Source organism: Conexibacter sp. CPCC 206217, from assembly GCF_030646165.1.
Lineage (GTDB): Bacteria > Actinomycetota > Thermoleophilia > Solirubrobacterales > Solirubrobacteraceae > Conexibacter.
The window spans coordinates 56,112-282,726 of the sequence record NZ_JAUTDO010000007.1; the positions used below are offsets into that span (position 1 = coordinate 56,112).

General features: G+C 72.4%; 212 protein-coding genes and 1 pseudogene (2 of these 213 only partly in view). 164 read left to right on the top strand and 49 right to left on the bottom strand.

Going from position 1 to position 226,615, the window contains the following annotated elements:
* Positions 1-390: the final stretch of a class I adenylate-forming enzyme family protein gene (locus Q7L65_RS19385; protein ID WP_304723676.1), read on the top strand. 1,209 nt of this gene lie to the left of the window's left edge; 390 of the gene's 1,599 nt are visible here — the last part of the coding sequence; the start codon falls outside the window, past its left edge; its stop codon occupies positions 388-390.
* A 5-nt stretch (positions 391-395) separates the two neighbouring features.
* Here Q7L65_RS19385 and Q7L65_RS19390 read toward each other — a convergent pair whose 3' ends face one another.
* Positions 396-1,031, bottom strand: coding sequence for a TetR/AcrR family transcriptional regulator (locus Q7L65_RS19390; protein ID WP_304723678.1), 636 nt, complete (start codon positions 1,029-1,031; stop codon positions 396-398).
* Between the two features lie 38 nt (positions 1,032-1,069).
* Here Q7L65_RS19390 and Q7L65_RS19395 point away from each other — a divergent pair, with 38 nt between their 5' ends.
* The 3 genes from Q7L65_RS19395 to Q7L65_RS19405 are packed head-to-tail and all read left to right on the top strand — an operon-like array spanning position 1,070 to position 4,267.
* Positions 1,070-1,876: an SDR family NAD(P)-dependent oxidoreductase gene (locus tag Q7L65_RS19395; protein WP_304723681.1), complete on the top strand. Its 807-nt coding sequence runs from the start codon at positions 1,070-1,072 to the stop codon at positions 1,874-1,876.
* Between the two features lie 46 nt (positions 1,877-1,922).
* On the top strand, positions 1,923-3,170 hold the full coding sequence (locus Q7L65_RS19400; protein ID WP_304723682.1) for an acyl-CoA dehydrogenase family protein: 1,248 nt from the start codon (positions 1,923-1,925) through the stop codon (positions 3,168-3,170).
* Entirely contained in the window at positions 3,167-4,267 is a 1,101-nt protein-coding gene (locus tag Q7L65_RS19405; RefSeq protein ID WP_304723684.1) for a phosphotransferase family protein, read from the top strand. The genes Q7L65_RS19400 and Q7L65_RS19405 overlap by 4 nt, the downstream gene beginning before the upstream one ends.
* A 108-nt stretch (positions 4,268-4,375) precedes the next feature.
* On the opposite strand, the gene Q7L65_RS19410 is transcribed toward Q7L65_RS19405, so the two are convergent.
* On the bottom strand, positions 4,376-5,401 hold the full coding sequence (locus tag Q7L65_RS19410) for a GGDEF domain-containing protein (protein ID WP_304723686.1): 1,026 nt from the start codon (positions 5,399-5,401) through the stop codon (positions 4,376-4,378).
* Between the two features lie 154 nt (positions 5,402-5,555).
* Between Q7L65_RS19410 and Q7L65_RS19415 the strand changes: the two genes are divergently transcribed.
* Positions 5,556-6,716 carry an amidohydrolase family protein gene (locus Q7L65_RS19415; protein WP_304723687.1) on the top strand — a complete coding sequence of 387 codons (1,161 nt, stop codon included), beginning with the start codon at positions 5,556-5,558 and terminating at the stop codon, positions 6,714-6,716.
* Between the two features lie 92 nt (positions 6,717-6,808).
* Positions 6,809-7,207: a hypothetical protein gene (locus tag Q7L65_RS19420; protein ID WP_304723688.1), complete on the top strand. Its 399-nt coding sequence runs from the start codon at positions 6,809-6,811 to the stop codon at positions 7,205-7,207.
* Positions 7,208-7,271: 64 nt separating this feature from the next.
* Here the strand turns inward: Q7L65_RS19420 and Q7L65_RS19425 are convergent, their stop codons facing one another.
* Positions 7,272-7,763, bottom strand: coding sequence for a flavodoxin domain-containing protein (locus Q7L65_RS19425; RefSeq protein WP_304723689.1), 492 nt, complete (start codon positions 7,761-7,763; stop codon positions 7,272-7,274).
* A 397-nt stretch (positions 7,764-8,160) separates the two neighbouring features.
* Between Q7L65_RS19425 and Q7L65_RS19430 the strand changes: the two genes are divergently transcribed.
* The 4 genes from Q7L65_RS19430 (at position 8,161) to Q7L65_RS19445 (ending at position 11,540) form a co-directional block, all read left to right on the top strand.
* On the top strand, positions 8,161-8,859 hold the full coding sequence (locus tag Q7L65_RS19430; RefSeq protein WP_304723690.1) for an MgtC/SapB family protein: 699 nt from the start codon (positions 8,161-8,163) through the stop codon (positions 8,857-8,859).
* A gap of 115 nt (positions 8,860-8,974) precedes the next feature.
* A complete protein-coding gene (locus Q7L65_RS19435) occupies positions 8,975-9,754 on the top strand; it encodes a phosphodiester glycosidase family protein (protein ID WP_304723692.1) in 780 nt (259 codons plus the stop codon).
* Positions 9,755-9,806: 52 nt separating this feature from the next.
* Positions 9,807-10,907: an RNA polymerase sigma factor SigJ gene (gene sigJ / locus Q7L65_RS19440; RefSeq protein ID WP_304723694.1), complete on the top strand. Its 1,101-nt coding sequence runs from the start codon at positions 9,807-9,809 to the stop codon at positions 10,905-10,907.
* A gap of 69 nt (positions 10,908-10,976) precedes the next feature.
* The gene (locus tag Q7L65_RS19445) at positions 10,977-11,540 is read left to right on the top strand and encodes a YceI family protein (protein WP_304723697.1); all 564 of its coding nucleotides are present in this window, start codon (positions 10,977-10,979) and stop codon (positions 11,538-11,540) included.
* A 2-nt stretch (positions 11,541-11,542) separates the two neighbouring features.
* Here Q7L65_RS19445 and Q7L65_RS19450 read toward each other — a convergent pair whose 3' ends face one another.
* The gene (locus Q7L65_RS19450; RefSeq protein ID WP_304723699.1) at positions 11,543-12,628 is read right to left on the bottom strand and encodes a hypothetical protein; all 1,086 of its coding nucleotides are present in this window, start codon (positions 12,626-12,628) and stop codon (positions 11,543-11,545) included.
* A gap of 77 nt (positions 12,629-12,705) precedes the next feature.
* Between Q7L65_RS19450 and Q7L65_RS19455 the strand changes: the two genes are divergently transcribed.
* The 13 genes from Q7L65_RS19455 to msrA all read left to right on the top strand — a co-directional run bounded on the left by Q7L65_RS19455 (position 12,706) and on the right by msrA (position 26,704).
* Complete coding sequence (locus Q7L65_RS19455; RefSeq protein WP_304723701.1) at positions 12,706-13,107, top strand: DUF1801 domain-containing protein; 402 nt, start codon at positions 12,706-12,708, stop codon at positions 13,105-13,107.
* Positions 13,108-13,460: 353 nt separating this feature from the next.
* Positions 13,461-15,098 carry an ABC transporter substrate-binding protein gene (locus Q7L65_RS19460; protein ID WP_304723703.1) on the top strand — a complete coding sequence of 546 codons (1,638 nt, stop codon included), beginning with the start codon at positions 13,461-13,463 and terminating at the stop codon, positions 15,096-15,098.
* Positions 15,095-15,946, top strand: coding sequence for a hypothetical protein (locus tag Q7L65_RS19465; RefSeq protein WP_304723704.1), 852 nt, complete (start codon positions 15,095-15,097; stop codon positions 15,944-15,946). The genes Q7L65_RS19460 and Q7L65_RS19465 overlap by 4 nt, the downstream gene beginning before the upstream one ends.
* 7 nt (positions 15,947-15,953) lie before the next feature.
* The gene (locus tag Q7L65_RS19470) at positions 15,954-16,916 is read left to right on the top strand and encodes an ABC transporter permease (protein WP_370552605.1); all 963 of its coding nucleotides are present in this window, start codon (positions 15,954-15,956) and stop codon (positions 16,914-16,916) included.
* Entirely contained in the window at positions 16,913-17,836 is a 924-nt protein-coding gene (locus Q7L65_RS19475) for an ABC transporter permease (RefSeq protein WP_304723706.1), read from the top strand. Before Q7L65_RS19470 ends, Q7L65_RS19475 begins: the two co-directional genes overlap by 4 nt.
* Positions 17,837-17,851: 15 nt before the next feature.
* On the top strand, positions 17,852-19,633 hold the full coding sequence (locus Q7L65_RS19480; protein WP_304723708.1) for an ABC transporter ATP-binding protein: 1,782 nt from the start codon (positions 17,852-17,854) through the stop codon (positions 19,631-19,633).
* A gap of 85 nt (positions 19,634-19,718) precedes the next feature.
* Positions 19,719-20,357, top strand: a complete 639-nt coding sequence (locus Q7L65_RS19485; RefSeq protein ID WP_304723711.1) for a TetR/AcrR family transcriptional regulator — start codon at positions 19,719-19,721, stop codon at positions 20,355-20,357.
* Positions 20,358-20,437: 80 nt separating this feature from the next.
* On the top strand, positions 20,438-21,130 hold the full coding sequence (locus Q7L65_RS19490; RefSeq protein WP_304723714.1) for an aspartate/glutamate racemase family protein: 693 nt from the start codon (positions 20,438-20,440) through the stop codon (positions 21,128-21,130).
* Positions 21,115-22,161, top strand: a complete 1,047-nt coding sequence (locus Q7L65_RS19495; RefSeq protein ID WP_304723715.1) for an alcohol dehydrogenase catalytic domain-containing protein — start codon at positions 21,115-21,117, stop codon at positions 22,159-22,161. Before Q7L65_RS19490 ends, Q7L65_RS19495 begins: the two co-directional genes overlap by 16 nt.
* Entirely contained in the window at positions 22,158-23,420 is a 1,263-nt protein-coding gene (locus Q7L65_RS19500; RefSeq protein WP_304723716.1) for a PLP-dependent aspartate aminotransferase family protein, read from the top strand. The genes Q7L65_RS19495 and Q7L65_RS19500 overlap by 4 nt, the downstream gene beginning before the upstream one ends.
* Positions 23,417-24,832 carry an allantoinase AllB gene (gene allB / locus Q7L65_RS19505; protein ID WP_304723718.1) on the top strand — a complete coding sequence of 472 codons (1,416 nt, stop codon included), beginning with the start codon at positions 23,417-23,419 and terminating at the stop codon, positions 24,830-24,832. Before Q7L65_RS19500 ends, allB begins: the two co-directional genes overlap by 4 nt.
* Entirely contained in the window at positions 24,829-26,052 is a 1,224-nt protein-coding gene (locus tag Q7L65_RS19510) for a hydantoinase/carbamoylase family amidase (protein WP_304723720.1), read from the top strand. The genes allB and Q7L65_RS19510 overlap by 4 nt, the downstream gene beginning before the upstream one ends.
* A 130-nt stretch (positions 26,053-26,182) precedes the next feature.
* Positions 26,183-26,704, top strand: coding sequence for a peptide-methionine (S)-S-oxide reductase MsrA (gene msrA / locus Q7L65_RS19515; RefSeq protein ID WP_304723723.1), 522 nt, complete (start codon positions 26,183-26,185; stop codon positions 26,702-26,704).
* A 50-nt stretch (positions 26,705-26,754) separates the two neighbouring features.
* On the opposite strand, the gene Q7L65_RS19520 is transcribed toward msrA, so the two are convergent.
* Positions 26,755-27,489 (bottom strand): SDR family NAD(P)-dependent oxidoreductase, encoded by a 735-nt coding sequence (locus Q7L65_RS19520; RefSeq protein ID WP_304723725.1) that lies wholly within the window; start codon positions 27,487-27,489, stop codon positions 26,755-26,757.
* A 103-nt stretch (positions 27,490-27,592) separates the two neighbouring features.
* On the opposite strand from Q7L65_RS19520, the gene Q7L65_RS19525 reads away from it, so the two are divergent.
* Positions 27,593-28,225, top strand: coding sequence for a TetR/AcrR family transcriptional regulator (locus tag Q7L65_RS19525; protein WP_304723727.1), 633 nt, complete (start codon positions 27,593-27,595; stop codon positions 28,223-28,225).
* Between the two features lie 34 nt (positions 28,226-28,259).
* Here Q7L65_RS19525 and Q7L65_RS19530 read toward each other — a convergent pair whose 3' ends face one another.
* From Q7L65_RS19530 to Q7L65_RS19570, 9 genes are all read right to left on the bottom strand, one after another.
* A complete protein-coding gene (locus tag Q7L65_RS19530; protein WP_304723730.1) occupies positions 28,260-29,285 on the bottom strand; it encodes a fatty acid desaturase in 1,026 nt (341 codons plus the stop codon).
* Positions 29,286-29,429: 144 nt separating this feature from the next.
* A complete protein-coding gene (locus tag Q7L65_RS19535) occupies positions 29,430-32,834 on the bottom strand; it encodes an HtaA domain-containing protein (protein WP_304723731.1) in 3,405 nt (1,134 codons plus the stop codon).
* 147 nt (positions 32,835-32,981) lie between these two features.
* Complete coding sequence (locus tag Q7L65_RS19540) at positions 32,982-33,611, bottom strand: TetR/AcrR family transcriptional regulator (protein ID WP_304723732.1); 630 nt, start codon at positions 33,609-33,611, stop codon at positions 32,982-32,984.
* A 40-nt stretch (positions 33,612-33,651) separates the two neighbouring features.
* Positions 33,652-34,932, bottom strand: coding sequence for an LLM class flavin-dependent oxidoreductase (locus tag Q7L65_RS19545; protein ID WP_304724172.1), 1,281 nt, complete (start codon positions 34,930-34,932; stop codon positions 33,652-33,654).
* Positions 34,933-34,937: 5 nt separating this feature from the next.
* Positions 34,938-35,741 (bottom strand): SDR family NAD(P)-dependent oxidoreductase, encoded by an 804-nt coding sequence (locus tag Q7L65_RS19550; RefSeq protein WP_304723733.1) that lies wholly within the window; start codon positions 35,739-35,741, stop codon positions 34,938-34,940.
* 64 nt (positions 35,742-35,805) lie between these two features.
* Positions 35,806-36,567 (bottom strand): ABC transporter ATP-binding protein, encoded by a 762-nt coding sequence (locus Q7L65_RS19555; protein WP_304723734.1) that lies wholly within the window; start codon positions 36,565-36,567, stop codon positions 35,806-35,808.
* The gene (locus Q7L65_RS19560) at positions 36,564-37,433 is read right to left on the bottom strand and encodes an ABC transporter permease (RefSeq protein WP_304723735.1); all 870 of its coding nucleotides are present in this window, start codon (positions 37,431-37,433) and stop codon (positions 36,564-36,566) included. The genes Q7L65_RS19555 and Q7L65_RS19560 overlap by 4 nt, the downstream gene beginning before the upstream one ends.
* Before the next feature lies 1 nt (position 37,434).
* Positions 37,435-38,481 (bottom strand): ABC transporter substrate-binding protein, encoded by a 1,047-nt coding sequence (locus Q7L65_RS19565; RefSeq protein WP_304723737.1) that lies wholly within the window; start codon positions 38,479-38,481, stop codon positions 37,435-37,437.
* A gap of 282 nt (positions 38,482-38,763) precedes the next feature.
* Entirely contained in the window at positions 38,764-40,947 is a 2,184-nt protein-coding gene (locus tag Q7L65_RS19570; protein ID WP_304723739.1) for an MMPL family transporter, read from the bottom strand.
* Positions 40,948-41,121: 174 nt separating this feature from the next.
* Between Q7L65_RS19570 and Q7L65_RS19575 the strand changes: the two genes are divergently transcribed.
* A complete protein-coding gene (locus Q7L65_RS19575) occupies positions 41,122-42,303 on the top strand; it encodes a sensor histidine kinase (RefSeq protein ID WP_304723741.1) in 1,182 nt (393 codons plus the stop codon).
* Entirely contained in the window at positions 42,300-42,983 is a 684-nt protein-coding gene (locus tag Q7L65_RS19580; protein WP_304723744.1) for a response regulator transcription factor, read from the top strand. The genes Q7L65_RS19575 and Q7L65_RS19580 overlap by 4 nt, the downstream gene beginning before the upstream one ends.
* A 28-nt stretch (positions 42,984-43,011) precedes the next feature.
* On the opposite strand, the gene Q7L65_RS19585 is transcribed toward Q7L65_RS19580, so the two are convergent.
* The gene (locus Q7L65_RS19585; RefSeq protein ID WP_304723745.1) at positions 43,012-43,818 is read right to left on the bottom strand and encodes a helical backbone metal receptor; all 807 of its coding nucleotides are present in this window, start codon (positions 43,816-43,818) and stop codon (positions 43,012-43,014) included.
* Positions 43,793-47,251: a methylmalonyl-CoA mutase family protein gene (locus Q7L65_RS19590; RefSeq protein WP_304723746.1), complete on the bottom strand. Its 3,459-nt coding sequence runs from the start codon at positions 47,249-47,251 to the stop codon at positions 43,793-43,795. Before Q7L65_RS19590 ends, Q7L65_RS19585 begins: the two co-directional genes overlap by 26 nt.
* A gap of 168 nt (positions 47,252-47,419) precedes the next feature.
* On the opposite strand from Q7L65_RS19590, the gene Q7L65_RS19595 reads away from it, so the two are divergent.
* Positions 47,420-47,764 carry a putative quinol monooxygenase gene (locus tag Q7L65_RS19595; RefSeq protein WP_304723747.1) on the top strand — a complete coding sequence of 115 codons (345 nt, stop codon included), beginning with the start codon at positions 47,420-47,422 and terminating at the stop codon, positions 47,762-47,764.
* A gap of 3 nt (positions 47,765-47,767) precedes the next feature.
* On the opposite strand, the gene Q7L65_RS19600 is transcribed toward Q7L65_RS19595, so the two are convergent.
* Entirely contained in the window at positions 47,768-47,920 is a 153-nt protein-coding gene (locus tag Q7L65_RS19600; RefSeq protein ID WP_304723748.1) for a hypothetical protein, read from the bottom strand.
* A gap of 603 nt (positions 47,921-48,523) precedes the next feature.
* Between Q7L65_RS19600 and Q7L65_RS19605 the strand changes: the two genes are divergently transcribed.
* Positions 48,524-50,863: a pyruvate dehydrogenase gene (locus tag Q7L65_RS19605; protein WP_304723749.1), complete on the top strand. Its 2,340-nt coding sequence runs from the start codon at positions 48,524-48,526 to the stop codon at positions 50,861-50,863.
* Positions 50,864-50,968: 105 nt separating this feature from the next.
* On the opposite strand, the gene Q7L65_RS19610 is transcribed toward Q7L65_RS19605, so the two are convergent.
* Positions 50,969-51,376, bottom strand: a complete 408-nt coding sequence (locus Q7L65_RS19610; protein WP_304723750.1) for a VOC family protein — start codon at positions 51,374-51,376, stop codon at positions 50,969-50,971.
* Positions 51,377-51,611: 235 nt separating this feature from the next.
* On the opposite strand from Q7L65_RS19610, the gene Q7L65_RS19615 reads away from it, so the two are divergent.
* The 8 genes from Q7L65_RS19615 (at position 51,612) to Q7L65_RS19650 (ending at position 61,831) form a co-directional block, all read left to right on the top strand.
* Positions 51,612-53,108, top strand: a complete 1,497-nt coding sequence (locus tag Q7L65_RS19615; protein ID WP_304723752.1) for an FAD-binding protein — start codon at positions 51,612-51,614, stop codon at positions 53,106-53,108.
* A gap of 35 nt (positions 53,109-53,143) precedes the next feature.
* A complete protein-coding gene (locus Q7L65_RS19620; protein WP_304723753.1) occupies positions 53,144-54,307 on the top strand; it encodes an ABC transporter substrate-binding protein in 1,164 nt (387 codons plus the stop codon).
* Positions 54,308-55,996: an iron ABC transporter permease gene (locus Q7L65_RS19625; RefSeq protein ID WP_304723754.1), complete on the top strand. Its 1,689-nt coding sequence runs from the start codon at positions 54,308-54,310 to the stop codon at positions 55,994-55,996.
* 16 nt (positions 55,997-56,012) lie between these two features.
* Entirely contained in the window at positions 56,013-57,182 is a 1,170-nt protein-coding gene (locus Q7L65_RS19630; RefSeq protein ID WP_304723756.1) for an ABC transporter ATP-binding protein, read from the top strand.
* Between the two features lie 63 nt (positions 57,183-57,245).
* Positions 57,246-57,731, top strand: coding sequence for a glutathione peroxidase (locus tag Q7L65_RS19635; RefSeq protein WP_304723757.1), 486 nt, complete (start codon positions 57,246-57,248; stop codon positions 57,729-57,731).
* 55 nt (positions 57,732-57,786) lie between these two features.
* On the top strand, positions 57,787-59,259 hold the full coding sequence (locus tag Q7L65_RS19640; protein WP_304723758.1) for an MFS transporter: 1,473 nt from the start codon (positions 57,787-57,789) through the stop codon (positions 59,257-59,259).
* Between the two features lie 216 nt (positions 59,260-59,475).
* Positions 59,476-60,093 carry a hypothetical protein gene (locus Q7L65_RS19645; protein WP_304723759.1) on the top strand — a complete coding sequence of 206 codons (618 nt, stop codon included), beginning with the start codon at positions 59,476-59,478 and terminating at the stop codon, positions 60,091-60,093.
* A gap of 61 nt (positions 60,094-60,154) precedes the next feature.
* Entirely contained in the window at positions 60,155-61,831 is a 1,677-nt protein-coding gene (locus Q7L65_RS19650; protein WP_304723760.1) for a cyclic nucleotide-binding domain-containing thioredoxin-disulfide reductase, read from the top strand.
* Positions 61,832-61,892: 61 nt separating this feature from the next.
* On the opposite strand, the gene Q7L65_RS19655 is transcribed toward Q7L65_RS19650, so the two are convergent.
* Genes Q7L65_RS19655 through Q7L65_RS19670 form a run of 4 tightly spaced genes read right to left on the bottom strand, consistent with a single transcriptional unit; the run spans position 61,893 to position 66,100 of the window.
* Entirely contained in the window at positions 61,893-63,404 is a 1,512-nt protein-coding gene (locus Q7L65_RS19655; RefSeq protein WP_304723761.1) for a metallophosphoesterase family protein, read from the bottom strand.
* Positions 63,405-63,435: 31 nt separating this feature from the next.
* Positions 63,436-64,728 carry a thiolase family protein gene (locus Q7L65_RS19660; RefSeq protein ID WP_304723762.1) on the bottom strand — a complete coding sequence of 431 codons (1,293 nt, stop codon included), beginning with the start codon at positions 64,726-64,728 and terminating at the stop codon, positions 63,436-63,438.
* Positions 64,725-65,438: a 3-oxoacid CoA-transferase subunit B gene (locus Q7L65_RS19665; protein WP_304723763.1), complete on the bottom strand. Its 714-nt coding sequence runs from the start codon at positions 65,436-65,438 to the stop codon at positions 64,725-64,727. Before Q7L65_RS19665 ends, Q7L65_RS19660 begins: the two co-directional genes overlap by 4 nt.
* Complete coding sequence (locus Q7L65_RS19670; protein ID WP_304723764.1) at positions 65,435-66,100, bottom strand: CoA transferase subunit A; 666 nt, start codon at positions 66,098-66,100, stop codon at positions 65,435-65,437. The genes Q7L65_RS19665 and Q7L65_RS19670 overlap by 4 nt, the downstream gene beginning before the upstream one ends.
* A 70-nt stretch (positions 66,101-66,170) precedes the next feature.
* Between Q7L65_RS19670 and Q7L65_RS19675 the strand changes: the two genes are divergently transcribed.
* The gene (locus tag Q7L65_RS19675; protein ID WP_304723765.1) at positions 66,171-67,091 is read left to right on the top strand and encodes a LysR family transcriptional regulator; all 921 of its coding nucleotides are present in this window, start codon (positions 66,171-66,173) and stop codon (positions 67,089-67,091) included.
* 21 nt (positions 67,092-67,112) lie between these two features.
* Here the strand turns inward: Q7L65_RS19675 and Q7L65_RS19680 are convergent, their stop codons facing one another.
* Entirely contained in the window at positions 67,113-68,060 is a 948-nt protein-coding gene (locus Q7L65_RS19680) for a TIGR03619 family F420-dependent LLM class oxidoreductase (RefSeq protein WP_304723767.1), read from the bottom strand.
* A complete protein-coding gene (locus Q7L65_RS19685) occupies positions 68,057-69,427 on the bottom strand; it encodes an aspartate aminotransferase family protein (protein ID WP_304723769.1) in 1,371 nt (456 codons plus the stop codon). The genes Q7L65_RS19680 and Q7L65_RS19685 overlap by 4 nt, the downstream gene beginning before the upstream one ends.
* Before the next feature lie 135 nt (positions 69,428-69,562).
* On the opposite strand from Q7L65_RS19685, the gene Q7L65_RS19690 reads away from it, so the two are divergent.
* The 8 genes from Q7L65_RS19690 to Q7L65_RS19725 all read left to right on the top strand — a co-directional run bounded on the left by Q7L65_RS19690 (position 69,563) and on the right by Q7L65_RS19725 (position 77,748).
* Positions 69,563-70,294 carry an SDR family NAD(P)-dependent oxidoreductase gene (locus Q7L65_RS19690; RefSeq protein WP_304723770.1) on the top strand — a complete coding sequence of 244 codons (732 nt, stop codon included), beginning with the start codon at positions 69,563-69,565 and terminating at the stop codon, positions 70,292-70,294.
* Positions 70,291-71,052: an SDR family NAD(P)-dependent oxidoreductase gene (locus Q7L65_RS19695; protein ID WP_304723771.1), complete on the top strand. Its 762-nt coding sequence runs from the start codon at positions 70,291-70,293 to the stop codon at positions 71,050-71,052. The genes Q7L65_RS19690 and Q7L65_RS19695 overlap by 4 nt, the downstream gene beginning before the upstream one ends.
* Before the next feature lie 112 nt (positions 71,053-71,164).
* Positions 71,165-71,968, top strand: coding sequence for an IclR family transcriptional regulator (locus Q7L65_RS19700; RefSeq protein WP_304723772.1), 804 nt, complete (start codon positions 71,165-71,167; stop codon positions 71,966-71,968).
* A gap of 316 nt (positions 71,969-72,284) precedes the next feature.
* Complete coding sequence (locus Q7L65_RS19705) at positions 72,285-73,931, top strand: ABC transporter substrate-binding protein (protein ID WP_304723773.1); 1,647 nt, start codon at positions 72,285-72,287, stop codon at positions 73,929-73,931.
* Between the two features lie 25 nt (positions 73,932-73,956).
* Positions 73,957-74,886: an ABC transporter permease gene (locus Q7L65_RS19710; protein ID WP_304723774.1), complete on the top strand. Its 930-nt coding sequence runs from the start codon at positions 73,957-73,959 to the stop codon at positions 74,884-74,886.
* Positions 74,886-75,767: an ABC transporter permease gene (locus tag Q7L65_RS19715; RefSeq protein ID WP_304723776.1), complete on the top strand. Its 882-nt coding sequence runs from the start codon at positions 74,886-74,888 to the stop codon at positions 75,765-75,767. Before Q7L65_RS19710 ends, Q7L65_RS19715 begins: the two co-directional genes overlap by 1 nt.
* Entirely contained in the window at positions 75,767-76,729 is a 963-nt protein-coding gene (locus Q7L65_RS19720) for an ABC transporter ATP-binding protein (protein ID WP_304723777.1), read from the top strand. The genes Q7L65_RS19715 and Q7L65_RS19720 overlap by 1 nt, the downstream gene beginning before the upstream one ends.
* Positions 76,726-77,748 carry an ABC transporter ATP-binding protein gene (locus tag Q7L65_RS19725; protein WP_304723778.1) on the top strand — a complete coding sequence of 341 codons (1,023 nt, stop codon included), beginning with the start codon at positions 76,726-76,728 and terminating at the stop codon, positions 77,746-77,748. The genes Q7L65_RS19720 and Q7L65_RS19725 overlap by 4 nt, the downstream gene beginning before the upstream one ends.
* A gap of 77 nt (positions 77,749-77,825) precedes the next feature.
* On the opposite strand, the gene Q7L65_RS19730 is transcribed toward Q7L65_RS19725, so the two are convergent.
* Complete coding sequence (locus tag Q7L65_RS19730) at positions 77,826-78,641, bottom strand: SDR family NAD(P)-dependent oxidoreductase (RefSeq protein ID WP_304723779.1); 816 nt, start codon at positions 78,639-78,641, stop codon at positions 77,826-77,828.
* A gap of 60 nt (positions 78,642-78,701) precedes the next feature.
* On the opposite strand from Q7L65_RS19730, the gene Q7L65_RS19735 reads away from it, so the two are divergent.
* From Q7L65_RS19735 to Q7L65_RS19765, 7 genes are all read left to right on the top strand, one after another.
* Positions 78,702-80,807: a hydantoinase/oxoprolinase family protein gene (locus Q7L65_RS19735; RefSeq protein WP_304723780.1), complete on the top strand. Its 2,106-nt coding sequence runs from the start codon at positions 78,702-78,704 to the stop codon at positions 80,805-80,807.
* On the top strand, positions 80,807-82,561 hold the full coding sequence (locus Q7L65_RS19740; RefSeq protein WP_304723781.1) for a hydantoinase B/oxoprolinase family protein: 1,755 nt from the start codon (positions 80,807-80,809) through the stop codon (positions 82,559-82,561). Before Q7L65_RS19735 ends, Q7L65_RS19740 begins: the two co-directional genes overlap by 1 nt.
* Complete coding sequence (locus tag Q7L65_RS19745) at positions 82,558-83,529, top strand: thiamine pyrophosphate-dependent dehydrogenase E1 component subunit alpha (RefSeq protein ID WP_304723782.1); 972 nt, start codon at positions 82,558-82,560, stop codon at positions 83,527-83,529. Before Q7L65_RS19740 ends, Q7L65_RS19745 begins: the two co-directional genes overlap by 4 nt.
* Positions 83,526-84,515 (top strand): alpha-ketoacid dehydrogenase subunit beta, encoded by a 990-nt coding sequence (locus tag Q7L65_RS19750; protein ID WP_304723783.1) that lies wholly within the window; start codon positions 83,526-83,528, stop codon positions 84,513-84,515. Before Q7L65_RS19745 ends, Q7L65_RS19750 begins: the two co-directional genes overlap by 4 nt.
* On the top strand, positions 84,512-85,672 hold the full coding sequence (locus tag Q7L65_RS19755; protein WP_304723788.1) for a 2-oxo acid dehydrogenase subunit E2: 1,161 nt from the start codon (positions 84,512-84,514) through the stop codon (positions 85,670-85,672). The genes Q7L65_RS19750 and Q7L65_RS19755 overlap by 4 nt, the downstream gene beginning before the upstream one ends.
* A 32-nt stretch (positions 85,673-85,704) precedes the next feature.
* On the top strand, positions 85,705-86,979 hold the full coding sequence (locus tag Q7L65_RS19760; RefSeq protein ID WP_304723789.1) for a M24 family metallopeptidase: 1,275 nt from the start codon (positions 85,705-85,707) through the stop codon (positions 86,977-86,979).
* Positions 86,980-87,045: 66 nt separating this feature from the next.
* Positions 87,046-87,837, top strand: a complete 792-nt coding sequence (locus Q7L65_RS19765) for a dienelactone hydrolase family protein (protein ID WP_304723790.1) — start codon at positions 87,046-87,048, stop codon at positions 87,835-87,837.
* Between the two features lie 181 nt (positions 87,838-88,018).
* On the opposite strand, the gene Q7L65_RS19770 is transcribed toward Q7L65_RS19765, so the two are convergent.
* Positions 88,019-88,405 (bottom strand): FKBP-type peptidyl-prolyl cis-trans isomerase, encoded by a 387-nt coding sequence (locus Q7L65_RS19770; protein WP_304723791.1) that lies wholly within the window; start codon positions 88,403-88,405, stop codon positions 88,019-88,021.
* 374 nt (positions 88,406-88,779) lie between these two features.
* Between Q7L65_RS19770 and Q7L65_RS19775 the strand changes: the two genes are divergently transcribed.
* Positions 88,780-89,640 (top strand): phosphatase PAP2 family protein, encoded by an 861-nt coding sequence (locus Q7L65_RS19775; protein ID WP_304723792.1) that lies wholly within the window; start codon positions 88,780-88,782, stop codon positions 89,638-89,640.
* Positions 89,641-89,655: 15 nt separating this feature from the next.
* Here Q7L65_RS19775 and Q7L65_RS19780 read toward each other — a convergent pair whose 3' ends face one another.
* Positions 89,656-90,210, bottom strand: coding sequence for a cob(I)yrinic acid a,c-diamide adenosyltransferase (locus tag Q7L65_RS19780; protein ID WP_304723793.1), 555 nt, complete (start codon positions 90,208-90,210; stop codon positions 89,656-89,658).
* 149 nt (positions 90,211-90,359) lie between these two features.
* Here Q7L65_RS19780 and Q7L65_RS19785 point away from each other — a divergent pair, with 149 nt between their 5' ends.
* From Q7L65_RS19785 to Q7L65_RS19805, 5 genes are all read left to right on the top strand, one after another.
* On the top strand, positions 90,360-91,301 hold the full coding sequence (locus Q7L65_RS19785) for a DUF4430 domain-containing protein (protein WP_304723794.1): 942 nt from the start codon (positions 90,360-90,362) through the stop codon (positions 91,299-91,301).
* A gap of 347 nt (positions 91,302-91,648) precedes the next feature.
* On the top strand, positions 91,649-93,670 hold the full coding sequence (locus Q7L65_RS19790; protein WP_304723795.1) for a hypothetical protein: 2,022 nt from the start codon (positions 91,649-91,651) through the stop codon (positions 93,668-93,670).
* A complete protein-coding gene (gene folP, locus Q7L65_RS19795) occupies positions 93,667-94,581 on the top strand; it encodes a dihydropteroate synthase (RefSeq protein WP_304723796.1) in 915 nt (304 codons plus the stop codon). The genes Q7L65_RS19790 and folP overlap by 4 nt, the downstream gene beginning before the upstream one ends.
* Positions 94,578-95,186, top strand: coding sequence for a transaldolase family protein (locus Q7L65_RS19800; protein ID WP_304723797.1), 609 nt, complete (start codon positions 94,578-94,580; stop codon positions 95,184-95,186). Before folP ends, Q7L65_RS19800 begins: the two co-directional genes overlap by 4 nt.
* A 98-nt stretch (positions 95,187-95,284) precedes the next feature.
* Positions 95,285-96,685: a Rho termination factor N-terminal domain-containing protein gene (locus tag Q7L65_RS19805; RefSeq protein WP_304723798.1), complete on the top strand. Its 1,401-nt coding sequence runs from the start codon at positions 95,285-95,287 to the stop codon at positions 96,683-96,685.
* A gap of 122 nt (positions 96,686-96,807) precedes the next feature.
* Here Q7L65_RS19805 and Q7L65_RS19810 read toward each other — a convergent pair whose 3' ends face one another.
* Positions 96,808-97,272 carry a hypothetical protein gene (locus Q7L65_RS19810; protein ID WP_304723800.1) on the bottom strand — a complete coding sequence of 155 codons (465 nt, stop codon included), beginning with the start codon at positions 97,270-97,272 and terminating at the stop codon, positions 96,808-96,810.
* Between the two features lie 205 nt (positions 97,273-97,477).
* Between Q7L65_RS19810 and Q7L65_RS19815 the strand changes: the two genes are divergently transcribed.
* Positions 97,478-98,116 carry an MOSC domain-containing protein gene (locus tag Q7L65_RS19815; RefSeq protein WP_304723801.1) on the top strand — a complete coding sequence of 213 codons (639 nt, stop codon included), beginning with the start codon at positions 97,478-97,480 and terminating at the stop codon, positions 98,114-98,116.
* 58 nt (positions 98,117-98,174) lie between these two features.
* Here Q7L65_RS19815 and Q7L65_RS19820 read toward each other — a convergent pair whose 3' ends face one another.
* A complete protein-coding gene (locus Q7L65_RS19820; protein ID WP_304723803.1) occupies positions 98,175-98,609 on the bottom strand; it encodes an organic hydroperoxide resistance protein in 435 nt (144 codons plus the stop codon).
* A 130-nt stretch (positions 98,610-98,739) separates the two neighbouring features.
* Between Q7L65_RS19820 and Q7L65_RS19825 the strand changes: the two genes are divergently transcribed.
* The 4 genes from Q7L65_RS19825 (at position 98,740) to Q7L65_RS19840 (ending at position 102,647) form a co-directional block, all read left to right on the top strand.
* Entirely contained in the window at positions 98,740-99,462 is a 723-nt protein-coding gene (locus Q7L65_RS19825; protein WP_304723804.1) for a response regulator transcription factor, read from the top strand.
* Complete coding sequence (locus Q7L65_RS19830) at positions 99,459-100,214, top strand: sensor histidine kinase KdpD (RefSeq protein ID WP_304723805.1); 756 nt, start codon at positions 99,459-99,461, stop codon at positions 100,212-100,214. The genes Q7L65_RS19825 and Q7L65_RS19830 overlap by 4 nt, the downstream gene beginning before the upstream one ends.
* A gap of 7 nt (positions 100,215-100,221) precedes the next feature.
* Positions 100,222-100,965, top strand: coding sequence for an RcpC/CpaB family pilus assembly protein (locus Q7L65_RS19835; RefSeq protein WP_304723806.1), 744 nt, complete (start codon positions 100,222-100,224; stop codon positions 100,963-100,965).
* A 296-nt stretch (positions 100,966-101,261) separates the two neighbouring features.
* Positions 101,262-102,647: an HD-GYP domain-containing protein gene (locus tag Q7L65_RS19840; RefSeq protein ID WP_304723807.1), complete on the top strand. Its 1,386-nt coding sequence runs from the start codon at positions 101,262-101,264 to the stop codon at positions 102,645-102,647.
* Here the strand turns inward: Q7L65_RS19840 and Q7L65_RS19845 are convergent.
* Entirely contained in the window at positions 102,593-103,918 is a 1,326-nt protein-coding gene (locus Q7L65_RS19845; RefSeq protein WP_304723808.1) for an EAL and HDOD domain-containing protein, read from the bottom strand. The two genes, Q7L65_RS19840 and Q7L65_RS19845, sit on opposite strands and share 55 nt — an antisense overlap.
* Before the next feature lie 132 nt (positions 103,919-104,050).
* Between Q7L65_RS19845 and Q7L65_RS19850 the strand changes: the two genes are divergently transcribed.
* The 4 genes from Q7L65_RS19850 (at position 104,051) to Q7L65_RS19865 (ending at position 108,462) form a co-directional block, all read left to right on the top strand.
* Positions 104,051-105,379, top strand: a complete 1,329-nt coding sequence (locus tag Q7L65_RS19850) for a CpaF family protein (protein WP_304723810.1) — start codon at positions 104,051-104,053, stop codon at positions 105,377-105,379.
* Between the two features lie 237 nt (positions 105,380-105,616).
* Positions 105,617-106,462 (top strand): type II secretion system F family protein, encoded by an 846-nt coding sequence (locus Q7L65_RS19855; protein ID WP_304723811.1) that lies wholly within the window; start codon positions 105,617-105,619, stop codon positions 106,460-106,462.
* Between the two features lie 52 nt (positions 106,463-106,514).
* Entirely contained in the window at positions 106,515-107,339 is an 825-nt protein-coding gene (locus tag Q7L65_RS19860) for a type II secretion system F family protein (protein ID WP_304723812.1), read from the top strand.
* Positions 107,340-107,400: 61 nt separating this feature from the next.
* A complete protein-coding gene (locus Q7L65_RS19865; protein WP_304723813.1) occupies positions 107,401-108,462 on the top strand; it encodes a nitronate monooxygenase in 1,062 nt (353 codons plus the stop codon).
* 136 nt (positions 108,463-108,598) lie between these two features.
* Here the strand turns inward: Q7L65_RS19865 and Q7L65_RS19870 are convergent, their stop codons facing one another.
* On the bottom strand, positions 108,599-109,858 hold the full coding sequence (locus tag Q7L65_RS19870) for a Vps62-related protein (protein WP_304723814.1): 1,260 nt from the start codon (positions 109,856-109,858) through the stop codon (positions 108,599-108,601).
* A 433-nt stretch (positions 109,859-110,291) separates the two neighbouring features.
* On the opposite strand from Q7L65_RS19870, the gene mraZ reads away from it, so the two are divergent.
* The 9 genes from mraZ to murG all read left to right on the top strand — a co-directional run bounded on the left by mraZ (position 110,292) and on the right by murG (position 121,140).
* Complete coding sequence (gene mraZ / locus Q7L65_RS19875; protein ID WP_304723815.1) at positions 110,292-110,729, top strand: division/cell wall cluster transcriptional repressor MraZ; 438 nt, start codon at positions 110,292-110,294, stop codon at positions 110,727-110,729.
* Between the two features lie 34 nt (positions 110,730-110,763).
* Positions 110,764-111,708: a 16S rRNA (cytosine(1402)-N(4))-methyltransferase RsmH gene (gene rsmH, locus Q7L65_RS19880; RefSeq protein ID WP_304723816.1), complete on the top strand. Its 945-nt coding sequence runs from the start codon at positions 110,764-110,766 to the stop codon at positions 111,706-111,708.
* Positions 111,705-113,108, top strand: coding sequence for a hypothetical protein (locus tag Q7L65_RS19885; RefSeq protein WP_304723817.1), 1,404 nt, complete (start codon positions 111,705-111,707; stop codon positions 113,106-113,108). The genes rsmH and Q7L65_RS19885 overlap by 4 nt, the downstream gene beginning before the upstream one ends.
* Positions 113,109-113,208: 100 nt before the next feature.
* Positions 113,209-114,870, top strand: a complete 1,662-nt coding sequence (locus tag Q7L65_RS19890; RefSeq protein ID WP_304723818.1) for a penicillin-binding protein 2 — start codon at positions 113,209-113,211, stop codon at positions 114,868-114,870.
* A gap of 110 nt (positions 114,871-114,980) precedes the next feature.
* A complete protein-coding gene (locus tag Q7L65_RS19895; protein WP_304723819.1) occupies positions 114,981-116,498 on the top strand; it encodes a UDP-N-acetylmuramoyl-L-alanyl-D-glutamate--2,6-diaminopimelate ligase in 1,518 nt (505 codons plus the stop codon).
* 4 nt (positions 116,499-116,502) lie between these two features.
* Complete coding sequence (gene mraY / locus Q7L65_RS19900; protein WP_304723820.1) at positions 116,503-117,471, top strand: phospho-N-acetylmuramoyl-pentapeptide-transferase; 969 nt, start codon at positions 116,503-116,505, stop codon at positions 117,469-117,471.
* The gene (murD, locus tag Q7L65_RS19905; RefSeq protein ID WP_304723821.1) at positions 117,468-118,793 is read left to right on the top strand and encodes a UDP-N-acetylmuramoyl-L-alanine--D-glutamate ligase; all 1,326 of its coding nucleotides are present in this window, start codon (positions 117,468-117,470) and stop codon (positions 118,791-118,793) included. The genes mraY and murD overlap by 4 nt, the downstream gene beginning before the upstream one ends.
* A gap of 3 nt (positions 118,794-118,796) precedes the next feature.
* Positions 118,797-120,095 (top strand): putative lipid II flippase FtsW, encoded by a 1,299-nt coding sequence (gene ftsW / locus Q7L65_RS19910; RefSeq protein ID WP_304723822.1) that lies wholly within the window; start codon positions 118,797-118,799, stop codon positions 120,093-120,095.
* A complete protein-coding gene (gene murG / locus Q7L65_RS19915; protein WP_304723824.1) occupies positions 120,004-121,140 on the top strand; it encodes an undecaprenyldiphospho-muramoylpentapeptide beta-N-acetylglucosaminyltransferase in 1,137 nt (378 codons plus the stop codon). Before ftsW ends, murG begins: the two co-directional genes overlap by 92 nt.
* A 75-nt stretch (positions 121,141-121,215) precedes the next feature.
* Here the strand turns inward: murG and Q7L65_RS19920 are convergent, their stop codons facing one another.
* Together Q7L65_RS19920 and Q7L65_RS19925 are read right to left on the bottom strand one after the other, a co-directional pair.
* A complete protein-coding gene (locus Q7L65_RS19920; protein WP_304723826.1) occupies positions 121,216-122,442 on the bottom strand; it encodes a hypothetical protein in 1,227 nt (408 codons plus the stop codon).
* Positions 122,443-122,561: 119 nt separating this feature from the next.
* On the bottom strand, positions 122,562-123,617 hold the full coding sequence (locus Q7L65_RS19925) for a fatty acid desaturase (RefSeq protein ID WP_304723828.1): 1,056 nt from the start codon (positions 123,615-123,617) through the stop codon (positions 122,562-122,564).
* A 199-nt stretch (positions 123,618-123,816) separates the two neighbouring features.
* Between Q7L65_RS19925 and Q7L65_RS19930 the strand changes: the two genes are divergently transcribed.
* The 10 genes from Q7L65_RS19930 to Q7L65_RS19975 all read left to right on the top strand — a co-directional run bounded on the left by Q7L65_RS19930 (position 123,817) and on the right by Q7L65_RS19975 (position 134,777).
* On the top strand, positions 123,817-124,899 hold the full coding sequence (locus Q7L65_RS19930; protein ID WP_304723829.1) for a histidine kinase: 1,083 nt from the start codon (positions 123,817-123,819) through the stop codon (positions 124,897-124,899).
* Positions 124,900-124,915: 16 nt separating this feature from the next.
* Positions 124,916-125,575 (top strand): response regulator transcription factor, encoded by a 660-nt coding sequence (locus tag Q7L65_RS19935; protein WP_304723830.1) that lies wholly within the window; start codon positions 124,916-124,918, stop codon positions 125,573-125,575.
* A 103-nt stretch (positions 125,576-125,678) separates the two neighbouring features.
* Positions 125,679-127,133: a UDP-N-acetylmuramate--L-alanine ligase gene (gene murC / locus Q7L65_RS19940; protein WP_304723832.1), complete on the top strand. Its 1,455-nt coding sequence runs from the start codon at positions 125,679-125,681 to the stop codon at positions 127,131-127,133.
* Between the two features lie 104 nt (positions 127,134-127,237).
* Positions 127,238-128,191, top strand: coding sequence for a cell division protein FtsQ/DivIB (locus Q7L65_RS19945; protein ID WP_304723833.1), 954 nt, complete (start codon positions 127,238-127,240; stop codon positions 128,189-128,191).
* A 204-nt stretch (positions 128,192-128,395) separates the two neighbouring features.
* Complete coding sequence (gene ftsZ / locus Q7L65_RS19950; protein WP_304723834.1) at positions 128,396-129,490, top strand: cell division protein FtsZ; 1,095 nt, start codon at positions 128,396-128,398, stop codon at positions 129,488-129,490.
* Between the two features lie 106 nt (positions 129,491-129,596).
* Positions 129,597-130,688 (top strand): glycine cleavage system aminomethyltransferase GcvT, encoded by a 1,092-nt coding sequence (gene gcvT, locus Q7L65_RS19955; RefSeq protein WP_304723835.1) that lies wholly within the window; start codon positions 129,597-129,599, stop codon positions 130,686-130,688.
* Positions 130,688-131,074, top strand: a complete 387-nt coding sequence (gene gcvH / locus Q7L65_RS19960) for a glycine cleavage system protein GcvH (RefSeq protein ID WP_304723836.1) — start codon at positions 130,688-130,690, stop codon at positions 131,072-131,074. Before gcvT ends, gcvH begins: the two co-directional genes overlap by 1 nt.
* 22 nt (positions 131,075-131,096) lie before the next feature.
* Positions 131,097-132,524: an aminomethyl-transferring glycine dehydrogenase subunit GcvPA gene (gene gcvPA / locus Q7L65_RS19965; protein ID WP_304723837.1), complete on the top strand. Its 1,428-nt coding sequence runs from the start codon at positions 131,097-131,099 to the stop codon at positions 132,522-132,524.
* Positions 132,521-134,134 carry an aminomethyl-transferring glycine dehydrogenase subunit GcvPB gene (gene gcvPB, locus Q7L65_RS19970; RefSeq protein ID WP_304723839.1) on the top strand — a complete coding sequence of 538 codons (1,614 nt, stop codon included), beginning with the start codon at positions 132,521-132,523 and terminating at the stop codon, positions 134,132-134,134. Before gcvPA ends, gcvPB begins: the two co-directional genes overlap by 4 nt.
* Before the next feature lie 136 nt (positions 134,135-134,270).
* The gene (locus Q7L65_RS19975) at positions 134,271-134,777 is read left to right on the top strand and encodes a BON domain-containing protein (protein ID WP_304723840.1); all 507 of its coding nucleotides are present in this window, start codon (positions 134,271-134,273) and stop codon (positions 134,775-134,777) included.
* A 6-nt stretch (positions 134,778-134,783) separates the two neighbouring features.
* Here Q7L65_RS19975 and Q7L65_RS19980 read toward each other — a convergent pair whose 3' ends face one another.
* The gene (locus tag Q7L65_RS19980; protein WP_304723842.1) at positions 134,784-136,220 is read right to left on the bottom strand and encodes a cytochrome P450; all 1,437 of its coding nucleotides are present in this window, start codon (positions 136,218-136,220) and stop codon (positions 134,784-134,786) included.
* A gap of 74 nt (positions 136,221-136,294) precedes the next feature.
* On the opposite strand from Q7L65_RS19980, the gene Q7L65_RS19985 reads away from it, so the two are divergent.
* The 4 genes from Q7L65_RS19985 to Q7L65_RS20000 are packed head-to-tail and all read left to right on the top strand — an operon-like array spanning position 136,295 to position 139,612.
* Positions 136,295-137,029, top strand: a complete 735-nt coding sequence (locus Q7L65_RS19985; protein ID WP_304723843.1) for a TetR/AcrR family transcriptional regulator — start codon at positions 136,295-136,297, stop codon at positions 137,027-137,029.
* Between the two features lie 10 nt (positions 137,030-137,039).
* Positions 137,040-138,053: a tryptophan--tRNA ligase gene (trpS, locus tag Q7L65_RS19990; RefSeq protein WP_304723845.1), complete on the top strand. Its 1,014-nt coding sequence runs from the start codon at positions 137,040-137,042 to the stop codon at positions 138,051-138,053.
* Between the two features lie 30 nt (positions 138,054-138,083).
* Positions 138,084-138,650, top strand: coding sequence for an RNA polymerase sigma factor (locus Q7L65_RS19995; protein ID WP_304723849.1), 567 nt, complete (start codon positions 138,084-138,086; stop codon positions 138,648-138,650).
* Entirely contained in the window at positions 138,647-139,612 is a 966-nt protein-coding gene (locus Q7L65_RS20000) for a hypothetical protein (RefSeq protein ID WP_304723851.1), read from the top strand. Before Q7L65_RS19995 ends, Q7L65_RS20000 begins: the two co-directional genes overlap by 4 nt.
* Positions 139,613-139,625: 13 nt before the next feature.
* Here Q7L65_RS20000 and Q7L65_RS20005 read toward each other — a convergent pair whose 3' ends face one another.
* On the bottom strand, positions 139,626-140,066 hold the full coding sequence (locus tag Q7L65_RS20005; protein WP_304723852.1) for a nitroreductase/quinone reductase family protein: 441 nt from the start codon (positions 140,064-140,066) through the stop codon (positions 139,626-139,628).
* Positions 140,067-140,168: 102 nt separating this feature from the next.
* On the opposite strand from Q7L65_RS20005, the gene Q7L65_RS20010 reads away from it, so the two are divergent.
* From Q7L65_RS20010 to Q7L65_RS20020, 3 genes are read left to right on the top strand one after another with little or no spacing between them, the layout of a single operon-like run.
* Positions 140,169-140,933 (top strand): ScpA family protein, encoded by a 765-nt coding sequence (locus Q7L65_RS20010; RefSeq protein ID WP_304723854.1) that lies wholly within the window; start codon positions 140,169-140,171, stop codon positions 140,931-140,933.
* A gap of 4 nt (positions 140,934-140,937) precedes the next feature.
* Positions 140,938-141,804 carry an SMC-Scp complex subunit ScpB gene (gene scpB / locus Q7L65_RS20015; RefSeq protein ID WP_304723856.1) on the top strand — a complete coding sequence of 289 codons (867 nt, stop codon included), beginning with the start codon at positions 140,938-140,940 and terminating at the stop codon, positions 141,802-141,804.
* Between the two features lie 14 nt (positions 141,805-141,818).
* Positions 141,819-142,700 carry an SMP-30/gluconolactonase/LRE family protein gene (locus Q7L65_RS20020; RefSeq protein ID WP_304723858.1) on the top strand — a complete coding sequence of 294 codons (882 nt, stop codon included), beginning with the start codon at positions 141,819-141,821 and terminating at the stop codon, positions 142,698-142,700.
* Positions 142,701-142,756: 56 nt separating this feature from the next.
* Here Q7L65_RS20020 and rlmN read toward each other — a convergent pair whose 3' ends face one another.
* Positions 142,757-143,749, bottom strand: coding sequence for a 23S rRNA (adenine(2503)-C(2))-methyltransferase RlmN (rlmN, locus tag Q7L65_RS20025; RefSeq protein WP_304723860.1), 993 nt, complete (start codon positions 143,747-143,749; stop codon positions 142,757-142,759).
* A gap of 23 nt (positions 143,750-143,772) precedes the next feature.
* Here rlmN and Q7L65_RS20030 point away from each other — a divergent pair, with 23 nt between their 5' ends.
* Genes Q7L65_RS20030 through hisC form a run of 4 tightly spaced genes read left to right on the top strand, consistent with a single transcriptional unit; the run spans position 143,773 to position 148,251 of the window.
* Positions 143,773-144,507, top strand: coding sequence for a pseudouridine synthase (locus tag Q7L65_RS20030; protein WP_304723862.1), 735 nt, complete (start codon positions 143,773-143,775; stop codon positions 144,505-144,507).
* 15 nt (positions 144,508-144,522) lie between these two features.
* Positions 144,523-144,888: a chorismate mutase gene (gene aroH / locus Q7L65_RS20035; protein WP_304723865.1), complete on the top strand. Its 366-nt coding sequence runs from the start codon at positions 144,523-144,525 to the stop codon at positions 144,886-144,888.
* A gap of 38 nt (positions 144,889-144,926) precedes the next feature.
* The gene (locus Q7L65_RS20040) at positions 144,927-147,170 is read left to right on the top strand and encodes an ATP-dependent DNA helicase RecQ (protein ID WP_304723866.1); all 2,244 of its coding nucleotides are present in this window, start codon (positions 144,927-144,929) and stop codon (positions 147,168-147,170) included.
* A gap of 7 nt (positions 147,171-147,177) precedes the next feature.
* Positions 147,178-148,251, top strand: coding sequence for a histidinol-phosphate transaminase (gene hisC / locus Q7L65_RS20045; protein ID WP_304723867.1), 1,074 nt, complete (start codon positions 147,178-147,180; stop codon positions 148,249-148,251).
* Positions 148,252-148,353: 102 nt separating this feature from the next.
* Here hisC and Q7L65_RS20050 read toward each other — a convergent pair whose 3' ends face one another.
* Positions 148,354-149,526 (bottom strand): CapA family protein, encoded by a 1,173-nt coding sequence (locus Q7L65_RS20050; protein ID WP_304723868.1) that lies wholly within the window; start codon positions 149,524-149,526, stop codon positions 148,354-148,356.
* A 348-nt stretch (positions 149,527-149,874) separates the two neighbouring features.
* On the opposite strand from Q7L65_RS20050, the gene aroF reads away from it, so the two are divergent.
* From aroF to metK, 8 genes are all read left to right on the top strand, one after another.
* Entirely contained in the window at positions 149,875-150,927 is a 1,053-nt protein-coding gene (gene aroF, locus Q7L65_RS20055) for a 3-deoxy-7-phosphoheptulonate synthase (protein ID WP_304723869.1), read from the top strand.
* 43 nt (positions 150,928-150,970) lie between these two features.
* Positions 150,971-152,020, top strand: coding sequence for a prephenate dehydrogenase/arogenate dehydrogenase family protein (locus Q7L65_RS20060; protein WP_304723870.1), 1,050 nt, complete (start codon positions 150,971-150,973; stop codon positions 152,018-152,020).
* Positions 152,017-153,342, top strand: a complete 1,326-nt coding sequence (aroA, locus tag Q7L65_RS20065) for a 3-phosphoshikimate 1-carboxyvinyltransferase (protein WP_304723872.1) — start codon at positions 152,017-152,019, stop codon at positions 153,340-153,342. The genes Q7L65_RS20060 and aroA overlap by 4 nt, the downstream gene beginning before the upstream one ends.
* Before the next feature lie 73 nt (positions 153,343-153,415).
* A complete protein-coding gene (cmk, locus tag Q7L65_RS20070; RefSeq protein WP_304723873.1) occupies positions 153,416-154,033 on the top strand; it encodes a (d)CMP kinase in 618 nt (205 codons plus the stop codon).
* Positions 154,034-154,567: a hypothetical protein gene (locus tag Q7L65_RS20075; protein ID WP_304723875.1), complete on the top strand. Its 534-nt coding sequence runs from the start codon at positions 154,034-154,036 to the stop codon at positions 154,565-154,567.
* 69 nt (positions 154,568-154,636) lie between these two features.
* Positions 154,637-156,076 carry a ribosome biogenesis GTPase Der gene (der, locus tag Q7L65_RS20080; protein WP_304723876.1) on the top strand — a complete coding sequence of 480 codons (1,440 nt, stop codon included), beginning with the start codon at positions 154,637-154,639 and terminating at the stop codon, positions 156,074-156,076.
* A 38-nt stretch (positions 156,077-156,114) separates the two neighbouring features.
* Positions 156,115-157,824: a DUF3352 domain-containing protein gene (locus tag Q7L65_RS20085; RefSeq protein ID WP_304723878.1), complete on the top strand. Its 1,710-nt coding sequence runs from the start codon at positions 156,115-156,117 to the stop codon at positions 157,822-157,824.
* Positions 157,821-159,047, top strand: a complete 1,227-nt coding sequence (gene metK / locus Q7L65_RS20090) for a methionine adenosyltransferase (protein ID WP_304723880.1) — start codon at positions 157,821-157,823, stop codon at positions 159,045-159,047. Before Q7L65_RS20085 ends, metK begins: the two co-directional genes overlap by 4 nt.
* A 126-nt stretch (positions 159,048-159,173) precedes the next feature.
* On the opposite strand, the gene Q7L65_RS20095 is transcribed toward metK, so the two are convergent.
* Positions 159,174-159,701, bottom strand: a complete 528-nt coding sequence (locus Q7L65_RS20095) for a PH domain-containing protein (protein ID WP_304723881.1) — start codon at positions 159,699-159,701, stop codon at positions 159,174-159,176.
* Positions 159,702-159,779: 78 nt separating this feature from the next.
* Between Q7L65_RS20095 and Q7L65_RS20100 the strand changes: the two genes are divergently transcribed.
* From Q7L65_RS20100 to Q7L65_RS20115, 4 genes are read left to right on the top strand one after another with little or no spacing between them, the layout of a single operon-like run.
* A complete protein-coding gene (locus Q7L65_RS20100) occupies positions 159,780-160,334 on the top strand; it encodes a GNAT family N-acetyltransferase (protein ID WP_304723882.1) in 555 nt (184 codons plus the stop codon).
* 14 nt (positions 160,335-160,348) lie between these two features.
* Positions 160,349-162,643: a primosomal protein N' gene (priA, locus tag Q7L65_RS20105; protein WP_304723883.1), complete on the top strand. Its 2,295-nt coding sequence runs from the start codon at positions 160,349-160,351 to the stop codon at positions 162,641-162,643.
* 49 nt (positions 162,644-162,692) lie between these two features.
* Positions 162,693-163,280 carry a peptide deformylase gene (def, locus tag Q7L65_RS20110; protein WP_304723885.1) on the top strand — a complete coding sequence of 196 codons (588 nt, stop codon included), beginning with the start codon at positions 162,693-162,695 and terminating at the stop codon, positions 163,278-163,280.
* Positions 163,277-164,200, top strand: coding sequence for a methionyl-tRNA formyltransferase (locus Q7L65_RS20115; protein WP_304723887.1), 924 nt, complete (start codon positions 163,277-163,279; stop codon positions 164,198-164,200). Before def ends, Q7L65_RS20115 begins: the two co-directional genes overlap by 4 nt.
* 56 nt (positions 164,201-164,256) lie before the next feature.
* Here the strand turns inward: Q7L65_RS20115 and Q7L65_RS20120 are convergent, their stop codons facing one another.
* Together Q7L65_RS20120 and Q7L65_RS20125 are read right to left on the bottom strand one after the other, a co-directional pair.
* A complete protein-coding gene (locus Q7L65_RS20120; RefSeq protein WP_304723888.1) occupies positions 164,257-165,570 on the bottom strand; it encodes a cytochrome d ubiquinol oxidase subunit II in 1,314 nt (437 codons plus the stop codon).
* 3 nt (positions 165,571-165,573) lie between these two features.
* The gene (locus Q7L65_RS20125) at positions 165,574-167,100 is read right to left on the bottom strand and encodes a cytochrome ubiquinol oxidase subunit I (protein ID WP_304723890.1); all 1,527 of its coding nucleotides are present in this window, start codon (positions 167,098-167,100) and stop codon (positions 165,574-165,576) included.
* Between the two features lie 204 nt (positions 167,101-167,304).
* On the opposite strand from Q7L65_RS20125, the gene Q7L65_RS20130 reads away from it, so the two are divergent.
* From Q7L65_RS20130 to Q7L65_RS20180, 11 genes are all read left to right on the top strand, one after another.
* The gene (locus tag Q7L65_RS20130) at positions 167,305-168,759 is read left to right on the top strand and encodes a transcription antitermination factor NusB (RefSeq protein ID WP_304723891.1); all 1,455 of its coding nucleotides are present in this window, start codon (positions 167,305-167,307) and stop codon (positions 168,757-168,759) included.
* Positions 168,760-168,838: 79 nt separating this feature from the next.
* Positions 168,839-169,066: a zinc-ribbon domain-containing protein gene (locus Q7L65_RS20135; protein ID WP_304723893.1), complete on the top strand. Its 228-nt coding sequence runs from the start codon at positions 168,839-168,841 to the stop codon at positions 169,064-169,066.
* A gap of 101 nt (positions 169,067-169,167) precedes the next feature.
* On the top strand, positions 169,168-169,944 hold the full coding sequence (locus Q7L65_RS20140) for a hypothetical protein (protein WP_304723895.1): 777 nt from the start codon (positions 169,168-169,170) through the stop codon (positions 169,942-169,944).
* A gap of 78 nt (positions 169,945-170,022) precedes the next feature.
* Positions 170,023-170,715: a ribulose-phosphate 3-epimerase gene (gene rpe / locus Q7L65_RS20145; protein WP_304723897.1), complete on the top strand. Its 693-nt coding sequence runs from the start codon at positions 170,023-170,025 to the stop codon at positions 170,713-170,715.
* 143 nt (positions 170,716-170,858) lie between these two features.
* The gene (locus Q7L65_RS20150; RefSeq protein ID WP_304723899.1) at positions 170,859-171,212 is read left to right on the top strand and encodes a response regulator transcription factor; all 354 of its coding nucleotides are present in this window, start codon (positions 170,859-170,861) and stop codon (positions 171,210-171,212) included.
* The gene (locus Q7L65_RS20155; protein WP_304723901.1) at positions 171,209-173,035 is read left to right on the top strand and encodes a histidine kinase; all 1,827 of its coding nucleotides are present in this window, start codon (positions 171,209-171,211) and stop codon (positions 173,033-173,035) included. The genes Q7L65_RS20150 and Q7L65_RS20155 overlap by 4 nt, the downstream gene beginning before the upstream one ends.
* 36 nt (positions 173,036-173,071) lie before the next feature.
* Positions 173,072-173,725: a response regulator transcription factor gene (locus tag Q7L65_RS20160; protein WP_304723903.1), complete on the top strand. Its 654-nt coding sequence runs from the start codon at positions 173,072-173,074 to the stop codon at positions 173,723-173,725.
* A 106-nt stretch (positions 173,726-173,831) separates the two neighbouring features.
* A complete protein-coding gene (locus Q7L65_RS20165; protein WP_370552600.1) occupies positions 173,832-174,602 on the top strand; it encodes an ABC transporter ATP-binding protein in 771 nt (256 codons plus the stop codon).
* Entirely contained in the window at positions 174,602-177,151 is a 2,550-nt protein-coding gene (locus Q7L65_RS20170) for an ABC transporter permease (protein ID WP_304723906.1), read from the top strand. The genes Q7L65_RS20165 and Q7L65_RS20170 overlap by 1 nt, the downstream gene beginning before the upstream one ends.
* 73 nt (positions 177,152-177,224) lie before the next feature.
* On the top strand, positions 177,225-177,458 hold the full coding sequence (locus Q7L65_RS20175; RefSeq protein WP_304723908.1) for a hypothetical protein: 234 nt from the start codon (positions 177,225-177,227) through the stop codon (positions 177,456-177,458).
* Positions 177,459-177,462: 4 nt separating this feature from the next.
* A complete protein-coding gene (locus Q7L65_RS20180; protein ID WP_304723910.1) occupies positions 177,463-177,861 on the top strand; it encodes a type II toxin-antitoxin system VapC family toxin in 399 nt (132 codons plus the stop codon).
* A gap of 34 nt (positions 177,862-177,895) precedes the next feature.
* Here Q7L65_RS20180 and Q7L65_RS20185 read toward each other — a convergent pair whose 3' ends face one another.
* Together Q7L65_RS20185 and Q7L65_RS20190 are read right to left on the bottom strand one after the other, a co-directional pair.
* Positions 177,896-178,633, bottom strand: coding sequence for a hypothetical protein (locus Q7L65_RS20185; protein ID WP_304723912.1), 738 nt, complete (start codon positions 178,631-178,633; stop codon positions 177,896-177,898).
* Positions 178,630-179,718: a PHP domain-containing protein gene (locus tag Q7L65_RS20190; protein ID WP_304723913.1), complete on the bottom strand. Its 1,089-nt coding sequence runs from the start codon at positions 179,716-179,718 to the stop codon at positions 178,630-178,632. The genes Q7L65_RS20185 and Q7L65_RS20190 overlap by 4 nt, the downstream gene beginning before the upstream one ends.
* A 119-nt stretch (positions 179,719-179,837) precedes the next feature.
* Between Q7L65_RS20190 and Q7L65_RS20195 the strand changes: the two genes are divergently transcribed.
* Entirely contained in the window at positions 179,838-180,491 is a 654-nt protein-coding gene (locus tag Q7L65_RS20195; protein ID WP_304723915.1) for a TVP38/TMEM64 family protein, read from the top strand.
* A 12-nt stretch (positions 180,492-180,503) separates the two neighbouring features.
* On the opposite strand, the gene Q7L65_RS20200 is transcribed toward Q7L65_RS20195, so the two are convergent.
* Genes Q7L65_RS20200 through Q7L65_RS20210 form a run of 3 tightly spaced genes read right to left on the bottom strand, consistent with a single transcriptional unit; the run spans position 180,504 to position 183,529 of the window.
* The gene (locus Q7L65_RS20200; protein ID WP_304723918.1) at positions 180,504-181,841 is read right to left on the bottom strand and encodes a lipopolysaccharide biosynthesis protein; all 1,338 of its coding nucleotides are present in this window, start codon (positions 181,839-181,841) and stop codon (positions 180,504-180,506) included.
* A 9-nt stretch (positions 181,842-181,850) separates the two neighbouring features.
* A complete protein-coding gene (locus tag Q7L65_RS20205; RefSeq protein WP_304723920.1) occupies positions 181,851-182,471 on the bottom strand; it encodes a class I SAM-dependent methyltransferase in 621 nt (206 codons plus the stop codon).
* Positions 182,468-183,529 carry a glycosyltransferase family 2 protein gene (locus Q7L65_RS20210; RefSeq protein WP_304723922.1) on the bottom strand — a complete coding sequence of 354 codons (1,062 nt, stop codon included), beginning with the start codon at positions 183,527-183,529 and terminating at the stop codon, positions 182,468-182,470. Before Q7L65_RS20210 ends, Q7L65_RS20205 begins: the two co-directional genes overlap by 4 nt.
* A 138-nt stretch (positions 183,530-183,667) precedes the next feature.
* On the opposite strand from Q7L65_RS20210, the gene Q7L65_RS20215 reads away from it, so the two are divergent.
* From Q7L65_RS20215 to Q7L65_RS20320, 22 genes are all read left to right on the top strand, one after another.
* Positions 183,668-185,398 (top strand): glycosyltransferase family 39 protein, encoded by a 1,731-nt coding sequence (locus tag Q7L65_RS20215; protein WP_304723923.1) that lies wholly within the window; start codon positions 183,668-183,670, stop codon positions 185,396-185,398.
* A 52-nt stretch (positions 185,399-185,450) separates the two neighbouring features.
* Complete coding sequence (gene ribD, locus Q7L65_RS20220; RefSeq protein WP_304723924.1) at positions 185,451-186,581, top strand: bifunctional diaminohydroxyphosphoribosylaminopyrimidine deaminase/5-amino-6-(5-phosphoribosylamino)uracil reductase RibD; 1,131 nt, start codon at positions 185,451-185,453, stop codon at positions 186,579-186,581.
* The gene (locus Q7L65_RS20225; RefSeq protein WP_304723926.1) at positions 186,581-187,171 is read left to right on the top strand and encodes a riboflavin synthase; all 591 of its coding nucleotides are present in this window, start codon (positions 186,581-186,583) and stop codon (positions 187,169-187,171) included. The genes ribD and Q7L65_RS20225 overlap by 1 nt, the downstream gene beginning before the upstream one ends.
* Entirely contained in the window at positions 187,168-188,490 is a 1,323-nt protein-coding gene (locus Q7L65_RS20230; protein WP_304723928.1) for a bifunctional 3,4-dihydroxy-2-butanone-4-phosphate synthase/GTP cyclohydrolase II, read from the top strand. The genes Q7L65_RS20225 and Q7L65_RS20230 overlap by 4 nt, the downstream gene beginning before the upstream one ends.
* Positions 188,480-188,953, top strand: coding sequence for a 6,7-dimethyl-8-ribityllumazine synthase (gene ribH / locus Q7L65_RS20235; RefSeq protein ID WP_304723929.1), 474 nt, complete (start codon positions 188,480-188,482; stop codon positions 188,951-188,953). Before Q7L65_RS20230 ends, ribH begins: the two co-directional genes overlap by 11 nt.
* A gap of 46 nt (positions 188,954-188,999) precedes the next feature.
* Positions 189,000-189,188, top strand: coding sequence for a 50S ribosomal protein L28 (gene rpmB / locus Q7L65_RS20240; protein WP_304723930.1), 189 nt, complete (start codon positions 189,000-189,002; stop codon positions 189,186-189,188).
* Between the two features lie 26 nt (positions 189,189-189,214).
* On the top strand, positions 189,215-190,984 hold the full coding sequence (locus Q7L65_RS20245) for a DAK2 domain-containing protein (RefSeq protein ID WP_304723931.1): 1,770 nt from the start codon (positions 189,215-189,217) through the stop codon (positions 190,982-190,984).
* Between the two features lie 118 nt (positions 190,985-191,102).
* Positions 191,103-193,226 (top strand): ATP-dependent DNA helicase RecG, encoded by a 2,124-nt coding sequence (gene recG / locus Q7L65_RS20250; RefSeq protein WP_304723932.1) that lies wholly within the window; start codon positions 191,103-191,105, stop codon positions 193,224-193,226.
* A 76-nt stretch (positions 193,227-193,302) separates the two neighbouring features.
* Positions 193,303-193,845, top strand: a complete 543-nt coding sequence (gene rsmD, locus Q7L65_RS20255) for a 16S rRNA (guanine(966)-N(2))-methyltransferase RsmD (RefSeq protein ID WP_304723933.1) — start codon at positions 193,303-193,305, stop codon at positions 193,843-193,845.
* A complete protein-coding gene (gene coaD, locus Q7L65_RS20260) occupies positions 193,832-194,329 on the top strand; it encodes a pantetheine-phosphate adenylyltransferase (RefSeq protein WP_304723934.1) in 498 nt (165 codons plus the stop codon). The genes rsmD and coaD overlap by 14 nt, the downstream gene beginning before the upstream one ends.
* A 16-nt stretch (positions 194,330-194,345) precedes the next feature.
* On the top strand, positions 194,346-194,810 hold the full coding sequence (locus tag Q7L65_RS20265) for an ATPase (RefSeq protein WP_304723935.1): 465 nt from the start codon (positions 194,346-194,348) through the stop codon (positions 194,808-194,810).
* Between the two features lie 36 nt (positions 194,811-194,846).
* A complete protein-coding gene (locus tag Q7L65_RS20270) occupies positions 194,847-195,356 on the top strand; it encodes a macro domain-containing protein (RefSeq protein WP_304723936.1) in 510 nt (169 codons plus the stop codon).
* A gap of 93 nt (positions 195,357-195,449) precedes the next feature.
* Positions 195,450-196,562 (top strand): DNA recombination protein RmuC, encoded by a 1,113-nt coding sequence (locus Q7L65_RS20275; RefSeq protein WP_304723937.1) that lies wholly within the window; start codon positions 195,450-195,452, stop codon positions 196,560-196,562.
* Positions 196,555-197,385: a hypothetical protein gene (locus Q7L65_RS20280; protein WP_304723938.1), complete on the top strand. Its 831-nt coding sequence runs from the start codon at positions 196,555-196,557 to the stop codon at positions 197,383-197,385. The genes Q7L65_RS20275 and Q7L65_RS20280 overlap by 8 nt, the downstream gene beginning before the upstream one ends.
* 56 nt (positions 197,386-197,441) lie before the next feature.
* Positions 197,442-198,392: a hypothetical protein gene (locus tag Q7L65_RS20285; RefSeq protein ID WP_304723939.1), complete on the top strand. Its 951-nt coding sequence runs from the start codon at positions 197,442-197,444 to the stop codon at positions 198,390-198,392.
* 79 nt (positions 198,393-198,471) lie between these two features.
* A complete protein-coding gene (locus tag Q7L65_RS20290) occupies positions 198,472-200,058 on the top strand; it encodes an acyl-CoA synthetase (protein WP_304723940.1) in 1,587 nt (528 codons plus the stop codon).
* A 37-nt stretch (positions 200,059-200,095) separates the two neighbouring features.
* Positions 200,096-200,611 (top strand): DUF177 domain-containing protein, encoded by a 516-nt coding sequence (locus Q7L65_RS20295; RefSeq protein ID WP_304723942.1) that lies wholly within the window; start codon positions 200,096-200,098, stop codon positions 200,609-200,611.
* A 93-nt stretch (positions 200,612-200,704) separates the two neighbouring features.
* Positions 200,705-200,896: a 50S ribosomal protein L32 gene (rpmF, locus tag Q7L65_RS20300; protein WP_304723944.1), complete on the top strand. Its 192-nt coding sequence runs from the start codon at positions 200,705-200,707 to the stop codon at positions 200,894-200,896.
* 35 nt (positions 200,897-200,931) lie between these two features.
* A complete protein-coding gene (plsX, locus tag Q7L65_RS20305) occupies positions 200,932-201,945 on the top strand; it encodes a phosphate acyltransferase PlsX (protein ID WP_304723946.1) in 1,014 nt (337 codons plus the stop codon).
* Entirely contained in the window at positions 201,942-202,205 is a 264-nt protein-coding gene (locus tag Q7L65_RS20310) for an acyl carrier protein (RefSeq protein WP_304723948.1), read from the top strand. The genes plsX and Q7L65_RS20310 overlap by 4 nt, the downstream gene beginning before the upstream one ends.
* A gap of 21 nt (positions 202,206-202,226) precedes the next feature.
* Positions 202,227-202,880 carry a ribonuclease III family protein gene (locus Q7L65_RS20315; RefSeq protein ID WP_304724174.1) on the top strand — a complete coding sequence of 218 codons (654 nt, stop codon included), beginning with the start codon at positions 202,227-202,229 and terminating at the stop codon, positions 202,878-202,880.
* Positions 202,881-202,887: 7 nt separating this feature from the next.
* On the top strand, positions 202,888-206,241 hold the full coding sequence (locus tag Q7L65_RS20320; RefSeq protein WP_304723950.1) for a chromosome segregation SMC family protein: 3,354 nt from the start codon (positions 202,888-202,890) through the stop codon (positions 206,239-206,241).
* Positions 206,242-206,357: 116 nt separating this feature from the next.
* On the opposite strand, the gene Q7L65_RS20325 is transcribed toward Q7L65_RS20320, so the two are convergent.
* Positions 206,358-206,849 (bottom strand): GNAT family N-acetyltransferase, encoded by a 492-nt coding sequence (locus Q7L65_RS20325; RefSeq protein WP_304723951.1) that lies wholly within the window; start codon positions 206,847-206,849, stop codon positions 206,358-206,360.
* Positions 206,850-206,871: 22 nt separating this feature from the next.
* On the opposite strand from Q7L65_RS20325, the gene ftsY reads away from it, so the two are divergent.
* The 11 genes and pseudogenes from ftsY to Q7L65_RS20380 all read left to right on the top strand — a co-directional run bounded on the left by ftsY (position 206,872) and on the right by Q7L65_RS20380 (position 214,820).
* Positions 206,872-207,864 carry a signal recognition particle-docking protein FtsY gene (gene ftsY, locus Q7L65_RS20330; RefSeq protein ID WP_304723953.1) on the top strand — a complete coding sequence of 331 codons (993 nt, stop codon included), beginning with the start codon at positions 206,872-206,874 and terminating at the stop codon, positions 207,862-207,864.
* A gap of 107 nt (positions 207,865-207,971) precedes the next feature.
* Complete coding sequence (locus Q7L65_RS20335) at positions 207,972-208,403, top strand: NfeD family protein (RefSeq protein ID WP_304723954.1); 432 nt, start codon at positions 207,972-207,974, stop codon at positions 208,401-208,403.
* Positions 208,404-208,460: 57 nt separating this feature from the next.
* On the top strand, positions 208,461-209,453 hold the full coding sequence (locus Q7L65_RS20340; RefSeq protein ID WP_304723957.1) for an SPFH domain-containing protein: 993 nt from the start codon (positions 208,461-208,463) through the stop codon (positions 209,451-209,453).
* A gap of 27 nt (positions 209,454-209,480) precedes the next feature.
* Positions 209,481-210,815 carry a signal recognition particle protein gene (ffh, locus tag Q7L65_RS20345; RefSeq protein WP_304723959.1) on the top strand — a complete coding sequence of 445 codons (1,335 nt, stop codon included), beginning with the start codon at positions 209,481-209,483 and terminating at the stop codon, positions 210,813-210,815.
* Positions 210,816-210,892: 77 nt separating this feature from the next.
* Positions 210,893-211,159, top strand: coding sequence for a 30S ribosomal protein S16 (gene rpsP, locus Q7L65_RS20350; RefSeq protein ID WP_304723960.1), 267 nt, complete (start codon positions 210,893-210,895; stop codon positions 211,157-211,159).
* Positions 211,160-211,185: 26 nt separating this feature from the next.
* Positions 211,186-211,419: a KH domain-containing protein gene (locus Q7L65_RS20355; protein WP_304723962.1), complete on the top strand. Its 234-nt coding sequence runs from the start codon at positions 211,186-211,188 to the stop codon at positions 211,417-211,419.
* Positions 211,420-211,424: 5 nt separating this feature from the next.
* Positions 211,425-212,021: a ribosome maturation factor RimM gene (gene rimM, locus Q7L65_RS20360; RefSeq protein WP_304723964.1), complete on the top strand. Its 597-nt coding sequence runs from the start codon at positions 211,425-211,427 to the stop codon at positions 212,019-212,021.
* Positions 212,021-212,737, top strand: a complete 717-nt coding sequence (gene trmD, locus Q7L65_RS20365) for a tRNA (guanosine(37)-N1)-methyltransferase TrmD (RefSeq protein WP_304723966.1) — start codon at positions 212,021-212,023, stop codon at positions 212,735-212,737. The genes rimM and trmD overlap by 1 nt, the downstream gene beginning before the upstream one ends.
* An 82-nt stretch (positions 212,738-212,819) precedes the next feature.
* Positions 212,820-213,158: pseudogene (gene rplS, locus Q7L65_RS20370) on the top strand (50S ribosomal protein L19); the annotation flags it as partial.
* Positions 213,159-213,428: 270 nt separating this feature from the next.
* Positions 213,429-214,055 carry a signal peptidase I gene (lepB, locus tag Q7L65_RS20375; RefSeq protein ID WP_304723967.1) on the top strand — a complete coding sequence of 209 codons (627 nt, stop codon included), beginning with the start codon at positions 213,429-213,431 and terminating at the stop codon, positions 214,053-214,055.
* A 90-nt stretch (positions 214,056-214,145) separates the two neighbouring features.
* Complete coding sequence (locus tag Q7L65_RS20380) at positions 214,146-214,820, top strand: ribonuclease HII (RefSeq protein ID WP_304723968.1); 675 nt, start codon at positions 214,146-214,148, stop codon at positions 214,818-214,820.
* A 105-nt stretch (positions 214,821-214,925) separates the two neighbouring features.
* On the opposite strand, the gene Q7L65_RS20385 is transcribed toward Q7L65_RS20380, so the two are convergent.
* Complete coding sequence (locus tag Q7L65_RS20385) at positions 214,926-215,297, bottom strand: YraN family protein (protein ID WP_304723970.1); 372 nt, start codon at positions 215,295-215,297, stop codon at positions 214,926-214,928.
* Between the two features lie 145 nt (positions 215,298-215,442).
* Here Q7L65_RS20385 and Q7L65_RS20390 point away from each other — a divergent pair, with 145 nt between their 5' ends.
* The 6 genes from Q7L65_RS20390 (at position 215,443) to ilvD (ending at position 222,082) form a co-directional block, all read left to right on the top strand.
* Positions 215,443-216,972 (top strand): YifB family Mg chelatase-like AAA ATPase, encoded by a 1,530-nt coding sequence (locus Q7L65_RS20390; protein ID WP_304723971.1) that lies wholly within the window; start codon positions 215,443-215,445, stop codon positions 216,970-216,972.
* Positions 216,973-217,085: 113 nt separating this feature from the next.
* Positions 217,086-218,075 carry a DNA-processing protein DprA gene (gene dprA, locus Q7L65_RS20395; protein ID WP_304723972.1) on the top strand — a complete coding sequence of 330 codons (990 nt, stop codon included), beginning with the start codon at positions 217,086-217,088 and terminating at the stop codon, positions 218,073-218,075.
* A 181-nt stretch (positions 218,076-218,256) separates the two neighbouring features.
* On the top strand, positions 218,257-219,054 hold the full coding sequence (gene thiD, locus Q7L65_RS20400) for a bifunctional hydroxymethylpyrimidine kinase/phosphomethylpyrimidine kinase (protein ID WP_304724176.1): 798 nt from the start codon (positions 218,257-218,259) through the stop codon (positions 219,052-219,054).
* 205 nt (positions 219,055-219,259) lie between these two features.
* A complete protein-coding gene (locus Q7L65_RS20405; protein ID WP_304723974.1) occupies positions 219,260-219,508 on the top strand; it encodes a hypothetical protein in 249 nt (82 codons plus the stop codon).
* 13 nt (positions 219,509-219,521) lie between these two features.
* Positions 219,522-220,397 (top strand): hypothetical protein, encoded by an 876-nt coding sequence (locus Q7L65_RS20410; RefSeq protein ID WP_304723977.1) that lies wholly within the window; start codon positions 219,522-219,524, stop codon positions 220,395-220,397.
* Positions 220,394-222,082, top strand: a complete 1,689-nt coding sequence (gene ilvD, locus Q7L65_RS20415) for a dihydroxy-acid dehydratase (protein ID WP_304723978.1) — start codon at positions 220,394-220,396, stop codon at positions 222,080-222,082. The genes Q7L65_RS20410 and ilvD overlap by 4 nt, the downstream gene beginning before the upstream one ends.
* Here ilvD and Q7L65_RS20420 read toward each other — a convergent pair whose 3' ends face one another.
* A complete protein-coding gene (locus tag Q7L65_RS20420) occupies positions 222,083-222,958 on the bottom strand; it encodes an alpha/beta fold hydrolase (protein ID WP_304723979.1) in 876 nt (291 codons plus the stop codon).
* Between the two features lie 24 nt (positions 222,959-222,982).
* Between Q7L65_RS20420 and Q7L65_RS20425 the strand changes: the two genes are divergently transcribed.
* Both Q7L65_RS20425 and Q7L65_RS20430 read left to right on the top strand, forming a co-directional pair.
* On the top strand, positions 222,983-223,555 hold the full coding sequence (locus Q7L65_RS20425) for a hypothetical protein (RefSeq protein ID WP_304723980.1): 573 nt from the start codon (positions 222,983-222,985) through the stop codon (positions 223,553-223,555).
* Between the two features lie 133 nt (positions 223,556-223,688).
* Positions 223,689-224,702 (top strand): L,D-transpeptidase/peptidoglycan binding protein, encoded by a 1,014-nt coding sequence (locus Q7L65_RS20430; RefSeq protein WP_304723981.1) that lies wholly within the window; start codon positions 223,689-223,691, stop codon positions 224,700-224,702.
* Here the strand turns inward: Q7L65_RS20430 and Q7L65_RS20435 are convergent.
* Positions 224,690-224,992, bottom strand: coding sequence for a hypothetical protein (locus Q7L65_RS20435; protein WP_304723982.1), 303 nt, complete (start codon positions 224,990-224,992; stop codon positions 224,690-224,692). The genes Q7L65_RS20430 and Q7L65_RS20435 overlap by 13 nt on opposite strands.
* On the opposite strand from Q7L65_RS20435, the gene Q7L65_RS20440 reads away from it, so the two are divergent.
* Positions 224,991-225,920, top strand: a complete 930-nt coding sequence (locus Q7L65_RS20440; protein WP_304723984.1) for a tyrosine recombinase — start codon at positions 224,991-224,993, stop codon at positions 225,918-225,920. The two genes, Q7L65_RS20435 and Q7L65_RS20440, sit on opposite strands and share 2 nt — an antisense overlap.
* Positions 225,921-225,935: 15 nt before the next feature.
* Positions 225,936-226,615 carry the 5' portion of an RNA polymerase sigma factor WhiG gene (gene whiG / locus Q7L65_RS20445; protein WP_304724177.1) on the top strand. 112 nt of this gene lie beyond the right edge of the window, so the window shows 680 of its 792 coding nt (coding positions 1-680); the start codon lies at positions 225,936-225,938; its stop codon lies beyond the right edge, outside the window.

A 226,615-nucleotide genomic window follows, 5' to 3' on the forward strand; every position in this document is an offset into this window, starting at 1 on the left:
GGCGGCTGGCTGCACACCGGCGACCTCGGCCACCTCGACGGCGACGGCTACCTGTTCATCTCCGGCCGCTCGAAGGACCTGATCATCAGCGGCGGGCTGAACGTCTACCCGGTCGAGGTCGAGCAGGTGCTGGACCGCCACCCGGCGGTGATCGAGTCGGCCGTCGTCGGCGTGCCGGACCCGAGCTGGGGCGAGGTCGTGAAGGCCGTCGTCGTGCTCGACGCCGACGGCTCCACGAGCGAGCAGGAGCTGCACGACCACCTCGCGGGCCAGGTCGCCCGTTACAAGCTGCCGAAGCTGTGGGAGCTGCGCGTGCAGCCGCCGCTGCCGCGCACGGCCTCCGGCAAGCTGCAGAAGTTCAAGCTGCTCGACAGGGCGGGAGCGCGGTGAATCCTTCAGCGTCTCGGATTCGCGAGACCGTTCAACAGCAGGTCCCAGAAGACGTAGGCGACCTCGCGCGAGCGCAGCGGCCCGTCCGCTCTGTACCACTGGTAGGCCCAGTTGCAGATGCCGAACAGCGCCAGCGTCGCGAGCTTCACGTCGACCGGGCGGAAGGCGCCCTCGTCGACCCCGCGCTGGATCACGGCCGCGACGGCGCTCTCGTAGCGCTCGCGCTTGGCGGCGATCGCGGCGTGCTCGTCGGTCGGCAGCTCGCGGTGGTGCTCGAAGAAGACGCGCACATGGCCGCGGTGGGTCTCCATCAGCTCGAGGATGTCGCCCATCACCTCCAGCACGAGCTGCTCGGGGCTCATCGCGGTGCTCATCCGCCGCTCCTGGCGGGAGATCAGCAGGTCGATGAACTCTTCGTGGATCCAGTAGAGGATCTCGTCCTTGGACTGGACGTAGTGGTAGAGCGTCGGCTTGCGCACGCCGACCGCGGACGCGATGTCCTCCATCGAGGTGGAGTGGTAGCCGCGCTCGTCGAACAGCGTCGCGGACTGCCTGATGACGTCGTCACGCCGGCTCGGCGCCTCGTTCCCGTTTGCGGCGGTGACTCTGCGCGCTGCGGGTCTTCTGGTTCTTCTGGGCAACGTGCTCAGTCTATGCGGTCGGGCGGAGGTCCTGAACGATGAACAGCTCAATCGCGGGCACGGACGCCGCGCTGCTGGCGCAGCCGCCCGTCATGCGCCTGGACGGCAAGGTCGCGTGGGTGACCGGCGCCAGCCGCGGGCTGGGCCGCTCGCTCGCCTACGCGCTCGCGGGCGCCGGTGCCGAGGTGCTGTTGTCGGCCCGCTCGCAGGAGCCGCTGGAGCAGACCGCCGCGGCGATCCGCGCGCACGGCGGGGTCGCGCACGCGCTCGGCGGCTCGGTCGCCGACGCGGCCGACGTCGAGCGCGCCGCCGCGCTCGTGCGCGAGACCTGGGGCCGGCTCGACGTGCTGATCAACAACGCCGCGATCAGCCCGACGTTCAAGCGCTCCGAGGAGGTCGGCGAGCGGGAGTGGCGCGACGTGCTGGAGACGAACCTGTCGGGCGCGTTCCACTGCTGTCAGGCGGCCGCGCCGCTGATGGACGCCGCCGGCGGCGGGTCGATCGTCAACGTCTCCTCCGTCCACGGGCGCGTCGCGCACGAGCGGCTGATCGCCTACGCCGCCAGCAAGGGCGGCCTGGAGATGGTCACGCGCACGCTCGCGATCGAGTGGGCCAGACGCGGGATCCGCGTCAACTCGGTCGCGCCCGGCTACCTCGAGACGGAGATGACGGCGGCGCTGCGCAACCACGAGCGCTGGAGCGAGAAGCTGCTGGCGAGAGTCCCGCTCGGCCGCTTCGGCACGACGTCCGAGGTCGCCGCCGCGGCGCTCTTCCTCGCCTCCGAGGCCGCGAGCTACGTGACCGGCACGACCTTGTTCATAGACGGCGGCTGGACGGCGCAGTGATCGCGGCCGGCACGACCTCGTCTCCCGACCGCGACTGGACGGCGCAGTGATCGACTTCGAATTGGACCCAGAGCTGGTCGCGCTGCGCGACCGCGTGACCGCGTTCGTGCGCGACGTCGCGATTCCCGCCGAGGCGCGCGACACCGGCACCCACGGCGTCGACGACGAGCTGCGCGCCGAGCTGCAGGCGGCCGCGCGCACGGCGGGCGTGTTCGCGCCGCAGGTGCCGCGCGAGTGGGGCGGCCTCGGGCTCGACATGCGCTCCGTCGCGGTCGTCTTCGAGGCGGCCGGTTACAGCGTGCTGGGGCCGCATGCGCTCAACTGCGCGGCGCCCGACGAGGGCAACATGCACCTGCTGCACGTCGTCGCGACGGCCGAGCAGAAGGAGCGCTTCCTCGCGCCGCTGGCGGCGGGCGACGTGCGCTCGTGCTTCGCGATGACCGAGCCGGCGCCCGGCGCCGGCTCGGACCCGTCGATGCTCGCGACGACCGCGACGCGCGTCGACGGCGGCTGGCGGATCGACGGGCGCAAGTGGTTCATCACCGGGGCGGAGGACGCGGCCTTCACGATCTGCATGGCGCTCGCACCGGAGGGCGCGACGATGTTCCTGATCGACGCCGACAACCCCGGCTGGCACGTCGAGCGCGTCGTCGACTCGCTCGACCGCGGCTTCGCCGGCGGTCACGCGGAGGTCGTCTTCGACGGCTGCGTCGTCGGCGACGAGGCGGTTCTCGGCGCTGTCGGCGAGGGCTTCAGATACGCCCAGGTGCGGCTCGCGCCGGCGCGGCTGACGCACTGCATGCGCTGGCTCGGCGCGGCGCAGCGCGCGCTCGACGTCGCGCTCGACCGCGCTTCGGAGCGCGAGGCGTTCGGGTCGAAGCTGGGCGAGCTCGGGATGGTGCAGGAGCGGATCGCGGAGTCGGTGATCGACATCGAGACGAGCCGCCTGCTGATCTGGCGCTGCGCCTGGGCGCTGGATCGCGGCGAGCCGGCCCGCCACGAGTCGTCGATCGCGAAGGCGCACGTCGGCGAGGCCGTCTGGCGCGTGGTCGACCGCGCGGTGCAGATCTGCGGCGCGCTCGGCGTCTCCGGCGACGCCCCGCTCGCCGCCCTCCTGCGCGAGGTCCGCCCGTTCCGCATCTACGACGGCCCGACCGAGACCCACCGCTGGGCGATCGCGCGCCGGACGCTGCGGCAGCGGGAGCGGGCTGTGGGGGAGCAGAACGGTTCGCTCGCGGCGGCCGGCGGCAGCGGCGCGGCCGGCAGCGCCGCGGCCGGCGGGAGCGGCGCGTGAGCGCGGCCGGCACTCCCGTCGCCGGCGCCGACGTCGTCCGCACCGCTTCGGAGGCGGCGCGCGCGAGGCGGGAGCCGCTGCTCGTGTTGGAGCCGCTGGAGGCCCTGCTCGACGCGGCGTCGATCGGTGCGGGGCCGCTGGAGGCGACGCCGATCGGCGACGGGCACTCGAACGTGACCTACCTGCTGCGGCGCGGCGAGACGCGGGTCGTGCTGCGGCGCCCGCCGCGCGGTCCGCTGCCGCCGTCCGCGCACGACGTGCTGCGCGAGGCGCGGCTGCTCGCGCGGCTGCGGCCGGCGGGCGTGCGCGTGCCCGAGGTGCTGTGCACGTGCGAGGACGCCGACGTGATCGGCGCCCCGTTCTACGTGATGGCGCACATCGACGGTCACGTCCTGTCGAGCGCCGCGCCGGGCGGCGATCTGCTCACCCGCCCAGCCGACCGTGCCGCGATCGGCGCGGAGCTGGTCGACGCGCTCGCCGAGCTGCACGCGGTCGACCTGAGGGCGAGCGGACTCGACGGCTTCGGCGCCCCGAGCGGCTACCTCGAGCGTCAGCTGCGCCGCTTCGGCGGCCTGCTGGAGGCGACCGCGACGCGCCCCCTGCCGCTGCTGGAGCAGGTCGCCGCCTGGCTCGCCGACAACCGTCCAGCCTCGCCCGCCACGACGGTCGTCCACGGCGACTACCGCCTCGGCAACGCGATGTTCGCGCTGAGCGGTGTGCCGCGCCTCGCGGCGATCCTCGACTGGGAGCTGGCCGCGCTCGGCGATCCGCTCGCGGACCTCGGCTACCTGACCGCGATGTGGGCGCAGCCGGGCGACGCGCCGAACCCGATGCTCGACCTGTCGGCGCTGACGCGCGAGCCGGGCTTCCCCACGCGCGAGCAACTCGCCGCGCGCTACGCCGAACGGACCGGCCGCGACACGCGCGACCTGCGCTGGTACCAGGTGCTGGCGATCTGGAAGTCGGCGATCTTCCTCGAGGGCAGCTACCGCCGCTTCCTCGCCGGCTCGACCGACGACACGTACTTCGCGCGCCTCGGCGTCGGCGTCCCCGCGCTCGCGCAAGCGGCGTGGCAGCGTACGCGCGACGTCGGCTAGCCGGCGTCGCGCGTACGCCGCGCAGCGGCTCGCTCGGGATCCGACGCGCCGTCGGACGAGGCCACCGGCGGGCCGGCGGGCCGGCGGGCCCGGCGTCGCTGAGCGGCGCTACGACGGAACGTTCGGACCCGCGACGCGAACGGTGTCGCGGCCGGCGGCCTTGGCGCGGTACAGCGCCGCGTCGGCGGCCGCGATGAGCGCTTCCGCGCCCTGCTCGACGTCGGCCGATGCCGCGATGCCGATGCTGATCGTGAAGGGAACGTCCGCCGCCGCGGAGGTCGACGCGACCTGGCGGCGGATGGCGTCGGAGTACACGGCGGCGGCATCGGCGTCCGCGTCGGCGAGCGCGACCGCGAACTCGTCTCCGCCGAGGCGGCCGAACACGTCGCCGCGGCGTAGCCGACCGGTGACCGTCGTTGCCAGCACCTTCAGCGCCTCGTCGCCGGCGGCGTGGCCGTCGCGGTCGTTGATCGCCTTGAAGTGGTCGATGTCGATCGCGACGACCGTCGTCGACTGCTCGCGTCGCCCGATCGCGAGACCGACGTGTTCGACGAAGGCACGTCGGTTGAACGCGCCCGTGAGGGGGTCCTCGCGCGCGAGCGTCTCCAAGCGGCCGACGAGCGTGTCGACCCGTTCCTTGAGCGCGATCGCACAGAGCAGCAGGCCCGCGCCGACGATCGCGACGGTCAGCCACAGGATCGCGCGCGGCGCGTCGGTCACGACCCAGGGCAGGATCGCGCCGAAGCTGCCGATCGTCACCAGATAGGTCAGCAGCGCCTCGCGCCGGCGCAGGAACGAGCCGGCGGTCAGCAGCGGCCAGGCGTAGAACATCGGTGTGAGCGCGAGCGGCGGGTCGAGCACCGCGACGGTCGTCACGGTGAGCGCCGCGATCGGGAAGGCCGCCAGCAGCACGCGGTCGTCGACGTCGTGCCATGCCAGCATCAATGCGGCGACCGCGGCCGTGAACGCGATCGCGCCGACGGTGAAGAGCCGCTGCCGCTCCGTTCCGCCGTCGGTCAGCAGCGCCAGTGCGAGGCTCACCGCGGCCGCGCCGTAGATGCCCGCGTGCATCTGACGGATCAGCCGCCGGATCGAGCCGGACGCGAACGGACTGGTGAAGGGATAGGGGTTCACTGGCGAAAGGGAGATGACGTCGACCGGCGTGTCATCTCATGCCCTCCATCGGCAGATTCAAGCCTGTCCTGAAAACGGCCGTCGACTCGCGGTCGAGCGATCGGCTCGCTGCCGCAGCGCAGAATCCGCGCCGTCGCATATCGTGGGCGGCGTCATGGGTGTCGCGGTCGTCAACATCGGTCGTTCGCACGTGGGCGATCTGGCCGGCACGCCGCTGGCCGGCGACGCGCTCGTCTGCTCCGACGGCGCGGTCGCCTGGATCGGCGACTCGGCGCAGGTCGCGCGCGGCGAGCACGAGCGGGTGCTGGACGCCGGCGGCGCGGGCGTCGTGCCCGGCCTGATCGACTCGCACGTGCACGTCACCTTCGGCGACTACACGCCGCGGCAGCAGACGGTCGGCTATCTGGAGAGCTATCTGCACGGCGGGATGACGCGCGCGATCACGGCGAGCGAGGTGCACGTGCCGGGGCGCCCGAGCGATCCGGCCGGCGTGAAGGCGCTGGCGATCGCCGCGCAGCGCTGCTTCGCGGACCACCGGCCGGGCGGGGTGACCGTCCACGCCGGCTCGGTGATCCTGGAGCCGGGCCTGACGCGCGCGGATTTCGACGAGCTGCGCGCGCAGGGGGTGTGGCTGGCGAAAGCGGGCTTCGGCGCGTTCGACGGTCCGCTCGGCTACGTGCCGGTGGCGCAGGCTGCGCGGGCCGCCGGGTTGCTGGTGACCTGTCACACGGGCGGCGGCTCGATCCCCGGCTCGCTCGACCGGATCGACGCGAGCGCCGTGATCGCGATGGGCGCGCACGTGTCGTTCCACGTCAACGGCGGCCCGACCGCGATGAGCGCCTCCGACAACGAGAAGATCGTGGTCGAGGGCGGCGACGTCGCGTTGCAGCTCGCGATGGCGGGGAACCTCCGCTCCGCGCTCGACATCTGCCGGCTGGTGCGCGAGCACGACAGAGCCGACCGCCTGCTGATCTCGACCGACACGCCGACCGGGACCGGTGTCGTGCCGCTCGGCATGTTCCACCTGATCGCCGAGCTGGTCTCGCTCGACGGTCTCCCGGTCGAGCTGGCGATCGCGGCGGCGACCGGCAGCGTCGGCCGTGTCTACGGTCTCGACGCGGGCGTGCTGGAGGTGGGGCGGCCCGCGGATCTGCTGGTCCTCGACGCGCCGCTGGGGTCGGCCGGCGACGACTGGGCCGGCGCGCTGCAGGTCGGCGACGTGCCCGGGATCGGCGCGGCGATCACCGCCGGCGAGGTCCGCTACACCAAGAGCCGCAACACCCCGGCGCCGAAGCGGGCGGCGCGGGAGCTGTGAACCGGCTCGGTCAGCTGAGCGCTGCTCGCCGGCGACGCAGCATCGCCTGAAGCCTTAGGTGGCGTTCAGACTCGTTTGGAAGGGTCCGGCCCATGCGGTTGAAGGCGTTCTATTCCGAGCGGGTCCGGCGTGAGTCCAGCGAGCGGGATCTCGGGCTGGCCTGGCGCTCCGCGGACGGGATGTCGTATCGGGCGGCGTGGATCGAGGACACCGACGAGATCTACACGGTCGCCCACCGCACCGAGGACGGCCGTGGCGGCGAGGTCGAGCTGCTCGGCACCGTCCCCGCCGACGATCTCGCCAGCGCGCTGGACGGCTGGCAGGAGGTCTGCGGCACCGAACGCTCCTACGAGTGGCTGCTCGCGCGCGTGGGCCAGGCCGCGCAGGCGGCTCCCCAGCGCCCACCGCGCCCGCGCCGCCGCCGCGCCGCCCGCAGCGCCGTCGCGCGCATGCTGCTCGCGAACCCGCTGCGCCCACCGCTCGGCGCCTGAGCGCGGCTGAGAGCCGGGACCGGCGCCACCGGGGCGTTGAACGTGACGACGTTCGTCGCGGCGCTCAAGCCTGTGCGAGCGCGGCGCGCGCCGTGCGCGCCCATGCCTTGATCGCGGACCAGTCCCGGTTGTCGGACGGCGGCAGCTGGTTCATCGGGTGGGGCAGCCGGTGTGGGACGATCACGCCGCCGAAGATCGCGATCGCGCACGTGCGCAGTCCGGGCAGCTGGGCCAGCGAGGCGTCGAGCTGCCTGCGCGAGCGTGCCCACTCGTCCGGATCGTTCTTGATCGGCCCGAGCGCGAAGATCGCCAGCGGCACCTGTTGGAGCGTCTCGTGATGCCGTCTGAGGAACAGCATCGCCTCCTGCTGCAGCGCCGCGCGATAGATCGACCCGCCGAGCACGACGCCTTTGAAGCCGGTCAGGTCCTTCGCCTCCAGCACGGGCCGCATCGCCGCCGGCTCCCCGTCGGTGTCGAAGATCCGCTTGACGGTTTCGGCGACCTCGCGGGTCGACCCGTTTCTGCTGGCGTATGCGATGAGGATCGACGGCGGCATCCGGATGCGTCTCGATTCGTTCGGGGCGCCCGCCGAGCGACCGCCGGCGCCGGTTCTGCAGACACGATCGGACGCTTGCCCGGCATACCGTAGACGCGCCTGCTTCAACTGGCCGGTCGTTGGACGACCAGCGACCGCTCGATCGATCGCGTCCCGGCTGGTGCGACTCCATGGTCGACGACCCGACAGCGCGCACGAGCCCCGAGCGTCAGTGGTACCGGTCGGAGCCACCGGTGGATTCTCGACGTCGCCGCGCCGGCACGCCCGGCGCCGTCACCGGCTCGATGCGCTCCGACGCGCCAGTTCGCGACGCGGATCGGAACAGAGGAGCCTCGACGCCACGCGACCCCCGCGGAAACTCCCGATTCCCCTGACGCAGCGGGGGAATAGCTGGAGGATGTTCAACGAGTGGGATGCGCTGTGGCAGCTGGTGCTCGCGCTCGCGTTGTCGTCGGCGATCGGCTTCGAGCGGGAGCTGCGCCAGAAGAGCGCGGGCTTGCGCACGTACACGCTGGTCGGCGTCGGGTCGGCGCTGTTCATGTTGATCAGCAAGTACGGGTTCGCCGACGTCGTGAACGGCACGACGGTCGTGCTCGATCCCTCGCGTGTCGCGGCGCAGATCGTCTCCGGGATCGGCTTCATCGGCGCTGGGCTGATCTTCGTGCGGCGCGATGCGGTGCGCGGCTTGACGACGGCGGCCGGCATCTGGCTGACCGCCGCGGTCGGTGCCGCCGCGGCCGCCGACCTGCCGATCCTCGCGACCGCGACGACCGCCGCGTACTTCGTCGTCGCGTACGCGTATCCCTGGCTGCTGAGCCGGCTGACGTCGGGGCGCGGTCCGACGGCGGTTCGCGTCACCTACGAGGACGGCCAGGGGATCCTGCGCGAGGTGATGACCACCTGCACACGCGGCGGCTTCGCGATCGCCGACGTGGCGGTCGACCGCCCCGAGGGCGGCGCGCACGACCGCGATCTGGTGCGCGTGCTGCTGGAGTTGCGCGGCAGCAACCCGGTGACGGAGCTGGCGGCGAAGATCAGCGACGTCGTCGGCGTCCACGAGGTGCACGCGGGCGTCGCGCACGAGATGTTCGACTGACGGCGCGCTCGGAGGTCGACTGACCGCGCGGGCGGGGCGCCTTGCGGTCGCGTCGGTGCGCGAGGATGCCTCCGCACTGCGTGGCGTCCGCGCAGGCGGCGAGACTTCGCGGCCGATGTCGCTGCGCACGGATCCGACGTACGAGCTGTCCCGCGCGCGCACGCGCGACGGCGAGGAGACGACCGTCTATCTCGTGCGCCATCCGCTGCCCGCGACGCGGCTGCGTGTCGTCAGCTTCGAGCAGCCGACGCGCCTCGATCGCTGGTGCGCGGCCAGCGGCGTCGCCGAGGCGATCGTCGCCGGGTTCTTCGTCCGTGCGCCGCACCGGCCGCTCGGGGAGGTGCTCGTCGGCGGCCGACCGGTCGTATACGAGCCGATCGCAGCTCCGTGGGGCGAGCGGCGAGGATGCGTGCACGTCGGCGACGGCGCTGCGCACGGAAACGGCGTGACGCTCGCCCCGCGCGAGGAGCTGCCCGCCGAGCTGAGCGGGGACCTGGTGCAGGCCGGCCCCCTGCTCGTGCGCGACGGCGAGGTCGTGCTGCGCCCGGACGAGGATCGCGAGGGCTTCTCGGAGGGCTCGGCGCAGTTCGACTCCGACATCACCGCCGAGCGCCACCCGCGCTGCGCGCTGGGCGTCAGCGACGACGAGCTGCTCGCGGTCTGCTGCGACGGCCGGCGCTCGGGCGTCGACGCCGGGCTCGACCTGGTCGAGCTGGCCGAGCTGATGCGCTCCTTCGGCGCGCGCGACGCGATCAACCTCGACGGCGGCGGCTCCGCCACGCTCGTGCACCGCGGCCACCTCCTCAACCGCCCGTACTCCGATCGCGACCAGCCCTCGCCGGAGTCGCGCCCCGTCGTCACCGCCCTCGTCTTCGAACTGCGGTCGTCGCTCTAACCCGCGTGTCACAGCCGGTCGCCTTGCCTTGTCAAGGTGCTGAGGTGACGATGTGCATCGGAGATCGGACATGCTGATGGGCGACAGGGAGCTCGAGACGCTGCGGCGTCATGGCTTCGGCGTGGCGTACCGGATGCTGGGCAGCGTCTCGGAGGCCGAGGACGTGGCCCAGGAGACGCTCTTGCGCTTCACGCGGCAGGAGGGCGCGATCGACGAGCCGGCCGCCTGGATCACGACGGTCGCGACGCGGTTGTCGATCAACGTCCTGAGGTCGGCGCGGGCGCGTCGCGAGGCCTACGTCGGGCCGTGGCTGCCGGAGCCGCTGCTCGAGGACCCGGAGCCCGGCCCGGCCGCGCGCGCCGAGCTGGCGGACTCGCTGTCGCTGGCGCTGCTGATGCTGCTGGAGCGGCTGAACCCGGTCGAGCGCGCGGCCTACCTGCTGCGCGAGGTGTTCGGCTACGAATACGCGCAGCTCGCCGCCGTGATCGAGCGGACCGAGGCGAACGCGCGACAGCTCGTGACGCGGGCGCGCAAGCACATCGAGGCCAGCCGCCCGCGCTTCGACGCCGACGAGGCCACCCGCGACACGCTGCTGGACCGCTTCCTCGCGGCCGCCGAGGAGGGCGATCTGGCCGCGCTGGAGGAGCTGCTGGCCAAGGACGCGGTCCTGTACGCCGACAGCGGCGGCAAGGCGATGGCGCCGCCGCAGCCGCTCGTGGGCGCCGCGCTGATCGCGAGCTTCATGGCCGCGGTCGCGCAGGTGCGCCCACTGTCAGGGGAGTTCGAGACGCGGCGGGTGCGGGTCAACGGCCAGCCCGGCCGTCTGCTGCGCGGCCCGGACGAGCCGCAGCCCGGGGAGGCGGAGCGGCGCGCCGCCGCGGGGGAGATGGCGCGTGTGGCGTCCGGCGAGGTCGACCCGCAGCAGTTGGCCGCGCTCGTCAGGCGCGCCCGCGAGGCTGCCGCCGCCCGTGAGGCTGCCGCCGGCCGTCAGGCCGCCGCCGCCCGCGAGGCCGCCGCCGGCCGAGCGGCCGGGACGGTCCCCGCGCAGCAGGCTGAGAGCAGGGTCTGGAGCGTGCTCACGGTCGACGTCGTCGACGGCCGGATCCAGGCCGTGCGGATCGTGCGCAACCCGGACAAGCTCGCGCATCTCTGAGCTGTCACAGGGCGGGTGGCTGCGCTGTCAGACGTGCGAGCAGCCGAATCCCGCACCAGGAGGATCCCCATGTCGTCACTCTCAGCTCAGCCCTTCGCCGGCCTCTTCCGCGCCTCGCCGGAGGTCTCCACGATCGCGTTCGCGGTGCGCCACTCCGGCGTCTTCCGCTTTCGCGGCACGTTGTCGGATGTGACCGCGACGCTGCGGGGCGACGGCGGCGACGCGCCGGCACTCGAAGGGTCCGCGCGCGTCGCGTCGATCTCGATCGCCGAGCCGGCCGCGCTGCGCGCAAGCGTGCTCGGACCGGAGTTCTTCGACGTCGAGCACCATCCCGAGCTCAGCTTCCGCTCGACCGCGATCCGCCTCGGCGACGACGGCCAGGCAGCGGTCGACGGCGAGCTGACGATGCGCGGCGTGACGCGCACCGTCACCGCCGCCGGCCAGTTCGACTCGCCGCGGCAGGTCGGCTTCGGCGAGGCCGCGGGCATGCGCCTCCAGACGACCGTCGACCGCCGCGACTGGGGCTTCGACTGGCAGGTTCAGCTGCCCGGCGGCGGCAACGCGGTCGCCTGGGACGTCGAGTTCGACGTCGACCTGCTGTTCATGCGTGCGGAGGCAGACGCCGACGGGTGATCTCAGTCGCGGATGTCGAAGTAGCCGTCGCCGCCCAACAGGATGCCTTCGCCCGCAGCCTTCAGGGAGCCGTCGTCGTTGAGGTAGTTGGCGACCGTCTCGATCCGCTCTCTGCCGTCCGCGTAGGCGAGCCGGAGGGTGTGGTCGGCGCGGATCTCGTACGTGCCCTTGCTGTCGGGCGGGACGGCGGCCCAGTCGACGATCGGGCCGCTGCCGGAGGAGACGGCGTCGCGGACGAACGTGCCGTCGGGCAGGAACGTCAGGTTCTCGGTGTAGTAGCTGCAGTAGAGCGGGCAGAGGCCGCTCGAGTTGGAGTACGTGACGGTCGTGTCCCAACGCGCGCCGGCCGGCGGGAAGCCGAACTCGCCGTAGTTGTCGGAGTCGAACTCCAGTCTGCGGCCGGTCAGCGTCGCGGGCTTGCCGTCGATCGTCAGCTGATTCGTTCTGGCGTCGTAGCTGTACGGCTTGCAGGTGTCGCTGACCGCGGCGCACGTCGGCAGGGCGCTCTCGGTCGCGGCCGTGAAGACGAGGTCGGGGCCGGTGAAGTAGAGCGTGAACTGCTGGATCCCGTTGATCGTGTACTGCGAGCCCCAGAAGTAGCGGCCGGCGAGCGAGTTCGGGTTGACCGGCGGCGCGGGCGTTCTCGGTGGGATCGACGGGACGGATCTCGCCGGCGCGGGGCCGAACGCGAGGCGGGTGCTCGTCAGCGTCTTGCCGCGTCTCGTCACCTTCACGACGAGCCGGCCTCTCTGCGGCCCTCTGCCGGTGCGGCTCAGGCTGACGCCGAGACGGGCCGCCCTGCCGGCGCCGAGCGGCGGCAGCGCGCGGCTCGTCTTCCCGCGCTTGGCGCCGGCGAGCGCGACCTTCACGCCTCTCGCCGACGCGACCGAGACGACCAGGCCGCTGACGCGTCTTCTGCCGGTGTTCTTCACGACGACGGTCGTCCTCTTCGCTCTCGTCGACAACGGCGCGGTCACGGGTCTCGCCGACACCCTCACCGGCGTGGCGGCGGCGAGCGCCGCCGCGGGGGCGGCGACGGCCGCGGCGGCGGCCAGGACGACGGGCAGGCTCCAACGGACGGCTCTCACGGGACGGTGTCTCCTCATCGCATTCTTCGTCATACGCCAAACCGTCATACCCGTTCAGGGGTGGGTAACGTCACCCCATGACGAACAGATCAGAGCAGGACGTCGAGGCCGCCTCCGAGCTGATCGACGCGCGGATCGAGCAACTGGGCGACTGGCGGGGCGAGACGCTCGCCGCGCTGCGAGCCCTGATCAAGCAGGCCGACCCCGACGTGGTCGAGGAGTGGAAGTGGAGAAAGGCCACGAACCCGGGAGTTCCGGTCTGGTCTCACAGCGGCATCGTCTGCACCGGCGAGACCTACAAGAGCGCCGTGAAGCTCACGTTCATGAAGGGCGCCCGGCTCGACGATCCGTCGAGACTGTTCAACGCGAGCCTCGAAGGCAACACCCGGCGCGCGATCGACGTGCACGAGGGCGACGAGATCGACGAGCAGGCCTTCGTCGCGCTCATCCGGGCTGCCGTCAGCCTGAACGAGTCCTAGACGGCGCCGCCGGCGGCGGCCGCGGCCGCTCAGGCCGTTCGCGCGGGCAGCGGCAGGAGGGGCAGGGCGCGCGCTGCGTCCGCGGTGGTGTCCGGCGTCTGCCGCCGACCTCCCTCGACCCGCTCGCCACGACGCCGGTCGCGCTAATCCGATAAAACCGCCCGGAATGGTCAGATTGACCAGACTGGCGTTACGGAACGACCATCGTGCGCGAGAGGCTATGTCGATGTGCCTTTGTACATCGGTATCTACGCACAAAACAACTGTTGTGATATAAACTCGACCGAACTGGTGTGGTTTAGCCGTGCCGTCGGTCGCAGATCACTTCCGAACCCTCTGAAAGAGACGACTGCATGACCCCAGAGAAGGGCGTCCCGGACTTCGTATCCCACGGTCACACGCGCCGTCAGGTGGTGCGTGGAACGCTTGCCGGCGGCGTGGTCGTCGGCCTCGGCGGACTGCTCGCCGCGTGCGGCGGCGACAGCGACAGCGGCGCTGCGACCGGCAGCTCGACCGGCGCGACGACCGCCGCCGAGCCCGGCAGCTTCAGACGCGGCGGGACGCTGCGCGTCGGCGCGACGGGCGGCGGCGCGAGAGACACGCTCGACGCCCACCGCACCACGTCGGATCCCGACATGGCGCGGATCTGGAACCTCTACGAGCCGCTCGCGGTGCGCTCGACGAGCTTCGAGGAGCTGGAGATGCTCGTCGCCGAGTCGATCGAGCCGGAGGGCAAGACGGCCGACACCTGGATCGTGAAGATCCGGCCGGGCATCCTCTTCCACGACGGCAGACCGGTGACCGCCGACGACGTCATCTTCTCGATCCAGCGCATCCTCGATCCGAGAGATCCCAAGCAGGGCGCCGCGTCGATCGGCTACGTCGACTACAGACGGCTCAGAAAGCTCGACGACAAGACCGTCCGGATCCCGCTCAGACAGCCGAACGCCGGCTTCCCGGACGACATCGGCCAGCCCTTCAACGGGATCGTGCCGGTCGGCTACGACCCGAGAGCGCCGATCGGCACCGGCGCCTTCAGATACCAGAGCTTCACGCCCGGCGAGCAGAGCACGTTCGTGCGCAACGAGCACTACTGGCAGGAGGGCAAGCCGGCCGTCGACACGCTCGTGATCATCGACTTCGCCGACGACGCCGCGCGCGTCAACGCGCTGCTCGGCGACCAGGTCGACGCGATCGACAACCTGCCGGCGCCGCAGATCGCGAGCGTCAGAGCGAACCCGAAGCTGAGAGTGCTGATCTCCAGAACGGGCGCATGGAAGCCGATCACGATGCGCGTCGACGCCGCTCCGTTCGACGACGTGCGCGTGCGGCAGGCGTTCCGCCTGATCGTCGACCGCGAGCAGATGGTGCAGCAGGTGCTGGCCGGCGAGGGCGAGATCGCCAACGACATCTTCGGTCGCTACGACGCCGCCTACAACTCCTCGCTGCCGCAGCGAACGCAGGACCTCGAGCAGGCGAGAGCGCTGTTGAAGCAGGCGGGGCGGGAGGGGCTGTCGATCGAGTTCGTGACGGCGCCGGTCTTCCAAGGCGCGGTCGAGCAGGCGCAGGTGTTCGCGCAGCAGGCGAAGGGCGCCGGCGTCGACGTGAAGCTCAGAAAGGTCGACTCGAGCACCTTCTACGGGCCCGACTACCTCAGATGGGTGCTGGCGCAGGACTCGTGGTCGACGCGCCTCTACCTGCCGCAGGTGTCGCAGAGCAACCTGCCGACGTCGCCGTTCAACGAGACGCACTGGAACCCGCCCGAGTTCGTGAAGCTGATCGACCAGGCGCGCGCCGAGCTGGACGAGGCCAAGCGCACCGAGATCATCCACCAGGCGCAGAGAATGCAGTACGAGCAGGGCGGCGAGATCATCCCGTACTGGTCCAACATGATCGACGCTCACAGCGCCGCGGTCGGCGGCTTCGTCGAGGCGAGATCGGGCTTCAACCTCGGCAACTTCTGGTTCAAGAACGTGGGGTTCATCAGATGAGCAGTCAGCAGTCAGCCGCCGCGACGGCGGAGATCCCCGTGCGGCGCGAGACCGTGCGCGCCGCCGACACCGCGACCGTCGTCGCGCTCAACGCCGACTGCGTCGCGCGCGGTCGCGTGCACGTGCTCGCCGACGAGCTGATCGCACGGCTCGATCCCGACGGCGTGCACCTGCTGTGGGGCGCGTTCCCGCACGACCACGAGTCGATCGTCGAGCGCGTCGGCGACGACGGCGAGCCGTCGCTGCCGCAGCGGATCGCGTTTCGCAACGGCAGCGAGGGGTGGCCGTCGAGACCGCACCTGCGGACCGTCTGGCTGCTGTCGGTCGTCGACGGCGACCCGAAGGAGGGGATCATCCACCTCGACCACGCCGACGTGCTCGCGCTGCCGGAGTACACGCGTCCGCCCGACGCCGACTACCCGCCCGCGACCGGCCCGGTGCGCGAGAGCCTCACGCTGCAGACGCTGCGCGCGGCCGACACCGCGACGATCTCCGCGCTGAACGGCTCCTCCGTCGACAAGGGGCACGTGCGCGTGCTCAGAGGCGACACGCTGACGCAGCTGGACCCCGATGGCGTCCACCTGCTGTGGGGCACCTTCCCGCACGACCAGGAGACGACGATCGAGCGGATCGGCACGGCCGGCACGCCCGACCTGCCGCAGCGGATCGCGCTGCGCAACGGCAGTCCCGGCAGCCCCGAGATCCCGCACCTGCGGACCGTCTGGGTCGTCTCGGTCCTCGACGGCGATCCGGTCGAGGGGATCATCCACCTCGACCACGAGCAGGTCGCCGCGCTGCCGGAGTACGTGCGGACCGGCCCCGACGCGGCGGCGACGCCGCCGGCCTGAGGAGCCGCTGCGGGTGGTCGCGACGCTGATCCTGCGCCGGCTGGCGCTCGGGCTGCTGACGCTGTGGCTCGTGTCGCTGCTCGTCTTCGGCGCGACGCTGGCGCTGCCGGGCGACACCGCGACCGCGATCCTCGGGCGTGACGCGACCCCCGCACGGCTGACCGCGCTGCGCGCGCAACTCGACCTCGACGAGCCGGTCGTCAGCCGCTACGTCAGCTGGCTGAAGGGAATGGCGACCGGCGACCTCGGCGAGTCGGCGGCGACGCGCGAGCCGGTCGGCAAGCTGCTGTCGGACCGCGTCGCCAACTCCGCCGCGCTCGTGCTCGTCGCGGGCCTGATCGCGATCCCGCTGTCGCTGCTGCTGGGGGTGCTCGCGGCCGTGCGCCGCGACGGCTGGTTCGACCAGATCGGCTCGACGACCGGGCTCGTGCTCGCGGCGATCCCGGAGTTCGTGATCGCGCTCGTGCTGGTGCTGGTGTTCGCCACGACGCTGGTGCAGTGGCTGCCGGCCGTCTCGCTCGCGCAGCCCGGCGAGCGCGTCTGGTCCAGCCCGCAGTCGATGGTGCTGCCGGTCGCGACGCTGGTGCTCGCGGTCGTGCCGTACCTGGCGCGCGTGATGCGCAGCTCGATGGTCGAGATCCTCGCCAGCGACTACGTCACCAACGCGCGCCTGCGCGGGCTCTCGCGACGCCGCGTGACGTGGCGCCATGCGCTGCCGAACGCGATCGTGCCAGGCATCCAGGCGTCGGCGCTGCAGTTGGCGTGGATGGCCAGCAGCGTCGTCGTGGTCGAGTACGTGTTCGCCTTCCCGGGCATCGGCACGACGCTCGTCGACGCGGTCGGCAACCGCGACATCCCGGTCGTGCAGGCGGTGACGATGATCGCGGCCGCGGTCTACGTCGTCTGCAACCTCGTCGCCGACGTCGCGACGATCCTGCTGACGCCGAAGCTGCGGACGCGGGCGCGATGAGCGACCTCGACGTCGCGGTCTTCGGCGACCCGGTCGTGAGCGGCGAGCACGGCGCGGGCGGCGCTGGCGCCTCCGGCACGCGCCGGCGTCGTCCGCTCGCGCGCGGCGTGCTGCGCTCCACGCGCATGCGGATCGGCCTCGCGCTCGTCGCGCTCGTCGTGCTGACCGCGCTGCTGGGTCCGCTGCTGGCGCCGCACTCGCCGACCGAGTTCGTCGGCGCGCCGAACGCCGGGCCGGCGCCGGGACTTCCCTTCGGCACCGACGCGCTCGGCCGCGACGTGCTGAGCCGCTTCCTCTCAGGCGGGCGCACGATCCTCTGGCTGGCCGCGGCCGCGACGCTGCTCGGCGTCGCCGCGGGCGCGCTCGTCGGGCTTGTCGCCGCGTACGCGCGCGGCGCCGGCGACGAGCTGCTGATGCGCCTGACGGATGCGATCCTCGCCTTCCCGCAGGTCGTGCTGGTGCTGCTCGCCGTCGCGGTCTTCGGCCCGCGGCTGTGGCTGCTGGTGCTGGCGGTCGCGCTGACGCACATGCCGCGCGTGGCGCGCGTGCTACGCGGCGCCGCGCAGGAGGTCGCCGAGCGCGACTTCGTCAAGAGCGCCGAGGCGGCGGGCGAGCGGCGCACGCGGATCGTCCTGTTCGAGCTGCTGCCGAACGTCACGACGCCGCTGCTGGTCGAGCTGGGGCTGCGGCTGACCTACTCGATCGGTCTCGTCGCCGCGATCGAGTTCCTCGGCTTCGGCCTGCAGCCGCCGGCCGCCGACTGGGGGCTGATGATCAACGAGAACCGCCTCGCGCTCGCCGCGCAGCCGTGGGGCGTCGTGCTGCCGGTGATCGCGATCGCGCTGCTGAGCGTCGGCACGAACCTCGTCACGGACGCCTTCGCGCGCACCGCGATCGGTCTCGACCGCGAGGAGGGCTGAGCGCTGCCGGCCGCAGTGACCGACCTGCGGATCGAGCTGCGCGGCTCCGGCGCGGCGATCGTCGAGCAGATCTCGTTCGCGTTGAGAGCGGGCGAGGTGCTCGGGCTCGTGGGCGAGTCGGGGTCAGGCAAGACGACGGTCGGGATGGCGCTGCTCGGCCACGTCCGTCGCGGCGGACGGATCGGCGGCGGCAGCGTCCTGGTGGACGGCGCGGACGTCGCCGGCGCGAGTGACGCGCAGCTGGAGCGGCTGCGCGGCCGCGTCGTCGCCTATGTCCCGCAGGATCCCGGCAGCGGGTTGAACCCGGCGCTGCGCGTCGGCTCGCAGCTGACGGAGGTGCTCGACGCGCACCTGCCGCAGCTGAGCGCCGCCGAGCGCGCCGCGCGCCTCGCCGAGCTGCTGGAGGAGGTCGGGCTGCCCGGCGAGGAGCGCTTCCTGCGCTCCTATCCGCACCAGCTCTCCGGTGGGCAGCAGCAGCGCGTGCTGATCGCGATGGCGTTCGCGCCGCGCCCGAGCGTCGTCGTCTGCGACGAGCCGACGACCGGGCTCGACGTCACGACTCAGGCGCGCGTGCTGCAGACGCTGCGCGAGCTGTGCCGCGCCCATGGCGTCGCCGCCCTCTACGTCAGCCACGACCTCGCCGTCGTCGGCGAGATCGCCGACCGGATCGCCGTCATGTACGCCGGCCGGATCGTCGAGCAGGGTCCTGCGGCCGCGCTGCTGAGCGACCCGCGCCACCCGTACACGCGGCTGCTGCTGCGCGCGGTGCCCGACGCGGCCGGGGATCGCACACCGCTCGGGATCGCCGGCCACGCGCCGCCGCCCGGTGCGCGGCCGAGCGGGTGCGCGTTTCATCCGCGTTGCCCGTTGGCGAGCGAGGTGTGCGCGAGGCAGGATCCGCCCGCGGTCGACCTCGACGCCCGCTTCGCCCTCTGCCACCACGTCGCACTGGCCCCGGGGATCTCGCTCGCCGGCGCGCTGCCGGCCGCGTCCGAGCTCGCGGTCGTCGCGCCGGAGGCGCCCGTGCTGGAGCTGCGCGGGTTGAGCGCCGCGCATGCCGAGCGCACCACGCTGCATGACGTCGAGCTGGCCGTCGGCCGCGACGAGTGCGTCGCGCTGGTCGGCGAGTCCGGCAGCGGCAAGACGACGCTCGCGCGCTGCGTCGCGGGGCTGCACGGGCGCTACGACGGCGAGGTCCGCTTCGAAGGCGAGTTGCTGCCCGGCTCCGCGCGAGGGCGCTCGCGCGACGCGCGCCGCGGGATCCAGTACGTCTTCCAGAACCCGTACGCGTCGCTGAACCCGCGCCGCACGGTCGGCGCGACGATCGCGCGCCAGCTGCAGCTGTTCGGCGACGTCAGCCGACGCGACGCGCGCCGTGCCGCGGTCGAGACGCTGGCGCGCGTGGCGCTCGCGCCCGGGATCGCCGAGCAGCGTCCTGACGAGCTGTCGGGCGGCGAGCGACAGCGCGTCGCGATCGCCCGCGCGCTGGCCGCGCAGCCGCGCCTGCTCGTCTGCGACGAGGTCACCTCCGCGCTCGACGTCTCGGTGCAGGCGACGATCGTCGCGCTGCTGCGCGAGCTGCGCGACGAGAGCGGCCTCAGCCTGCTCTTCATCACGCACGACCTCGCGCTCGTGCGGACCGTCGCCGACCGCGTCGCGGTGCTGTCGGACGGACGGATCGTCGAGCAGGGCGCGGTCGCGGACGTGTTCCGCGCGCCGGCGGCCGGCTACACGCGCGAGCTGCTCGCGAACACGCCGCGGCTCGAGGACGCCGCGAGGCTGCGGGAGCCGGCATGAGCCGCGCCCGCCCGCACCCCCAACTGTTAGGGTCGCGCAACTATGGTTACGGTCGCCGCGAGGCGCTTGGAAATGGGGATGGGCGATGTCTGACCTAGTGCACGGGGACGACCCGCGTCAGCGGCTGCACGACGTCGACGAGGCGGCGCGCAGAGTGATCGTGCGCAAGGGGCTGGGCGCGACGACGCTGCGCGACATCTCGCGCGAGGGCGGCTTCACGACCGGCCTGCTGACGCACTACTTCGCCGACAAGCAGGCGCTCATCTTCGGCGTCTTCTCGAGCGCCTCCGACCGTTGGATCGGCCGCGTCAGAAGCTCGCTCGGCGCTGTTCACACGGTCGAGGAGCAGCTCTGCGTGATCGTCGAGCTGTGCGTCCCGAAGGCCGAGGAGGACCAGCTCGAATGGCGCCTGTGGTCGGAGATGTGGACCTACGCCGGCTGGAACGCGGAGTTCGCCGCGTACCTGATCGAGACGGACGCGCTGTGGGAGAACGAGCTGCGTGCGGTGATCGAGCGCGCGGTGCAGGAGGAGGTGCTGCCGGCCGACCTCGACGCCGCCGAGCAGGCGCGCATCATCGGCCGGCTCGTCGACGGCCTCGGTGTGCGCACGATGCTGAACGGGCGCTGGGACGAGGCGCGCGGGACGCTCGTCGCGCACCTCACCTCGCTCGGGCTCGCGCCGCGCGTGGTGCGGGTGCTGAACGGGATCGTCGCGACCGCCTGAGCGGCCCGCGTGCTGCCGTCGACCATGCGTGCCGCACGACACCTCGTCGCTTCCATAACGACGGTTATGATGGGCTTTCGATGGATCCGTTTCGGCTCGGCCTCCTGAACCCCAACAGCAGCGAGGCGGACACCGCCGCGATGGCAGCGCTGATCGCGCCGTCGCTGCCGGGCGGGGCGGTGCTGGAGCGCTTCACCGCACGCGACGGGCACGCCGCGATCGAGGGCGAGGCCGAGCATGCCGACGCTGCTGTCGAGGTGCTGCGGATGATTCGCGCGGCGCCGCAGCTCGACGCGTACCTGATCGGCTGCTTCGACGATCCCGGACTGCACGCGGCGCGCGAGCTGACGCGGGCGCCGGTCGTCGGGATCGGCGAGGCGGCCTACGGCGCGGCCGCGCTCGTCGGCCGCCGCTTCGCCGTCATCACGACGCTGCGCCGGGGCGTCGCGGCGATCGAGGACGGGCTCGCCGCGAAGGGACTGCGCGACCGCTGCGCCGGGGTGCTGGCGCTGGAGCGCGGCGTCGAGCGCCAGCGCGAGGCCGACGCCGCCGACGCGATAGCTGCGCTCGGACGCGACGCGGTCGAGCGCCTCGGCGCCGACGCGCTCGTGCTCGCCTGCGGCGCGATGGCCGCCTCCGGCGCCGACGTCTCGCGACGGCTCGGCGTGCCGGTGAGCGACGGCGTCGCGTTCGGGGCGTTGACGGCGCATGCGCTGTGGCGGACGGGGATGCGGACGAGCAAAGCGAACGCGTATGGGTGGCCGGGCCGATGATGCGCGCCGCCGTCTTCCGCCGCCACGGCGGACCCGAGGTGCTGGAGCACGCGCTCGTGCCCGCGCCGCGTCCGGCGCACGACGAGGTGCTGATCGACGTGCACGCATGCGGGATCAACCACTCCGACCTCGATTCGCGCGCAGGCACCTCGCGCTGGCAGTTCGAGCTGCCGTTCGCGCTGGGGGCGGAGTTCGCCGGGACGGTCCGCGAGCTGGGCGACGACGTCCGCGGCGTGCGCGTCGGGCAGCCCGTGACGGCGCTGCAGCAGTATAGCTGCGGCCGCTGCCGCGCCTGCACCAGCTGGCGTCAAGATCTCTGCGCCGCCTTCACCGTCTTCGGGACCGACCGCTGGGGCGGCTACGCCGAGCAGGTCGCGGTGCCGGCGCGGGCGCTGGTCTCGCTCGCCTCCGAAGACCAGTTCGTCGTCGCCGCCGCAGCGCAGACGGTCGTCAGCACCGCCTGGCACATGACGGTCGCGCTCGCGCAGGTCCGCGCGGGGGAGACCGTACTGGTGCCGAGCGCGTCGGGCGGCGTCGCCGGCGCCCTGGTGCAGTGCGCCAAGCGCGCCGGCGCGCGCGTGATCGCGACGGTCGGCTCGCCCGCGAAGCTCGACGCCGTCGCCGACCTCGGCGCCGACGAGGTCTTCTGCCACCGCGACAGCCCGGTCGGCGAGACGGTCGCGCGGCTGACCGGGGGCCGCGGCGTCGACGCGGTCCTCGACACCGTCGGCGGTCCGCTGTTCGGCGAGCACCTCGGCGCGCTGACGCCCGACGGGCGCCTCGCGACCTGCGGCGCGCACGCCGGCGAGCGGGTCGAGCTGGACGTCGTGGCGCTGTTTCAGAGCGGCCGCCGGATCCTCGGCTTCCGCGTCGCGACGCCCGACGAGATCGAGTACTCGCTCCAGCTCGCCCTGAGCGGCGTGCTGCGCGTGCCGATCCACGCGACCTACGGCTTCGACGAGGCGGCGCAGGCGCATCGCGCGCTGGAGCGGCGCGAACACGTCGGCAAGCTCGTCATGGTCAGACGATGAACGAACGCCCACCGCAGCGAATCGCGACGACCGCGGTGCACGGCGCCCGCGCGAGCGCCACGCTCGCGAGCGCCACGCGCGCAAGCGGCGCACACGCAAGCGACCCGCGCGCAAGCGACCTGCGTGCCGGCGGCCCACCGCCGGTCCGGTCCACCGTCGTCGGCCCGGTCCACCACGGCGCGACGTTCCCGCTCGACGACGCCGCGCTGGACGACGTCGCCGCCACCGGCGGACGCAACACGTGGTACTACTCGCGCCTCGCCAACCCGACGGTCGCGCGCGTCGCCGGGGTCGTCGCGGCGCTGGAGGGAGCGCCCGCGGCCGAGCTGTTCGCCTCCGGGATGGCGGCGATCGACACGGTCCTGACCGCGCTCGTGGCGCCCGGCGGCCATCTCGTCGCGGCCGCCGACCTGTACGGCGACACGGTCGGCCTGCTCGCGGGCGAGTGGGCCGCGGCCGGACGTCGTGTCAGCTGGGTCGACGTCGGCGACCACGCGGGCTTCGAGCGCGCGCTGCAGGGCGGCGCCGACGCGATCTACGTCGAGGCGCTCTCCAACCCGATGCTGCGCGTCGCCGACCTGACGGCGCTGGCGCAGATCGCGCACCGCGCCGGCGCGCTGGCGATCGTCGATGCGACGTTCGCCTCGCCCGTCAACGTGCGCCCGTACGAGCACGGCTTCGACGTCGTCGTGCACTCTGCGACGAAGTACCTCAACGGCCACTCCGACCTGATCGCCGGGGCGGTCGCGGGTTCGGAGCAGGCGCTCGCGCGGGTCCGACCGCTGGCTGCGCTGCGGGGCGCGACGCTCGACCCCGGCGCCGCGTTCCTGCTCGAGCGCGGACTCAAGACGCTCGCGGTGCGGATGGAGCGCCACAACGCCAACGGCCTCGCCGTCGCGACCTGGCTCGACGGGCACGACGCTGTCGCCTCCGTCGCGTATCCGCTGCTGGCGGACCATCCCGACCGCGCGCTCGCGATCCAGCAGCTGACGGGCGCATCGGGAATCGTGACCGTCACGCTGGCGGGCGATGCGGGACGCGCGCGCCGGCTGGTCGGCGCGCTGCGGCTGATCGAGCACGCCGCGAGCCTCGGCGGCGTCGAGAGCCTCGCGTGCCTGCCGCGCTTCACCTCGCACGTCACGCTCGACGCGGCGGAGCTCGACCGCCAGGGAATCGGGCCGACGACGATCCGCCTCTCGCTCGGGATCGAAGACGCCGACGACCTGATCGCCGACCTCGACCAGGCGCTCGCCGCGTGACACCGGGCAAGCGCACCGTGATCGCGCACGGCACGGTCGCCGCCGACTACGGCAGCGTTCGCGCGCACGTCGTGATCGAGGACGAGCGGATCGTCGCGCTGAGCGACGACGACGCGGTCCTGCACGGGGCCGACGAGCTGATCGACGCGCGCGGCCGCTTCGTGCTGCCGGGCGCGATCGACCTCCACTCGCACTTCGAGGATCCCGGCCACACCGAGCGCGAGGACTTCACGACCGGCACGATGGCCGCCGCCGCCGGCGGCTTCACGACGGTCGTCGAGCATCCGCTCACCTACCCGCCGACGACGACAGTCGAGCTGTACACGCAGAAGCGCGCGATGGCGGAGCGCAAGGCCGTCGTCGACTTCGGGTTGTGGGGCGCGCTGACGAGCACGGCGCTGGGGCAGATGGAGGGTCAGTGGGCGGAGGGAGCGCTCGGCTTCAAGGCGTTCATGCCGGTCTCGGACCCGTCGTATCCGCACGTCGACGACGACGAACTGCTGCAGGGGATGCGGACGGTCGCGGCGCTCGGCGGGATCGTGCTGATCCACGCCGAGAACGACGCGCTGCTGCGCGGCAACATCAGCCGGCTGCGCGCCGCCGGGCGCACCGACACGCTGGCGCACTACGAGTCGCGCCCGCCGTTCGTCGAGGAGGAGGCGGTCCACCGCGCGCTGTTCCTCGCCGCGCATGCCGGCGCGCGCGTGCAGATCGTGCACACGTCCAGCCCCGTCAGCGTCGACCTGATCGCCGCGGCGCGGCGCGGCGGCCTGGCGGCGACCGCCGAGGTCTGTCCCCACCACCTGCTGCTCGACCTCGACGACGGCCTCGCGCTCGGCCCCTACGGCGCCTGCGCGCCGGCGCTGCGCGAGCGCGCGCTGGTCGAGGGCATGTGGGAGCGCGTGCTCGACGGCACGATCGACTGCCTCGTCTCCGACCACGCCGCCTACCCGATCGCCGAGAAGGAGCTGGGGCGGGAGGACATCTTCGAGGTCCCGCTCGGCTGCCAGGTGATCCAGGAGACCGTGCCGCTGGTGCTGTCGGAGGCCGTGCACGAGCGCGGCATGGCGCTCGACGCGTTCGTGCGCTTCAGCTCCACCAACGCCGCCCGGATCGCCGGCCTCTACCCGCGCAAGGGCACGCTCCTGCCGGGCAGCGACGCCGACGTGGCGATCTGGGACCTCGACGCGCGCTGGAGTGTCGACGCGGTCGCGCAGCAGTTCTCCAAGAACCCGTGGTCGCCGTTCGCCGGACGCGCCGTGCGCGGACGCGTGTTGCGGACGCTCGTGCGCGGGGAGACGGTCTTCGCCGACGGCGAGATCCACGTCGCGCCTGGGCACGGCGGGTTCGTCAGCGGGGTGCCGGGTGCGCTGGAGCGCGGCGCGTCCGACAGCGGAGCGCCGCGCGGTTGACCGTCGCCGCGGGGTCGCAGCGGGTGCTGCAGCGGCTCGAGCGGCTGTTCGAGCTGGGCGCATCGCCGCACGCGAACCGGCCGGGGCTGAGCGCGACGGAGGAGGAGGCCTGCGGTCTGGCTGCGGGCTGGATGGCCGAGGCCGGCCTGACCGTGCAGCGCGACGGCGCCGGCAACGTGATCGGCCGCTTGCCGGGCACGCGACCGCAGCTGCCGGAGGTGTGGACCGGCTCGCACCTCGACACGGTCCCCGCGGGCGGCCGCTTCGACGGCGCGCTCGGCGTCGTCGCGGGGATCGAAGCCGTCGCGGCGTTGCGCGAGCGGTCGCTGCGCCGCACCGTCGCCGTCGCCGTGCTGCGCGACGAGGAGGGCTGGCGCTTCGGCCGCGGCCTGTTCGGCAGCCGCGCGCTGACGGGCGCGCTCGACCCCGCCGAGCTGGACGATCGCGACGGCGACGGCATCACGCGGCGCGAAGCGCTGCACGCGCTCGGATACGCCGCCGACGGGCCGGACGTCGGCGGGCGTGAGACGATCGGCGCGTTCGTCGAGCTGCACGTCGAGCAGGGGCCGGTGCTCGCCCGTCTCGGCGCGCCGGTCGGGATCGTCGAGGGGATCGTCGCGATGTCGGGCCTGGAGGTCAGCTTCGACGGCCGCGGCGGGCACGCCGGCACGACGCCGATGGCCGCACGTGCGGACGCGTTCGCCGCCGCCGCCGCGACGGCGCTCGCGCTGCGTGACGCGGCCCTGCGGATCGACGGCGCCGTCGCGACGGTCGGCGCCGTCGCGGTCACGCCCGGGGCGGCGAACGTCGTGCCGGAGCGAGCCGTGCTGTCGGTCGACGTGCGCGCGCCCGACGATCCACGGCTCGCGCACCTCGAAGCGGACCTCCACGCGGCCGCCCACCGCTGCGCGCAGGAGGCGGGCTGCAGGCACGCGGTCGTCCGCCGCTGGCAGCAGCCCGCCGCGCCGATGGCCGCGCCCGTCCGCGCCGCTCTGGCGCATGCCGCGCAGGCGGCCGGGCTCAGCGCGCCAGAGCTGCTGTCGGGCGCGGGCCACGACGCGCAGTCGTTCGCCGCCGTCGGGATCCCGACCGGGATGCTGTTCGCCCGCAGCCTCGCCGACGGCGTCAGCCACACGCCCGCGGAGCACACGGACGAGCATGCGATCGCGATCGCGACGCAGGTCCTCTCGGCCGCCCTGGCCGATCTCGCGGCGAGCTAGCTGACGTCCACAGGGCCGACCGGCTCGAGGACCCAGCTCCGTCGCGCGCGAGCTGCTGAGAGGCTAGGCGGGACACCCCGGCTACTCTCAATGAGACCACATCGTTCCAGGACGAAGAGGAGCAAGAGCTATGGCTGCCACCACCGAGAAGGCGATCCTCGCAGGAGGCTGCTTCTGGGGCATGCAGGACCTGATCCGCAAGCGTCCCGGCGTGATCTCCACGCGCGTCGGCTACACCGGCGGCGACGTCCCGAACGCGACCTACCGCAACCACGGCACGCACGCCGAGGCGATCGAGATCCGCTTCGACCCGGAGCAGATCTCCTACCGCGACCTGCTCGAGTTCTTCTTCCAGATCCACGATCCGAGCACGAAGAACCGGCAGGGCAACGACGTCGGCCTGAGCTACCGCTCGGCGATCTACTACACCGACGACGAGCAGCGCAAGATCGCGCAGGACACGATCGCCGACGTCGACGCCTCCGGCCTGTGGCCCGGTAAGGCGGTCACCGAGGTCGAGCCGGCCGGCCCGTTCTGGGAGGCGGAGCCCGAGCACCAGGACTACCTGGAGCACTACCCCAACGGCTACACCTGCCACTTCGTGCGGCCGGGCTGGAAGCTCCCGCACCGCGAGGCGGGCGCGGTCAGCTGACCGCGGCGCACGCCGCGTCGAGCACCCGCCCGGGTGCTCGACGGTGCTGCCTAGATGGCCGTACGGCCGCCGTCCGCGTGGATGGTCGCGCCCGTGACGAAGCTGGCGCGATCGGATGCGAGGAAGACGATCGCCTCGGCGATCTCGTCCGCGGTTCCGGGCCGGCCGATCGGGAGACCCGCGCCGAGCCCGTTGATCGCGTCCTCGCCCCAGACGGCCATCACGCCGATGGTTGCGGTCGGCCCGGGGGAGACGCTGTTGACGCGCACGCCGCTGCCGCTGAACTCGGCGGCCCAGGTGCGGGTGAGCGATGCGAGCGCGGCCTTCGACGCGCTGTAGACGGCGGCGCCGGCCATCCCGATCTCCGCGGCCATCGTGGTGACGTTGACGATGCTGCCAGAGCCCTTCGCGAGCATGTCCGGCACGAGCGCTGCGGTCAGGAAGAACGCGCCGCGGACGTTGGTGTCGAAGATCTCCTGGAACGAGGCGACGTCCTGGTCGACGGTCGCCGCCGTCGGGAAGCTGCCGGCGTTGTTGACGAGGATGTCGACCGAGCCGGCCTGCGCGGCAAGCTGCTGCACCGACGCGAGGTCGCCGAGGTCGGCCGGTATGTAGCGCGCCGAGCCGCCGGCGGCCGCGATCGTCGCGACGGCGCCGGCGCCGCGCTCGGCGTCGCGTCCGGTGACGATCACCGACGCCCCGCCGCGGGCGAGCAGGATCGCCGTCTGCTGACCGATGCCGGCCGTTCCGCCGGTGATCAGGGCTGTCTTGTCCTGGAATTCCATGGTCGCGCTGTCCTCTGCTCTACGGTCCGTGAGAAAAATGGATTGCACGATCCAATATAGCAGGAATGGATTGTCAAATCCATTTATCTTGTAGACTGAGGCTGTGAGCGAGCGTGATGACGCCATCGCAGTGCCGCGTCTGACGCGCAAGGGCAAGGCGACCCGCGAGCGGATCGTCGAGACGGCGGCTCAGCTGATGTTCGACGGAGGTGTCGCGGGGACGAGCATCGACGACGTGAAGCGCGCCGCCGGCGTGAGCAGTTCGCAGCTCTACCACTACTTCGTCGACAAGCAGGCGCTCGTGCACGCCGTCATCGCCCACCAGACCCAGGTCGTGCTCGACGTCCAGCGCCCGCTGCTGAGCGCGCTCGACAGCTTCGAGGCGCTCGAGACGTGGCGCGACGTGATCGTCGGCCTGCAGGCCGATCGCCACGGCCAGGGCGGCTGCCCGATCGGCTCCCTCGGAGGTGAGCTCGCAGAGGTCGACGTCGACGCGCGCAACGAGCTCGCGGACAGCTTCGCGCAGTGGGAGAGCGCCATCCGCGACGGACTGCACGCGATGCGCGAGCGCGGCGTCCTGGGCCCGGACGCCGATCCCGATCGTCTCGCGCTGGCGATGCTCGCAGCGTTGCAGGGCGGCCTGCTGCTGACGCAGATCCGCCGCGAGACGACGCCGCTCGAGGTCGCGCTCGACGCCGCGATCGCCCACGTCGAGACCTTCCGCGCCGTCGCCTGACGCGCTGAGGCGCCTGACTCGCCGCGGGCCGCGATCAGCGCGCCTGGGCGAACGTCACGAGTCGGTGCGCGTGCTCGTCCCACAGCTTCAGCCGCGTCGCTCGGATCCCCTGCCACAGCGTCAGCTGCGGCACGCTGTGGAAGACGTCGTTGTCGTCGTGGGCGGCCTGCAGGTTGTAGTTCGGGATCCGCGCGCTGAGGTGGTGGACGTGGTGCAGGCCGATGTTGCCGCTGAAGAACTGCAGCAGCTTCGGCAGCCGCAGGTAGGAGCTGCCGCGCAGCGCGGCGTCGGCGTAGGACCACTCCTCCGCGCTCTCCCAGTAGACGTCCTCGAACTGGTGCTGCACGAAGAACAGCCAGACGCCGGCGCCGCCCGCGAGCGCCACGATCGGGACCTGGACGAGCAGGAACGTCTGCCAGCCGAGCACGACGCAGAAGGCCGCGATCGCGATCGCGAGCACGAGGTCGTTGAGCACCACGCTGTTGCGGATCCGCGGACGCGCCGACGGCGTCGTCAGGCGCGGCAGCAGCGCCATCGCGACGAACGGGCCGAGCGTGAACATCACCGCCGGGTGGCGGATGAGCCGATAGGCGAGCCGGCGCACGCGCGAGGCGGCGTGGTACTCGGCGACCGTCATCGTCAGCACGTCGCCGTGGCCGCGACGGTCGAGGTCGCCGGCCGAGGCGTGGTGCATCGCGTGGCTGTGGCGCCACGCCCCGAACGGCGTGTAGACGACGACGCCGAGGACCCGGCCGAGCCACTGGTTCGCGCGCTTGGACGGCAGGAACGAGCCGTGCGCGCAGTCGTGGAAGACGATGAACGTCCGCAGCAGGAACCCGGCGGCCGGCAGCGCGAGCGCAAGCGTGAGCAGCGGGGAGACGGGCGCCAGCGCGACCATCGCCGCGGCCAGCAAAAGGTACGGGACGATCGAGGTGGCGAGGTCGACGACGCCGCGATCGAGTCGCGGCGTCGCGTACGGTGCCAGCGCCTTGCGCCATGGGTTGGCGGGATGGGCCGCGGAGACGGTGGTGGGCGGGGCCTCGGTGAGGGAGGAGAGCATGAGCGGTCGGCTTTCGGTTCGCATGACAGAGCGAATGAGTCGAAAGTCAAACCGCGCTCCCGACCCGGCCGGCCGATCCCACGTGATGCCCTCCTCTGTCAATGGTACCCCCGGCCCTCGGGGGTACTCATCGACTCCTCGGGTTCAGCCGCGGGCGCGTGCGGTGCGAGCCCCCTTGACCGTCACCGCGATCGTGCGCGCGGTGCGCTTGCCGGCAACGGTCGTCGTCACCTTCACGCGCACGCGCGCGCTGCGCCCGGCGAGGCGTCTGGCCGCCGCCTTCGTCAGCTGCACCCGCAGCGTCGCGCTGCGGCCGGCCGCGACCGTGCGCGGCGTGACGACGGCGGCGCTGAAGCGTCTGCCGCCGACCACCACGCCGACCCGCTTGGCCGTCGCGACGCGGCAGCCGCCTCTCGCCGCCTTCGGGCAGGCGATCGTCGCCAGCGCGACGCGCCGGTTGCGGTCGAGCGCGCGAGCCGCTCTCGCGACCGTGAACTTCGCCGCGGGCGCGGGCGCGGGCTTGGGCGCCGGCTTCGGCGCAGGCGGCTGCGGCAGCGGCAGCGGATCGGCTCCCGGCTGGGGCTGCGGCTGCGGATCTGGCTGCGGCTGCGGCTCCGGACCCGGATCCACCCGCGGCTCGCCGAACGCCGGCGCCAGCGAGAGCGCGTCGAACGGCTCACCGACCGCGTAGCTGCCGAAGACGGCGCTGCCGTCGGCGGTCAGCGCGGTCGGCAGCGCGCTCCAAGCGAGGCCGTCGCCGGTCGGTACCGGGCTGCCGTCGCCGAGGTCGACGGAGACGAGCGCGACGCCCGTCCGCGCGACCGGCGTCAGGTTGTCCATCGTCGCCCCGACCGTGTCGGCGTACAGCGTCCCCGTCCCGCCCTCGGCGACGAGCCGCAGGTTCGAGAACGTCGTGTCGAGCTGCGGACGCGTGTCGCCGGGGACGTGGTAGTCGTGGCCCCAGAAGCGCACGCTGCCGCCGAGCGTCAGCGTCAGTCTGCCGCTGAGCGGGTCGTAGCTGCCGCCGCGGACCGGGAAGCGGACCGCCTCCGAGCCGCCGCGCCCGGCGCACATCGGTCCGTTCGCGAGCGTGCCGGGGATCTGCTGCGCGCCGCCGGAGGTGACGATGCCGCCACGCGCGATCGTGCCGACGACGTAGCAGCGCCAGCGCTCGGCAAAGCCCCACTCGACGGAGCCGCCGCCGAAGCTGACCGGTCCGGTCAGCCGGCGTGCGACGGTCAGCGTGACCGCTCTCGTGTACACGGTGCCGACCTCGTTGCGCAGCCGCGCACGGAACTGCGAGCCCGACATCTCGAGCGTCGGGTCCAGCACCGTCAGCGCACCGCCGTCGACCGCGAAGTCGCCGGAGTCGTCGTCGACCGCGGTCCAGTAGCCGGCGACGCGCCGCTGCCACAGCACCGCGGCCTCAGGGTTGGCGGACGGCATCGCTCTGAACAGCGCCGGCTCGCCCTCGACCACCGAGATGCTTTCCGGAGCGACCGAGACGACGGGCAGCGTCTTGACGTCGAGCGTCGCGCGCGAGCTGGCGACCTCGCCGTCGGCGTTGGTCGCGATCGCGCGGTACTGACGGCCGCCGTCGGCGGCGCCGACCCGGGCTCTCAGCGTCGTCGTGGTCGCGCCGCTGACGTCGGCGCCGTCGCTCAGGTCGGTCCATCTGCCGACGCCGGGAATGCGCGATTGCCAGCGCACGGTCGGCGCCGGATCGCCCGTGACCGCGACTGAGAAGGTCGCCTGCGCGGTCGTGCCGGTGACGGCCAGTCTCACGTCGGTGTCCTGCGGCTGGGTCGTGAACGACGGCGTCGCGCTCGCGTAGGAGAGGCGCGTCACCGTGCCGGAACCGGTCGAGGCGAGCAGCAGGTTGCCGTCCGGGTCGGTGCCGGCGAGGTAGTGGTCGAAGTACTGCAGCGCGGCGATCCCCGGGACCGCGAACGACTGCACCTGTCTGCCGGCGACGATCCGCGTGATCCGTCTGAGGCCGTTCGTGGCGGCGTACAGCGTGTCGCGGGTCGGATCGACGGCGATCCAGTTCAACGTCCGGTTGGCGTCCCACAGCGGCGCGCCCTGCGGGAATCTGATCAGCGGCTGGGCCGCTTCGAGCACCGCGGCCGCGCCGGTCCCTCTGGTCGGCAGCCACCAGATCCCGTCGTTGCCGAAGGCGTAGAGCCCGTTGGCGGTGCGGAACAGCTCGTTGGCGTTGACGCCCGCGGCCTGCGCCAGCGGCTCGACCGACGCGGAGTCGGCGCCGACGCTCAGCGCGACGAGCGGGCCGTCGGACCACGGCGCGGCGACGATCGTCTGGCCGCCGAACGGGACGGCGGCGGGGGTGATCGCGAGGCTGGAGATCTTGCCGGCGTACGGTTGGCCGTTGGGGCCGAGGATCGTCGCGACTCTGCTCGCGGTCCAGACGCCGGCGACGCTTCTGATCTGCCACAGGTCCTGGCGCGTCGCATACTGGCGCGCGACGAGGTAGCGCGCGTTGGCCGCGTCCCAGACGCCGGCGCCCTGCGTCGAGGGGTCGCCCGACAGGCCGCTGTTGTCACTGCCGGCCGCCACGCCGCCGCTCAGCGTCGTGCCGTCCCATCTGTAGACGAGCAGCTGCTTCTGGTTGCCGTTCTCGGCGGCGAAGATCGTTCTCGTGCTCGGGTCGAACGCGATCGTGTCGCGCACGACGCCCATCGCGATCGAGGCGGTCGGCGTCTTCGGGACGAGCGTGGCCGGGTCGGCGATCGCGATGCTGGCCGGGCCGCGCACGAGCGTCTCGCTGCTGCTCAGGCCGGGCGCGAGGCGGGTCGCGACGGCCGCTCCGGCGAGCGGGGCGGCGGTGTACGTCGCCAGGTTCGGCTCGCTCCAGACCTCGCCCAGCGGCTTGCCGCCGGGACCCTCGTAGCTGAACGAGACCGGGTCGATCACGGTCCCGATCGCGTAGGTGAAGACCTGTGAGCCCGCGGCCGTGACGGTTGCCGGCAGTCTGTTCCAGCTCGTCACCCCGGCCGCGACGACGGGCGCCGCGTCCTCGAGGTCGAGCGCGGCCAGTCTGACGTCCGGCAGGTCGACGGCCTCGCCGCCCTCGATCGGCTTGCTCGTCATCTTCGCGTAGAGGAAGCCGCCGTCCTCGGTCAGCTCGACGCGCGGGTCGGTCAGCGTCATGTCGAGCGCGCACGGGCGCTCGTAGGCGCCGCCGCCCTCGCAGTGGCCGAGGAAGACGAGCGTGCCGCCGAACTGCACGGTCGTCGTTCTCGTCGTGTCCTCGTAGCTGCCGCCGGTGACGGGGAAGTGAAAGGTGCCGTCGGCGTTGCGGGTGGCGCCGTCGCTGACCGTCGTGCCGCCGTCGCCGATGTATCTGCGCCACGACTCCTTCAGGCCCCAGTCGAGTCCGTCGCCTCTGGCGATCGGGATCTGCGCGGCGAGCGCGGGGGCGCTGCTGAGCAGCATGACGGCGAGCGCCGCCAGTCCCAGCAGCCGGCGCAGTCCGCGGCGCCCGCCGCGGCCACGGGTGATCGACGCGCGCGAGAGCGACCGCGGCGTCATGCGGCTTCCATCCATCCTGGGGTCCTTTCAGGCCGGGCGCACGCGACCGCATGCACCTGACAAACGTCGGTCAGCAACCCGGCGTTGATAAGTTAGGGCACCCTTATATCAGGACGGTGAGCGCTCCGCGAGCGCGACCCCGCCGCGCTACCAGCCGCCGGCCGGGACGCTCGCGCCGGGGGCTTCGCGGCCGACCAGCGGTTCGCCGGCGGCTCGCATGCCGTCGAGGTAGAGCGCCAGGCCGCGGCGCCACTCGCGCTCGTCGGCGAGGCTGGACAGCATGTGGAAGATCCGCAGCACGTCGCGGTACTCCGCGTCGGCGCGGATCGCGCCGACGGCCTGCGCGCGGGCGAGCACGCGCTGGCCGATCGACTCCGTCTCGGTGACGAGGTCGCGGCGGCTGAAGGCGAGGTCGCGCAGCGCGGCCGCGAGGCCGAGGTCGCGGTGCTCCAGCTCGGCGAACTCCCACATCGCGTCGACGAGCGCGGGGCCCGCGTCGTCGCGCGCCTCCGCGCGCTGCCAGATCGTCAGCCACTGCTGCTTGCGCGCGTGCAGCAGCTCGATCAGCAGATCCTCCTTGGACGAGAACGTGCGGTAGACCGACGACATCCCGAGGCCGGCCTCACGCGCGACGTCGGCCATCGTGAAGTCGTCCCCGAGCCGGCTGACGACCGCCCTGGCCGCCTCCAGCAGCTGCGCGCGGCGGCGCTCGTACGCCGCCAGCTGCTCTGCGTCGAGCTCGTCGAGCGGGCGCTTCGACCACTGTGGCTTCCCCATCATGTGAGCGTAGACGGCGCGCGCCCCGCGGGCATCCGTCCTAGGCCGCGCGGCCGTAGCGGTCGCGCAGCGTGCCCTCGTCGTAGGCGCTGCGGAAGAGGCCGCGGCGGCGCAGCTCCGGCACGACCTGTTCCAGGAACGGCGTCGCGTCCTGGGGAATCGCCGGCGGCATGATGTTGAAGCCGTCGGCGGCGCCCTCGCGAAACCACGTCTCCAGCTCGTCGGCGATCTGCTCCGGGGTGCCGGCGATCACGCGGTGACCGCGCCCGCCGCCCATCCGCGCGATCAGCTGGCGGACCGTCAGCTGCTCGCGCTCGGCCATCTCGAGGATCAGGCCGAAGCGGCTGCGGTGCGTCTGCACCGTCGACTCCTGCGGCAGCGGCGGCAGCGGCTCGTCGAGCGGGTGGTCGGAGAGGTCGACGCCGAGGAACTCGGTCAGCTGGTGCAGCGCGTACTCGACGACGATCAGCTCGCCCAGCTCCGCCTCGCGGGCGCGCGCCTCGGCCTCGGTGGAGCCGATGATCGGGCAGATCCCCGGCAGCACCTTGACCGTGTCCGGATCACGGCCGTGCGCGCCGGCGCGGGCGCGGATGTCGGCCCGGAACGCCTGTGCGCCGTCGAGCGTCTGCTGCGCGGTGAAGACGGCGTCGGCGTAGCGGCTGGCGAGCGCGCGACCGTCGCCGGAGGAGCCGGCCTGCACCAGCAGCGGCCGCCCCTGCGGCGAGCGCGGCACGTTCAGCGGGCCGGCGACGTCGAAGTGCGTGCCGCTGTGGTCGGTCGCGCGCACGCGCGCGGTGTCGGTGTAGATGCCGCCGTCGCGGTCGTCGACGCGCGCGTCGGCATCCCAGCCGTCCCACAGCTTCAGCGCGACGTCGAGGTACTCGGCGGCGCGCTCGTAGCGGGCGGCGTGGTCGGGGAACGCGCGGCTGTAGTTGCGCGCGGCGTTGGGGTCGATCGAGGTGACGACGTTCCAGCCGGCGCGCCCGCCGCTGATGTGGTCCAGCGACGCCAGCTGGCGCGCGACGGTGTAGGGGTCCGAGAAGGTCGTCGAGACGGTCCCGATCAGGCCGATCCGCTGCGTCAGCGACGCCAGCGCGGACAGCAGCGTCAGCGGCTCGAGCGACTCGACGGCGTTGTAGCGCGCGCTCGGCGGCAGCGCGAGGCGGTCGGCGAAGAAGACCGAGTCGAGCGCCGCCGCCTCGGCCGCGCGGCAGAGGCCGGCGTAGAAGGCGACGTCGGTCGCGCCGCCGGCGGGGGCGCTCGGCAGCCGCCAGGCGGCCTCGTGGTGGCCGACCTGCAGCACGAACAGGTTGAGGTGCATCTGGCTCACGGCTGCACCGCCGCGGCCGGCTCCGGCTCCGGCGCGACCGCGCGGTAGCGCGCCGCCGTCGTCAGGCCGCCGTCGACGACGACGGTCGTGCCGTTGACGTAGCCGCCGCGCGGCGAGGCGAGGAACGTCACCACGGAGGCCAGCTCCGCTGCGCTGCCGAGCCGTCTGAGCGGGACGATCTCCGACATCGCGGCGACCGTCTCGTCGCTGGCCCACTGCTCGAAGCGGGGCGTGACGGTCGTGCCGGGGCTGACCGCGAGCACGCGCACGCCGTAGGGGCCGGCGGCGGAGGCGAGCAGCTTGACGAAGTTGTCGATCGCGGAGTTGGCGCCGCCGGTCGCGAGCGTGTCGCCCATCGCGCCGGTCGAGGCGATCCCGCTCAGCATCACGATCGCGCCGCCGTTGCCGCGGGCGGCCATCTGTCTGACGAGCTGGCGGGAGAAGTGACCGGGGCCGATGTACTTCGTGCGCATGTTCAGCTCCCACTCGGTCACGTCGAACGACCAGATCGAGTCGAAGCCGGGCCGGGCGACGCTGAGGACGACGATCTCGACCGGCGTGCCGGCCTCGTCGAGCTGCGCGATCGCGTCGTCGATCGAGGCCTCGGAGGCGATGTCGAAGACGAGGTAGCCGGCGGGGGTGAGGCCGTGCTCGGCGGCGGCGGCCTCCAGCGTCTCGCGGCGGTGGCCGGCGACGGTCACGTGCGCGCCCTCGGCGGCGAGCTGTCGCCACACCTCGAGGCCGATTCCGCGGCTCGCGCCGACGACCAGCGCGTGACGGTCACGCAGTTCCAGGTCCATGCGGTCCTTCCAATTCGTAGTGAAGTTCGGTGATGCCGGGTGCTGCGGAAGTGCGGTGGTGCGTTCAGTCGCCGAGCAGCGAGACGATCTGCTCGCGCATCTCGCCCGCGTCCTCGCCGTCGCCGGTGCGCTCGACCTCGGCGACGACGCGGCCCGGCTGGCCGCCGAGCACGACGATCCGGTCCGACAGTCGCAGCGCCTCGTCGACGCTGTGGGTGACGAGCACGACGGTGCAGCGGAAGCGCCGGTGCAGGTCGGCCAGCAGCGCCTGCAGCCCCTCGCGGGTGATCGCGTCGGCGCCGCTGAACGGCTCGTCGAGCAGCAGGATCTGCGGGTCGCAGGCGAGCGCGCGCGCCAGCCCGACGCGCTGCTGCATGCCGCCCGACAGCTCGCCGGCGTAGCGGTCGGCGGCGTGCGAGAGGCCGACGACGTCGAGCCGCTCGAGCGCCAGTTGGCGCCGCTCCGCACGCCCGACGCCCGCCATCTCCAGCGGGAACATCACGTTCTGCAGCGCGGTGCGCCATGGGAACAGCGCGTACTGCTGGAAGACGAGCGTGCGATCGGCGCCGGGGCCGCGCACCGGCTGCTCGCCGACGACGATCTCGCCCGTCGTCGGCAGCTGCAGGCCGGCGATCAGCTCCAGCAGCGTCGACTTGCCGCAGCCGCTGCGGCCGATCAGGCTGACGAACTCGCCGGCCTCGATCTCGAGGTCGAGCTGGTCCAGCACGACGTTGTCGTCGGCGCGCCCGCGCACGGGAAACGACTTCACGAGGCCGCGCACGGAGACGTGCTGGCCCAGTTCGCTCGTGGCGCTCAGCTGGCTCATCTGGCCATCCACGGGAACGCGAGCCGGACGATCCCCAGCAGCGCGTAGTTGAGCGCGACGCCGACCGCGGCGAGCACCACGATGTAGGCGTACATGGTGGGGATGTGGTACGTGTTGCTCGCCTCCATGATGCGGTAGCCGATGCCGGAGCTGGCGCCGATCATCTCGGCCGAGACGAGCACCAGCAGGGCGTAGGAGGCGCCCAGCCGCAGGCCGGTCACGATCGACGGCAGCGCGCCCGGGAAGGCGACCTTCGCGTACAGCCTCCAGCCGCCGGCGCCCATGCTGCGCGCAGCCTTGATCAGGCGCGGGTCGACCGTCGCGGCGCCGGCGACCGTGCTCAGCAGCACCGGCCAGATCACGGCCCAGATCACCATCGCGACCTGTGAGCGCATCCCGAGCCCGAGCAGCAGCACGAACGCGGGCAGCAGCGCGAGCGGCGGCAGCTGGCGGAAGACCTCCGCCAGCGGCGAGACGAACCCGCGCAGCGTCGGCACCCAGCCGATCCCGAGCCCGATCACGACACCGGCGACGGAGGCGATCGCGAAGCCGATGCCTGCCCGCGCGAGGCTGCTGCCGAGGTCGGAGAAGACCTGGCCGGAGCTGGTGATGTCCCACAGCGCCGGGCCGACGTCGGTCGGCGGGCTGAGCAGCGAGGCGTCGATCACGCCGCTCTCGGCGGCGAGCTGCCAGACGACGAAGAACGCGACGATCGGCCCGATCCACATCAGCGTCCGCCTCGCCGCCCGCCCCTTCCCGCGCGCGTCGGAGCGCGCGGGAAGCGTGTCGTGCGAGCGCGGCACCGGGGCGGCCGCGCGGCGCAGCCGCCAGCTGCGGGCGGCCGCCGGATCCTCGAGCGTCGACATCTCAGCCATCGCAGCTCGGGTTGAGCGAGTTGGTGTACCAGGCGTCCGGCGCGACCGAGCCCTGCTCGACGTCGCCGATCTGCTCCAGCGCTCTAACCCACTCGGCCGCGGCCGCCGGGTCGATGCAGTTGCCCTTCGGGTAGTCGGGCACGACGAGCAGGTCGGCGGGGATTCTCGACGACTTCGCGATGATCGCTCTCGCCTCGTCGGGGTTGGCCTCGACGAACGCCGCCGCGTCCTGGATCGCGCCGATGAAGCCTCTGACGACCTCGGGCTTCTCGGCGATGAATCTGTCGGTGAAGTCGTAGGCCGAGTAGAGCTTGTCCGTCGGCAGCACGTCCTTGTCGGCGAACAGCTCGCGGATCGCGTCGCCTCTCTGCTGCTCGCACGGGCCCCAGCTGAGGCTCAGCATCCCGACGACGTCGACCTGGCCGCGGTCCAGCGCGGTGCACATCGTCGCTGGCGGCACGCTGACGACCTCGACGTCGTCGGAGCCGAGCCCGCATCTGTTCAGGTATGCCTTCAGCACGATGTCGCCCATCGAGCCCGGCGCGACGATGCCGACCTTCTTGCCGGCGAAGTCCGCGCATCTCTGGATCGCGCTGTCGCTCTTGACGTAGAAGCGGTTCTCGCCGTAGCTGGAGGTCGCGCCGGAGACGACGGCCTTCAGCGCGCCTCTGCGCGCGTTGACCTCGATCGGCACGAACGCGCCGAAGCTCTGGCCCGTGTCGACCTGGCCGGCGAGCAGCGCCTGCACGCCGGCGAGCCCCTGCTGCGTCTGGTCGACGAACTCGACGTCGAGGTTGTGCTGTCTGAAGATCCCCTGGTCGGCGGCGATCCGCTCGAGCCCGAAGTACGGGACGCTGAGCATCTTCAGCTTCGTCAGCTCGGCCGGACCGTTCGCGGCGGCGCCTGTGGTGGTGGCGGCCGCGGTCGTGGTGGCGGCGGCGCTCGTCGTCGAGGAGGAGCTGTCGTCGTCGCTGCCGCAGCCGGCGGCGAGCACGGCGACGGCGGCGACGAACACGAGCATGCGCCCGAAATGCTTCATCTGGTCAGTTCCTTGGCTGGTGGGATTGATCGGAGCAGGTCGACGCGCCGATGGGGCGAGGCTGAGCCGATGCCTCGAAACAGGCATAAACCCCATCGGAATAGGTGACTTTGGAATGAGTATTCCACACCGATCCAAACACTGCCAGCCGCCCGCGCGCCAACGTGGTGCCGCTACCGTTGGTCCTCCTCGGGCTCGGCGGCCGCCAGACCGGCCGCGATCACGCGGCCGATCCCCTGCGTCGAACCGCTCAGAACGCGCGCTCGCCTGTCAGGTCGATCTTCACGGACGTGGCGTGCCCGCTGCGACCAGTTCGCGTTCGAGCTGCTTGCTCAGCTGCTCGCCCTCGATGTCGACGCGCGGCAGGATCCGGTCCAGCCAGCGCGGCAGCCACCAGGCGCGTTCGCCGAGCAGCTCCATCAGCGCCGGGATCAGCGTCATGCGGACGACGAAGGCGTCGACGAGGATGCCGAACGCGAGCGCGAAGCCGATCGACTTCACGATCGCGTCGTCCTCGAGGATGAAGCCGGCGAAGACCGAACCCATGATCAGCGCGGCGGCGGTGACGACGCGCGCGCCGTGGCGGAAGCCCTCCGTCACGGCGACCGTCGGCGGCGCGCCGTGGACGTGCTCCTCGCGCATCCGCGAGACGAGGAAGACCTGGTAGTCCATCGCGAGGCCGAACAGGATCCCGATGATCAGGATCGGCAGCAGCGAGATGATCGGTCCGGTCTGCTCGACGCCGATCAGGCCGGCGCCGAAGCCCTCCTGGAAGACCGCGACGGTCGCGCCGAAGGCGGCGCCGATCGTCAGCAGGAAGCCGCCGACGGCGGTCAACGGGACGAGCACGGAGCGGAACGCGATCGCCAGCAGCAGGAAGGCGAGCACGACGATCACCGCCAGGTACGGCACGAGCGCGGCGGCCATGCGGTCGGAGACGTCGATGTTGGCCGCCGTCGCGCCCGTCACGAGGATCTGCGCGCCGACCTCGTCGTCGAGCGTCCCGGCGCGGTCGCGGATCTGCGCGACGAGGTCCTTCGTCGCCTGGGTCGACGGGCCGCTGCTCGGCGTCAGCGAGAGGATCGCGGTGTCGCCCGCTCTGTTGAGCGTCGGTCTGCCGATGCTGGCGACGTCCGGGTTGCCCTCGAACTGCGCCGCGACGGTCGCGGCGGCTCTCGCCACGTCGCTGCCGGCGCGGCCGTCCACGACGATCGTCAGCGGCCCGTTGAAGCCGGGGCCGAAGCCGTCGCTGAGCAGGTCGTACGCCTTGCGGTTCGTGTCTCCCGGCGCGGCGGTCGAGTCGTCAGGGAGCCCCAGCTGCATGTTCAGCACGGGGATCGCGACGGCGCCGAGCGCGACGATCGTCAGCACGATCGCGGGCGCGCGATGGCGCGTGATGAAGCCGACCCAGCGCGCGCCGAAGGTCGGCTTCGCGGCGCGCGGGCCGGTCTCGAAGTTCTTGCCCTTCAGCAGCTTCGTGCCGGCGAAGCCGAGCATCGCGGGCACGAGCGTGATCGCGATCAGCACGGCGATCACGACGGTCGCCGCGGCCGCGAGGCCCATCGCGGTCAGGAACGGGATCCCGACGACGGTCAGCGCCGCGAGCGCGATCACGACCGTCGCGCCTGCGAACACGACCGCGCTGCCCGCGGTGCCGACGGCGCGCCCCGCGGACTCCTCCGGGTCGACGCCGCCCAGCAGCTGCGTTCGGTGGCGGGAGATGATGAACAGCGCGTAGTCGATCCCGACCGCGAGGCCGACCATCAGCGCGAGCGTCGGGACGGTCGAGGAGAGGTCGATGAAGCCGGTCGCCGCGGTGATGCCGAAGAGGCCGATGCCGACGCCGATCAGCGCCGTCAGCAGCGGCAGCCCGGCGGACACGAGCGAGCCGAACGTGATCGCGAGCACGAGCGCCGCGATCGCGAAGCCGAGGACCTCGCCGATGCCGCCCGCGCCGCCGCCCTGCACGACCGCGTCGCCGCCGAACTCGACCTGCACGCCCGCGCCGGCAACGGCTCTGGCGGCCGTCTGGACGCCTTCGCGCGCGCTGTCGGCGAGCTCCTGTGCCGGCTGGTCGAACGTCACCTGCGCGAGCGCGATGCGGCCGTCTCTGGAGACCGCCCCGCTCGTGAAGGGATCGCTGACGGCGAGCACGTCGGTCGTTCTGCCGACGCCGGCGAGCGCGCTGACGATCGCGGCTCTGCTGGCCGGGTCGGTGAGCCGCTCGCCCTGCGGGACGGCGAAGACGATCCGTCCGGAGGCGCCGTTGGCCTGCGGCAGCCGCTGCGCCAGCAGGTCGATCGCCTGCTGCGACTCGGTGCCGGGGATCGAGAATCTGTCGTTCGTGTCTCCGCTGAGCGTGCCGGCCGCGACGCCGATGCCGGCGAACAGCACGAGCCAGATCGCCAGCACCAGCCGCCGTCGGCGGAAGGCCGTGCGGCCGAGTCGATAGAGGGCGGTTGCCATGCGAGAGGTCCTTCAGTCGGATCAAGAGGAGAGAGGGGGAGGTGCACCCATACGGTGGCGCGGATCGCCGCCCGTGCCGACCTCACAAGGGGGCGACCTGGTTGCGCCCTGGGGGTGCGTGCGCTTGCTCCTTTCGGAGGAGGCGCGGCGGGGGCCGCGCACTACCCTGTGAACGTGCTCGACGCGCAGTCGATCGACGGCGACTTCGCACCGTCGCGCAGCTCCCCGCCGCAGCCGCACGACGCGGCGGTCGCCGCCGTGCTCGCAGCCGCCTCGGTCGCGCTGCTGCTGATGACCGTCAACGTCAGCGACGGCGGGCAGACGACGGCGCACGACCCCGACGCGCTGGGCGTGGCGCTGTGCGTGATCGCGTGCGCGATGGTCGCGGTGAGACGCCCGTTCCCGGTCACCACCGCGCTCGTCGCGCTCGCCGCCGCCGGTATCGGCGGGATGCTCGGCTACTCGGTGGCGATCCCGCTCGTGACCGCGCTGGTGCTCGCCGGCAACGCGGCGATCCATGCCGACCGCGCCGCCAGTTGGCTCGTCGGCGCGTACACCGGCATTCAGATCGCCGGCATGGCGGTCGGCACGCTGGAGAACGACGCCGTCCTGCGCGCGATCGGCGGCTTCGCCGTCGGCCTCGTGCCCGTGCTCGTCGGCCGCGTGATCCGCACCGAGCGCACGCGCACGGCCGAGGCGCGCGAGCTGGCCCGCCGCACCGCGGAGCTGCGCGACCGCGACGTCGAGCACGCGGTCGCGCAGGAGCGGCTGCGGATCGCGCGCGACGTGCACGACATCACCGGCCACCACCTCAGCGCGATCTCGCTGCAGGCCGGCGGCGCCGGGCGCCAGACCTCCGACCCGGTCGCGCGCGCGGCGCTGGAGCGGATCCACAGGCTGACGACGGAGGCGCTGGGGCAGACCAGACGCGCGCTCGGGATCCTGCGCGCGAACGGTCCCGCGGCGCTGACGCCCGCGCCGCGGCTGGCGCACGTCGACGAGCTGCTGGCGCCGGCGCGCGACGCCGGCCTCGCCGTCGACCTGCAGCTGAGCGGGCGCGCGCGACCGCTGTCCGACGAGCTGGAGGCGTGCGCCTATCGCGTCGTGCAGGAGTCGCTCACGAACGTCGTGCGTCACGCGGGCGCGCGCGAGGTCGTCGTGCGGGTCGAGTACGGCGACCAGGAGCTGCGGCTGGCGGTCGACGACGACGGCGTCGGCGGGCCGCCGCGCCGGCACGGCGGCGGGATCGACGGGATGCGCGAGCGCGTCGCGCTGGTCGGCGGCGGCCTCGACGCCGGGCCGGCGGGCCGCGGCTGGTCGGTGCGCGCGACGCTGCCGCTGGAGGCCGTCGCGTGAGCATCCGCGTGATCGTCGCCGACGACCAGGCGATCTCCCGGCAGGGGCTGCGGATGATCCTCGAGAGCGAGCCCGGCATCGAGGTCGTGGGGGAGGCGGTCGACGGGCTCGACGCGCTCGGCCAGGTCGAGCGCCGCAGACCGGACGTCGTGCTGATGGACGTCCGCATGCCGCGGATGGACGGCCTCGAGGCGACCCGCCTGCTGAGAGGCGTCGAGGGCGTCGAGGTGATCGTCGTGACGACCTTCGACCTCGACGAGTACGTCTTCGAGGCGCTGCGCGCCGGCGCCGTCGGCTTCCTCGTGAAGGACTCGCCGCCGGAGCGGATCATCGACGCGGTCCGCTCGGTTGCGCGCGGCGACGCGCTGATCTCGCCCGAGGTCACGCGCCGCCTGCTCGACCAGTTCGCCTCCTCGGCGCCGTCGCGCGCAGGCGATCCGGCGCTGGCGGAGCTGACCCCGCGCGAGCGCGACGTGCTGCTGGCGATCGCGGGCGGCCGCAGCAACGCCGAGATCGCGACACACCTGCAGCTGGAGGAGAGCACCGTCAAGAGCCACGTCCGCCGGATGCTCGCCAAGCTCGACCTCACCAGCCGCGTGCACGCGGTCATCTACGCGTACGAGACCGGGCTGGTCGCGCCCGGATCGGCGCCGGGCGAACGCGCCGGCGAACGGGAGTGACGGCGCGTCGAGATCCGCCGGGCGCGCCTCACGCCCCGTCCGCGAACTCCGCCAGATAGCGCATCCCCGCGATCGCGCGGCTGCCGTACCAGGAGGTCATCTCGCCGTCGATCAGCCTGACGCGCGCGCCGGGCAGCAGCGCGGCGACCTGCTCGACGTGCGCCTGCTTGAAGTGGAACGGCTCGCTGCTGAGCAGGACGTGGTCGACCCGGCCGGCGAAGTCGCCCAACTCGACCTCCGGGTAGCGGACCGCGGGCGCGGCGGGGAGCGTGCGCCAGCCGACCGTCGCGAGCGTCCGCGCGATGTAGGTGTCGGGTGCGACGGTCATCCACGGGTCCTTCCAGACCAGGTAGAGCACGTCGCGCGGCGGGCGGTCGGTCGCCGTCGTGTACGTGTACGCCCGTTCGAACTCCGTGCACAGGTGCTCCGCTTCCTCCCCGCGCCCGAAGATCGCGCCGAGCAGGCGGTAGAGGCCGAGGTTGTGCAGCGGCGCGCAGGGGTGGGTGACGACGACGTGCGGGACGAACCGCGCCAGCGCGGCGGCCGTCGCGGCGGTGTTCTCGTCCACGTTGACGATCGCGTGGCTGGGCTGAAGCGAGCGCACGCGGTCGAGCTGCACGTCCTTCGTCCCGCCGACCTTCGGGATCCCGCGGACGCTCTCCCACGGGTGGATGCAGAAGCCGGTGCGCCCGACGAGCTGCGGCGCGAGCCCGAGGTCGCACAGCAGCTCGGTGACGCTCGGCACGAGGCAGACGATCCGCGCGTCGCGGCCGGCGGGCGGGTGAAGGGTGCCGGCCGCGTCGGTGCGGCTACATGTTGCGGCGATACTCGCCACCGACCTCGTACAGCGCGCCCGAGATCTGGCCCAGCGAGGCGACCTTGACCGCGTCCAGCAGCGCGTCGAAGACGTTCTCGCGCGCGAGCGCGACCTCGCGCAGGTGCGCGAGCGTCGCCGGGGCGCCGTCGGCGCCGTTGGCGTCGAAGGCGTGCACGTTGACGATCTGGTCGCGCTTCTCCTGCTCGGTCGAGCGCGCCAGCTCGATCTCGGCCTGCACCTCGCCGGCGTGCGCGCGGGGCAGGTAGGTGTTGACGCCGATCAGCGGCAGCGTGCCGTCGTGCTTGAGCCGCTCGTAGTAGAGGCTCTCGTCCTGGATCTTGCCGCGCTGGTACATCGTGTCCATCGCGCCGAGCACGCCGCCGCGCTCGGAGATGCGGTCGAACTCCTCGTAGACGGCGGCCTCGACCAAGTCGGTCAGCTCGTTGACGATGAACGACCCCTGCCACGGGTTCTCGCAGAAGTTGAGGCCCAGCTCGCGGTTGATGATCAGCTGGATCGCGACCGCGCGCCGCACCGACTCCTCCGTCGGCGTCGTGACGGCCTCGTCATAGGCGTTGGTGTGGAGGCTGTTGGTGTTGTCGAAGATCGCGTACAGCGCCTGCAGCGTCGTGCGGATGTCGTTGAAGTTCATCTCCTGCGCGTGCAGCGACCGGCCCGACGTCTGGATGTGGTACTTCAGCATCTGGCTGCGCGGCCCGGCGCCGTAGCGCTCGCGCATCGCGCGCGCCCAGATGCGCCGCGCGACGCGGCCGATGACGGCGTACTCCGGGTCCATCCCGTTGGAGAAGAAGAAGCTGAGGTTCGGCGCGAACGCGTCGATCTCCATCCCGCGCGCGAGGTAGTACTCGACGATCGTGAAGCCGTTGGCGAGCGTGAAGGCCAGCTGCGAGATCGGGTTCGCCCCTGCCTCGGCGATGTGGTACCCGCTGATCGAGACGCTGTAGAAGTTGCGCACCTCGTGGTCGACGAAGTACTGCTGCACGTCGCCCATCATCTTGAGCGCGAACTCGGTCGAGAAGATGCAGGTGTTCTGCGCCTGATCCTCCTTCAGGATGTCGGCCTGGACGGTGCCGCGGACCTTGCGCAGCGTCGCCTCCTTGATCCGCTCGTACGTGTCGCGGTCGACCACCTGGTCGCCGGAGACGCCGAGCAGCCGCAGCCCGAGCCCGTCGTTGCCGGGCGGCAGCTCGCCGCTGTACTGCGGGCGCTCCTTGCCGGCGAAGTACTGCTCCAGCTTGCGCTCGGCCGCGTCCCAGCCGCCGGTCTCGTCGAGGTGGCGTTCGACCTGCTGGTCGATCGCGGCGTTGAGGAAGAACGCCAGCACTATCGGCGCCGGTCCGTTGATCGTCATCGAGACCGAGGTCGTCGGCGAGCACAGGTCGAAGCCCGAGTAGAGCTTCTTCGCGTCGTCGACGGTCGCGATCGAGACGCCCGAGTTGCCGACCTTGCCGTAGATGTCGGGCCGCTCGGCGGGGTTCTCGCCGTAGAGCGTGACCGAGTCGAACGCGGTCGACAGGCGCGCGGCCGGCTGCCCCTCGGAGAGGTAGTGGAAGCGGCGGTTGGTGCGCTCCGGCGTGCCCTCGCCGGCGAACATGCGGGTCGGGTCCTCACCCTCGCGGCGGTAGGGGAAGACGCCGCCGGTGTAGGGGTAGGAGCCGGGCAGGTTCTCCTTCAGGAGGAAGCGCAGCCGGTCGCCCCAGCCGTCGAAGCGCGGCGGCGCGATCTTCGGGATCTGCTGGTGGCTGAGCGAGGTGCGGTAGTTGTCGCCGCTGATCTCGCGCCCGCGCACCGTGTAGGTGTAGGTCTCGGCCGTGATGCTCTCGACCTTCGCGGTCCACTCACGCAGCAGCGCGGCGGGCTCGGCGCCGAGCTGGGCGAGGGTGGCGTTGTACTGCTCGCGCAGGGCGGGGAAGGAGCCCTCTCCTTCCAGGTCCCCGCTCGGGTACGCGTCCAGCGGCGCCGGGAGGGCCGGGTCGCCGAGCGCTCTGAGCGCTTCGTAGAGGTGCTGCGCGGTGCCGGCGACCTCCGCCAGCCGCTCGACCTCGGCGTTGGTGGAGCGGCCCTGCTCGGCGATCTCGGCGAGGTAGCGGACGCGGCTGCCGGGGATCAGCATGTTGCCCAGCGGCGTGTGCGTCGCCAGCTCCAGCTGCGGATCCCAGCGCTGCGCGTCGCCGCCGCGCGCGACCGCGCGCTCGCCCAGCAGGCGGCAGAGGTTGACGAACATCCAGCTGAGGCCGGGGTCGTTGAACTGGCTGGCGATCGTCGGGAAGACGGGCGTGTCGTCGTCTCTGGTGTCGAACGCGACGCGGTTGCGGCGCCACTGCTTGCGCACGTCGCGCAGCGCGTCGTCGGCGCCGCGCTTGTCGAACTTGTTGATCGCGACGATGTCGGCGAGGTCGAGCATGTCGATCTTCTCGAGCTGGCTGGCGGCGCCGAACTCGCTCGTCATCACGTACATCGCGACGTCCACGAGGTCGACGATCTCGGAGTCGCTCTGGCCGATGCCGGCGGTCTCGACGATCACGAGGTCGAAGCCGGTCGCGCGCAGGTAGGCGACGGCGTCCTCGAGCATCGCGCTGGTCGAGCGGTGCTGCCGGCGCGTCGCCATCGAGCGCATGTAGATCCGCTCGTGGCGCAGGCTGTTCATGCGGATGCGGTCGCCCAGCAGCGCGCCGCCGGTGCGCCGGCGGGTCGGGTCGACCGCGAGGACCGCGACGCGCAGCTCGGGGAACTGGCGCATGAAGCGCGCCAGCAGCTCGTCGGTGACGGTGCTCTTGCCGGCGCCGCCGGTGCCGGTGATGCCGAGCACCGGGACGCCCTCGCCGGCCTCGCGCCAGGCCGCGCGCAGCGCCTCCAGCTCGTCGCCGTCGAAGACCTCGTCCTCCAGTGCGGAGAGCATCTGCGCGATCACGACGTCGTCGTCCGTGGTGGCGGTGGCGGCGTCGGCGGGCGCGCTCGACTCGATCCGCTGCTCGCTCGCGCGCTCGATCAGGTCGCCGATCATGCCGGTGAGCCCGAGCGCCATCCCGTCGTTGGGGTGGTAGACGCGCTCGACGCCGTACTCCTGCAGCTCGGCGATCTCGGCCGGCGTGATCGTCCCGCCGCCGCCGCCGAAGACGCGGATGTGCCCGGCGCCCAGCTCGCGCAGCATGTCGACCGCGTACTTGAAGTACTCGGTGTGGCCGCCCTGGTAGGAGCTGATCGCGATCCCGTCGGCGTCCTCCTGGATCGCGGCCCGCACCACGTCGCGCACGCTGCGGTTGTGCCCGAGGTGCACGACCTCCGCGCCGCTGTCCTGGATCAGCCGCCGCATCACGTTGATCGCCGCGTCGTGCCCGTCGAACAGCGATGCCGCGGTGACGAATCGCAACGGCAGCTCCCCGACGCGCTCCGGCCGGGCGGTGCCTGCAACGTCGGTGTGGGTCGTCACGGTCGATTCTCCTCGGCAGTCTCAGCGCTGGGAGAGAAATAGTAGGGGATGCGACTATCGCAATGTCTCATACCCGGTCAGAATCCGGTCACAGCCGTGGGTCGCCGGTCGCCCGGCGAGCGGATCCGGCGATCGTCAGAGCGGGCCGCGGCGGGGTATGGTCGCCTCATGAGCGATGCCAGAGTGATCTTGGAAGCGGTCCTGCACGGACTCGGCGGGCGCGCCGCCGAGTTGGACGCGTTGCTCGCTGAGCTGGCGACCGCATCCCGCACGGAGCCGGGCTGCCACGCCTTCCGCATCGCGACCGGCGACGAACCGGGCGACGTCGCGGTGGTGTCGTTCTACGCCGACGAAGCAGCCCTCCGCGCCCACTACGCAACCCCGCACTACCGCCGCTACCGCGCCCAGGTCGGCCAGCTCCTCGCGCGCCCGAGCGACGTCATCGTCTACCACGTCAACGGAGCCGTCCGGGCTCAGGACCCGAACCTGCCGGATCCGGACAAGTTGGGGTGACGACTACTTCTCTGGGCCGATGAGCCGCTCGGGCGTGCCGATCTCGCGCAGGAACGCCGCTTCGGTCGGGTCGCGCGGCTTGTCGCGTCTGATCGGGCCGAGGCGTGCGATGACCTGCTGACTCTTGGCACGCAGGCGGGTGCCTCGCGGCGCCACTGCTCAAAGGTGATGGGCTCGGTTCTGATCACCGCCTCGCAGTTCATTGGCACACCGTCATCACGGTCGCAGGCATCGCGCCTCGAAGCGTCGGGTGCAGCCAGACAGCGGTTTCGGGTCGATGACAACGTGTTCAGGTGCAGATGCCGAGAACCTCCGGAATTCCCATATCTAGCGGGTGGTGCATCGCCGCCGACGATCGTATAACCGGGAATTCGAGTTCGTCGCCCTGATGGAGTTCGAGTCTCCCGCCCTCCGCCATGCTTGCTCGACCGGTGGCCAAGATCGGAGGCGTGCGCGAAGATCATGCGTCTGCGGGTGACTCCCGCGCTGCCTGTTCATGGCCATCCGGTCGCGGCGAGGTTGTCTTCGGCGCAGAAGCGGTTAGCATCCAGATTGGTTATCAGCCGTTTCGGGGTGACTCCCCGCCCACAACCCGCCCCGACGAGGCGGGTTGTGTCGTTCTCGGGCACGTAACATCCCGGCCGCGCGATCGTGTGAGGCCCGTAGCTCGTCACAGCCTCCAGCGCAAGATCTTTGCGCACCGTGCGAAAGCGGACGGAGTTCTGGACTTGGGGGCCGCTTGGTGGGGAAGATAGTGCGATGTCAGCGTCCGCCGTGTCTTCTGCCGACCTGCAGGTCCTGAACGCAGTGCAGGAGCGGGTGCTGTGGCTCGCGACCTCGATCGTGCATCACGCCAACAGAGTTCGCAGCACGCGCTCCGGGGTGAAGGTCGGCGGGCACCAGGCGTCGTCGGCTTCGATCGCTTCGATCATGACCGCGCTCTGGTTCCATCAGCTGCGCGCGCCGGACCGGGTCTCCGTCAAGCCGCACGCCGCTCCGGTGCTGCATGCGATCGAGTACCTGCTGGGGCAGCTCGACGCGCGCCACCTGACGACGCTGCGCGCGTTCGGCGGGCTGCAGTCGTATCCGAGCCGGCTGAAGGATCCCGTGCCGGCCGACTTCTCGACGGGCTCGGTCGGGATCGGGGCGACCGCGCCGATCTGGAGCGCGCTGGCGCACCGCTACGTCGCGGGGCACTTCGAGGTCCCGCAGGGCGGGCGGCAGATCGCTCTGCTGGGCGACGCGGAGCTGGACGAGGGCGCCTGCTGGGAGGCGATCGTCGACCCGCTCGTGTCGAGACTCGGCGAGGTCCTCTGGATCGTCGACCTCAACCGCCAGTCGCTCGACCGCGTCGTGCCGGAGATCGCGGCACGGCGAATCACCGGGATGTTCGAGGCGGCCGGTTGGCACGCGATCACGGTCAAGTACGGGCGCCGGCTGCAAAGCCTGTTCGAGCGCGACGGCGGCTACGCGCTGCGGCGGCGCATCGACGCGATGACCAACGAGGAGTTCCAGCGGCTGCTGCGCGCGTCCGCGGACGAGGTCCGGGAGCGGCTGCCGGGCGGCGGCGGTGGCGGGAGCAGCGGCGACCCCGGCGCCATCGCTCACCTCATCGCCGACCTCACCGACGCGGAGCTGCTCGCCGCCGTGCGCGACCTCGGCGGGCACGACCTCGGGCTGCTGCTCGACGCCTACGCCGAGGCGGATGCGGTCGTCGACCGGCCGTCGGTGATCGTCGCGTACACGATCAAGGCGTGGCGGCTGCCGACGCAGGGGCATCCGGCCAACCACTCGGCGCTGCTCACGACCGAGCAGTGGGAGCGGCTCGCGCCCGAGCTGGGCGCCGACGCGGCCGACCCGTGGGCGCGCTTCGCCGAAGAATCGCCGGAGGCGCGGGTGTGCGAGGAAACGGCGGCGCGCCTCACGCGCGCGGCCGACAGGCCCGCGGCCCCGCCGACGATCCCGCCCGACGTCGGCCGCGGCCACGCCGGTACCGCCTCCACGCAGCAGGCGTTCGGGCGCTTCTTCGTCGACCTCGCGCACGCCGCGCCGGAGGTCGCCGAGCACGTCGTGACGGTCAGCCCCGACGTCGCCTCGTCGACCAACCTCGGCGGCTGGATCAACCGCGTCGGCGTCTGGAGCCCCGGCGACCGCGTCGACTGGTTCGCCGACGACACCGACACGCTGATGCGCTGGCGCGAGTCCGAGCACGGGCAGCACCTGGAGCTGGGGATCGCGGAGGGCAACCTCGTCGGCCTGCTCGCCGAGCTGGGCCTGACGTGGTCGCGCGACGGCCGGCCGCTGCTGCCGATCGGCACGCTCTACGACCCGTTCGTGACGCGGGCATTGGAGCCGTGGTCGTTCGGCATGTACGCGGGCGCGCAGTCGATCCTCGTCGGGACGCCGTCGGGCGTGACGCTCGCGCCCGAGGGCGGCGCGCACCAGTCGATCGTGACGCCCTCGGTCGGGCTGGAGCAACCGCGCTGCATCGCCTGGGAGCCGGCGTTCGGGCAGGACCTCGAATGGGCGCTGCTCGACGCGCTCTCGCGGCTCGGCAGACGAGACGGCTGCTCGGCCTACTTCCGCCTCACGACACGTCCGCTCGACCAGGCGTTGGCGCGCGTGCCGGACGACGACCCCGCCGCGCGCGAGCGCCGGCGCCGCCAGGTGCTCGCGGGCGGCTACGCACTGCGCCGCAGCGAAGCGGCCCCCGTCGTGACGCTGGTCGGCGCCGGCGCGATCATGCCCGAGCTGCTGCAAGCGGCCGACGAGCTGGACGCGGCCGGTCGCGCCACCGACGTCGTCTGCCTCACCTCGGCCGACCTCGTCTTCCGCGCGCTGCAGGCGCGCCAGGGGCTCGCCGACGGCGGCGACGCGATCCTCGACGAGCTGTTCCCGCCCGCGCGCGCGGCGCCGATCGTCAGCGTGCTCGACGGCCACCCGCACACGCTCAGCTTCCTGTCGGCGATCCGCTGCACGCCGATCGCCTGCCTGGGGGTGACCGACTTCGGTCAGTCCGGCGACGTCGAGGACCTCTACCGCAACTTCGGCATCGACGCCGACACGATCGTCGGCGCCGCGCTGGACCTGCTGGGGTGACGCTCAGCCGGCCGCGGCCGTCGAGCCGAGCGCGTCCGCGAGGCTCGCGCGGGAGCCCCGGGGACCGGACGCGACGAGCGCCGGCCTCGGGGCGTCGGCGCGCCGCTATTCGGCCGGCGGCGCCTCCACGACGGCGATGTGGTTGCCGTCGGGGTCGCGCATCATGAACAGCAGCGGGGCCCCGGGGGAGGTCATCGGCTCGGAGTCGAGGTCGATCCCGCCGATCGCCTTCAGCCGCGCGTACTCGGCGTGCACGTCGGCGGTCTCGACGCCGATGCCGCTGCCGCCGGGAGGTCGGCCCATCGGCGGGTTCAGCGCGAGGCGGGCGGTCGAGCCGGGCGGGGCGACCTCGACCCAGCGCATCTCGCCGTTCTCGCCGAAGGTGACGTCGGCACGCAGCTCGAAGCCGAGCTTCTCGGTGTAGAACGCGATCGCCGCGTCCTGGTCGGCGACGGCGAACATCGCGACGCCGATGTTCGTGAGCGTGGTGGGGGCCTGCGTGGAATCTGTCATGCCCTCTAGACCGGGCCACCGCGCGAAACTCATCGCGAAACTCATCGCAGGCCTTCGAAAAGCTCGCGACAGCCTCCAGAGAACCCGCGAGTTCACTAGGTGAAATGAGTTCTACTGTGACACCGGACACATAGGTCGATTATTAAATGGATAGGATCGGTCGGGAAAGGTGACATGAAGGTCGCGTTTGCCCTGCGGGGGGTGGCAGCGGTCGCATAGACAGGGAGAGCAACGGATGACGAAGACGGGCCCTTGGGACCACGTCCATGACGTGGTGGTCGCCGGTTACGGTTACGCGGGCGGTCGTGCCGCCGTCGCAGCCGCCGACGCGGGCGCGGAGGTGCTGCTGCTGGAGAAGGACACCAACCCCGGCGGCAACTCGATCCTGTCCGGCGGGAGCTGCGTCTTCGGCACGGACCACGACGCGACGCTGGCGTACCTGCGCGCGACCTGCGACGGGACCACCGACGACGAGGTGCTGGACGCGTTCGCGGCCGGGCTCGTCGGCATACCCGCCGACCTGACGCAGCTGGCGGCGGCGGTCGGGCGCGAGATCGTGCACGAGCCGCGCACGGGCAACTACCCCTTTCCCGGCTACGAGCAGCTGCGCTCCGCGCGCGTGACGCGCGGCGACGACTTCGACGGCTTCGACTGGGTCACGGGCGCGCGCGCCGGCGCGACGCTCTTCCACGTGCTGATGGAGAACGTCCGCCAGCGCGAGCAGATCACCGTGCAGTTGCAGACGACCGTGCGCGAGCTGATCGTGCAGGACGGCCGCGTCGTCGGCTGCGAGATCGAGCGCGACGGCCGCGTCGAGCGGATCGGCGCGCGCCGCGGCGTGGTCCTCTGCACCGGCGGCTTCGAGCACAACGAGCGGCTGATCCGCCACTACGTCGGCTCCGCGGACATGACCTCGATGAGCCCGCTGACGAACACCGGCGACGGGATCCTGATGGGCCAGAAGGTCGGCGCCGCGCTGTGGCACATGAACCACCTGCACGGCAGCTACGGCTACCGCCTGCCCGACGTCGCGGTCGCGATCCGCCACGCGGTCGCGGGCCCGCGCGGAGCGGCGCAGAAGATGCCCTGGATCGTCGTCGACGGCACCGGCCAGCGCTTCATGAACGAGTACCCGCCGGCGTCGCAGGACACGCCGATCCGCGACCTGATCCGCTTCGATCCGGACACCCAGACCTACCCGCGCATCCCGGCCTACCTCGTCTTCGACGAGGAGGGCCGCAAGAACGGTCCGATCGGCCGCCCGGCGATGAAGGACGTCGCGTCGGCGTACGAGTGGAGCCGCGACAACCTGCGCGAGGTCGAGCGCGGCTACATCAAGGTCGCGCAGACGATCGAGGAGCTGGCGCAGGCGATCGGTGCGCCGGTCGGGAACGTCGAGCGGACGCTGAGCGACTGGAACCGCGACGCGCGCGGCGAGTCCGACGACCAGTACGGCCGGCCCGGCTGGAGCCGCCTGCCGATCGCGACGGCGCCGTACTACGTGATCCAGGTCCACCCGATCATCACCAACACGCAGGGCGGCCTCGTCCACGACGCCGACCAGCGCGTGCTGGACCCCTTCGGCGCCTCCATCCCCGGCCTCTACAAGGCCGGCGAGAACGGCTCGATCTTCGGTCACCTCTACCTGCTCGGCGGCAACAACTCCGAGTGCTTCATCGGCGGCAAGGTCGCCGGCGAGCAGGTAGCCGCCGAGACGCCGTGGACGGCCTGACCACCTCCCCTTCCGAGACAGAGAGAACTTCACGAATGTCACGACCGACCATCTCCAAGCCGGGCCTGGCCGCGGTGCTCGCAGCGCTGACCCTGTCGTTGTCGCTGGCCGCCTGCGGTGGCGGCGCGGCCGACGTCGGCTCGGCGCCCGGCGCCGACACGAACGCCAGCAGCGGCGACTCGAAGGCCCAGCAGGTCTACGCCGACCTCGACGCGAAGGGCGCCGACGGTCCCGAGGCGGCGGTCGCGCCCGCCAGAGACGAGGGCGAGGTCTCCTGGTACACGACGATCACGGGCGCCGACCCCGTCGGCAAGGCCTTCTCCGACAGATACGGGATCAAGGTCAACATCTTCCGCGGCAACGCCGAGACGGTCCTGCAGCGGGCGCTGCAGGAGGGTCAGGCCGGTCGCCCCGGCGCGGACGTCGTCGAAGGCAGCTTCGTGACGATGGAGGCGCTCGGCAGAGAGAGACTGCTCGGCGACTTCAGAGGACCGTCCTTGGCGGATCTGCCGGACAACGCCAGATTCGACGGCTGGGCCGCGGACCGGCTCAACGTGCTGCTGCCGGCGTGGAACACCGACCTGATCAGAGCCGGCGACGAGCCGAGATCGTGGGAGGACCTCGCCGACCCCAGATACAAGGGCAGAATCCAGCTCGAGATCGGCGACAGCGACTGGTTCGCGTATGTCACGAACTACTGGCTCAGAGAGGGCAAGAGCCAGGCCGAGGTCGACAGGCTGTGGCAGGCGATCGCCGCCAACGCGGTCACCGCGAAGGGCCACTCGACGATGGTCGAGATGCTCGCCGCGGGCCAGACGGCGATCAACGCGATGGCGTACAGCTATGACATCCGCAACACCAGAGACGAGGGCGCGCCGGTCGCCTACACCGGCGCCGACGGCACGACCTCGACGCCCGGCTTCGCGCGCCCCAACGGCGCCGGCCTGACGAGCGAGGCGCCGCATCCCAACGCCGGCTGGCTGTTCGAGAACTGGCTGCTGTCGCCCGAGGGCCAGAAGGCGCTGTTGGAGGCGGGCGTCACCCCGGTGCGCCGCGACGTGCCCGGCGACAACACGCTCGACGGCGTCAGATTCGTCACCTTCGACCCGGCCGAGTACACGCAGGACGCCGCCGGCTGGGACAGAAGATACGACGAGCTGCTGCGCGGCGTGACGGCGGTCAAGCAGGACGACAACTGAGTGCGCGAGCGCCTGCGCGACCCGCGCACGTACATCGTGGGGGCGGCGATCCTGATCGTCGCCTACCTGGTGCTGGTGCCTCTGATCTACCTCTTCAGAGACACCTTCACCGGCCGCTCCGGCCTGTCGTTCGCCGCCTTCTCACGCGCCTACGGCGGCGACACGCAGGCGGGGCGGATGCTGTTCAACTCGCTCGCGTTCAGCGCCGGGTCGGCGGCGCTGTCGCTGGTCGTCGGCACGGTGCTGGCGTACGTGCAGGTGCGCACCGACGCGCCGTTCAAAGGTCTCTTCTTCGCCGCGTCGCTGGTCCCGCTCGTGATCCCGGGGATCCTCTACGCGGTCTCCTGGATCTTCCTCGCCGACCCCAACGTCGGCCTGCTCAACACGCTCGCGCTGGAGCCGCTGACCGGGCAGTCGCTGAACGTGTTCGGGATGGGCGGGATGATCTGGGTGCAGGGACTGCACTACGCGCCCGTCGCGTTCCTGCTGATGGTCGCCGCCTTCCGCGCGATCGACCCCTCGCTGGAGGAGTCGGCGCTGATGAGCGGCGCGCGCCAGCTGACGGTGATCCGCCGCGTCACGGTCCCGGTGCTGCGGCCGGCGTTCGTCGCCGCGGTGCTGCTGCTGTTCGTGCAGTCCTTGGAGAGCTTCGAGGTGCCGGCGCTGCTGGGGCTGCAGAACGGCACGTACGTCTTCACGAGCCGCATCTACCTGTCGCTGCAGTCGTACCCGATCGACTACGGCACCGCCGGCGCGTACGCGATCACGCTGCTGGCGATCGCGACCGCGGGCGTGCTGATGGGCTCGCGCCTGACGCGCAGATCGTCGGACTTCCAGACGATCACCGGCAAGGCGTTCCGGCCGCGGCCGGTGGCGCTGGGGCGGGCGCGGCCGTGGGTCGGCGCCGGCGTGCTGGCGTACTTCGTGGTGGCGGTCGTGCTGCCGGTCGCGGTGCTGATCTACGCCTCGCTGCTGAAGTTCTACGCGAAGCCGTCGGCGAGAACCTTCGACACGATCTCGCTCGGCAACTACCGCGCGATCTTCGAGAACGACACGACGATCACGGCGTTCAAGAACTCGCTGATCCTCGGGCTCGGCGCCGCCGCCGTCGTGATGCTGCTGACGAGCGTGATCGCCTGGACCGTCGTGCGCACGAGAGCGCGCGGCCGCGCCGCGCTGGACCTGCTGACGTTCATCCCGATCGTGATCCCGGGGTTGGTGATCGGCCTGGCGCTGTCGTTCGTCTACCTGCGCTCGAGCCTGCCGATCTACGGGACGCTGCTGATCCTGCTGATCGCGTACACGACGAAGTTCCTGCCGTACGGGATGCGCTACGCCTCGGGCGCGATGGCGCAGATGTCCTCAGAGCTGGAGGAGTCGGCGATGGTGTCGGGCGCCTCCTGGCTGCAGACGTTCCGGCGCGTGCTGCTGCCCCTGGCCAGCAGCGGGATCCTCGTCGGCTTCGTCTACATCCTGATCGTCTCGTTCCGCGAGCTGTCGAGCGCGATCCTGCTCTACAGCCCCGGCAAGGAGGTCGTCTCGGTGCTGCTGTGGGAGCAGTTCGAGAACGGCAAGCTGACGACCGTCGCCGCGATCGGCGTCGTGATGATCGCGATCCTGACCGCGCTCGTGGCGATCGCCTACAAGCTCGGCGCCCGCTTCGGATTGGAGTCCACCGATGACCGCTGACGGAAGGAGCGGCGCCATGCTGACGATCGAGTCGCTGTCCAAGAGCTACGGAGAGCACCGGCCGCGCTCTGGGGACGGCGAGGCCGAGGGCGAGGGCGCTGCGCCCGAACGCGTCAACGCCGTCGACGCCGTCAGCCTCGAGATCCAGGCGGGGGAGCTGTTCACGCTGCTCGGTCCGTCCGGCTGCGGCAAGACGACGACGCTGCGTTCGATCGCGGGGCTCGAGCGGCCCGACAGGGGCCGGATCCTGCTCGGCGAGAGAGTGCTGTTCGACGGCTCCAGCGGCGTCAGCGTGCCGGCGAACAAGCGCGGCCTGGGGATGGTCTTCCAGTCGTACGCGATCTGGCCGCACATGACGGTCTTCCAGAACGCCTCCTTCCCGCTCGACGTGCTGCCGCGCCGCAAGCGTCCCGCGAAGGCGGAGATCCGCGCGCGCGTGGAGCGCGTGCTGGAGGTGACGGAGCTGTCGAGCTTCGCCGACCGGCGGGCGACGAAGCTGTCGGGCGGCCAGCAGCAGCGGCTGGCGCTGGCACGCGCGCTGGCGACGCAGCCGGACGTGATGCTGCTCGACGAGCCGCTCTCCAACCTCGACGCGAAGCTGCGCGAGACGATGCGCTTCGAGCTGACGCGCCTGCAGCGCGAGCTCGGCCTGACGACGATCTACGTCACGCACGACCAGACCGAGGCGCTGGCGATGTCGAGTCGGATCGCGGTGCTGAACGAGGGCAGGGTCGAGCAGGTCGGCCGCCCCCGCGACGTCTACACGCGCCCGCAGTCCCGTTTCGTCGCCGAGTTCATCGGCACGAGCAACTTCATCGCCGGGAGGGTCGGCGAGCGGGTCGGCGAGCTGGTCCGGATCGAGACGGCGGCGACGCCGGTCTGGAGCGCGGCGGGCGCCGCGACGCCTGCGCAGGGCAGCGAAGTGCTGCTCGCGATTCGCCCGGAGAGCTTGCGGGTGGCGGCGGCGTCGTCGACCGAGCCGCTCGCCGCAGGCGCCGCGACGCGCAACGAATGGCCGGCGACCGTCGTCAGCCAGGCGTTCCTCGGCGACAGCATCGACTACGTCCTCGCCGCCGGCCCGACCGAGCTGCGCGCCCGCTGCAACCCCTCCGTCGCCCTCGCCCCCGGCGCCCCGGCCCACGTCGCGGTCGACCCCGCGGACGTGCTGGTGATGCCGGCGGCGTGAGCGGCGACACGCTCTAACGTGTGACGCTCGACCGTCCCGACAGGAACCTGATCCAGGAGCCCGATGTCACTGTTCCCGCCTGACCTCACCGCCCTCGACGGCACGCCGCTGGACACCGCCGACCTGAACGGACGGGCCGTGCTCGTCGTCAACGTCGCCTCCAGATGCGGGTTGACGCCGCAGTACGAGGGGCTCGAGCGGCTGCATGCGAGGTATGCCGAGCGCGGGTTCGCCGTGCTCGGGGCGCCGTGCAACCAGTTCGGCGAGCAGGAGCCCGGCAGCGCGGAGGAGATCGCGACGTTCTGCTCGACCACGTACGGGACGACCTTCCCGATGACGGCGAAGCTCGAGGTCAACGGCGACGACCGCCATCCGCTCTACCGCGAGCTGACCCAGACGCCCGACGCCGAGGGCGCCGCGGGCGACGTGCAGTGGAACTTCGAGAAGTTCCTCGTCGCGCCCGGCGGCGAGGTGCTGGCGCGCTTTCGCCCGACGACCGATCCGGAGTCCGACGAGGTCGTCGCCGCGATCGAGCGCGCGCTGGCCTGAGGCGGTGACAACCAGGGAACCGGCGCCGTAAAGAGGAGCCAAGGATGATCCAACGGTGCCCGCATCGCCGACTTCGCCGCCGGGACGTCAGCCGCTGCTGAGCGGGCTCGGGCTCTTCACCGTCCTGCTCGGCGCCGCGCTGGCGCCGATCGACCAGTTCATCGTCAACGTCGCGCTGCCCGACATCCGCACGGAGCTGCACGCGTCCGCGGCCGACCTCGTCTGGGTCGTCGCCGCGTTCGGGCTCGCGCTCGCGCTGCTGCAGGTCGTCGGCGGCCGTGTCGGCGACGCGTTCGGTCGCCGCCGCCTGTTCCAGATCGGGATGCTCGCGTTCAGCGTCACCTCGCTGCTGTGCGGGCTGGCGCCGACGATCGGTGCGCTGATCGCCGCCCGCGCCGCACAGGGCGCCGCCGCGGCGCTGCTGGTGCCGCAGGTGCTGGCGATCATCCAGGCGACGACCGACCCGGCCGCACGCCGGCGCGTGCTGGGGCTCTACGGCGCCACCGGCGGGATCGCGATGGTGATCGGGCAGGTGCTCGGCGGCGTGCTCGTGACCGCCGACGTCGCTGGCACCGGCTGGCGCCCGGTCTTCTTCGTCGTCGTGCCGATCGGCCTGCTGGTCGCCGTGATGGCCGGCCGCACGATCCCCGAGACGCGCTCGGATCATCCGCTCGCGATCGACGGCCGCGGGACGATCCTGCTCGGGATCACGGTGCTCGCGCTGCTGGTGCCGCTGACGCTCGGCGAGTCGATCGGCTGGCCGCTGTGGACGTGGGCGTCGCTGGCGATCTCGCCGCTGCTGCTGTGGTGGTTCCTGCGCGTCGAGCACAGGCTGGAGCAGGACGGGCGCGGGCCGTTGATGCCGCCGTCGCTGCTGCGCTACGAGCGCATGGGCCGCGGGCTGCTGCTGTTCCTGCCGTTCTTCATGGCCTTCGGCGGCTTCCTCTTCGTCTTCCCGATCACGCTGCAGGAGGGCCTGCACTTCAGCGCGATCGAAGCCGGTCTCGTGCTGACGCCGTTCGCGCTCGCGTTCCTCGCCGTCTCGCTGATGGCGACCCGCCTCGGCAGGCTGTTCGGGCACCGCGTGATGATCTACGGGCCGATCATCGAGATCACCGGCATCGGCCTGCTGATCGCGGCGTCGGTCGCGTGGTGGCCGAACCTGACGCTGCTGGAGTTGGCGCCCGGCAGCGCGATCGCCGGCGCCGGTCAGGCGATGATGATCCCGGCGATCTACCAACTCGTCCTCTCCGGCGTCCCGGTCGAGCAGGCGGGCGCGGGCAGCGGCGCGCTGACGACGACGCAGCAGGTCTTCCTCGCGACCGGCGTCGCGATCATCGGCGCGACCTTCGCCGCGCTCACGCTTCCGGGACCCGACGGCATGCGCACCGCGTTCGCGGTCAGCCTCGGGATCGTCGCCGCGCTGATCGCCGCGATCGGCCTGCTCGCCCACCGCATGCATCGCCCGACCGCGCGCGCGGGCGCCGGCTGCACCGGCGGGCGCGACGTGCCCGCGTTCCACGCCTGAGCGGCGCTGACGCGAGGCGGTCGCGGTCGCCGGCCCGGCGCGACCTCGCCGCCCGCCCCCTCGCGTCGCTTGTCGCGCCGTCGCGAGCGACCTAAGATCGGCCACCTCCGCCTTTTAGCAGAACGGAGGTTTGTCGGTATTCCCCGCGCGCTTGCGCGCGGTCCTTCTTTGAGCGACCGAACGCCCGCACGCCGCGGGCGACGGAGGTGCATGCAGATGTTGAAGCGAACGAAGCTCGCCGTGCTGGCGGGCATGACGGTGCTCACGCTCGCGTGCGCGGGCGGTGTGGCAGTGGCCGAGAGAGGCATCGGGATAACGCCGTTCGACCGGCTGCTGTCGGTGAGATCGCAGACTGGCGGCGTCAGATTCAGCGCGTTCCTCTTCACCGGGACATGCGACCTGACACTGGCCATAGCGATATTCCCGAGAACGTCGAAGCTTCCGCTCCATCCGATGGGCGGCGTCGACGGCGGCACGCTCGCCAATTGTCAGCCGGCGGGAGTCTCGGCGCAGGTCCTAAGAACGAGAACGATCACGTCGATCAACTATGTCGCCTTCCTAGGTAACCTACCGAACATAACGGGGATCCTAGTCCTGATACAGGAGCTGCAGTTCAAGTTCACAGTCCCCGGGATCGGTGACTGCCTATACAAAGGCAATCAGGCGGCGCTAATCGACTTCACCGCCGTGCCGGAGTTGGTCACGTTGCTAAATACAGCGGACTCGTTCAGCAAGCAGCCAGGCAGCGGCTTGCTGTGCCCGGCGACGGGGACGCTCAGCAGCGCCTCGCCGCTGATCATCCCTGACGGGCTCACCCTGGAGCTATTGGCCTGACGCAGACGCAGCGCCCCGCCGCGTCGCCTTTGGGCGGGCGCGGCGGGGGTATCCTCGAAGGATGGCGACGACGCGCATGACGATGAGAACCGAGTTCCCCGACCTGGCCGACGAGGTTCTCTTCCCCCGGCTGTCCGACAGAAAGCTGGGGTGGCTGGCGGAGCGCGGCGAGCGACAGGTCTTCGAGCCCGGCGAGGTGCTGTACGAGCACGCCGTCCGCAACGCGCCGTTCTACGTGATCGAGCGCGGCCGCGTGGAGATCGTCGAGCGCAAACCCGGCAAGGACGTGCACGTCTCCGAGGCCGACGCCGGCACCTACATCGGCGACATCGCCGCGTTCACCGGCGAGCCGACGATCAGCGCCTGCGTCGCGATCGAGACGACCGAGGTGATCGCGTTCTCGCGCGAGGGGCTGCGCGACATGGTCGCGCGCTGGCCCGAGTTCGGCGAGCAGATCTTCCGCACGCTGCTGGCGCGACGCGCCTGGCACGAGGCGGAGGGCCACGGGATCATGCGCCTGATCGCCCCGCGCGGATCGCGTCGCGCGCACGAGGTGCGCGACCTGCTGGAGCGCAACCTGCTGCCGGTCCGCTTCTACGACGTCGACACCGACGAGGAGAGCGCCGACTTCCTCAGGTGGCTCGACATCCCGCGCGAGGAGACGCCCGTGCTGGTGCACGCGGCGAGAGTGATGCGCAACCCGTCCGCCGCGCAGGTCGCGCGCTCGCTCGGGCTGCGCGCCGACGTCGACGACCAGCGCTTCGACCTCGTCGTGCTGGGCGCCGGGCCGGCGGGCCTGGCGGCCGCGGTCTACGGCGGCTCGGAGGGACTCAGAACGCTGGTCGCCGAGGCGTGGGCGCCCGGCGGGCAGGCCGGCACGAGCACGCGGATAGAGAACTACCTCGGCTTCCCGAGCGGCATCTCCGGCGTCGAGTTGACGCGCAAGGCGACGCTGCAGGCGCGCCGCTTCGACGCCGTCCTGTCGAGCTTCCACAGAGCGGTCGAGCTGGCCGACGGCCCCGAGGGCCTGGTGCGCGTCGACCTCGACGACGGCCAGCACGTGCTCGCGCGCACGGTCGTGATGGCGACCGGCGCGCGCTGGCGCGAGCTGCGCGCGGACGGCGTCGAGCGTTTCCGCGGCGCCGGCGTCTACCACGCCGCGATGGCCTCCGATGCGGAGCGCTGCCGCGGCGAGGACGTGATCGTCGTCGGCGGCGGCAACTCCGCCGGCCAGGCGGCGGTCCACCTCGGCACGCGGGCGCGCAGCGTGCGGATCGTCGTGCGCGGCGAGGCGCTGAAGTCGACGATGTCGCACTACCTCGTCGACCGCATCGAGCGCTCGCCGCAGATCGAGGTGATGACGCGCACCGAGGTCGCGGCCGTGGACGGCACCGCGACGGTCGAGTCGGTCGTCCTGCGTGACCGCGACGGCGCCGAGCAGAGAGTCGATGCGACGTCGGTCTTCGTGATGATCGGCGCCGAGCCGTGCACGGAGGCGACGACGGGGATGCTCGCGGTCGACCCCGCCGGCTACCTGCTGTGCGGCAGCGGCGCGGCGCAGGACGCCGGCTACCTCGCCTGGCCGCTGGGCGACCGCGAGCCGCACCTGCTGGAGACGGTCCGCCCGGGCGTCTTCGCCGCCGGCGACGTGCGCGCGGGCGCGGCGAAGCGGGTCGCGGGCGCGGTCGGCGACGGTGCCCTGTCGGTCCGCTTCGCGCACGACGTGCTGGCGGGGTAGGCGCCTCGCGCGACGCGCTCGCCGGCTGGGACGGACGCCGTCGCTGGCCGGCGGACGCCGCTCAGCCGCCGCTCTCCTCCTCCGGCGGCTGCGCCTCCATGTCGCCTATCCGCACCGGTCCCTGGCCGAGGCGGATGCGGTTGGCGGTCGTCTCGCCGGTGCTGGGGTCGAGCGTCACGACGTCGGCGGCGAGCGGCGCGAACGGCGCCTCCTGGTAGGTGAGGATCGCCAGGCTGGCGTTCTGCTGCTCGGCGAGATTGCCGGTGCCGCCGGCGCCGATCGTGCCGCCGTTGACCTCTGTCACGCCTCTGTCGGAGTCGACCGCCGGATGATGCGTGTGGCCGACGACGAGCAGCAGTTGCGACTCGCCCGGCGTGTCGCGCAGCTCCTGCAGCAGCGGCTCCACCAGCGCCGGCTCGTGCACCATCACGACGTCCACGCGATCGCGGATCCGCAGCAGCCAGGTGCGGAACGCCTGCTGCTGCGCGGGCGTGACGTCGGCGCCGCGGTCGCGGTAGCCGTCCGCGGCGCGGCGCTCGTTGGGACTCGAGTAGCCCGCGACGCGCAGGCCTCTGACGGTCGCGACGAGCGGGCCGTAGCGGCCGTTCGGGAGCAGCCGCCCGTGCTGCGTCAGCACGATCGCGCCGGCCTGCGCGAGCGCCCGCGAGAGCGTGTCGGAGTCGTGGTTGCCGGCCGTGAAGACGAACGGGGCGCCGCTGGCGACGACCGACCGCAGCACGCTCGTCTCCAGCGGCGAGCCGCGGTCGGCGAGGTCGCCGGGGAAGAGGATCGGGCCGCCCGCGGCCGCGCTTCTGAGCGTCGGCACGAGCAGGACGTTGTTGTGCAGGTCAGAGGCGACGACGAGCCGCGGGCGGTCGCGCAGGTCCGGCCGGGTGCCGGGCGCGATCACGAGCCGCGCGAGCCCGAGGATCTGGTCCTCGAAGCTCGCGCTGACCTGGTCCGGCGTGCGCACGGCGGCCTCGGCCGCCTCCAGCGCGACCGGGATGTCGCTGCCGTGCGCGTAGTAGGAGGGATCGGCCAGCTCGCCACGCGGCGCGACGAGGAACGCGACCGCCGGGATCCAGGCGAGCGCGACGACCGCGGCGGTGACGACCAGCCAGCGGGCGCGCACCTGGGTGCGCGGGCCGATCGCGGCCGCCGCGAGGCCGCCGAGCGCGAGCGCAGCGGCCGCTGCGAAGACCGCGAGCAGCTTCAGGTAGGAGGCGATCGCGTCGCTGGCCTCGGCGCGCAGCGGCTGGATCGCGGCACTGCCCTCGCGCGCGATCCGCGCGGCGGCGTCGCGGTCGATCGCCTGCACCTCGACCTGCAGCCGCGCCGGGAAGCGGACCCCGTCGAAGCGCACGCCCCAGTCCAGCAGCGGCACGTAGAGGTCGAGCGCGCCGGCGTGGAAGGGGCTGATCGAGAGCGAGATCGTGCCGGCCGACAGCCGTCGCTCGGCGGAGTAGGCCCATAGCAGCAGCACCCCGCCGAGCACCGCCGCGAGCGCGACGGCGAGCACCGCCGCGATCGCTCGCAGCGTGCTGCCGCCGGAGTCTCGCGCGGGGCGCCACATCTGTCTCCAGGCTAACGAGCCCGGTCGGGACTCAGTCCGCGACGCGCTCCACGACCATCGCGATCCCCTGGCCGACGCCGATGCACATCGTCGCGAGGCCGAACGTGACGTCGTCGCGGCGCTGCAGCTCGTGCACGAGCGTCGTGAGGATGCGAGCGCCGGAGCAGCCGAGCGGGTGGCCGAGCGCGATCGCGCCGCCGTTGACGTTGAGGCGCTCGTCCTCGGCGTCGAGGCTCCAGGCGTCCAGGACGGCGAGCGACTGCGCCGCGAACGCCTCGTTCAACTCGATCAGGCCCACGTCGGCGAGCCCGATGCCGGCCCGCTGCAGCGCCTTCGCGGTCGCCGGGATCGGCCCGATCCCCATCACGCGCGGCGGCACGCCGGCGGTCGCGCTCGAGCGGATCCGCGCGAGCGGTCTGAGCCCGTGCTCGCGTGCGTAGGCGGGGGAGACGAGCACGAGCGCGGCGGCGCCGTCGTTGAGCGAGCTGGAGTTGCCGGCGGTGACGGTCCCGCTGCCGTCCTTCACGAACGCGGGCTTCAGCGCCGCGAGCCGCTCCAGCGAGCTGTCGGCGCGCGGTCCCTCGTCGCGCGCGACGATCCGCTCGCCCTTGCGCTCGGCCACCGTCACCGGGATCAGCTCGGCGTCGAAGCGGCCCGCCTCCTGCGCGGCGAGCGCCTTCGCGTGGCTGTGCAGCGCGAAGCGGTCCTGCGCCTCGCGCGAGAGGTCGTAGGCGCGCGCGGCGGCATCGGCGTCGGCGGGATCCTCCGACGTGCCGGGCGCGACCCAGCGCTCGGCGACGAGGTTCTCGGCCGTCACGCCGAGCGGATCGGTGTGGCCGAGCTGCTCCATCCGCGGGTTGACGAAGCGCCAGCCGAGGCTGGAGTCGTACATCGTCGCGGGACCGTTCGGGAACGCCTTCGACGGCTTCGCGGTCACCCACGGCGAGCGCGTCATCGACTCGACGCCGCCGGCGACGAAGACGTCGCCGTCACCGAGCATCAGCGCCCGTGCCGCGACCGAGATCGCGTCGAGGCCGGAGCCGCAGAGGCGGTTGACGGTGGTGCCGCCGACGGTCTCCGGGAGCCCGGCCAGCAGCGCGGCCATCCGCGCCACGTCGCGGTTGTCCTCGCCCGCCTGGTTGACGCAGCCGAGCACGACGTCCTCGATCGCCTCGCCCGGCACGCCGGAGCGCTCGACCGCCGCCGCGACCGCGAGCGCCGCGAGGTCGTCCGGCCGCACCGCGCTCAGGGCGCCGCCGTAGCGCCCGATCGGCGTCCGCACCGCCTCGACGATCCACGCCTCGCCACGCTCGGTCCCGCTCATCGCTCGTCCTCCGTCTCGCTGCTCGTCGCTGCCGCGCCCACTGCCGCGGCAGGTGCGTCCGCGTCCGCCGCGCCGAGCGCGACCGCGAACGCGGCCCCGGTGTTCTCCGCGACCCACTCCTGCGAGGTGCCGGGCGCGATCTCGATCAGCGTCAGCCCGTCGGCGCCGGCCGCGAACGTCGCGTGCTCGGTGACGATCAGGTCGACGGGGCGGTCGGCCGTCAGCGGGAAGGTCGCGTCCTGCACGATCTTCGGCGTCCTGTCCTTCGCCAGGTGCGTCGTGGCGGCGATCACGCGCCGCGCGCCGACGAGCAGGTCCATCGCGCCGCCGACGCCGAGGATCGGCTTGCCGGGGATCGACCAGTTCGCGATCCGGCCGCGCCCGTCGAGCTGCAGCGCGCCGAGGATCGCGACGTCGACGTGGCCGCCGCGGATCATCGCGAACGACGCCGAGCTGGAGAAGTAGGAGGCGCCGGCCAGCTCGCTGACGGGCAGCTTGCCGGCGTTGACGAGGTTCGGGTCGACGGCGTCCGGGCCGGGCGTCGGGCCGACGCCGAGCATGCCGTTCTCCGTCTGCAGGACGACGTCGACGTCGTCCGGGAGGTGGTCGGCGACGAGCGTCGGGATCCCGATCCCGAGGTTGACGATCTCGCCGCCGCGCAGGTGCGACGCGACGCGGCGGGCGATCGCGTCGGAGACGGACTCGCTCATGCGGCGGCTCCTTCGGTGAGGACGAGATGGTCGACGAACAGATGCGGCGTGGCGATCTCGCCGGGGTCGAGCGCGCCGACCTCGACGATCTCGTCGACCTCCGCGATCACGGTCGTCGCCGCGGTCGCCATGTCGGGGTTGAAGTTGCGCGCGGTGCGCGCGTAGACGAGGTTGCCGGCGCGATCGGCGCGCGCGGCGCGGATCAGCGCCACGTCGGCCTTCAGCGGCAGCTGGAAGAGGTACTGCACGCCGTCGATCTCGCGCTGCTCTCTGCCCTCGGCCAGCAGCGTGCCGGCGCCGGTGCGCACGTAGAAGCCGCCGATGCCGGCGCCGCCGGCGCGGATCGACTCCGCGAGCGTGCCCTGCGGCAGCAGCTCGATCTCGATCTCGCCGGCCAGATGCGCCTGCACGACCTCGCGGTTGGAGGTGAAGTAGGAGCCGACGGCCTTGCGCACGCGTCTGCTCGGCAGCAGCCGCCCGAGCCCTCTGCCGGGCTCGCCGAGGTTGTTCGAGACGACCGTGAGATCGCCGGCGGACGAGCCGTCGACGAGCGCCGCGATCAGCGACAGCGGCGCGCCGACGAGGCCGAAGCCGCCGACCATGACGGTGTCGCCGGGGCGCACGCGCTCGACGGCCTGCGCGGCGGTGAGGACAGTGACCATGCTGTCAGCTTCACGCGCGGCGACTCATCTGTCCAATACTCGTTTGAGCCGTGTCGCATACTCTGAAGGTATGGACGTCGAGCTGCGCCACCTGCGCTACTTCGTCGCGGTCGCGGAGGAGCTGAGCTTCACGCGCGCCGCCGAGCGGCTGCACATCGCGCAGCCGCCGCTGTCGACGCAGATCCGCAAGCTCGAGCGAGAGCTGGGCGTCGAGCTGTTCGACCGCTCGCGCCGGGCGGTCGCCCTGACCGCCGCCGGCGACGTGCTGCTGGTCGAGGCGCGCCGGCTGCTGGAGCAGGTCGACCAGTCGCTGCGGGCGGCGGTGCGCGCCGGCACCGGCGAGGTCGGCCGGCTCGCGATCGGCTTCGTCCCGTCGGCTTCCAACGCCCTGCTGCCGAGCCAGCTGCGCGCGTTCCACGGCCGCTATCCGGGCGTCGAGCTGACGCTGCGCGAGATGGCGCCCGACGACCTCGTCGCGGCCGTGCTGGCCGGCGGCATCGACGTCTGCTTCCTCTACCTGCCGTTCGCCGACGAGCGGCTGCGCACGCGCACGGTCCTGCGCGAGCCGCTCGTCGCCGCGCTGCCGGCCGAGCACCGCCTCGCGGGCGGCCGGCGCAAGACGGTCGCGCTGGAGCAGTTGCGCGACGAGCCGTTCGTGCTGCCCGCGCGTCACCACATGCCGGGCCTCAACGCCGGCATCGTCGCCGCCTGCCGCTCGGCCGGCTTCGAGCCCGAGGTCGTGCAGCGCGACGTCTGGCTGCTGCAGACCGTGCTCGGCCTCGTCGCGGCCGGCCTCGGCGTGGCGCTGGTGCCCGCGTCGGTGCAGAACCTCAACCGCGCGGGCGTCGTCTTCCGCCCCCTGCGCGACGCCCACGCGCCGATCGAGATGGGCGCCTTCTGGCGCGCGGGCGACGGCTCGGCGGCGCTGGCGAACTTCGTCGCGATGCTGCCGACGGACACCAGCGACGGCGCGGCGAGCGAGCCCGGCTGACGAGCCGCGCCCGCGAGCGCGTCAGGCGCCGCGCGGCGACGGCCGCAGCGCCGCGCGCACCGCTCTCAACGTCGCCGCGACCGCCTCCAGCCCATGCCCCCACGGCGGCTCGACGATCAGCTCGTCGAAGCCGAGCCGCTCGACGGCAGCCGCGGCGGCCGGCAGCGCGCCGGCCTCCTCGGCGCTCGCGTGCAGCTTCAGCGTCGTCGTGAAGGGACGCGCCGCGCCACCGCCGCCGTCGCGCAATTGCTCGCGCAGCAGTTCCAGCCGCGCCGCGAGCCGCTCCGGATCGAGCTTGCCGACGTAGTCGAGCGCGAGCCAGCCGTCGCCGTGGCGGGCGGCGCGGCGCACGGCCGGATCGGTCATCCCGCCGACCAGCAGCGGCGGACCGGGCCGCTGCAGCGGGCGCGGGTTCAGCACCAGCGACGGCGCGACCGTCACCTCGCTGCCGGCGAACGCCGCAGGGCGCCCGCTCCAGCAGTCGCGCAGGACCGCGAGCATCTCGTCGAAGCGCGTGCCGCGCGTGCGGTGCGGGTAGCCGAGCGCCTCCATCTCGGCGGCGTACCAGCCGGCACCGAGCCCCAGCTCGAGCCGCCCGCCGCTGAGGCGGTCGATCGTCGCGGCCGTCTTGGCGACCTCCAGCACGGAGCGCTGCGGCAGCACCAGCACGGCGGTGCCGATCCGGCAGCTCGTGGTCGCCGCGGCCATGTAGGCGCAGCAGGCGAACGCCTCGTAGTAGTCGACCTCGGCGCTCCAGGTCGGTCTGCCGTCGTCGCTGTAGGGGTAGTCGTCGGTCGGCGCGTCGACCATCAGCAGGTGGTCGCTGACCCACACGGAGTCGGCGCCGGCCGCCTCCGCGGCCTGCGCCATCGCACCGATGCCGAGCGCGCCCGGCAGTTCGCCGGAGTTGGGGACGATCGCTCCGATCCGCATCCCGCCCGGCGCGCTCGTCTCGCCCGGCCCGCTCATTCCGCCGCGCTCAGCACGGCGCGCGTCGCCTCCAGCAGCAGCTCGACGTCGTCCTCGTCGTGGGCGCCGGAGGTGACGGCCGGGTGGATCGGCGGCCACAGCACGCCGTGCGCGACCAGCCCGAGCAGGAACGCGCGCGTGCGCTCCAGCTCCGAGCGCAGCACGTCGCGGCGGTTGCGGATCTCGCGCGCGCCGAAGTGGACCTGGAAGATCGAGCCCGCGCCGGTCACGACGGCCTCCTCGCCGTGCGCGTCCAGCTCGCGCTGCAGGCCCTCGCGCATCAGCTCGGCGATCGCGTCGGCGCGCTCCAGCACCGGCTCGTTCTCCAGCACGTCGAGCACCGCCAGCCCGGCCTCGATCGAGACCGGGTTCTCCGTGAACGTGCCCGACTGGAAGATCTTGCGCGCGCCCGCCTCGGTGCCCAGCGCCGCCTCCATCCACTCCGCCGAGCCGCCGAACGCGGCCAGCGGCATGCCGCCGCCGACGGCCTTCCCGATCGTCGCGAGGTCGGGCGCGACGCCGAGGTAGGCGGGCGCGCCGGCGAGGCCCATGCGGTAGGCGCAGAGGACCTCGTCGAAGATCAGCGCGATCGCGTGCCGCCTCGTCGCCGCCCGCACCGCCGCGGCGAACTCGCGCGTCGCGGGGACGGCGCCGCCGCTGGAGAAAGCGACCGGCTCCATGATCACGCCGGCCAGGTCAGCCGCGTGGTGGTGGATGATCTCGACCGCGGCCTGCACGTCGTTGAAGGGCAGCAGGATCACTCCGTCGAGCACGTCCGGCGCGAGCCCGGCGTAGTCGGCGACAGGCTCGGGTCGCGCGTCGCTGCCGGCGAGTCTGCGGCTGTGCGTGGAGACGAGGAAGGTGTCGTCGGAGCCGTGGAAGTTGCCCTCGCACTTGGCGATCAGCCTGCGGCCGGTGGCGGCGCGCGCGACGCGCACGGCGGAGCGGGTCGCCTCCGAGCCGGTGTTGGCGAAGCGCAGCCGCTCCAGGTACGGCATGTGACCGCGGATCCGCTCGGCCAGCAGCATCGAGCGCTCGATCGGCATCATCGGGTTCGTCATCCGCGCGACCTGCTCGCGGATCGCCTCCACGACCGCGGGATGACCGTGGCCGAGCAGCATCGGCCCGGCGCCCATCAGCAGGTCGACGTAGTCGTTGTCGTCGACGTCGGCGACGTGCGAGCCGCCCGCGGAGGCGACGAAGATCGGGAACGGGTCGAAGTGCTTGGCGGCGCCGCTCACGCCCTGCGGGAAGACGCCCGACGCCTGCCTCGAAAGCGCCTGGGAGCGGGTGCGGCCGGCGCGGTAGCGCGCCTCGCTGACCCGTGCCAATTCGCTGGTGGGGACGACGCCGGTTCGAGCAGGCATGGATTCCTCACTGGTTGTATCGCTCTGCGATATGCTGATTCGAAATAGAGGCTAGACGCCTCACGTCGCTGCCGTCAAGCGGTTCACAGCGACCGAGTCCCGTCCCGACGTGTCGTTGAGAACACCGGAGGTTCGATGAACGATCTGCAGGGCCACGTCGTCGCCGTCACGGGGACGAGTCGCGGCATCGGCGCCGGGATCGCGCGGCGGCTGATCGACGCCGGTGCCGCCGTCGTCGGCGTCAGCCGCAGCGGCGAGAGCCCCGCCGGCCTCGCCGACGACGAGCGCCTCGCGAGCATCCGCGCCGACGTGCTCGACCCCGACGCGCCGCGCACGATCCTCGCGGCCGCGATCGCCCGCTTCGGCCGCCTCGACGGCCTCGTCAACAACGCCGGCGCGCAGGTCCACGCGCCCTGCTGGGAGCAGACCGACGAGCAGTTCGACGCGATGCTCGCCATCAACCTGACGGCGCCGTTCCGCCTCTCGCAGGAGGTCGGCCGCCATTGGGTCGCGGGCGGGATCAAGGGCACGATCGTCAACGTCTGCTCGATCGAGGCGCAGGTCGGCTGGCTCGATCCGCCGCAGGCCGGCTACGCCGTCACGAAGGGCGGGCTGCTGGGACTGACGCGGGCGATGGCGCTCGACCTCGCACCGCGCGGGATCCGCGTCGTCGCAGTCGGCCCCGGCGCGATCGCGACCGAGATGGCGCCGACGGAGCTGCCCGACCTGCCGGCGCGGATCCCGCTCGGCGGCCGGCTCGGGACGCCGGCCGAGGTCGGTGACGCGGTCGCGTTCCTGTTGTCCGAGCGCGCCTCCTACGTGACCGGCGAGATCGTCTACGTCGACGGGGGGTACCTGCTGCCATGAGCGCTCAGCGATTCGAGGGCCGTCGCGCGCTGGTGACCGGCGCCGGCTCCGGCATCGGCCGCGCGACCGCGCAGCGGCTGATGGACGAGGGCGCCGAGGTGCTCGGCGTCGACCTCAACGAGGACGGGTTGAAAGCGACGTTCGCGGATGCGGAGGCGGGCGCGGGCCGCGGCGCGGCCGGCGGCGGCACGTGGGCCGCGCTCGACGTCGGCGCGCCGCAGGCGCCCGCGCTGATGCGCGAGCGCGGACCGTTCGACGTGCTCGTCAACGCCGCCGGGATCCTGCGTCGCCACGACGTCCTCGATCACCCGCTCGACGGCTGGGAGGCGACGCTCGACGTCAACGTGCGCGCGGCGTTCCGGCTCTGTCGCGAGCTGGCGCGCGAGCGCGTCGCGGCGGGAGCGCCGGGCGCGATCGTCAACGTCTGCTCGATCGAGTCGTTCACGGCGCTGCCCGCGCACGCCGCCTACACGGCGTCGAAGGCGGCGATCCTGATGCTGACGCGTTCGTTCGCCCTGGAGCTGGCCCCGCACGGCGTCCGCGTCAACGGGATCGCCCCGGGCGTGACCGAGACCGGCATGAACGAGCGCCTGCGCGCTGACGCCGAGGGCGCCCGCAGGCTCGCCGCCGGCATCCCGATGAGGCGCTTCGGCCGGCCCGAGGAGCAGGCCGCCGCGATCTGCTTCCTGGCCTCCGGCGAGGCGTCGTACATCACCGGCTCGGTGCTGGCGGTCGACGGCGGATGGCTGACGCGATGAACGCGACGGCTGCCGCTGGCGTGGGCGCTCAGGGGATCGTACGATGCGGTGGTGCGGGACGTGCCGCGCGCGCCGGGACCGGCCGGGACGTCGAGCAGCAAGGGGAGCCACGATGAGCGAGCGACACGAGATCGACCAGCGCTACTACGTCGAGACCGCGGCCCGCGCGCTGCAACTGCTGCGCGCCGTCGCGGCGCTCGACCGGCCGGCGTCGCTCGGCGAGATCGTCGAGGTGCTGGGTTGGAGCAAGCCGGCCGTCTACCGGCTCGTGCGCACGCTCGAGACCGAGGGCGCGCTGCGCCAGCAGGACGGCCGCGGCTACGTGATGGGGCCGGCGATGATCACGCTCGGCCAGGCTGCGCTGCGCGCGACGCGCCTGCCGGAGATCGCGCGCCCGCACATGGAGCGGCTCGCGGCCGAGCTGAGCGAGACGATCGTGCTGACCGTGCTCGACGGCGACGAGGTCGTCTACGTCGACCGGATCGAGGCCGACCAGCTGCTGATCCCGCGCACCCGCCTGGGCTCGCGCCTGCCCGCGTACTGCACCTCGACCGGGCAGATGCTGCTGTCCGGGCTCGACGACGACGAGGTCCGCCGGCGCGTCGCGGGGCGCGAGTTCGTGCAGCGCGCGCCGCACACGCTGAAGTCGATCGAGGAGCTGCTGGAGCGGCTCGACGAGACGCGCCGCCGCGGCTATGCGATCAACGACGAGGAGCTCGCCGTCGGCCATCGCGCGGCGGCCGCGCCGGTGTTCGACCACAGCGACAGAGTCGTCGCCGCGATCAGCGTCTCGGTGCCGTCGGCGCGCGTCGCGCTCAGCAAGCTGGAGCGCTTCGCGGTCGAGGGCCTGATGCCCGCCGCCGACGCGATCAGCTTCGCGCTCGGCGGTCGCTCCGCCGTGCTGCTCGCCGGCTGACCCGGGTCGCGGCGACGCGTCGCGCGCGCCGTCCGCGCGCGGCCCTCGCGACCCGCGTCAGTGCGCCAAGCGCATTGACGCGACTGCTCAGTCAGTATGAATCGGGGTATCGCTCGGCGATATCCCAACCCTCCACTGCGCTTGCAGGTTTTCTCGATCGGGAGACGCTTCTGCGGGTGATTCCCCATGAACACTGTGCCTATGGCGCAGTCCGCTTGTCCATCTGGCGCTTGACTCGTCTCCCATGGCTCGGATACGGTCACGGAACGAATCAGCGTATCGATCAGCGATACAACGAGCCCAGCGAGGAGCACGTATGCCACGCAGCAGTGCTGAGGATCGACAGGTCCTGACGCTTGCGCAGGAACTGCGGGACGGCCGGATCGGACGCCGTCAATTCATCGGGCGCGCGATGGCGTTGGGCCTCGGCGCAACGTCGATCAGCGCGATCCTGGCCGCGTGCGGCAGCAGCGAGGACGGGGGCGGCGGCGGAGGCGGCGCGGGCGGCGGCAGCGGCGCCGTCAGAACGGGCGTGGCGAACGCGATCGGCAAGTTCGACCCGCACAGCTGGGGCGGCTTCACCGCCAACATCGTCACCAACCACGTCTACCAGGGCCTCGTGCGGCTCGGCTTCGGCGGCCAGAGAATCGAGCCGGCGCTCGCGGCGTCGTGGGAGAACCCAGATCCGAGAACGTGGATCTACCACCTGCGCAGAGACGTCACCTTCCACGACGGCACGCCGTTCACCGCCGACGACGTCGTCTTCTCGACGCTGCGCAGCAAGAGAATCAGCTGGGGCACCTACGGCTGGACGAGCCTCGAGAGCGTCAGAGCACGCGACAGACACACCGTCGAGGTGAAGCTGCACCAGCCCGACTTCCGCTTCCAGTGGGCCTACTACTGGCCGCCCGGCGCGATCGTCAGCAAGGCCTACTTCGACAGAGTCGGCGAGACCGCGGCGACCAGCAGACCGGTCGGCACCAACGCCTTCAGATTCGTGCGCGCGTCGAGCAACCAGGTCGTGCTCGACAAGTACGACGGCTACTGGGAGGACGGCCTGCCGTACGTCGACCAGGTCGTGCTCGACGTGCTCGACGGCAGCACGATCGTCTCCAGCCTCAAGACCGGTGACGTGACGCTCTCGCCCGACGTCGACTTCGACCAGCTCGAGCTCGTCTCCGGCTTCGGCGACGTCGGCGTGAAGGCGAAGGTCGGCCCGCACATCGTCACCTCGTACCCGAACGTCACGAGAGCGCCGTTCAACGACGTCAACGCGCGCAAGGCCGTGATGGAGGCGCTCGACAACAGATCGGCGCTGTCGGCCTACCCGGAGCAGTACTACGAGCCGTCGGCCGGTGCGCTGATCCACAGATCGTTCGAGGGCAGCGCCTACGACCAGACCAACGCGATGTACACGGGCGACCTCGCGAGAGCGAAGCAGTACCTCGAGGCGAGCGCCACGCCGGACGGCTTCTCGGTCGACTGGCTCGTCGTCGCGACGCGCCCGCAGGAGGTCTCCGCCGTGCTCGGCGCGGCCGAGCAGCTCGGCAAGATCGGCATCAGAGTCAACATCAAGCAGCTGCCCGACGGCGACGTCTCCGCCGCGCTCTACAAGCGCCCGCGGCCGTTCGACATCGGCACCTACAACTGGCTCCACAACCAGCCGAACACGCTCGACCCGCTCGCCGGGATGCTGTCCAGCGCGAACCTCGAGTCCGGCAACTTCTCCGGCTACAGCGACAGAAGATTCGACAGACTCGTCAACGACGCCGTCATAACGACCGACGACGAGCAGCGCAACGCGAAGCTGAGACAGCTGCAGTTGATGGCTGCGGAGGAGGCGGTGCTGTTCCCGCACGGCTGGGACGCGATGCGCCGCGCCGAGAGCAACAGCATCAGAACCCCCGAGCAGACGATCCTCGCCGAGTGGGACGACTGGTACCGGACGTCGAGATGGGCCTGACAGCCGTCGGCGGAGGGGGCGCGGCATGACGACCCGCGTCCTCTCCGTCATCCCCGTCCTGCTGATCGCGTCGATCCTGATCTTCATCGCGATGCGCGTGCTGCCGGGTGATCCCGTCTCGGTGCTCGCGCAGGGGACGCCGATCACGCCGCAGCAGCGCGCGGCGCTGACGCAGGAGTACCACCTCGACGAGTCGATCCCGGCGCAGTACGTCGCGTGGCTGGGCAACGCCGTCACCGGGGACCTCGGCACGTCGCTGAAGTCCAACCAGCCGGTGACGGAGATCCTCGGCCGCGCGATCCCGCGCACGCTGCTGCTGCTGGCGGGCGCGTTCATCGTCTCGCTGCTGATCTCGCTGCCGCTCGGATTGCTGGCGGCACTGCGTGAAGGGAGACCGACCGACCAGCTCGTGATCAGCTTGACGATGCTGCTGTTCGCAGTGCCGTTGTTCATCACGTGCGTGCTGGCGATCTACGTCTTCAGCTACCAGCTCGACTTGTTCCCGGCGTTCGGTTTGGAGTTCGACTCGTTCAGCAGCGTCGTGCAGCACATGATCCTGCCGTGGATCACGCTCGGGCTGGCGCTCGTGGCGGCGCAGACCGCGACGTTGCGGGCCGGGCTCGTCGACGCGCTGCACCAGGACTACATCGTGATGGCGCAGAGCCGCGGGATCCCGTGGCGCACGGTGCTGCGCCGTCACGCGCTGCGCAGCGCGCTGGTTCCCGTCGTGACGCTGCTGGGCGTGCAACTGTCGTCGATGATCGTCGGCTCCGTCTTCGTCGACTACATCTTCGGCCTCGGCGGGCTGGGCAGCGTGCTCGTCAACGCCGTCAGCTTCCGCGACCTGCCGCTGGTGCAGGCGTCGGTGCTGCTGGTGAGCGCCTTCTTCATCCTCGCCAACCTCGCGGTCGACCTCGTCGCGGCACGGCTCGATCCCCGCTACGCGGTGCGCTGATGAGCGTCCAGGCCGCGCCCCACACCGCCACCGCCGCGCTCGCGCCCTCGCGCGCGCGGCGTGCGTTCGCGTTCGCGCGCACGCACAAGCTGCTGGTCGTGACCGGCGCGATCATCGTCTTCTACGTCCTGATCGCGCTGTTCGGGCCGCTGCTGGCGCCGTTCGATCCGAATCAGTCGCACCCCGGCGCGAACTACCAGGCGCCGGGCGGCGAGTACCTGCTCGGCACCGACAAGCAGGGCCGCGACGTCCTGAGCCGGATGCTCTACGGCGCCCGCTGGACGCTGCTCGGCGCGCTCGCGGTGATGCTGATCGCGGCGGTCGGCGGGTTCATCTACGGATTGACGACCGCCTACCTCGGCGGCTGGTTCGACCGCTTCTCGATGCGCCTCTTCGACCTCGTGCTGTCGTTCCCGCCGCTGGTGATCGCGATCGTGCTGGTCGCCAGCCTCGGGCCGGGGCTGCTGCCGGTCGTGATCGGGATCGGCGTCGGCTACCTGCCGTCGATCGCGCGGATCATCCGCTCGGAGGCGCTCGTGCAACGCGGCGAGCAGTACGTCGCCGCCGGGCGCGGGCTGGGCTTCTCCGGGCGGCGGATCGTCTTCCGCCACATGATGCCCAACTGCACCTCGCAGATCATCGTGCAGGCGAGCCTCAACCTGCCCTACGCGATCATCGACATCGCCGGCATGAGCTTCCTCGGCTTCGGCATCCAGCCGCCGACGGCGGACTGGGGCGCGATGCTCGCCGAGGGTCAGAAGTCGATCTTCTTCGCGTCGTGGCTGGTGCTCGTGCCCGCCGTCGCGATCGTCGTCTTCGTACTCACCTGGAACGTCTTCGGCGCGCAGCTGCGGCGCGCGCTCGATCCGAAGGAGGCCTGATGGAGCCGCTGCTGCAGATCCGCGACCTGTCGGTGGAGTTCACCGGCGCGCGCGGCGTCGACCGCGCGGTCGACGGGGTCAGCCTCGCGATCGGGCGCGGCGAGCGCGTCGGGCTGGTCGGCGAGAGCGGCTCGGGCAAGAGCGTGATCGCACGCGCGATCCTCGGCCTGACGCGGCCGCCCGGCCGCGTCACCGGCGGCGAGATCGTCTTCGACGGGCAGAACCTGCTGCACCAGTCCGAGGCCGACCTGACCGCGCTGCGCGGCAGCCGGATCGCGCTGATCCCGCAGGACGCGTCGCTCGCGCTCAACCCGGTGCTGACGATCCGCCAGCACATGACGGAGGTGCTCGAACGCCACACCGACCTCAACGCCGGGGCCATCAGAGAGAAGTCGCTCGCGACGCTGCGGCGCGTCGGGCTGGCCGATCCCGACCGCGTGCTCGGCGCCTACGGCGGCGAGCTGAGCGGCGGGATGAAGCAGCGCGTCGGGATCGCGCTGGCGCTGCTGTGCGACCCCGAGCTGCTGATCGCCGACGACCCGACCTCGGCCGTCGACGTGACGATCCAGGCGCAGATCCTGTCGGAGTTCCGCGACCTGACGACGCGTCTCGGCGTCTCGGTCCTGTTCATCACGCACGACCTGCGCGTCGTCGCCAACGTCTGCTCGCGCGCGGTCGTGCTGTACGCCGGCCAGGTCGCCGAGGCGGCGCCGCCGCAGGAGCTGCTGCGCCGCGGCCAGCATCCGTACACGAGCGCGCTCGTCGCCTGCCTGCCGTCGGTCGAGCAGCGCAAGTCGCCGCTGCCGGTCGTGGCGGGCGCGCCGCCCGACACGGTCGAGGCGGGCGACGGCTGCCGCTTCCATCCGCGCTGTCCCAACGCCTTGGAGCGCTGCACGCACGAGTTCCCGCCGCTGGAGCGTGCCGGCCACGACCTCGCCTGCTGGAACCCGGTGGCGGCATGAGCGCCGTGGCGGGCGAGACGCGCGCGGCGACCGACGTGCTGGTCGAGGTGCGCGGGCTGGTGAAGCACTTCCCGCTGCCGGCGAGAGGCGTGCCGGGCAGACGCAGACACGAGGTCGTGCACGCGCTCAACGGCGTCGACCTGGACGTGCGCAGAGGCGAGTTCATCGCGCTCGTCGGCGAGAGCGGCTCCGGCAAGACGACGCTGGCGAACTGCATCGCCGGCTTCCTCGACCCGACGGCGGGCGCGATCCGGCTCGACGGCTCGCCGCTGGTGGAGGCGCGCGAAGGACGCCGGCGCGTTTCGCGGCACGTCTCGCGACGGGCGCTCGCGCGCGACGTGCAGATGATCTTCCAGGACCCCAGCTCGGCGCTGAACCCGCGCCAGACGATCGCCTCGGCGCTGCTGGAGCCGCTGCTGGTGCACAAGGTGCTGGACAAGCGGGCGGCGCAGACGCGCGTGCGCGAGCTGCTGAGCCTGACGGGGATCCCGGCGACGATGGGTGGGCGCTACCCGCACGAGCTCAACAGCGGTCAGCGCCAGCGCGCGGTGATCGCGCGTGCGCTCGCGCTCAACCCGCGCCTGATCGTCGCCGACGAGGCGGTCTCGCGGCTCGACGTCTCGATGCAGAGCCAGATCCTCAACCTGCTGCTGGACCTGCACCGCGACCTCGGCCTGACGATCGTCTTCATCACGCACGACCTGTCGGTCGTGCGCCAGGTGGCGGACTCGGTCGTCGTGATGTACCTGGGGCGGATCATGGAGGCCTGCGCGGCCGACGTCTTCTTCGCGCAGCCGAGCCATCCGTACAGCAACGCGCTGATCGCCTCGACGCCGCGGATGCTGCGCGAGGACGAGCAGTTGCAGACGCTGGAGGGCGAGATCCCGAGCCCCGTGCGCCCGCCGTCCGGCTGCCCGTTCCACACCCGCTGCCCGCTCGCGGAGGAGCGCTGCACCGAGGCGGTCCCGCCGTTGGAAGACGTCGCCCCCGGCCACCGCGTCGCGTGCATCAAAGCGTGAGCGGCTTGGAGGCAGCGACGGACGAGGGAACGCGTGGGCGCGCGGCGGCTGCGAGCGCCGCCGCGTGCCCGCGTGCGTCAGTCCCAGTAGTGGCTGCTGGGCCAGCTGACGCCCATGCGCGCGCCCGCGCCGCCGTCGGCGACGAGCGTCGCGCCGGTCACCAGCGCCGCCTCCGGCGCGGCGAGGAACGCGATCACGGCCGCGATCTCCTCGGGCTGCCCGAGCCGGCCGCGGTCCTCGGCTCTGCGGCCGGCCTGCTCGGCGTCGCGCTGCGCGTCGCCCTCCTGCAGCAGCGCGGTCGCGACCGGGCCGGGGCAGACGCAGTTGACGCGGATCCCGTCCGGCGCGTGGTCGACCGCGAGGCCCTTCGCGAGCATCACGACGCCGCCCTTCGTCGCCGCGTAGGCGGTCCAGCGCGGCACGGCCGCGAACGCGACGTGCGAGGCGGTGAAGACGATCGCCCCGCCGCCGCCGCGGCGCATCGACGGGATCGCGTGCTTGGCGCAGAGGAACTGCGCCGACAGGTTGACCGCGACGACCGCGTCCCAGGCGGCGGCGTCGATCTCGGGAACCGGCATCACCGGTCCGCCGATGCCGGCGTTGGCGCAGAGGACCGCGAGCGGGCCGTCGAGCGCGTGCTCGGCGGCGGCGAACGCGTCGCGCACCTGGTCCTCGTCGCGGATGTCGCAGGCGGCGGCCCAGGCGGTCCCGCCGGCGGCGGCGATCGCGTGCGCCGTGGCGCGTGCGGCGGCGCCGTCGAGGTCGAGACAGGCGACGCGCGCGGACTCCGCCGCGAGTCGCAGGGCGGTCGCGCGACCGATGCCGGATCCGGCGCCGGTGACGATCGCCACGGCGCCCTCGAAGCGGGGCGCGAGCGGAGCTTGGTTGTCCATGACGACGTAGTGTACCGTTCAGCGAAGTCCTATATCGCTAAGCGATACTGAAGGAGACGCATGGTTCGTATCGGACTCGATGTCGGAGGCACATTCACGGACGTCGTCGCACTCGACGAGGCGACCGGCGCGACCGCGTGGTTCAAGGTGCCGACGAACGTCACGTCGCCGAGCGCGGGCGTGCTCGACGCGATCGCCGCGACCGGCGTCGCCTACGAGGACGTGCTGACCGTGCGGCTGGGGACGACGCTCGGCGTCAACGCGCTGCTGACCGGTTCCGGCGCCCCGACCGGGCTGATCACGACCGCCGGCTTCCGCGACGTGCTGGAGATCCGCCGCACGCACCGCAAGCACCTGTTCGACCTCGACGAGACGTTCCCGGCTCCGCTGGTGCCGCGCGACCTGCGGCTCGAGGTCTCCGAGCGCGTCGGCGCCGAGGGCGCGGTCGTCACGCCGCTGGACGAGGACGGCGTGCGGCGCGCATGGCGCCAGCTGCGCGCCGCCGGCGTTGAGGCGGTCGCGATCGTCTTCCTGTTCTCGTTCGAGAACCCCGCGCACGAGCAGCGCGCCCGCGAGATCGTGCTGGAGGAGGGCGGCGCCCAGAGCGTCTTCATCTCCTCCGACGTGCTCCCGTCCTACCGCGAGTACGAGCGCACCTCCACCACCGTCGCCGCGGCGCGGATCGCGGGGACGGTCGAGCAGTACCTGCACGACCTCGGCGACGAGCTGAAGCAGCGCGGCCTGCGCGACGGGCGCCTCTCGATCATGACCAACTCCGGCGGCGCGCTGTCCTCCTCGACCGTCGCGCAGCTGCCGATCTCGACGCTGCTGTCGGGGCCTGTCGGCGGCGTCGAGGCCGCCCGCCGGCTGGCCGGCGACGTCGGCTGGCGCGACGTGCTGACGCTCGACATGGGCGGCACCAGCTGCGACGTCTCGGGGATCGTCGACGGGATCCCCGACGAGCGCCTCGACATGGAGATCGACGGCCACACGATCAGCTACCCGACCTACGACATCGAGACGATCGGCGCCGGCGGCGGCAGCATCGCGTGGATCGACTCCGGCGGCTCGATGCGCGTCGGCCCGCGCTCCGCCGGCAGCCGCCCGGGCCCCGCCTGCTACGGCCGCGGCGGGATCGAGCCGACCGTCACCGACGCCAACCTCGTGCTCGGCCGCTACGACACGAAGGCGCTGCTGGGCGGCAGCGTCCACCTCGACAGAGAGCTGGCGCGGGCCGCGATCGAGACGCACGTCGCCACGCCGCTGGGCATCTCCGTCGAGCAGGCGGCGGCCGGCATCATCCGGATCGTCAACGTGCTGATGACCAACGCGGTCCGCACGATCTCCGTCGAGCGCGGCCGCGACGTGCGCGACTTCACGCTCGTCGCCTACGGCGGCGCCGGCCCCGCGCACGCCGCCGAGATCGCCCGCGAGCTGGGGATCCCGCGCGTGCTGGTGCCGCCGTTCCCCGGCTGCGCCTCGGCCTTCGGCGCCGTCACCTCCGGCAGCCGCCGCGACTTCCTGCGCACGATCGCGCGCAGCGTCGAGCGCGTCGACCTCGGCGCGGCCGGCGCGCTCAACGCGCAGCTGCGCGCCGACGCGCACGCCGCGCTGAAGGACGAGGGCTTCGACGACGAGCTGGTCCACGTCGAGACGTGGCTCGACGTCCGCTACGAGGGCCAGGCGCACGAGCTGAGCGTCCAGCTCGACGACGCGGCGCTCGACGGCGACGCGCTTGCCGCCGCCGTCGGACGCTTCCACACGCTGCACAGAAAGCTCTACGGCCACGCCTTCCACGACGTCCCAGTCGAGCTGGTGAACCTGCGCGTGAAGGGCTTCGCGCGCCACCCGGACCCGGGCATGTGGTGGGACTGGGAGCGGATCTACGCCGACGCCCCGCGGCTGGCGCCGCAGCGGCGCGTGTGGGTCGAGGGCGACGGCGACTTCGTCGACGCGACGATCGTGCGCCGCGACGGGCTGGCGCCCGGCGAGCTGCTGGAGGGGCCCGCGGTGATCCACCAGGTCGACGCGACCGTGCTCGTCCCGCCCGGCTTCACCGCCGAGGCGCTCGCCGGCGGCAGCCTCGTGCTGACCGACCGCGAGCACGGCAGCGCCGCGCCGGGCCGAGCCGCCGCCGTCCGCCGCGAGCCCGCCGAGGTGGCGTGATGAGCGCGACCAGCCGCGACCCGATCACCACCGAGGTCATCCGCCACGGCCTCGCGGCCGCCTCGCGCGAGATGGGCGTGACGCTGCGCAAGACGTCGTGCTCGCCGATCTTCAACGAGGGCAACGACTACTCGTGCGGGATCTTCGACGCGCGCGTGGAGCTGATCAGCCACGGCGAGTTCCTGCCGATCCACCTCGGCTCGCTGCCGTTCTCGGTCCGCTACGCGATCGACGCGTTCGGGCTCGACGGCTTCGAACCCGGCGACGCCGTCCTGCTGAACGACCCCTACCGCGGCGGCTCGCACCTGCCCGACGTCACGATCGTCTCGCCGATCTTCGCCGACGACGAGCTCGTCGGCTTCGCCGCCAACCGCGCGCACCACCTCGACGTCGGCGGCACCGTCCCCGGCAGCTTCTACTCGCACGCGACCGAGAACTACCAGGAGGGTCTGCGGATCACGCCCGTGAAGCTGCAGCACGCCGGCGTCGTCGACGAGCACCTGCTGGAGCTGGTGCTGAACAACTGCCGCCTGCCGCGCCAGATGCGGATGGACCTGCAGAGCCAGATCTCGGCCAACACGACCGCGATCGTGCGCGTGCGCGAGCTCGTGCAGCGCTACGGACTGGAGACGTTCGACGGCGCGGTCGACGCGATCCTCGACGCCTCCGAGCGGCGCATGCGCGCGGCGATCTCCAGCTGGCCCGACGGCGACTACGAGGCGTCGGACTACCTCGACAACGACGGCATCAGCGAGGAGCGGCGCGAGATCCACGTGACCGTGCGGATCCGCGGCGATGCCGCCGAGGTCGACTTCACCGGCAGCTCGCCGCAGAGCGCCGGCCCCGTCAACAGCGTGCTCGGCTACACGCACGCGGGTGTCTACATGACGTTCCAGGCCGCCAGCGATCCGGACATCTCGCCCAACAGCGGCTGCTACCGGCCGATCTCGATCGTCGCGCCGCAGGGCACGATCGTCAATCCGCGCTTCCCGGCCGCCTGCACCGGCGGCAACGAGGTGACGCTGATCATCCACAACACGGTCTTCCGCGCGCTGGCGAAGATCCCCGGCGGCAGGCCGCACGTGATGGCGTGCGACCAGGGCTCCTCGAACAACCTGCTGATCGCCGGCTCGGACCCGCGCACGGGCGAGCGCTACGTCCTCTACGAGTACCCGGAGGGCGGCTGGGGCGGCAACCGCGACCGCGACGGCCTCAGCGCGACGTTCTCGATCGCCGGCAACACCTGGAACATCCCGGTCGAGGCAGTCGAGCGCCGCTTCCCGATCCGGATGGAGTGCTACGAGCTGTGCGAGGACAGCGGCGGCGCCGGCATCCACCGCGGCGGGCTCGGCGTGCGGCGCGACTACCGCGTGCTCGACCACACCGCCGAGCTGTCGCTGATGGGCAACCGCGCGCTCGTGCCGCCGTGGGGGCTGGACGGCGGCGGCGAGGGCGGCAGAGCCGACTACCTGCTCGACGCGGACACCGACGCCGAGCGCCCGGCTGCCCCGAAGCTGCGCTCGAAGGGCACGATGATCGCGCTGGAGCCGGGCACGGTCGTGACGCAGGTGACGGCCGGCGGCGGCGGCTGGGGGGACCCGGCGCAACGGCCGCCGGCACGGGTCGCGCAGGACGTGAGACTCGGCTTCGTGAGCGTCGCCGCGGCGCGCTCGGAGTACCGGGTGGCGGTTGACGAGCGCGGCTTGATCGACGTCGACGAGACCGCGCGGCTGCGCGCCGGGGGAGAGGCATGAGCACGACCAGCACCACCGCCGAGCGCGAGGCGGTCGTCCTCGGGCTCTACCGTCAGATGGCGCGCATCCGCCGCTTCGAGGAGGTCGCCTACCGCGCCTACGAGACGGGCGAGGTGACCGGCACGATCCACGCCTCGATCGGCCAGGAGGCCGTCGCGGCGGGCGCGATCGCCGCGCTGCGCCCCGACGACCTCGTCTTCACCCATCACCGCGGTCATGGCCACGCGCTCGCCAAGGGCGTCGACCCCGCGCGCCTCTTCGGCGAGCTGATGGGGCGCTCCAACGGCGTCTCCGGCGGCAAGGGCGGCTCGATGCACGCGACCGACGTCGCGGTCGGCTTCCTCGGCTCCTACGCCGTCGTCGGCGGTTCGATCCCGCTCGCGGTCGGCGTCGCGCTGGCGGCGCGGCGGCGCGGGCAGGACGTCGTCACGGTCGCGTTCTTCGGCGACGGCGCCGTCAACCAGGGGATCCTCTACGAGAGCTTCAACCTCGCGCAGATCTGGTCGCTGCCGGTCCTGTTCGTGTGCGAGAACAACGGCTACGCGATCAGCGTGCCGAGCGGCTACTCGACCGCCGGCTCCGGCGTGACCGAGCGGGCGCGGGCGTTCGGCCTGCAGGCGCGCACGGTCGACGGGCAGAGCGCGGTCGAGATGCACGCCGCGACGAGCGAGCTGGCGCAGCTCGCGCGCGACGGGCAGCCGGGGCTGCTGGAGGCGATCACCTACCGGCTCGTCGGCCACTCGCGCGGCGATCCGGCGCACGGGCTCTACCGCACGCAGGAGGAGTGGGACAGCTGGAGCGAGCGCGACCCGCTGAGCGTCCACGCACGTGCGCACGCGCTCGACGACGCCGTGCGCGAGCAGATCCACCAGGAGGCCAGAGAGCAGATGGACGCGGCATTGCAGACCGCGCGCGACGCGCCGCCGCCGGCGCCCGAGGAGGCGACGAGCGAGGTGTGGGGCCCGTGAGCGCGACCGCCGTCACCGTCTCCTACGCGGAGGCGATCCGCCGCGCGATGGCGGCCGAGATGGAGCTGGACGAGACGATCACGCTGCTCGGTCAGGACATCGCGATCGGCTTCCCGTTCGGCGTCACGCGCGACCTGATCGAGCGCTTCGGCCCCGAGCGCGTGCGCGACACGCCGATCTCCGAGGCCGGCACGATGGGCTGCGCCGTCGGCGCCGCGCTGCACGGGATCCGCACCGTCGTCGAGGTCGACTTCTCCGGCTTCCTGCTGCTCGGCTTCGACCAGCTCGTCAACAACGCCGCGAAGCTGCGCTACATGAGCGCCGGGCAGCTGCGCGTGCCGCTGGTGGTGCGCGTCGGACAGGGGCCGCTCGGCTCCTTCGGCGCGCAGCACTCGCAGGCGCTGCACGGCTGGCTGGCGAACGTGCCGGGTCTCGCCGTCTGCGCGCCCTCCAGCGCCCAGGACGCCTACGACCTGATGCGCTGGAGCCTGCGCCAGCCCGATCCCGTCGTCTTCGCCGAGGACATGCGGCTGTACCGCCGCGAGGGCGAGCTGGTCGAGCACGCCGACGAGGTCTCGCTCGGCGCGCGCGTGGTGCGTCCGGGGCGGGACGCGACCGTGATCGCGTTCGGCAACGGCGTCTCGCTGTCCTTGGCCGCGGCCGACGCGCTCGCGGCCGACGGGATCTCGCTGGAGGTGCTCGACCTGCGCACGGTCGCGCCGCTCGACGTCGCCGCGATCGCCGCCAGCGCGCGCCGCACCGGGCGCGTGCTGTGCATGTCCGACGACCCGCTGCTGGGCGGCTTCAGCGCGACGCTCGCCGCGGTCGTCTCCGAGCATGCCGGCGACACGCTGCGCGCGCCCGTCGCGCGGCTCGGCAGCCGCCACGCGCCCGCGCCCTACAACGCCGAGCTGGAGCGGCGGATCTTCCCTTCCAGCGAATCGGTCGAGGCCGCCGTGCGCGGCCTCGTGGAGGTGGGCGCGTGAGAGACCTGACGATGCCGCAGCTGGCGCTCGGCGCCGAGGAGGTCGTGCTCGTCGGCTGGCTGTGCGAGGTCGGCGAGGGCTTCTCCGAGGGCGACCCGATCGCGGAGATCGAGACCGACAAGGCGAAGATGGACGTCGAGGCCCCGTTCGACGGCGTCCTCGTGCAGCAGGTCAGCAGCGACGGCGACACCGTCGAGGTCGGCGCCGTCTACGGGCGGATGGTCGACGTGGGGGAGGACGTGGAGGCGGCGCTGGCGGAGGCGGCCGCACCAGAACCCTCCCCAGCGGTCGCGGTCGCGCCGACACCAGCGCCCGTGGCGCTTGCGGCAGCGCCCGCGATCACACCTCCCAGTCCCGCGGCGGAGGATGGTCTCGTACCCTTCCTCGTCGTCGAACACGGAGAACTGGCAGGGATTCCGCGTCCGGGCTGGACCCGCACCGCGGCAGCTCCGCTCGCGCTGGTACCTCCCTCCGATCCGGCCCCCGCGCCCGCGCTCGTCGACGACCCCGCCTCCTCCGGCACCTACGCCGCGCGCAGGCTCTCGCGCCGCCGGCTCGCGATCGGGCGGCGGATGGCCGCCGCGACCGCGATCCCCTGCTTCGTGCTGCAGCGCGAGATCGAGGCCGGACCGGCGCGGCGTGCGGTCGCGGCCGCGCGCGAGGAAGGCCACGCCGTCACGTTCACCGACGTGCTGCTGCGCGCGATGGGCGCGGCCGGCGCGGCGCATCCCGCGGCGAACGCGTGGGTGCTGCCGTCCGGCGAGGAGGCGTGGGAGTTCGAGCACGTCGGCGTCGCGCTCGCGGTCGACGTGCCCGGCGGCGTGACCGCGCCGGTCGTGCGCGGCGTGCAGCGGCTCGACCTGAGCGAGATCGCGACCGCCCGCGCCGACCTCGTCACGCGTGCGCGCGCGGGCGAGCTGGCCGTCGAGGAGCTGACCGGCGCGACCGTGACGCTCTCCAACGTCGCCGGCCTCGGCGTGCACGCGATCACGCCCGTGCTGACCGTCCCGCAGAGCGTCGCGATCGGCGTCGGACGTGCGCGCCCGACCGCCGCCGGCGAGCTGCTGACAGTGACGCTCGTCGCCGACCACCGCCAGCTCGACGGCGCCGACGGCGCGCGCTACCTCGAGACGCTGGCGACAGCGCTCGCCGGCTGATCCCCCGAACACCTGACCAAGGAGCGATACCGATGCCGATCCACACCCCTGGCTACATGGAGGGCACGCGCGGCTCGATGGCGACCGACTGGGAGGGTCGCGGTGACGTCGACCGGCTGCGCCGCCAGCGCACCGCGAAGGCGACCGAAGCCGTCGCGCAGGCCGGCTACGACGCCGTCCTGCTGCTGAGCGACCCGAACATCCGCTACGTCACGAGCGTCGCGACCAGCTCCGTCTCCGGTGCCGGCGGCTTCCACTACTCGCTGCTGACCGCCGACGGCGCCATCACCCACTGGGACAGCGCCGACCATGCGGTCGTGCAGCGCGAGGCGTGCCCGTGGCTGAGAGACATCCGCTACGCGGCGCCGGGAATCGGCATCGTGCCGACCGCGATCGGCGGCGGCTCCGGCGTCGAGATGCTGCGCGGCGCGATGACGCGCGAGGTCGTCTCCGCACTGCGCGACCACGGCATCACCTCCGGCCGCGTCGGCGTCGACGTCTCGCAGCCGGCGCTGATCGCCGAGCTGCAGGCGGCCGGCTACGAGGTCGACGCCGGTGCCGCCGCCGCGCTCGCGCAGGCGCGCTCGACGAAGACCGAGGACGAGATCGAGTGCCTGCGGATGTCGGCCGCGATCTGCGAGGCGGGCTTCCAGGCGATGAAGGAGATGATCAAGCCGGGCGTGCGCGACAACGAGATCTTCGCCGAGTCGGTGCGGCGGATCATCGCGCTCGGCGGCGAGCACGGCGGCGGCAAGCTGTCCAGCGGCCCCGACACGTGGCCGAAGTCGCAGGCCGACAGCAGCGACCGCATCATCCGCCCCGGCGACGTCGTCTACGCCGACTTCTACAACATCGGCTACAACGGCTACCGCTCCTGCTACTACCGCACGTTCAGCTGCGGCAGAGCGAAGCAGGCGACGCACGACGCCTACAAGCGCGCGGTCGAGAACCTCTACAACGTGCTCGACGCGATGAAGCCGGGCGCGACCACCGCCGACGCGGCGAAGCACTTCCCCGACTCCGAGGGCGAGTACTGGGACTACTACGACGCCAACCAGGCGTGGCAGATCACGACGAACCACTGGGGCCACGGGATCGGCCTGCAGCTCTATGAGATCCCGCTGATCTGGCGCGGCGTCTCGCCCGAGCACCCGATCGAGCTGAGAGAGGGCATGACGCTCGCGGTCGAGACGCAGGACCGCGACGGCTCCCAGGGCGTGCGCGTGGAAGAGATGGTCGTGATCCGCAGAGACGGCGTCGAGCTGCTGTCGAACTGGCCCGTCTGGGAGATCACCGAGGTGATGTGAGGCGCGCCGCCGGCGCCTTCGCAGCCGCGTGCTTTCCGGCCGCGACGCCGCGGGTACAGTCGGCCCATGTGCTTCGACGCCGACGCTCTCCCGCCCGACCTGCCCGTCGACCTCGCCCGCGCGCCGATGGCCGGCGGGGCCGGGGCGGAGCTGCTTGAACTGACCTCAGCCGACGGGACGCGCTTCTCCGCGGCGCTCGCCGAGGCGCCCGACCCGCAGGGCGCCGCGGTCGTGATCCTGCCCGACGTGCGCGGGCTGTTCCGCTTCTACAGCGAGCTGGCGGAGCGGTTCGCGCAGGCCGGCCACCACGCGATCGTGATCGACTACTTCGGCCGCACAGCCGGCTTGGCGCCGCGCGACGCCGAGTTCGAGTACATGCCGCACGTCGCGCAGACGACGCCGGCGCAGATCCAGGCCGACGCCGCCGCCGCGATCGCGGCGCTGCATGCGCGCGTCGGGGAGGTGCCGGTCGTCACGGTCGGCTTCTGCTTCGGCGGGCGCCAGTCGTTCTTCGCCGCCGCGGCGCCTGCGCTCGGCCTCGCCGGCGTCGTCGCCTTCTACGGCGGCCTCGGCAGCGGCCGACCGGGCATGCCGACGCCGCTCGGCCACGAGCCGCAGATGCGCGGCCCGATCCTCGGCCTCTTCGGCGGTGCGGACCCGAGCATCCCGCAGGAGACCGTCGACGAGTTCGACGGCAGACTGACGGCTGCAAACGTCGATCACGAATTCGTCGTCTACCCCGGCGCCCCGCACTCGTTCTTCGACCGCTCGCAGGAAGAGCACGCCGACGCCTCGGCCGACGCCTGGCGCCGCGTGCTCGGCTTCCTCCGCGCGGTGGCGACCCCGGCACTGCGCTGATCGAACGCCGTCGCGGCCGGGCCGCTGGCCCGATGACAGCGGTAGTTCGTTGATATGCGATCGACGTCGAGACCGCACTTAACGTTGAATCAACGATCTGCGCAGCAGACGCACAAACGCGAGAGGGCCGCAGTTGCGGCCCTCGTCGTGCGTCTCAGTCGGTCGGTTGAGCGCCTGCGGCTCAGCCGGCGGGCGGCGCCTGCATCGAGGGATCGGCGGCGACGCCGGGCGCCGTGGCGCGTCTGATCCCGAGCAGGTCGACGGTGAAGAAGAGCGTCGAGTTGGCCGGGATCCCGGGCCGGGCCTGCTCCCCGTAACCGAGCGACGGCGGGATGATCAGCGTGCGACGGCCGCCGACTCTCATCCCCGGGATGCCCTGCCACCATCCGTCGACGCTCGCGCCGCGGTCGATTCTGATCTCGATCGCCTCACGGCCGCTGTCCCACGACGAATCGAATCTTCTGCCGGTCTGATAGATCGTGCCGTAGTAGTCGGCGATCGCGGTGTCGCCGGCTTGGATCTCCTCGCCGTCGCCGACTCTCACGTCTCTGACGATGAGACGATCCACTCTCGCACCCGGATGAGCCGGCTGTCTCGGCTCTCTGTACGGGTTTCTGATCTGTGTCGCGGCAGGATCTTCCGGCGGTGTCGCCGTGGTCGGCGTCGAGGCCGTCGTGTCAGCCGACGCCGTCGTGTCAGCCGCGGCGGTCGTCGGCGTGGAGGACGTGTCGTCATCCCCGCCGCAGCCTGCCAGCAGGAGCGCCGCGCCAGAGAGGCCGACGGCGAGAAGTCGAGTTGCGCGCGCAGTATTCACGGCAGGGGAATGTACCTCAGTGAGGTCGCACCGTGCGACGGTTCAGTTCGATCCATTTTAAGGAATGATGAATGTTTATCCATCATTTATCCGAAGATCGGGCGGAGAGTCTCGCTACCCTCCTGTGGATGGACCGGCGCACGAAGCTCGCGTTGACGGGCGCCGCGATGATCGCGGCGCTGCTGCCGCTGGTCTATCTCGCCGCCACCCGCGTCGAGCGCGTGCACACCCTCGACGCGACGATCCTCAAGGGCTTCACGGGCCTCGGCGGGCCGCGCGTCGATCCAGCCGCCCGCGCGATCGCGACGCTCTGCGATCCGAAGAACTTCGTCTGGTTCGTCGCCGCCCTGGTCGCGCTCGCGCTGCTGCGGCGCAGACCGCGCACGGCCGCCGCGGTCGCGATCGTGCTCGCGGGCGCCAACGTGACCACGCAGGTGCTCAAGCCGGCGCTCGCGAGCCCGCGTCTCTCGCCGCTGCTCGACGAGGTCGGCCAGGTGGTGCCCGCGTCGTGGCCCAGCGGCCACGCGACCGCGTCGATGTCGATCGCGCTGAGCGCCGTGCTGGTCGCGCCCGCGCGCATGCGGCCGTGGGTGGCGTCGCTCGGGGGCCTCTTCGCGGTCGCCGTCACGTTCTCGTTCCTCACGCTCGACTGGCACTACCCGAGCGACGTGCTCGGCGGCTTCCTCGTCGCGGCGCTGTGGGCGCTGTCGGCGGTCGCGGCGCTGTCGTGGGCGCAGTTGCGCTGGCCGCAGCGCGAGCCCGGCGAGCGGCAGGCGCCGCTGGTGGGCGAGGCGCTCGCTCCAGTCGGCGTGACGGTCGTGAGCGTGGCGCTGCTGGCGACGATGCTGCTGTTGGCGCGACCCGATCAGGTCACGGACTACGCGGAGCAGCACACCCTGTTCGTGATCGGCGCGGGCGCGCTGGGGGCTGTCGCGCTGACGCTCGCGGCCGGTCTCAGCCTGCTGACGCTGCGCACGTCGCGCCGCTGAGCCGCGGGCAGCGGCTCACTGGCTCGCGCCCGGCTCCCACAGCGGCTCGTCGGCTCCGTTGGCGCCGCGACTGAGGATGAAGAGCAGGTCCGAGAGACGGTTGAGGTAGTGCACGACCTGCTCGTTCAGCTCGTCGCCGCAGGTGATCGCGGCGCGCTCGGCACGGCGGCAGACGGTGCGGCAGACGTGCAACTGCGCGGCCGCGGGCGTGCCGCCCGGCAGCACGAACGAGCGCAGCGGCGTCAGCGTCGCGTTGACCTCGTCGCAGCGCTCCTCGAGCCACGTCGTCTGCGCCGGCTGCACGCGCAGTCGCGTGCGGTCGTCGCCGTGCGGGACCGCGATGTCGGCGCCGACGTCGAAGAGGTCGTTCTGGATCCGTCTCAGCCAGCCCGCGTACTGCTGCGGCAGGCCCGGAGTGGTCAGTGCGACGCCGATGAAGGCGTTCAGCTCGTCGACGGTCCCGTACGCCTCGATCCGCGGGTGCGTCTTCGGCACGCGGCTCATGTCGCCGAGGTGCGTCTCGCCTCTGTCGCCGAGACGCGTGTAGATGCGCGTCAGATTGACCGTCATGGGCTGGACTGTACTCCCGTGCCGGCGCTTCCGACCCCGTCTGCGCGCATCGGCCGCCGCGCCCGAGCCGCTACGATCCGCCCGTTCACGAGCAGGGAAGCAGAACCCCGGCCGCTGACTCGAACGCCCGCGCGGAAAGGGGTGGACGCATGTCTCGCAAGTTCCTCGGCTCCCTCGTAGGAGCGCTGTCGCTCGCCGCGCTCGCGGTCTCGGGCTGCGGCATGCAGCCGCAGGGCGGCAAGAGCGCCGACGTCCGCATGATCGCCACGCGCGACTTCGGCAGCGACGTGCGCGGCGCGACGATCCAGCAGGGCGTCTCGGACGGCGACTCGGTCCTGAGCCTGACGCAGCGCAGCTTCGCGAACGTGAAGACGGTCGCCGGCGGCGTCGGGGTCGACTCGATCGACGGCGTCCCGAGAGCCGGAAGAGCGGACGGGAGCGCCTGGAACTACTGGGTCAACGGGATCGGCAGCGACGACAGCGCCGCGGACTTCGAGCTGCACGGCGGCGACCGCGTCTGGTGGGACCACCATGACGCGCGCGTCTCGCGAGGGGCGATCAACGCCGTCGTCGGCCAGTACCCGGAGCCGTTCGCGCACGGCGCCGAGGGCAAGCGCTACCCGGTCGTGCTGCAGTGCGCGGAGGACGCCGACGCGGCCTGCCAGCTCGTCTCCCAGCAGCTGTCGGCGGTCGGCGCGAGCCCGGCGCGTCAGGCGCTCGGCACCAACGTCGAGACCGAGGTGCTGAAGGTGCTGGTCGGCACGTGGAGCGTCGTGCGCAGAGACCAGGCGCTGCGCCTGATCGACCAGGGTCCGTCCAGATCCGGCGTCTTCGCGAGATTCGACGCGGACGGCAGACAGCTGGAGCTGATCGACTCCCAGGGCCGCACGGCGAGAACGCTCGGCGCGGGCGCCGGCCTCGTCGCCGCCGTCAAGCTCGGCGAGCAGGTGCCGACGTGGGGGATCACCGGCACCGACCTGGCGGGCGTCAGAGCCGCCGCGGAGGCGCTCGACGTCCAGCGCCTGAGAGACAGATTCGCGCTCGCGACCGGCGCCGACGGCGGCGACGCCGGGCTGCCGCTGCAGCGCTGAGCAGCAAGCGCGCCGACTCGTCTGAACGTCAGCGTTCTTACCATTGTTCGACGCGGTCCCAGCGGGTGTGCGACCTTCTCGTCGCGTCGGGGCAGCAGTGGTCGCCGCGCCACGGGGACATGGCGGCGAGCGACACGCGGAGCTGAAGCGTCGCGTCTGTCGTCGGGATCGAGGGGGAGAGGTGGAGCGGGGCCGCGGGAGCCGGCCTCGCGACACCACCTGCGTGCGCCCGCGCTGTCCGCGGCCGTGCCATCGGTCGAGGATCTGAGCGCGCGTCCGACCGATTGCGTAACTTTTGCCGTTCTCGCCGGTTGAGATCCACGATGCCGCGAACCGGTCAGTCCTCCATGCCCCGCTTTTCCCGTCCCCGACTCCTGCGCTCCCGCGCCGCCACGCTGCTGAGCGCGCTGCTGGCCGCGGCGCTGCTGAGCGCAGCGCCCGCGTCCGCGGGGACCTTCGCCGGCGACGTCGTCGTCGGCCCGCTGCCGACGCTGAAGACGATGGGCAACATCGACCTCGCGCCCGACGGCAGCGGGGCGATCGTCTACACCGTCGACGAGGGCGGCGTCGATCGCGCCTTCGTCTCGCGTACCGTCAACGGCGGCTGGGGCGGCCCGGAGAAGCTCGACGCCGGCCTGCCGGGCGCGTCGTCGCAGCCGGTCGTGTCCAGCGGCGACGGCGGTCGCGTCGCGGTCGTGTTCGCCAACGGCGGCAACATCTACGCGATCACGAAGCCGGCGGCCGACAGACCGTGGGGCGGCCTGCAGACGATCTGGGGCTCCGGCGGCGCGTCGGATCCCTACATCGACCTCAGCGTCAATCGCAAGGGCTACATCGCCTTCACGGCGCCGGGCGCCGGCGGCCACGACGTGCGCGTCGCGTACTCGAAGGACGCCGCGCCGTGGACGCTGATCGGCAGCGCATTCGACGCGAATCCCGCGGCGGACGCGGGCGCCGTCAACGGCCGCCCGCGCGTCGGGGCGTCGGCCGACGGCGTCGCCGTCGTCGTCTGGGGCGAGGCCGGCGCGGTGATCGCGCGCCGCGTCATGGGCACGCGGCCCAGTCCGGTCTTCGCGAGCGCCACCGACGGCCTCCAGGTCGAGGGCGTGGGCGCGATCGGCGCCGACCTGCCCGAGGTCGGCGTGCAGGACGACGACTCGTTCACCGGCGTCGCCTTCCGTGCCGTCTTCGACGTCGGCGGGCCGCCGCGCACCCGCGTCGTCTACCGCCGACTGCGCGGCTCGAGATTCGACGGCGCGGTCGTCAGCGACGGAACCCCGTTCGCGTCGGGGCAGAGCTCCAGCAACCCGCACATCTCCAACGGCGGCATCGGCCAGGGGATCGTGCTCGGCACGAGCACGACGACCAACCTCAGCTACGCGCAGATGATGCGCGCCGACCTTACGCCCGGCCCGGTCGTGCAGGTCGACTCGATCGCCCAGAGCAGCGCGCCGACGTACGCGATACCGGTCACGGCGACACCGCTGAAGATGCTCGTCGCGTGGCAGTTCACCTCGCCGGAGGGCGCGACCGACGTGCGCGGCCGCTTCTACAACGGCAGAGACTTCGAGACCGAGATGGCGCTGTCGCGGCCGGAGCTGGGGCCGACGGACGGCGAGACCGGCCTCGACGCGTCCGGCGACGACAACGGCGACATCGCGATCGCCTACGTCCAGACGACGCCGCTGGGCCGATCGATCGCGGTCGCGACGATCGACCAGCCGCCCGGCCGCTTCGCGCCGAGAGCCTCCAGAACCAAGTGGGAGCGGACGGAGACGCCGACCTTGATCTGGACCCGCTCGCGCGAAGCGTGGGGACTCAGCTACAGAGTCGTCGTCGACGGCGTCGAGGTCGGCACGACGACGCGCCAGTCGATGAGATTGCCGGCCGCGCTGGCGCAGGGCGCGCACAGCTGGCAGATCACCGCGGTCGACCGGCGCGCGCAGAGCGCCGTGACACGCGTCGGGACCGTCCGCGTCGACACCGTCGCGCCGACCGCGAGAGTGCGCGTCAGCGGCGTGCGCCGCACCGACGTCAGGCAGCGCCTGACGCTCGTCGCCGCCGACGCCCCGCCGCCGCCCGCCGCCGGCGCGAAACCGGCGCAGACCTCCGGCGTCGCGAGCGCGGTGCTCGACTGGGGCGACAGATCCAGACGCGAGAGCATCAAGGCGGGCTCCCAGCACGTCTACACCAGAGCCGGCAGATACACGGTGCTGGTGACCGTGCTCGACAAGGCCGGCAACCGCTCGGTCACGAGACTGCCGCTGACGATCGTCAAGCCGCCGAAGCCGAGAAGAGACGCCAGAGGCAGAGGCGGCAGAGGCGGCGACGACAAGGGCGCCGCCAGAGGCGAGACGGGCGCCAGATGAGCGCCGCCGCGGCGCGCGTGCTCGACGTCCGCGCCGGCGCTCGCACGCTGCGGCTCGGCGAGCGGCCGTGGCTGATGGGCATCGTCAACGCGACGCCCGACTCGTTCTCCGACGACGGCCGCTATCGGACGCTGGAGGCGCGCGTCGAGTTGGCGCGCACGCTGCTGGCGGCCGGCGCCGACGTGATCGACGTCGGGGGCGAGTCCGGCGTCACCAACAGACCCGCGGTCGAGGTCGACGAGGAGATCGCCCGCGTCGTGCCGCTGATCGAGCGGATCGCCGACGAGCTCGGCGCAGTCGTCTCGGTCGACACCTACAAGCCGGCCGTCGCCGCGGCGGCGATCGAGGCTGGCGCCTGCATCGTCAACGACGTCAGCGGCCTGCGCGATCCCGGCCTCGCCGACGTCTGCGCTCGCACCGGCGCCGCGCTGGTGCTGATGCACACGCGCTCCGCGCCGAAGACGAAGCTGCTCGACCCCGAGATGGACGGCCGCATGGCGGACGAGGTCGTCGCGTTCCTGCGCGAACGGATCGAGCTGGCGCGCTCGCACGGCGTCGCCGCCGAGCAGCTGATCGTCGATCCGGGCCCCGACTTCTGCAAGACGCCGGCGCAGACGGTCGAGGTGCTGCGGCGGCTCGACGACGTGCTGGCGCTCGGCCGTCCTGTCCTGCTCGCGCTGTCGCGCAAGGACTTCGTCGGCGCGATCACCGGCCGCCCGCCGCGCGAGCGGCTCGCCGGCACGCTCGCCGCGCTCGCCTGGGGCGTCGACGCCGGCGGCCACGTCTTCCGCATCCACGACGTCGCCGAGGCGGCCGAGTTCCTGGCGGTGCGCGACGTGCTGGCCGGCCGCCGCGAGCTCGATCCCGACGCGCGCCTGTCCGACAGGCTGCGCTGGGAGCAGCAGTCGTGAAGCTGTGGGTCGAGACCGGCTCCGTCGCGGAGGTCGAGCAGCTCGCCGCCTGGGGCGTGCTCGCGGGCGCGACGACGAGCCGGCGACGGTTGGACGACGCCGCAATCGTGCGGATCTGCGACCTGATCGACGCATCGGTCTCGGTCGACCTCGTCGGCGATGACGCCGAGCAGCTCGTCGCCGACGGACTCGCGCTGGTGCAACTGCACGAGCACGTCGTCCCGCGCCTGGCGTGCACCGCGGCCGGGCTGGTCGCGGCGAGCGCGCTCAGCGAGCAGGAGATCGCCGTCGAGTTGACGCATGCCTTCGCAGCCGGCCAAGCGCTGCTCGCGGCGGAGGCCGGCGCCGCGCTGGTGTCGACCGCGCTGAGTCCACTGGAGGACGCCTCGATCGACGCCGGCGAAACGCTGCAGGCGATCGTCGAATCGCTGCACGGCGGCGAGACGACCGCACAGGTGCTCGTCGGCGGGATCCGGAACCCGCAACAGGTCGTGCTGGCCGCCCGCCTGGGCGCCGAGAACGCGTCTGTTCCGGCCGCAGTGCTGCGCCGGATGCTGGAGCATCCGCTGACGGCGGCCGCGGTCGAGCGCGCGCAGACGCCGTAGAACGCGCTAGCCTTTCCGCTGCTGCATCGCCGGCCGTTGTCTCAACACGGCCGGAGCCAACCGATCATCCATCACCCCAGGAGGACCCAATCTTGTCAGTGCTCGAACGTTCCGCGCTCGCGGACAGCCCGCTCGCCGATCTGCATGCGATCGCGACGGAGCTCGGGATCGACGGCTTTCGCCGTCTCCGCAAGCCGGATCTGATCGACGCGATCGTCGCTCTGCAGGGCGGCAACGGCAACGGCAACGGCAACGGCGCCGCTGCACCCGTCGAGGCCGACGACGAGGAGTCGAGCGACCGTCCGCGTCGCCGCCGCGGTGGCCGTGGTCGCAGCCGCGACCGCGACCGCGACGAGAGTCGCGACGAGGCCGCTTCCGACGAGCGCCCGTCGCGCAGCGACCGCGAATCGCGCTCCGACCGCGAGCCGCGCTCCGACCGCGAGCCGCGCTCCGACCGCGAGTCCCGCGCCGACCGCGAGCCGCGCGCCGAGCGCGAGCCGCGCGCCGAGCGCGAGCCGCGCGAGGGCGGCCGCGACCGCGACCGCGGTTCGCGCGCCGGCAAGCCAGACGGCGCGCCGAAGGGCAAGGCGCCGCAGGAGGGCGAGCTGATCGAGGGCGTCGTCGAGCTGCTCGGCAACGGCTCGGGCTTCGTCCGCGTCAACGGCCCCGAGGCGTCCGACGGCGACGTCTACATCTCGGCCGCGCAGGTGCGCCGCTGCGAGCTCGTCGCCGGCGACAGGGTCGGCGGCCCGGTGCGCGCCCCGCGTCGCTCGGAGCGCTACCCGTCGCTCGTCCGGATCGACACGATCAACGGCAAGCCGGCTGACGAGAGCGGCTCCGACGGCACGAAGTTCGACGAGCTGCCGGCCGCGTTCGCGACCGAGCGGTTCGCGTTCGACGCGTCGGAGGCGACCGTCAAGGCGATCGAGTGGCTGACGCCGATCGGCCGCGGCTCGCGCGTCGTGATCGTCGGCGGCCCGCGCGCCGGCAAGACCGAGACGCTGCGCCGCCTCGCCGACCACCTCGCGAAGCTCGACGGGCTCGAATCCAGCGTCGTGCTCGTCGGCGTCCGCCCCGAGGAGATCTCGGAGTGGAACGGCGCCGCCGTCGAGGTCGCGGCGGGGCTCAGCTTCGCCGCCTCCGCCGACGCGCAGTCGCAGGCGCTCGAGCGCGCGATCGACAACGGCAAGCGCGTCGCGGCCCGCGGCGGCAACGCCGTGGTGCTCGTCGACACGCTCGACGGCGTCCACCCGGCCGCCGCGCGCAAGGCGCTCGCCGCTGCCCGCAACATCGCCGACGGCGGTTCGCTGACGGTGATCGCGACCGCGTCTGAGCCGTTCGGCGGCGAGACGACCGTCGTCGCGCTCGACGCCGAGCTGGCCGCGACCGGCCGCTACCCGGCGCTCGACCTGCTCGCCAGCGGCACGCTCCGTCCGGAGCTGCTGATCGGCGAGGCCGGCGCGAAGGCCGTCGCCGCCGCGCGCGAGACCGCTCGCTGAGGAACCGCTTCGCCTGGGCGCCCGCCTGACCGGGCGGGCGCTCCGAGCGAGCACCGGCGAGTTTCGAACCGCTGCGGGCCGGAACTCGCCGCTGCTCGGCGCAGCGGCGCGTGCGGCTCGCTCTACAGCGAGCGCGGGAGGTACGCGACCCGGCCCCAGGAGGGCTCGGGCGCCAGCTCGATCGGCTCGTTGCCGCGATCGGGCTGCACGTAGGAGAAGGTGTGCGTGTCCTCGTCGAAGGCGACGTCCAGCTCGCCCTCCTTGACCCGCTGGTCGAGCCACGCGCCGCGGAAGATCAGGCGCCGCAGCCAGTGCACGAGCGAGCGCTCTGATGGGCCGACGAGCTCCGGCCAGCAGTCGTTGACGTGCTCGCCGAGCGCTGAGGCGGGATCGGTCACCTCGCCGTTGACGACGAGGTTGACGAGGTCCTCCGCCTCCTGCTGCTCCAGGCGGCCGGAGACGAAGCCGAGCTTGCGCGCAGCCTGCTCGCAGCGCTCGCCGAAGTCGCGCTCGTTGAAGGTGAAGCGAAGCTCTCCGTATTCGAGAACGAAGTCATCGCCTGAGCTGTAGTTTCCGCGTTGGATCATCCGTGAGTGCCGGGTAGGGGCGGGGCGGCAACACGGCGGCCCTTTCGGCGTCGGCATCATATGCAGCACTCCTCCTGATCCGTGTCCCCTGCACGCGAACTTGCAGCGTCTCAGCGGCCCCTTTCAGGGGCCTTCGCGCAGAACGTTCCTGCAAGGCGCATGAATCGCGGCTTCGGACAGGTCGTGTGTCAGGATCTTGCGTCCGATGCACGTCGCCGAGCTGTGGGTCTATCCGGTCAAATCGCTCGCGGGTCAGCCCCTGCAGCGTGCGACGATCGGCGCCGACGGCATCCCCGGCGACCGCCGCGTGCAGGTGCGCGACGGCGACGACCGGCTTGTGACGGCCCGCACGCGCCACCGCCTGCTCGCGCTCAGAGCGACGCTCGATGCCGGCGGCTGCGCGCTCGTCGACGGCGTCCCGTGGCGCGATCCGGCGGCGCTGGCAGCCGTCCGCGACGCCGTCGCCGACGACGACGCGCGGCTGATCGAGATGAACGGCGACGCGCGCTTCGACGACACGACGCTGCTGATCGCGACCGACGGCGCGGTGCAGGCGCTCGGGGTCGATCGCCGGCGGCTGCGGCCGAACATCCTGATCGCCGGGGTGGAGGGGCTCGCCGAGCGTGGGTGGCCCGGTGGGAGACTGCGCGTCGGCAGCGCGCTGATCGACGTCGAGAAGGTCTGCAAGCGCTGCGTGATGACGACGCTTGACCCCGACACGCAGGCGGTCTCGCCCGACGTGCTGCGGCGCATCAACGCCGACTACGACGGCCGCTTCGCGCTCAACTGCTGGGTCGCCGAGCCCGGCGAGGTCGCCGTCGGCGACCCCGTCGAGCTGGTCTGAACGGGCGCGGCGGCGCGGCGGCCCTCGCCGCGCCACGCACGTCCGCTCTCGCGCCGTCTCAGTCGACCGGCGCGCCGTTCGCGGTCAGGACGACGTCTATGTTGCCGCGGGTCGCGTTGGAGTAGGGACAGACCTGATGCGCGGCGCGCACCAGCTCGACGGCGGCGTCGCCGCTGACCGACGGCAGCGTGACGTGCAGTTCGCCGGCGAGCTTGAAGCCGCCGTCGCCGGTCGGCAGCAGGCTCACCTTCGAGTCGATCGAGGCGTCGTCGGCCTCGACTCTCTGACGGCGCGCGACGGCGCCGAGCGCGCCCTCGAAGCACGCTGCCCAGCCGACCGCGAACAGCTGCTCGGGATTGGTCCCGCCGCCGGCGCCGCCCATCTCGGTCGGGAGCCGCAGATCGACGTCGAGCACGCCGTCCGACGTGCGTCCGTGACCGTTCGCGCGGCCGCCCGCGACGGTCGCCTCAGCGGTGTAGAGCACCTTGGCCATGTGGTGGTCCATTCGTTCGTTGCGGTTTGCGTGCGGGATGGAACATCCCTCCTGCAACTCTACGCACGCGTTTGCCACGAAATTGCGCAAGAGGGGGCGAGAAACACCGTCGATCTGGCTCAGGACGCCCATGAACGACGACCGCCCAACCATCTTGATCGTCGAGGACGACCGCACCACGCGCTCGTATCTCGCCGACAACCTCTCGGCCGACGGCTATGAGCCGCTCTCCGTCGAGTCGGTCGACGAGGCGCTCGCCTCGTTCGAGCAGCGCTACCCGGACCTCGTGCTGCTCGACCTCGGACTGCCCGGCCGCGACGGACTCGAGCTGGTGCAGGAGATCCGCGCCTCCGACGGCCTCGTCAGCCGTGTCGATCCGACCCTGCCGCTGCTGGTCCTGAGCGGCCGCGCGACGGAGCTGCACCGTGTCCGCGCGATCGACCGCGGCGCCGACGACGTGCTCGTGAAGCCGTTCTCCTATCCGGAGCTGCGCGCCCGCATCGGCGCGCTGCTGCGGCGATCCGAGCACCGCACCCGTCACGGCCGCATGCGCGTCGGCCCGCTGGAGATCGACCCGGCGGCGCGCACGGTCCGCCTCAACGGCAGGCCGTTGTCGCTGTCGCAGAAGGAGTTCGCGCTGCTGCGCACGCTTGCGCTGGATCCCACCAGAGTCCATTCCAAGGACGAGCTGCTGCGCAACATCTGGGGCTACCGCCAATTGGGTTCGACGCGCACGTTGGATTCCCACGCCTGCCGCCTGCGCCAGAAGCTCTCCCGCGACGGCGAGCGGTTCGTCGTGAACGTGTGGGGAATCGGCTACCGCTTGTGCGACGGGCCGGTGGGGCGGGGATGAGCGGCGTGGTTGCGATCAGCGGCTGGCTCGCGGCTGCGGTTGCCGCGCTCCACGGGCGGATCGTGCTTGCGCGGCGGATGGAGCTGGTCGCGCGGGCGTGCCATGAGCTGCGCGGCCCGCTCACGGCTGCGCGGCTGGCGGCGCAGTTCGCGGCGCGCGGGCCGGAGCTTGCCGGCGGCATGATCCCGGCGGCATCGGTGCGCGGGCCGCTGCAGGCGATCGACCTGGAGCTGGGGAGGGCGCGCCTCTCGCTCGCGGACCTGACGGCCGCCCGCGGCGGCGCGCGCGCCGCCGAGCGCGCCTGCACCTTCGACGTCGGCGTGCTGCTGGTCGACGCTGCGGAGGCGTTTCGCCCGATCGCCGCGCAGCACGGCGTGCGCCTGCGCGTCGAGCAGCCGCCCGGCCACGCGCTCGTCCACGGCGACCGCGCGCGCCTTGCGCAGGCCTGCGGAAACCTGCTCGCGAACGCGATCGAGCACGGGCGGCGGGACGAAGACGAGGGAGAGGTCGTCCTGCGGGCGCGCGCCGGGCTGCACACGGTCCGGATCGAGGTGCTCGACGACGGGCCGGGACTGCCGGCTCCGGTGGCGCAGCTGGTTCGCCGCCGGCCGCGCGGCGGTCGCGCGGCACGCGGTCGCGGACTCGCGATCGTCGCCGACATCGCCGCGCGCCACCGCGGCCGGCTCGCCTCCGCGCCGACCGACCGCGGCGCCCGCTTGGTGCTGGAGCTGCCGACGGCGGTGGACGGATGAACGATCCGTGTCACGCGCTCCCGCGCCGCCCGCGACTGTCGCCGACGGCGGTGGCGCAATGAACCACCGCCGGCGCGCCCTCCTGCTGATCGCGCTCGCGCTGCTGCTGGGGCTGCTCGCGGCGTCGAGCGTCCAGCGCCGCGAGGCTGCGCTGGACGCTGCGCTCGGTCCGCCCGCGCGGGTGCTGGTGACCGCGGCACCGGTCGTCGCCGGCGCACCGCTCGCCGACGCTCGCCCGGCGCTGCGCGAGCTGCCGCGCCGCTACGTGCCACCCGACGCCTTGACCGATCCGCGGCTGCTGGCGGGCGCGCAGGCGGCGGTGGCGCTGCCCGCCGGCGCGTACGTCACGCGGGCGGTGTTGCGCACCCCGGGGGCCGCCGCCGTGCCGGTCGGCCCAGGCGAGCGCGCCGCGGAGGTCGTCGCGCGCGGCGATCCGGCCACGATCGTCGCCGGCAGCCGCGTGGACGTGCTCGTGACACGCGATGCGACCGGCGAACGTCCGGGGACGACCGTGCTCGCGTTGGAGGACGTCGAGGTGCTCGACGCCGGCCCGCCGGCACCCGGCGAGGAGGCCGCGGCCGGCGGCGGCGACGGCGATCGGGTCGCCGCCTCGCTGCGCGTCACGGTCCGTCAGGCGGTCTACCTGGCGGCCGCGCAGAGCTTCGCGCGCGAGCTGCGGCTGCTGCCGCGCGCCCCCGACGACCGCCGCCGCGGCCGCGCCGGCCTCGCGATCGACGAGCGCCTGCGATGAGCGCGAGACGTGCGGTGGCGACCGCGCGACGGCGCTGCTGCGCGCGCGTGGCCGCTCCGCGACAAGCGCCCGGCGTCGCCGCGCCGACGAACCAGATCACGCTAGCGGCGTGATCGGACCGATCTGTAATCAGGGCTCAAGGAATCGGTCGCTTGAGCCGATTCTCACGCTGAGCGCATGTCAAGGAGACTGCTCCTCAACGGGGTCGTGCCCGTCACCGTCGTCGCTCGCGCGACGGCTCCAGCCTTGCCGCACTGCGGCACGGTCGCCGCCTCGTGCGCGCGGGAGGGTCGCGCGTGAGACGGTCCGAGGCGCCGTCCTGGCACGAGATCCGTGCCGAGCTGGCGCTCGGCCTCCCATTCCTCGCCGCGGCGATCGCGCTCGCGCTGCTGTTCAACTCCGGCCGTTCGCTGGAGATCGGCCCGGCGCTCGTGCTCGTGATCGCCTACGGCGCGCTCTCGCACGTGCGCTTCTACGCCGGCGCCGGCCACACGGTGCCCACGCAGCTCGTCTTCGTGACGATGCTCTACACGCTGCCGACCGAGCTGGTTCCGCTGCTGGTGCTGGTCGGCATGCTCGTCGGCAACCTGCCCGACTACGCGCGCGGCGCGCTGCATCCGGCGCGCGCGGCGATGCTGCCCGGGGACGCGTGGCATTCGGTCGGGCCGGCGCTCGTGCTGCTGGCGGCCGGCGCGGTCAATCCGCTCGGCGGCGACTGGATCTGGCTGATCCCGGCGCTCGCAGCGCAGTTCGCGATCGAGCTGGTCGTCTCCGCGGTGCGCTCCAGACTCGCGCTCGACATCCCGCTGCGCGACCAGCTGCGCGCGCTCGAATGGGTCTGGCTCGTCGACGCGCTGCTGACGCCGGCCGGCGTGCTCGCCGCGATGGCCTCGGTCGACCGTCCCTACGCCTTCCTGCTGGTGCTGCCGCTCGCGCTGCTGCTGACCGTCTTCGCGCGCGAGCGCAACGAGCGGCTCGAACAGGCGCTGGAGCTTGGCGGCGCCTACCGCGGCATCGCGATGCTGCTCGGCGACCTGCTGGAGGACGCCGACGAGTACACCGGCGGCGACCACACGCGCGGCGTCGTGGCGCTGTCGCTGGAGGTCGCCGACGAGCTCGGGCTCGACATGCGCGAGCGCCACAACGTCGAGCTGGCGGCGCTGCTGCACGACATCGGCAAGATCGTGATCCCGACCGAGATCATCAACAGACCCGGTCCGCTGGACGAGACCGAGTGGGAGCTGATGAAGACGCACACGGTCGAGGGGCAGCGGATGCTCGACCGCGTCGGCGGTCCGCTCGCCGACATCGGCCGGATCGTGCGCGCCTCGCACGAGCGCTGGGACGGCGGCGGCTATCCCGACGGCCTCGGCGGCGGCAGGATCCCGAAGGAGGCGACGGTCGTCGCCGCCTGCGACGCCTTCAACGCGATGACGACCGACCGCTCCTACCGCCGCGCGCGCTCGCCGCAGGAGGCGCTCGAAGAGCTGCGCACGCACGCGGGGCGGCAGTTCGCCCCCGAGGTCGTCGAGGCGATCGTGCGCGTCGTCGGCCGCGAGCTGGCCGCGACCGAAGCGGGCAGGCAGCTCGGCGACGGCCTCGTTCTACCGCCCGCGAGCGAGCTGGCTCAGGCCGGGATCGACGTCAACACGTCGCCCTCGTCCTCGCCGTCGCTGTCCTGAGCGGCGGCGGCGGTCGCGTCGGCCTGGTCACGACCGTCGAGCGCGCCGCATGCGGCGTCCGCCCAGCGCACGGCGGAGATGTACAGCTCGGTCATGTTGAGGCCAGGCAGCCGCTTCTCGGCCTGCAGCAGCTCGCCTCTCTCGTAGGCGATGATCGCGGCGAGCGCGTCGCCCATCGGGCCGGTGCGGTCCAGCAGCGCGACCCGCGCCTCCTGCGTCAGCGGCAGCGACTCCAGCACGTCCTCCATCGGCGTGTCCATGATCGCGTCCATGACGGAGAAGAGGCCGACCGTGAAGAACGCGTCGGAGCCGGCGGTGGCGGCGGGCCGGCGGCGGCCGATCAGCTCGCACAGACGCCCGCGCAGGAGCGCCGTGACGGTCAGCTCGGTCGGCTTCTCGTCGGTCGCCGACAGCGCGATCAGCGTCGCCCAGCGGCGCACGGCCTTCATCCCGAGCATCATCAGCGCCTCGCGCACGGACGCGACGTGGCGCGGCAGGTTGAAGAAGGCCGAGTTGAGGTAACTCAGCAGCCGGTAGCTGAGGCCGACGTCGCGCATGATCACGCGCTCGAACTCCTCGAACGTGAGCGTCTGCGAGTAGAGCGTCGCGAGCGAGTGCAGTTCCGTCAACCTGCTCGTGGGGGGCGCGTGCGCGTGGACGACGTCCGGCGTGCAGAAGAAGAATCCCTGGAAGCCGTGGAAGCCCAGCTCGCGGCAGCGCTTCAGCAGCGCGGGGGTGTCGACGCCGGCGGCGATCAGGTTGCTGGTCGCCGGCTCGTAGCGCTCGGCCGCGGCTGACAGCTCCTCCGGCGTGAGTGCGCCGACGTCGAGCTTGATACTGTGCGCGATCCGGATCAGCGCGGCGTCCGGGAGCGGTCCGTGCGGATCGCACGCCAGCGATATGCGGTAGTCGAGCTCGGCCAGCTGATGCAGCACCCTGCGCACCTGCTCGTCGTCGGGCGCGGGCGCGGCGATCTCCAGCACGACGCGATCGGCCGGCAGGGCGAAGGCGTGCTGCTCGACGAGGAAGCGGCGCGAGAGCCGCACGTGCGCGATCTGGCGGCCGACGACGGCGGCGAGCCCGATCCCCGTGAACGTCTCCAGGATCACGCTGGCGGTCGCGCGCTCCTGATCGAAGTCCACGCGCCCGGCCGAGCCGCGGAACAGCAGCTCGTAGCCGATCACCTTGTTCCAGCGATCGTGTATCGGCTGCCGCGCGATCGCGACGTCTTCTGCGGCGGGGAAGGGGGAGTCGGCGAGCTCGACGCTCATCGTCTTGTAGATCGGCCCCGGCGGCTGCAACTTGCGTCGATCGTGCGAGATTCGACGCAAATCGGCAGGTTTGTGGCACGTTCAGCAGCCTTGGAGGGGGCGAAAAAGCGTCACCAACGGCTCTGGCCGTCCATGAGCGAACAGGCGCAGGCGTTGGACGAGGTCGCCGGCGAGCTGCGGGAGCGGCTCGTGCGGGAGGCGGGGGCGGATGCGGGGGATCGGGGCGGCGGCGGAATGGGCGCGCCGGGCGCGGGCGACGCGGGCGGCGATGCGGGCGAGGGGGCGAGCGCGGGCGCGCTCGCGGGCGCGGGTGCGGATGCGGCCGGCGCGCTCGCCGGCGCGCCTGCGCGGATCGCGGCGCTGGTCGAACGGGAGGGCGCGCTGCTGAGCGCGCCGGAGCGGGTCGAGCTGCGGCGGCGGGTCGCGGAGCGCGCGTTCGGACTCGGACCGCTGGAGCCGCTGCTGGCGGATCCGAGCGTCGACGAGGTGATGGTCAACGGCGTCGGCGGCGAGATCTCCGTGTGGGTCGAGCGCGCGGGGCGGATCGAGCCGACCGCCGCGGCGTTCGGCTCGGTCGCGGAGCTGCGCCACGCGATCGAGCGGATCCTCGCCCCGCTGGGCCGGCGCGTCGACGAGGCCTCGCCCTTGTGCGACGCCCGCCTGCCCGACGGCTCGCGCGTCAACGTCGTGATCCCGCCGCTCGCGCTCGACGGGCCGATTCTGACGATCCGCCGCTTCCGCCGCCATGGCTTCGGGCCGGCGGAGCTGCTCGACGCCGGCACGATCGACGCGCCGCTGCACGACTTCCTGCGCGCGTGCGTCCGCGCGCGCTTGACGCTGCTGGTGAGCGGCGGCACCGGCTCCGGCAAGACGACGACGCTCGGAGCGCTGTCGAGCTTCATCCCCGACGGCGAGCGGATCGTGACGATCGAGGACGCCGCCGAGCTGCAGCTGCGCCAGCCGCACGTCGTCCGCCTGGAGGCGCGTACGGCCTCGCTGGAGGGCCGCGGAGAGGTGACGATCCGCCGTCTCGTGCGCAACGCGCTGCGGATGCGCCCGGACAGGATCGTCGTCGGCGAGGTCCGCGGCGGAGAGGCGCTGGACATGCTGGGAGCGATGTCGAGCGGCCACGACGGATCGCTCTCGACCGTCCACGCGGGCTCCGCCGAGGAGGCGCTGCGACGGATCGAGACGCTTGCCCTGATGGCCGACGTCGCGCTGCCGCACGGCGCGATCCGCGAGCAGGTCGCGGGCGCGATCGACCTCGTCGTCCACCAGCGGCGCGAGCCCGACGGCCGCCGCCGCGTCGTCGCCGTCAGCGCGGTCGACCGCGTCGCCGGCGGCGTCGGCGCCCGCGAGCTGTACGCCATGCGCGACGGCCGCGGCATCTGGCGCCTGCCGCTCCCGGACGAGCTGGCAGCCCGCATCACGGCCGCCGGTTGGACAGGGCCGCAGCGATGAGCCGCGGTGCCTGGGAGCCGGCGGCTGGACGGTGGTCGTGAGGGCCGTTGGGGGTGGGGGTGCGGGACGGCCAGGGGGTCGGGCGGCGGCGGGGAGTTGCGGGCGCACGCGGCCGTCGCGGCTCGCGGCGGCGGTCGGCAGGCGCGGGCTTGTCGACGGGCGCTGGTCGCGGGGTGCGGCGATGCGGCCGTCAGGGCCGCGACATGTGAAGCGGCGCGCGCGGCGGAGCGGCGCGCGGTGACCGCTGCGCCGTTGGCCGGTGCGGCGGGGGCGGTTGCCGTGCTGGCGTTGTGGGAGGGGCTCGCCGCGGTCGAGCTGACCGCTTCGGTGCGGTCGTTGGCGCGCTTCGGGACGCCGCTGGTGCGCGCGCTGCGCGGCGGCGGCGAGCCGAGTGCGCCGGAGCGGCGGCGGCTGGTGCTGGTCGGCGCGGCCGTGATGTTCGTCGCGGGCTGGCTCGTGGCGGGTCCGTTCGCGGCGATCGCGTGCGGCGCGGGCGGCCCGTGGGCGGTCGGCGCGCTGCTGCGCCGGCGACGGCGGCGCTATCGCGAGCAGCTCGAACGGTCGGCGCCGGCGGTCGCACGCGCGATCGCGGACGCGTTGGGCGCCGGTCACGCGATCGGTGCGGCGCTGTCGGAGGCCGAGCGGGCGGTCGAGGGCCCGGCCGCGGCCGAGTTGTCCGTCGTCGCGTCCGCGCTCGCGCTCGGCGAGCCGACCGCGGAGGTGCTGGCGCAGCTGCGCGCCCGCGCGGGCTCCCGTGCGTACGACACGCTCGTCGCGGCGATCCTGCTGCAGCGCGAGGCGGGCGGCGACCTCGCGGCGCTGCTGCGCGAGCTGGCCGCCGCGCAGGAGCACACCGCACGGCTGACCGACGACGCCCGCGCCGCGACCGCACAGGCGCGCTTCACCGGCCTCATCGTCAGCGTCCTCCCGGCCGGCGCGGCCGCACTCGCCGAGCTCGCCCGCCCGGGCACGCTCGCAGCGATCGTCGCGGTCCCGCTCGCCGCCTGGCTCGCCGGCTTCGCGGTCTTCCTCCAAGCGGTGGCCCTTGTGGCGATCCGCCGCTTGGCCCGGGTGATCGGATGAGCCGGTCGGGTTCGGGCGCCGTCGCGACGGCGCGGTTCGCGCGGGTGGGGAGATGAGCCGGGCGGCGCTGCTCGCAGGCATCGCCGGCGCGCTCGCGGGGGTCGGGATCGTTGAGCTGATCGTGCTGCTCAGCGGTCGGCCGCGGGCCTCGCGCGCTGTCGTGCTGCGGGTTCTCGCGCGGCTCGGGCGGCGGTTCGGCGCGGCCGACGCGCCTGGCGATCTGCGGGGGCGGCTCGTCGCGGCGGGGAGTCCGTTCGGATTGCGCGTCAGCGATCTGATGGCGATCAAGGGCGGGGCCGCGCTGCTCGGCCTCGCGTGCGCGCTGCCGCTGAGTGCGCTGCTGCCCGGTCGGCTCGCGTTGCTGGTGCCGGTCGCGCTGCCGGCCGCCACGTTCCTCGCGCCGGATCTGTGGTTGCAGCGGCACGCCCGCGCACGCGGGCGGGAGATGGAGATCGAGCTGCCGGACCTGCTCGACCTGTTGCGTGTGGCGCTGGCCGCCGGGCTTCCGCTCGAACGTGCGATCGGTGACGTCGCGCGGCGCGCGTCCGGACTGCTCGCGCGCGAGTGGCGCACGGTCGCCGTGCAGGTCGAGTTGGGCGTCCCGCGCGAGCGGGCGCTCGCGGACCTCGCGCAGCGCTGCCCGGCGCCCGGGGTCGCGGCGCTCGTGCGCACGCTCGACCGCGCCGCCCGCCACGGCGCCCCGCTCGGCGAAGCGCTCACCGCGCAGGCCGCCGAGGCACGGGCGGCGTACGCGCGCCGCCTCAACGAACAGGCCGCCCGCGCCGCCCCGAAGATCCAGCTCGTCGTCGCCCTGCTGCTCGTCCCCTCGGTTCTGCTGCTCGTCGGTGCCGCGCTGCTGACCGCGTTCGTCGCGTGAGCGCGCAGCGGGCCGCGCCCTGACTGATCGTGGGCCGCGTCGAGCGGCTACGTTTGTGCGAATGACCCGTTTTGCGCTCGACCGCCTCGCCTATCCGATCGTGCAGGCACCGCTCGCCGGCGGACCTTCGACGCCTGCGTTGGCGGCGGCAGTCTCGGCGGTCGGCGGGCTCGGGTTCCTTGCGACCGGCTACAAGACGCCCGAGGCGGTCGAGGCGGACGTGGATGCCGTGCGGGAGATCACCAGTGCGCCGTTCGGCGTCAACGTCTTCGCGGCCGGGGGCGTGCCGGCCGAGCCGGCTGAGGTGGACCGCTATGCCGGCGCCTTGCAGGGGGAAAGCGACAGACTCGGCGTCGCGCTCGGCGTGCCGCGCTTCGACGACGACGAGTTCGTCGCGAAGGTCGAGCTGCTGAGACGGTTGCGACCCGCCGTCGTCTCGTTCACGTTCGCGATCCCGGACGCCGCCACGATCGCGTCGCTGCAGGCCGGAGGGATCGCCGTCTGGATCACGATCACCACCGTCGCGGAGGCGAAGGCCGCCGCCGACGCCGGTGCGGACGCGCTGGTGGTCCAGGGCTTCGAGGCGGGCGGCCATCGCGGCACGTTCGACGACGCTGCGCCCGGCGACGTCGGACTGCTCCCGCTGCTGCAACTCGTCGCCGCCGCGACGCCGGCCGTGCCGCTGGTCGCCGCGGGCGGGGTCGCGACCGGCGCGGGGGTGGCGGCGGTGCTCGCCGCCGGAGCCGCCGCCGCGCAGCTCGGCAGCGCCTTCATGCTGACGCCCGAAGCCGGCACCTCGCAGCCGCACAGAACGGCGCTGGCCGAGCCGGCGACGACGACAGCGCTGACGCGTGCGTTCAGCGGTCGCACGGCACGCGGGATCGTCAACCGCTTCCTGCGCGACCACGACGCCGAGGCCCCGCGCGGCTATCCGGAGGTGCACCACATGACCGCGCCCCTGCGCGCCGCGGCCCGCGAGCGCGGCGACGCCGACGCGATCAATCTGTGGGCCGGCCAAGCGCACGCCCTCGCCGAGCCGCTCCCCGCGGGCGAGCTGGTCGAACGGCTCGCCGCCGACGCCCGCACGGCGTTGCGCGCGGCGGTCGAGCGCACGGGCGCCTGAACGACTGGCGGCCGGTCGCCCGGCGCGTGAACGATCGGCGGCCGGTCGCCCGGCGCCTGAACGATTGGCGGCCGGTCGCCCGGCACGCCCCGACGGACGCGCCCCGCTCCCGCCGCGCGGCCCGGCTCGAAGCCGCTCAGCCGACCGGGCGCCGCGACACGTTGCTGCGCTGGTCGAGCGCGTTGTAGCCGGCGAGGCGGAGCTGCGCCGGGGTGCCCGCGGCGATCAGCTCGATCGTGAGGTCGATGGAGGCCCCCTTGACGCGGGCGCGTGCGTGGCCGAGCGCCGCGCCGTCGGCATCGACCACGACGGCGTCGAGATAGCGCGCGCGCCGCAGCAGCCACCCGCCCACGCGCGCTCGCGCCTGCACGCGAGGCGCGTCGCGTCCCGCATCGACAGCGACCGGCGTCGTCGCGTCGATCTCGACCCGCCGCGGCCATGTCGCGCCACCGAGTCGTTGCAGCGCCCTGCTGAGCCATGCGTTGGGGGCGATCGCGCCAGGGGTGTGGCGGCGCAGCGGTCTCGTTCCGGCGCGGCGCTTGCCGCGCGCGAGCGGGCCCGGTGGGCTGTCGCCGCCGAAGCCTCTCGGCGCGAGCCGGCGTGCGAGCGCGACGAGCCAGGCGGGGAGCGGGACGACGGCGCCGGTGTCCGGTCCCCAGCGGCCCGGCCAGCCCGGCCACACGTCGGCCTCGGCCGCGTCGAGCGCGCGCACGCGCGGGACGCCGCTGCGGCCGCCGTCGGACGTGTTGTCCTGCTTGAGCTTGCGCGGCTGTGCGGCCGCTGTCAGGTACGCGGCGTGCGAACCCTCGGCGACGTAGACGCGGGGCCGGCGCCGCTCGATCGTCAGCTGCGCCGCGCCCGCCTCGACGCGATGGGCGCTGCCGTGCTGCATCACGGTGACGGCGACGATCGCGCCGCCGGGCGCCAGCTCGACCTGGACCTGCTCCCAGTCCCCGACGTGACGGCCGATGTCGGTGAAGCGGATCCCGAACGGGTTGTCGACCCAGAAGAACCAGTAGGAGAGCGCCCGCCCGCCGCCGATCAGCGGCTCGATCTCGCCGTAGCAGACCCATTCCGACGGGCCGGGCGGGGGAGCGAACGCCGCGAACATGCGGGCGGCGAGCGGCAGCGGTGCCGCGGCCGGCGGCTGCGTCGCCGCCGGCGACTGCGTCCCTGCCGCGATCGCATCCGCCAGCGGGTCGAGATGGAGCCCCGCCTGTCTGGACCCAGCCGTCGCGGCAAGCTCGGCCGGCGGTCCGCTGAGCCGCTCGCCGTCGGCGACGACAGCCGCGCGCGCGAGGAACGGATCGACCGCGACGGGCGCGAAGCGCTCCAGCAGGTCGAGCCGCAGCAGCGGCGCGTGACGCTGCAGCAGCTCCAGCTCGTCGGGCGACATGCGCGCATTGTCGCGGCTGAGGGGATGGACGCGCGCCAATCGCACCGACGATTGGTGGATCGGGTGCTCGGGTCTCGGGCGCCTTGCGTGCGCGAATCGGCCGCTTCCGACCCGCCCCACTTCGGCACACCGGACGGACGGAATCCCCACGACGGCGCTGCGCCGTTGCAAGCGTGCGCCCAGTTGCGCCGGGTGCAATCGCTCATGCGGAATTCCTCCGAAGCTCGTCCCACACCGTCCCACCGCGCGATGACCCGTGGTGAAGGGGAATCCCGGGGGTCGGCGAACTGAACGCCATGATCGGTGGGTGAAAGGGCGGGAGATGGGTTGCAAAGTGGGAGAGAGTGGGTTAGCTTGCCTCGCATACGGACCGGGGTGGCAGGGCTCCTCCCACTCAGCCACCCCGGTTCGGAACCTCTTCAGGCGATGACCCTTGACGTTCCGCGGCACTTTCGACCTCACCCTCGACGCGAAGAATCGGCTCACCGTGCCGACGCGTTACCGGGCGACGTTTGCGGAGGGCATCGTGCTCGCGGCGGGACTCGAGGACTGCGTCGCGATCTGGCGCCCCGAGGACTACGACGCGTGGACCGCAGCGGCGCTGCAGGGCCACAGCCCGCTGTCGCCGGAGTTCCGCAAGCTCAACCGTCACTTCACCGCGAACTCGCACCCGACCGAGTTGGACGGAGCGGGCCGCGTGATGGTGCCGAGATTCCTGCTCGACTCCGGCAAGTTGACGAAGGACGTCAGCGTCGTCGGGGCCGGCGAGTGCCTCGAGATCTGGGATCGCGGCGGCTGGGCCGCGTACAACGGCGAGGTGCTGGAGAACGTCTCCGAGATCGCCGCCGGGCTGCAGTCCTCGGCCGGATGAACAGTTTCCATAACTAGTGGCCACACTTCTTGACATGACCGGCATCCACATCCCCGTCCTCGCTGGGGAGCTGATCGAGCTGCTCGACCCGCAGCCCGGCCAGATCGCCGTCGACTGCACGCTCGGCGGCGGCGGTCACGCACGCCTCGTCGCCGACCGCATCGGACCGTCCGGCACGCTGATCGGGATCGATCGAGACCCGATCGCCGAGCAGCGCTTCGCCGAGTTGGCGGACGACGTCCCCTGCGCGACGCGCTTCATTCGCGCCGACTTCGCGCAGGGTCTGCAACAGCTCGCCGACGAGGACGCACAGGCAGACCTCGTCTACATGGACCTCGGCATGTCCTCGATGCAGGTCGACACGTGGGAGCGCGGCTTCTCCTACGCCTACGACGCCCCACTCGACATGCGGATGGATCCCGAGCAGGAGCTGAGCGCTCACGACGTCGTCAACAGCTGGGACGAGCGTCAGCTCGCGCGGCTGCTGAAGGAGTACGGCGAGGAGCGCTACGCCGGCAAGATCGCCCACGTGATCGTGCGCACGCGCGCCGACCATCCGATCGAGACGACGCAGGCGCTCGTCGACGTGATCAAGTCCGCGATCCCGATCCCGGCGCAGTTCGGCGGCGGCCACCCGGCGAAGCGCACGTTCCAGGCGATCCGCATCGCGGTCAACGCTGAGCTGGAGCAGATCGACGAAGGCCTTCCGCGCGCGTGGAAGGTCTTGAAGACCGGCGGCAGGCTCGCCGCGATCTCGTTCCACTCGCTGGAGGACCGCCGCGTCAAGCGCTTCCTCGCCGACCGTGCGAAGGGCTGCATCTGCCCGCCCGACCTGCCCGTCTGCGCCTGTGGCCGCACGCCCGAAGGCGAGCTGCTGACCCGTCGCGCGATCGCACCGACCCCCGGTGAGGTCGCGCAGAACCCACGCGCGAAGTCAGCGCACCTGCGTGGTGCGCGCAAGCTGAAGGAGATCTCGTGACCCCTGCGCCCGCAACCGCCGCCGGCCGCCGCCGTGCGTCCGGTGCAACCGGAGCAGGGGGCGGCCACGGCACGCCGCCGCGCCGCAGAGCGCCGCCGTCGCGTCGTGTCTCCGGCCCCGCCGCGCCGCGCAAGCAGGAGCAGGAGCGCGCGTCCGGGCACGCCGGCACCGGCATGCACGCGGCAGAGACGAGCCGCGCCAACGACCTCCAGGAACGCGCCGCGCTCGCACGCGAGCAGGCCGCGCGCCAGGCGCGCAGCGCTGCCCCGAAGCGCCGCGCGAGAGCGCCGCTGCCGGAGGTGGACGAGCCGCAGGTGCGTCGTTCGGCGCCGTCATCGCGCGTGGACGAGCCGACGTCGCGTCGTTCCGCGCCCGCGCCGCGCGAATCCGCGCGCCCGGCGCGCGAATCCGCGCGCCCGGCGCGTGGATCCGCCTCGCGCTCGCGTGCCTCTGCGCCGGCGCCCGGCGCCCGTGGGTCGATGCCGCTCAGCGCGCTTGCGGCGCGGATCACGGGTCCGCGCGGCGGGGCGGGCGGAGCTGCTGTGGCGAGCGGAGCTGCCGCCGCCGCGCTCCCGCTCCCGCTGCCGCAGACCGCTCCCGCTCCGGCGCGGCGCAAGCCTGCGGCCGTGCCGCGGCCGACGCGGCAGAAGCGCTCCGATCTGCCGCTGCCCGCTCGCTTCGCCGCCTGGGTGCGCAGCCTGCCAGACCATCACCTGCTCGAGCGCCTGATCGGCGGTCGGATGTGGATCGTGCTGATCGGCACGCTGCTGGTCGGGCTCGTGACGCTGCAGCTGTCGCTGCTGAAGCTCAACGCCGGAATCGGCTCGGCGGTCGAGAAGAGCGCGCAGTTGGAGCAGCAGAACCGCACGATGCGTGCCGACAACTCGATGCTGACCGATCCCGAGCGCGTGATCCAGAGCGCCACGCAGATGGGTCTCGTGATGCCGCCGCAGGGCTCGCCGCGCTTCCTGCACTCCAAGTCCGCCGACGCGAGCAGCGCGGCGCGCACGGTCAGAGCGCCCGACGCGACCGCCCTCGCGGCGGCCGCCGCCGCAGCCGGCACGACGCTCGACGACGGCACCTCGACCGATGGCACCACCGACACGACCGCGGCGACGACCGACGACACCGGCACGACCGACCCGGCGACGACCGACTCCGGCACGACCGACGACACCGGCACGACCGACACGACCGCGGCTACGGCCGACACCACCGGCACGACCGACCCGTCCGCGACCGACGCCGCCGGCACGACCGACCCGTCCGCGACCGACACCGCCGGCACGACCGACCCGGCGACGACCGACACCGGCACGACCGGCACGACCGACCTGTCCGCGACCGACACCGCCGGCACGACCGACGCCGCGGGCGGCGCAAGCGCGCCGACCGGGTGAGGAACGGCGTGACCGGCCCGATCCACGAGCGGGCGAGCGACCACGGCCGCGACCCGCGCGCGATCGGCGCCGCGGTCGCGCCCAGCGAGACGAGGTCCCCGTGCCGAGCCTGACCGACCGCCGCATCAGCCTGCTGTTCCTGATCTTCCTCGCCGCGCTCTCGCTCGCGTTCCTGCGCGCGGGGTGGCTCGGCGCCGTCAAGGCGCCGGCGCTCAAGCGCGCCGCCGACACGCAGCAGGTGCAGACGATCGCGCTGCCGGCCCCGCGCGGGACGATCACCGACCGCGACGGCGCCGTGCTGGCGCTGTCGGAAGTCGCCAGCGACATCTCCGCGACGCCGTACATCGTCAGAGACCCGCTCAGAGCCGCCAAGGAGCTGGCGCCGCTGCTGCAGCAGTCCGAGCAGGACGTGCTCAGAAAGCTGAACGAGCACAGCGGCTTCGTCTACCTCGGCCGCCGCGTGCCCGCCGCGCGCGCGAACGCGATCCGCAGACTCGGGATCGACGGGATCGCCTTCACGCCCAGCTCGCTGCGGACCTATCCGCGCGGCTGGCTCGCGTCGCAGCTGCTCGGCTCCGCCAGCGAGCAGCCCGGCGGCGGCAGCGGCCTGGAATACGGCGAGGACAGAGTTCTGCGCGGTCAGGACGGCGTGCGCCGGATCGTCAACGACGCGCTCGGGCAGGCGATCTCGATCAAGGACCAGACGCCGACGGTCCCCGGCAGAGACATCCAGCTGACGATCGACGCCGGCCTGCAGGAGAAGGTCGAGAGCGTGCTGGAGGGCGTCGGGCGCACCTACCGGCCCAGAGGCGCGACCGCGATCGTGATGAACCCGCAGACGAGCGAGGTGCTCGCGATGGCGAACTGGCCGCGCGTGGACGCCAACAACCCCGGCGGCGCGCCCGCCTACGCGCAGCAGAACCGCGCGGTCGGCTTCACGTTCGAGCCGGGCTCGACCTTCAAGGCGTTCACGGTCGCCGGCGCGCTGCAGGACGGCACCGCGACGCCCGAGAAGACCTACTACCTGCCGACTGAGCTGCACATAGCCGACCGCATACTCCACGACGCCCACGAGCGCGGCGACGAGACCGCCAGCGTCGCGCAGATCCTCGCCGAGTCGAGCAACATCGGCGCGGTCAGAATCGCGCTCGACATGGGCGCCAGACGCTTCAGCCAGTGGGTCGACACGTTCGGCTTCGGCAGAAGAACCGGCGTCGCGCTGCCCGGCGAGGAGGTCGGGATCGTGCCGACCTACAAGCAGTACTCGGGTTCCTCGATCGCGAACCTGCCGATCGGCCAGGGCCAGGCCGTCACGCCGCTGCAGATGATGGAGGGCTACGCCGCGATCGCCAACGGCGGCATCCTGCGCACGCCGAGACTGCTGGAGAAGGTCGGCGGCGTGCCCGTGCCCGAGGAGCGCGGCAGACGCGTGATCTCCGCGCAGACCGCCGCCGAGGTGCGCGAGATGCTCAGAGGCGTGCTCGCGGCCGGCGGCACCGCGGCCGAGGCGTCGATTCCCGGCTACGACCTCGCCGGCAAGACCGGCACCGCGAACAAGGTCGATCCGGACACCGGCGAGTACTCCAGAACCAGATACATCGCGTCGTTCATGGGCTTCGCGCCGGTCAGAGACCCGCAGCTGCTCGTCTCCGTCGTCGTCGACGAGCCGCAGGGCTCGATCTACGGCGGCGAGGTCGCGGGGCCGGCGTTCCAGAAGATCGCGGCCTGGGCGCTGCCGTACTTCGGCGTGCAGCCGAATTGACCGGCATGCGTCCGCAGGCGCGGCTGGACGGCGCCTCCGAGGGCCTTGCAGGTGGCGCGCCGGCACCCGTGCGGGGAGGGGTCGGGCCGGCCGAGTACACTCGTCGCCCGATGAAGCTGCTGGACGTGATCGGCAGCGCTGTCGCCTCTCCGCTCGCACCTGCCGCCGCAAGCGTCGAGATCGCCGCGCTCGCCTACGACAACCGGAAGGTCCAGCCGGGAACGCTCTTCTTCTGCGTGCCCGGCTTCACCCGTGACGGGCACGACTTCGCGCCCGACGCCGTCGCGCGTGGCGCGTCTGCGCTCGTGGTCGAGCGGTCGCTCGGGCTCGGCGTTCCAGAAGTGCAGGTGCCCTCGGTTCGCGTCGCAATGGCGCAGTTCGCGGCGCGCTTCAACGGCGACCCCAGCGACGAGCTGCAGGTCGTCGGCGTGACCGGCACCAACGGCAAGACGACGACCGCGTTCCTCGTGCGCGGCCTGCTGGAGGCCGCCGGCCGCCAGACCGGCCTGCTCGGGACGGTCACGTCGATCGTCGGCGGGGAGCAGCGCGAGGTCCAGCGCACGACCGCCGAGGCGGTCGAGCTGCAGGCCGACCTGCGCGCGATGCTCGACGGTGGCGACGTCGCGGCTGCCATCGAAGTGTCTTCGCACGCGCTGGAGCTGCACCGCGCCGACGCGACCCGCTTCGCCGTCGCGATCTTCACGAACCTGACGCAGGACCACCTCGACTTCCATCCGACGATGGAGGAGTACTTCCTCGCCAAGCGCAAGCTGTTCCTGGTCGAGAGCGACGCGGCCGCGGCGAGCGCCGGCGTCGCGGGCGTGGGCACCGCCGTCGTCAACCTCGACGACCCCTACGGCCGCCGCCTCGCCGACGAGCTGCGCGCAGCGGGCGAGACGCCGGTCACGATCGCGATCGACGCGGACGCCGACTACCGCGCGACAGAGCTGACGACCGGCCTGACCGGCTCGACCTTCACCGCCCTCACGCCCGAGGGGCCGATCGCGCTGCGCACACCGCTGCCGGGCCGCTTCAACGTCCAGAACGTGCTCGGCGCGATCGCCGCCGCGCGCGCGCTCGGGGTCTCGCTGCCCGAGATCGCGCAGGCGCTGCCGCAGGCCGGCCGCGTCCCCGGCCGCTTCGAGCCGGTCGACGAGGGTCAGCCGTTCGCCGTGCTGGTCGACTACGCGCACACGCCCGACTCGCTCGACAACGTCCTGCAGGCCGCGCGCGGCCTGACCGAGCAGCGCGTGCTGAGCGTCTTCGGCTGCGGCGGCGACCGCGACCGCACGAAGCGGCCGCTGATGGGGGAGATCGCCGCGCGCCTCTCCGACGAGACCTATGCGACCTCCGACAACCCGCGCTCGGAGGACCCCGCCGCGATCCTCGCAGAGGTCGTCGTCGGGACCGGGACCGGTCCCCACGTCCACGTCGAGGTCGACCGCCGCAAGGCGATCGCCGACGCGATCGGCGCCGCGCGCGCGGGCGACGTCGTCGTGATCGCAGGAAAAGGGCACGAACAGGGGCAGGAGTTCGAAGGCGGCCGCAAGCTGCCGTTCGACGACGTCACGGTCGCGCGCGAGGCGCTGCAGGCGCTGTCAACCACCGCGAACGACGGGACGGCCTGACCAGATGGGACGGATCCTGATCGCGGGCACCGCGTCGCTGCTGCTCTGCATCTTCCTGAGCCCGAAGTTCATCGCCTTCATCCGCGAGCGCGAGTTCGGCCAGCAGATCCGCGCCGAGGGCCCCGAGGGGCACCACGCGAAGGCGGGCACGCCGACGATGGGCGGGATCATCATCTTCACGGCGGTCTCGATCCCGTTCCTGATCCTGACCGAGTACGACTGGCTCGCGGTCGGCGTCTTCGGAACGGCGATCGCGTGCGCGCTGATCGGCTTCGTCGACGACTACACGAAGGTCGTCCACCGCCGCTCGCTCGGCGTCAGAGGCCGCACGAAGCTGCTCGCGACGGTCGCGATCTCGATCGGCCTGTGGCTGGCGGCGACGAGAGGCGCGGGGTTGCAGCCGACGCTGCGGCTGCGTGTGGTCGACGCCCAGATCGATCTGGGATTCCTCTATCCCGTCTTCATCTACCTCGTCGTCGCGGGCACCACCAGCGGCGTCAACCTGACCGACGGGCTCGACGGCCTCGCGGCCGGCTGCGCGGCGATCGTGCTGCTCGCCTTCATCGGGATCACCTTCATCACGACCGGTCAGCAGGAGCTGTCGCTGCTGGCGGCGTGCCTGGTCGGAGCGTGCGTCGGGTTCCTCTGGTTCAACTCGTTCCCAGCCAACATCTTCATGGGCGACACCGGCTCGCTCGGCCTCGGCGGCGCGATCGCGGGGCTGGCGGTGATGACGAAGACCGAGATCCTGCTCGTGATCCTCGGCGGGATCTTCGTGATCGAGACGCTGTCGGTCGCGATCCAGGTGTTCGCGTTCCAGACGTTCCGCAGACGCGTCTTCCTGATGGCGCCGATCCACCACCACTTCGAGCTGCGCGGCTGGTCGGAGACGAAGATCATCCTGCGCTTCTGGATCATCGCCTCGGTCTGCAGCGCGATCGGCTTCACGATCTACCAGCAGAGCATCCGGTGAGCCGCCGGCCGGCATTGCCGGGCGGCCCCTACCTCGTCGTCGGGCTTGCGCGCTCGGGGATCGCCGCCGCCCTGCTGCTGCATGCGCGCGGCGAGCGGGTGATCGCGCTCGACGCGGGAACGCCGGACGTAGAGAGGCTTCGCGCGGCGGGCGTCGAAGTGCACCTGGATGGCCCAGGGACCGACTTCGTCAGCGACCAGCGCACGCTCGTCAAGAGCCCCGGCGTGCCGCACAGCGCGCCGGTCGTCGCCGCCGCGCGCGAGCGCGGGCTGCCCGTGCTGGGCGAGGTCGAGCTGTCCTGGAGCCTGCTCCCGAACGAGTTCATCGCGGTGACCGGCACCAACGGCAAGACGACGACGACCGAGCTGCTCGGCCACGTCCACCGCACCGCCGGGCTGCCGGTCGCGGTCGCCGGCAACGTCGGCACCGCGGTCGCATCGCTCGTCGGCGCGCTCGAGCCCGCCGCGACCGTCGTCTGCGAGACCTCCAGCTACCAACTGGAGGACACGCTCGCGTTCGCCCCCGAGGCCGCGCTGCTGCTGAACGTGACGCCCGACCACCTCGACCGCCACGGCACCTTCGAGGCGTACCGCGACGCGAAGCTGGAGGCGTTCCGGCGCCAGGACTCCGGCGACGTCGCGGTCACCTCGACCGCGCTCGCGGAGCTGCTGCCCGGCAGAGCCCGCCGCGTCACCTTCGGCACCGTCGCCGACGGCGCGACGATCGCGTTGCATCCCGACGGCGCGATCACGTGGGAGGGCGCGCCGTTGATCGCGTCCGAGGAGATCCGCATCCGCGGCCCGCACAACCGCGAGAACGCGATGGCGGCTGCGGGCGTCGCGCTCGCGCGCGGGATCGAGCCCGACGCCGTGCGCGAGGCGCTGCGCACGTTCGCCGGCGTCGCGCACCGGCTCGAGCCGATCCGCGAGCTGGACGGCGTCGCCTACGTCAACGACTCGAAGGCGACCAACGTCGACGCGACGCAGGTCGCGCTGCGCTCGTTCGCCCCTCACACGGTCCACCTGATCGCCGGCGGCGTGCCGAAGGCGCAGGACTTCACGCCGCTGGCGCCGCTCGTCGCCGAGCGCTGCGCCGCCGTCTACCTGATCGGCGAGGGCGCGCAGGAGATCGCCGCGGCGTGGGAGCCGGCCGGCGTGCCGATGTTCGACGCGCGCGACATGGCCGGCGCGCTGCTGGCCGCTCGCGCCGCGTCGCAGCCGGGGGAGACGGTGCTGCTGTCGCCCGCCTGCGCGAGCTTCGACCAGTACGAGAACTTCGAGGCGCGCGGGGATCACTTCCGGCGCCTCGTCGAGGAGGCCTGACCGGTGGCCTCCGCCGCTCGCGTCCCGCGCATCAGGCGACGGGAGCGCGTCCCCACGCAGCCGCGGCCGATCGAGCACCGCGTGCTGATCACCGCGACGCTGTGCCTGATCGCGATCGGTGCCGTGATGGTCTACAGCGCCTCCTCCGCGCGCAACGTGCTGGAGGCCGGCGGCAGCGGGTCGGGCTATCTGGTCCGCTACGTCGGGCTCGGGCTGATCGCGCTCGCCGGCATGCACGTGATGGCGCGCCACGGCGTCGAGCTGATGAGACGCTTCACGCCGCTGCTGCTGATCGGCTCGTTCGCCGCCTGCGTGCTCGTGCTCGTGCCGGGCGTCGGCACCGAGGTCAACGGCGCGCGCTCGTGGCTGGGGCCGGGCATCTTCTCGCCGCAGCCGTCGGAGTTCATGAAGCTCGCGCTGATCCTCTACTGCGCGCAGTTCCTGTCGTCGCACCCGAAGCGGATCATGACCTCCTTCAGAGGCATGCTGAGCCCGGTCGGCTACGTCGCCGCAGCCGCCTGCTTCCTCGTCATCATCGAGCCCGACACCGGCACGACGCTCGTGCTCGTCGGGATCGTCGCGTCGATGCTGATCGTCGCGGGCGTGCCGATGAAGTACCTCGGCTACTGCGCCTTGATCGGCGGCGTGCTGCTGCTGTTCCTGGTGCTCCTGCAGCCGTACCAGCAGGACCGCCTGACCTCGTTCCTGGACCCGTGGGCGTCGAAGTCCGGCGAGGGCTTCCAGTCGGTGCAGGGGCAGATCGCGCTCGGCTCCGGCGGCTTCTTCGGCGTCGGGCTGGGGCAGTCGGTGCAGAAGGTCTTCTACCTGCCGGAGGCGCACACCGACTTCATCCTCGCGGTGATCGGCGAGGAGCTGGGGCTCGTCGGCGTCTCGGTCGTGATCTCGCTGTTCGGCCTGATCGTGTGGTCCGGGCTGCGGATCGCACGGAGCGCCGTCGACCAATATGCAAAGCTGCTGGCCGTGGGCCTCACGGCCCTGATCTCATGTCAGGCGATCCTCAACATCTTCGTCGTGCTCGGGTTGGCGCCGCTGACCGGCGTCCCGCTGCCGTTCGTCTCGTACGGACCGACGAACCTGATCGTGATCCTCGGCGCCGTCGGCCTGCTGCTGAACCTGGCCGACCGCAACCGCGCGTACATGCGCCTGGTCGACACCGGCCGCGCACCCGCCACGACTGCCGCGGACTCGCGTGAGCGCGCCGATCAGGATCGTGATCGCCGCCGGCGGGACGGCGGGCCACGTCGTACCGGCACTGGCGGTCGCCGACGCGCTGCGGGCTGACGGCGCCTCCGTCGTCTTCGTCGGCGGCGAGCGGGCGGAGAAGGAGCTGGTGCCGGCCGCCGGCTACGAGCTGCGGACGCTGTCGGTCGAGGGGATCAGCCGCACGAACCCGCTGAAGGCGGCGCGGGCGGTTGCGAAGGCGGGCGCTGGCGTGGTGCTCGCGCGATCGCTGCTGGGCTCGCTGAGACCGGACGCCGTGATGGGCGGCGGCGGCTACGTCGCCGGGACCGTCGGCGCGGCGGCCGCGTCGCGCAGGCTGCCGCTGGTGCTGACGGAGGCCGACAGCCATCTGGGGATCTCCAACCGCATGCTGGCGCGGTTTGCGACGCGCGTCTGCCTCGCGTTCCCGCTGGACGGTCGTGACGGCGACCGCTACCTCGTGACGGGCCGCCCGGTCCCGCCGCCGGCGACCGATCGCGCGGCCGCGCGCGCCCGCTTCGGCCTCGCCGACGGCGACGTGGTCGTGCTCGTCTTCGGCGGCTCGCTCGGGGCGCGCTCGATCAACGGGGCGGCGCTCGAGGCGTTCGCCGACGCCGCGACGGTCGACGGGTGGGTCGCCCCCGCGAGCGGCTCCGCTTCGACGCGCGGCGCGGCTCCTGCGAGCGGCTCCGCTCGCCGCGTGCGCATCCTCCACGCCGCCGGCGCGCGCGACTTCGCGACGCTCGGGTCGCCCGGCCCGCACTACGACCTGCGCGAGTACATCGACGGGTTCGGCGAGGCATTGCTGGCGAGCGATCTCGTCGTCGCGCGCTCGGGCGGGTCGATCTTCGAGGTCGCCGCGCACGGCAGAGCGGCGATCCTGATCCCGTACCCGCACGCCGCCGCCGACCACCAGAGCGCGAACGCGCGCTGGATGGAAAAGGCCGGCGCCGCGATCGTCGTCCCGGACGCCGAGCTGACCGCGCAGCGGCTCGCGGACGAGGTCGCTGCGCTGCTGCGCGACCGCGACCGCCTCGCGGCGATGTCCGCCGCCTCGGCCGCGCTCGCGCGGCCGGACGCGGCGCAGGCGATCGCGAACGAGCTGCTGGCGGCGGCCGCCAGGTAGGCGCTGCTGCCGACGAGCGGTCGTCCACTGGTCTCACAGACCAGCAAACGACCGCTCCTCTGGCTCAGACCGACATCACTGCAATCCCATCTGCGGCTCGCCCTGCGCGTTGAGCCCGTTCGCCACCCGGACGCATCTGCCGCCTCTCGGGGTGCCGCCGTTGTAGGCCTGGCGCAGGCAGTTGCGCATCGCCATCTGGCCCCAGTAGTTGGCGTGGATGCTCTCCTGCAACTGGTACGGACCGACCAGCGTCGTGACCGTGCGGATCTGGTTGACCCACTCGCTGTTGTCGACCGCGCCGCCACTCTGCCACGTCGGCACGCCGCGCTCCTCCAGCAGCCCGACCGTGTTCTCGCACAGCCGCCGCCCGTCCAGCGCCGTCTGCAGGTCGATCAGCCTGGTGTTCGTCAGGCCGCTCGACGCGAGCGCGTTGCGCATCGTGTTGTTCATCGCCGGCACGACGACGTCGTTGGCCCAGTCGAGGTCTCTGTTCCACGCCCCGCAGCCGCCGACCGACTGGCGCGTGTAGCCGGACTCCGAGTAGCGGATCCCGGAGCCGCGCGGGATCGGCGACCAGTAGGTCTGGCCGAGGATCGTGTACTGCGAGCTGCTGTAGCCGGCGTTCGTCATCGCCTGCGCGACCCGCTGCAGCGCGGCGCGCACGTTGTTGGTCTCCGTCACCTGCCGCGCGGCGGTGAAGCGCGAGGCGATGCCGGAGTCGTCGGAGCAGTAGTTCTTCCACCACGTCGGCGACGTCAGCCAGTCCACGACGCAGGCCTGGACGACGTCCGCGAAGCCGTAGTTGTTCGCCCCGATCATCACGACGACGGCCCTCACGTTGTGCGTCGCGGCGTACTCCTGCAGCGCGAGCGCCTGCCCTCTGCGGCCCTGTGCGTCGCTGTAGAAGTCGATCCCCGGCTTGAAGTCCTCGCCGGACGCCGTTCCGACCGTCGAGGTCCGCGCGCCGGAGCAGGCGAGGTTGGCGCCGGCGACGCCGCCGCCGATGAACGCCTGCGCGCTTCTGGAGCGGTGGCAGCCTCTGATCGCCTCGCCGGACGGCGCGTCCCAGTAGGCGGTCGCGCCGAGCGCGTCGATCTTCGACGGCGCCTGATTCGTGTTGCCGGCCCAGCGGCCGGCCTCCCCCGAGATCGCCGAGTCGCCGAGCGTGACGACCGTCGGCGTGCCGGCCCCCGGCCCGTCAGCGACGGCCGCGGCCGGCAGTGCGGCGGCGGCGACCGTGGTCGCGACGGCAAGCGCACAGCCGAACCCGCGCAGGCGGCGCGGGCGAACATCTCCCCTCATCAGGCTCTCCTCCCGATGGTGCCCCAGCCCGACGCCAGGGCGTGATGGGGGATACCACGTTCGCGCCATCCGGCAAACGCGCCAGGTTGTGGCGCGTCAGGACACGGCGAAGCGGCGCGTCAGGCTGCGACCGGGCGCCGCGTCGCCTGGCGCGCCTCGCGGAACGTCACGATCCGCTTGCGCTCCTCGCACCACAGCTTCAGCCGCGGCGCCTTCAGCGCGTCCCACAGCGTCAGCACCGGCACGTCGCGCAGGACCGCGACGTTGTCGTGCGCGCCCTGCAGCTTGTAGTTCGGCACCCGCGCCGACAGGTGGTGAACGTGGTGCAGGCCGATGTTGCCGGAGAAGAACTGCAGCACCTTCGGGAGCTTGAGGTAGGAGCTGCCGCGCAGCGCGGCGTCGGCGTAGGACCACTCGTCGCTCGTCTCCCAGTACGTGTCCTCGAACTGGTGCTGGACGAAGAACAGCCAGACCCCCGCGCCGCCCGCCATCAGCACCAGCGGCGTCTGGATCAGCAGGAACGCCTGCCAGCCGATCAGCCAGCAGACCGCGGCGATCGAGACGCCGAGCACGACGTTGGTGAGCAGCACGCTGTTGCGGATCCGCGGCCGCATCTGCTTGTTGATCAGCCGCGGATAGACGGCGAACGACCAGATCGGACCGAACGTGAACAGCACCAGCGGGTTGCGGAAGATGCGGTAGGCGAGCTTCGCGCCGCGGCTGGAGGCGTTGTACTCGGCGACTGTCAGCGTCATCACGTCGCCTTCGCCGCGGCGGTCGAGGTCACCCGCGCTGGCGTGGTGGACCGCGTGGCTGTGGCGCCACGAGGCGTACGGCGTGAAAACGAGCAGGGCGGTGAAGCGGCCGACCCACGTGTTCGCCGTCTTCGACGCGAACAGCGAGCCGTGGCCGCAGTCGTGGAACATGATGAACGTGCGCAGCAGGAAGCCGGACGCCGGCACCGCTATCAGCAGCGTCAGCCAGTAGGAGACGTCCAGCGACCAGACCAGCACGGGCCACAGCAGCAGGTACGGCAGCACGGAGGTGGCGAGGTCGAGCAGGCTGCGCTTCAGGTCGGGCGTCGCGTAGGGCGCGATCGCCTCCCGCCAGGGGTTGTGCATCTGCGGCTGCGCCTTCTGTCCGGGCGCGGGCGCGCGCTCGTGGGTCTCCTGCATCGTGATCGACCGCCTCGTTTCGTGGAACGGGGCGCCGATCTTGCAGCGGCGGCGCCGGACTCGTAATGGTGTGTACAAGCGAACCGTACTGCGGTTAACCCCCGGTGAACATCGGGTGTGTGCCGCCTGGGGACTGGGACCTCCCGCAATGACGCGCCGAACACCGGCTGGGAGCCTGTCCGGCATGATCTTTCCTGCGATGTCCACCAGCACCGACAACGGCGCGGCGGGCCGGCCCGACGGCGACGAGTACGAGGTCACGCTTGCGCTGCACGGCATGATCGTCGGGCTCGTCGGCGGCGTCGTGACGATCGTGTGGGCCGTGACCGGCGCCGGCTACTTCTGGCCGATGTGGGCCTGGCTCGGCCTGCTGATCACGCTCGCGATCCACGTGCTCGGCCGTCATCTCGTCGACGCGCTGGAGGGCCGCGCGCGCCCCCTCGCCGTCCACGCCGAGGTGACGATCTTCATCTGCGGCCTCGAGTTGGTGATCTGGGCGATGACCGGCGGCGGCTACTTCTGGCCGATCTGGCCGCTCGTCGGCTTCGGCTCGATCCTCGGCGTGCACTGGCTGCTCGTCAACCGCGAGCTGCTGCCGACGCGCCGCGAGCGCCAGCTGACCGAGCGCGTGGACGTGCTGACGCGCACCCGCCGCGGCGCGCTCGACGTGCAGGCCGCGGAGCTGCGGCGGATCGAGCGCGACCTGCACGACGGTGCGCAGGCGCGCCTGGTCGCGCTGTCGATGCAGCTCGGGCGGGCGGAGGAGCGGCTGGAGGACCAGCCGGAGGTCGCCGCGCTGGTGCGCCAGGCGCGCGGCGAGGCGGGGGCGGCGATCAAGGAGCTGCGCGACCTCGCGCGCGGGATCGCTCCGCCGGTCCTCGCCGACCGCGGGCTGGTGGCGGCGGTCGAGTCGCTCGGCCAGCGCTCGCCGGTGCCGGTGACCGTAGACGCGCAGATCGACAGACGGCTGCTGCCGGTCGTCGAGACCGCGGCCTACTTCGTCGTCGCGGAGGCGCTGACGAACGTCGCCAAGCACGCCCCGTCGGCGTCCGCGCGGGTGACGCTGGCCGAACGCGACGGGCTGCTGATCGTGGAGATCGCGGACGACGGGCCGGGCGGCGCGTCGATCGACGACGACGCGCGCACCGGCGGCTCGGGCGGTGGCTCGACCGGCCTGGCGGGCCTGCGCAACCGCGTCGAGGCGTTGGACGGCGAGCTGCGCGTGACGAGCCCGGCCGGTGTCGGGACCGCGATTCGGGCAGAGCTGCCGCATGGGATCTGAGCGAGAGGGTGCAGGGATGCGCGTCGTGATCGCGGAGGACAACGCGCTGCTGCGCGAGGGCTTGGTGGCGCTGCTGAGAGAGCGCGGGATCGACGTCGTCGCGCAGGCGGAGGACGGCGAGGGCCTGTTGCGGATCGTCTCCGGCCACAAGCCCGACCTGGCGATCGTCGACGTGCGACTGCCGCCGACGTTCACCGACGAGGGCGTGCGCGCGGCAATCGAGGCGCGCACGCGCGACCCGAGACTGGCGATCCTGATCCTGTCGCAGTACGTCGAGCCGGTCTACACGTCGGAGCTGCTGGCGGCCGGCGACGGGGGCATCGGCTACCTGTTGAAGGAGCGCGTCGGCGAGGTGCGGACGTTCGTGGAGGCGTTGGAGCGCGTCGCCCGCGGTGGCACCGCGCTGGACCGCGAGGTCGTCGCCGAGCTGGTGCGCGCCCGCGGCGCGCGCGAGACCGGCGGCCTCGCCGGCCTGACCCCGCGCGAGTCCGAGGCGCTCGGCCTGATGGCCGAGGGCAAGACGAACGCCGCGATCGCCCGCGCGATGGTCGTCACCCCGGGCGCCGTCGAGAAGCACGTCTCCAACATCTTCGCCAAGCTCGACCTCCCCGTCACCGACGACGACCACCGCCGCGTCCTGGCGGTCCTGGCGTACCTCGGGACGGGGGATGGCTGAAGCCTTCGCCCGGCTCGTCTGCGCGCGGCGCCGGCGGGGACGTCGACGAAGCGAGTCGGCGTCGCGGGGCGGGGTGACGGGGTGACCGCTAGGGTCTTGCGCCGTGACGGACGTGAGACCTTGGGCCGGGCGGCGGCTCCACTTCATCGGGATCGGCGGAGCCGGGATGAGCGGGCTGGCGCTGGTCGCCAGCGCGCTCGGGGCGGCGGTCAGCGGATCTGACCGCGCCGACTCGCCGACCGTGGCGCGTCTGCGTACCGGTGGCGCGACCGTCGCCGTCGGGCACGATGCTGCGAACGTGCCGCTGGGGGAGGGCGTCGAGATCGTCTACTCGACCGCTGTGCCGGCGGGCAATCCCGAGCGTGCGATCGGGCGCGAGCGGGGGCTGGTCGAGCTGCACCGCGCCGACCTGCTCGGCGAGATCACGGCGCTGCCGGGCCGGCGCTGCATCGCCGTCACCGGCACCCACGGTAAGACGACCACGTCGAGCATGGTCGTGCACGCGCTGATCGGCTGCGGCCTCGACCCGGGCTACCTCGTCGGCGGCGAGGTCCGCTCGACCGGTTCCAACGCCGGCTGGGGCGCGGGCGAACTGGTCGTCGTGGAGGCCGACGAGTCCGACCGCTCGCTGCTGAAGCTCCATCCCGACGTCGCGGTCCTCACGAACGCCGAACTCGACCACCACGCCACCTACGGCTCTCGCCTCGACGTCGACGACACCTTCCGCGAGTTCCTCGCGAAGGCGACGACCGGGATCGTCGTGTGGGACCGGCCCGAGCTGGTGGCGCTGACGCCGGGCGGTCGGCCGACGAACGACGCCGCGACGGGGGTGAGCGGCACGCCGGCGGTCGGTGGCGGGGCAGCCGGCGGCGGAGCGAGCGACGGGAGGCCGGCGAGCGGACCGGTGGCCGTCGTCCCCTACGACGTCCCCGAGCCGATCCTGGACGCGAACGGGATCCGTTTCTCGTGGCGCGGGCACGACGTGCACCTGACCGTGCCGGGGGCGCACAACGCGCTCAACGCCGCCGCCGCGCTGGAGGCGTGCCGGCTGGCCGGGGCGGATCCGGCGGAGGCGGCCGCCGCGCTCGCTGACTTCCGCGGCGCCGGGCGGCGCTTCGAGTTGCTCGGGACGACCGACGCCGGGGCGAGGATCTACGACGACTACGCGCACCACCCGACCGAAGTCGCCGCGACGCTCGCGGCGGCGCGCACGCTCGCGCCGGGACGGGTCGTCGTCGTCTTCCAACCGCACCTCTTCTCGCGCACGCGCGCGCTCGCGCGCGAGTTCGGGGCGGCGCTCGCCGCGGCCGACCTCGTCGTCGTGCTCGACGTCTACCCCGCACGCGAGCGCGCGCAGGACTTCCCCGGCGTCAGCGGCCAGCTCGTCGCGGCCGCCGCGGCCGACGCACGCCGCGACGGCCCGCCCGCCGGCGTCGCCTGGCTGCCCGCCTTCGACGACGCCGAGCGCTACCTGCGCGCCCACCTGCGTCCCGGCGACCTCTGCCTCGCGATGGGCGCCGGCGACGTCGACGGCCTCGGCCGCCGGCTGCTGGCGTAGCGGGGCCGCCCGCCGCCCCGTCGGCGCGGCTCGCCGCCGCGCCGACATCCACATTGCGTCGATCAGGCAGGCGTCGTCGCCTCGGGGTCGAACCCCTCGGTGGCATGAGTCAGTTCCGCACGCCCACCACCGCCCGTCCGCCGCTCGGCCTCGGCCGCGCGCTGCGCCGCGTCGGCGCGTCCGCCGGGCGGGCCCGGCCGCGCTGGCCCCGTCTGCGCACGATCGTGATCGCGATCGTGTTCGTCGTGCTGCTCACCGCCGGCTGGTTCTGGCTGCGCGACTCCTCGCTGGTCGCCGTCAAGCAGGTCCACGTGACGGGCCTCAACGGCGGTCAGTCGGCCGAGATCGAGCGCGCGCTGGAGGAGGCCGGCAGAAGCATGACCACCTTGCACCTGCGCAGGCAGACGCTCGACACCGCCGTCGCGCCATTCTCGATCGTCAAGCAGATCGAGGTCACGACCGACTTTCCCAACACGCTCAGGATCCACGTCGTCTCCAACGTCGCCGTCGGCGCGATCGAGCTCGACGGCAGACGGATCCCGGTCACCGCCGACGGCACGCTGCTGCGCGACGTCGCCGCCTCCGACACGCTGCCGGTCGTCCCGCTGCACGGCACGCCCGCCGGCTCCCGCCTCGGCGAGGGGGAGGCGCTCGCGGCGCTGGAGGCGCTCGCCGCCGCGCCGCTCACGCTGCGCGCGCGGATCGAGCGGATAGCGACGACCAGAGCGCACGGCTTGGAGCTTCAACTGCGCGACGCGCCGGCGCTGTGGTTCGGCGATCGGACCCGTCCGGCCGCCAAGTGGGCGGCCGCCGCGGCGGTGCTCGCGGACCCCGAAGCGGCCGGCGCGACGTACGTCGACGTGGCCGCGCCGGAGCGTCCGGCGGTCGGCGGACTGCCCGACGGAGCGCCCGCGACGAGCGAATCTGACATCCCCGACGTGCCGGAGGGGGTCACGATCGACCCCGCGACCGGTGCGGCGGTCGATCCGAACGCGACGACGGACACGATGACGCCCGACACGGCAACGCCCGATTCCACCTCGGAGACCGCGCCCTAACCTAACCGTCAACCTGAGGTCGAGCCTCATGCCTGAGGCTTGCGAACGCTCCACATCTGCTGGAGAGTTCGCCCTTCTGCAACGCATCTTGCGGCGCGAAGGCCACGTTGACACCCAGTCGAAAATGCCCGTAACGTGCGACAATCCAGTCACTGGCGTGGGGCCAACTCTCAACGCTAACTCCAGCCTCGGACGGTAACCCTCATGGAAAGCGGCAGCTATCTCGCAGTCATCAAGGTCGTCGGTGTCGGCGGCGGTGGAACCAACGCGGTCAACCGCATGGTCGACGCCGGCCTGCGAGGCGTCGAGTTCATCGCAGCGAACACGGACGCCCAGGCGCTGCAGATGTGCGACGCCGACATCAAGCTCAACATCGGCCATGAGCTGACCAAGGGCCTCGGCGCGGGTGCCAACCCGGACGTCGGCCACGGTGCGGCGGCCGAGTCGCGCGACGCGATCAAGGAGGCGCTGAAGGGCGCCGACATGGTCTTCGTGACGGCGGGCGAGGGTGGCGGCACCGGTACCGGCGCCGCGCCGGTGATCGCCGAGATCGCCAAGAACGAGATCGGCGCGCTCACCGTCGGCGTCGTCACGCGCCCGTTCAGCTTCGAGGGCGCCAACCGCAACCGCCAGGCCGAAGAGGGCATCCAGCGACTGCGCGAGCAGGTCGACACGCTGATCGTGATCCCCAACGAGAAGCTGCTCGGCGTCGTCGAGCGCCGCACGACGATCATCGAGGCGTTCCGCGAGGCCGACAACGTGCTGCGCCAGGGCGTCCAGGGCATCACCGACCTGATCACGATCCCCGGCCTGATCAACCTCGACTTCGCCGACGTGCGCACGATCATGCACAACGCCGGCACGGCGCTGATGGGCATCGGCACCGCCGGCGGCGAGACGCGCGCAGTCGACGCCGCCAAGGCGGCGGTCTCCTCGCCGCTGCTGGAGGCCTCCGTCGAGGGCGCCACCGGCATCCTGCTGAACATCACCGGCGGCCACGACCTCGGCCTCTTCGAGGTCAACGAGGCGGCGGAGATCGTCTCGGCCGCGGCCGACGCGAACTCGAACATCATCTTCGGCGCGGTGATCGACGACACGATGGGCGACGACGTCCGTGTGACGGTGATTGCGACCGGCTTCGAGCACGGCGGCGGCGGGCCGGTCGCGCGCGCCACCAACGAGGCGCGCGAGACCGCCAGAACGACGCGCAGACGCCGCGACGTGACGATGGACGACCGCCAGCGCTCGTCGCTGGAGATCAGCGACGACGACATCGACATCCCGTCGTTCCTGCGCTGAGCTGCGGCGCCCCCGCTGGGGGCGCCGTTCCGGAGTGCGTCGCGGCGCCGTTTGCTGCGTCAGGGCGAGCTTCGCGGCCGGGTGGATTGGTAGCCTCCGACGCCCTGTGAGCGCTTCTGAGACGTCCCTCCGCCGCACCCCGTTGTTCGACCGCCACAAGGCCCTCGGCGCGAAGCTCGTGCCGTTCGCGGGCTGGGAGATGCCGGTCCAGTACCCGGCCGGCATCAAGGCCGAGCACCTGTCCGTCCGTGACGCCGTCGGCGTCTTCGACGTCTCCCACATGGGCGAGGTCGAGACGCGCGGTCCGGGCGCGCTGCGCTTCCTGCAGCGGATCCTCTCCAACGACGTCGAGAAGATCGCCGTCGGCGGCGCGCAGTACAGCGTGCTGTGCAAGGAGGACGGCGGCGTCCTCGACGACCTCTTCACCTACCGGCTGGGCGACGACCGCTACCTGACGGTCACCAACGCTGACAACCACGAGAAGGACCTCGCGTGGTTCGTCAAGCAGGCGCAGGCGTTCGACGACGTCGAGGTGATCGACCGCGCGGCCGACTACGCGATGCTCGCGGTCCAGGGTCCGCAGGCGCGCGGCCTGGTCGAGCGGCTGCTGGCCGACGGCGAGGCGCTGCCCGCCCGCTTCAAGACCGCCGAGCTGACCGTCGCCGGCGCGCCGGCGCTCGTCTGCGGCACCGGCTACACCGGCGAGGACGGCGTCGAACTGCTGGTCGCTCCCGCGGACGCGCCCGCCGTCTGGGACGCCGTCACCGCGGCCGGCGCCGCGCCGGTCGGCCTCGCCGCGCGCGACACGCTGCGCCTGGAGGTCTGCTTCCACCTCTACGGCAACGACCTGATGGAGTCGCGCGGCCCGATCGAGGCCGGCCTCGGCTGGTGCTGCAAGGAGCAGACCGGCTTCATCGGCTCCGACGCCGTCGCGGCCGCGCGCGCCGTCGGGCCGAGCGAGCTGCTCGCCCCGTTCGTCTTCACCGGCCCGGGCATCCCGCGCCAGGGCAACGCCGTCGTCGTCGGCGGCGAGGTCACGAGCGGGACGCTGTCGCCGAGCCTCGAGATCGGCATCGGGATGGCGTACCTGCCGGTGCAGCGGGCCGTGCCGGGCACGGAGATCGAAGTGGACGTGCGCGGCAAGCTGCGCCCGGCCGTCGTCAAGGAAAAGCCTCTCTTCAGAAAGGGCGCCAGCTAATGGCCGACGCGAGCTACCCCGAGGACCTGCTCTACCACGCCGAGCACGACTGGGCCCGGATCGACGGCGACATCGCCACGTTCGGCGTTACCTGGTTCGCCCAGGACTCACTCGGCGACGTCGTCTTCTTCGACCCGCCGAAGGTCGGCGCAGAGGTGACCGCGGGCGAAGGCTACGCTGAGGTGGAGTCCGTCAAGGCCGTCTCCGACGTGATCGCCCCGCTCAGCGGCGAGATCGTCGAGGTCAACGAGGCCCTGAAGGACACGCCCGAGCAGATCAACGACGACCCCTACGGCGAGGGCTGGATGGTGAAGGTGCGGCTCAGCGATCCCTCGCAGACGGCGACCCTGCTCGACGCCGCCACCTACACCGCGCAGCTGGACTGAGAAGGGGCTGACCGAGACCGATATGAGCACGTACACCTCCGCAACAGACGCCGATCGGCGCGCGATGCTCGACGCGATCGGCGTCGACTCGATCGACGCGCTGTTCGCCGACATCCCCGCCAGCCTGCGCCTCGGGCGCGGGCTCGACCTGCCCGCCGGCATGGCAGAGCAGGAGGTGTACGCCCATCTGCGCGACCTCGCGGCGCGCAACGTCTCGGCCGAGGACGAGGTCAGCTTCCTCGGCGCCGGCATGTACGACTCCTACGTGCCGGCGCTGATCGACTCGATCATCCTGCGCTCCGAGTTCCTGACGCCGTACACGCCGTACCAGCCCGAGATCTCGCAGGGCGGTCTGCAGGTGATGTTCGAGTACCAGACGGCGATTTCGGAGCTGACGGGCCTGCCGGTCTCCAATGCCTCCGTCTACGAGGGTCCGAGCGCCGTCGGCGCCGCCGGGTACCTCGCGAAGCTGACCAACGGCCGTCCGCGCGTGCTGGCCTCGCGCGGCGTGCACCCGCACAGCCGCCAGACGCTCGTGACGCTGTCCTACGGCTACGGCCAGACGGTGCAGGAGATCCCGCTCAAGGACGGCGTCACCGACCTCGAGGCGCTGAAGGCGGCGCTGGCCGACGACGTCTCCGCCGTCGTGCTGCAGCAGCCGAACTTCCTCGGCTCCGTGGAGGACGTCGCGGAGCTGACCGCGGCCGCGAAGGAGCACGGCGCGCTGGTGATCTGCGCGTGCGACCCGATCCCGCTCGGGATCCTGCAGCCGCCCGGCGAGCAGGGCGTCGACATCGCCGTCGGCGAGGGCCAGACGCTCGGCAACCGGCTCGACTTCGGCGGCCCCTCGTTCGGCTTCTTCGCCGCCGCGCAGGAGCACATCCGCCGCATGCCGGGCCGCATCGCCGGCGAGACGACCGACGTCGACGGCCGCCGCGGCTTCGTGCTGACGCTGCAGACGCGCGAGCAGCACATCCGCCGCGAGAAGGCGACTTCCAACATCTGCACCGCGCAGGCGCTCAACGCGCTCGCCGGCGTGATCTACCTGTCGTGGCTGGGCCGCGACGGGCTCGTCGAGCTGGGCGAGCTGCTGGTGCAGCGCACGGCGTATGCGCGCGACCGCCTCGCGGCGATCGACGGCGTCTCGCTGCTGCACGAGGCGCCGGTCGTGCGCGAGTTCGCGGTCCGCCTCGACGCGAACGTCGAGGCCGTCGTCGAGCGGCTCGCGGCGGAGGGGATCAACGCCGGCTTCCGGCTCGGGCGCGAGTACGACGAGTACGCGGACGGGCTGCTGGTGGCGATCACCGAGCAGCGTTCCAAGGCTGACATCGACAGACTCGCCGACGCGCTGGAGCGGGCGGTCGCCGAGCTGCGCGGCAGCGGCAGCGGCGCCAGCTCGGACGCCGGCGGCCGAGCCACCGCCGCGACGGGCGCGGGAGCAAACGCATGAGCGCGCCCACGAACGACAACAGGTTGCACGGCGACCCGTCGATCTCCGCGCACGAGGGTCCGCATGGCGACCGCAGCAGGTTCGCGCACATCGCCAACGCGCCGCAGACGGGGATCCCGTTCCAGCGCGACGACGTGACGACGATCTACGAGCGCTCGGTCGAAGGCCGCCGTGCGTTCAGCGCGCCGCCGCTCGACGTGCCGGCGCGCTCGCTCGACGAGCTGATCCCGGCGAAGCTGCGCCGCAGTGCGTCGGCGCGATTGCCGCAGGTCTCCGAGCCGGAGATCGTGCGCCACTACAACCGCCTGAGCAAGCGCAACTTCGACCTCGACACCGGCTTCTATCCGCTCGGCTCGTGCACGATGAAGCACAACCCGAAGTTGCACGAGCGCGTGGCGGCGTTGCCGGGCAATGCGCGGTTGCATCCGTTGCAGGATCCGAAGCGGGCGCAGGGTGCGTTGGAGTTGATGTACGGCTTGCAGCAGTCGCTTGGTGAGATCGCCGGCCTGCCGCATGTGTCGCTGCAGCCGAGCGCGGGTTCGCACGGCGAGCTGGCGGGCGTGCTGCTGACGCGGGCCTACCACGAGGACCGCGGCGAGAAGCGCACGAAGGTGCTGACGCCGGACACCGCGCACGGGACGAACCCGGCGACGGTGACGATGGCCGGCTACGAGGTCGTCAAGGTCGGCACCAACGCCGACGGCGGTGTCGACGTCGAGGACCTGCGCGCGAAGGCCGACGAGACGGTTGCGTGCCTGATGCTGACGAATCCGAACACGCTGGGCGTGTTCGACGCCAACATCGAGGAGATCGCGAGGATCGTCCACGGCGTGGGGGCGACGTTGTACTACGACGGCGCGAACCTGAACGCGATCATGGGCGTCACGCGGCCCGGCGACATGGGCTTTGACATCGTCCACTTCAACCTGCACAAGTCGTTCACGCAGCCGCACGGCGGCGGCGGCCCGGGGGCAGGACCGATCGCGGTGTCGGAGCGGATCGCCCCGTATCTGCCGGTGCCGCAGGTCGTCAAGCGCAGCGAGGCGAACGGGACGGCCGCGGTCTTCGACCTCGAGCACGACATCCCGAAGTCGATCGGCAAGCTGCGCGGCTTCCAGGGCAACTACGGCGTCTTCGTGCGCTCCTACGCCTACATCCGCTCGCTCGGGGCGGAGGGGCTGAGAGAGGCGTCGGAGGTCGCGGTCCTGAACGCGAACTACCTGCTCGCGCTGCTCAGAAGAGCGGGGATCGCCGAGTACCTCCCGGCCGCCTTCGACCGCATCTGCATGCACGAGTTCGTGCTGTCGGGCGCGCCGATGAAGCGCGACCTGGGGATCAGAACGCTCGATCTCGCCAAGCGCCTGCTGGACCACGGCGTGCATCCGCCGACGGTCTATTTCCCGTTGCTGGTCGACGAGGCGCTGCTGTTGGAGCCGACCGAGACGGAGACGAAGGAGACGCTGGACGACTTCGCCGCCGTGATCGCGGAGATCCTCGCCGAGGCCAAGCAGGACCCGCAGATCGCGTTGAACGCGCCGTACACGACGCCGGTCCGGCGCCTGGACGAGGCCGGCGCGGCAAAACGACCCGTCATCCGCCAGCCGCTGTAGGACCGCTGGTCCAGCGCACGTCGCCCGCCTGGCGCCGTTGGGTCCGGTGGGCGCGTCAGTGCGCTTGCCGCGGGTCGTTTGGGTGATTGCGCGAGGGGTACGGCGAGGAGAAGCAACCTACCGCCACGGAGGTTCCATGATCCGCCTCAGCGTCCCCTCCCAACCCAAGCCGATCGCTCGTCTCACCGGTCGCCGCAAGCACGAGCAGCGCGACCGGAACATCCGACGCGGCGGTATCGCGCTGCTGCTCGCCGGCGCCACCGGCTTCGCGCTGGCGACGCTGCTTGGAGCCAAGCGCCGCAACGCGCTGAAGGGGCGCGTCGCCGGACTCGCGCACAGACATCCGCACGACTACGACGACGTGACGCTCGCGCGCAAGGTCGAGTCGGAGATCTTCCGCCCCGACGACGCGCCGAAGGGTGACGTCGACGTCAACGCCCACGACGGCACCGTCGAGCTGCGCGGCGTCGTCAACGCGCCGGAGCAGATCGACGCGCTCGTCGACGCGGCGGCGCACGTCGACGGCGTCGTCCGCGTCGAGAACCTGCTGCACCTGCGCGGCACGCCGCCCAGACACGCCCCGCCGTCGGATCCCGCCGACGTGCGCGCGCGGGCGTCGTCCTCGTCGGTCAACGGGAGCTGAGTCGAGCTACCCCGCCCGCCGCGCCGTCATCACGACGCGCGCGCCGTGGGCGGGGATCATCGTGACGTTGCGGTGGCGCGCGTGCTCGGGCGCCGCGTCGGCGGCGACGAGGTCGGTGCGGCGTGCGATCGCGCGCAGCACGACGCGCTGCTCCGCCATCGCGAGCGCGGCGCCGAGGCAGCGGCGGATCCCGCCGCCGAACGGGATCCAGGTGTAGCTGCCGGGTCTGACGCCGACGAACCGCTCCGGCCGGAACGCGAACGGGTCCGGGTAGACGTCTTCGCGGTGGTGCAGCAGCAGGATGCTCATCAGCACCGAGGTCTCGGCCGGCACGACGTACTCGCCGAGCTGCCACGGCTTCATCACGCGCCGCCCGATCATCGGGATCACCGGGCGCGAGCGCATCGTCTCGTGGATCGTCGCCTCGATCCAGCCGTCTGCGTCGGCGTACTCGGCGTCGCCTGAGCGCGCGACGTCGCGCAGCCGATCGTACGCGTGCGGGGTGCGCACGAGCCGCTCGAACGACCATGCGAGCGAGTTGGCCGTCGTCTCGTGGCCGGCCAGCACGAGCGTCAGCAGCTCGTCGCGCAGCTCTCTGTCGGTCAGCGGCGTCCCGTCCTCGTCGGTCGCGTTCAGCAGCAGCGAGAGGATGTCGGTGCGCTCGCCCGCGTCGCCGGCCGCGCGGCGCCCGTCGATCACGCCGTAGACGTGTCTGTCGACGACGGCCAGCAGTCTCTTCAGTGGCCCGGCCGCCTCCTCGCGGCGGATGTTGAGCAGCTCGAACAGCTGCGCCTCGGGCCGCACCGACAGCCCGACCGCCCAGCGGATCGTGTCGCGCAGGCCGCGCTCCGGCGTGCCCTTCTCCGGAAGGCCCTCGACGCCGAAGATCCCGGCCATGATCACGTCGAGCGTGATCGCCTGCATCCGCGGCGCGAGCCGGAACGGCTCGCCGACCGGCCACGTGTCGATCTCTCTGTCGGCGGCCTGCTCGATCATCGCCGCGTAGCGCGCGACCGCCTCGCCGTGGAACGGCGGCAGCAGCAGCTTGCGCTGGCGCATGTGGCGCGGGCCGACCGCGGTCAGCACCGAGTTGGGTCCGACGATCGGCCGCAACGGCGACTCGCCGGTCAGCGACGGCGCGTCGTCCGGTCTCGCCGTGAACAGCGATCTGACGTGGTCCGGGTGGGTCGTCACGACGACGAAGTCGTCGTCCCCGATGCCACGGAACTGGAACACCTCGCCCAGTTCGCGGCGCGCGCGGAACATCAACTCGATCTGGCGGACGCTGAAGCGCAGCGTCTGCAGCGCGCGCGGCAGCGGGATCTTCGGCGGCATCGCGACGGGCGCGTCGCCGAGCGGGAGCGGGCCGGCGGGGGAGGGCGGCGCCACGCCGATCAGCGGCGCGGCGGTCGCGGCGGCGGGCGTCGGAGCGGTGGTGGCCATGGAGACTATTGAATCAAAGTTCAATAGTGCTGTCGAATGCCTACGTGTCGCCCGCCGCTTAGACTCGGCGGACGATGGCGAGCCCTCGCACACGGATGGCGATCGACGTCCGCCGCGAGCAGCTGCTCGACGCGGGCGTCGCGCTGTTCGCACAGCGCTCGTGGGAGGAGGTCTCGATCGACGAGATCGCGGCCGCCTGCGGTGTCTCGCGCGGGCTGCTGTACCACTACTTCGCGGGCAAGCGCGGCTTCTACGTCGCGAGCGTCGAGCGCGCTGTGCAGCGGCTGCACGAGACGATCGAGCCCGACCTCGCGCTGCCGCCGACCGAGCAGCTGCTGACCGGTCTGCGGCGCCACTTCGGCGGGATCGAGCAGCACGCCGACGCGCACACGCTGCTGCTCGGCGTCGCGGCGAGCGACGAGGATGTCGCGGCGATCGTCGCGCGCGACCGCGAGGCGTTCGCGGAGCGGGTGCTGGCCGGGATGCCGGGCGCCGGCGGCGGCTCGCCGCTGGCGCGCGCCGCGGCGCGGGCGTGGATCGGCGCGGTCGAGGCGGCCACGCGCGAGTTCATCGACCGCCGCGACGTGACGGCGGAGCAGCTCGTCGCGTTGCTGGCGGAGGCGCTCGTCGCGGCGTTGCTGGCGGCGTCGCGGCTGGATCCGAGCATCGAGGTCCCGGCCGCGGTCGTCGCGGCGGCGGGCGGCGGGATCGTCGACGCGATCGAGGCGGCGCGGCAGGCCGAAATCCAGAGAGTGGGCGGTGGCGCGTCGGGAGTCGATCTTCCCTCGCGCACCGACCCCGATCGGTAGCTTTTCCGTCGTGCGCATCTTCTCCGGGATCCAGCCGACCGGTCGCAAGCACCTCGGCAACTACATCGGGGCGATCGAGCCCTATGTCCAGCACCAGGAGCTGGGCGAGGCGATCTACTGCGTCGTCGACCTGCACGCCACGACGGTGCCGTACGAGCCGGCGAGGATGCGCGAGAGCGTTTACGACACGGCGGTGATCCTGCTGGCGGCCGGGCTCGACCCGGAGCGCTGCATCTTCTTCCGCCAGAGCGACGTGCCGGAGCACACGGAGCTGAGCTGGCTGCTCGCCTCGGTGACCGCGTTCGGCGACCTCAACCGCATGCACCAGTTCAAGGACAAGGCTGGCGCCCAGCGCGACCTCGTCTCCGCGTCGCTCTTCACCTACCCGATCCTGATGGCGGCCGACGTGCTCGCCTACCGCGCGCAGCAGGTGCCGGTCGGCGACGACCAGCGCCAGCACGTCGAACTGATGCGCGACATCGCGGTGCGCTTCAACGCGCGCTTCGCGCCGGACGCCGAGACGCCCCCGCTGGTCGTGCCCGAGGGCGCCTATCGCGAGATCGGCGCGCGGATCATGGACCTGCAGGAGCCGACGCGCAAGATGTCGACGACCGGCGGCACCGAGCAGGGCACCGTGCTCGTGCTGGACGAGCCGAAGACGATCGAGAGAAAGTTCAAGCGCGCCGTCACCGACTCCGGCAGCGAGATCGTCCGCAGCCCCGAGAAGCCGGGCGTCTCGAACCTCATCGAGATCTATGCCGCCGTGAGAGGGATCGGCTTCGAGGCGGTCGAGGCCGAGTTCGCCGACGCCCGCTACGGCGACTTCAAGGGCGCGGTCGCCGAGGCCGTCGTCGCGCGCCTGACGCCGGTGCAGGAGCGCTACAGCGAGCTGCGCGCCGACGAGGCCCGCCTCGAGGCGATCTTCGCCGCCGGCGCCGAGAAGGCCCGCGCGATCACCTCGCAGACGCTCGTGGACGTGCGCGAGCTGATGGGCGTCGGGCCGCGCAGCAGCACCCGCTTGTAAGCGCGGGTCCTGATCTGGACATATGCGGGTGTGACCGATCGCGCCCGCCTCGAAGCGCTCTACGCCGAGCACGCCGCCGCCGTGCACTCCTACGCGCGCCGCCGGATCGATCCGGCGAGCGCGGAGGACGTCGTCGCCGAGACGTTCCTCGTCGCCTGGCGCCGGCTCGATCGCGTACCACGGCACGATCCGCTGCCGTGGCTGTACGCGACCGCCCGCCACGTGCTCTCCAACCAGCGCCGCGGCGACGCCCGCCGCGCGGCGCTGACGGCGCGGCTGACGCGTGAGCCGGTCCCACCCGCGCGGGCCGCCGACCATGGCGGGCTCGCTGGCTCCGTCAGCGACGACGGCGAGCGCCTGCTGCGCGCGCTCGCCGAACTGCGCCCCGCCGACCGCGAGGCGTTGCTGCTCGTCGCGTGGGAAGGGCTGACACCGGCGCGCGCCGCCGCCGCGCTCGAATGCTCGCGCCCGGCGCTGCACGTCCGCGTCCACCGTGCCCGGAAGCGGTTGGAGGCGGCACTGGAGCGCGTGCGAGACGGCGAAGCCCGTTCGCCGCTCGATACTCCCGACAGATCTCCGCAGGAGGCCCGCGCATGACCGACGTGATCGAACTGCTGCGAGCGCACGATCCGGAGCGCGATGGCGGACAAGCGCCGCCGATCGGGCCGCTGCTGGCGCGCCTGGGGGAAGACCCTGAGCCGGCGCGGCCGGGACGTCCGCGCCGGCCCAGTCGCGTGGCGGTCGCGGTCACGCTGGCGTGTCTCGCGGCCGTCGCGATCGTCGCCGTCGCGGTGGGCGGCAGCGGCGGCGATGATCGCCGCGACGGGACCGCGGTGCACGACGTGCCGGCAGCCGGCAGCGTGATCGTCCACACGATCGCCCGCACGCGCGTCTTCCAGCCGGACGGAAGACCGGTCCGGCAGGTCATGGGGAGTGTCGACGGCAGATCGATCGGAACGATGGACGGGCCGGTCGAGCGCTGGAGCGCCACCGCGCCGAACCGCTGGCGACAGATCCAACGGTTCCTGCCGAGCGGCCGCATGCCCGGCGGGACCGACGAGCGAGCGTATGCCGATCGCGTCGAGCGAATGCGGATGCCATGGCAGCCGGGCGTCACCGTTCGCAGAGCCGGCTCCGGTGACGGCCTCGGCGCCGGCGTGGGACCCGGTGCACCGGCCAGCCGCGTCCTGCTGGCGGGAACGACCGATCCGCGCGCGGCCGTGCGCCGGATGCTCGACAGCGGCGAGGCAGAGGCCGACGGCGAGGTGACGCGCGGCGGGCGCAGACTGCTGCGGCTCGTCGCGACGACGGCGGCGAGACGACCCAAGCCGCGCGCGTACATCCCCGCGACCCGCACCGTCTACCTGATCGACGCGGAGACACATGCGCCGGTCGAGGTCGAGCGCTTCTCCGGACGGCCGTGGCGCCCGGGGACGCGGCCCAGAGGCGCCCCAGACCTCGCGGGTCCGGTCTTCCGGACGACCTACGAGAGCTACGAGCAGCTGCCGCTCAACGACGAGACCGCGCCCCTGCTCAGATTCGGCGGTCCGACGCGCTGAGTGAGCCTCGCGCTCAGACCGGGTCGAGGTCGATCCGGACCGTCGTCAGATCGGTTCCGAACGTGCGCACGGCGCGGGCGTTGGCGGCGCGGCCGGGGCCGGAGGCGGCCAGCCAGCGCTGGCGCTCCAGCGGGTCGTCGTCGGGCAGGACGGTCGCGGTGCCGGTGCGCCAGACCTGGCGGCGGCCGTCCTTGATCCGCACCCGCACGCGCGGGTTCGCGCCGATGTTGCGCACGTAGGCGGCTCTGGCGCCGTGCTCGGCGACGATCCAGAACTGCTCTCCGACGAGGCCGTTGCCGACGGGCGTCTGGCGCGCGAGGCCGCTTCTGCGGCCGGTCGTCTCCAGCAGCGCGTAGCTCGCGGGCGCCAGTCCGCGCCCGATCAGCCACTTCGCGAGCGGGTTGAGGAGCTTGTTCTGAAACGGCTTGACGATCCGCGCCTTCAGCTGCGACATGGTCATGAGCCTGACAGAAATGCGTTCCTGCGCGGGATCTTCTCGGAAACCGGCGCGCAGCCGGGGAGAGGCGTCGGGTGCTGTCGCTAGCGTGTCGAGTCGATGCGTGCCGCTGACCTCGACCTTGACCTGGAAGTCTTCGCCGGGCCGTTCGACCTGCTGCTCACGCTGATCCTGCGCGAGGAGGTCGACCTGCTCGAGGTCGACCTCGCCGACGTCGTGCTGACGTACATCGACTTCCTCGAGGCGAAGGGCGAACTGGACCTCGAGCTGGCGACCGAGTTCCTCGTGCTGATCGCGGCGCTGCTGGAGCTGAAGTCGCGCCTGATGCTGCCGGGCGAGGAGGAGGAGCTGCTCGACCTGCAGCCCGGCGAAGCCGCCGAGGAGCTGCTCGCCCGCCTGCTGGAGGCCCACCGCTACCGCGGCGCCGCCGAGTTCCTCGCGCGTCGCCTCGACGAGCAGTCCGGCTACCGCTTCCGCCACGCTCCGCTGCCGAGCGAGCTGCGCCGCGGCACGCTCGACGACTCGCGCCCGGTCTACGACCCGGCGCTGCTCGGCACGGCGATCGGCGGAATGCTGCGGATGCCGCCCGAGATCTCGCTCAGCCACGTGACGATCCAGAGAGTGACCGTCGTGGAGCGGCTCAGACACCTGCGCTCGCTGCTGCATCGCGGCCGCTTCTCGTTCGACGAGGCGGTCGCGAGAGCCGACCGCGTGACGGTCGCGGTGACGATCTGGGCGCTGCTGGAGCTGTACAAGCGCGGGGAGGCGACCTGGGAGCAGGACGAGCCGTTCGCCGAGATCATGGTCGAGGCGCGTGACGATCCGCCGTGGGCGGCGACGGCTGCGACCGCCGAGGCGGTCTAGCGCGATGGCCGAGGAGCGGCAGGAGCCGGGCGCGGGGGAGACCGCGCCGGCCGAGGGCGCTGCGCTGGAGCGCACCGCCGACGAGACGCCCGCCCAAGAGCGTCTCCACTACGACACCGAGGAGCTGGAGCGCGTGATCGAGGCGCTGCTGTTCCTCTCCAGCGATCCCGTCAGCGCGCAGGCGCTCGCCGACGCCAGCGAGACCGACCTCGACGAGGTGCAGGCCGCGCTGCAGGCGCTCGGCGCCGACTACGAGACACGCCGCCGCGGGATCGTCCTGCGCGAGCTGGCCGGCGGCTTCGTGCTCGCCTCCAACCCGACCGCCGAGGACGCCGCGCGCCGCCTCTTCGGCAAGCCGCGCACGCCGCCGTTGACGCCCGCGCAGGCCGAGACGCTCGCGGTCGTCGCCTATCTGCAGCCGGTCTCGCGACCGGAGATCGCCCGCATCCGCGGCGTCAACGCCGAATCGGCCGCCGCGACGCTGATCGAGCGCGGCGTGATCGAGGAGGCGGGGCGCTCGCAGTTCGGCGCGTTCCTGTACCGCACGACCGACCTGTTCCTGCGCCTCTTCGGCCTGCAGACGCTCGACGACCTGCCCGACGTCAGCGTCTGGGATCCGTCGCCCGAGGTCGCCGCCAACATCCGCGACCGCCTGCTGCGCGCCGGCGAGGCGCGCCTCGGCGTCCCGACCGCCGCCCAGCCCGCCGAGGGCCGTCGCGCGCGCCCCGGCGAGGCGGCCCCGGCCGGCGACTCGCTCGGCGCGCTCGGCGAGGACGCCGACGTGGCGCAGCGCGACGACGACGATGGCGGCGACGACGACGGACCGCCGCCCGGCCGCGTGATCCACTTCACGCCGAACTCGGCGGCGTAGATACGCTGCCGCGCATGCGCGCGATCGAGGTCTTCAGCCCCGTCACCGCCGAGCTGGGCGAGGGGCCGGTCTGGGACAGCCTCCGCCAGCGGCTCGTGTGGGTCGACATCGACGGGCGGCAGGTCCACGTCACCAGCGGCGACGGCGCGACGACCCGCTCCTACGCGACGCCGGCGCCGGTCGGCGCGGCCGCCCTGCAGCACGACGACGACAGGCTGCTGCTGGCGCTCGGTGTCGGCTTCGCGCGGCTGTCGCTGCACGACGGCACCATCGCCAAGCTCGCGGATGCGCCCGGCGCCGATCCTGCGCTCGTGCGGATGAACGACGCCGAGGTCGATCCCGCCGGCCGCTGGTTCGCTGGCACGATGGGCTACGACCAGCGTCCCGGCGGCGGCCGGCTCTACCGGCTCGACGCGGGCGGCGCGATCGCGACCGTGCTCGACGCGGTCACGATCTCCAACGGCCTCGCCTGGTCGGCCGACGGCGGCACGCTCTTCTACGTCGACACGCCGACCCGAACCATCGCCCGCTTCCCGTTCGAGATCGCCGGCGGCACGCTCGGCGAGCGCGTCGTGCACGCCGACACGAGCGCGCTCTCCGGCATCCCCGACGGACTCACGCTCGACGGCGACGGCAACCTCTGGGTCGCGTTCCACAACGGCTGGTGCGTGCGCTGCTTCTCCGGCGCCGAGGGCACGCTGCTGGAAGAGGTCAGACTGCCCGTGCAGAAGCCGACGAGCGTCGCCTTCGGCGGTCCGGACCTGCGCCGCCTGCACGTCACCAGCGCCCGCAAGGGCCTCGACGCCGCCGCGCTCGCAGCTCAGCCCGACGCCGGCCGCGTGCTCGTCTTCGAGCCCGGCGTCCAGGGCGTCCCGACCCGTGCGGCGACTGTCTGAGCGCCGCACCGGCTGGCGCGCGAGCCCGCCGCGAGCGCGGCGACTGCGCCGCGCGGCTACGCCGCCTTCAGCGCTCTGACCGCGAGCTGCCCGCAGGCCGCGTCGATGTCGCGGCCGCGCGTGAGGCGCACGGTCGCGGAGATGCCGTGCTGCTCCAGCACCGCGCGGAACGTCTCGATCGCCTCGCGCGACGAGCCGTCGTAGATCGAGTCGGTCGGGTTGTACGGGATCAGGTTGACCTTGTACATCCACGGCTCCAGCAGCCTCGCGAGCTGCAGCGCCTGCGCGTAGCCGTCGTTGACGCCGGCCAGCATCACGTACTCGATGAAGACCATCCGCCGCTTCCGCTCGTAGAAGTCGCGGCACGCTCTGAGCACGTCGGCGAGTCTGTAGCGGTCGTTGACCGGCATGATCTGCGAGCGCAGCGCGTCGTCGGGCGAATGCAGCGAGAGCGCCAGGCGGATCGGCATCTCCTGCTCGGTCAGCCGCTCGATCCCGGGGATCCAGCCGACCGTCGAGATCGCCGTGCGGCGGTGCGTGATGCCGATGCTCGGCAGCCGCTCGCAGGCGGCGAGCACGTGGTCGAGGTTCATCATCGGCTCGCCCATGCCCATGAAGACGCAGTGGTCGACCTCCTCGATGCGGCGGAAGTGCAGCGCCTGGTCGAGGATCTCCGACGCCGTCAGGTTGCGGCCGAACTTCATCGTCCCGGTCGCGCAGAAGGTGCACGTCAGCGGACAGCCCGACTGCGACGAGAGACAGAGCGAGCGGCGGCCGTCTTGATATCGCATGAGCACGGCCTCGACCGCGCGGCCGTCGTGCGTGGAGAAGAGCGCCTTGACGGTCCCGTCGCTGGCGTGCGCCTCGTGCTGGAGCGTCAGCGAGGAGAACGGCACGCGCTCGGTGAGCGTCGCGCGCAGCGCGGCCGGGAGGTTCGTCATCTCGTCGTAGGAGGAGGCGCCTCTCGCCGTCCACTCCCACACCTGTCTGGCGCGGAACGGCGGCTGGCGCTCGTCGGCGAGCGTTCTGGCGAGCAGGTCGAGATCCATGAAGCCTCTATGGTGGCAGGCTCATGCGTCTTGCAAAGTTCCTCGCCCACGCCGGCGTCGCATCGCGGCGCGCCTCCGAGCAGCTGATCGCGGACGGCCGCATCTCCGTCGGCAACCAGATCGTGCTCGATCCCGCGCTCGACGTCAGCGAGGACAGCGACGTCCGCTACGACGGCGAGCGCGTCCGCGGCGCCGAGATCCGCGTCGTCTACGCGCTGCACAAGCCGGCCGGCGTCGTCTCGACCGCATCCGACACGCACGGCCGCCGCACGGTCGTCGAGCTCGTCCCGCAGGGCAAGCGGCTCTACCCCGTCGGCCGGCTCGACGCCGACTCGACGGGGCTGATCCTGCTGACCAACGACGGCGATCTCGCCAACCGCCTCACGCACCCGCGCTTCGAGGTGCCGAAGACCTACCGCGCGACCGTCAAGGGCCCGTCGATCACCGAGCGCACGCTGCGCTCGCTGCGCGAAGGGGTGCGGCTGGAGGACGGCATGACCGCGCCCGCGCGCGTGCAGCGGGTCTCCGCGCACGTGATGGAGATCACGATCCACGAGGGCAAGAAGCGCCAGGTGCGGCGCATGTGCGAGGCGGTCGGCAACCCCGTCAGATCGCTCGTGCGGACCCAGTTCGGACCGCTGCGGCTGGCCGATCTGCAGCTTGGCCGTTCGCGCCGCCTGACCGCCAGAGAAGTGCAGGAGCTGGCCGCGGCCGCGCACGAGCCCGCGACCGCGGCGGCGCAGCGGCCGCGCGCCTGACAGAATCTCGCGGCCATGCGGCTCTATGCGCTTCGAGGCGCCATCACCGTCGACGACAACGACGCCGAGCAGATCCTCTCCGCCACGGACGAGCTGATGCGCGAGTTGATGACGCGCAACGCGCTCGAGGCCGAGCAGATGGTCAGCTGCCTGTTCACGATGACGGGCGACCTCGACGCGCAGTTCCCGGCCGTCGCGGCGCGCCGGATGGGGCTCAGCAGAGTGCCGCTGATGTGCGCGCAGGAGGTCCCGGTGCCGGGCTCGCTGGCGCACGTGATCCGCGTGATGGTCCACTACTACGGACCCGAGGACCGCGAGCCGCAGCACGTCTACCTGCGCGGCGCGCGCGTGCTGCGGACCGACCTCGAGTCGGCGCAGTAGCGACCGACCTCGCCGGTCGCTCGGCTACCTTCCTGGACGTGCTGCGCGCGCTCAGATCCCTCACCGCCGTCCTCGCCGATCCGGCCGCTCCCGCAGCAGACGCGGAGCTGCAGCGGGTGCGCGCCGAGTGGAGCGCGCTCGCGCCAGAAGAGCGCGAGGCGCTGACCCCGCTCGCGAGACTCGCGGCCGCTCGCGTGCGCGCTGCCGCGCCGCGCCCGCGGCCTGCGGATGACGACGACGGCCGCCTCGACTACCTCGACAGTCTCGGCGGCCCGATCGAGGAGGAGGACGAGGGACGCTTCGGCGGCTTCGACCCCGGCGCGGCCGCACCGCCGGCGTTCGATCCGGGTGGGTTCGAGGACGCGTCTGGCACCGGGTTCGCTGACGCGTCGCGGGGCACGCCCGCCGGTCGGCCCCGCGCCGCCTTCGACGCCCGTCCCGACGCGCGCGAGGCGATGACGACGGCGGCGCCGACGCTGTTCGGCGAGTCGCCCGCTGCCGGCGGCTCGAGCTCGGCACCCGCCCGCCCCGCGCCCCGCGCGCCCAGGCCGCGCAACCCCGCCGAGACGCCCGATTCGCTGCTGCCGTTGCTGGGCCTGCGCACCTTCCGGCCCGGCCAGCGCGAGGCGGTGCAGGCCGCGCTCGACGGGCGCGACGCGCTCGTCGTGATGCCGACCGGCGGCGGCAAGTCGCTCTGCTACCAGCTGCCCGCGCTCGCCAGCGACGACCTGACCGTGATCGTCTCGCCGCTGATCGCGCTGATGCGGGACCAGTGCGCGCGCCTGACCGACCTCGGCCACCCGGCCGTGATGCTCGCCTCCGGCGGCGACGGCGAGAGCAACCGCCAGGCGCTCGACCAGATCCGCAGCGGCGAGGCGACGGTCGTCTTCGCGGCCCCGGAGCGGTTCGCCTCCGGCGCCTTCCGCAGCGCGCTGGCGCATCGCGCGATCGCGCTGTTCGTCGTCGACGAGGCGCACTGCGTCTCCGAGTGGGGCCACGACTTCCGCCCCGACTACCTGCGGCTCGCGTCCGTGATCGGCGACCTCGGCCACCCGCCGACGATGGCCTGCACCGCGACCGCGACGCCGAAGGTCGCGGAGGAGATCGTCGCCCGCCTCGGCCTGCGCGAGCCCGAGCGCGTGCGCTCCGGCTTCGACCGCCCGAACATCTCCTTCGACGTGCTGCCGTTCGACGGCGAGGGCAGCGTCGCCCGCAAGCGCGCGACGCTCGTCGCCGGCGTGCAGATGCCGGAGAACCGCCCGGCGGTCGTCTACTGCGGCACGCGCAAGTCGACGGAGGAGATCGCGACGCTGCTCGACGACGCGGGCATGAACACGGTCGCCTACCACGCCGGCATGAACGCGGAGCAGCGCTCGCTGCGCCAGGACGCGTTCATGCGCGGGGACGTCGACGTCGTCGTCGCGACCAACGCGTTCGGGATGGGCGTCGACAAGGCCGACGTGCGCTCCGTCTGGCACTGGGCGCTGCCGAGCAGCCTCGAGGCGTACTACCAGGAGGCCGGGCGCGCCGGGCGCGACGGTCAGCAGGCGCGCGCGATCCTGCTTGCCTCGCGTGCCGATCTCGGCCGCCTCGTGCGCTTCATCAAGGAGGCCGAGGTGACGCCGGAGCAGGTCGCGGCGATCGTCGGCCGGCTGCGCGCGCAGGCCGGGGCGGAGGGGGCGGTCGAGCTGGACACCGGCGCCGAGGGCGACCGCGTCGCGCTCGCCGTCGCCGAGCGCGCCGGGGCGCTGGCGCTCGCGCCGGGCGGCGGCGGCCGGATCCGCGTCGAGCTGACCTCCGGCGGGCTCGACCGCGGCCGCGTCGCGCAGCTGTGCCGCGCCGCGACGAATCGCCGCTGGGAGTCCTACCGCACGATCGAGGCGTACGCCGCGACCGGCGACAGATGCCGCCGCCGCCAGCTGCTGGACCATTTCGGCGACGACTCGCCGGCCGCCCCGATCGGCCGCTGCTGCGACGTGCACGACGCGGTCGACTGGCTGCCGCCGATCACGGTCACCTCGTCGCGCAAGGGCCGCGCGTCGGCGGCCGCCGCGGCGGAGGAGGGTCCGCCGGTCTCCGACGCGCAACTGGCGCCGCTGAAGGAGTGGCGCCGCGGGCGGGCCGACGGCAAGCCGGCCTACACGGTCGCGACCGACGCGACGCTGCGCGAGGTCGTGCGCCGCAAGCCGCGGACGGCCGCCGAGCTGCTCGACATCAGAGGCATCGGCCCCTCGTTCGTCGAGAAGCATGCTGCGTCGCTGCTCGAGCTGCTGGCACAATAGGACGCACATGGCCATCGAATTCACCGACAAGATCCGCCGCCTGCCGACCTATCCGACCGCTGGCGGCTACGCGCTCGACGGCTTCGCGATGCTGGCGAGCAACGAGGCGCCGTTCGGGCCGATGCCGGGCGTCGTCGAGGCGGCCGCCGGCGCGGTCCTGAGCGCGAACCGCTACCCCGACCCGTCGAACATGTCGCTGCGCAGAGCGCTCGCCGCCCGCTACGACTTCGCCCCGGGCAGAATCGCCATAGGCTCGGGCTCCTGCGACATCCTGCTGAGCGGCGCCGAGGCGCTGCTGGAGCCGGGCGCGGAGTTCGTCTACGCGTGGCCGTCGTTCTCGGTCTACCCGCACATGGCCGCCGCGACGGGTGCGAACGCGATCGTCGTCGACCTCGACGAGAACCACCGCCACGACCTCGACGCGATGCTCGCGGAGGTGACGGCGGCGACGCGCCTGCTGATCGTCTGCAACCCCAACAACCCGACCGGCACGTCGCTGCCGCTGGCTGAGCTGGAGGCGTTCGTCGCCCAGGTCCCGCGTCACGTCTGCGTGCTGATCGACGAGGCCTACTGCGAGTTCTCGACGCTCGACGACCCCGACGACTCGATCGCGCTCGCGCGGCGCTACTCCAACGTCGTGCTGCTGCGGACCTTTTCGAAGGTCTACGGCCTCGCCGGCCTGCGCGTCGGCTACGCGCTGTGCGGTGACGAGCGCTTCCGCGTCGCGGTCGAGCAGGTGCGCCAGCCGTTCTTCTGCAACTCGGTCGCGCAGGCCGCGGCCGAGGCCGCCCTGCTGCGTCAGGACGAGCTGACGCGCCGGATCGAGGAGACGGTCGCGAACCGTCTCACGCTGGTCGAGGGCCTGGAGGAGCTGGGCCTCGACGTCGCCGACTCGCAGGCGAACTTCATCTGGCACTCGCTCGGCGACGGCGACGAGGACGAGATCCTCGAGGGCCTCAGAGCGCGCAAGATCCTGATCCGCTCCGGCAGAGCGCTCGGCCGCGCCGGCTGGGCCCGCACGACCGTCGGCACCGCGTCCGAGAACCGGCGCCTGCTGGACGCGCTGGGCGAGCTGGTCTAGGGCGCCGGCGGCCTGGCCGCCGGGCGGCCTGGCCGCGGCGGCCGGCTGAGCTGTCGATCTCGGCGCCGCTTGGCCGTCAGCGGCGCGCTGGCGCGCAGCCGCCTACGGCAGCCGCGCCGGCACCGGCGTCGCTGCCCGCCGGCCGGCGACGCTGACCGTGCGGTCGTACGACGCGCGCAGCGTGGCCGGGTCGGCAAGACCCTGGCGCAGCGCGTCGCCGATCGGCAGGACCGCGTAATCGGGCTGGCGGACCCAGACCGGGACATAGGTCACGCTGCTCACCCGCGTCCGGCGCGGACGGTCGCGGTCGACGACGAGGTGCAGCTGCGCGAGCAGGCCGTCCTGGGCGCCCGGAGCGCAGCACGCAGGCGTCTGGTTGGAGATCAGGTTGCCCTCGCCGAAGACGACCGGCTTGCCGTGCACGCGCGCGATCGGCTGCACGACGTGGACGTGCTGCCCGACGACGGCGGTGATCGCAGGCGAGCGCATCAGCGCGTCGGCGAGCGTGCGCTGGAACGCGCTCGGCTGCGAGCCGTACTCGTCGCCCGCGTGCAGGTTGACGAGCACGACGTCGGCGCCGCGCTCGCGGGCGCGGCGGGCGTCGGCGACGATCCGCCCTGCGTTGGCGATGTTGACCGACCACGGGTGCGGCGCCGGGATCCCGTTCGTCATCTCGGTGTAGGCGAGGAAGGCGACCTTGACCCCGTCGCCGGCGTCGAGCAGCAGCGTCCGGCGCGATCCCTGCGGCGTCGTGAACGATCCCGTGTGGCGGACCCCGGCACGGTCGAGCGCCTGCACGGTGCCGGCGATCCCGCCGCTGCCCTGGTCGAGCGTGTGGTTGGAGGCGGTGTCGCAGGCGTCCCAGCCGGTCGATCTGATCGCGCGGGCGAGCGCGGGCGGCGTGTTGAAGACCGGGTAGCCGCTCGGCGGCGCGCTCGTCATCGGCGTCTCGACATGGCAGATCGCCAGATCGGCTCTCTGCACGTACGGCTTGACGTAGCGGAACAGCGGCGCGAAGTCGTACCCGTCTCCGCCCGCGAGCGCCGCCGCCCGCTGCCAGACCGGGCTGTGGATCAGGAAGTCGCCGCTGGCGAGGATCGTCAGCCGGACCGGCTTGCGGGGAGGTCTGGGCTGCTGCGCTGCGGTTGCGGGCGTGGTCGTCGCGGCGGTCGCGGCCACCGCACTCGACGCGGAGCGACTCGCTGACGAGTCGTTGCCGCACCCGATGACGGGGAGCAGGACGAGCAGTGCGAGCACGAGCAGCGATCGGCGCATGCCGACAGTCTCGTCGCTCGGGAAGACGGTACGGCGCACCCTGGCCACCAAACGAACACACGATCACCTTCACACTGCCCCGCCGCTCTGGCACAATGGGCGACAGCGTCATGTCTTCCAGCGACCGTACGACCGACCGCATCGCCATCGGCACCTATGCCGGCTATGCGTCGTACGCCAGCTCCTGGCGCCTCTCTGCCTGGCGATTTATCTAGGCGTCCGGCCAGATCATCGCGTTGCGCCCACCCGTGGTGGGTCCCTCGTGAGGTCGGGCGCCGTTTCCATCGCCCCGGCACGTTCTCCGTGCCGCCACTTCCGTAGATTTCCAGGCCTAGAGAGGACCGCAGCATGATGATCGTGATGAAGCAGGACGCGACCGAAGACGAGATCCAGGCCGTGATCGAGCGCGTCGAGGGCGCCGGTGCACGCGCGCACCGCATCGACGGCGAGGAGCTGACCGTGATCGGCGCGCTCGGCGACCGCGAGCACGTCCAGGGACTGGAGCTGGAGGCTTCACCCGGGGTCGAGAAGCTGGTGCCGATCCAGAAGCCCTACAAGCTCGCCTCCTCGCAGCTGCGACACGGCGAGCCGAGCGTCCTCGAGATCGGCGGCCGCAAGATCGGCGGCGACAGCTTCGCCCTGATCGCCGGCCCCTGCACGGTCGAGTCGCGCGAGCAGACGCTCGGCACCGCCGACACCGTCCTCGCGGCGGGCGCGACGCTGTTGCGCGGCGGCGCCTACAAGCCGCGCACGTCGCCCTACGCCTTCCACGGCCTCGGCGTCGAGGGTCTGAGGATCCTCGCGGAGGCGAAGGAGCGCACCGGCATGCCGATCGTGACCGAGCTGATGGACGTGCGCGACCTGGAGCCGGTGCTCGAAGTCGCCGACGTGATCCAGATCGGCGCGCGCAACATGCAGAACTACACGCTGCTCACCGAGCTCGGCCGCGCCGGCCGCCCGGTCCTCCTGAAGCGCGGCCTCTCGGCGACGCTGGAGGAGCTGCTGAACGCCTCCGAGTACATCCTCAAGGAGGGCAACGAGGCCGTGATGCTGTGCGAGCGCGGCATCCGCACGTTCGAGACCGCCTACCGCTTCACGCTCGACCTGACGGCGGTGCCGGTGCTGAAGGAGCTGACGCACCTGCCGGTCATCGTCGACCCGTCGCACGCCGCCGGCCGGCGCGACCTCGTGCAGCCGCTGTCGCTCGCGGCCGCCGCGGTCGGCGCCGACGGGATCATCGTCGAGGTCCATCCGGACCCCGACAACGCGATCTGCGACGGTCCGCAGCAGCTCGTCGCGGACGAGTTCGCGGCGTACGCGGAGAAGGTCGGCCAGGCCGCGGCCGTCGCCGGCAAGACGATCTCCAACCTGCACGCGGCACACGCTGCCGCGGCGATCTGAGACCAGAGAGGGCACGAGCGGCTTGCGGGTATCGATCATCGGGGTGGGCCTGATCGGGGGTTCGATCGGGCTCGCCGCCCGCGAGCGGCTCGGCGCAGAGGTGACCGGCTGGGACCCCTCGCCGGGCGTGCTCGACGCCGCCGTCGCGCGCGGCGCGCTCGACCGCGGCGCGGCGACGCTGGCGGAGGCGGTCAGCGGCGCCGAGGTCGTCTTCGTCGCCGCGCCGGTCGGCCAGCTGACGACGGCGGTCGAGGCGGTCCTCGACGCGATCCCGCGCGATTGCGTCGTGACCGACGTCGGCTCGACCAAGCGCAGCGTCGTGGCGGAGATCGACGACCCGCGCTTCGTCGGCGGCCACCCGCTCGCCGGTGCCGAGACGGCCGGCGTCGAGCATGCGCGCGGCGACCTGTTCCAGGACGCCGTCTGGTACCTGACGCCGAGCGAGGGCGCGACCGGGGTCCTGTTCGAGCGCCTGCACCGGCTGCTGCGCGGGCTCGGCGCGCGCCCGACGACGATCGACGCGGCCACGCACGACACGATGCTCGCGGCCGTCAGCCATCTGCCGCACGTCGTCGCCAACGTGCTCGTCGCGCAGGCGGCGCGGGCGCTCGAGCAGGAGTCCGAGCAGCTGCCGGCGACCGGGCCGAGCTTCCGCGACGCGACGCGCGTGGCGGGCGCCAACAGCGCGATCTGGACCGACATCTACATGGCCAACCGCGACGCGCTGATCGAGCGGATCGACGACGCGACGCGGCGGCTGGGAGAGTTCCGCGCGCTGCTGGAGTCCGGCGACGACGACGCGGTCGCGCGCTGGAACGACGCGGCGCGCGCCGATCGCGAGCGGCTGCTGGAGGCGCAGCTGGCGGGCGGTCCGCTGCACGAGCTGCGCGCGTCGGTGCCGAACGAGCCGGGCGTCGTCGCGCGCCTGGCGCTGGAGTTGGGACGCGCGGGCGTCAACATCACGGACATGGCGCTGTACCCGGCGCCGAACCAAGCGGAGGGCGTCGTGGCATTGTGGATCGCAGGGGACGAGCCGGCGCGACGCGCGCTGGAGCTCGTCGAGCAGCAGGGCTTCCCCGTGGCACGTGCATGAGCATGCCCGGAGAGGGAAGCGCCGCTGTGCGCTTCGAGCCCGCCGACGGCGGCCTGCGCGGGACGCTGCGGGTGCCGCCGGACAAGTCGATCTCGCACCGTTCGGCGATCTTCGCGGCGATGACGCCGGAGCCGGTGCGGGTGCGCAACTACCTCGACGCGGCCGACACCAACTCGACGCTCGCGGCGGTCGAGCAGATCGGCGCGCAGGTCGAGCGCCGCGGCGGCGGCGAGCTGCTGATCCGCGGCTGCGGCCTGCGCTCCCCGCGCGCGACCGACGGCCCGATCGACGTCGGCAACGCCGGCACGCTGATGCGGCTGCTGCCGGGCTGGCTGGCGGCGCAGCCGGGCACCGCCTGGACGTTCGACGGCGACCGCTCGATCCGCAGACGGCCGATCGACCGGATCGCGGAGCCGTTGCGCCAGATGGGCGCGACGATCGAGCCGACCGACGATCGCTACCCGCCGTTCACGCTGCGCGGCGCCGAGCTGCGCGGGATCGAGTACGTGTTGCCGGTCGCCAGCGCCCAGGTCAAGTCGTGCGTGCTGCTGGCGGGCATGAACACCACCGAGCCGACGACCGTCGTCGAGCCGGCGCCGAGCCGCGACCACACCGAGCGGATGCTGGCGGCGGCCGGCGTGCCGGTCTCGCGGGACGGGGAGCGCGTCACGGTGCGCCGCGTCGAGCGGCTCGGACTCGACGCGATCGACGTCCCCGGCGACTTCTCCAGCGCCGCCTTCTGGATCGCGGCAGCGGTGCTCGTGCCCGGCTCGCGGATCGTGCTGGAGGACGTCAACGTCAACTGGACGCGGACCGGCTTCGCGCGGATCGTCGAACGGATGGGCGGGATCGTGAGCGGCGAGCTGGAGCCGGCGGGCGCGTTCACGCCCGGCGAGCCGGTCTCGGCGCTCGAGATCGCGCACGGCCCGCTGCGCGGCACGACGGTCGAGGCGGCGGAGGTGCCGCTGGCGATCGACGAGCTCCCATTGGTCGCGCTGCTCGGCTGCTTCGCCGAGGGCGAGACGGTCGTGCGCGGCGCGGCGGAGCTGAAGGTGAAGGAGTCCGACCGGATCCAGACCGTCGTCGACGGCCTGCGCGGCCTCGGCGCCGGGATCGAGGCGACCGACGACGGCTTCGTCGTGCAGGGCGGGAGCGGGCTGCGCGGCGGCAGCATCGGCTCACACGGCGACCACCGCATGGCGATGCTCGGCGCGATCGCCGGCCTCGCCTCGCGCGAAGGCGTCGTCGTCGAGGGCATGGACGCGGCGGCGGTCTCCTACCCGGGCTTCACGCAGGACCTGGCGAGGTTGCTGGCGCGGTAAGGGGTCCGTGCGCTGTCGCTGCCCGCGGGCAGCCTCAGCGCGCGCGGCCTGTTCGCTGGCTAGGGTCTCGCCGATGGTCATCGCAATCGACGGTCCCGCCGGGGCCGGCAAGTCGAGCGTGGCGCGTGCCGTCGCGGCCGCGCTCGGCTTCACGTACCTCGACACCGGCGCGATGTACCGCTGCGTCGGGCTCGCCGCCGCGCAGCGCGGCGTCGCGCCGGAGCAGATCGCCGATCAGCTGACGATCGAGCTGGGCGAGCGCGTGCTGCTCGACGGCGTCGACGTGACGGAGGCGATCCGCACGCCCGAGGCCTCCGAGGGCGCCTCGCGCGCGGCCGCAGAGCCGACCGTGCGGCGCGCGATGGTCGCGCAGCAGCAGCGGATCGTCGCCGACGGCGACTGGGTCGCCGAGGGGCGCGACATCGGTACCGTCGTGGCGCCCGACGCGGCGCTCAAGATCTTCCTCACCGCGAGCGCGCAGGAGCGCGCGCGCCGCCGCGCCGCGCAGATCGGCGCCGACGTCGCGACCGTCCTGGCCGAGCAGACGATCCGCGACGAGCGCGACACGACGCGCGAGCACGACCCGCTCGCCCCGGCCGCCGACGCGGTCGAACTCGACACGACGGGCCTGAGCCTGGAGGATGTCGTCGCACGCGTGACCGCGCTCGTCGCCGACCGTAAGGAGTCGTAGATGCGTCGAACCATCGTCATCGCCCTCGCCGCCGTCCTGTCCGGGGCGTTCCTGCTGCTGGGAGCCGTTGGTGCCTCCGCGGCGATCCGCACGGTCTTCCCGGCAAGAGACTTCAGACGCCAGGTGGCGGCGATCGAGCGCCACACGCGCATTCCGGTGCTGCTGCCGGATGCGGTCCACATCGACGCGCCCGCCAGACACGGCATCGAGGTCAAGTGGATCTCCAACCGCAGACGCTGGGAGCTGTCGCTCGCGATCGGCCCGCGCTGCGGCGGCGCGAACGCCTGCTTCGTCGGCGTCTTCAGCGCCGACCGCGGCGCGAGACCCGCGTTCAGAACCCGCGTCAGGCTGCGCGGCGGCAAGGTCGGCTTCTACAAGCCGAGCACGTGCGGCGCGTCCTGCTCGCCGCCCCAGATCCAGTGGCTGATGGGCAGAGTGCTCTATGACGTCCAGTTCCGCGAAGCCGGCCGCGGCAGCGACCGCAGCAAGCTCGTCGCGCTCGCCAACAGCGCCCTCGCCGCCGGCCCGCGCTGAGCGCGGGCGGCCTGCTCGACGGCGTCCGACTATCCTCGGCCGCATGAATCCCAGTTCCGGAGCCCCGCGATGAAGGTCGCCGTCGTCGGCTACCCCAACGTCGGCAAGTCATCGCTGGTGAACCGGCTGACGCAGACGCGCGAGGCCGTCGTGCACGAGCGGCCGGGCGTCACGCGTGACCGCAAGGAGCTCCAGACGGAGTGGAACGGGCGCAGGTTCACGCTGATCGACACCGGCGGCGTCGACCTCGACGACCGTGACGAGATGCAGCGCTCGATCCAGGAGCAGGCGCGCGCCGCGCTCGCGGACGCGCAGCTGGCGCTGTTCGTCGTCGACGCGCAGGGCGGCATCCGCCCGGGCGACGAGGAGATGGCCGACCTGCTGCGGCGCACGAACATCCCCGTGATCCTCGCCGCCAACAAGGTCGACTCCGTCAAGGACGTCGTGCTCGCGGCGGAGTTCTACGCGCTCGGCTTCGGCGACCCCGTCGCGGTCTCGGCCGCGCAGGGGCTCGGCACCGGCGACCTGCTCGACCGCGTCGTCGAGCGGCTGCCGGAGGAGGGCACGATCGAGGAGGACGAGGACCTCGTCCGGCTGGCGCTGATCGGGCGCCCGAACGTCGGCAAGTCCTCGCTCGTCAACCGCATCATCGGCAACGAGCGCGTGATCGTCTCCGACGTCGCCGGCACCACGCGCGACGCGATCGACCTGCCGTTCACGTTCGAGGGCCGCAGACTGATCCTCGTCGACACCGCCGGCATGCGCCGCCAGGCGAAGGTCGGCGACTCGATCGAGTACTACACCGCGCTGCGCTCGCGCCGCGCGGCCGAGCGCGCCGACGTCGCGCTCGTCGTCTGCGACGCGCAGGACGGCGTCACCGCGCAGGACCTGCGGATCGCCGAACTGGCGATGCAGTCCGGCTGCGCGACCGCGCTCGTGCTGAACAAGTGGGACCTGACCGGCGGCGAGGACGAGCCCGAGTTCGACCTCGACCACGAGCGCGCCCGCGTCAACAACAAGCTGCGGCTGCGTCCGCGCGTGCTGACCACCAGTGCGCTGACCGGCCGCCACATCCAGCGCCTGCTGGCGGAGGCGTTTGCGCTCGCCGACCGCACCTCCGGCCGGATCCCGACGCCGCAGCTGAACCGCTTCCTCTCCGACGTCCAGGAGATCCGCCAGCCGCCCGCGAAGCAGAACCACCGCCTGAAGCTGATCTACATGACGCAGACCGGCGAGCGGCCGCCGCGCTTCTCGATCCAGATCAACTCGCGCAGCCGCGTCACGCGCGACTACGCCTACTTCATCGAGAACCGCCTGCGCGAGCGCTACCGGATGGAGGGGATCCCGCTGATCATCGACTTCGTCGAGCGGCGCGAGCGGCGCGGCGAGAGACAGGGCCGCCCGGCCCGCGGCGAGAGCCGCCGCGACCGCGCGCGCGACCGCGACGGCGCCGCCCTCGCCGGCGGCGACGAGGCCGGCGGCAGCTTCGACGCGCTCGACGCGGATTGACGCAGCCGCCCGGCGGGCCTGACACACTCGCCGACGGCATGAGCATGGCGAGGGGCAGAGCACCGCGGCGCAGATCGACGCTGCCACCCGTCCTGCGCGACTGGCGCGCCGGCGCCGGGCTGCTCGCGCTCGTCGTGGCTGTCGTGGTTGCGATCGTCGCGCTCGGCGGCGGGGGCTCGGACGACGGACCGCCCGCGACCGCCGCCGCGCGCCTGGCCCCGGCCGACGCGCTCGCCTACGTGCACGTCTCGACCGACGGCGAGCGCGGCGGCGTCCAGCGGGCGCTCGCGGCTGCCCGGCGGATGGGGATCGAGCAGACGCTGCGCGACCAGCTCTCCGGCCTGCTCGGAAGCGGCAGCGGCGCCGCGCCGGTCGACTTCGAGCGCGACGTGCGCCCGTGGCTCGGCGACGAGGCCGCGCTGGCGCTGACGAGAGGCAGCGGCGGCACCGCCGGCTCGCTGTTGCTGCTGTCGATGACCGACGAAGCCGGCGCGCGCGACTTTCTCTCCCGCACGGCCGGACCTGCGAGAAGAAGCGCGTACAGGGGCACCGCGACGGCCAGCTACGGCAACGGCACGGTCTCCGCCTTCGTCGACGGCTTCCTCGCGATCGGGCAGAGCGACACGGTGCGCGGGGCGATCGAGCGAGCGGATGGCGGCGACGACGGGCCCGCGAGCGGCGACGGAGACGCGCAGGGCGGCGTCGTCGGCTCGCTCGCCGACGACCCGACCTACCAGCGCGCCACGGCCGATCAGCCCGACGGGCGCGTGCTCGACGCGTACGCCTCGGTGGAGGGCGTGCGGCTGCTGCTGGCGCCGCAGGGCGGTCCGCTCGGGCTGGTCGGCGCGCTGCTGGACCAGCAGGGACTGAAGGCGACGGCGCTCGCGCTCACGGCCGGCGACAGACAGGCGAGAGTCCAGGTGCGCGCGGTGCTCGATCCGAGAGATCGCAGAGAGCCGCCGACGTTCACGCCGACGCTGACGAGATCGGTCCCGCTCAACGCGCTCGCCTACCTCGGCTTCCCCGGCCTCGAGCGTGCGGCGCCGCTGCTGCTGGGCCTGGGCGGGCTCGGCGGAAGCGGAAGTGGCGCGGCCGGCGCGGCCGGCGGCGCTGCGGGCGCGCTCGGCGGCGACACCGCCACGCTCGTGAGAGAGGCCGGCAGACTGCTGGCCAGCAGCGGCGTCAGCTTCACGCGCGACGTGCTGCCGCTGTTCGGCAGCGAGGTCGCGGTCGTCGTCGTCGACGCGGGCAGAGGCGTGCCCGGGATAGCGCTGCTGGCGCGCGTGCGCGACCCCGCCGCGACCGCGGCCGGCCTGCGCAGGCTGGAACCGGCCGTGGCGAGACTGTTCGCGCCCGCTGGCGGCGCCGCACCAGCCTTCGGGGACGCCAAGATCGGCGGCTTCGCGGCCCGGCGACTGCGTGCCGACGGCGGCGTCGAGCTCGACTACGCGCTGCGCGGCGACACGCTCGCGCTGTCGACGAGCGCGGCCGCGCTGGCGGCTGTCGTGCGCCCCAGCGGCGCGATCTCCGACAACCCGGACTACGGCGCGGTAATCCCTGATTCCCAATCGAAGTTGACCTCGATAGTCTTCTTCGACCTCAGCCAGCTCCTCAGACTCTTCGAGCCGCTGGGATTGACCTCTGATTCGGGCCTCGGTGCGGATCTCCAGCGCATCCGCGCGGTCGGTCTCACGTCGATGAGCGGGGAGGCGCAAACGACCGCGGAGTTGACGTTCGAGATCTCATGAGTACCTATAGCGACAACGAGTTCCTGTTCACGTCGGAGTCCGTGACCGAGGGGCATCCGGACAAGATCGCCGACCAGATCTCCGACGGCGTCCTCGACGCCGTGCTGCGGGACGACCCCTACGGCCGTGTTGCGTGCGAGACGCTCGTGAACACCGGCCTCGTCGTGGTTTCGGGCGAGATCTCGACCTCGACGTACGTCGACATCCAGGAGATCGCCCGCGAGACGATCCGCAGAATCGGCTACATCGACGGCAACCTCGGCTTCAGCGCCGACTCCGTCGCGGTCCTCAACGCGATCGACAGACAGTCTCCGGACATCGCGCAGGGCGTCGACAAGGCCTACGAGGCGCGCACGGACGCCAACGACGACGACGCGCTCGACGTCGCGGGCGCCGGCGACCAGGGCATGATGTTCGGCTACGCCACGCGCGAGACGGACGAACTGATGCCGCTGCCGATCGCGCTCGCGCACAAGCTCGCCAAGAGGCTGGCCGATGTGCGCAAGGCCGAGACGCTCAACTACCTGCGCCCGGACGGCAAGACCCAGGTCTCCGTCCGCTACCAGGACGGCAAGCCGGTCGAGATCGAGAAGCTGCTGATCTCGACGCAGCACGCCGAGGGCGCCGAGTCGCTGATCCCGGACGACCTCTGGGAGCACGTCGTGCTGCCGGTCCTGCCGAAGGACCTGTTCGACGCGGACAAGCTGCGCAAGGAGTTCCTCGTCAACCCGACCGGTCGCTTCGTGATCGGCGGTCCCGTCGGCGACGCCGGTCTGACCGGCCGCAAGATCATCGTCGACACCTACGGCGGCATGGCCCGCCACGGTGGCGGCGCGTTCTCCGGCAAGGACCCGTCGAAGGTCGACCGCTCGGCCGCGTACGCCGCCCGCTACGTCGCCAAGAACATCGTCGCGGCCGGCCTCGCCGACCGTGCCGAGGTTCAGGTCGCGTACGCGATCGGCGTCGCGCACCCGGTCTCCGTGATGGTCGAGACGTTCGGCACCGAGAAGATCGGCCGCGCGAAGATCGAGCAGCTCGTGCGCGAGCACTTCGACCTGCGCCCGGGCGCCTTCCGCGAGTACCTCGACCTGCACCGCCCCGTCTACCAGAAGACGGCTGCCTACGGTCACTTCGGCCGCGAAGACGCCGACTTCACGTGGGAGAAGACGGACAAGGCCGACGCCCTGCGCGACGCCGCCGGCCTGGCCGGCGCGGCCGCGTAAGCGGAGCGCTTCGCACGACATTCCGCAGTACCGGCGGGCGCCCCACGGGGCGCCCGCCGTCGTCGAGGCTTCGCGCGCCGGGGTGGCGCGCGTCGCCGCGTCGGCGCTGCTGCTGCCGGCTGCGGCTCAGAGCCCGCCCGGCGAGAGCTGGTCCGGGTGCTGGCTGGTGAGGCCGGCCTCGCGCTCGCGGTGGGCCTTGTCGACGGCGCGCACGACCTGCTCGGGGTTGGCGATGCCGCGGAAGGTGAAGTCGGAGTCGTCAGCTCCGGCGGTGTCGAAGTCGACCTGGCCGACGCGCAGCAGGCGGTCGAGCAGCGACTGGTCCGTGTTGACGTTCTGGACGCGCTCGACGCGGGTCTGCTGCATGTGCTTCGACAATATGCCGCGCTCGATCGTCAACCGCTGGTTGGTGATCGTGTACGTCGTCGAGAAGCGGAAGAGGAAGCCGATCAGGATCACCACCGCCATCACGACGACGAACGCGACGATCGTCAGCGCGACGTCGAAGCCGCTTCCGATCGCCGTCACCGCGGCCACGATCGCGGCTGCGACGAGCGCGAACAGTCCGCCTCTCACGTAGAAGCTGAGCGTGCCGCGCCAGGACGGGTGCCCGGCGTAGATCACGTGCTCTTCTTGATGCAGCTCGAGTCCCATGAGCGCAGCGTACTGCTCTGGGCGGCGGTCGATCGCGCCCGCTCGGCGAATGGCCGGTGCGCAGGCTACGTTGAGGGGATGGCGCGCCTGCCCGCACTCGATCCGGCCCCCGCCGACGGCGTCGTCGCGCTGCGCCGCTGGGTCCCCGCCGACGTGCCGGCGATCGCGGCCGCCTGCCGCGATCCCGAGATCCAGCGCTGGACGTTCGTGCCCGACGACTACGACGCGCTGAAGGCGCGCGCGTTCGTCGCCGCCAGCTCGACGCGCTGGTGGGCGGGCAGCGGCGCCGACGTCGCGATCGTCGACGCGGTGCAGCCGGAGCGCGTGCTCGGCTCGGTCGGCCTGGTGCGGATCGAGTGGGAGCGCGCGTGCGGCGAGGTCGGCTACTGGGTCGCGCCGGGCGAGCGACGGCGCGGCGTCGCAGCGCGCGCCGTCGCGCTGCTGTCGGCGTGGGCGTTCGAGCGGCTGGCGCTGACGCGGCTGGAGCTGATCCCGTTCGTCGGCAACGAGGCGTCGCAGCGGGTCGCCGAGCGGGCCGGCTACGTGCGCGAGCCGGGACCGCCGTTCGTGTTCGCAGCAGACACGAAGCACGGTCCGGTCGAGGGCGTGTTGTTCGCGCGCACGGCGCTCTAAGGTCCCGTCGCCTCGTGCCGCCGATCGCCCGCATCGAACCGCTCACGACCGCCCGCGCGATCCGCGGCCCGTTCGACTACCGCCTGCCGCCGGCGCTGCAGCACGTGCAGGTCGGCGCGCTGCTGGTCGTTCCGTTCGGCGGGCGCGACGTGCTCGGCGTCGTCGCGGAGCTGACCGACACGACCGAGGTCGCGCCGGAGAAGCTGGCCGAGCCGAGATCGGCCGTCGAGCCGGGGATCCCGGCCGAGCTGGTCGGCCTTGCCCGCTGGATCGCCGACGAGTACTGCTCGACGACGGCGCGCGCGCTGGCCCTCGTGCTGCCGCCCGGCGCCGGCCGCGCGACGACCCCGCGCGTGAGAACGCGGCGGGTGCTGGTGGCGGAATTGACGCACGGGGGACGCGCGGCGCTGGAGACGGGGCAGGAAGCCGCCGCGCCGGGGGACGGAGCCGCGTCCGAAGGAGCTTCCACGCCGGGGAACGCCGCCGCGCCGGGCAGAGCCGCTGCGCCGAACCGCGCCGTCCGCCTCACCCCCAAGCAGCGCCTCGTGCTGGAGAACCTCGCCGACGCCGGCCCGCTCCCGGCCGCCCAGACCGGCGCCGACCACGGCTCGCTGCGGCGGCTCGCGGATCGCGGGCTGCTGCTGCTGGAGCAGCGCGAGCGGCGGCGGCGGCCGACGCACACCGCCGTCGGCGCGCGCAACGGCGGCGCGCCGCCGCGGCTGACGCTCGAGCAGGTGAAGGCGCTGGAGCCGATCGTCACCGCGCTCGGGGCGGCGGACGGGACGCTGAACCCCGCCGAGCGCCGCTTCCTGCTGCACGGCGTGACCGGCTCGGGCAAGACCGAGGTCTACCTGCAGGCCGCTGCCGCGGCGCTCGACGCGGGCAGAAGCGTGATCGTGCTGGTGCCCGAGATCGCGCTCGCGCCGCAGACGGTCGCGCGCTTCCAGGCGCGCTTCGGCGACACCGTCGCGGTGCTGCACTCGCAGCTGGGGCAGGGCGAGCGCTACGACGAGTGGATGCGGCTGCGGCGCGGCGAGGCGCGCATCTGCGTCGGTCCGCGTTCGGCGGTCTTCGCGCCGCTGGACGACGTCGGGCTGGTGATCGTCGACGAGGAGCACGAGCCGGCCTACAAGCACGAGGGCGACCCCCGCTACGACGCCCGCCGCGTCGCCGCCCGTCGTGCGCACGACGAGGGCGCGGTGCTGCTGAGCGGCAGCGCGACGCCGCGGCCGGAGTCCGTCCATGCGCTGCGCCGGCTGCGGATGCTCAGACGCGTCGACGGCCGCCCGCTGCCGCCGGTCGAGATCCTCGACATGAGGGATGCGAGACACCCGCTGCACCCGGTCACGCGCGAGGCGCTGGCGGACGTCCGCCGCGCCGGGCGCAAGGCGATCGTGCTGGTGAACCGGCGCGGCTGGTCGAACTTCCTCTCCTGCCGCTCGTGCGGCAAGGTCTGGCAGTGCCCCGACTGCGACGTCGCGCTCGTGCTGCACCGCAGCCAGCGCGCGGTCTCCTGCCACCACTGCGGCCACAGCGAACGGGTGCCGTCGACCTGCCCGGACTGCGGCTCGGTCACGCTCGCGCGCCACGGCGCGGGCACGGAGCGGATCGAGCAGGAGCTGATCGACGCGATCGGCGATCCCGGCTTCCCCGTCTTGCGCCTCGACGCCGACACGACCGCGACGAAGGGCGCGATCGCCCGCGCGCTCGTCAGATTCGACGCCGCGCCAGCGGGCGTGCTGGTCGGCACGCAGATCGTCGCGAAGGGCCACGACTTCCCCGACGTGACGCTCGGGGTCGTGCTCGACGCCGACCAGACGCTGCGCTTCCCCGACTTCCGCGCGGACGAGCGCACGTACTCGCTGATCGCCCAGCTCGCGGGCCGCGCCGGTCGCGGCCCGCACGGCGACGGGCGCGTGCTCGTGCAGACGCTCGCGACCGACGAGCGCGCGATCATCGCCGCCGCCGCGCACGACAGCGACGGCTTCCTGGCCGGCGAACTGGCTCGCCGCGAGCTGCTGCGCTACCCGCCGTTCGCGTCGCTGATCCGCGTCGTCTGCTCCTCCGAGCAGCTGTCGCAGGCGCACGCGGCCGCCGACGCCGTGATGAGAATGATTGACGCGCCGGGCGCGCAGGTGCTCGGCCCCGCGCCGCTGTTCCGCCTGCGCGGCAGAGAGCGCAGCCAGCTCGTCGTCAAGGCGACCCAGCGCCGCGCCGCCGTCCAGTCGGTCGCCGCGGCGGTCGACGCGGTCGCGCGCACCCCGCTCGGGCGGCGCGTCAGCCTGTCGGCGGACGTCGATCCGCAGTAGCGGGCCGGGGCGAGGCGTCCGCGGCCGTTCCCTCTAGAATCCAAGCCCCATGGCAGAGCTTGAAGAGCAAGAGGGCGAGGAGCGCGAGGCGCCCCGCCTCGACCCCGAGACGGCCGCCCGTCGCGCGGCCGCGCTGAGCCTCGTGCGGCAGTTCGGCGATCCCGTGCTGAAGAGCAAGGCGATGCCGGTCACGCGCTTCGACGAGGATCTCAGAGCGCAGATCGACGGGATGGGCGAGATCATGGCCGACTCGCTCGGGATCGGGCTCGCAGCGACGCAGCTCGGCAAGCTCAACCGCGTGCTCGTCTACCGCGTCGAGCAGGAGTCGCCGGTGATCGCGCTCGTCAACCCCGAGATCGAGTGGTCCGGCGAGGAACTGGAGAGCATGGAGGAGGGCTGCCTCAGCCTGCGCGGCGTGCTGGTCGAGGTCGAGCGCCCCGTCAACGTGCGCGTCAGAGCGCAGGACGAGCGCGGCGAGCGGGTCACGATCGAGGCGAGCGGCTTGGAAGCGCGCGTGATCCAGCACGAGATGGACCACCTCGACGGCGTCCTGATCCTCGACCGCACCTCACGCCCCGAACGCAAGCAGGCGATGAAGATCCTGCGTGAGCAGGTCGCCGAAGACGAAGCGGCTTGAGCCGCGCCGTGCGCACCGCCTACCTCGGCACCTCCGACTTCGCCGCCGCGATCCTGCGACGGCTGGCCGACAGCCCGCACCGGCCGCAGCTCGTCGTCACGCGCCCGGACCGGCCGAAGGGCCGCGGGCGCAGACTGCAGTCGCCGCCGGTCGCCGACGCCGCGCGCGAGCTGGGGATCGAGCTGGACCAGCCCGACAGCGTCAACGGCGACGAGGCGCGCGCGCGGATCTCCGCCGCGCGGCCCGACGCGGTGATCGTCTGCGCGTTCGGGGCGCTGATCAAGGAGCCGCTGCTGTCCGAGCACGAGATCGTCAACGTGCACCCGTCGCTGCTGCCGCGCTGGCGCGGCGCGGCCCCGCTGGAGCGGGCGATCATGGCCGGCGACGACGAGACGGGCGTCGCGATCATGCGCCTGACCGCGGGGCTCGACAGCGGCCCCGTCAGCCTGCTGGAGCGCGCGCCGATCCTCCCGCGTGACACCTTCGGCACGCTCGCGCAGCGGCTGGAGCGCGTCGGCGGCGAACTGCTCGTGCGCGCGCTGACCGAACGCCCGGAGTACGTCGAGCAGACCGAGGACGGCCTCACCTACGCCGAGAAGATCGGCCCCGAGGACCGCACGCTGGACCCGCTGCGCGATGACGCCGCCCAGCTCGACCGCACGATCCGCGCCCTCTCGCCGCACGTCGGCACGCGCGTGGCGCTGCCGGGCAGCGAGCCGGTCGCGTACCTGGGGGTGGGAATGGGGGAGCCGGTCGACGGCGAGCAGATCGCTGCGGGGCTCTTCGCCGCCCACGACGGCCGCCTCTTGCTCGGCGCCGCGAACCGCAGCGTGCTCGAACTGACCGAGGTCCAGCCGCCCGGCAGACGCCCGATGTCAGCCGCCGACTATCTGCGCGGCTACGGCCTGCCGACCAGCTGACGGGCGGAGGTGCGCCGATCCACTGCTGTAGAACAGCAGTGGATCGGCGCTCCTCGTCAGCTGGTGGCGTCGTCGGGCGTCGCGGCAGGGCCGTCGAGCGGGACCGCGGCGCGGAAGCCGAAGACGGCTGACAGCAGCAGGCAGGGAACGCCGATCGCGTGCGCCCAGCCGGCGTCGGCGACGGTCAGGAAGCCGAACCCGAGGATCGCGAACGCGATCGCGGTGCGCGCGAGCAGGCCGCTGCGGGAGGCGCTGAGGGCGTCGATCGGCGTCGCGCCGGAGCCAGCGCCCACCCGCGCGTCCGGCGCCGTGCCCGCGCCGGCCGCACCCGGCTCCGCGCCGATCCCGGCGCCGTCCTCGTCCCCCGGCGAATACCCGAGCGACCCGCGCAAGGTCAACGTGAACAGCAGCGCCAGCGACGGCAGCAGCACCAGCGCGCCCGCGAGCGTGGCGACGACGACCGCGACGAGCACGTCGTGGGAGGCCGCGGCCTGCTCGACCGTCAGCCCGGGCAGCAACGTCGGCGACTGCGCGATCGCCCAGCCCGCGACGATCGCGGCGACCGCGACGGCGGCGCTGTAGCGCGACCACTCGTAGCGTCTCTGCCACACCAGCGTCAGCGTCCCGAGGCCCGCCAGCGCCGAGACGATCACGGCCGCGAGGCCGCCGCCGGAGACGAGGTCGTCGAACAGCGCGCGCGTGTCGTCGCGCAGCACGAACAGGCCCGCGGCCGCGACGACGCCCGCGACGAGGCCGGCGCCGAGCGCGCGCGTACGGAACGCCTCCTCCATCTCCGGCTTGCCGTGCCGGACCGCGTCGGCGGCGAGGTAGACCGCGGCGAGGTAGGCCGACAGCACGACGGCGAGCACGCCGATCGTCAGCGAGGTCGGGTTCAGCCAACTCGACCACGGGTCGCCCTGCGCGTTGCCGATCGGCACGCGGCCGGACGCGATCCCGCCGACGACGGTCCCGAGCGCGAACGGCGTCAGCACCGAGGCGACGGCGAAGACGGTGTCGATCGCGCGCAGCTCGCGCTTGGCGGAGGTGCCGGCGCGCAGCGCGTAGGAGGCGCCGCGGAAGACGATCCCGAGCGCCGCGATGAAGAGCGGGATCGACAGCGTCGAGGCGATCGAGGCGAACCCCTCCGGGTAGCACGTCCACATCACCACGAGCACGAAGATCAGCCAGACGTGGTTCGCCTCCCAGACCGGCGCCATCGACTCGTGCGCGTGCTCGCGGACGCGGTCGGCGCGGTCGCCGCGGCCGGCGACGAGCTGCCAGAAGCCGGCGCCGAAGTCGGCCCCGGCGAGCACGACGTAGAGCGTCAGCCCGACCAGCGCGAAGATCAGCGGGACGGTGTAGAGATGCATCGCTCAGCTCCCGCCTGTCGTGCCGGTGCCGGAGCCGCCGCCGGGAGCGTCGTCGCCGGCGCCACCCGCCGCGCCGGAGCCGCCGCCGCTCGACGAAGCCGCACCGCCGGCCGCGCCCGCCGCCCCGATCCCGCCGTCGTCCGGCGCCCCCGCCGTCACCAGCTGCGGATCGCCCGCGCCGCCCAGCGGCGAGGCCGCGAGCCGGCGCAGGATCCACCAGGTCGCGGCGAGCAGGCCGACGTAGACGAGCGCGAGCAGGCCGTAGCCGACCGGCACGCCGCCGGCGCCCGTGACGGCCTCGTCGGTGCGCATGAAGTCGTAGACGACCCACGGCTGGCGACCGACCTCGGTCACGACCCAGCCGCAGATCAGCGCGACCACCGCCGCGGGGCCCGCGAGCACGAGCGCGCGGTCGAACCAGACCGATTCGGGCAGCCGCTTTCTGCGCCAGCGCACGAACAGCACGAGCGCCGCGAGCGCCGCCAGCCCGGTGCCGATCCCGACCATCCCCTGGAAGGCGAAGCGGATCGTGTTGATCGGGCCGGGACGGTCGTCGGGCGGCACCGACGTGAGGCCTCTGACGGTCGCGTTGGGGTCGTGGTAGGAGAGGAACGACAGCAGCTTCGGGATCGAGATCCCCCATCTGATCTCGCCCGTGTCCTTGTCGTACCAGCCGAGAATGTGCTCCGGCGCGCCCTTGGTCGTGTCCTGCAGGCCCTCCAGGGCGGCGAGCTTGACCGGCTGGTGGGAGGCGACCTCGCGCGCGGCCCAGTCGCCGACGAGCAGCTGCACCGGCGCGGCGACGGCGGCGATCGTCAGCGGGATCGCGAGCGCGGTGCGCTCGTAGCGACCCCATCTGCCTCTCAACTTGCCGTACGCGTAGGCGCCCGCCAGCAGGAAGCCGACGACGATGTACGCCGCGACGTACATGTGGACCAGCTCGTGCCAGAAGAACGTGTTGCCGAACAGCGCGCTCCACGGCCGCACGTTGGCGACCGCGCCGTCGACGAGGTCGAAGCCGCCCGGGTGGTTCATCCAGCCGTTGACGGCGATCACCATCGCGGCGCCGAGCATGCCGGTGAGGACGATCGGGATGCCGCTGGCGAAGTGCCACTTCGGCTTCATCCGATCCCAGCCGTAGACGTAGATCCCGATGAAGATCGCCTCGAGGAAGAAGGCGAACCCCTCGATCGCGAAGCCGAGCCCGAAGACGTCGCCGAAGGAGGCCATGAAGCCGGGCCAGAGGATCCCCAGCTCGAAGCTGAGGATCGTGCCGGTGACGACGCCGACGGCGAACAGCGCGACCATGATCCGCGACCAGCGCCGCGCGAGTCTGCGGTAGAGCGGGTCGCCCGTGCGCAGGTAGAGCCACTCGACGAACAGCACGATCGCGGGGAACGCGACGCCGAAGCACGTCAGCGGGATGTGCACCGCGAACGACATCGCCTGCATCTGGCGGGCCTGATCGAGGTGGTCCTGCTCGACGGGCGTGAGCTGGGCGAACGTGGAGATCGTCTCGAGCAGAGGCACGGTGCGCGCATCATCCCCCAGCGGTCGGCGGCGACGTGCCTAGATTGCGTGAATGCGCTGCAATCTGACGCGAACCGTGCAGCGAACACGGTGCGCGCTCGAGTTCGCGTGCGGAGCGTGCCGCTCGTGCGGCGGGCTGCGGCGAGCGCGGGCGCGATCTCGCCCCAGCGACCGCTGTCGCCGCGCGCCTGCCACGATGGACGCGTGCCATCCGTCGCCTCTGCCGTCTCGCCCGCCCGCCGGGTCGCCGCCGCCGTGCTGCGGCGCGTCGAGCAGGACGGGGCGTACGCCGATCGCGCGCTCGCGGGGGAAGCGGTGCGCGCCGGCCTGCAGCCACGCGAGTACGGCTTCGCGACCGCGCTCGCCTACGGCGCCGTGCAGCGCCGCCGCACGCTCGACCACGTGATTGAGCGGCTCGCGAGACGGCCCGTCGACCAGCTCGACCCCGTCGTCCGCGACGCGCTGCGACTCGGCGTGCTGCAGTTGCTGTTCTTCGACGGCGTCGCCGCGCACGCGGCGGTCGACCAGAGCGTCGAGCTGGCGAAGGCCGGCGGCGGTTTCGGTCACAAGCTCGTCAACGCGGTTCTGCGCCGCGTCCCGCGCGAGGGCCCGAAGCTGCTCGCCGCGCTGAACGACCGCAGACCGAGAGGCGCGGCGCTGCTGAACTCCGTGCCGGACTGGCTCGCGCGGCTGTGGTGGCAGGCGCTCGGCGCCGACGACGCCCGCGCGCTGCTCGCCCACGTCAATCTGCCCGCCGAGACGGCGCTGCGCGTCAACACGCTCGTCGCGGATCCGGCTGAGATCGCGGCGGAGCTGGGGGAGCGCGGGGTGCAGACAGGCCCCGCCGCGATGGGGGAGCCGCTGCCCGAAGCGCTCGTCGTCGACGGCGCCTTCGACCTGCGCGGCGACCCGCTCTTCGCCGCCGGCGCGCTCGTCGCGCAGTCGCGCGCGGCGATGCTGGCGACGCGGCTGCTGGCGCCGGCGCCCGGCGCCCGCGTGCTCGACCTCTGCGCCGCGCCCGGCGGCAAGACGACGCACCTGGCAGCGCTCGTGGCCGGCGCCCGACCGACCGGCGGCAGCGACACGGACGTCGCGAGCTCGGCCGGCGCCGACGGCACCGAGGCCGCGCTCGCCGCCGCCCCCGGCATCGTCGTCGCCGTCGAGCGCCACCCCGGCCGCGCCGAGGCGCTGCGGGAGACGGCGAGACGGCTGCACGCGGACGGAATCGTGACGGTCGAGACCGGCGACGCGAGCGTGCCGCGCGAGGGCGACGCCGAGTCCTACGACGCGGTGCTCGTCGACCCGCCGTGCTCCGGACTGGGCACGCTGCAGGGCCGGCCGGACCTGCGCTGGCGCGCGAGCGAGGCGGCGATCGACGAGCTGGCCGAGCTGCAGGGGCAGATCCTCGCGGCCGGGGCCGCGGCGCTGAAGCCGGGCGGAACCCTGATCTATGTGACGTGCACGATCTCGCCCAGAGAGAACGATCGCGTGGTCCAGAGATTCCTGTCCGAACGTCTCGGCGCCAGCTTCGTGCTCGACGACCTCGGCGCCGCGCATCCCCAGTTGCGATCGCGCCTGGAGCCGCGCACGTTGCAGCTGCTGCCGCATCGCGACGGCACCGACGGCTTCTACCTCGCACGCCTCAGACGCGTGCTCTGACTCCAGTTCGAGCTGCCCGGCGGGTGACGCCCATCCGCCGGATGCGCTATCACGAAGGGGTGCAGAGCGGGATGCGCAGATGAGCGAGCAGCCGGTCAAGCTGGGACCTGAGTGTCCGGGCTGCGGCGAGCCGTGGCTGCGCCCGACGACGATGCCGGGCCGCTACCGCTGCGTCTACTGCCTGCGCCGCTACGAACTGGTCTCCGTCTGCCCCAACTGCGGTGAGCACTCGACGATCGTGCGGATGTCCAGCACCGCGATCGTCATCTGCAACCACTGCAAGGGCAGCATGCTGACACCAGTCTGAGACCGACCCGACACTGACGCGGGCTCCTCGCTCCTGTTGCCTGTGCGCTGACACGGGAGCGCCGTCGCACGCTGCGGCGGCAGGATCGAAAGGGAGCAGCGATGAGTGGACGCACCCGCAAGCTGACGCTGGCCGTGCTGGCGGCCGGCGTCGTCGCCTTCGTCGTCTCGGGCGGCCTCGCGACGGCGGCGAGAATGATCACCGGCAGAGACCTCGCACCGGGCACCATCACCAGCCGCGAGCTGGCCAGAGGCAGCGTCGGTTCCAGACAGCTCGCCAGAGGGCTGGCGAGAGAGCTGCGGGGCTCCCGCGGCGCGAGAGGCGCCCGCGGCGCGAGAGGCGCCACCGGGCCGGCTGGACCCGCCGGCCCCGCAGGCTCCGCTGGGCCTGCCGGCGCCGCAGGCGCGGCCGGTCCGCAAGGCGTTCCCGGTCCGCGCGGCGCTGCCGGCGCGCTCGACGTCGTCGACGCCGAGGGCCGCAACCTCGGCACCTTCGCTCCGTACTACTCGGGCTACATCACGGTGCTGACGCCCGAGGGTGCGCTGCTGACATATGACTACAGCCCGAGCCAGAGATACCCGACCGTCTTCAACAGCAGCCAGATCCTCTACAGAGAGGGCTCGTGCAGAGGCCAGCCGTACGGCTACTTCGGCAGCAGCTACCCGATCCAGGCGCCCTACTTCGCCGACAGCTCGCCCGCGCCCGGGATGAGAATCTGGGTCGGCGTCGCGGCGGTGCCGGAGGAGTCGACGTTCGCCTCCTACCGCTCCAGCGGCACCTGCACGAACTCGTCGACGAGAACGACCGCGATCCCGCTGAGAGAGGCGGGCGTGCTGCCCGCCGTGACGAAGCCGTTCACGCTGGTCCCGGCAGGCTGACGCCACGGGCTGCCGACCGCGCCGCGCGACGCCCCGCACAGGCGTCGCGCCGCGCGATCCGCCAGACTGCTGGGCCGTATGACGAGACCGAACGCCACTGAGCTGCTGCGGGCGGTGCGGATCGCGCCGTCGATCCTGTCCGCGGACTTCGCGCGCCTCGGCGCGCAGGTCGACGAGGTCGTCGCCGCGGGCGCCCGCGTGATCCACGTCGACGTGATGGACGGCCACTTCGTGCCGCCGATCACGATGGGGCCGATCGTCGTCTCCGCGCTCGCGGACCGCGTCCACGCTGCCGGCGCGCTGCTCGACGTGCACCTGATGATCGAGCGTCCCGAGCGCCAGGTCGCCGAGTTCGCCGCCGCCGGCGCCGACTCGATCACCGTCCACGCCGAGGCGACGCCGCACCTCGACTACGCGCTCAACGCGATCAAGGACGCCGGCGCGAGCGCGTCGGTCGCGATCAACCCGTCGACGCCGGTCGAGGCGCTCAGCGAGGTCGCCGAGCTGCTCGACATGGCGCTCTGCATGTCGGTCAACCCCGGCTGGGGCGGGCAGAGGTTCATCCCCCGCTCGCTCGACAAGCTGGAGCGGCTGCGCGCGCTGCTGCCGGCGAGCTGCGCGATCGAGGTCGACGGCGGCGTCGACGCGACCACCGCGGGCGGCTGCGTCAGATACGGCGCCAACGTGCTCGTCGCCGGCTCGGCGATCTTCGGCAAGCCGGATCCGGCGGCGGCCTACGCCGCGATCGCGACGGCAGCCGGCGCCGCGTAGAGCGGCGACTGCCGAGTTGCCCGCGGCCGCGAGAGCGAGCCGCCAGGCGAGTTCACGCTGAGCCGATCGAGAGCGCTCTGCCGGGGATTGGCCGGCTAGCCGTACGCTGACCCCTTCACCGGTCGGCGACAATCATCTGCACGATGGCGCGGACGATCCTGATCGTGGACGACCACCCGAGCTTCCGCTCCAGCGCGCGGCGCGTGCTGGAGGCGGGCGGGTTCGCGGTCGTCGGCGAGGCCGCCGACGCCGCGACCGGCTTCGCCGCGGCGCGCGACCTGCGCCCCGACGTGGTCCTGCTCGACGTCGGCCTGCCCGACGCGGACGGCTTTCGCGTCGCCCACTGCATCAACACGCTGAGCGACCCGCCGCAGGTCGTGATCGTCTCCAGCCGCGACTCGAGCGACTTCGGGCCGCTCGTCGCGGGCTGCGGCGCGTGCGGGTTCGTCGCGAAGGCCGACCTGTCGGGCGACGCGGTCGCCGCGCTGCTGTTATGACCCCGGCCGGGCTGACGCCCGCCAAGCGCGCCGCGATCACGGCGATCGGCTTCGCCGGGATCCTCGGCGCGGCGCTGACGATCGTCGTCGTGCTGACGAGCGACCACGCCGATCCGAAGTGGCTCGTGCTGGCGCTGCTGCTGCTGATCGGCGTCTCCTTCACCGCGACCGGCATGTACGCCTGGGCGCGCCGCCCCGACTCGCGCTTCGGCCTGCAGATGAGCCTCGTCGGGCTCGCCTGGTTCGCGGGCGCGCTGACCGCCTCCAACGACGACGTGCTGTTCACGATCGGCAACCTGTTCGGCTCGCTCTACGCCGCGATCGTCGTGCACGCGCTGCTGGGCTTCCCGACCGGCCGCCTGCGGACGCGCTTCGAGCGCCGCTTCGTCGCCGCCGTCTACGCGCTGACGCTGCTCGGCCCGCTGCTGCTCCTGCTCGTCACCAACACGTTCGACGACGACGTGCCGCGCAACGTGCTGCTCGTCGTGGACGACGCCGACGTGGCGGAGATCGCCGACGCGGTCCTGCGCAGCGGCATGTTCGCCGCGGCCGTCGTCGCGACCGTGCTGCTGGTGCTGCGCTGGGAGCGCGCGACGACGCCGCAGCGGCGCCTGCTGGCGCCGGTGCTGTGGTGCGGCGCCGCGACGACGGCCGGGCTCGCGCTGTCGCTCGCGGGCCAGTTGCTGCAGCTGCCCGACCGCGTGCTGAACGTGACCGACGTGGCCGGGCTGGTGATCTTCGCGTCGGTCCCGATCGCGTTCCTGTCAGGGATCGTGCGCGCCAACCTCTCGCGCGGCCAGTCGGTCGGGCGGCTCGTCGCGCGGCTCGGCGGCGGTCCCGGCGGCCGCGGCCCGCTCCGCCTGCGCGACGCGCTCGCCAGCGCCCTGCGCGACCGCTCGCTGCAGATCGCGTACTGGATGCCCGCGACCGCGCCGGCGGGCGGCGACGCGAAGATCGAGCCCGTTCGCGCGGATCCAGCGCCGGGCCGCTACGTCGACTCGACCGGCCAGCCGGTCGCGCTGCCGCAGCCCGGCGACGGCCGCTCCTACACGCTCGTCGAGCACGACGGCCGCCGCGTCGCCGCGATCGTCCACGACGCCTCGCTCGACGAGGAGCCGGAGCTGGTCCAGGCGGCCGGCGCAGCCGTTGCGCTGGCGCTGGAGAACGAGCGGCTCGACGCCGAGCTGCGCGTGCAGATCGCGGAGGTGCGCGCGTCGCGCACGCGGCTGCTGGACGTCGTCACGCGCGAGCGGCGGCGGATCGAGCGCGACCTGCACGACGGCGCGCAACAGCGGCTCGTCGCGCTCGCGCTGACGCTCGGGATCGCCGAGCACCAGGTCGAGAGGGACCCCGAGCAGGCGATGGCGCTGATCCGTGAGGCGCGCGACGAGGCGCGGCTGGCGCTGGAGGAGCTGCGCGAGCTGGCGCGCGGGATCCATCCCGCGATCCTCACCGACCGCGGCCTCGGGCCGGCGCTGGAGGCGCTCGCCAGCCGCGCGCCGCTGCCGGTCGAGCTGGGCGAGATGCCGCGCGAGCGACTGCCCGCGACGGTCGAGGGCGCGGCCTATTTCGTCGTCGCGGAGGCGCTCGCGAACGTCGCCAAGTACGCGCGCGCCTCGCACGCGGCGGTGCAGGTGGAGCGCGTCAACGGCCATGCGGTCGTCGAAGTGCGCGACGACGGCGTCGGCGGCGCCGACCCCGGCGGCGGCAGCGGCCTGCGCGGCCTGGAGGACCGGCTGTCCGCGATCGACGGGCGTCTGGCAGTCTTCAGCCCGTCCGGGCAAGGCACGACCATTCGTGCCGAGATCCCGTGCACGTCCTAGCCACCGAACCGACCGACCGCGACTGAGGCCACCAGCATGCGTGTGGTGATCGCCGAAGACTCCGTCCTCCTGCGCGAAGGCATCGCCCGCCTCTTGCAGGACGCGGGCCACGACGTCGTGGGTCAGTGCGGTGACGCCGAGGACCTGATCCGCAAGGTGCTCGCGCACAAGCCGGACATCGCGATCGTGGATGTGCGGATGCCGCCGACGAACACCGACGACGGTCTGCGCGCGGCGCTGGAGCTGCGCGAGCGAGCGCCGCAGACGAGCGTGCTGGTGCTGTCGCAGTACGTCGAGGAGGGCTACGCGCAGGAGCTGATCAGTGGCGGCGCGGCCGGCGTCGGCTACCTGCTGAAGGACCGCGTCGCGGACGTCGAGCGGTTCGTCGACGCCGTCGGCCGCGTCGGCGACGGCGGCTCCGCGCTCGACCCGGAGGTCGTCGCGCAGCTGCTCGGCCGCCGCCGCCGCGACGATCCGCTGGAGGCGCTGACCCCGCGTGAGCGCGAGGTGCTCGGGCACATGGCCGAGGGCCGCTCCAACAGCGCGATCGCGGGCGAACTGGTCGTGACCGAGCGCGCGGTCGAGAAGCACGTCACGAGCATCTTCGGCAAGCTCGACCTGCCGCCGGCGCAGCAGGACCACCGCCGCGTGCTCGCGGTGCTGCGCTATCTCGGCGCGTCGCAGCAGTAGCGCGCGCAGAACCGCTGGGTACGGCTACCCGTAGCTCGACTCGGAGGCCATCCGGCTTCCTGCGATCCGGCCCGCCCGTCAGGCTTGCCGGCATCATTCCACCGGAATGCGCCAAGACAGTTCGAATCACCTCGAAAGGACTCTTCCAGTGAGCTCAGCCCCCATCGTCACCGCCGTCGACCTTCGCCGACGCTTCGGCGAAGGGGAAGCGGCCGTCGACGCGCTCGACGGTGTCTCGCTGGAGCTGCCGTCCGGCGGGTTCACCGCCGTGATGGGCCCGTCCGGCTCGGGCAAGTCGACGCTGATGCACATCCTCGCCGGCCTGGACCAGCCGACGGCGGGCTCCGTGATCGTCGCCGGCACCGAGCTGGCGAACCTCGACGACAAGAAGCTGACGCAGCTGCGGCGCGACAAGATCGGCTTCATCTTCCAGTCGTTCAACCTGCTGCCGGTGCTGACGGCGGAGGAGAACATCGTGCTGCCGCTGAAGATCGCCGGCCGCCCGGTCGACGAGGCGTGGCTCGCGCAGCTCGTCGAGACGGTCGGTCTCGGCGATCGCCTGACGCACCACCCGTCGGAGCTGTCGGGTGGCCAGCAGCAGCGCGTCGCGGTCGCCCGCGCGCTGGTCTCCAAGCCGGCGGTCGTGTTCGCCGACGAGCCGACCGGCAACCTCGACTCGCAGTCCTCCGCCGAGGTGCTCGGCCTGCTGCGGCGCTCCGTCGACGAGCTCGGCCAGACGGTCGTGATGGTCACGCACGACGCGCACGCCGCCTCGGTCGCGGATCGCATCCTCGTGCTCGCCGACGGCAAGATCGTGCACGACGGCGACGCCGGCTCGACCGACGACGTGCTCGACCTCATGCGGACGGTCGTCTGATGGTCGCGCTCTCCCTGCGCGGGCTCGTCTCGCGCAAGCTGCGCACGGTCCTGACCGCGCTGGCGATCGTGCTGGGCGTCTCGCTCGTATCCGGCACCTACATCCTCACGGACTCGATGAACAAGGCGTTCGACAACGTCTTCGAGACCGCGAACAAGAACACCGACGTCAGCGTCACGCCGAAGGAGCAGTTCGACGACGCCGGCGAGACGCCGCTGTCGGACAGCGTGCTGAGACAGGTCGAGGCGGTGCCGGGCGTCAGAGTCGCCGCCGGCAGCGTCAGCGCCGACGGCGTGATCTACACCAAGGACGGCAAGGACGCGCTCGTCAGAGGCGGCGCGCCGATGCTGATCAACGGCGTGCAGCCGAGAGAGCTGAGCGCGCTGGAGTACGTCGAGGGCCACGAGCCGACGGCGCCCGACGAGGTCGCGCTCGCGAAGGCGACCGCCGAGGACGGCGACTTCAAGCTCGGCGACACCGTCAGACTCTCGGCCGACGGTCCCGCGGAGGCGTTCAGACTCGTCGGGATCGCGAAGTTCGGCGACGAGGACTCGCTCGCGGGCGCGGCGCTGGCGATAGTCCAGACGGAGGTCGCGCAGCGGCTGCTGGACCAGAGAGGCGAGTTCAACTCGATCGACGTCGTCGCCGATGCCGGCGTCACGCCGGAGGCGCTGGCGGCGAGAGTGCGCGCGGCGCTGCCGCCGCAGCTCTACAACGTCCGCACGGGCGAGGAGGAGGCGCGCACGCAGGCGTCGGACCTGCAGGACCAGCTCAGCTTCCTCAGAACCTTCCTGTTCGCGTTCGCCGGGATCGCGCTGTTCGTCGGCGCCTTCCTGATCGTCAACACGTACTCGATCACGGTCGCCCAGCGGATGCGCGAGTTCGCGCTGCTGCGGATGATCGGCGCGTCGCGCCGGCAGGTGATGCGCGCGGTGATCGGCGAGGCGTTCTTCGTCGGCCTCGTCGCCTCGATCATCGGCCTGCTCGCGGGCGCGGTGATCGCGCCGGCGCTGCGCGGGCTGTTCACGCTGTTCGGCGCCGACCTGCCGAACAACGGCCTGACGGTCGAGCCGCGCACGATCATCGTCTCGCTGCTGATCGGCACGGTCGTGACGCTGGTGGCGGCGACCGGGCCGGCGCTGCGCGCGACGCGCGTGCCGCCGATCGCGGCGCTGCAGGACTCGGCGGCGATCACGCGCGGCAGAAACGGCCGCCTGCGCACGCCGCTGTCGATCGCCGTCGCCGTGATCGGCATAGCGATGATCTGTCTCGGGCTGTTCGGCAGCGGCGGCTCTTCGTCGCGCGCGGCCTTCATCGGCGCGGGCGCTGCGGTCGTCTTCATCGGCGTCGGCCTGCTCGCGTCGCACATCGTCAAGCCGCTGGCGGCGGTCGTCGGCTGGCCGCTGGAGCGGCTGCTGGGCGTCAGCGGCCGGCTGGCACGCGAGAACTCCGCGCGCCAGCCGCGCCGCACCGCTTCAACGGCCTCGGCGCTGATGATCGGCGTCACGCTGGTCGCGTTCGTCGCGATCTTCGCCGCGGGCCTGAAGGTGTCGATCGACAACGCTGTCAACAACGGCCTGAAGGGCGATCTGGTCGTGCAGAGCGACTCGTTCCAGCCCGTGCCGGGCGCGGCGTCGAGAGCGCTCGCGCAGGTGCAGGGCGTCGACGTCGTCTCGCCGGTGCGGTTCGGCATCGGCCAGGTCGAGGGCGGCAAGAAGGTCAACATCTCCGGTGTCGACCCCGCGACCGTCGGCGACGTCTTCACGGTCGACTGGAAGGACGGCTCGGACGCGCTGCTGAGCAGACTCGGCGACGGCCACGCGGTCGTCTCCAAGGGCTACGCGGACGACAACTCGCTGAGCGTCGGCAGCAGACTCGACGTGCTGACGCCGACGGCCCAGAGAGTCGCGCTGACGATCGACGGGATCTACGACGACGACTCGGGCCTGCTGGCGGACATGACGTTGCCCAACGACGTGCTCGCCAACCAGTTCGACGTCACCAGAGACGCGTTCGTCGTCGCGACGACGACGGCGGGATCGGATGCGGACGCGATCCAGAAGGTCGCCGACAGAGAGATCTCGGCGCAGTTCCCGACGATCGAGGTGCTGACCAAGCAGGGCTTCGTCGACGACCAGGCCGGCCAGATCGACCAGCTGATCGCGCTCGTCTACGTGCTGCTGTCGCTGTCGGTGATCGTCTCGCTGTTCGGCATCGTCAACACGCTCGTGCTCTCGATCCACGAGCGCACGCGTGAGCTCGGGATGCTGCGCGCGATCGGCACCTCACGCCGCCAGGTGCGCCAGATCGTCCGCTACGAGTCGGTCATCACAGCGCTGATCGGAGCGGTCCTCGGCGTCGTCCTCGGCGTGATCTTCGCCGTCCTGGTGACGATCCCGTTGAAGAGCGAGGGCTTCGCGATCTCGATCCCGATCGGCACCCTGATCGTCCTCCTCGTCCTCGCCGCCCTCGCCGGAGTGCTCGCCGCCATCCCGCCGGCGCGGCGGGCGGCGAAGCTGGACGTGCTGAGAGCGCTGGCGTACGAGTAGGGCGGAAGCAAGCACGTTTGAGTGCATGCACCACGCATGTCTTGCATGCGTGGTGCATGCTAGACTGCTGGGCATGGGCGCTCTTCTGCAAGTCCGAGACGTTCCCGACGACGTGCATCGCAAGTTGAAGTCGCGTGCGGCCGCCGCCGGCATGTCGCTCTCCGAGTACGTGCGCACGCTGCTTGCACGCGACACTGCGCGTCCGACGCCACAAGAGCTCGAGGCGCGGATCGCTGCCCGCGGCGCCGTGCAACTGGACGAACCCAGTGAGGTCACTGTCCGGCGGCTGCGGGATCACGGCGAGTGACCCGGTGACTGTCCTCGACAGCTCCGCGGTGATCGACTTCCTGCTCGGCGCGAGCGCCGCGAGAGAAGTCGGCCAGTTGCTGGCTGACGGCGAGTCGTTCTGCGCGCCCGACGTGATCGTGTTCGAGGTGCTCGCTGCGCTGCGTCGTCACGTCCAGCGTGGCGGGCTCTCAGCCGATCGTGCCCGTGGCGCGGTCGAGGATCTCGGCGACCTGCAACTGGAGCTGTTCCCGTCGCTCGTGCTGCGTGCCCGCGCCTGGGAGCTGCGCGAGAATCTGGCGATCGCTGACGGACTCTTCGCGGCGCTCGCCGAGCAGCTCCGCGAGCCGCTTGTGACGAAGGACCGCGGCCTCGCCGCGATCGCTCGCGACCAACTCGCAGTAGCGGTCGTCGAGCTGAATTGACGGCGCGTCGCGTCGCGCGGCGCCGGGTCCTCGCCTACTCCTCGATCGGGTTCCCGCGCCAGTCGCGCGGGGTGCGGCGGGAGGAGAAGCGGCCGAGGGACCAGAGGCAGAGCAGGAGCGCGCCGGCGAGCGAGCCGGCGAAGCCGTCGCTGATGTCGGCGATCGTGTCGGCGTAGCTGATGAAGAGGTTCTGGTCGAGCCATCTGACCGCGATCCACTCATAGACCTCGTAGATCGTCACGCCGGTGACGCCGATGCAGAAGGCGATCACGCCCATGCCGAGCAGGCGGCTGGCGCGCAGTCTCACGAGTGCCGGCTCGGGCACGACGTCGACGCGCGACAGCCCGATGTAGACGATCGGCGCCAGGAAGCACGGCAGGATCAGGTGGACGACGTTGTCGTACCAGGACCAGTCGACGAACAGGTGCAGCGCGTCGCCCCAGCCGTTGAAGAACATCGCGACGCAGAAGCCCCAGTCGAACAGCCGCGGCAGCCCGACCATCCGCGCGAGGAAGACGGCCACCGCCGTGAGTGCCAGCTGGGTGCTCGCGTGCCCGTCGCCGCTCACCGCGAACACGACCGCGCCGACGACGAAGCTGAGCCGCAGCAGGTCGAGCGGGTCGCGCAGGACCGGATGCCAGTCGCCGAGGAAGACTGCTCGCAGCGCTGCGGGCGGTCTCCAGTGCGGTCCGCGGCGGACGATCGGATTGCGCTCGGGCTGCAGCGCTGGCGCCGACGCTGCACTGCGAAGACGGTCGCGCCGGCTCGTCATCGACCCCGCTCCCGCAGATGCACCGGGTTCGACAGCAGCCACAACGCGCCGCCGACGCGGGCTTCGAGGCGATAGACGCCCGCTCCCGTCACCGGCGCCTCGAGGGTGGCTCCGTCGGCGCGCATGAACGTCTCGCCGTCACGCACGACGAGCAGTTCGGCTGCGCGCGGCAGCCGAACCCGCAGCACCGATCGCGCGCCGGTCGCGACGATCGCCTCGCCACCCATCGGCACGTACGACCCGTCGGCCAGTTCGGCCCAGAAGCGCGCGCCGTCGGCGGGCGCGACGAGCGGGCGGGAGAGCCACGTCGAGCCGACGCGCAGGGCCGCGACGATGGTCGCTTCGTCCGCATCCGGATCGCGGCCCTCGCTCAGCGGGCGGTCGAGCAGGAGGTGGGTTCGGAGCAGGCCGAAGGTGCGGGCGTGCGAGAGGGGGGAGCGGACGCGGCCGCGGATCCGCACGCCGGGAGCGTGGCCGTCGAGGCCGCCGAGGGCCGGCACTCGGCGGTGCGCGGACAGCGCGTCCCAGATCCGCAGGTGCTGCTGCGGCGGGCCGGAGGCGGTGGCCGCGACCGGGTCGCGCAGCCAGCGCGCCGCCGCGGCCGGCGTGCGCCAGCCTTCCGCGGCGTCGGTCGTCACGCTCCACAGCTCGATCCCGTCGCAGCCGCCGGGCTGCTCCAGCGCCGGCCAGCCGTGGGGGAGCACGATCCGCCGCGTCAGCGCGGGCACGAGCATGCTGCCGCCCTGCGAGAACGGGTGCGCCGCGAAGCCGACGCCGCCGGCCTCGCGCACCGCCGCGGCGATCTCCACGGCGCTGCGGCCGACGTGCGGGATCTCGCCGCCGACCCCGAACGCGAGGTAATGCCCGCGCTTCCACGTGACCTCGGTCCCGACGATGACCGTCACCCCGTCGTGCGTGCCCGCCCACCCCTCGCGCCGCGCCGCCAGCGTGTCGTGATCGGTCAACAGCACGGCGCCGGCCCCGCTCCCGCGTGCCGCTGCGATCAGCTCCGCCACCGTCGCGGTCCCGTCCGAATAGGTCGAGTGCACGTGCACGACGGCGGAGAGATCGTGGAGGTCGGTCATCTGACAACGATTGTGCGCGCTCGACCGCGCTCGTCAAACGGTCGTGTCCCACGCGCTGGCGAGGCGCGTGCGATGTCAGCGCACGGCTGACGCGAAAACACCCCGGCTACCATCCCCGGATGCCGATCCGCCGCCTCCTGCCGGCCCTCGTGCTGCTGGTGGCGATCGTCGTCGCGGCCGCGCTGCTGCTGCCGAAGTCGCCGGGGGATCTGCGCGATCTGCTGCTGTCGATCGGGGCGCTCGCGCCGCTCGTCGCGCTCGCTGCCTGGCTGCTGCTGACGCCGGCGCTGTTCCCCGGCACGGTGCTGGCCGCGGCTGGCGGGCTCGCGTTCGGGACCGTCGGCGGGATCGGGCTGGCGCTTGCGGGCGCGGTCCTCGGCGGGCTCGTCTCGTTCGTGCTGGCGCGGACCGTCGCGCGCAGCTCAGTCGAAGGTTTCGTCGCTCGCCGCAGACGCCTCGCGACGGTCAGCGAGCTGCTGGAGCGGCGCGGCTTCGCCGCGATGCTCGGCGCTCGCCTGATGCCCGGCGTGCCGGCGACATGGCTCCACTACGCCGCCGGCCTCTCCCCGGTCCGCCTGCCCGCGTTCCTCGGCGCGATGTCGGTCGGCGCGCTGCTGCGGACGGTCCCGTACGTGCTGCTGGGCCAGGGCCTCGGCAGCGGCTCCCCGCTCGTCGTCGCGGTCGGCGTCGCCTCGATCGTCCTGGGCGGCGCCGGCGGCTCGCTGCTGCTGTGGCGGCTCAAGCCGCGCGCGGCGACCGCGACCTCGACCTGAAGCCGCCGCGCCTCAGTCCGCCGGCCGCCGGTACAGCGCGAACAAGAGGCCGCTCAGGATGAACGCGGCGCCGAAGTAGCCGGACTCGACGCGCATCACCTCGTCGCTGACGATCGGGGAGGCGACCCAGGCGACGAACAACACCGCGACGAGCAGCCAGGCGACCGCCGCCTGGGCCGCGCGGCCGCGCGCGAGGGCGGCCTGGTTGAGTGTGCCGGCGACGAGGTGGAAGCCCATGCCGAGCGCGACGAGGGCGAGGCCTCCACGCTCGTAGGCGAAGCCCTTGTCGCCCAGCAGCGTCTCCATCACCCACGGGCCGATCGCAAGCAGGCCGAGCGCGCAGGCGCCCGCGAACGCGGCGATCGCCAGCACGGTGACGCGGATCGCGTGGGCGAAGGCGTCGCTGTTCTCGCGCGCCTCCAGGCCCGTCAGGTGGGGGAGGATCGAGGTCTGCACCGCCTGGAACAGCTGCAGCGGCGCGCGCACGATCAGCAGCACGTTGAAGACGAAGCCGGCGAGCGCCGGGCCGGAGGTGTGCTCGACGATCAGCACCGACGCGTTCATCAGCGTCTGCTCGGCCAGCATGATCGCGAACACCGCGATCGCGAAGCCGCTGCCGTGGCGCAGCGAGAGGTCGCTGGACGCCTCCTCGATCTCGGCGTGCGCCGGTCCCTCGCCGGCCGCGTCGAGCACCGCCACGTCGGCCGTGGCCAGAACACTGCCGCCGACCGGTCCCTCGCCACGCTGCATCCGCCGGATCGCGAACGGCACGACGACGAGCGAGACGAACGGCGCGACCGCGATGCCGATCGCGATCGCGGTCTGACCCGAGGTGATCCCGAGCACCGCCGCGACCGCGAAGAGGAAGCGCGAGGTCGACTCCAGCAGCACGAGCCCGCCGTAGCCGGCGAAGCGCTCGTGCCCCGCCAGCCAGCCGCGCGCGAAGTAGCTGCCCGCGTAGGCGAGCACGGCGATCACGAGGATCCAGTAGAGCGACGAGGAGCCGTCGAACAGCTCGTCCTCGATCGTCGTGCGCAGCGCCAGCGCGGCGATCAGGAACAGCAGCGCGAAGGCGGCCTGGATCAGCGCCGGCGTGCGCAGCGAATGGTCGTGCAGGCCGCGCGCGCGGCGGTCGGCGATCGTGCGCGAGAGCAGCTGCTCGATCGGCCGGTAGATCACCGACAGGATCACGAACGCGATCGACCACAACAGGCTGACGTGCCCGTAGTCGACCGCGCTCAGCTCGCGGCTGGCGAGCGCGAGGTAGAGGAACGAGAGGATCCCGGTGGAGGCGATCCCCGCGGTGAGGACAAGACGGCCGCGGTTGCGGCCACCACCGTCCCTACTCATGATCCGGGCTCAGAGCTTCACGAGGAGCATCGTCCACGGGAACGGCGAGCGCGCCTCGACGACCTCGCCGTGCTGCGACAGCAGCTTCACGAACGACGCCTTCGACCAGTGGTTGACGTGGCCGGGCGTGTTGCCGAGGTCCTTGAGGTAGGAGCCGCGGGCCATGTTGAGGCCGCGCCAGAGCGGCTCGCGCGGGACCGAGACGAGCAGGTGGTCCTTCGCCACGCGCGCCATCTCGGCGACGGTGTGGGCGGGATCGGGCACGTGCTCGAGCACCTCGATCGCGCTCGCGAGGCCGAACTCGTTCTCCGCGAACGGCATGTTCTCGGCCTTCATCACGCGGTACTCGAGGTTCGGCGCCTGGCGCGTCGCCTGCTCGGCGAGCAGCTTCGGGTCGTCGAGGTCGATCCCGACGATCCGCTTGTCGCCCAAGGCGAGCGCCCACTGGTGCGTCAGCACGCCCTCGCCGCAGCCGACGTCGAGCACGGAGCTGGGCGCGGCCCGCAGGAACAGCTCGCCGAGCGTGCGCTCGAAGTTCGACATCAGCCGGCGCACGACCGGGTTGGTCGAGCCGTACTTGTCGTACGTGTTGCCGGTTGGGACGGCCTCGGCCGCAGATGTCGTGCTCATACCTCGAGTGCCTTTCGCTCGCCGGTCTCGCCGGTGTCCGAGTCGCCGGTCTTGGCGTCGGGGGTGGAACCGGCGGCGGGGGACGGCGCGCCGGGCTCGTAGTGGGAGGGGGGGATGCCGATCGCCAATTCGATCCGCCGCACGCGTTCGAACGTGCGTTGCGACAGCGTCCGCTGGGCGGCGAGCAGGTCGCCGATCACGCCGAGCGCGAACAGCAGCATCGCGCCCATGAAGAGGACGGCGCCGAGGATCAGCGACTGCACGTGGCCGGCGCCCTCGCCCTGGACCCAGGAGACGAAGAAGCGCCCCCACACGATCGCGGCGACGACGCCCATCAGCACCGCGGCGCTCCAGAACACGCGCAGCGGCTCGTACTGGGCGTAGATGCGGAAGATCGAGATCGAGTTGCGGCGCACGTAGGCGCCCATCGACGGGAACAGCCGCGACTCGCGCGTCTTCGGGTTCGTTCTGATCGGCACGTCGTCGATCGCGACGAGCAGCTTGCCTGCCTGGATGATCGTCTCGAGCGTGTACGTGAACTTCGACACGACGACCATCTGCAGCGCGGCTTCGCGGTTGTAGGCGCGGAAGCCGGAGGTCGTGTCGGGCACGTTCGTCTCCGACGCCTGCCGCACGACCCAGGAGCCGAGCTTCTGCAGCGCCACCTTCAGCGGCGAGAAGTGCGCGATCGTCTCGACCTGGCGGTCGCCGATCACCATGTCGGCGTTGCCGGCGACGATCGGGGCGACCAGCTTCGGGATGTCGCCGCCGTAGTACTGGTTGTCGGCATCGGTGTTGACGACGATGTCGGCGCCCAGCTTCAGGGCCGCGTCGAGCCCGGCCTGGAAGCCGGCCGCGAGGCCCTTGTTGTTGGTCAGCTTGACGATGTGGTCGACGCCGTTGGCGCGCGCCACCTCGATCGTGCGATCGGTCGACCCGTCGTCGATCACGAGCGTCTCCACGACGTCGATCCCCGGAATCTCTCTGGGGAGGTCGGCGAGGGTCGCGGGAAGGTGCTCTTCCTCGTCTTTACAGGGGATCTGAATGATCAGCTTCATGGGAATCCGTGTCGCCGGGGGCGCGGGGCCGTGGCGGGCCGTCGGGACTGATGGTGGCACCACGCGAGGAGCACGGGCGACCACCGTTGACCGACGGCCGGTGCCGTAGACTCGCGCCGCAGTATCCCAAAGGACCGGATGGAACGCCACGCACGCCGGCTGAGCCCGCGGATCGATGGCCTCACCCTCGGCTTGGTCGCCGTCCTTCTGGGCGCGTTCGGTCTGCGTGTGTGGGGCATCGGCCACGGCCTGCCGTTCTCCTACAACATCGACGAGGAAGGCCATTTCGTTCCGGTCGCGATCGGGTTCTTCGGCCACGGCCTGAACCCGCGCTACTTCCTCAACCCGCCCGGCTTCACCGAGCTGCTGTACGCCGTCTACGCGGTCTGGTTCGGCGGCCGCGACGCGATCGCGCACGCCTACGTCGAGGATCCGAGCAAGGTCTTCCTGATCGCCCGCGTGACGGTCGCGCTGCTGGGGACGGTCTCGATCTGGCTGCTGCACCTGCTCGGCAGCCGCCTCTTCGACCGTCGTGTCGGCGTGCTGGCGGCGGCGATCGGCGCGGTCGCGTTCCTGCCGGTCTTCTACAGCCACCTCGCGCTCAACGACGTGCCGTCGATGCTCCCCTCGACGCTGGCGCTGCTGTGCGCGGCGCTCGTGCTGACGCGCGGCGGCGTCTGGCCGGTGCTGCTGGGCGGGATCGCGGTCGGGCTCGCGGCCGGCACGAAGTACACGGCCGGGATCGTGCTGCTGCCGATCGCGACGGCGATCCTGCTGCGCACGCGCGAGGAGCGCGCCGGCTTCGCGCACGCGCTCGCGGCGCTGGCGCTGCTGGGCTTCAGCTCCGCCGTCGGCTTCCTGATCGCCAACCCGCACGCGCTGCTGAGCTACCACGAGTTCCGCGCCGGGATCGGCAGACAGCGCGAGCTGGCCGGCGGCGACGAGCTGGCGAAGCTCGGCCTGACGCAGGACAACGGCGTCCTCTACTACCTCTGGACGTTCACCTGGGGACTCGGCTGGATCCCGGCGCTGCTGGCGGTCGGCGGGGCGGTGCGGCTGGCGGTCAAGCAGTGGCGGATCGCGCTCGTGCTGCTGCCGACGGTCGTCGTCTACCTCGCGTACATGGGCACGCAGGACCGCTACTTCGGCCGCTGGCTGCTGCCGCTGTTCCCGATCGCCTGCGTGCTGGCGGCGTACTTCGCGATCTGGCTGACGGAGCTGGTCGCGCAGCGCTGGCCGCGCGCCGCGCGTCCTGTCACGGCAGCGGTCGTGGTCGTGCTGCTGGGCCAGAGCCTGATCTACGTGATCCACAACGACCGCGTGCTGTCGCGCCCCGACACGCGCGGCCTCGCACGCACCTGGATGGAGGCCAACATCCCCGCGGGCACGCCGATCGTGCTGGAGCCGATCGTGCCCGCGCGCTGGAGCGAGGACCCGGATCGCGCGAATCCCGCCACGCCCGACGGCCAGCGCTGGAGACTGTGGGACACCACGCGCGCCGACGTGGACGACTTCGGCAGACTGCTGCCGAACGGCCAGACGCGCTTCGTGAAGGTCGACAAGTACGAGCGCACCTTGCGACCCGAGCTGCTCGACGAGTACGTCGCGAAGGGCTTCTGCTGGGTCGTGATCGGATCCCACCAGCGCGATCGCGCGCTCGCGCAGCCCGACCAGGTGCCGCAGGCGATCGCCTACTACGACGCGCTCAGACAGCGCGGCACCGAGGTCGCGCGCTTCTCGCCGTACAAGGACGGGGCGACGCCGCCGACGTTCAACTTCGACTGGGCGTTCGACTACTACCCGCTCGCGTACGAGCGCCCGGGGCCGGAACTCGTGGTCTACAGACTGTCCGGCGGGGGTTGTTCGTGAGCGGCTGCGTATCCTCAGTGGAAGTGTCCGCTTTCAGCAGATTCCGGGCACGATGACGCCCGTGCCTCCGACGACCGACACCGACCAGCTGTTCCTCGCGCGCACGCTCGAGCTCGCCGAGCGCGGCCGCGGCCGCGTCAGCCCGAATCCGCAGGTCGGCGCGCTGATCGCGCGCGACGGCGAGCTGATCTGCGAGGGCTGGCACACCGAGTACGGCGCGCCCCACGCGGAGGTCGAGGCGATCCGCGCCGCGGGCGACCAGGACCTCACCGGCGCGACGATCTACGTTTCGCTGGAGCCGTGCTGCCACACCGGCAAGCAGCCGCCGTGCACCGACGCGATCATCGCCGCCGGGATCGGCCGCGTCGTCGTCGCCTCCGACGACCCGACCGAGAAGGCGTCCGGCCGCGGCCTCGGGATCCTGCGCGACGAGGGGATCGAGGTCGTCGTCGCCGACGGCGAGATCGCCGCCCGCGCGCGGCTGCTGAATCAGGCCTTCCGCAAGCACGCCCGCACCGGCCGCCCGTGGGTCCTGTTCAAGTCGGCGATGACGCTCGACGGCAAGGTCGCCACGCGCGCCGGCGACTCGAAGTGGATCTCCTCGACGCAGAGCCGCGAGCTGGCGCACCACTGGCGCGCCGCCTGCGACGCGGTCGCGGTCGGGATCGGCACCGCGCTGGCGGACGACCCGCAGCTGACCGCGCGCATACCGGACGTCGTCAGACAGCCCCGGCGCGTCGTGTTCGACTCGCTCGCACGGCTGCCGCTGGACGCGCAGCTGGTCGCGGCCGCCGCCGAGGTGCCGCTGACCGTCGTCGTCTCGCGCGCCGCGCCGCGCACCGCGACCGACGCGCTGGAGACGCACGGCGTCGAGGTGATCGTCGCGACCGGCGCCAACGAGCCCGCGCGCGTCGTCTCCGCACTGGACCAGCTCGGCGCGGTCGGCGTCACGTCGATCCTGCTGGAGGGCGGCCCGCGCCTCGCCGGCGCCTTCCTCGACGGCGGCGAGATCGACGAGCTGCGGCTGTTCCTCGCTCCGCTCGTGCTCGGCGGTCGCACGGCGCGCGACCCGCTCGAGGGCGAGGGCGTCGAGACGATCTCCGAAGCGCTGCGCGCGCTGACCCTGGACTGCGATCGCGTGGGGGAGGACCTGTTGGTCTCCGCCCGCCTGAAGGAGTGGTGATGTTCACCGGACTCGTACAGGGCCTCGGCACCGTCGCCGCGGTGCAGCCGACCGGCGAGGGGGTGCGGCTCGCGATCGCGAGCCCGCTCGGCGCCGAGCTGGCGCAGGGCGACTCGATCGCCGTCAACGGCGTCTGCCTGACCGCGATCGATCCCGCCAACGGAACCTTCGCCGCCGACGTGATGAACGAGACGCTGCGGCGCTCCTCGCTCGCCGGCGTCGGCCCCGGCACCGAGGTCAACCTCGAGCTGCCGCTGCGCGCGGCGGACCGGCTCGGCGGCCACATCATGCAGGGCCACGTCGACGGCCTCGGCACGATCGCCGAGATCACGCAGGACGGCTTCGCGCGGATCGTGCGGATCGCCGCCGCGCCAGAGCTGCTGCGCTACGTCGTCGAGAAGGGCTCGATCGCGATCGACGGTGTCTCGTTGACGGTGTCGGCGGTCGACGACGAGTCGCTCAGCGTCTCGCTGATCCCCGAGACGCTGGAGCGGACGATCTTCGGAACGGCCGAGCTCGGCCGTCCGGTCAACCTCGAAGTCGACGTGCTCGCGAAGTACGTCGAGAAGCTCGTGGGGGCGCATCGATGAGCCAGTCGGAGTCGGACGTGAGAACCGTCGGGACGCCGTTCTCGACGATCGAGGAGGCGATCGAGGACATCCGCCAGGGCAAGATGGTGGTCGTCTGCGACGACGAGGACCGCGAGAACGAGGGCGACCTGACGATGGCCGCCCAGTTCGTCACGCCCGAGGCGATCAACTTCATGGCGAAGGAGGGGCGCGGGCTGATCTGCCTCGCGCTCACCGGCGAGCGCTGCGACGAGATGGGCCTCGACCTGATGGCGAGCAAGAACGAGTCGTCGTTCGAGACCGCGTTCACCGTCTCGATCGAGGCGCGCGAAGGCGTGACGACAGGCATCTCGGCCGCGGACCGCGCGCACACGATCCAGGTCGCGATCGACCCGAAGGCCTCCCCGCGCGACCTCGTCCAGCCCGGCCACGTCTTTCCGCTGAAGGCGAAGGACGGCGGGGTGCTGGAGCGGATCGGTCAGACCGAGGCGGCCGTCGACCTGTCGCGCCTCGCCGGCCTCAACCCGTCCGGCGTGATCTGCGAGATCATGAACGACGACGGCACGATGGCGCGCGTCCACGACCTGATCCCGTACTGCGAGCAGCACGGCCTGAAGATGGTCACGGTCGCCGACCTCGTCGCCTACCGCCGCAAGCACGACAGGCTGATAGAGCGCGTCGTCTCGACCGCGCTGCCGACCGCCTTCGGCGACTTCGAGGTCGTCGGCTACCGCTCGCTGGTCGACGACAAGCACCACGTCGCGATGGTCAAGGGCGACGTCGCGGGCAGGGACGAGGTGCTCGTGCGCGTCCACTCCGAGTGCCTCACCGGCGACGTCTTCCACTCGCTGCGCTGCGACTGCGGCGAGCAGCTCGAGTCGGCGCTGGCGATGATCGAGGAGGAGGGCGAGGGCGTCCTGCTCTACCTCGCGCAGGAGGGCCGCGGGATCGGCCTGCTGAACAAGCTGAAGGCGTACAAGCTGCAGGAGGAGGGGCTCGACACGGTCGAGGCCAACCTCAGACTCGGCCTGCCGGCCGACCTGCGCGACTACGGCATCGGCGCGCAGATCCTGAAGGACCTCGGGCTCAGCTCGATCAGGATCCTCACGAACAACCCGAAGAAGATCATCGGGCTGGAGGGCTACGGCCTCTCGGTCACCGACCAGGTCCCGATCATCCCGACGCCCAACCCGCACAACGAGGCGTACCTGCGCACCAAGCGCGACCGGATGGGCCACACGCTGCACCATCAGGGCCTCGCGCTCGACGAGGAGATGATCCTCGAGGAGCACGAGCACGACCACCAGAAGAGCGATCAGGAGAACGCCGATGGGCGCTGAGAACCGTCGTTTCGCGCTCGTCGTCGGGCGCTTCTACGAGGACCTCGCCGAGAAGCTCGTGGCGGGCGCGAAGGGCGAGCTGGAGCAGCACGGCGCCACGACCGTCGACGTCTACGACCTCCCGGGCGCGTTCGAGCTGCCGCTGGCGGCCAAGTACGCCGCCGAGTCGGGCCGCTACGACGCCGTCGTCGCGCTCGGCGCCGTGATCCGCGGCGAGACCGACCACTACGACTACGTCTGCGGCGAGTGCGCGCGCGGCATCCAGGACGTCCAGCTGACGACCGGCGTGCCGGTCGGCTTCGGCGTGCTGACGGTCGACACGCGCGAGCAGGCCGAGGCGCGCGTCGGCGGCGGCGCCAAGCGCGACAGCGGCGCGCACGCGGCCGAGGCCGTGATCGCCTCGCTGAAGGTGCAGGAAGCGGTCAAGCAGCAGCGCGCGCGGCCCGGCTTCGCGGCCTTCTGAGCCCGCGCGTCCTTAATCCCACAACCTCCCTATACTTCTCGCACCCATGCCCCGTATCTGTCACGTCTGCACCAAGGGTCCCGCGTTCGGCAACAGCCGAAGCCACTCGAGAGTGGCCACGAAGCGCCGGTTCGACCCGAACCTCCAGCGGATCCGCATCAACGATGCCGGCACCGCTCGTCGCGTCTACGTCTGCACGCGCTGCCTCAAGGCCGGCAAGGTCACCAAGGCGTAGGGGCCGGTGACCCCGGCTCCCGGCCTGTGTCCGACCCAAGCCTTCTTCGTTTCCGCGCCGTCGTAGAAGCCGCGCTCGCTCAGCTCGAGTCGAGGCGCGACGAGGTCAACGACCTCAACGTCTTTCCCGTCGCCGACGGCGACACAGGCGACAACATGGCACTCACGCTGCGTGCCGTGCTGCAGGAGATCGACCGTCTCGTCGCCGCTGAGAGCGACCAGACGATCGACGAGGTCGGGCGCGACCAGATCGTCGCCTCCGTCGCCCGCGCCGCTCTGCTGGGCGCGCGCGGCAACAGCGGCGTGATCCTCTCCCAGTTGATCCGCGGCGCCGCCGAGGAACTGGCGAGCCGCCCCGGCGAGCTCGTCGACCCCGTTCTGATCGGCGCCGCGATGGCGCGTGCGGCAGAGCAGGCGTACGGCTCCGTGCGCGAGCCCGCCGAGGGCACGATCCTCACCGTCGTGCGCGAGATGGCGCACCGGATCGCGACCGAGCTGGCGCACATGCCGCAGACGCGGCTGGATCCCGACGCCCCGCCGGAGCAGCAGGACGCGCTGATCGCCGACGTGCTGGAGCGTGCGCTCGACGCCGGCCAGCAGTCCGTCGCGCGCGGTCCGCAGCTGCTGCCGATCCTGCGCGAGGCCGGCGTCGTCGACGCCGGCGGCTACGGGCTCACGGTCCTCTTCGCGGGCGTCATCGCGGCGCTGCGCGGCAGCGACCCGCCCGAGCTGGCCCACCACGAGGCCGCCCGCGTCACGCGCCCCCAGCACGCGTCCACGACGTACCGCTACTGCACGAACTTCGCGGTGATCGGCACCGGCCTGCAGGCGCGCGCGTTCGTGCCGGCGCTGGAGGCGATCGGCGACTCCGTCCTCGTCGTCGGTGACAGGCAGACCTTGAAGGTCCACGTCCACACCGACGACCCCGACGCCGCGACGGCGGCGTTCGCCGACGCCGGCGAGATCTCGCACCTGGACGTGGCGGACATGCAGGCGCAGGTGGAGGAGCGCGAGGAGCGGTTGGCGGCGGCTGAGAGCGCCGCTGAGACGGTGTCCGCCAGCTCTGCGACCGGCGACGGCGCGCTCGGCGACGCTGACGGCGGCGTGCCCGACGGCGCCGGCGCCGCGCTCAACGGCGCCGCTTCCGGCTCGGCGACCGCCACGACCGGCGTCCTCGCCGTCGTCTCCGGCGACGGCATCCGCGCGCTGTTCGAGGGGCTCGGCACGCAGGCGCTCGACGGCGGCCCGACCCTCAACCCCTCGACGTACGACCTGCTTGCGGGGATCCACGCGATCGCCGCGGAGGAGGTCGTCGTGCTGCCGAACAGCTCGAACGTCTTCATGGCCGCCGAGAGAGCGGCGGAGCTGTCGGAGAAGCGCGTGATCGTCGTGCGCTCGCGCACCCAGCAGGGCGGGCTGGCGGCGGCGCTCGTGCTCGACCCGGCGCGCGACGCGGGCCTCAACGCGACCGCGATGGAGGCGGCGCTGGCGCGCGTGCGCACCGGCGCGATCGCCGCGGCAGCACGCGACGACGTCGCCGGCCGCTTCCACGTCGGCGACGCGGTCGGCTACCTCGGCGACGAGCTGGTCGCCTGGGGCGACCCGGCCGCGACGCTGCGCGGCGTGCTGGAGCGGCTCGCCGTCCACGCCGAGCTGATCACCTGCATCAGCGGCACCGGCGCCCCGCTGCCCGACGACGCCGTCATCGCGCTCGCCCGCTCGACCGGCGACGGCATAGAGCTGGACCTCCAGCCCGGCGGCCAGCCGAGCTGGTGGTGGCTGCTGTCGGCCGAGTGACGCGCCGGGTGCCGCTCCGCCGCCGCGGCGGCCGGCCGCGCCCACGGGTGCGCCGCGCTCCGGTCGCGCGCCGCGCTGCGATCGCGCCGCCGCTCGCGCCATAGTGTCGGCTGCCGCCATGCCGTCGACCCCGCCGTTTCAGTTCGCGAGCACCGAGCCGCTCGACGACGACCAACTGCGCGCCGCTCCGCTGCGCCTGCCACGCCCCTCGCGCCTGCGCGAGGAGCTCGACGCGCCCGGTCCGAGAGCCGCGAGAGCGCTCGAGACGCTGAGAGTGCAGACGGTCGGGCAGCTGCTCGGCCACCTGCCGCGCGCCCGCGGCGAGGCGCGCACGATCGCCGACCTGGTCGAGGAGGAGACCTCGACGATCCTCGTGGAGGTCCGCTCGATCAGCTCGCGCCCGGTTCGCAGGCGCGGGATGCGACCGCTCGTGGAGGCGACCGTCGTCGACCAGACCAGCTCGCTGAAGGTGACCTTCTTCAACCAGCCGTGGCTGGTCGAGCGCTACCGGCCCGGCACGCGCCTGATGCTGACCGGCCGCCTCGGCCAGCGCAGCTTCAAGGTCTCCGGCCACGCGCCGACGACGCAGCAGGTCGCGGGCGTCGAGCAGGTCGCGCAGTACCCCGCCAGCGAGGGGATCAGCTCCGTCCAGCTGCTCGCGCTGGCACAGGAGCACCGCGACGCGATCGCCGACACGATCGAGCCGCTGCCCGCGCGCGTGCGGCTCGCCGACGAGCTGCCCGACCGCCACGCGGCGCTCACCGCGGTCCACTTCCCCAGCCGCGAGCGCGATCCGGTCGACGGCCGCCGCCGGCTCGCCTACGACGAGCTGCTGCTGCTTCAGCTCGGCCTGCTGCGTCGCCGCGCCCGGCGCGAGCAGTCGACCAGAGCGCCGCAGCTCGACGGCCCGCGCGAGCTGAGCGCCCGCTGGTTGGAATCCGGCCTGCCGTTCAGGCCGACCGGCGACCAGCAGCGCGCGATGGCGGCGGTCGACGCCGACCTCGCGCGCGACCGCGCGATGCAGCGGCTGTTGATGGGGGAGGTCGGTTCCGGCAAGACGGTCGTGGCGCTGTTCGCGCTGCTGCGCGCCGTCGAGCAGGGCTGGCAGGGCGCGCTGATGGCCCCGACCGAGACGCTCGCCGAACAGCACTTCGCGACGATCCAGGGGCTGATGGGCGCCGACGCGCTGCAGATCGGCCTGCTGACCGGCTCGACCCCCGGCGGGCGCCGCAGAGACCTGCTCGGCAAGCTCGCCAGCGGTGAGCTGGCGCTGATCGTCGGCACGCACGCGCTGATCGAGGACGCGGTCGCGTTCGCCCGCCTCGGCGTCGTCGTGGTGGACGAGCAGCACCGCTTCGGCGTGCGCCAGCGCGCGGCGCTGGACCGCAAGGCGCCGCCCGGCCTGACCCCGCACGTGCTGCACATGACCGCGACGCCGATCCCGCGCACGCTCGCGCTGGTCGAGCACGGCGACCTCGACCACACCGCGCTGAGGGAGCTGCCGCGCGGCCGCCAGCCGATCGAGACGCACGTCGCCAGCGGCGAGAAGGCGCGCGAGCGGGCCTACGAGCGGATCCGCGAGGAGCTGCGCGCCGGGCGCCAGGCGTTCGTCGTCTGCCCGCTCGTGGGGGAGTCGGAGGCGCTGCAGGCGCGCGCCGCGACGGAGGAGTTCGAGCGGCTCAGAAGAACCGAGTTCAAGGACTTCCGCGTCGTGCTGATGCACGGGCAGATGCGGCCGAGAGAGAAGCAGGAGGCGATGAGAGCATTCGCCGCCGGCGGCGCCGACGTGCTCGTCGCGACATCCGTGATCGAGGTCGGGATCGACGTTCCGAACGCGACCGTGATGCTGGTCGAGGACGCCGAGCGCTACGGGATCTCGCAGCTGCACCAGCTGCGCGGGCGGATCGGCCGCGGCGAGCACAAGTCGCTCTGCCTGCTGTTCGGACCGACCGACTCGGCCCGTCTCAGAGCGCTCGCGGCCCACGGCGACGGCTTCGAGCTGGCGCGGATCGACCTCGTGCTGCGGCGCGAGGGCGACATCGTCGGCGTACGCCAGCACGGCGAGGTCGCTTATCGGATCGCGATCCTGCCCGACGACGAGGACCTGCTGGAGCGCGCGCACTTCCGCGCCGAGCAGCTGCTGCAGGCCGATCCCGAGCTGGACGCGCCCGAGCACGCGTTGCTGAAGGACGCCCTCGCCGAGGTCTTCGGCCCCGATGCGATGGCGCCGATCGCGGCATGACCGCTCGGCCTGCGGCCTCGGGCCATGCTTGGAGAACTCGCCTGAAGGCTCGTTCTCCCGAGTCGGCGGCGATCTTGTGCGGGTAGTCGCGGGCCTCTACGGCGGACGCAGACTGACCGCCCCGCCGGGCGACGCGACGCGGCCGACGAGCGACCGCGTGCGCGAGGCGCTGTTCTCGATCCTCGGCCCGCTGCACGGCGCGCGCGTGCTCGACCTGTTCGCCGGATCTGGCGCGTTGGGACTCGAAGCGCTCTCGCGCGGGGCGGCGCACGCGACGCTCGTCGACAGCGCGGAGCCCGCCACACGGGCGATCAAGGCCAATCTGGAGGCGCTGAGAGTGCCGCGCGAGGCCGTCACGGTGCGCCGCCAGGAGGCGCAGGCATTCATGCGTGCAGCACGCAGAAGCGGGCATGAATACGATCTCGTGCTTCTCGACCCTCCATACCGCCTCGCGCCCGAGCTGGGCCGCGAGCTCTCGCCGGCGCTCGCGGAGCTGATCGCCGCGGACGGAAGGATCGTGTGCGAGAGCGATCGTCGCCAGCCGCTCGGACTCGAGCTGTCCCTGACCGACGAACGCCGCTATGGCGACACACTCATTCGCATCTATGAACCTGAATAACCGAATCGCCGTCTGCCCGGGGTCCTACGACCCCGTCACCAACGGCCATCTGGACGTCATAGGACGCGCCTCGCGCGTCTTCGACGAGGTTGTCGTCGGCGTCGTCAACCTGCCGCACCGCAAGGGCAAGACGCTCTTCACGACGCCCGAGCGGATCGGCTTCATCGAGAGAGCGACCGAGCACTTCGGCAACGTCCGCGTCGAGGCGTTCAGCAACCTGCTGGTCGACTTCGCACGCTCCGTCGGCGCCAAGTCGATCGTGAAGGGACTGCGCGCGATCTCGGACTTCGAGTACGAGCTGGAGATGCACCAGCTCAACCGCCGACAGGCCCCAGATGTCGAGTCCGTGTATCTGATGGCCTCGCCGCAGTACAGTTTCCTGAGCTCCAGCGGCGTGAAGGAGCTTGCGACGTTCGGTGGGAACATCGACGACCTTGTCCCCGACTTCGTGGCGACGCGCTTGAAGGAAGAACTCAGCCGGTGACGAAACAGAGGTTCCGATGGATGTCCTGGTCCTGATCGACAAGCTGGACGACCTCGTCCACAACGCGAAGCCTGTGCCGCTGACCGACCAGGTCCGCGTGGACAAGGAGGAGATCTACGATCTCCTCGATCAGATGCGTGCCACGATCCCTGAGGAGATCAAGCAGGCTCGCTGGATCGTCAAGGAGCGTCAGGAGATGCTCGCCGAGGCGAAGCGCGAGGCCGAGCGGATCCTCAGAGAAGCGCGTGAGCGCCAGGATCGCCTGATCTCCGAGGAGGAGGTCACCAAGCAGGCGGAGCGCGGCGCCGAGGACATCATCGAGGACGCCCGTGCCCGCGAGCGCGAGATCCGGCTCGGCGCAGAGGACTACGCCGACGAGATCCTCAACACGCTCGAGGTCAACCTGTCGAAGTTCATCGCGGCCGTGCAGCGCGGACGCGAGCGCCTGCAGGGCAAGGACGAGCCGGCCGAAGTCGGCTAGCCCGGCCGGCGGCGCGCGTCCGATCGGCCTGCCTCCGTGCCCGCCGCGATCGAGATCCTCGACACGGACGTCACCGCGCTGGTGGTCGATGCGATCGCCAACGCGGCCAACACGCAGCTGCAGCACGGCGGCGGCGTCGCGGGCGCGATCGCACGCGCCGGCGGTCCGTGGGTGCAGCACGAGAGCGACGCGGTCGGCCCGATCGGCCTCGGTGAGGCGATCGAGACCGGCGGCGGCCGGCTGCCGGCCCGCTGGGTGATCCATGCCGCCACGATGGAGCTGGGCGGCCCGACCTCGGCCGAAATCGTCCGCGCCGCGACCGCCGCGACGCTGCGCCGCGCCGAGGACCTCGGTGTCCGCTCGCTCGCGCTCGTCGCGTTCGGCACCGGCGTCGGCGGCTTCCCGCTGGAGCAGGCCGCGCAGATCGAGATCGAGGAGGTCCTGCGCCACCTCGAAGAGACCCCGGACTCGACGCTCGAGCGGATCGTCTTCGCCGTTCGCGGCCCCGACGCCCACGCGGCGTTCACGGCGGCGCTGCCGGGCTGACGTTCAGATCGGCGCCACGCGCGCCGATACCTCCGAACGAGCGCGTGCAACGGGGATTGCATTCCGTCCGCGGCCCGCGCAACGCTCACCTCGATGTCCGCGATCTGGCTTCTCATCGGCCTTCTGCTCGGCGCTGTCGCCGTCTTCGTCGCGCTGCGCTCGCGCGCGGTCACCGAACGGCGCGCGGAGAGCGTCGACGCGATGGTGGAGCCGATCCACGCCTCGCTGCGGCGCGTGGACGAGCGGCTCGCCGCGCTGGACCGCGATCGCGCCGTGCAGCGCGGCGCGCTGGACGAGCAGATCCGCCAGCTCGTCTCCTCGCAGGAGCGCCTGCGGACCGAGACCTCCGGCCTTGTCGCGGCGCTGCGCCAGCCGCAGACGCGCGGGCGCTGGGGCGAGCTGCAGCTGCGCCGCGTCGTCGAGCTGGCCGGCATGCTCGACCACTGCGACTTCAGCGAGCAGCGCAGCGTCACGACCGACGGCGGGGTGCTGCGGCCGGACCTGATCGTCCACCTGCCCGGCGCCAAGCACGTCGTCGTGGACGCGAAGGCGCCGCTGCACGCGTTCCTGAACGCCTACGAGGCGCAGGACGAGACGACACGGACGCATGAGCTGGCCCAGCACGCCCGACTGCTGCGCGAGCACGTCCGCAGACTGTCAGCGAAGGCGTACTGGTCGCAGTTCCCGACCGCGCCGGACTTCGTCTTCCTGTTCCTGCCGGGCGAGCACTTCTACAGCGCCGCGCTGGAGGCCGACCCGTCGCTGCTGGAGGAGGGCGTGCGCGACGGCGTCCTGATCGCCACCCCGACCACCCTGATCGCCCTCCTGCGCGCGGTCGCCTACGGCTGGCAGCAGGAGCAGGTCGCCGAGTCCGCCCGCGAGATCGCCGACCTCGGCCGCGAGCTGCACCAGCGCCTGGCGACCTTCGGCGCCCACCTCGACAGAGTCGGCTCGCGCCTGCGCGGGGCGGTCGGCGCCTACAACGACGCGGTCGGCTCGTTCGACGCCCGCGTGCTCCCGAGCGCCCGTCGCTTCTCCGACCACGGCGTGATCGGCCGCGACCAGGAGCTGGCCGCCGTCGCCCCGATCGACCTGACAGCCCGCGAACTGCACGCGCCGGAGCTGCGCGAGGCCGTCGCGGTGCCGGACTCGGAGTGGCGTCGCGGCGCGGACGGCTCGGAGCGCCACGAGGCGAACGATGCCTGACCGCAGCGAGCGCCGCGACAGGACCACGAGAGCGGGCGCGTGGCAGGAAGCACCGGCGGCGGTCTCGCTGGAAGACGCCGCGACCGCCGCCGCGCTCGCGCGCGAGGTCGCGACCCCGTTCGGCTTCAAGCGCCCCGCGGCGGAGCTGCTCGCCCGCTTCGGCGGCGACACCCCGGACGGCCGCCGCCGCGCGACGGCCGCGCTCACCGTCGCGGGCATCGCAGCGGACCCGCCGCTCGACACGGTCAAGCCGCAGCAGTGGGTGCAGCTGCGCGCCGCGACCGCTGTGCCGGCGCCGGCCGCCGCGGACGCTCCGCCGCCACCCAGACGCTCCCGCCGCTCGCTGCGCCCCGCCGACGTCGCTGCGCGCCACGCGCCGACCGGTCCTGTCACGCGCGAGCGCAGATTCGCCGTCGGCGCGCTGGGACTCGGGGCGCTGCTCGTGCTGCTGCTCGCCGTCGTCGTGCTGCGCGGCACGATTGGCGGGGGCGAGGACACGAAGGGCGTCCTGCCGACCGCGACCGCGGCGGCGGACGTCGAGACGGCGACGACACCGCCCAGAACCGTCGTGCTGCGGATCGTTCCGACGGAGGCGTCGTACATGTGCGTCGCCGACGGCAGCACTGGGGCGAAGCTGTGGGAGGGGACGCGGACCGGCCCGTACACGGTCCGCAGAGCGAGCCTCTTCCTGAGGATCGGCGTCGGCACGGCGCAGATAACCGTCGACGGCAGACCGCTGCAGGTCGACGTCGCGCCGAGCACCTACGTGCTGACCGCGGCCGGCGTCAGACCGGCGGCCGGCAGATCCGCCTGCGCCGGCTGACGCGGACCAACCCGCGACAACCCTGCCGCGACCGATCGTTAGGGTTTCGGCGGCCCATGACCAGACTCGGCAGCGTGATCACCGACGCCGGCGGCATCCGCGCCCCGCGCGACCGGGCGGCGCAGATCCGCGCCGAGCTGCTGGACGCGCTCGCCGACGGTGCGCACGAGCTGGAGCAGGCGCGCTCCGGCTACCCGCCCGCCGCGCCGGTCCCGGTCGCGATCGCGGCGGAGAAGGAGCGGCTGCTGGCGGTCGCGCCGGTCAAGCCGACGCTGCGCGCCGACCCCGACGCCGTCGTCGAGCGCGGCTTCGTGCTCGTCGCGGCGCTCGTCGGCGCGCTCGTGGAGGGCGGCGAGGCGATGGCGCCCGGCGACGCGCGCGACCTCGCGCTGAACGTCGGCAGCTGGGAGGGCTGGCTCGCGCTCAGCTTCCCGCTGACCGGCGGCGACCTGTTCGAGCACGTCGAGTTCGCGCTCGAGTTCTTCCCGGACCACCTCGAGCACGTCGACCGCCTCAGAGCGGCCGCCTACGGGGTGCCGGCCGCCGTGCTCGCCGACGTCGAGGACCTGCGCCCGCCGATCGGCGAGCTGCACCCGCTGCGGATCGCGGAGGCGGTCGCCCGCTTCGGCGGTCAGCCGGCCGACGCCGGCTCGCTGCGCGAGCATGACGAGGACGTCATCTCGATCCTCGACCCGACCTCCGACGTCGCCCGCCCGCACGACGACGCCGACCGCGGCCGCCGCGTCGCCCGGCGGATCCTCCAGCGCCTGATGGGGATGGGCAAGTGGGGCGGCTACCACACCGACATCAGCCACCTCGCGCGCGGCTTCGCCGGCCACGACCGCGCGCTCGCGCTGGCGATCGGCGAGCGCCTGCTGGACGCCGGCCTGCTGCTGGAGAAGCCGAGCGTCGGCCAGCGCCACGTCTTCCTCAATCCCCGCCGCGCCGCGGAGATCCACGCGCTCGTGGAGCGGGGCGAGACCCCGCGCGGCCTGGAGCTGCCGTGAGCACGAGGATTCCGCCCCTGTCACAAACTGACACGCGTCCGTCACCGTTCGTGGTTGGATACGCCTCGTGCTGAGTCAAGTGTCACATCAAGCGTTCGTCGTCAAGACGCTCTTCGAATCGGGCCTGCTCGGCCCGACGCGGCCGGACCGGATCGCGAAGGTCGCGGTCGCGCTGAAGAAGTGGGGGACGACCTCCGCCGGCTCGTTCGCCGTCGCCGCCGCGCGCACGCCGGATCAGCCCGCGATCGTCGACGAGCTGGGCACGCTCAGCTACGGCGAGGTGCACCGCCGCGCGAACGCGCTCGCGAGCGCGTTCAAGGAGCACGGCCTCGGCCCCGGCGACTCGATCGCGGTGATGTGCCGCAACCACCGCGGCTTCATCGACGCGACCGTCGCGACCTCGCGTCTGGGCGCCAACGTGATCTACCTCAACACGGCGTTCGCCGGCCCGCAGCTGGCCGAGGTCGTCGAGCGTGAGAGAGCGGCCGCGATCGTCTACGACGAGGAGTTCGCCAACATCGTCGAGCCGGTCCGCGCCGGGCGCAGATCGTTCATCGCCTGGCACGATGGCGAGTCCAGCAACGGCGACACGCTGCTGGAGGACCTGATCGCCAAGGGCGACGCCAACGGCGTGCCGGTCGCGCCCGAGCCCGGCCGCGTGATCATCCTCACGTCCGGCACGACGGGCTCGCCGAAGGGCGCCAGGCGCAGCGCCGCCGGCCTCGGCGCGGCCGCCGCGCTGCTGTCGAAGATGCCGCTGAGAGCGCGCGAGACGACGATGATCGCGGCGCCGATCTTCCACACCTGGGGTCTCGCGCACTTCACGCTCGGCGTCCCGCTCGCCTCGACGATGGTCTTCAGGCGGCGCTTCGACCCCGAGGGCACGCTGCGCGCCGTCGCGCGCCACAGAGCGACCGCGCTCGTCGTCGTGCCGGTGATGCTGCAGAAGATGCTGGAGCTGCCCGACGAGGTCTTCGCCAAGTACGACACCTCGTCGCTGCGCGTGCTGGCGGCGAGCGGCTCGGCGCTGCCCGGCCCGCTCGCGACGCGCGTGATGGACCGCTTCGGCGACGTGCTCTACAACACCTACGGCTCGACCGAGGTCGCGTGGGCGACGATCGCGACGCCCGCGGACATGCGCGCCGCGCCCGGCACCGCCGGCCGTCCGCCGGTCGGCACGCGCGTGCGGCTGCTCGACGACAGCGGCCGGGAGGTCCCGACCGGGCAGACCGGGCGCATCTTCGTCGGCAACGAGCTGCCGTTCGAGGGCTACACGGGCGGCGGCGGCAAGGAGATCGTCGACGGCCTGATGTCCTCCGGCGACGTCGGTCACTTCGACGCGGGCGGGCGCCTGTTCGTCGACGGCCGCGACGACGACATGATCATAAGCGGGGGCGAGAACCTGTTCCCGTCGGAGGTCGAGGACCTGCTCGCCGGCCACGAGGCGATCCGCGAGGTCGCCGTCGTCGGCGTCTCCGACGAGCAGTGGGGCCAGCGGCTGAAGGCCGTCGTGGTGCTGAAGGCCGGCTGCGAGTGCACGGCGGACGAGCTGAAGGCGTACGTCAGAGCGAACCTCGCCGGCTTCAAGGTCCCGCGCGACGTCGTCTTCCTCGACGAGCTGCCGCGCAACGCCACCGGCAAGGTGCTGAAGCGAGAGCTTCGCTAAGCCGCCGGGCGGCGTGGCTCCTCGCTACGCTGAAGAGATGTCCCAAAGTGCCGAAACGTTCGATCTCGGGCCGCTGCGCCTCTCCTCCGGCGAGGGGCGCTCGATCGACCTGGACGTCGCCGTCCAGGAGTTCGAGCTGAGCAGCCAGACCTATGCGGTCACACCGCCGATCGTGCCCGTCAGGCTGGACGTCTCGCGCACGACCGCGAACGGCTACGCACTGAGGATCCGCTTCGAGGCGACGCTCGACGGACCGTGCATGCGCTGCCTCGAACCGTCCAGCAACAGCTTCAGAGTCGACGCGCGCGAGGTCGAGCAGCCCGGCGCCAGAGATGAAGAGCTCGACAGCCCCTACGTCACCGACGAGGTGATCGACCTGACCGGCTGGGTGCGCGACTCGCTGTCGCTGAACCTGCCGGCGCAGCTGCTGTGCAGAGACGACTGCGCGGGCCTGTGCGCGGTCTGCGGCGAGAACCTCAACGAGCAGCCCGACCACGCGCACGCGCCGGAGCCCGATCCGCGCTGGGCGAAGCTGCGCGAGTTGGAGCTGTAGGCCGAACTCATGCGCGAGCTGGCGCGTGCGCGTTCGCGCGCACGCCGGCCGCGGCGCGCCGCCGCCTCCGTCCCTGGTACATTCCACCGCTCTATGGCCGTCCCGAAGCAGAAGCAATCCCACTCGCGCACGAACAAGCGCCGCTCACAGCACAAGATCACGGCGCCGTCGACGCAGGCGTGCCCGCAGTGCCACAGCCCCCGACGGCCGCACCGCGTCTGCCCGGTCTGTGGAACGTACGCCGGTCGTGACGTCGTCGTCACGTCCTCCGGCGACGACGCCTGATCAAAGCGCCCACCGTGCCGCCGATCACGGTTGCCGTGGACGCGAACGGTGCCGACCTCGGTCCTTCCGAGGTCGCAGCCGGCGCTGCCATCGCCGCGGCACGCGGAACCCGCGTGCTGCTGTTCGGTCCAGCTGACGAGATCGGCTCCGTCCCCGACGGAGTCGAAGTCGTCGACGCCCCGCGCTCGATCGCGAAGGCGCCGGATCCGGCGCTCGCCGTGCGCGGCACGCCCGACGCCTCGATCGTGCTCGCGACGAAGGCCGTCGCCGAAGGCCGCGCCGACGCGCTCGTCTCGGGCGGCTCGACCGGCGCCGCGCTGGCCGCGGGCCTCTTCAACATCCGCCGCGCGCGCGGCATCTACCGGCCGGCGCTCGCGCTGCCGATGCCCGTCCCCGGCGCGCCCGTGCTGCTGCTCGACGTCGGCGCCTCCGTCGAGGTCCGCCCCGAGCACCTCGTCCAATACGCCTTCATGGGCGCCGCCTTCGCGCAGTCGGTGATGGGCGTGCAGGCGCCGCGCGTCGGGCTGCTGTCCAACGGCGAGGAGCCCGGCAAGGGCACCCCCGACGTGATCGCCGCGCACGCGCGCCTGATGGAGACGGGCGGCCGCATCAACTTCATCGGCAACATCGAGGGCACCCAGGTGACCGACGGCGTCGCGGACGTCGTCGTGATGGACGGCTTCACCGGCAACATCACGCTGAAGCTGATCGAGGGCGTCTCCAGCAAGCTGATGCGCTCGATCAGAGAGACCGCGATGAGAACGCCGCGCGGCCGCGCCGGCGGGATGATGCTGCGCAAGCCGCTCGCGGGCCTGATGGAGACGCTCGACCCCGAGCTGGCCGGCGGCGCGTACATGCTCGGGCTGCGCCGCACCGGCGTCGTCGCGCACGGCCGCTTCACGCGCACCGGCTTCGCCCGCGCGATCGAGGTCGCCGAGCGGGCCGTGCAGGAGGACGTCGTCGGGCGGACGCTGGCGGCGCTCGACGCGGCCGGCGCGCTGCGCCAGGCACCTTCGTCCGACGCCCCGGCTAGCGTCCAACAGACATGACCCGCGAGGCCATTCTCACCCTGATCCGCACCCACCTCGCGGACGAGCTCACGATCGAGCCCGCCCGCGTGCAGGAGGTCACTCGCTTCCGCGAGGACCTGGAGGCCGACTCGCTCGACCTCTACACGCTCGTGCAGGAGTTGGAGGACACCTACGGCGTCCGCATGTCCGACGAGCAGGCGGCAGGGATCCTCACGGTCGGCCAGGCGGTCGACTTCGTGCTCGCCTCCGGTGTCGCGGACCGCGAAGCCGGGGCCTGAGCGCTGCGCCTGCTCGCCGAACTGCTCGACCGGCTTCCGGACGACCTCGCCAGACAGGTCTTCACGCACTCGTCGTGGACCGATCGGCGCTCGGACTCCTATGAGCGCCTCGCCTTCCTCGGCGACAGCGTGCTCGGGCTCGCCGTCACGACCCATCTGTATCCGCGTCTGGAGGCCGAGCGCTACGGCGCCGGCCGGCTGACGAAGATCCGCGCCCAGGCTGTCTCCGGCAGATCGTGCATGGAGGTCGCCGAGCGGCTCGGCGTGCCGGAGCGGCTGCGCACCGCCGCGCCCGAGGGCGTCGGCCAGAACGCCGACGCGCTCGTGCGGACCGAGCGCGTGCTCGCGTCCGTGATCGAGGCCGTGATCGGCGCCTGCTACCTCAGCAACGGCTACGACGTCACCGCCGACGCGGTCGTCGAGGCGTTCGAGCCGGAGATCGAGCGCGCGCTGGAGCACCCGGTCGACTTCAAGTCGGCGCTGCAGGAGCGGCTCGCGAGGCGCGGTGACGTCGTCGTCTACTCGGTCTCCGAGGAAGAGGGACCGCCGCACGACCGCATCTTCCAGGTGATCGCCGAGGTCTCCGGCAGAGAGGTCGGCAACGGTCGAGGTCGTTCGAAGAAGGACGCGGAGCAGGAAGCGGCGCGCGCGGCGCTGGGCGCCATGGGAGCATAGGAGCCCAATGCACCTGAAGTCGCTCACATTGAAGGGCTTCAAGTCGTTCCCAGACCGCACGAAGCTCGCGTTCGGTCCCGGTGTCAGCGTCGTCGTCGGTCCCAACGGGTCCGGCAAGTCCAACGTGACCGACGCGGTGCTGTGGGCGATGGGCGAGCAGTCGCCGCTGGCGATCCGCGGCGCGTCGATGCAGGATGTGATCTTCGGCGGCGGCCACGGCCGCAAGGCGAGCGGCAGCGCCGAGGTCGAGCTGGTGCTCGACAACTCCGACGGCACGTTGGAGATGGAGTTCGCGGAGGTCTCGATCCTGCGCAGGCTGGACCGCTCCGGCGACGGCGAATACCGCCTCAACGGCGCCCGCTGCCGCCTCGCCGACGTGCTCGAGGTGCTGTCCGACACGGGCCTCGGCAAGGAGTCGCACTCGGTCATCTCGCAGGGCCGCGTCGAGGCGATCGTGACCTCCAAGCCGAAGGACCGGCGCCTGCTGATCGAGGAGGCCGCCGGCCTCGGCAAGCACCGCAAGCGCCGCCGCCGCGCGCAGCTGAAGCTCGCGCGCACGCAGGACAACCTCGATCGCGCGCTCGACGTCGAACGCGAGGCGCGCTCGCGGCTGCGGCCGTTGAAGCGGCAGGCCGAGGCGGCCGAGCTGCACGAGCGGATCGAGCGCCAGTCGCTGGAGGCGCGCTGGGAGCTGGGCCGCGACGCCGTCCGCGCGACGCGACTGGAGCTGCAGCACGCCGAGGAGGCGGTCAGAGGCGCTCGCGCCCGCCGCGACGAGGCCGAGCAGGCGCTGAGCGGCGTCGCGAAGCGGCGTGAGGAGGCCGAGCAGGCGCTGCAGCAGCGCAGCGAGCAGCGCGAGGAGCTGTCCGGCCGTGCGTACCGCGCGCGGGCGGCGAACGAGCGCGTCGGGATGCGCCTGGAGGCAGTCCGCGCCACCGCGACGTCGCTGAACGAGCGGATCGTGCGCCACGACGCCGAACTGACCGCGCTGCGCCAGCAGGCCGCCGCGGACGTCGCCGACCCGGAGGCCGCCGGCCGGATCGCGTCGCTGCAGGAAGAGCTGGAGCGGTTGGAGCGCGACCGCAGAACGGAGCTGGAGCGCGAGCTGGCGGAGCTGGAGGCCAGACGCGCCGCCGCCGGGGCGGAGGTCGAGCGGCTGGGCGCGATCACCGCGCAGCGCAACGCCGCGCTGGCCGAGGCGGAGCAGCAGTCCGAGGCCGCGCGCGCCGCACGCCGCGAGGCCGAGAAGGTCGTCGAGACCGCCCGTCGCGACGCTGCCAGGGTCGGCGGCGAGCTGGCGGCAGCGAACCAGTTCCTGCGCTCGCAGGCCGGCGCCCCCGGCGGCGCCCCCGCGCTCGCCGACAGACTCGAGGTCGACGGCGGCTTCGAGCTCGCCCTCGCCGCCGCGCTCGACGGCCGCCTGCGCGCCGCCGTCGTCGCCGACCGCGCGGAGGGCATCAGGCTGCTGGAGAGATCGGGGCGGGATGGCGGGAGCGCGCTGGTGGCGCGGCCGACCGCCGCCGCGTCCGTTCCCGGCGACGCGTCCGCGGCCGCCGACGGGGCCGCTCCGGCCGCCAGCTCGTCGGCTCCCGCCAGCGCGTCGGCTCCCGCAAGCGCGACCAACGAAGATGAACCTGGTTCCGGTGCAAATCCGCCCTGCGCCGGCGCCGACCGCCTGCTCGACCATGTTCGCGGCCCGGCCGCAACGCTCGAGATCGCCACCGCGCTGCTCGCCGACACGTGGATCGTCGAGGACGTGACCGCGGTCGCCGAAGCGTTCACCGGCACCGCCGTGACCGCCGACGGCCGCGTCTGGAACGGCGCGCTGCGGGTCCTGCGCCAGGTCCCGGGCGGCGGCGAGGAGCGCGTGCTGGCCGAGCGCAACCGCCGCGACGCGCTGATCGTCAAGAGCGAGCAGGCGGCGCGCACCGAGCAGGAGGCGCTGCAGGCCGTCGAGGCCGCATCGGGCGGGATCGGCGCGGTCGACGCCGCCCGCGACGAGGCCGAGAGAGCGGTCCGCGAGATCGTCCGCGCCGCCGACGAGGCGCGCGAGTCCGAGCACCGCGCGCGGCTGCTGATCGAACAGCGCCGCAAGGCCGAGGACGCCGGTCCGGGCGCGATCCGCCGCGCGCAGATCGAGGCCGAGCTGGCCGCAGAGAGACGCCTCGTCGAGCGCGCCGAGCGCGAGCGCGCCGAGCGCAGCGGCCGCATCGCGCTGGCCGAGGCACGTGTGGCAGGCGAGCAGGCGGTCGTGCCGCAGGCGGAGCGGCTCGTCGAGGTCTTCGCCGAGCTGGCCAGCGCGATCGCGGCGCGCGTGGAGGTCTTCGACGCTGAGCTGGCCGCGCACCGCGCCGCCGGCGAGCACGTCGCCGTCGAGCTGCGCGCCTGCGCCCGCGAGGAAGCGGAGCTGCAGGGTCGCTTGAAGCGCGACGGCGAGGCCGTGACGGCCTCCGAGGTGCGCGCCCAGCAGGCGCGCGACCGTTCGCAGGAGGCGGAGACGGAGCTGCGCACGCTCGCCGAGCGGCTCGGCCTGGAGCCGGAACCGGCCGAGCAGCCGCTGCCCGACGAGGAGCGCGCCGCGCTGGCGCAGCGGATCGAGCGGCTGACGAAGCGGCGCGAGCAGCTCGGGCCCGTCAACCCGCTCGCGAAGGACGAGTACGACGAGGCGCTCGCGCACGTCGAGGAGCTCGAGCGTCAGCGCAACGACCTCGAGTCGGCGCTGCGCGAGCTGGCGACGCTGATCCGCGACACCGACCGCCAGATCCGCGAGACGTTCGAGCAGACGTTCGCGGCGGCGGCGAGAAACTTCGAAGAGCTGGCGCAACAGGTCTTCCCCGGCGGCCGCGGCAGACTGCGGCTCGTGCGCGAGGACTCCGGCCCGCGCCCCGTCATCGGCGGCGAGAGCTCCGACGCGAGCGAGGCCGAGGCGGCGGCGGAGGCGGCCGAGCTGGACAGCGACACAGAGGACCGCGACGACGAGGACCTGCATGGCGTCGAGATAGAGATCACGCCCGCCGGCAAGTCGATGAAGCGCCTGACGCTGCTGTCCGGCGGCGAGAAGTCGATGACCGCGCTCGCGTTCCTGTTCTCGGTCTTCCTCGCCAGACCGTGCCCGTTCTACATCCTCGACGAGGTCGAGGCGGCGCTCGACGACCTCAACATCGACCGCTTCCTGAGACTGCTGCGCACCTACCGCGAGCGCGCGCAGTTCATCGTCGTGACGCACCAGAAGCGCACGATGGAGGCGGCCGACAGCCTCTACGGCGTCTCGATGGGCGGCGACGGCATATCGAAGGTGATCTCGCGCAGACTGCCGCCGGAGCAGGCGGCGGAGGCCGAGGTAGCGGGCTCCGCCGCCTGAGGCGCATCAGACGTCGTCTCGACGCGCCTGCCTTTGTCCTCGGTCGCTCACGGGCTGGCGCCCGCAGCGCTCCCTGCGTCCGCGGCAGGCACGCCGATCCTTCCGCCTGATGTGCCTCAGGTGAGTTGCTTCTCGTACCAGTGCGTCGCGAACGGATTGCCGTTGTAGTCGGCGATCTCCGTGTAGCCGCACGCGTGGTAGAGCGCGACCGCCTCAGGCTGCACGGCGTTCGTGTCCAACCGCACGCGCGTGTGTCCCAGCTCACGCGCGGCCTGCTCCAGCTCGCCCAGTATCCGCCGCGCGATCCCGCGCCGGCGCGCGCCCGGCACGACGTACATCCGCTTGACCTCGCCCAGCCCCGGCGCGAGCGTGCGCACGCCGCCGCAGCCGACCGCGACGCCGCGATCCTCCGCGAGCAGGAAGGCGCCGCTGGGCGGCTCCAGCTCGTACGGCTCGACCCAGCTCGCCGGCCGCCTCCCGACCGGAGGTTCCACGGGCGAGAACGGACGGCCGCGCCCGACCAGCTCGGCACCGTAGGCGCGCAGCACGCGAGCGGCCTCCGGCGTGGCGGGGCTGGCGCGCCGGATGCGGATGGGAGATGTCTGCACATTGGTATCGTCGCCGATCCTCATGGCACGCGACTGGCAGGACCTCTTCATCACCCGCGACGGCGCCTCGGTGGCGGTCGCCGACGAGCCGCAAACGGCCGAGAAGCGGCGCGGCTTCTTCAGACGCCTGCGCGAGAACATGCGCAAGACGCGCGAGGCGCTCACGAGCGAGATCACCGCGACGCTGTTCGAGGATCTCGACGAAGAGACGTGGGAGCGGCTGGAGGAGGCGCTGATCGCAGCAGACGTCGGCGCCCGCACGACGGCGGAGATCGTCGAGCAGTTGGAGCAGGAGGCCTCCAGCGGCGACCTGACCGGCGGCGAGCAGCTGACGGCGCGCCTGCAGGAGCTGCTCGCGAACGTCGCGCGCGTCGGCGAGCCGCGGATCGACCTGACCCCGTCGCCGACCGTGCTGCTGGTCGTCGGCGTCAACGGCACCGGCAAGACGACGTCGGTCGGCAAGCTCGCCTGGCACCTGCGCAAGGAGCTGGGCCAGAAGGTCGTGCTGGGCGCGGCGGACACGTTCCGCGCCGCCGCCGTCGAGCAGTTGGAGGAGTGGTCCAAGCGGGCCGACGTGCGCTTCGTCAAGGGCCCGCCGGAGTCCGACCCGGGCTCGGTCGCGTTCGAGGCCGTCGCGACCGGCGTGCGGGAAGGCGCCGACGTCGTGATCGTCGACACCGCCGGGCGCCTGCACACGCAGGACAACCTGATGGCGGAGCTGACGAAGGTCCGCCGCGTGATCTCCAAGCAGCTGCCGGACGCGCCGCACGAGACGCTCATCACCGTCGACGCGACGACCGGCCAGAACGGCCTGCGCCAGGCGAAGCTGTTCGCCGAGGCAGTCGACGTGACCGGCATCGTGCTGACGAAGCTCGACGGCACCGCGAAGGGCGGCATCGCGCTCGCGATCGCGCGCGAGCTGGGGATCCCGGTGAAGATGATCGGGATCGGCGAGAGCCTCGAGGACCTGCGCCCGTTCGACCCCGACGACTTCGCCCGCGCGCTGCTGTCGTAGCGGCGCGCCCCGGGCCTCGCCCCGCCCCGTCGTGGCGGACAACCGACGGCGGTTGGGCGGCTCGCCCATTTCGCCGCCGCCTCTCGCAGCGGTAAGCTCGCGCTCACATGGACGAATGGGTCATCTGGGTCATCCTCGCCGTCGTCTTCGGCGCCGGTGAGATCGTCACCACGAGCTTCTTCCTCGCCCCCTTCGCCGGCGGCGCCGCCGTGGCGGCGATCGCGGCGGGCGTCGGCGTCGGCTTCGGTGCCTCCGCGGCGATCTTCATCCTCGTCTCGGTCCTGCTGCTGCTGTTCGTGCGGCCGATCGCGCGTGCGCACCTGAAGACGCCCGCGCAGTTGCGCACCGGCACCGCGGCGCTCGTCGGGCGCCGCGCGATGGTGCTGGAGCGGATCTCCAACGACGAGGCCGTCGGCTGCGTGCGGATCGACGGCGAGGTCTGGACCGCGCGCGCATATGACGACGACGACATCATCGAGGCGGGTAGACCCGTCACGGTCGTGGAGATCAGGGGCGCCACCGCGCTCGTATCCGAGTGAGCAGGCGTCCGGTCATTCGGTCGCAGAACCAACCAAGCTAGGGGAGACCACGTACACATGGCCGGCCTCATCGTTCTCGCCGTCGTCGTTCTGTTCCTGTTGTTCGTGGCGGCACGGACCATCCGCATCATCCCGCAGGCCCGCGCGGGCGTCGTCGAGCGGCTCGGCCGCTACAGCCGCACGCTCAACCCGGGCCTGACGATCGTGATCCCGTTCATCGACAAGGTGAAGCCGCTGATCGACCTGCGCGAGCAGGTGATCACGTTCGCGCCGCAGCCGGTCATCACCGAGGACAACCTCGTCGTGCAGATCGACACGGTCCTCTACTTCACGATCACCGACCCGAAGTCCGTCACCTACGAGGTCGCCAACCCGCTGCAGGCGATCGAGCAGCTGACGGTGACGACGCTGCGCAACGTGATCGGCGGCATGACGCTCGAGGACGCGCTCACCAGTCGCGACAACATCAACACCCAGCTGCGCGTCGTGCTCGACGAGGCGACCGGCAGATGGGGCATCCGGATCGCGCGCGTCGAGCTGAAGTCGATCGACCCGCCCGGCTCGATCCAGGAGGCGATGGAGAAGCAGATGCGCGCCGAGCGCGACCGCCGCGCCACGATCCTCCAGGCAGAGGGCGTCAAGCAGTCGCAGATCCTCACCGCCCAGGGCGACCAGCAGTCGGCCGTGTTGCGCGCGCAGGGCGAGCGCGAAGCGGCGATCCTCAGAGCCGAGGGCGAGGCGAGAGCGATCCAGACGGTCTTCACGGCGATCCACGAGGGCAGGCCGGACCGCGAGCTGCTCAGCTACCAGTACCTGCAGATGCTGCCGAAGCTGGCCGACGGCCAGGCGAGCAAGGTGTTCGTGATCCCGTCGGAGTTCACGCAGGCGCTCGGCGGGCTCGGGAACGCGATCGGCAACGCGATGGGCGGGGCGACCCCGCCGGCGCCGCCCGCGCCGCCCGCTGCGCCGACGCCGGACGCCGACGCCGGGCCCGAGGCGCAGCGGGCGCTGCCGCAGCCGCCCCGACCGACGGATCCCCCGGCCGCCTGAGCAGCGGCCAGGTAGCCTTTCAGGGACATGTTCGACTCACTCGCCGAGAAGCTCCAGGCCACGCTCGCGGACGTCCGCGGGCGCGGCACCCTGACCGAGGACGACGTCAACGCCGCGATGCGCGAGATCCGGCTCGCGCTGCTGGAGGCCGACGTCAACTTCAAGGTCGTGAAGAGATTCACGAACGCGGTCAAGGAGCGGGCGCTCGGCAGTGACGTGATCGGGCAGCTGAACCCCGGTCAGCAGGTCGTCAAGATCGTCAACGACGAGCTGTCGCAGCTGATGGGCGGCGAGTCGGTCGAGCTGAAGTTCTCCTCCAGCCCGCCGACGGTGATCCTGATGGCGGGCCTGCAGGGCTCCGGCAAGACGACCGCGACGGCCAAGCTCGCCCGCTACCTGCGCGAGCAGCACAGATCGTCGGTTGCGGTCGCCGCCTGCGACGTCTACCGCCCGGCTGCCGTCGAGCAGCTGATCATGGTCGGCAGACAGGCCGGCGCGGAGGTCTACGAGAGAGGCACCGACGCCGACCCGGTCGAGATCGCGAAGTGGGCGCGCGAACGCGCCGGCCGCGAGGGCAAGGACGTGCTGATCGTCGACACCGCCGGCCGCCTGCACGTCGACGAGAACCTGATGAAGGAGCTCGCCGAGATCAAGCGCGTCACGAACCCGACCGACGTGCTGCTCGTGGTCGACGCGATGACCGGTCAGGACGCGGTCAACGTCGCCGAGCAGTTTGCCGAGGTCGTGCAGTTCGACGGCGTCGTGATGAGCAAGCTCGACGGCGACGCCCGCGGTGGCGCGGCGCTGTCGGTCAAGTCGGTCACCGGCAAGCCGATCCTGTTTGCCTCCACCGGCGAGAAGCTCGACCAGTTCGAGCGCTTCCACCCGGACCGGATGGCGCAGCGGATCCTCGGCATGGGCGACGTGCTGACGCTGATCGAGAAGGCCGAGTCGCAGTTCGACGAGGCGCAGGCGAAGGAGCTCGAGCGCAAGATCCGCAAGTCGGAGTTCGGCCTCGACGACTTCCTGGACCAGCTCAAGCAGGTCCGCAGACTCGGCCCGCTGCAGTCGCTGCTGGGGATGATGCCCGGGCTCGGCGGCCACCAGCTGCGCAACCTCAGAGTCGACGAGAAGGAGTTCGACCGGATCCAGGCGATCATCACGTCGATGACGCCGGACGAGCGCCGCAACCCCGAGATCATCAAGGGGTCGCGTCGGATCCGGATCGCCAGAGGCTCCGGCACCAACGTGCAGGCCGTGAAGGCGCTGATCAGACAGTTCTCGCAGATGCAGAAGCTGATGAAGTCGATGCAGTCGGGCAAGATGCCGGACATCGGCGCGCTGATGCGACAGGCGCGATAGGCGCAGACACACCCGACGGGCAGGGATCCGCTACCCTCCCACGTCGGTCTTTCGACTCAAATCTCCGAAAGGGAATCGTGGCAGTACGACTCCGGCTGACCCGCGTGGGCGCCAAGAAGAACCCGATCTGGCGTGTTGTCGCCGCCGATCAGCGCTCCAAGCGCGACGGTCGCGTGCTCGAGACGATCGGTCACTACAACGCTCAGACCGAGCCCTCGACGATCACGCTCGACGAGGAGAAGGTGCGCGCCTGGCTCGCCAAGGGTGCTCAGCCGAGCAACTCCGTCGCCAAGCTGCTCAAGATCCAGGGCATCACGGGCCCGACGGCAGGTCCGACGGCCTAGTGACGTCGTCTCGCGAGGGCTCGGTGATGAGAGAGCTGCTCGAGTACCTCGCCAGACAGCTCGTCGACCATCCCGACGACGTCGAGGTCGAAGAGTTCGAAGAGGACGACGGCACGCTCGTGCTCGAGCTTGCCGTCGCCGAGGACGACTACGGCAAGGTGATCGGGCGCGGCGGCCGGACGGCCAACGCGCTGCGCCTCGTCGTGAAGGCTGCCGCGGTGAAGGACAATCGCCGCGTCCTCGTCGACATCGTCGACTGATCCCGATGGATGAGATCCGCCCGGCCGAGCAGTCGCCGGCCGCCCCCCGGGGCGACAGGGACGACTGGCTGATCGCCGGCCACATCGGCAGAGCCCACGGGCTCGACGGCAGCTTCCATGTGACGCAGCCGCGCGCGCAACTGCTCGACCTCGGCCGCAGATTGGCCGTCGACGGACATGACGACGAGATCGTCCGTCGCGCCGGCACCGACGCGAGACCGATCCTTCGCCTCGCGTCGTGCACCTCGCGCACCGCCGTCGAGGCGCTGCGCGGCAGAGACCTGCTGGTCCCGCGCGCCGACGCCCCACCGCTGGAGGACGACGAGTGGTGGCCCGAGGAGATCGAGGGCTGTCGCGTGCACGACGGTGAGCACGAGGTCGGCGTCGTGCGCAGACTGCGTGCGCTGCCGTCCTGTGAGCTGCTCGAGGTCGCCCGCCCGGGCGGCGCCGACGACCTGCTGGTTCCGTTGATCAGAGACGCCGTCCGCGAGGTCGACGTCGAGGGCCGCCGGATCGAGATCGACCTCGTCTTCCTGGGCGAGGCCGACCCGTCCGACGCGCCTGCGCCGCCTGATCGCGGCGGCGCCGACCCGCTCGCGTGATGCAGCTCGACGTCTTCACGCTCTTCCCGCGGTGGTTCGAGTGGTTTCGCACGCAGCGCCACGTCGAAAACGCGCTGCGGCTCGGGCACGACGTGTCGTGCGTCAACTACCGCGACACGACCCCGCTCAGCGGCGGTCAGGTCGATGACACGCCGTTCGGCGGCGGTGCCGGCATGGTGCTGCGCGTCGATGTCGTCGAGACGGCGCTGAGGGCCCGCTACGACTGCGATCCCGTCGAGCTGCGCGAACGCCGGCGCGTGGTCGTGCTGACGCCGGGCGGGCGCCAGCTCGACGACAGGCTGGTCGACGAGCTCGCGGCCGAGCCGGAGCTGACGCTGCTGTGCGGCCGCTATGAGGGGTTCGACGAGCGCATCGTCGAACACTACGCGACGGACTCGATCTCGATCGGCAGATATGTGTTGGCAGGGGGCGAGCTGGCGGCGATGGTCGTCGCCGACGCGGTCCTGCGCAAGCTGCCCGGAACGCTCGGCCACGTCGACTCCGCGCACGAGGAGTCGTTCAGCGCCGCGTTGGAGGGTGCACCCGAGTATCCGCACTACACCCGCCCCGCCGAGTATCGTGGCTGGAGAGTTCCCGAGATCCTGCTCTCCGGCCACCACCAGCGCGTGCGCGACTGGCGGCTGGAGCAGAGCCGGGAACGTGCTCGCGCCAGCGCCGTGGCACCACCCGACGACGACGCCGCACCGGACGAATGAGGGCCGCGCATCACGCCGACCTGCCGTCCGCTACCATTCCCGATCCGCGACGGCCAGAAGGGCCCCGCCAATTTCTCTTGCCATGAGCACTGTTATCGAAAATCTTGAGCGCGAGCAGCTTCGACGCGCACCGAAGTTCGACGCGGGCGACCGAGTCCGAGTCCACTTCCAGGTCATCGAGGGCACGCGTCGTCGTACGCAGGTCTTCGAGGGCGTCGTCATCAAGCGCCAGGGCCACGGCGTGCGGGAGACGTTCACCGTCCGCAAGCAGTCCTTCGGCGTCGGCGTGGAGCGCACGTTCCCCGTCCACTCCCCGAAGATCGAGAAGATCGAGATCGCAGCCCGCGGTGACGTCCGTCGCGCGAAGCTGTACTACCTCCGCGATCGGATCGGCAAGCGCGCCCGTGTGCGCGAGCGCCGCTCGGTCGGCCCGGAGGAGGTCTTCGGCCGCGAGTTGCTGCACGACCCGAATGCGGTCGTCGTGGAGGAGATCGCTCCTGAGGAGGCCGTCCTGGCCACCGAAGGCGCGCCCGACGTGACCGACGCGGCTCCTGCCGCTGAGGCTGCACCGGTCGAGGAGGCCGCCGCCGAGAGCGCGGCTGCTCCCGCGGCCGAGACGTCGCCCGAGACCACGGGTGACGAGGCCAGAGGCTCTGACGAGCCGAAGGCCCCGGCAAGCGCCGAGTAGCACGTGCGCGGCAAGTCGAAGTCCGCCTCCAGTTCTCTGCTGGAGTTGGTCTTCATCGTGGCCGTCGCGCTCGGCCTTGCGCTCGGGATCCAGGCGTTCATCGTCAAGCCGTACCGGATCCCGAGCGGTTCGATGGAGCCGACCCTCGCGGTTGGCGAGCGCGTGCTCGTCAACCGCATCGGCAACAACTTCACCGACCCCGGCGTGGGGGACATACTCGTCTTCCACCCGCCGAGAGGCGCCGACACGAACGAGTGCGGCGTCCCCGGCCAGGGCCCCTTCTATGACGGGCCGCAGAGCCGCGTACCCTGCTCGCGTTCGACGCCGACGCGCTCGAATCAGAACTTCATCAAGCGCGTCGTCGGCGTGCCGGGCGACCGCATATCGGTCCGCGACGGTCACGTCGTGCGCAACGGCGTCCTGCAGAAGGACTCGTTCATCAACGCCTGCGGCGAGGGCTCGGACTGCAACCTCGGCACGATAACCGTGCCGAAGGACCAGTACTTCATGATGGGCGACAACCGCGGCGAGTCCGACGACAGCCGCTACTGGGGTCCGATCAAGCGCGACTGGATCATCGGCGGCGCGTTCGCCAGCTACTGGCCGCCGAAGCGCATCGGTCCGCTCTGAGATCCTGTTTCGGAATGGGTCGCATTCCGCCCGGCGGGTGGTGCATGATGCGTGGCAGTGGTGTACGAGCCAGAGCACGTCCCTTCCGCCGTGGCCGCGGCCGCTAGAGCGCCCAGAAGACGCCGTCCGCGCCCGCCGGGTCGCAGACTGTTCGCGTTCGACCGCGAGTTCGGCACCCGCTTCGTAGCGGGCGCCGACGAGGCCGGTCGCGGCTGTCTCGCCGGCCCGCTCGTCGCGGCCGCCGTCCTGTTCGACTACGAGCGCCTCTCGCGCTCCGACATGCGGGCGCTCAGCACGCTGAACGACTCCAAGCAGCAGACCGCCGAGCGCCGCGAGGCGCTCTACCCGGTGATCCTGCGCGTCGCCACGCGCGTGGCGGTGATCTCGCGCTGCGCACCCGGCATCGATCGCCGTGGCCTGCACGTCACGAACCTCGCCGCCCTGCACGACGCGCTCGCGCGCGTCGCGCGCGACGGCTGCATCTGCCTCAGCGACGGCTTCCCGGTCGCAGAGCTCCCGCACGACCAGCAGGCCGTCGTCGGCGGCGACGCCCGCAGCGCCGCCATCGCCGCCGCATCCGTCGTGGCGAAGGTCACCCGCGACCGCTTCATGCACCGCGCGGACGTCACGCATCCCGGCTGGGAGTTCGCCTCCCACGTCGGCTACGCGACGAGGGAGCACCGCGCGGCGATCGAGCGCCTCGGCATCACGCCGCTGCACCGGCTGTCGTTCCAGTCGGCCGCATACCAGCAACTCGCGCTCTGACGACGTGCGCGCGAGCGTCGTCGGCCGCACGCGGGCGAACGCCTGCGCGTAGTCCGCGCCTCGGCGAGCCGCCACCGGCTCCAACGGCGTGTGAGTCGACATTTCTCAGAACACCCCTTCGAGGTGCTCGAGCGCCGCGAGCCGGCCGGTCGCGTCGATCGTGACCCCGACCGCGTCGAAACGGAGCTCAGCGGTGTGCGGGCGGTCGGGATGTTCCTGGAGCCAGCCGACCGCCATCTTGCGCACGCGCTGCTGCTGCGCCTCGCGAAATCCCTCCAAAGGGGTCGAGGAGGAGCCGAGCCGTCGCGTCTTGACCTCGCAGAAGACGGTTCGCTCGCCGTCGTGCGCGACGATGTCCAGCTCGCCCCAGCGGGTGCGGTAGTTGCGTGCGAGCACGACGAAGCCGCGACGTTCGAGATGCTCGGCCGCAATGCGCTCGCCGAGGCGGCCCAGGTGGTGGCGGGGGTCAGCTGACATGGGCGGGACACTAGGCCAGGACCCTCATGTGAATCACCGCGAAATTGCGACGATTTGCAGGAAGAACTGCAACAACTGAGCACTCCTGAGAATTGTTGCAGTCCGTATGCCACGCGTAACGCTTTTCTGCGTAGCGTCCCGGGCCGTGCTCAGCCGTGTCGCAACATTCGCCATCGACGGAATCGATCCCCGCCCGGTCTGGGTCGAGGTCGACATCCGCCCGGGCCTGCCCGCCTTCCGCGTCGTCGGAATGGCCGGAAAGGCCGTTCACGAGGCCCGCGACCGGGTCCGTGCGGCGATCCTCAACTCGGGGTTCGAGTTCCCCGCGCGCCGGATCACGGCCAACCTCGCCCCGGCCAGCCTGCCGAAGATCGGCCCGGGCTTCGACGCCGGTCTGGCAGTCGGCCTGCTCGCTGCCAGCGGTCAGTGCGGGGCCGAGCGGTTGGACAGGTGGGCGATCTTCGGCGAGCTGTCGCTCGGCGGCGAGCTGCGGCCGTGCCGCGGTGTGCTGGCGGCGGCCGAAGGTGCCCGCCGCAGTGGGCTCGCCGGCCTGATCGTCCCGCGTGAGCGGGCCGCCGAGGCCGCGCTGGTCGAGGGCATAGACGTCGCCGCGGTGGACAGTCTTCGCGGCGTCGCGCAGTTCCTCGGCGGAGGCGATCCGCCTCCGCCGCCTCTGGCCGTCGAACAGCCCTCGGCGGAAGCGACGGACACAGCGCTTGATCTCGCCGACGTGCGCGGCCACGAGCTGCCGCTGCGGGCGTTGGAGATCGCGGCGGCGGGCGGTCACAACCTGCTGATGGAGGGACCGCCCGGAAGCGGCAAGACGATGCTCGCGCGGCGGCTGCCGTCGTTGCTGCCGCCGCTGTCGCGTGGTGAGGCACTGGAGGTGACACGCATCCACAGCGTCGCCGGTATCCACCGCGCGCCCGGGCTCGTGCCGGCGCGGCCGTTCCGCGCGCCGCATCACACGATCTCGGCCTCCGGGCTGGTCGGCGGAGGTCAGGTGCCGATGCCGGGCGAAGCGAGCCTCGCGCACCATGGCGTGCTGTTCCTCGACGAGCTGTCGGAGTTCTCGCGCCCGAGCCTGGAGGCGTTGCGTCAGCCGATCGAGGACGGGCACGTGGCAGTCGTGCGCGGCCAGCGCGCGCTGCTGTTCCCGACCCGCTTCACGCTCGTGGCGGCGACGAACCCGTGTGGCTGCGGTTATGCCGGCAGCGACCGGCACTGCAGCTGCAGCGAGCCGGAGCTCGCCCGCCACCGCCGCCGCCTCAGCGGTCCGTTGCTGGATCGGCTCGATCTGCTGATGCAGGTCGCGCGCCCGACCGCGGCCGATCTCGGCGCTCCCGCCCGCGAATCGTCCAAGCGGATGCGCGCGCGTGTGCTCGCCGCACGCGAGCGCCAACTGCAGCGGCTGGCGGGGACTGAGGCGCGCTGCAACGGGCAGCTCGACGCGCGGCTGGTGCGTTCGCACGTGCTCGTCGAGGACGCCGCTAGACGAGCGCTGGGGAGGGCGTACGACGCGGGTGCGCTGAGTGCGCGCGGCCACGATCGCGTGCTGCGAGTCGCTTGCACGATCGCCGATCTCGACGAGCGCGACGCGGTCAGACTCGACGACGTCATGCAGGCGCTCACCCTGCGACTGCACGATGCCGGACCGCAGGCGGTGGCGGCGTAATGACGACACCTCCGATCGGCCCGTGCCGGTCGTGCCTGCGGCGCGCCTGGCTGATCGGACGGCTGGCCGGCAACATCGAGCTGGCGTGGGCGGCTCGCAGACCGCTTCCGGCGGTGCTCGCGCTGCCCGACGCGGAGTTGATCGCCGCGCTCGCGGGGGAACAGCGCTCTCGCGTCCTGCAGGAGTACCGGCGCTTTGACGCCGGCGCGGCGCTGCAGCGCTGCGCCGATCGTGCGGTGACGGCGGTTTGCTCCTGCGATCCGAGCTATCCGGCTCGGTTGCTCGAGCTGCCCGACCCGCCGGCGGTGCTGCACGTGCTCGGCGATCCCGCGCGATTCCGGCAGCTCGTGGCGGCGGACTGCGCCGCGATCGTCGGGGCGCGCCGGGCGACGCCGTACGGTCTCGAACAGGCTCGTCGGCTCGGGCACGGGCTTGCCGTCGCTGGCGTCACGGTTGTGAGCGGGATGGCGCTGGGGATCGACTCGGCGGCGCATGCCGGGGCGTTGGATGGCGGCGGACGCACGCTGGCCGTGCTCGCAGGGGCTCCAGAGCGCGCGTATCCGGCGAGTAAGCGCCAACTGCACGCGCAGATCGCCGCACGCGGCGCGGTGATCTCCGAGCTGCCGCCCGGTATCACGGCGCGGCGGTGGAGCTTTCCCGCTCGCAACCGCATCATCGCGGCGCTTGCCGGGCCGACCGTCGTCGTCGAGGCGGGCGAACGGTCGGGGTCGCTGATCACGGCGGCGCTGTGTCTGGAGCTGGGGCGAGACGTGACTGCGGTGCCGGGACTGGTGACCTCGCCGGTCGCGACCGGGACGAACGCATTGATCGTGGACGGAGCACGACTCGTGCGCGGACCGCAGGACGTGCTGGAGCTTATGTACGGCGCCGCCGCCCCGGAGGTGGAGCCCGTCGCGGTCGGCGATTCGCTGCCGGCCGATCTGCGCGGGCTGCTGGAGCGGGTGGGGAGCGGGCTGGACACCGTCGCGGCGTTGACCGCCGCCGGTCTGGGGGTCGATGCCGTGCTGGCGGGACTGGCGCAGCTGGAGCTGCGGGGACGAGTGCGCCGAAGCACGGGAGGGCGCTATGTGTGCCGGCCGTGAGACGGGCGTGGGCGAGGAGGCGACCGCCACAGGGCAGCGGCGGGCGGACGATGCCTGGAGCGGGAGCGCGGCGCAGCGGGCGCGGCCTCGCGCGATCGCGATCGCGATCGGGACCGGGCGTGCGTCGGACCCCGGCGGCGCCTTCGCGGGCAAACGTCCTAAGCTCCTCGCCGTGACAGCGATGCGCATTCCCGCCGTGCTCTCGATCGCCGGGTCTGACTCGGGCGGCGGGGCCGGGATTCAGGCGGACCTGAAGTCGTTCGCGGCCTGCGGCGTGCACGGGATGACCGCGATCACGGCGCTGACGGCGCAGAACACCGTCGGGGTCGACGCCGTCGCTGCGGTCGAGCCGGAGATGATCCTCGCCCAGGTGCGCGCGGTCGCGCGCGACATCGGTGTCGACGCGGTCAAGATCGGGATGCTCGGGACGGTCGCGACGATCGACGCCGTCGTGCAGGCGCTCGACGAGCTGCCTGCCGCGACGCCGATCGTGCTCGACCCTGTGATGGTCTCGGAGTCCGGCGCGGCGCTGCTGCAGGCCGACGCACGGGCGGCGCTGATCGAGCGGCTGCTGCCGCGCGTGACCGTCACGACGCCGAACGTCCCCGAGGCGCGGACGATCGCCGGCATCGAGGGGGACGCGCCGGAGCTGGCGCGCGCGGTCCACGCGCTCGGGCCGCGCTACGTCGTCGTCACCGGCGGCCACCGCGAGCAGGCGACCGACGTCCTCTTCGACGGCACGACGACGAACGAGATCCCGGGCGAGCGCTTTCCCGACGGCGCCGCGCACGGCTCCGGCTGCACGCATTCCTCGGCGCTCGCGGCGCACCTGGCGCTCGGCTTCGCGCCGCTGGAGGCCGCGCGCGCGGCGAAGCGGGTCGCGGCACGGGCAGTGCGGGACGGGTTGCGCGAGATCGGCAGAGGTCCTGGCCCGGTTGACGCGCTCGGCATCCGCGCGCGCAGCTCCGCGCCGCACTGATGCGCCCGCGCGCTGAGCCGAGCGCCGTCAGCTCGCCGCGTGCGACCGCGCGACGGGCTCGACGCGCCGCTCGACGCGCCCGCTCGACGCGCCCGCTCGACGCGCCCGCTTGGGCGCTGTCTGCGAGCCGACCGGTGACACCGCTGCAGAGCGCCCGCGCGCACTGATCGTAAGCGCGTCATAAACGCTCTGGCATAATCCGCCCATGAGGTTCCTGCGCATGAGACCGGGGCACGGAGAGGTGCTGATCGCCGAGGGCGACGTCGAGGTGCGCGAGCAGGAGGAGCAGCTGGTGGAGGAGTTCCGCCGGCAGCTCGACAGCGGCATGTGGGCGGCGGTGCCGATCGTCGACCGCTCCGGCCGGCGGGAGGCGCAGATGGCGCGCAGCTTCGACGAGATCCCGCGCGACGCCGAGCGCGTCATCTTCTTCCCCCGCGCCTCGGGCGGACGGTAGCGGCAACGCGCCAATGGTGCTCGCCCTCGCCGCTACGGGGATCGTCATCGTCGCACTGCTCGGCGAGGTCATGCTGCCGCGGATCGGTCAGGCGCTGGAGCACCACCGCGCCCGCCGTCGCCGCATCCCGCAGATCGCGGAGTTCGACGTCGATCCCGGCCGTGAGCGCCGCGCCGAAGCACGGGCCCGCCAGCTGCTGAAGTCGTGCGTCAACGACGAGGAGTGGGCGATGTACCGCGACCTCGGCTTCATCCGCGTCTGGGCCATGCAGGCCGGCAGAGACGGCGCGTCAGCCGCGAGCGGCCGCGCCGATCGCAGCGGCGGCGCGACCGACGCTGACGGGACCGACGGCGGCGCGATCGAGGGCGACGCCGCCGCGCAGGCGCACGCCGACCAGGTGGAGGCGCAGCGCCGCGACGCCGCGCAGCAGGCCGAGTGGGAGCGGATGGAGGGTTTTGAAGAGCGGCCGGAGGTCGATCCACGGCCCGGGCCGCCGAACCGCGGGCGCCTCAGCCGCCGCAATCGTCTCTCGCGCCGCGGCGACGTGCGTGACGAGCCGTACGCCTACCTCGTCTATCCGCACAAGCCGATCCTCGCCTACGTCCCGCAGACCGGCCGCCTGCTGAACGAGTTCTGCGTCGAGTTCCCGGACCAGACGCGGCCGTACGGCAGCGCGCGGCTGCCCGACTCCGACGACGTGCTGGCGAAGTGGATGGCGCTGACCGGCGACGAGCAGCGGCTGATCGGCTCGGCCAACATGCACCTCCCGGGCCGCCAGATCGATCCCCGCCAGGTGAAGCGCGACCTTTGGCGACTGCGGCAGTGGGAACGTGAACGGGCCCGCACGGCGGGCACGCCCACGGGGGACACTAGAGTCCCGTCGCAGTGAGCCACGAGCCGTTCGACCTCAAGCACCGCAGCCGCGCCCTCACCGAGGGCCCGCACCGCGCCGCCGCGCGCTCCTACCTCCACGGGATCGGCTATTCGGCCGAGGACCTCGCGAAGCCGATCGTCGGCGTCGCGCACTCGTGGATCGAGACGATGCCGTGCAACTTCAACAACCGCGTGCTCGCGGCGAGAGTGAAGGAGGGCATCCGCGCGGCCGGCGGCACGCCGATGGAGCTGAACACGATCGCGATCTCCGACGGGATCACGATGGGCACCTCCGGGATGCGCGCCTCGCTCGTCTCGCGTGAGCTGATCGCCGACTCGATCGAGCTGGTCGCCAGCGCACATCACTTCGACGCGATCGTCGTGATCAGCGGCTGCGACAAGACGATCCCCGGCACCGTGATGGCGCTCGCGCGCCTCGACATCCCCTCGCTGATGCTCTACGGCGGCTCGATCCGGCCCGGCGTCTACAAGGGCGAGGAGGTGACGATCCTCAACGTCTTCGAGGCTGTCGGTGCGCACGCCGTCGGCAAGATCAGCGACGAGGAGCTGCACGCGCTGGAGGAGGCCGCCTCGCCCGGCGCGGGCGCCTGCGCCGGCCAGTTCACCGCCAACACGATGGCGATGGCATTCGAGGTGCTCGGCATCTCGCCCGCCGGCTCGGCGATGGTCCCGGCCGAGGACGGCAGAAAGCGCGAGGTCGCGTTCGAGGTCGGCGAGCTGGTGATGGACGTGCTCAGACGCGGCCTGCGGCCCAGCGACGTGATCACCAAGCCGGCGCTGGAGAACGCGATCGCCGCGGTCGCGATGAGCGGCGGCTCGACCAACGCCGTGCTGCACCTGCTCGCGGTCGCGAAGGAGATGGGCGTGCCGCTGCGGATCGACGAGTTCGACCGCATCTCCGAGCAGACGCCGCTGCTGTGCGACCTCGCCCCGGGCGGCAGATACAACGCGACCGACCTCTATGCCGCGGGCGGCGTGCCGCTCGTCTTCAAGCGCCTCAGAGAGCACGGCAGACTTCACACGGACGCGATCACAGTCACCGGCCAGACGGCGGGGGAGATCGCCGACGCGGCTCTGGAGACGCCCGGCCAGGTCGTCGTGCGCCCGCTCGATCAGGCGCTGAAGCCGACGGGCGGCTTCGCGATCATGAGAGGCAACATCGCGCCCGACGGCAGCGTCATCAAGCTCGCCGGTCACGAGCGCCGCCACCACGTCGGCCCGGCGCGCGTGTTCGACGGCGAGGAGGCGGCGATGGCGGCCGTGCTCGCGAGCGAGATCAGACCCGACGACATCGTCGTGATTCGCAACGAGGGTCCGGCCGGCGGACCCGGCATGCGCGAGATGCTGGCCGTCACCGCGGCGATCATCGGCGAGGGCCTCGGCGACTCGGTCGCGCTGCTGACCGACGGCCGCTTCTCCGGCGCCAGCCACGGCTTCATGGCCGGCCACATCGCGCCCGAATCCGTCCACGGCGGCCCGATCGCCGCGCTGCACGACGGCGACACGATCACGATCGACGTCGACAACCGCCGCATCGACGTCGACCTCACCGACGCGCAGATCGAGGAGCGGCTGCGCGCGTACGAGGTTCCGCCGCGCCATGACCACAACGTGGACGTGGCGATCCGCAAGTACGCCAAGCTCGTCGGCAGCGCCTCCGAGGGCGCGCTGACGCACTGACTACTCCCGCAGGAACGTCTTCAGCAGCGCGTTGAAGGTCTCCGGCCGCTCGAGCATCGGGACGTGGCCGGTGTCGGGCAGGATCACCTTGCGCGCGCCGGGGATCAGGCGCTCGAAGCGGTCGGCGTCGCGCACGGGGACGGTGCGGTCGGCGGCGCCCCAGACGATCAGCGTCGGGCAGGCGAGCTGGGGGAGCCGGTCGCGCAGCGAGTAGTTCGTCAACGCCGCCAGCGCCGGGATGAAGCCACGTCTGCCGGAGCCCGCCATCAGCTCGAACGCCAAAGCAGCCGACAACCGCTCCGGCTGATGCACGGCGAACTGCAGCACGAGCCGGCGCAGCCGCGCGCGGCGGGCGAACGGCTCGTGGCGCGAGGCGCCCCACGCCGTCACGAAGCCGAGCACGCGCGCGGCCGTCAGCATCGGCTCGCGGCGGGCGTGCTCGCCGGAGACGCCGGCGGCGGCGACCAGCACGAGCCGCGACACGCGCTGCGGCAGCGCCAACGCCAGCTCGGCGGCGATCAGGCCGCCCATCGAGTTGCCGACCGCGACGACCGGCCCCTCGACGCCGAGCTGCGAGCAGAGCGCGTCGAGGAACGCCGCGTAGCCGCTCATCGAGATCGGCCGCTGCGGCAGCTCGGAGGCGCCGAAGCCGGGCAGGTCGACCGCGATCACGCGGTGTGTGGCGGCGAACGCCGGGAGTTGCAGCAGCCAGTTCTGCCAGCAGCCGGAGAGGCCGTGGACGAACAGCAGCGGCGGTCCGGAGCCGAGCTCGACGACGTTCGCCCAGCGGCCGTCGACGCGAACCCAGCGAGCGTGATCGCGCCAGTCGACGGCACGCCAGTCGGTCGCTTCGGCGTGTGCCGTCATCTCCGCCATCGCCCGTCTACCCTACCTCTACACATGCGCATCGCCATCGACATCGACTCGACGCTGCACAACTACTGGGACGTCTTCTCCAAGCTCGCGCGCAAGCGCTTCGGGGTCACGCTCGCCTACCAGGACCAGGTCACGTACGAGATAGACCGGCTGCGGCCCGAGCAGGTCGACGCGCTGACGGCCGAGAGCCACGCGGCACTGCACGTGCTCGGTGCGAGACCGTACGAGGGCGCGGTCGAGACGATCGCCGCCTGGCATGAAACCGGTCACTTCATCCACATCACCAGCCACCGCGCGAGAGAGGCGCACGAGCCGACCGCGCAGTGGCTGGAGCAGATCGGGCTGCCGTACGACGAGCTGTACTGCTCGTGGGACAAGATCAGCCGCTGCACGGAGATCGAGATCGACGTGCTGATCGACGACGCGCCGGTGAACATCCTCAGAGCGCAGGAGCAGGGCATCGTCCCCGCGACGATCCTGCACCCGTGGAACCGCGAGCTGTGCCACGAGGAAGGCGTCATCGCGGCGTCCGACTGGGCGGAGCTGGCGCAGCGCCTCAGCCCCGTGCTGGCCGGCACCGCAGCTCGCCAGGGCTGAGACCCGGGGTGCGCAGGCACCGCAAACACAAGCGGTTTTGGCAGATAAACCTGTGCATCACCCGACTTCCGACCGGAGCGTGCGTAGAATCGCGCCAACGGGAGATCGGGTGCGCAGTCGAAGATTCATCATCGTGGCCGGGCTTGTCGGCGTCCTGCTGGTCGGGGCTGTCGGTGCCTACGCCTACGACCACAGCAGGCGCGAGACGATCGCCGACGGCCTCGTCGTCGGCGGGGTGCCGCTCGGCGGCCTGAAGCCCGACGCGGCGCGCGCGAAGCTGCAGCAGCAACTGCGCAGCTCGCTCTCGAGACCCGTCGTGGTGACCTACGACAGACAGCGGTTCGCGCTGTCGCCGCGCGTCGCGCACGTCCGCGCGCGCTATGACGCGATGATCGACGAGGCGGTGTCGCGCAGCCGCGAGGGCTCGATCTTCGCGCGCGTCGGCCGCGGCGTCACCGGCGGCGGCGTCGACGAGCACCTGCGCGCGCGGGTCGTCTACGACCGCCGCGCGGTCGACCGCTTCGTCGACGGCGTCGCCACACGACTCGACCGGCCGCCGAGAGACGCGACGATCAGCTTCTCCGGCAGCTCGCTCGGAGCGGTCGAGGGCCAGCCCGGCGTGACCGTCGACACGCGCCGGCTGCGACGCGCCGTCGCGCGCGAACTGCGCTCCGTCAGCGGCGACCGCACGGTCGTGGCCAGAGCGAGCAGCGTCAGACCGAAGGTCGAGACGGCCGCGCTGGCGAAGAGATATCCGACCGTCGTGACAGTCGATCGCGCCAACTTCAAGCTCTACCTCTGGAAGGGTCTGAGAGTCGCGAAGGAGTACGTCGTGGCGATCGGGCAGATCGGGCTCGACACGCCGGCGGGCCTCTACGCGATCCAGAACAAGGCCGTCGACCCGGTCTGGAGCGTGCCCAACAGCGCGTGGGCAGGGGACCTGGCGGGCACTGTCGTCCCGCCAGGACCGTCAAATCCGATCAAGGCGCGTTGGATGGGCATATTCGACGGCGCCGGCATACACGGCACCGACGCCGACTATTCACTGGGAACCGCTGCATCGCACGGCTGCGTGCGGATGGCGATCCCCGACGTGATCGAGCTGTACGACCAAGTCCCGGTCGGGACGCCGATCTACATCGCCTGAGCTGATCCGTTGACCGGCCCGCTGCGCAGCTCATCCACAGAGATTTCTTCCCAACCTTGGTTCAGCAAAGAGGCATGATGGTCGCTGTGGCGAATAGCGAGAGCGCCGATGAAGATCCCACGCGTTTGTTTCCGCATGACCGCATACCACAGAGTCGTCGCATCATCCGTACCCTGGATGCGAAACCATGGGCGTTGCGGTCCGTCGATCTCGCTTGCGAGCCCGGCCTCCAGCAGCTGTCTACCGGTGGCGATCTGACCAGTGTCGGTGTCGATGAAAAACAGAGCCATGATCACGCAGCCTAGCGTTGCGGTGATCAGCGACGGCTGGCGCCAGGCCCTGCTGCTGCAGGAGCAGGACCTCCGCCGTCGCGGGGCCGCGGAGAAGACGCGCCGCGCCTACGCGATCGACAGCTCCCAGTTCGTCGATTGGGCCGACAGCCACCGGATCGCCCCGGACGAGGTCACGCCGCGCGCGCTGCGCCGCTACGCCGCCGGGCTGACCGCCGACGGCCAGGCGCCGACGACGGTCGCGCGCAAGCTCGCCTCGCTGCGCTCGCTCTTCCGCACGCTCGTGGAGCACGGCGAGCTGCAGCAGAACCCGGCCGACCTGCTGTCGGCGCCGCGCAAGGCGTCGCGCCTGCCGCACGTGCTGAAGCCGGCCGAGGTCGCCAGACTGCTCGACCGCATCCCCGCCGACACGGCCCTCTCGCTGCGCGACCGCGCGCTGTTCGAGGTGGCGTACGCGTCCGGCCTGCGCGCCGAGGAGCTGGTCAACCTCGACGTCGGCTCGATCGAGTTCGACGAGGAGCGCGTCCGCGTCGAGGGCAAGGGCTCCAAGACGCGCTTCGTCCCGGCCGGCGAGCCCGCGCTGCGCGCGATCGCCCGTTACCTGGAGAAGTCCCGGCCCGCGCTCGCGACGGCCGAGACGGACCACGCGCTCTTCCTCTCCAAGTCCGGACGGCGCCTGTCGACCTCCGACGTGCGCCGGCGGCTGCGCGTCTGGGCACGGCAGGCAGCCGGCGTCTCGACGGCCGGCGGAGTCTCTCCGCACGCGCTCCGGCATTCCTTTGCCACTCACCTCCTGGACAACGGGGCGGACCTGCGGTCGATCCAAGAACTGCTCGGACATGCGAGCATCTCTACGACACAGGTCTACACTCGGGTAGAGTCCGCGAAGCTGAGGTCGGCATACGCCAACAGCCATCCTCGGGCGTAGGACGAGGGGGCGGCGCTGGAAACAAACGTTAAAGCGATCGAGCTCAAGGATCTCTGGCGCCGCTACAAAGCGAGCGGCGACGGACGTGCCCGAGAGCGACTGGTCGTGGCCTATTCGCCATTGGTGAAGTACGTCGCGGGCCGCATGGCCTCCGGCCTGCCCGCGCATGTCGAAGAGGCAGATCTCATCTCCTATGGACTGATCGGCCTGATCTCGGCGATCGAGCGTTTCGACCTCGGCCGCGAAATCAAGTTCGAGACGTACGCGATCCCCCGCATCCGCGGCGCGATCATCGACGAGCTGCGCTCGCTCGACTGGGTTCCCCGGTCGGTGCGCGCGCGTGCCCGTGAGATCGAGCGCGCCAACGCGAAGCTGGAGCACAGACTCCAGCGCGCGCCGACGGATGAGGAGATGGCGCGCGAGCTCGACATGACGATGGACGAATTCCAGGACGCGCTGATCCAGATCTCGAACTCGACGATCGCGGCGTTGGACGAGCTGTGGACCGTGTCGGACGCCAGCGGCGACCAGATATCGCTGCTCGACACGTTGCACGACCCGGACGCGCCCGATCCCGAGAAGATCGTCGACGCGAGCGAGCTGAAGGACCGCGTGGCGGATGCGATCGCGCGCCTGCCCGAGCGGGAGAAGCTCGTGATCGCGCTCTACTACTACGAGAACCTGACGTTGCGCGA

Excerpts from the sequence above, each read along its gene's own strand:
- Q7L65_RS20320 (WP_304723950.1), top strand. The coding sequence starts at position 202,888 with ATGCACCTGAAGTCGCTCACATTGAAGGGCTTCAAGTCGTTCCCAGAC.
- Q7L65_RS19605 (WP_304723749.1), top strand. The coding sequence starts at position 48,524 with ATGTCAGCGTCCGCCGTGTCTTCTGCCGACCTGCAGGTCCTGAACGCA.
- Q7L65_RS20010 (WP_304723854.1), top strand. The coding sequence starts at position 140,169 with ATGCGTGCCGCTGACCTCGACCTTGACCTGGAAGTCTTCGCCGGGCCG.
- Q7L65_RS20405 (WP_304723974.1), top strand. The coding sequence starts at position 219,260 with ATGAGGTTCCTGCGCATGAGACCGGGGCACGGAGAGGTGCTGATCGCC.
- Q7L65_RS19790 (WP_304723795.1), top strand. The coding sequence starts at position 91,649 with ATGCCCCGCTTTTCCCGTCCCCGACTCCTGCGCTCCCGCGCCGCCACG.
- Q7L65_RS19850 (WP_304723810.1), top strand. The coding sequence starts at position 104,051 with ATGAGCGAACAGGCGCAGGCGTTGGACGAGGTCGCCGGCGAGCTGCGG.
- Q7L65_RS19610 (WP_304723750.1), bottom strand. The coding sequence starts at position 51,376 with ATGACAGATTCCACGCAGGCCCCCACCACGCTCACGAACATCGGCGTC.
- Q7L65_RS19765 (WP_304723790.1), top strand. The coding sequence starts at position 87,046 with ATGTGCTTCGACGCCGACGCTCTCCCGCCCGACCTGCCCGTCGACCTC.
- Q7L65_RS19705 (WP_304723773.1), top strand. The coding sequence starts at position 72,285 with ATGCCACGCAGCAGTGCTGAGGATCGACAGGTCCTGACGCTTGCGCAG.
- Q7L65_RS19825 (WP_304723804.1), top strand. The coding sequence starts at position 98,740 with ATGAACGACGACCGCCCAACCATCTTGATCGTCGAGGACGACCGCACC.
- Q7L65_RS19895 (WP_304723819.1), top strand. The coding sequence starts at position 114,981 with ATGAAGCTGCTGGACGTGATCGGCAGCGCTGTCGCCTCTCCGCTCGCA.
- Q7L65_RS19465 (WP_304723704.1), top strand. The coding sequence starts at position 15,095 with ATGAGCAGTCAGCAGTCAGCCGCCGCGACGGCGGAGATCCCCGTGCGG.
- rsmH (WP_304723816.1), top strand. The coding sequence starts at position 110,764 with ATGACCGGCATCCACATCCCCGTCCTCGCTGGGGAGCTGATCGAGCTG.
- Q7L65_RS19675 (WP_304723765.1), top strand. The coding sequence starts at position 66,171 with ATGGACGTCGAGCTGCGCCACCTGCGCTACTTCGTCGCGGTCGCGGAG.
- Q7L65_RS20140 (WP_304723895.1), top strand. The coding sequence starts at position 169,168 with ATGAGTGGACGCACCCGCAAGCTGACGCTGGCCGTGCTGGCGGCCGGC.
- Q7L65_RS19430 (WP_304723690.1), top strand. The coding sequence starts at position 8,161 with ATGTTCAACGAGTGGGATGCGCTGTGGCAGCTGGTGCTCGCGCTCGCG.
- Q7L65_RS20230 (WP_304723928.1), top strand. The coding sequence starts at position 187,168 with ATGAGCCAGTCGGAGTCGGACGTGAGAACCGTCGGGACGCCGTTCTCG.
- rlmN (WP_304723860.1), bottom strand. The coding sequence starts at position 143,749 with ATGGATCTCGACCTGCTCGCCAGAACGCTCGCCGACGAGCGCCAGCCG.
- Q7L65_RS19945 (WP_304723833.1), top strand. The coding sequence starts at position 127,238 with ATGAGTCAGTTCCGCACGCCCACCACCGCCCGTCCGCCGCTCGGCCTC.
- Q7L65_RS19930 (WP_304723829.1), top strand. The coding sequence starts at position 123,817 with ATGTCCACCAGCACCGACAACGGCGCGGCGGGCCGGCCCGACGGCGAC.
- Q7L65_RS19615 (WP_304723752.1), top strand. The coding sequence starts at position 51,612 with ATGACGAAGACGGGCCCTTGGGACCACGTCCATGACGTGGTGGTCGCC.
- Q7L65_RS19730 (WP_304723779.1), bottom strand. The coding sequence starts at position 78,641 with ATGGACAACCAAGCTCCGCTCGCGCCCCGCTTCGAGGGCGCCGTGGCG.
- Q7L65_RS20385 (WP_304723970.1), bottom strand. The coding sequence starts at position 215,297 with ATGTCAGCTGACCCCCGCCACCACCTGGGCCGCCTCGGCGAGCGCATT.
- Q7L65_RS20225 (WP_304723926.1), top strand. The coding sequence starts at position 186,581 with ATGTTCACCGGACTCGTACAGGGCCTCGGCACCGTCGCCGCGGTGCAG.
- Q7L65_RS19540 (WP_304723732.1), bottom strand. The coding sequence starts at position 33,611 with ATGGGGAAGCCACAGTGGTCGAAGCGCCCGCTCGACGAGCTCGACGCA.
- Q7L65_RS19710 (WP_304723774.1), top strand. The coding sequence starts at position 73,957 with ATGACGACCCGCGTCCTCTCCGTCATCCCCGTCCTGCTGATCGCGTCG.
- Q7L65_RS20195 (WP_304723915.1), top strand. The coding sequence starts at position 179,838 with ATGCCGATCCGCCGCCTCCTGCCGGCCCTCGTGCTGCTGGTGGCGATC.
- Q7L65_RS20020 (WP_304723858.1), top strand. The coding sequence starts at position 141,819 with ATGCGCGCGATCGAGGTCTTCAGCCCCGTCACCGCCGAGCTGGGCGAG.
- Q7L65_RS19925 (WP_304723828.1), bottom strand. The coding sequence starts at position 123,617 with ATGCAGGAGACCCACGAGCGCGCGCCCGCGCCCGGACAGAAGGCGCAG.
- Q7L65_RS20420 (WP_304723979.1), bottom strand. The coding sequence starts at position 222,958 with ATGGCGGAGATGACGGCACACGCCGAAGCGACCGACTGGCGTGCCGTC.
- Q7L65_RS20200 (WP_304723918.1), bottom strand. The coding sequence starts at position 181,841 with ATGAGTAGGGACGGTGGTGGCCGCAACCGCGGCCGTCTTGTCCTCACC.
- ftsY (WP_304723953.1), top strand. The coding sequence starts at position 206,872 with ATGGCACGCGACTGGCAGGACCTCTTCATCACCCGCGACGGCGCCTCG.
- Q7L65_RS20120 (WP_304723888.1), bottom strand. The coding sequence starts at position 165,570 with ATGCATCTCTACACCGTCCCGCTGATCTTCGCGCTGGTCGGGCTGACG.
- Q7L65_RS19980 (WP_304723842.1), bottom strand. The coding sequence starts at position 136,220 with ATGGCCACCACCGCTCCGACGCCCGCCGCCGCGACCGCCGCGCCGCTG.
- Q7L65_RS20190 (WP_304723913.1), bottom strand. The coding sequence starts at position 179,718 with ATGACCGACCTCCACGATCTCTCCGCCGTCGTGCACGTGCACTCGACC.
- aroH (WP_304723865.1), top strand. The coding sequence starts at position 144,523 with ATGCGGCTCTATGCGCTTCGAGGCGCCATCACCGTCGACGACAACGAC.
- Q7L65_RS19820 (WP_304723803.1), bottom strand. The coding sequence starts at position 98,609 with ATGGCCAAGGTGCTCTACACCGCTGAGGCGACCGTCGCGGGCGGCCGC.
- Q7L65_RS19655 (WP_304723761.1), bottom strand. The coding sequence starts at position 63,404 with ATGTGGCGCCCCGCGCGAGACTCCGGCGGCAGCACGCTGCGAGCGATC.
- mraY (WP_304723820.1), top strand. The coding sequence starts at position 116,503 with ATGGGACGGATCCTGATCGCGGGCACCGCGTCGCTGCTGCTCTGCATC.
- ribH (WP_304723929.1), top strand. The coding sequence starts at position 188,480 with ATGGGCGCTGAGAACCGTCGTTTCGCGCTCGTCGTCGGGCGCTTCTAC.
- msrA (WP_304723723.1), top strand. The coding sequence starts at position 26,183 with ATGGCTGCCACCACCGAGAAGGCGATCCTCGCAGGAGGCTGCTTCTGG.
- Q7L65_RS20160 (WP_304723903.1), top strand. The coding sequence starts at position 173,072 with ATGCGTGTGGTGATCGCCGAAGACTCCGTCCTCCTGCGCGAAGGCATC.
- Q7L65_RS20425 (WP_304723980.1), top strand. The coding sequence starts at position 222,983 with ATGCGCATCGCCATCGACATCGACTCGACGCTGCACAACTACTGGGAC.
- thiD (WP_304724176.1), top strand. The coding sequence starts at position 218,257 with ATGCGCATTCCCGCCGTGCTCTCGATCGCCGGGTCTGACTCGGGCGGC.
- Q7L65_RS19550 (WP_304723733.1), bottom strand. The coding sequence starts at position 35,741 with ATGGACCTGGAACTGCGTGACCGTCACGCGCTGGTCGTCGGCGCGAGC.
- Q7L65_RS19690 (WP_304723770.1), top strand. The coding sequence starts at position 69,563 with ATGAACGATCTGCAGGGCCACGTCGTCGCCGTCACGGGGACGAGTCGC.
- metK (WP_304723880.1), top strand. The coding sequence starts at position 157,821 with ATGAGTACCTATAGCGACAACGAGTTCCTGTTCACGTCGGAGTCCGTG.
- cmk (WP_304723873.1), top strand. The coding sequence starts at position 153,416 with ATGGTCATCGCAATCGACGGTCCCGCCGGGGCCGGCAAGTCGAGCGTG.
- Q7L65_RS19475 (WP_304723706.1), top strand. The coding sequence starts at position 16,913 with ATGAGCGACCTCGACGTCGCGGTCTTCGGCGACCCGGTCGTGAGCGGC.
- Q7L65_RS19595 (WP_304723747.1), top strand. The coding sequence starts at position 47,420 with ATGAGCGATGCCAGAGTGATCTTGGAAGCGGTCCTGCACGGACTCGGC.
- scpB (WP_304723856.1), top strand. The coding sequence starts at position 140,938 with ATGGCCGAGGAGCGGCAGGAGCCGGGCGCGGGGGAGACCGCGCCGGCC.
- Q7L65_RS20165 (WP_370552600.1), top strand. The coding sequence starts at position 173,832 with ATGCGCCAAGACAGTTCGAATCACCTCGAAAGGACTCTTCCAGTGAGC.
- Q7L65_RS19780 (WP_304723793.1), bottom strand. The coding sequence starts at position 90,210 with ATGACGGTCAATCTGACGCGCATCTACACGCGTCTCGGCGACAGAGGC.
- Q7L65_RS19420 (WP_304723688.1), top strand. The coding sequence starts at position 6,809 with ATGCGGTTGAAGGCGTTCTATTCCGAGCGGGTCCGGCGTGAGTCCAGC.
- Q7L65_RS19650 (WP_304723760.1), top strand. The coding sequence starts at position 60,155 with ATGGCGACGACGCGCATGACGATGAGAACCGAGTTCCCCGACCTGGCC.
- Q7L65_RS19785 (WP_304723794.1), top strand. The coding sequence starts at position 90,360 with ATGTCTCGCAAGTTCCTCGGCTCCCTCGTAGGAGCGCTGTCGCTCGCC.
- Q7L65_RS20205 (WP_304723920.1), bottom strand. The coding sequence starts at position 182,471 with ATGAGCACGACATCTGCGGCCGAGGCCGTCCCAACCGGCAACACGTAC.
- Q7L65_RS19670 (WP_304723764.1), bottom strand. The coding sequence starts at position 66,100 with ATGGTCACTGTCCTCACCGCCGCGCAGGCCGTCGAGCGCGTGCGCCCC.
- Q7L65_RS19500 (WP_304723716.1), top strand. The coding sequence starts at position 22,158 with ATGAACGAACGCCCACCGCAGCGAATCGCGACGACCGCGGTGCACGGC.
- recG (WP_304723932.1), top strand. The coding sequence starts at position 191,103 with ATGCCGTCGACCCCGCCGTTTCAGTTCGCGAGCACCGAGCCGCTCGAC.
- Q7L65_RS20295 (WP_304723942.1), top strand. The coding sequence starts at position 200,096 with ATGTCCCAAAGTGCCGAAACGTTCGATCTCGGGCCGCTGCGCCTCTCC.
- Q7L65_RS19560 (WP_304723735.1), bottom strand. The coding sequence starts at position 37,433 with ATGTCGACGCTCGAGGATCCGGCGGCCGCCCGCAGCTGGCGGCTGCGC.
- gcvH (WP_304723836.1), top strand. The coding sequence starts at position 130,688 with ATGGCCGACGCGAGCTACCCCGAGGACCTGCTCTACCACGCCGAGCAC.
- Q7L65_RS20410 (WP_304723977.1), top strand. The coding sequence starts at position 219,522 with ATGGTGCTCGCCCTCGCCGCTACGGGGATCGTCATCGTCGCACTGCTC.
- Q7L65_RS19570 (WP_304723739.1), bottom strand. The coding sequence starts at position 40,947 with ATGGCAACCGCCCTCTATCGACTCGGCCGCACGGCCTTCCGCCGACGG.
- gcvPA (WP_304723837.1), top strand. The coding sequence starts at position 131,097 with ATGAGCACGTACACCTCCGCAACAGACGCCGATCGGCGCGCGATGCTC.
- Q7L65_RS19860 (WP_304723812.1), top strand. The coding sequence starts at position 106,515 with ATGAGCCGGGCGGCGCTGCTCGCAGGCATCGCCGGCGCGCTCGCGGGG.
- gcvPB (WP_304723839.1), top strand. The coding sequence starts at position 132,521 with ATGAGCGCGCCCACGAACGACAACAGGTTGCACGGCGACCCGTCGATC.
- rpmB (WP_304723930.1), top strand. The coding sequence starts at position 189,000 with ATGCCCCGTATCTGTCACGTCTGCACCAAGGGTCCCGCGTTCGGCAAC.
- Q7L65_RS19635 (WP_304723757.1), top strand. The coding sequence starts at position 57,246 with ATGTCACTGTTCCCGCCTGACCTCACCGCCCTCGACGGCACGCCGCTG.
- Q7L65_RS20335 (WP_304723954.1), top strand. The coding sequence starts at position 207,972 with ATGGACGAATGGGTCATCTGGGTCATCCTCGCCGTCGTCTTCGGCGCC.
- Q7L65_RS19545 (WP_304724172.1), bottom strand. The coding sequence starts at position 34,932 with ATGCACCTCAACCTGTTCGTGCTGCAGGTCGGCCACCACGAGGCCGCC.
- Q7L65_RS19490 (WP_304723714.1), top strand. The coding sequence starts at position 20,438 with ATGGATCCGTTTCGGCTCGGCCTCCTGAACCCCAACAGCAGCGAGGCG.
- Q7L65_RS20170 (WP_304723906.1), top strand. The coding sequence starts at position 174,602 with ATGGTCGCGCTCTCCCTGCGCGGGCTCGTCTCGCGCAAGCTGCGCACG.
- Q7L65_RS19665 (WP_304723763.1), bottom strand. The coding sequence starts at position 65,438 with ATGAGCGAGTCCGTCTCCGACGCGATCGCCCGCCGCGTCGCGTCGCAC.
- Q7L65_RS19845 (WP_304723808.1), bottom strand. The coding sequence starts at position 103,918 with ATGAGCGTCGAGCTCGCCGACTCCCCCTTCCCCGCCGCAGAAGACGTC.
- Q7L65_RS20175 (WP_304723908.1), top strand. The coding sequence starts at position 177,225 with ATGGGCGCTCTTCTGCAAGTCCGAGACGTTCCCGACGACGTGCATCGC.
- Q7L65_RS20265 (WP_304723935.1), top strand. The coding sequence starts at position 194,346 with ATGGATGTCCTGGTCCTGATCGACAAGCTGGACGACCTCGTCCACAAC.
- Q7L65_RS20340 (WP_304723957.1), top strand. The coding sequence starts at position 208,461 with ATGGCCGGCCTCATCGTTCTCGCCGTCGTCGTTCTGTTCCTGTTGTTC.
- Q7L65_RS19660 (WP_304723762.1), bottom strand. The coding sequence starts at position 64,728 with ATGAGCGGGACCGAGCGTGGCGAGGCGTGGATCGTCGAGGCGGTGCGG.
- Q7L65_RS20000 (WP_304723851.1), top strand. The coding sequence starts at position 138,647 with ATGACCGACGTGATCGAACTGCTGCGAGCGCACGATCCGGAGCGCGAT.
- Q7L65_RS20050 (WP_304723868.1), bottom strand. The coding sequence starts at position 149,526 with ATGCGCCGATCGCTGCTCGTGCTCGCACTGCTCGTCCTGCTCCCCGTC.
- Q7L65_RS20215 (WP_304723923.1), top strand. The coding sequence starts at position 183,668 with ATGGAACGCCACGCACGCCGGCTGAGCCCGCGGATCGATGGCCTCACC.
- Q7L65_RS19870 (WP_304723814.1), bottom strand. The coding sequence starts at position 109,858 with ATGTCGCCCGACGAGCTGGAGCTGCTGCAGCGTCACGCGCCGCTGCTG.
- Q7L65_RS19745 (WP_304723782.1), top strand. The coding sequence starts at position 82,558 with ATGAGCACGACCAGCACCACCGCCGAGCGCGAGGCGGTCGTCCTCGGG.
- Q7L65_RS19425 (WP_304723689.1), bottom strand. The coding sequence starts at position 7,763 with ATGCCGCCGTCGATCCTCATCGCATACGCCAGCAGAAACGGGTCGACC.
- Q7L65_RS19720 (WP_304723777.1), top strand. The coding sequence starts at position 75,767 with ATGGAGCCGCTGCTGCAGATCCGCGACCTGTCGGTGGAGTTCACCGGC.
- Q7L65_RS20135 (WP_304723893.1), top strand. The coding sequence starts at position 168,839 with ATGAGCGAGCAGCCGGTCAAGCTGGGACCTGAGTGTCCGGGCTGCGGC.
- aroF (WP_304723869.1), top strand. The coding sequence starts at position 149,875 with ATGATGATCGTGATGAAGCAGGACGCGACCGAAGACGAGATCCAGGCC.
- Q7L65_RS19695 (WP_304723771.1), top strand. The coding sequence starts at position 70,291 with ATGAGCGCTCAGCGATTCGAGGGCCGTCGCGCGCTGGTGACCGGCGCC.
- rimM (WP_304723964.1), top strand. The coding sequence starts at position 211,425 with ATGGATGAGATCCGCCCGGCCGAGCAGTCGCCGGCCGCCCCCCGGGGC.
- Q7L65_RS19775 (WP_304723792.1), top strand. The coding sequence starts at position 88,780 with ATGGACCGGCGCACGAAGCTCGCGTTGACGGGCGCCGCGATGATCGCG.
- aroA (WP_304723872.1), top strand. The coding sequence starts at position 152,017 with ATGAGCATGCCCGGAGAGGGAAGCGCCGCTGTGCGCTTCGAGCCCGCC.
- rpe (WP_304723897.1), top strand. The coding sequence starts at position 170,023 with ATGACGAGACCGAACGCCACTGAGCTGCTGCGGGCGGTGCGGATCGCG.
- Q7L65_RS19735 (WP_304723780.1), top strand. The coding sequence starts at position 78,702 with ATGGTTCGTATCGGACTCGATGTCGGAGGCACATTCACGGACGTCGTC.
- ftsZ (WP_304723834.1), top strand. The coding sequence starts at position 128,396 with ATGGAAAGCGGCAGCTATCTCGCAGTCATCAAGGTCGTCGGTGTCGGC.
- coaD (WP_304723934.1), top strand. The coding sequence starts at position 193,832 with ATGAACCTGAATAACCGAATCGCCGTCTGCCCGGGGTCCTACGACCCC.
- Q7L65_RS19810 (WP_304723800.1), bottom strand. The coding sequence starts at position 97,272 with ATGATCCAACGCGGAAACTACAGCTCAGGCGATGACTTCGTTCTCGAA.
- Q7L65_RS19455 (WP_304723701.1), top strand. The coding sequence starts at position 12,706 with ATGACGAACAGATCAGAGCAGGACGTCGAGGCCGCCTCCGAGCTGATC.
- Q7L65_RS19680 (WP_304723767.1), bottom strand. The coding sequence starts at position 68,060 with ATGAGCGGGCCGGGCGAGACGAGCGCGCCGGGCGGGATGCGGATCGGA.
- Q7L65_RS20075 (WP_304723875.1), top strand. The coding sequence starts at position 154,034 with ATGCGTCGAACCATCGTCATCGCCCTCGCCGCCGTCCTGTCCGGGGCG.
- Q7L65_RS19535 (WP_304723731.1), bottom strand. The coding sequence starts at position 32,834 with ATGACGCCGCGGTCGCTCTCGCGCGCGTCGATCACCCGTGGCCGCGGC.
- Q7L65_RS20005 (WP_304723852.1), bottom strand. The coding sequence starts at position 140,066 with ATGTCGCAGCTGAAGGCGCGGATCGTCAAGCCGTTTCAGAACAAGCTC.
- ribD (WP_304723924.1), top strand. The coding sequence starts at position 185,451 with ATGACGCCCGTGCCTCCGACGACCGACACCGACCAGCTGTTCCTCGCG.
- Q7L65_RS19975 (WP_304723840.1), top strand. The coding sequence starts at position 134,271 with ATGATCCGCCTCAGCGTCCCCTCCCAACCCAAGCCGATCGCTCGTCTC.
- Q7L65_RS20085 (WP_304723878.1), top strand. The coding sequence starts at position 156,115 with ATGAGCATGGCGAGGGGCAGAGCACCGCGGCGCAGATCGACGCTGCCA.
- Q7L65_RS19555 (WP_304723734.1), bottom strand. The coding sequence starts at position 36,567 with ATGAGCCAGCTGAGCGCCACGAGCGAACTGGGCCAGCACGTCTCCGTG.
- Q7L65_RS19460 (WP_304723703.1), top strand. The coding sequence starts at position 13,461 with ATGACCCCAGAGAAGGGCGTCCCGGACTTCGTATCCCACGGTCACACG.
- Q7L65_RS20030 (WP_304723862.1), top strand. The coding sequence starts at position 143,773 with ATGCGTCTTGCAAAGTTCCTCGCCCACGCCGGCGTCGCATCGCGGCGC.
- Q7L65_RS19715 (WP_304723776.1), top strand. The coding sequence starts at position 74,886 with ATGAGCGTCCAGGCCGCGCCCCACACCGCCACCGCCGCGCTCGCGCCC.
- Q7L65_RS20185 (WP_304723912.1), bottom strand. The coding sequence starts at position 178,633 with ATGACGAGCCGGCGCGACCGTCTTCGCAGTGCAGCGTCGGCGCCAGCG.
- folP (WP_304723796.1), top strand. The coding sequence starts at position 93,667 with ATGAGCGCCGCCGCGGCGCGCGTGCTCGACGTCCGCGCCGGCGCTCGC.
- rpmF (WP_304723944.1), top strand. The coding sequence starts at position 200,705 with ATGGCCGTCCCGAAGCAGAAGCAATCCCACTCGCGCACGAACAAGCGC.
- Q7L65_RS19435 (WP_304723692.1), top strand. The coding sequence starts at position 8,975 with ATGTCGCTGCGCACGGATCCGACGTACGAGCTGTCCCGCGCGCGCACG.
- Q7L65_RS19395 (WP_304723681.1), top strand. The coding sequence starts at position 1,070 with ATGAACAGCTCAATCGCGGGCACGGACGCCGCGCTGCTGGCGCAGCCG.
- Q7L65_RS20310 (WP_304723948.1), top strand. The coding sequence starts at position 201,942 with ATGACCCGCGAGGCCATTCTCACCCTGATCCGCACCCACCTCGCGGAC.
- Q7L65_RS19685 (WP_304723769.1), bottom strand. The coding sequence starts at position 69,427 with ATGCCTGCTCGAACCGGCGTCGTCCCCACCAGCGAATTGGCACGGGTC.
- Q7L65_RS19520 (WP_304723725.1), bottom strand. The coding sequence starts at position 27,489 with ATGGAATTCCAGGACAAGACAGCCCTGATCACCGGCGGAACGGCCGGC.
- Q7L65_RS19865 (WP_304723813.1), top strand. The coding sequence starts at position 107,401 with ATGACCCGTTTTGCGCTCGACCGCCTCGCCTATCCGATCGTGCAGGCA.
- ffh (WP_304723959.1), top strand. The coding sequence starts at position 209,481 with ATGTTCGACTCACTCGCCGAGAAGCTCCAGGCCACGCTCGCGGACGTC.
- Q7L65_RS20150 (WP_304723899.1), top strand. The coding sequence starts at position 170,859 with ATGGCGCGGACGATCCTGATCGTGGACGACCACCCGAGCTTCCGCTCC.
- Q7L65_RS19985 (WP_304723843.1), top strand. The coding sequence starts at position 136,295 with ATGGCGAGCCCTCGCACACGGATGGCGATCGACGTCCGCCGCGAGCAG.
- Q7L65_RS19620 (WP_304723753.1), top strand. The coding sequence starts at position 53,144 with ATGTCACGACCGACCATCTCCAAGCCGGGCCTGGCCGCGGTGCTCGCA.
- Q7L65_RS19815 (WP_304723801.1), top strand. The coding sequence starts at position 97,478 with ATGCACGTCGCCGAGCTGTGGGTCTATCCGGTCAAATCGCTCGCGGGT.
- Q7L65_RS20100 (WP_304723882.1), top strand. The coding sequence starts at position 159,780 with ATGGCGCGCCTGCCCGCACTCGATCCGGCCCCCGCCGACGGCGTCGTC.
- Q7L65_RS20275 (WP_304723937.1), top strand. The coding sequence starts at position 195,450 with ATGTCCGCGATCTGGCTTCTCATCGGCCTTCTGCTCGGCGCTGTCGCC.
- Q7L65_RS20285 (WP_304723939.1), top strand. The coding sequence starts at position 197,442 with ATGACCAGACTCGGCAGCGTGATCACCGACGCCGGCGGCATCCGCGCC.
- Q7L65_RS19565 (WP_304723737.1), bottom strand. The coding sequence starts at position 38,481 with ATGAAGCATTTCGGGCGCATGCTCGTGTTCGTCGCCGCCGTCGCCGTG.
- hisC (WP_304723867.1), top strand. The coding sequence starts at position 147,178 with ATGGCCATCGAATTCACCGACAAGATCCGCCGCCTGCCGACCTATCCG.
- Q7L65_RS20280 (WP_304723938.1), top strand. The coding sequence starts at position 196,555 with ATGCCTGACCGCAGCGAGCGCCGCGACAGGACCACGAGAGCGGGCGCG.
- Q7L65_RS20355 (WP_304723962.1), top strand. The coding sequence starts at position 211,186 with ATGAGAGAGCTGCTCGAGTACCTCGCCAGACAGCTCGTCGACCATCCC.
- Q7L65_RS19830 (WP_304723805.1), top strand. The coding sequence starts at position 99,459 with ATGAGCGGCGTGGTTGCGATCAGCGGCTGGCTCGCGGCTGCGGTTGCC.
- Q7L65_RS19485 (WP_304723711.1), top strand. The coding sequence starts at position 19,719 with ATGTCTGACCTAGTGCACGGGGACGACCCGCGTCAGCGGCTGCACGAC.
- Q7L65_RS19445 (WP_304723697.1), top strand. The coding sequence starts at position 10,977 with ATGTCGTCACTCTCAGCTCAGCCCTTCGCCGGCCTCTTCCGCGCCTCG.
- Q7L65_RS19725 (WP_304723778.1), top strand. The coding sequence starts at position 76,726 with ATGAGCGCCGTGGCGGGCGAGACGCGCGCGGCGACCGACGTGCTGGTC.
- Q7L65_RS19530 (WP_304723730.1), bottom strand. The coding sequence starts at position 29,285 with ATGCTCTCCTCCCTCACCGAGGCCCCGCCCACCACCGTCTCCGCGGCC.
- Q7L65_RS19740 (WP_304723781.1), top strand. The coding sequence starts at position 80,807 with ATGAGCGCGACCAGCCGCGACCCGATCACCACCGAGGTCATCCGCCAC.
- Q7L65_RS19920 (WP_304723826.1), bottom strand. The coding sequence starts at position 122,442 with ATGAGGGGAGATGTTCGCCCGCGCCGCCTGCGCGGGTTCGGCTGTGCG.
- Q7L65_RS20095 (WP_304723881.1), bottom strand. The coding sequence starts at position 159,701 with ATGGGACTCGAGCTGCATCAAGAAGAGCACGTGATCTACGCCGGGCAC.
- Q7L65_RS19700 (WP_304723772.1), top strand. The coding sequence starts at position 71,165 with ATGAGCGAGCGACACGAGATCGACCAGCGCTACTACGTCGAGACCGCG.
- Q7L65_RS19415 (WP_304723687.1), top strand. The coding sequence starts at position 5,556 with ATGGGTGTCGCGGTCGTCAACATCGGTCGTTCGCACGTGGGCGATCTG.
- trmD (WP_304723966.1), top strand. The coding sequence starts at position 212,021 with ATGCAGCTCGACGTCTTCACGCTCTTCCCGCGGTGGTTCGAGTGGTTT.
- Q7L65_RS19645 (WP_304723759.1), top strand. The coding sequence starts at position 59,476 with ATGTTGAAGCGAACGAAGCTCGCCGTGCTGGCGGGCATGACGGTGCTC.
- der (WP_304723876.1), top strand. The coding sequence starts at position 154,637 with ATGAAGGTCGCCGTCGTCGGCTACCCCAACGTCGGCAAGTCATCGCTG.
- Q7L65_RS20435 (WP_304723982.1), bottom strand. The coding sequence starts at position 224,992 with ATGGCTCTGTTTTTCATCGACACCGACACTGGTCAGATCGCCACCGGT.
- Q7L65_RS19760 (WP_304723789.1), top strand. The coding sequence starts at position 85,705 with ATGCCGATCCACACCCCTGGCTACATGGAGGGCACGCGCGGCTCGATG.
- Q7L65_RS19630 (WP_304723756.1), top strand. The coding sequence starts at position 56,013 with ATGCTGACGATCGAGTCGCTGTCCAAGAGCTACGGAGAGCACCGGCCG.
- Q7L65_RS19935 (WP_304723830.1), top strand. The coding sequence starts at position 124,916 with ATGCGCGTCGTGATCGCGGAGGACAACGCGCTGCTGCGCGAGGGCTTG.
- def (WP_304723885.1), top strand. The coding sequence starts at position 162,693 with ATGGCAGAGCTTGAAGAGCAAGAGGGCGAGGAGCGCGAGGCGCCCCGC.
- Q7L65_RS20210 (WP_304723922.1), bottom strand. The coding sequence starts at position 183,529 with ATGAAGCTGATCATTCAGATCCCCTGTAAAGACGAGGAAGAGCACCTT.
- Q7L65_RS20440 (WP_304723984.1), top strand. The coding sequence starts at position 224,991 with ATGATCACGCAGCCTAGCGTTGCGGTGATCAGCGACGGCTGGCGCCAG.
- Q7L65_RS20155 (WP_304723901.1), top strand. The coding sequence starts at position 171,209 with ATGACCCCGGCCGGGCTGACGCCCGCCAAGCGCGCCGCGATCACGGCG.